General features: G+C 72.7%; 206 protein-coding genes, 2 tRNA genes, 3 pseudogenes and 1 riboswitch (1 of these 212 cut by a window edge). Of the genes and pseudogenes, 107 read left to right on the top strand and 104 right to left on the bottom strand.

The window, feature by feature from the left end:
* Positions 1–163 precede the first annotated feature (163 nt).
* A complete protein-coding gene (locus tag PUR26_RS25610; RefSeq protein ID WP_329875470.1) occupies positions 164–1,732 on the top strand; it encodes a sodium:solute symporter family protein in 1,569 nt (522 codons plus the stop codon).
* A 4-nt stretch (positions 1,733–1,736) separates the two neighbouring features.
* Here PUR26_RS25610 and PUR26_RS25605 read toward each other — a convergent pair whose 3' ends face one another.
* The 4 genes from PUR26_RS25605 to PUR26_RS25590 form a co-directional block, all read right to left on the bottom strand.
* Positions 1,737–2,855 (bottom strand): ADP-ribosylglycohydrolase family protein, encoded by a 1,119-nt coding sequence (locus tag PUR26_RS25605; protein WP_329875468.1) that lies wholly within the window; start codon positions 2,853–2,855, stop codon positions 1,737–1,739.
* Positions 2,856–2,985: 130 nt separating this feature from the next.
* A complete protein-coding gene (locus PUR26_RS25600) occupies positions 2,986–6,180 on the bottom strand; it encodes a tetratricopeptide repeat protein (RefSeq protein ID WP_329875466.1) in 3,195 nt (1,064 codons plus the stop codon).
* Between the two features lie 19 nt (positions 6,181–6,199).
* Positions 6,200–8,779: a bifunctional FO biosynthesis protein CofGH gene (locus PUR26_RS25595; RefSeq protein ID WP_329875464.1), complete on the bottom strand. Its 2,580-nt coding sequence runs from the start codon at positions 8,777–8,779 to the stop codon at positions 6,200–6,202.
* Positions 8,780–8,808: 29 nt separating this feature from the next.
* Positions 8,809–9,636, bottom strand: coding sequence for an LLM class F420-dependent oxidoreductase (locus PUR26_RS25590; protein ID WP_329875462.1), 828 nt, complete (start codon positions 9,634–9,636; stop codon positions 8,809–8,811).
* A 169-nt stretch (positions 9,637–9,805) separates the two neighbouring features.
* Here PUR26_RS25590 and PUR26_RS25585 point away from each other — a divergent pair, with 169 nt between their 5' ends.
* The 3 genes from PUR26_RS25585 (at position 9,806) to PUR26_RS25575 (ending at position 12,745) form a co-directional block, all read left to right on the top strand.
* Complete coding sequence (locus PUR26_RS25585) at positions 9,806–11,314, top strand: CehA/McbA family metallohydrolase (protein WP_329875460.1); 1,509 nt, start codon at positions 9,806–9,808, stop codon at positions 11,312–11,314.
* Positions 11,315–11,528: 214 nt separating this feature from the next.
* Positions 11,529–12,287: an IclR family transcriptional regulator gene (locus tag PUR26_RS25580; protein WP_329875458.1), complete on the top strand. Its 759-nt coding sequence runs from the start codon at positions 11,529–11,531 to the stop codon at positions 12,285–12,287.
* Between the two features lie 125 nt (positions 12,288–12,412).
* The gene (locus tag PUR26_RS25575) at positions 12,413–12,745 is read left to right on the top strand and encodes a putative quinol monooxygenase (RefSeq protein WP_329875456.1); all 333 of its coding nucleotides are present in this window, start codon (positions 12,413–12,415) and stop codon (positions 12,743–12,745) included.
* A 78-nt stretch (positions 12,746–12,823) separates the two neighbouring features.
* Here the strand turns inward: PUR26_RS25575 and PUR26_RS25570 are convergent, their stop codons facing one another.
* The 3 genes from PUR26_RS25570 to PUR26_RS25560 form a co-directional block, all read right to left on the bottom strand.
* Complete coding sequence (locus PUR26_RS25570; RefSeq protein ID WP_329875454.1) at positions 12,824–13,141, bottom strand: cupin; 318 nt, start codon at positions 13,139–13,141, stop codon at positions 12,824–12,826.
* 81 nt (positions 13,142–13,222) lie between these two features.
* Positions 13,223–14,788 (bottom strand): APC family permease, encoded by a 1,566-nt coding sequence (locus tag PUR26_RS25565; RefSeq protein WP_329875452.1) that lies wholly within the window; start codon positions 14,786–14,788, stop codon positions 13,223–13,225.
* Between the two features lie 284 nt (positions 14,789–15,072).
* Entirely contained in the window at positions 15,073–15,486 is a 414-nt protein-coding gene (locus tag PUR26_RS25560) for a PaaI family thioesterase (RefSeq protein ID WP_329875450.1), read from the bottom strand.
* A 166-nt stretch (positions 15,487–15,652) separates the two neighbouring features.
* Between PUR26_RS25560 and PUR26_RS25555 the strand changes: the two genes are divergently transcribed.
* Positions 15,653–16,231, top strand: coding sequence for a dihydrofolate reductase family protein (locus tag PUR26_RS25555; RefSeq protein ID WP_329875448.1), 579 nt, complete (start codon positions 15,653–15,655; stop codon positions 16,229–16,231).
* Here PUR26_RS25555 and PUR26_RS25550 read toward each other — a convergent pair.
* Both PUR26_RS25550 and PUR26_RS25545 read right to left on the bottom strand, forming a co-directional pair.
* Positions 16,194–16,631 (bottom strand): ATP-binding protein, encoded by a 438-nt coding sequence (locus PUR26_RS25550; RefSeq protein ID WP_329875446.1) that lies wholly within the window; start codon positions 16,629–16,631, stop codon positions 16,194–16,196. The two genes, PUR26_RS25555 and PUR26_RS25550, sit on opposite strands and share 38 nt — an antisense overlap.
* The gene (locus tag PUR26_RS25545; protein WP_329875444.1) at positions 16,631–16,900 is read right to left on the bottom strand and encodes a hypothetical protein; all 270 of its coding nucleotides are present in this window, start codon (positions 16,898–16,900) and stop codon (positions 16,631–16,633) included. The genes PUR26_RS25550 and PUR26_RS25545 overlap by 1 nt, the downstream gene beginning before the upstream one ends.
* A gap of 229 nt (positions 16,901–17,129) precedes the next feature.
* Between PUR26_RS25545 and PUR26_RS25540 the strand changes: the two genes are divergently transcribed.
* Together PUR26_RS25540 and PUR26_RS25535 are read left to right on the top strand one after the other, a co-directional pair.
* Entirely contained in the window at positions 17,130–18,029 is a 900-nt protein-coding gene (locus PUR26_RS25540; protein WP_329875442.1) for a helix-turn-helix domain-containing protein, read from the top strand.
* A complete protein-coding gene (locus PUR26_RS25535; protein WP_329875440.1) occupies positions 18,026–18,250 on the top strand; it encodes a DUF397 domain-containing protein in 225 nt (74 codons plus the stop codon). The genes PUR26_RS25540 and PUR26_RS25535 overlap by 4 nt, the downstream gene beginning before the upstream one ends.
* A gap of 11 nt (positions 18,251–18,261) precedes the next feature.
* Here PUR26_RS25535 and PUR26_RS25530 read toward each other — a convergent pair whose 3' ends face one another.
* Positions 18,262–18,906: a pentapeptide repeat-containing protein gene (locus tag PUR26_RS25530; RefSeq protein WP_329875438.1), complete on the bottom strand. Its 645-nt coding sequence runs from the start codon at positions 18,904–18,906 to the stop codon at positions 18,262–18,264.
* Between the two features lie 74 nt (positions 18,907–18,980).
* Between PUR26_RS25530 and PUR26_RS25525 the strand changes: the two genes are divergently transcribed.
* From PUR26_RS25525 to PUR26_RS25510, 4 genes are all read left to right on the top strand, one after another.
* Positions 18,981–19,478: a peptidylprolyl isomerase gene (locus PUR26_RS25525; RefSeq protein ID WP_329875436.1), complete on the top strand. Its 498-nt coding sequence runs from the start codon at positions 18,981–18,983 to the stop codon at positions 19,476–19,478.
* A 322-nt stretch (positions 19,479–19,800) separates the two neighbouring features.
* Positions 19,801–22,749 carry an AfsR/SARP family transcriptional regulator gene (locus tag PUR26_RS25520; RefSeq protein WP_329875434.1) on the top strand — a complete coding sequence of 983 codons (2,949 nt, stop codon included), beginning with the start codon at positions 19,801–19,803 and terminating at the stop codon, positions 22,747–22,749.
* Positions 22,750–22,979: 230 nt separating this feature from the next.
* Positions 22,980–23,195, top strand: coding sequence for a hypothetical protein (locus PUR26_RS25515; RefSeq protein ID WP_329875432.1), 216 nt, complete (start codon positions 22,980–22,982; stop codon positions 23,193–23,195).
* A 182-nt stretch (positions 23,196–23,377) separates the two neighbouring features.
* Positions 23,378–23,626, top strand: a complete 249-nt coding sequence (locus PUR26_RS25510; RefSeq protein WP_329875430.1) for a hypothetical protein — start codon at positions 23,378–23,380, stop codon at positions 23,624–23,626.
* 115 nt (positions 23,627–23,741) lie between these two features.
* On the opposite strand, the gene PUR26_RS25505 is transcribed toward PUR26_RS25510, so the two are convergent.
* Positions 23,742–24,239, bottom strand: coding sequence for a hypothetical protein (locus PUR26_RS25505; RefSeq protein WP_329875428.1), 498 nt, complete (start codon positions 24,237–24,239; stop codon positions 23,742–23,744).
* Positions 24,240–24,499: 260 nt separating this feature from the next.
* On the opposite strand from PUR26_RS25505, the gene PUR26_RS25500 reads away from it, so the two are divergent.
* Positions 24,500–25,234, top strand: a complete 735-nt coding sequence (locus tag PUR26_RS25500) for a hypothetical protein (RefSeq protein WP_329875426.1) — start codon at positions 24,500–24,502, stop codon at positions 25,232–25,234.
* A gap of 34 nt (positions 25,235–25,268) precedes the next feature.
* Here the strand turns inward: PUR26_RS25500 and PUR26_RS25495 are convergent, their stop codons facing one another.
* Positions 25,269–27,710 (bottom strand): serine/threonine-protein kinase, encoded by a 2,442-nt coding sequence (locus PUR26_RS25495; protein WP_329875425.1) that lies wholly within the window; start codon positions 27,708–27,710, stop codon positions 25,269–25,271.
* A 336-nt stretch (positions 27,711–28,046) separates the two neighbouring features.
* Positions 28,047–28,832 (bottom strand): VOC family protein, encoded by a 786-nt coding sequence (locus tag PUR26_RS25490; protein ID WP_329875423.1) that lies wholly within the window; start codon positions 28,830–28,832, stop codon positions 28,047–28,049.
* A gap of 290 nt (positions 28,833–29,122) precedes the next feature.
* Here PUR26_RS25490 and PUR26_RS25485 point away from each other — a divergent pair, with 290 nt between their 5' ends.
* From PUR26_RS25485 to PUR26_RS25475, 3 genes are all read left to right on the top strand, one after another.
* On the top strand, positions 29,123–29,770 hold the full coding sequence (locus tag PUR26_RS25485; protein WP_329875421.1) for a TetR family transcriptional regulator: 648 nt from the start codon (positions 29,123–29,125) through the stop codon (positions 29,768–29,770).
* Between the two features lie 579 nt (positions 29,771–30,349).
* Positions 30,350–31,105 (top strand): pyridoxine/pyridoxamine 5'-phosphate oxidase, encoded by a 756-nt coding sequence (locus PUR26_RS25480; protein WP_329875419.1) that lies wholly within the window; start codon positions 30,350–30,352, stop codon positions 31,103–31,105.
* Positions 31,106–31,216: 111 nt separating this feature from the next.
* Positions 31,217–32,380, top strand: coding sequence for a flavin-containing monooxygenase (locus PUR26_RS25475; RefSeq protein WP_329875417.1), 1,164 nt, complete (start codon positions 31,217–31,219; stop codon positions 32,378–32,380).
* Between the two features lie 272 nt (positions 32,381–32,652).
* Here PUR26_RS25475 and PUR26_RS25470 read toward each other — a convergent pair whose 3' ends face one another.
* From PUR26_RS25470 to PUR26_RS25460, 3 genes are all read right to left on the bottom strand, one after another.
* Complete coding sequence (locus PUR26_RS25470) at positions 32,653–33,990, bottom strand: hypothetical protein (RefSeq protein ID WP_329875415.1); 1,338 nt, start codon at positions 33,988–33,990, stop codon at positions 32,653–32,655.
* A 690-nt stretch (positions 33,991–34,680) separates the two neighbouring features.
* A complete protein-coding gene (locus PUR26_RS25465) occupies positions 34,681–35,604 on the bottom strand; it encodes a hypothetical protein (RefSeq protein ID WP_329875413.1) in 924 nt (307 codons plus the stop codon).
* A 68-nt stretch (positions 35,605–35,672) separates the two neighbouring features.
* Positions 35,673–37,007: an MFS transporter gene (locus tag PUR26_RS25460; RefSeq protein ID WP_329875411.1), complete on the bottom strand. Its 1,335-nt coding sequence runs from the start codon at positions 37,005–37,007 to the stop codon at positions 35,673–35,675.
* A 136-nt stretch (positions 37,008–37,143) separates the two neighbouring features.
* On the opposite strand from PUR26_RS25460, the gene PUR26_RS25455 reads away from it, so the two are divergent.
* Positions 37,144–38,124 carry a GlxA family transcriptional regulator gene (locus tag PUR26_RS25455; protein WP_329875410.1) on the top strand — a complete coding sequence of 327 codons (981 nt, stop codon included), beginning with the start codon at positions 37,144–37,146 and terminating at the stop codon, positions 38,122–38,124.
* Here PUR26_RS25455 and PUR26_RS25450 read toward each other — a convergent pair.
* From PUR26_RS25450 to PUR26_RS25435, 4 genes are all read right to left on the bottom strand, one after another.
* The gene (locus PUR26_RS25450) at positions 38,047–39,270 is read right to left on the bottom strand and encodes an MFS transporter (protein WP_329875408.1); all 1,224 of its coding nucleotides are present in this window, start codon (positions 39,268–39,270) and stop codon (positions 38,047–38,049) included. The genes PUR26_RS25455 and PUR26_RS25450 overlap by 78 nt on opposite strands.
* A 576-nt stretch (positions 39,271–39,846) precedes the next feature.
* Complete coding sequence (locus PUR26_RS25445) at positions 39,847–40,320, bottom strand: ATP-binding protein (RefSeq protein WP_329875406.1); 474 nt, start codon at positions 40,318–40,320, stop codon at positions 39,847–39,849.
* 843 nt (positions 40,321–41,163) lie between these two features.
* Entirely contained in the window at positions 41,164–41,682 is a 519-nt protein-coding gene (locus PUR26_RS25440) for an EF-hand domain-containing protein (RefSeq protein WP_329875404.1), read from the bottom strand.
* Between the two features lie 92 nt (positions 41,683–41,774).
* Complete coding sequence (locus tag PUR26_RS25435) at positions 41,775–42,149, bottom strand: STAS domain-containing protein (protein WP_329875402.1); 375 nt, start codon at positions 42,147–42,149, stop codon at positions 41,775–41,777.
* 200 nt (positions 42,150–42,349) lie between these two features.
* Between PUR26_RS25435 and PUR26_RS25430 the strand changes: the two genes are divergently transcribed.
* Together PUR26_RS25430 and PUR26_RS25425 are read left to right on the top strand one after the other, a co-directional pair.
* Positions 42,350–42,934 (top strand): RNA polymerase sigma factor, encoded by a 585-nt coding sequence (locus PUR26_RS25430; protein WP_329875400.1) that lies wholly within the window; start codon positions 42,350–42,352, stop codon positions 42,932–42,934.
* Positions 42,931–44,307 carry a maleylpyruvate isomerase N-terminal domain-containing protein gene (locus tag PUR26_RS25425; RefSeq protein WP_443077160.1) on the top strand — a complete coding sequence of 459 codons (1,377 nt, stop codon included), beginning with the start codon at positions 42,931–42,933 and terminating at the stop codon, positions 44,305–44,307. The genes PUR26_RS25430 and PUR26_RS25425 overlap by 4 nt, the downstream gene beginning before the upstream one ends.
* A gap of 131 nt (positions 44,308–44,438) precedes the next feature.
* Here PUR26_RS25425 and purU read toward each other — a convergent pair whose 3' ends face one another.
* Together purU and PUR26_RS25415 are read right to left on the bottom strand one after the other, a co-directional pair.
* Positions 44,439–45,290, bottom strand: a complete 852-nt coding sequence (gene purU / locus PUR26_RS25420) for a formyltetrahydrofolate deformylase (protein ID WP_329875398.1) — start codon at positions 45,288–45,290, stop codon at positions 44,439–44,441.
* 100 nt (positions 45,291–45,390) lie between these two features.
* Positions 45,391–45,837 carry an SCO4402 family protein gene (locus PUR26_RS25415; RefSeq protein WP_443077177.1) on the bottom strand — a complete coding sequence of 149 codons (447 nt, stop codon included), beginning with the start codon at positions 45,835–45,837 and terminating at the stop codon, positions 45,391–45,393.
* Between the two features lie 169 nt (positions 45,838–46,006).
* Here PUR26_RS25415 and PUR26_RS25410 point away from each other — a divergent pair, with 169 nt between their 5' ends.
* Entirely contained in the window at positions 46,007–47,272 is a 1,266-nt protein-coding gene (locus tag PUR26_RS25410) for an ABC transporter substrate-binding protein (RefSeq protein ID WP_329875396.1), read from the top strand.
* Between the two features lie 40 nt (positions 47,273–47,312).
* Here the strand turns inward: PUR26_RS25410 and PUR26_RS25405 are convergent, their stop codons facing one another.
* Positions 47,313–48,779: a hypothetical protein gene (locus PUR26_RS25405; protein ID WP_329875394.1), complete on the bottom strand. Its 1,467-nt coding sequence runs from the start codon at positions 48,777–48,779 to the stop codon at positions 47,313–47,315.
* A 123-nt stretch (positions 48,780–48,902) separates the two neighbouring features.
* The gene (locus PUR26_RS25400) at positions 48,903–50,285 is read right to left on the bottom strand and encodes a transcriptional regulator (RefSeq protein WP_329875392.1); all 1,383 of its coding nucleotides are present in this window, start codon (positions 50,283–50,285) and stop codon (positions 48,903–48,905) included.
* A 279-nt stretch (positions 50,286–50,564) separates the two neighbouring features.
* Between PUR26_RS25400 and PUR26_RS25395 the strand changes: the two genes are divergently transcribed.
* The gene (locus PUR26_RS25395) at positions 50,565–51,251 is read left to right on the top strand and encodes a bifunctional DNA primase/polymerase (protein ID WP_329875390.1); all 687 of its coding nucleotides are present in this window, start codon (positions 50,565–50,567) and stop codon (positions 51,249–51,251) included.
* A 572-nt stretch (positions 51,252–51,823) separates the two neighbouring features.
* On the opposite strand, the gene PUR26_RS25385 is transcribed toward PUR26_RS25395, so the two are convergent.
* Positions 51,824–52,702: an alpha/beta fold hydrolase gene (locus PUR26_RS25385; protein WP_329875388.1), complete on the bottom strand. Its 879-nt coding sequence runs from the start codon at positions 52,700–52,702 to the stop codon at positions 51,824–51,826.
* 858 nt (positions 52,703–53,560) lie between these two features.
* Positions 53,561–54,253, bottom strand: coding sequence for a metal-dependent transcriptional regulator (locus tag PUR26_RS25380; RefSeq protein WP_329875386.1), 693 nt, complete (start codon positions 54,251–54,253; stop codon positions 53,561–53,563).
* Positions 54,254–54,420: 167 nt separating this feature from the next.
* Between PUR26_RS25380 and PUR26_RS25375 the strand changes: the two genes are divergently transcribed.
* Entirely contained in the window at positions 54,421–55,176 is a 756-nt protein-coding gene (locus PUR26_RS25375) for an SIS domain-containing protein (protein WP_329875384.1), read from the top strand.
* Between the two features lie 63 nt (positions 55,177–55,239).
* On the opposite strand, the gene PUR26_RS25370 is transcribed toward PUR26_RS25375, so the two are convergent.
* Together PUR26_RS25370 and pdxH are read right to left on the bottom strand one after the other, a co-directional pair.
* Complete coding sequence (locus tag PUR26_RS25370; RefSeq protein WP_329875382.1) at positions 55,240–56,619, bottom strand: PAS domain-containing protein; 1,380 nt, start codon at positions 56,617–56,619, stop codon at positions 55,240–55,242.
* 551 nt (positions 56,620–57,170) lie between these two features.
* Complete coding sequence (pdxH, locus tag PUR26_RS25365) at positions 57,171–57,797, bottom strand: pyridoxamine 5'-phosphate oxidase (protein WP_443077176.1); 627 nt, start codon at positions 57,795–57,797, stop codon at positions 57,171–57,173.
* Positions 57,798–58,086: 289 nt separating this feature from the next.
* Between pdxH and PUR26_RS25360 the strand changes: the two genes are divergently transcribed.
* Positions 58,087–59,187 (top strand): citrate synthase 2, encoded by a 1,101-nt coding sequence (locus PUR26_RS25360; protein WP_329875378.1) that lies wholly within the window; start codon positions 58,087–58,089, stop codon positions 59,185–59,187.
* Positions 59,188–59,305: 118 nt separating this feature from the next.
* Here the strand turns inward: PUR26_RS25360 and PUR26_RS25355 are convergent, their stop codons facing one another.
* The 10 genes from PUR26_RS25355 to PUR26_RS25310 form a co-directional block, all read right to left on the bottom strand.
* Positions 59,306–59,896, bottom strand: a complete 591-nt coding sequence (locus PUR26_RS25355; protein ID WP_329875376.1) for a TetR/AcrR family transcriptional regulator — start codon at positions 59,894–59,896, stop codon at positions 59,306–59,308.
* Positions 59,884–60,627: an enoyl-CoA hydratase family protein gene (locus tag PUR26_RS25350; RefSeq protein ID WP_329875373.1), complete on the bottom strand. Its 744-nt coding sequence runs from the start codon at positions 60,625–60,627 to the stop codon at positions 59,884–59,886. Before PUR26_RS25350 ends, PUR26_RS25355 begins: the two co-directional genes overlap by 13 nt.
* Positions 60,624–62,201: a 4-coumarate--CoA ligase family protein gene (locus PUR26_RS25345; RefSeq protein WP_329875371.1), complete on the bottom strand. Its 1,578-nt coding sequence runs from the start codon at positions 62,199–62,201 to the stop codon at positions 60,624–60,626. The genes PUR26_RS25350 and PUR26_RS25345 overlap by 4 nt, the downstream gene beginning before the upstream one ends.
* 68 nt (positions 62,202–62,269) lie before the next feature.
* Positions 62,270–63,415 (bottom strand): acyl-CoA dehydrogenase family protein, encoded by a 1,146-nt coding sequence (locus PUR26_RS25340; RefSeq protein WP_329875369.1) that lies wholly within the window; start codon positions 63,413–63,415, stop codon positions 62,270–62,272.
* On the bottom strand, positions 63,412–65,319 hold the full coding sequence (locus PUR26_RS25335; protein ID WP_329875367.1) for an acetyl/propionyl/methylcrotonyl-CoA carboxylase subunit alpha: 1,908 nt from the start codon (positions 65,317–65,319) through the stop codon (positions 63,412–63,414). The genes PUR26_RS25340 and PUR26_RS25335 overlap by 4 nt, the downstream gene beginning before the upstream one ends.
* 7 nt (positions 65,320–65,326) lie before the next feature.
* The gene (locus PUR26_RS25330) at positions 65,327–66,925 is read right to left on the bottom strand and encodes an acyl-CoA carboxylase subunit beta (protein WP_329875365.1); all 1,599 of its coding nucleotides are present in this window, start codon (positions 66,923–66,925) and stop codon (positions 65,327–65,329) included.
* A gap of 121 nt (positions 66,926–67,046) precedes the next feature.
* The gene (locus tag PUR26_RS25325) at positions 67,047–68,729 is read right to left on the bottom strand and encodes an acyclic terpene utilization AtuA family protein (protein WP_329875363.1); all 1,683 of its coding nucleotides are present in this window, start codon (positions 68,727–68,729) and stop codon (positions 67,047–67,049) included.
* The gene (locus PUR26_RS25320; protein WP_329875361.1) at positions 68,729–69,520 is read right to left on the bottom strand and encodes a TIGR03084 family metal-binding protein; all 792 of its coding nucleotides are present in this window, start codon (positions 69,518–69,520) and stop codon (positions 68,729–68,731) included. The genes PUR26_RS25325 and PUR26_RS25320 overlap by 1 nt, the downstream gene beginning before the upstream one ends.
* A gap of 191 nt (positions 69,521–69,711) precedes the next feature.
* Positions 69,712–70,647, bottom strand: coding sequence for an EamA family transporter (locus PUR26_RS25315; RefSeq protein ID WP_329875358.1), 936 nt, complete (start codon positions 70,645–70,647; stop codon positions 69,712–69,714).
* Between the two features lie 193 nt (positions 70,648–70,840).
* On the bottom strand, positions 70,841–74,008 hold the full coding sequence (locus tag PUR26_RS25310) for an FAD-binding and (Fe-S)-binding domain-containing protein (protein WP_329875355.1): 3,168 nt from the start codon (positions 74,006–74,008) through the stop codon (positions 70,841–70,843).
* A gap of 509 nt (positions 74,009–74,517) precedes the next feature.
* On the opposite strand from PUR26_RS25310, the gene PUR26_RS25305 reads away from it, so the two are divergent.
* The 8 genes from PUR26_RS25305 (at position 74,518) to PUR26_RS25270 (ending at position 82,367) form a co-directional block, all read left to right on the top strand.
* The gene (locus tag PUR26_RS25305; protein WP_443077175.1) at positions 74,518–76,149 is read left to right on the top strand and encodes a sensor histidine kinase; all 1,632 of its coding nucleotides are present in this window, start codon (positions 74,518–74,520) and stop codon (positions 76,147–76,149) included.
* Positions 76,146–76,550, top strand: a complete 405-nt coding sequence (locus PUR26_RS25300; protein ID WP_329875345.1) for a roadblock/LC7 domain-containing protein — start codon at positions 76,146–76,148, stop codon at positions 76,548–76,550. Before PUR26_RS25305 ends, PUR26_RS25300 begins: the two co-directional genes overlap by 4 nt.
* Positions 76,547–76,948 carry a DUF742 domain-containing protein gene (locus PUR26_RS25295; protein WP_329875343.1) on the top strand — a complete coding sequence of 134 codons (402 nt, stop codon included), beginning with the start codon at positions 76,547–76,549 and terminating at the stop codon, positions 76,946–76,948. Before PUR26_RS25300 ends, PUR26_RS25295 begins: the two co-directional genes overlap by 4 nt.
* Positions 76,929–77,519 carry a GTP-binding protein gene (locus PUR26_RS25290; protein ID WP_329875341.1) on the top strand — a complete coding sequence of 197 codons (591 nt, stop codon included), beginning with the start codon at positions 76,929–76,931 and terminating at the stop codon, positions 77,517–77,519. The genes PUR26_RS25295 and PUR26_RS25290 overlap by 20 nt, the downstream gene beginning before the upstream one ends.
* Positions 77,516–78,733, top strand: coding sequence for a cytochrome P450 (locus tag PUR26_RS25285; RefSeq protein WP_329875339.1), 1,218 nt, complete (start codon positions 77,516–77,518; stop codon positions 78,731–78,733). The genes PUR26_RS25290 and PUR26_RS25285 overlap by 4 nt, the downstream gene beginning before the upstream one ends.
* Entirely contained in the window at positions 78,730–80,010 is a 1,281-nt protein-coding gene (locus PUR26_RS25280) for a cytochrome P450 family protein (protein ID WP_329875337.1), read from the top strand. The genes PUR26_RS25285 and PUR26_RS25280 overlap by 4 nt, the downstream gene beginning before the upstream one ends.
* 107 nt (positions 80,011–80,117) lie before the next feature.
* A complete protein-coding gene (gene serC / locus PUR26_RS25275; RefSeq protein ID WP_329875335.1) occupies positions 80,118–81,236 on the top strand; it encodes a phosphoserine transaminase in 1,119 nt (372 codons plus the stop codon).
* A gap of 471 nt (positions 81,237–81,707) precedes the next feature.
* A complete protein-coding gene (locus PUR26_RS25270; RefSeq protein ID WP_329875333.1) occupies positions 81,708–82,367 on the top strand; it encodes a DUF4360 domain-containing protein in 660 nt (219 codons plus the stop codon).
* A 126-nt stretch (positions 82,368–82,493) separates the two neighbouring features.
* Here PUR26_RS25270 and PUR26_RS25265 read toward each other — a convergent pair whose 3' ends face one another.
* Positions 82,494–83,369: an ABC transporter permease gene (locus PUR26_RS25265; RefSeq protein WP_329875331.1), complete on the bottom strand. Its 876-nt coding sequence runs from the start codon at positions 83,367–83,369 to the stop codon at positions 82,494–82,496.
* Positions 83,366–84,313 (bottom strand): ATP-binding cassette domain-containing protein, encoded by a 948-nt coding sequence (locus tag PUR26_RS25260; protein ID WP_329875328.1) that lies wholly within the window; start codon positions 84,311–84,313, stop codon positions 83,366–83,368. The genes PUR26_RS25265 and PUR26_RS25260 overlap by 4 nt, the downstream gene beginning before the upstream one ends.
* A gap of 97 nt (positions 84,314–84,410) precedes the next feature.
* On the opposite strand from PUR26_RS25260, the gene PUR26_RS25255 reads away from it, so the two are divergent.
* Positions 84,411–85,169, top strand: a complete 759-nt coding sequence (locus PUR26_RS25255; RefSeq protein WP_329875326.1) for a TetR/AcrR family transcriptional regulator — start codon at positions 84,411–84,413, stop codon at positions 85,167–85,169.
* Positions 85,170–85,297: 128 nt separating this feature from the next.
* Here PUR26_RS25255 and PUR26_RS25250 read toward each other — a convergent pair whose 3' ends face one another.
* Positions 85,298–86,296 carry a WD40 repeat domain-containing protein gene (locus PUR26_RS25250; RefSeq protein WP_329875324.1) on the bottom strand — a complete coding sequence of 333 codons (999 nt, stop codon included), beginning with the start codon at positions 86,294–86,296 and terminating at the stop codon, positions 85,298–85,300.
* A gap of 59 nt (positions 86,297–86,355) precedes the next feature.
* Here PUR26_RS25250 and PUR26_RS25245 point away from each other — a divergent pair, with 59 nt between their 5' ends.
* From PUR26_RS25245 to PUR26_RS25225, 5 genes are all read left to right on the top strand, one after another.
* Positions 86,356–87,045, top strand: a complete 690-nt coding sequence (locus PUR26_RS25245; protein ID WP_329875322.1) for a GDSL-type esterase/lipase family protein — start codon at positions 86,356–86,358, stop codon at positions 87,043–87,045.
* A gap of 391 nt (positions 87,046–87,436) precedes the next feature.
* Positions 87,437–87,871, top strand: a complete 435-nt coding sequence (locus PUR26_RS25240; RefSeq protein ID WP_329875320.1) for a hypothetical protein — start codon at positions 87,437–87,439, stop codon at positions 87,869–87,871.
* 265 nt (positions 87,872–88,136) lie between these two features.
* Positions 88,137–89,285 (top strand): hypothetical protein, encoded by a 1,149-nt coding sequence (locus tag PUR26_RS25235; RefSeq protein ID WP_329875318.1) that lies wholly within the window; start codon positions 88,137–88,139, stop codon positions 89,283–89,285.
* Positions 89,282–89,866, top strand: a complete 585-nt coding sequence (locus tag PUR26_RS25230; protein ID WP_329875316.1) for a hypothetical protein — start codon at positions 89,282–89,284, stop codon at positions 89,864–89,866. Before PUR26_RS25235 ends, PUR26_RS25230 begins: the two co-directional genes overlap by 4 nt.
* Positions 89,863–90,597 carry an ABC transporter ATP-binding protein gene (locus tag PUR26_RS25225; RefSeq protein WP_329875314.1) on the top strand — a complete coding sequence of 245 codons (735 nt, stop codon included), beginning with the start codon at positions 89,863–89,865 and terminating at the stop codon, positions 90,595–90,597. Before PUR26_RS25230 ends, PUR26_RS25225 begins: the two co-directional genes overlap by 4 nt.
* Positions 90,598–90,673: 76 nt before the next feature.
* Here the strand turns inward: PUR26_RS25225 and PUR26_RS25220 are convergent, their stop codons facing one another.
* Positions 90,674–91,693, bottom strand: coding sequence for a hypothetical protein (locus tag PUR26_RS25220; protein ID WP_329875313.1), 1,020 nt, complete (start codon positions 91,691–91,693; stop codon positions 90,674–90,676).
* Positions 91,694–91,793: 100 nt separating this feature from the next.
* Entirely contained in the window at positions 91,794–92,204 is a 411-nt protein-coding gene (locus PUR26_RS25215; RefSeq protein ID WP_329875311.1) for a hypothetical protein, read from the bottom strand.
* Between the two features lie 82 nt (positions 92,205–92,286).
* On the opposite strand from PUR26_RS25215, the gene PUR26_RS25210 reads away from it, so the two are divergent.
* Positions 92,287–93,105: a helix-turn-helix domain-containing protein gene (locus PUR26_RS25210; protein WP_329875309.1), complete on the top strand. Its 819-nt coding sequence runs from the start codon at positions 92,287–92,289 to the stop codon at positions 93,103–93,105.
* Positions 93,102–93,338: a DUF397 domain-containing protein gene (locus PUR26_RS25205; RefSeq protein WP_329875307.1), complete on the top strand. Its 237-nt coding sequence runs from the start codon at positions 93,102–93,104 to the stop codon at positions 93,336–93,338. The genes PUR26_RS25210 and PUR26_RS25205 overlap by 4 nt, the downstream gene beginning before the upstream one ends.
* On the opposite strand, the gene PUR26_RS25200 is transcribed toward PUR26_RS25205, so the two are convergent.
* Both PUR26_RS25200 and PUR26_RS25195 read right to left on the bottom strand, forming a co-directional pair.
* Positions 93,335–94,354: a DUF6193 family natural product biosynthesis protein gene (locus tag PUR26_RS25200; protein ID WP_329875305.1), complete on the bottom strand. Its 1,020-nt coding sequence runs from the start codon at positions 94,352–94,354 to the stop codon at positions 93,335–93,337. The two genes, PUR26_RS25205 and PUR26_RS25200, sit on opposite strands and share 4 nt — an antisense overlap.
* An 8-nt stretch (positions 94,355–94,362) precedes the next feature.
* The gene (locus PUR26_RS25195; protein ID WP_329875303.1) at positions 94,363–94,890 is read right to left on the bottom strand and encodes an SMI1/KNR4 family protein; all 528 of its coding nucleotides are present in this window, start codon (positions 94,888–94,890) and stop codon (positions 94,363–94,365) included.
* Positions 94,891–94,949: 59 nt separating this feature from the next.
* Between PUR26_RS25195 and PUR26_RS25190 the strand changes: the two genes are divergently transcribed.
* The gene (locus PUR26_RS25190; RefSeq protein WP_329875301.1) at positions 94,950–95,480 is read left to right on the top strand and encodes a MarR family winged helix-turn-helix transcriptional regulator; all 531 of its coding nucleotides are present in this window, start codon (positions 94,950–94,952) and stop codon (positions 95,478–95,480) included.
* 56 nt (positions 95,481–95,536) lie between these two features.
* On the opposite strand, the gene PUR26_RS25185 is transcribed toward PUR26_RS25190, so the two are convergent.
* From PUR26_RS25185 to PUR26_RS25175, 3 genes are all read right to left on the bottom strand, one after another.
* Complete coding sequence (locus PUR26_RS25185; protein ID WP_329875299.1) at positions 95,537–96,757, bottom strand: HTTM domain-containing protein; 1,221 nt, start codon at positions 96,755–96,757, stop codon at positions 95,537–95,539.
* Positions 96,747–97,265: a DUF5819 family protein gene (locus tag PUR26_RS25180; RefSeq protein ID WP_329875297.1), complete on the bottom strand. Its 519-nt coding sequence runs from the start codon at positions 97,263–97,265 to the stop codon at positions 96,747–96,749. Before PUR26_RS25180 ends, PUR26_RS25185 begins: the two co-directional genes overlap by 11 nt.
* A 337-nt stretch (positions 97,266–97,602) precedes the next feature.
* Entirely contained in the window at positions 97,603–99,021 is a 1,419-nt protein-coding gene (locus PUR26_RS25175) for an ice-binding family protein (protein ID WP_329875295.1), read from the bottom strand.
* Between the two features lie 676 nt (positions 99,022–99,697).
* Here PUR26_RS25175 and PUR26_RS25170 point away from each other — a divergent pair.
* Positions 99,698–99,853, top strand: a complete 156-nt coding sequence (locus tag PUR26_RS25170; protein ID WP_329875293.1) for a hypothetical protein — start codon at positions 99,698–99,700, stop codon at positions 99,851–99,853.
* Between the two features lie 31 nt (positions 99,854–99,884).
* Here the strand turns inward: PUR26_RS25170 and PUR26_RS25165 are convergent, their stop codons facing one another.
* Entirely contained in the window at positions 99,885–100,649 is a 765-nt protein-coding gene (locus PUR26_RS25165) for an alpha/beta fold hydrolase (protein ID WP_329875291.1), read from the bottom strand.
* A gap of 184 nt (positions 100,650–100,833) precedes the next feature.
* On the opposite strand from PUR26_RS25165, the gene PUR26_RS25160 reads away from it, so the two are divergent.
* Complete coding sequence (locus tag PUR26_RS25160) at positions 100,834–101,427, top strand: Uma2 family endonuclease (RefSeq protein WP_329875289.1); 594 nt, start codon at positions 100,834–100,836, stop codon at positions 101,425–101,427.
* A gap of 107 nt (positions 101,428–101,534) precedes the next feature.
* Positions 101,535–102,524, top strand: coding sequence for an aldo/keto reductase (locus PUR26_RS25155; RefSeq protein ID WP_329875287.1), 990 nt, complete (start codon positions 101,535–101,537; stop codon positions 102,522–102,524).
* A 395-nt stretch (positions 102,525–102,919) separates the two neighbouring features.
* On the opposite strand, the gene thpR is transcribed toward PUR26_RS25155, so the two are convergent.
* The 3 genes from thpR to PUR26_RS25140 all read right to left on the bottom strand — a co-directional run bounded on the left by thpR (position 102,920) and on the right by PUR26_RS25140 (position 105,416).
* Complete coding sequence (thpR, locus tag PUR26_RS25150) at positions 102,920–103,483, bottom strand: RNA 2',3'-cyclic phosphodiesterase (protein ID WP_329875285.1); 564 nt, start codon at positions 103,481–103,483, stop codon at positions 102,920–102,922.
* A 124-nt stretch (positions 103,484–103,607) separates the two neighbouring features.
* Positions 103,608–104,951, bottom strand: a complete 1,344-nt coding sequence (locus tag PUR26_RS25145; RefSeq protein WP_329875283.1) for an MFS transporter — start codon at positions 104,949–104,951, stop codon at positions 103,608–103,610.
* A gap of 27 nt (positions 104,952–104,978) precedes the next feature.
* Positions 104,979–105,416: a MarR family winged helix-turn-helix transcriptional regulator gene (locus tag PUR26_RS25140; RefSeq protein WP_329875281.1), complete on the bottom strand. Its 438-nt coding sequence runs from the start codon at positions 105,414–105,416 to the stop codon at positions 104,979–104,981.
* Positions 105,417–105,549: 133 nt separating this feature from the next.
* Between PUR26_RS25140 and PUR26_RS25135 the strand changes: the two genes are divergently transcribed.
* Entirely contained in the window at positions 105,550–105,741 is a 192-nt protein-coding gene (locus PUR26_RS25135) for a ribbon-helix-helix protein, CopG family (protein ID WP_329875279.1), read from the top strand.
* Positions 105,742–105,822: 81 nt separating this feature from the next.
* Here PUR26_RS25135 and PUR26_RS25130 read toward each other — a convergent pair whose 3' ends face one another.
* Positions 105,823–107,277, bottom strand: coding sequence for an NCS2 family permease (locus tag PUR26_RS25130; protein ID WP_329875277.1), 1,455 nt, complete (start codon positions 107,275–107,277; stop codon positions 105,823–105,825).
* 212 nt (positions 107,278–107,489) lie between these two features.
* Here PUR26_RS25130 and PUR26_RS25125 point away from each other — a divergent pair, with 212 nt between their 5' ends.
* Together PUR26_RS25125 and PUR26_RS25120 are read left to right on the top strand one after the other, a co-directional pair.
* Positions 107,490–107,783, top strand: a complete 294-nt coding sequence (locus PUR26_RS25125; protein ID WP_329875275.1) for a DUF2530 domain-containing protein — start codon at positions 107,490–107,492, stop codon at positions 107,781–107,783.
* Positions 107,784–108,187: 404 nt separating this feature from the next.
* Complete coding sequence (locus tag PUR26_RS25120) at positions 108,188–110,716, top strand: HAD-IC family P-type ATPase (RefSeq protein ID WP_329875273.1); 2,529 nt, start codon at positions 108,188–108,190, stop codon at positions 110,714–110,716.
* Between the two features lie 85 nt (positions 110,717–110,801).
* Here PUR26_RS25120 and PUR26_RS25115 read toward each other — a convergent pair whose 3' ends face one another.
* Complete coding sequence (locus tag PUR26_RS25115) at positions 110,802–113,915, bottom strand: sacsin N-terminal ATP-binding-like domain-containing protein (protein WP_329875864.1); 3,114 nt, start codon at positions 113,913–113,915, stop codon at positions 110,802–110,804.
* 550 nt (positions 113,916–114,465) lie between these two features.
* A complete protein-coding gene (locus PUR26_RS25110) occupies positions 114,466–115,389 on the bottom strand; it encodes a DUF3027 domain-containing protein (RefSeq protein ID WP_329875271.1) in 924 nt (307 codons plus the stop codon).
* Between the two features lie 286 nt (positions 115,390–115,675).
* On the opposite strand from PUR26_RS25110, the gene PUR26_RS25105 reads away from it, so the two are divergent.
* From PUR26_RS25105 to PUR26_RS25090, 4 genes are read left to right on the top strand one after another with little or no spacing between them, the layout of a single operon-like run.
* Positions 115,676–117,022 carry an MFS transporter gene (locus tag PUR26_RS25105; RefSeq protein WP_329875269.1) on the top strand — a complete coding sequence of 449 codons (1,347 nt, stop codon included), beginning with the start codon at positions 115,676–115,678 and terminating at the stop codon, positions 117,020–117,022.
* A 27-nt stretch (positions 117,023–117,049) separates the two neighbouring features.
* Positions 117,050–117,529: a DUF2771 domain-containing protein gene (locus PUR26_RS25100; protein ID WP_329875267.1), complete on the top strand. Its 480-nt coding sequence runs from the start codon at positions 117,050–117,052 to the stop codon at positions 117,527–117,529.
* Between the two features lie 14 nt (positions 117,530–117,543).
* Positions 117,544–118,332, top strand: coding sequence for a futalosine hydrolase (locus PUR26_RS25095; protein WP_329875265.1), 789 nt, complete (start codon positions 117,544–117,546; stop codon positions 118,330–118,332).
* Positions 118,329–119,165: a 1,4-dihydroxy-6-naphthoate synthase gene (locus PUR26_RS25090; protein ID WP_329875263.1), complete on the top strand. Its 837-nt coding sequence runs from the start codon at positions 118,329–118,331 to the stop codon at positions 119,163–119,165. Before PUR26_RS25095 ends, PUR26_RS25090 begins: the two co-directional genes overlap by 4 nt.
* A gap of 107 nt (positions 119,166–119,272) precedes the next feature.
* Here PUR26_RS25090 and PUR26_RS25085 read toward each other — a convergent pair whose 3' ends face one another.
* Positions 119,273–119,656 carry a cold-shock protein gene (locus PUR26_RS25085; protein WP_329875261.1) on the bottom strand — a complete coding sequence of 128 codons (384 nt, stop codon included), beginning with the start codon at positions 119,654–119,656 and terminating at the stop codon, positions 119,273–119,275.
* A 202-nt stretch (positions 119,657–119,858) separates the two neighbouring features.
* Here PUR26_RS25085 and PUR26_RS25080 point away from each other — a divergent pair, with 202 nt between their 5' ends.
* Positions 119,859–120,116 (top strand): hypothetical protein, encoded by a 258-nt coding sequence (locus PUR26_RS25080; RefSeq protein ID WP_329875259.1) that lies wholly within the window; start codon positions 119,859–119,861, stop codon positions 120,114–120,116.
* Here the strand turns inward: PUR26_RS25080 and PUR26_RS25075 are convergent.
* Both PUR26_RS25075 and PUR26_RS25070 read right to left on the bottom strand, forming a co-directional pair.
* Entirely contained in the window at positions 120,086–120,718 is a 633-nt protein-coding gene (locus PUR26_RS25075; RefSeq protein WP_443077157.1) for an HAD family hydrolase, read from the bottom strand. The two genes, PUR26_RS25080 and PUR26_RS25075, sit on opposite strands and share 31 nt — an antisense overlap.
* Positions 120,719–120,942: 224 nt before the next feature.
* Positions 120,943–122,055 (bottom strand): hypothetical protein, encoded by a 1,113-nt coding sequence (locus tag PUR26_RS25070; protein WP_329875255.1) that lies wholly within the window; start codon positions 122,053–122,055, stop codon positions 120,943–120,945.
* A 73-nt stretch (positions 122,056–122,128) separates the two neighbouring features.
* Between PUR26_RS25070 and PUR26_RS25065 the strand changes: the two genes are divergently transcribed.
* The 3 genes from PUR26_RS25065 to PUR26_RS25055 all read left to right on the top strand — a co-directional run bounded on the left by PUR26_RS25065 (position 122,129) and on the right by PUR26_RS25055 (position 127,275).
* Positions 122,129–124,762: a helicase-associated domain-containing protein gene (locus PUR26_RS25065; RefSeq protein WP_329875253.1), complete on the top strand. Its 2,634-nt coding sequence runs from the start codon at positions 122,129–122,131 to the stop codon at positions 124,760–124,762.
* Positions 124,763–125,207: 445 nt separating this feature from the next.
* Positions 125,208–125,360 carry a hypothetical protein gene (locus tag PUR26_RS25060; protein ID WP_329875251.1) on the top strand — a complete coding sequence of 51 codons (153 nt, stop codon included), beginning with the start codon at positions 125,208–125,210 and terminating at the stop codon, positions 125,358–125,360.
* Positions 125,361–125,616: 256 nt separating this feature from the next.
* Positions 125,617–127,275, top strand: coding sequence for a DNA repair helicase XPB (locus PUR26_RS25055; protein WP_329875249.1), 1,659 nt, complete (start codon positions 125,617–125,619; stop codon positions 127,273–127,275).
* Positions 127,276–127,932: 657 nt separating this feature from the next.
* On the opposite strand, the gene PUR26_RS25050 is transcribed toward PUR26_RS25055, so the two are convergent.
* Positions 127,933–128,109, bottom strand: coding sequence for a hypothetical protein (locus PUR26_RS25050; RefSeq protein ID WP_329875247.1), 177 nt, complete (start codon positions 128,107–128,109; stop codon positions 127,933–127,935).
* 356 nt (positions 128,110–128,465) lie between these two features.
* Here PUR26_RS25050 and PUR26_RS25045 point away from each other — a divergent pair, with 356 nt between their 5' ends.
* Entirely contained in the window at positions 128,466–130,490 is a 2,025-nt protein-coding gene (locus tag PUR26_RS25045; protein ID WP_329875862.1) for a HelD family protein, read from the top strand.
* Between the two features lie 100 nt (positions 130,491–130,590).
* On the opposite strand, the gene PUR26_RS25040 is transcribed toward PUR26_RS25045, so the two are convergent.
* From PUR26_RS25040 to PUR26_RS25025, 4 genes are all read right to left on the bottom strand, one after another.
* The gene (locus PUR26_RS25040) at positions 130,591–131,394 is read right to left on the bottom strand and encodes a MerR family transcriptional regulator (RefSeq protein WP_329875246.1); all 804 of its coding nucleotides are present in this window, start codon (positions 131,392–131,394) and stop codon (positions 130,591–130,593) included.
* A complete protein-coding gene (locus tag PUR26_RS25035; RefSeq protein WP_329875244.1) occupies positions 131,387–131,923 on the bottom strand; it encodes a VOC family protein in 537 nt (178 codons plus the stop codon). Before PUR26_RS25035 ends, PUR26_RS25040 begins: the two co-directional genes overlap by 8 nt.
* 72 nt (positions 131,924–131,995) lie before the next feature.
* The gene (locus PUR26_RS25030) at positions 131,996–132,688 is read right to left on the bottom strand and encodes a copper homeostasis protein CutC (protein ID WP_329875242.1); all 693 of its coding nucleotides are present in this window, start codon (positions 132,686–132,688) and stop codon (positions 131,996–131,998) included.
* Between the two features lie 75 nt (positions 132,689–132,763).
* The gene (locus tag PUR26_RS25025) at positions 132,764–132,967 is read right to left on the bottom strand and encodes a hypothetical protein (RefSeq protein WP_329875240.1); all 204 of its coding nucleotides are present in this window, start codon (positions 132,965–132,967) and stop codon (positions 132,764–132,766) included.
* 350 nt (positions 132,968–133,317) lie between these two features.
* Here PUR26_RS25025 and PUR26_RS25020 point away from each other — a divergent pair, with 350 nt between their 5' ends.
* From PUR26_RS25020 to PUR26_RS25010, 3 genes are all read left to right on the top strand, one after another.
* On the top strand, positions 133,318–135,585 hold the full coding sequence (locus PUR26_RS25020; protein ID WP_329875238.1) for a heavy metal translocating P-type ATPase: 2,268 nt from the start codon (positions 133,318–133,320) through the stop codon (positions 135,583–135,585).
* Positions 135,586–135,826: 241 nt separating this feature from the next.
* Entirely contained in the window at positions 135,827–136,543 is a 717-nt protein-coding gene (locus tag PUR26_RS25015) for an HD domain-containing protein (RefSeq protein WP_329875236.1), read from the top strand.
* Positions 136,544–136,899: 356 nt separating this feature from the next.
* Entirely contained in the window at positions 136,900–138,150 is a 1,251-nt protein-coding gene (locus PUR26_RS25010; RefSeq protein WP_329875860.1) for a Cmx/CmrA family chloramphenicol efflux MFS transporter, read from the top strand.
* 39 nt (positions 138,151–138,189) lie between these two features.
* On the opposite strand, the gene PUR26_RS25005 is transcribed toward PUR26_RS25010, so the two are convergent.
* A complete protein-coding gene (locus PUR26_RS25005) occupies positions 138,190–139,344 on the bottom strand; it encodes an MFS transporter (RefSeq protein WP_329875234.1) in 1,155 nt (384 codons plus the stop codon).
* Positions 139,345–139,407: 63 nt separating this feature from the next.
* On the opposite strand from PUR26_RS25005, the gene PUR26_RS25000 reads away from it, so the two are divergent.
* Positions 139,408–140,361 (top strand): LysR family transcriptional regulator, encoded by a 954-nt coding sequence (locus tag PUR26_RS25000; RefSeq protein ID WP_329875232.1) that lies wholly within the window; start codon positions 139,408–139,410, stop codon positions 140,359–140,361.
* 57 nt (positions 140,362–140,418) lie between these two features.
* Here the strand turns inward: PUR26_RS25000 and PUR26_RS24995 are convergent, their stop codons facing one another.
* Both PUR26_RS24995 and PUR26_RS24990 read right to left on the bottom strand, forming a co-directional pair.
* The gene (locus tag PUR26_RS24995) at positions 140,419–140,700 is read right to left on the bottom strand and encodes a DUF4031 domain-containing protein (protein ID WP_329875230.1); all 282 of its coding nucleotides are present in this window, start codon (positions 140,698–140,700) and stop codon (positions 140,419–140,421) included.
* Entirely contained in the window at positions 140,697–141,053 is a 357-nt protein-coding gene (locus PUR26_RS24990; protein ID WP_329875228.1) for a hypothetical protein, read from the bottom strand. Before PUR26_RS24990 ends, PUR26_RS24995 begins: the two co-directional genes overlap by 4 nt.
* Positions 141,054–141,118: 65 nt before the next feature.
* Here PUR26_RS24990 and PUR26_RS24985 point away from each other — a divergent pair, with 65 nt between their 5' ends.
* The 3 genes from PUR26_RS24985 (at position 141,119) to PUR26_RS24975 (ending at position 144,826) form a co-directional block, all read left to right on the top strand.
* Positions 141,119–142,033 carry a MurR/RpiR family transcriptional regulator gene (locus PUR26_RS24985; RefSeq protein ID WP_329875226.1) on the top strand — a complete coding sequence of 305 codons (915 nt, stop codon included), beginning with the start codon at positions 141,119–141,121 and terminating at the stop codon, positions 142,031–142,033.
* Positions 142,034–142,056: 23 nt separating this feature from the next.
* Positions 142,057–143,097 carry an N-acetylmuramic acid 6-phosphate etherase gene (gene murQ / locus PUR26_RS24980; protein WP_329875224.1) on the top strand — a complete coding sequence of 347 codons (1,041 nt, stop codon included), beginning with the start codon at positions 142,057–142,059 and terminating at the stop codon, positions 143,095–143,097.
* 112 nt (positions 143,098–143,209) lie between these two features.
* A complete protein-coding gene (locus PUR26_RS24975) occupies positions 143,210–144,826 on the top strand; it encodes a PTS transporter subunit EIIC (RefSeq protein WP_329875222.1) in 1,617 nt (538 codons plus the stop codon).
* A 119-nt stretch (positions 144,827–144,945) separates the two neighbouring features.
* Here the strand turns inward: PUR26_RS24975 and PUR26_RS24970 are convergent, their stop codons facing one another.
* Together PUR26_RS24970 and PUR26_RS24965 are read right to left on the bottom strand one after the other, a co-directional pair.
* Positions 144,946–145,638 (bottom strand): ester cyclase, encoded by a 693-nt coding sequence (locus PUR26_RS24970; protein ID WP_329875220.1) that lies wholly within the window; start codon positions 145,636–145,638, stop codon positions 144,946–144,948.
* A gap of 237 nt (positions 145,639–145,875) precedes the next feature.
* Positions 145,876–146,091 carry a hypothetical protein gene (locus tag PUR26_RS24965; protein WP_329875218.1) on the bottom strand — a complete coding sequence of 72 codons (216 nt, stop codon included), beginning with the start codon at positions 146,089–146,091 and terminating at the stop codon, positions 145,876–145,878.
* Positions 146,092–146,207: 116 nt separating this feature from the next.
* Here PUR26_RS24965 and PUR26_RS24960 point away from each other — a divergent pair.
* Positions 146,208–146,375 (top strand): annotated as a pseudogene (locus PUR26_RS24960) (transcriptional regulator); the annotation flags it as partial.
* A 150-nt stretch (positions 146,376–146,525) separates the two neighbouring features.
* Here PUR26_RS24960 and groL read toward each other — a convergent pair.
* The 4 genes from groL to thrC form a co-directional block, all read right to left on the bottom strand.
* Positions 146,526–148,148: a chaperonin GroEL gene (gene groL, locus PUR26_RS24955; RefSeq protein WP_329875216.1), complete on the bottom strand. Its 1,623-nt coding sequence runs from the start codon at positions 148,146–148,148 to the stop codon at positions 146,526–146,528.
* A gap of 387 nt (positions 148,149–148,535) precedes the next feature.
* Positions 148,536–148,742: a cold-shock protein gene (locus PUR26_RS24950; RefSeq protein ID WP_008743607.1), complete on the bottom strand. Its 207-nt coding sequence runs from the start codon at positions 148,740–148,742 to the stop codon at positions 148,536–148,538.
* Between the two features lie 445 nt (positions 148,743–149,187).
* The gene (locus PUR26_RS24945) at positions 149,188–149,466 is read right to left on the bottom strand and encodes a MoaD/ThiS family protein (protein ID WP_329875207.1); all 279 of its coding nucleotides are present in this window, start codon (positions 149,464–149,466) and stop codon (positions 149,188–149,190) included.
* An 18-nt stretch (positions 149,467–149,484) separates the two neighbouring features.
* A complete protein-coding gene (gene thrC / locus PUR26_RS24940; protein ID WP_329875205.1) occupies positions 149,485–150,795 on the bottom strand; it encodes a threonine synthase in 1,311 nt (436 codons plus the stop codon).
* A riboswitch (SAM riboswitch) is annotated at positions 150,789–150,975 on the bottom strand. It overlaps the preceding gene by 7 nt.
* Positions 150,976–151,092: 117 nt before the next feature.
* On the opposite strand from thrC, the gene PUR26_RS24935 reads away from it, so the two are divergent.
* The 3 genes from PUR26_RS24935 (at position 151,093) to PUR26_RS24925 (ending at position 153,933) form a co-directional block, all read left to right on the top strand.
* A complete protein-coding gene (locus PUR26_RS24935; protein ID WP_329875203.1) occupies positions 151,093–152,034 on the top strand; it encodes a glucosyl-3-phosphoglycerate synthase in 942 nt (313 codons plus the stop codon).
* A 46-nt stretch (positions 152,035–152,080) separates the two neighbouring features.
* Positions 152,081–153,490, top strand: coding sequence for an alpha,alpha-trehalose-phosphate synthase (UDP-forming) (locus PUR26_RS24930; protein ID WP_329875201.1), 1,410 nt, complete (start codon positions 152,081–152,083; stop codon positions 153,488–153,490).
* Positions 153,491–153,570: 80 nt separating this feature from the next.
* On the top strand, positions 153,571–153,933 hold the full coding sequence (locus tag PUR26_RS24925) for a hypothetical protein (RefSeq protein ID WP_329875199.1): 363 nt from the start codon (positions 153,571–153,573) through the stop codon (positions 153,931–153,933).
* A gap of 90 nt (positions 153,934–154,023) precedes the next feature.
* On the opposite strand, the gene otsB is transcribed toward PUR26_RS24925, so the two are convergent.
* The 3 genes from otsB to PUR26_RS24910 form a co-directional block, all read right to left on the bottom strand.
* Entirely contained in the window at positions 154,024–154,869 is an 846-nt protein-coding gene (gene otsB, locus PUR26_RS24920) for a trehalose-phosphatase (RefSeq protein WP_329875197.1), read from the bottom strand.
* Positions 154,870–154,906: 37 nt separating this feature from the next.
* Positions 154,907–155,257 carry a DUF3263 domain-containing protein gene (locus PUR26_RS24915; protein WP_329875195.1) on the bottom strand — a complete coding sequence of 117 codons (351 nt, stop codon included), beginning with the start codon at positions 155,255–155,257 and terminating at the stop codon, positions 154,907–154,909.
* A 61-nt stretch (positions 155,258–155,318) separates the two neighbouring features.
* Complete coding sequence (locus tag PUR26_RS24910) at positions 155,319–156,587, bottom strand: extracellular solute-binding protein (RefSeq protein WP_443077156.1); 1,269 nt, start codon at positions 156,585–156,587, stop codon at positions 155,319–155,321.
* Between the two features lie 178 nt (positions 156,588–156,765).
* On the opposite strand from PUR26_RS24910, the gene PUR26_RS24905 reads away from it, so the two are divergent.
* The 5 genes from PUR26_RS24905 (at position 156,766) to PUR26_RS24885 (ending at position 162,036) form a co-directional block, all read left to right on the top strand.
* Positions 156,766–157,659 carry an SIS domain-containing protein gene (locus tag PUR26_RS24905; RefSeq protein WP_329875193.1) on the top strand — a complete coding sequence of 298 codons (894 nt, stop codon included), beginning with the start codon at positions 156,766–156,768 and terminating at the stop codon, positions 157,657–157,659.
* Positions 157,660–157,888: 229 nt separating this feature from the next.
* A complete protein-coding gene (locus PUR26_RS24900; protein WP_329875191.1) occupies positions 157,889–158,848 on the top strand; it encodes an ROK family protein in 960 nt (319 codons plus the stop codon).
* Positions 158,848–160,029 carry an N-acetylglucosamine-6-phosphate deacetylase gene (nagA, locus tag PUR26_RS24895; RefSeq protein WP_329875189.1) on the top strand — a complete coding sequence of 394 codons (1,182 nt, stop codon included), beginning with the start codon at positions 158,848–158,850 and terminating at the stop codon, positions 160,027–160,029. Before PUR26_RS24900 ends, nagA begins: the two co-directional genes overlap by 1 nt.
* A gap of 125 nt (positions 160,030–160,154) precedes the next feature.
* A complete protein-coding gene (locus tag PUR26_RS24890; protein WP_329875187.1) occupies positions 160,155–161,081 on the top strand; it encodes a 1-phosphofructokinase family hexose kinase in 927 nt (308 codons plus the stop codon).
* 100 nt (positions 161,082–161,181) lie between these two features.
* On the top strand, positions 161,182–162,036 hold the full coding sequence (locus PUR26_RS24885; protein ID WP_329875185.1) for a class II fructose-bisphosphate aldolase: 855 nt from the start codon (positions 161,182–161,184) through the stop codon (positions 162,034–162,036).
* A 45-nt stretch (positions 162,037–162,081) separates the two neighbouring features.
* On the opposite strand, the gene PUR26_RS24880 is transcribed toward PUR26_RS24885, so the two are convergent.
* Both PUR26_RS24880 and cdgB read right to left on the bottom strand, forming a co-directional pair.
* A complete protein-coding gene (locus PUR26_RS24880) occupies positions 162,082–163,053 on the bottom strand; it encodes a CBM35 domain-containing protein (RefSeq protein ID WP_329875183.1) in 972 nt (323 codons plus the stop codon).
* A gap of 64 nt (positions 163,054–163,117) precedes the next feature.
* Positions 163,118–164,893, bottom strand: a complete 1,776-nt coding sequence (cdgB, locus tag PUR26_RS24875; protein WP_329875181.1) for a diguanylate cyclase CdgB — start codon at positions 164,891–164,893, stop codon at positions 163,118–163,120.
* 478 nt (positions 164,894–165,371) lie between these two features.
* On the opposite strand from cdgB, the gene PUR26_RS24870 reads away from it, so the two are divergent.
* A complete protein-coding gene (locus PUR26_RS24870; RefSeq protein WP_443077154.1) occupies positions 165,372–165,881 on the top strand; it encodes a flavin reductase family protein in 510 nt (169 codons plus the stop codon).
* A gap of 89 nt (positions 165,882–165,970) precedes the next feature.
* Here the strand turns inward: PUR26_RS24870 and arfB are convergent, their stop codons facing one another.
* Entirely contained in the window at positions 165,971–166,399 is a 429-nt protein-coding gene (gene arfB, locus PUR26_RS24865) for an alternative ribosome rescue aminoacyl-tRNA hydrolase ArfB (RefSeq protein ID WP_329875177.1), read from the bottom strand.
* Positions 166,400–166,519: 120 nt separating this feature from the next.
* Here arfB and PUR26_RS24860 point away from each other — a divergent pair, with 120 nt between their 5' ends.
* Together PUR26_RS24860 and PUR26_RS24855 are read left to right on the top strand one after the other, a co-directional pair.
* Entirely contained in the window at positions 166,520–167,095 is a 576-nt protein-coding gene (locus PUR26_RS24860) for a TerD family protein (protein ID WP_329875175.1), read from the top strand.
* A 76-nt stretch (positions 167,096–167,171) separates the two neighbouring features.
* The gene (locus PUR26_RS24855) at positions 167,172–167,687 is read left to right on the top strand and encodes a GNAT family N-acetyltransferase (RefSeq protein WP_329875173.1); all 516 of its coding nucleotides are present in this window, start codon (positions 167,172–167,174) and stop codon (positions 167,685–167,687) included.
* Positions 167,688–167,800: 113 nt separating this feature from the next.
* On the opposite strand, the gene PUR26_RS24850 is transcribed toward PUR26_RS24855, so the two are convergent.
* Positions 167,801–169,270 (bottom strand): M1 family metallopeptidase, encoded by a 1,470-nt coding sequence (locus tag PUR26_RS24850; protein WP_329875171.1) that lies wholly within the window; start codon positions 169,268–169,270, stop codon positions 167,801–167,803.
* A gap of 182 nt (positions 169,271–169,452) precedes the next feature.
* Positions 169,453–170,010: a GlcG/HbpS family heme-binding protein gene (locus PUR26_RS24845; RefSeq protein ID WP_329875169.1), complete on the bottom strand. Its 558-nt coding sequence runs from the start codon at positions 170,008–170,010 to the stop codon at positions 169,453–169,455.
* 171 nt (positions 170,011–170,181) lie between these two features.
* Between PUR26_RS24845 and PUR26_RS24840 the strand changes: the two genes are divergently transcribed.
* From PUR26_RS24840 to PUR26_RS24825, 4 genes are all read left to right on the top strand, one after another.
* Positions 170,182–171,483, top strand: coding sequence for a sensor histidine kinase (locus PUR26_RS24840; RefSeq protein WP_443077153.1), 1,302 nt, complete (start codon positions 170,182–170,184; stop codon positions 171,481–171,483).
* The gene (locus PUR26_RS24835; RefSeq protein ID WP_329875167.1) at positions 171,480–172,124 is read left to right on the top strand and encodes a response regulator transcription factor; all 645 of its coding nucleotides are present in this window, start codon (positions 171,480–171,482) and stop codon (positions 172,122–172,124) included. The genes PUR26_RS24840 and PUR26_RS24835 overlap by 4 nt, the downstream gene beginning before the upstream one ends.
* An 83-nt stretch (positions 172,125–172,207) precedes the next feature.
* Positions 172,208–172,708, top strand: a complete 501-nt coding sequence (locus PUR26_RS24830; RefSeq protein WP_329875166.1) for a hypothetical protein — start codon at positions 172,208–172,210, stop codon at positions 172,706–172,708.
* A 205-nt stretch (positions 172,709–172,913) separates the two neighbouring features.
* Complete coding sequence (locus PUR26_RS24825) at positions 172,914–173,912, top strand: zinc-binding dehydrogenase (RefSeq protein ID WP_329875164.1); 999 nt, start codon at positions 172,914–172,916, stop codon at positions 173,910–173,912.
* Between the two features lie 27 nt (positions 173,913–173,939).
* Here the strand turns inward: PUR26_RS24825 and PUR26_RS24820 are convergent, their stop codons facing one another.
* Both PUR26_RS24820 and PUR26_RS24815 read right to left on the bottom strand, forming a co-directional pair.
* A complete protein-coding gene (locus PUR26_RS24820; protein ID WP_329875162.1) occupies positions 173,940–174,416 on the bottom strand; it encodes a GNAT family N-acetyltransferase in 477 nt (158 codons plus the stop codon).
* A gap of 16 nt (positions 174,417–174,432) precedes the next feature.
* Positions 174,433–175,307, bottom strand: a pseudogene (locus tag PUR26_RS24815) (aminoglycoside phosphotransferase family protein).
* Positions 175,308–175,417: 110 nt separating this feature from the next.
* Between PUR26_RS24815 and PUR26_RS24810 the strand changes: the two are divergent.
* On the top strand, positions 175,418–176,809 hold the full coding sequence (locus PUR26_RS24810; protein WP_329875160.1) for an NAD(P)/FAD-dependent oxidoreductase: 1,392 nt from the start codon (positions 175,418–175,420) through the stop codon (positions 176,807–176,809).
* Between the two features lie 87 nt (positions 176,810–176,896).
* On the opposite strand, the gene PUR26_RS24805 is transcribed toward PUR26_RS24810, so the two are convergent.
* A tRNA-Thr gene (locus PUR26_RS24805) sits at positions 176,897–176,964 on the bottom strand.
* A 308-nt stretch (positions 176,965–177,272) separates the two neighbouring features.
* Here PUR26_RS24805 and PUR26_RS24800 point away from each other — a divergent pair.
* Positions 177,273–178,373 carry a toll/interleukin-1 receptor domain-containing protein gene (locus PUR26_RS24800; protein ID WP_329875158.1) on the top strand — a complete coding sequence of 367 codons (1,101 nt, stop codon included), beginning with the start codon at positions 177,273–177,275 and terminating at the stop codon, positions 178,371–178,373.
* 56 nt (positions 178,374–178,429) lie between these two features.
* On the opposite strand, the gene PUR26_RS24795 is transcribed toward PUR26_RS24800, so the two are convergent.
* On the bottom strand, positions 178,430–179,083 hold the full coding sequence (locus PUR26_RS24795) for a YdcF family protein (RefSeq protein WP_329875156.1): 654 nt from the start codon (positions 179,081–179,083) through the stop codon (positions 178,430–178,432).
* Positions 179,080–179,868, bottom strand: coding sequence for a GntR family transcriptional regulator (locus PUR26_RS24790; RefSeq protein WP_329875154.1), 789 nt, complete (start codon positions 179,866–179,868; stop codon positions 179,080–179,082). The genes PUR26_RS24795 and PUR26_RS24790 overlap by 4 nt, the downstream gene beginning before the upstream one ends.
* A gap of 419 nt (positions 179,869–180,287) precedes the next feature.
* Between PUR26_RS24790 and PUR26_RS24785 the strand changes: the two genes are divergently transcribed.
* From PUR26_RS24785 to PUR26_RS24715, 15 genes and pseudogenes are all read left to right on the top strand, one after another.
* On the top strand, positions 180,288–180,557 hold the full coding sequence (locus tag PUR26_RS24785) for a DUF6284 family protein (RefSeq protein WP_329875152.1): 270 nt from the start codon (positions 180,288–180,290) through the stop codon (positions 180,555–180,557).
* On the top strand, positions 180,554–180,829 hold the full coding sequence (locus tag PUR26_RS24780; RefSeq protein ID WP_329875150.1) for a DUF6303 family protein: 276 nt from the start codon (positions 180,554–180,556) through the stop codon (positions 180,827–180,829). The genes PUR26_RS24785 and PUR26_RS24780 overlap by 4 nt, the downstream gene beginning before the upstream one ends.
* The gene (locus tag PUR26_RS24775; protein WP_329875148.1) at positions 180,826–181,683 is read left to right on the top strand and encodes a DUF2637 domain-containing protein; all 858 of its coding nucleotides are present in this window, start codon (positions 180,826–180,828) and stop codon (positions 181,681–181,683) included. The genes PUR26_RS24780 and PUR26_RS24775 overlap by 4 nt, the downstream gene beginning before the upstream one ends.
* Positions 181,684–181,730: 47 nt before the next feature.
* Positions 181,731–182,096, top strand: a pseudogene (locus PUR26_RS24770) (DNA cytosine methyltransferase); the annotation flags it as partial.
* Positions 182,097–182,292: 196 nt separating this feature from the next.
* Positions 182,293–182,610 carry a hypothetical protein gene (locus PUR26_RS24765; protein ID WP_329875916.1) on the top strand — a complete coding sequence of 106 codons (318 nt, stop codon included), beginning with the start codon at positions 182,293–182,295 and terminating at the stop codon, positions 182,608–182,610.
* Between the two features lie 23 nt (positions 182,611–182,633).
* On the top strand, positions 182,634–182,798 hold the full coding sequence (locus PUR26_RS24760; RefSeq protein WP_329875914.1) for a hypothetical protein: 165 nt from the start codon (positions 182,634–182,636) through the stop codon (positions 182,796–182,798).
* Complete coding sequence (locus PUR26_RS24755) at positions 182,795–183,028, top strand: hypothetical protein (protein ID WP_329875146.1); 234 nt, start codon at positions 182,795–182,797, stop codon at positions 183,026–183,028. Before PUR26_RS24760 ends, PUR26_RS24755 begins: the two co-directional genes overlap by 4 nt.
* A gap of 84 nt (positions 183,029–183,112) precedes the next feature.
* Positions 183,113–184,654: a hypothetical protein gene (locus PUR26_RS24750; protein ID WP_329875144.1), complete on the top strand. Its 1,542-nt coding sequence runs from the start codon at positions 183,113–183,115 to the stop codon at positions 184,652–184,654.
* A gap of 85 nt (positions 184,655–184,739) precedes the next feature.
* Positions 184,740–186,818: a hypothetical protein gene (locus tag PUR26_RS24745; RefSeq protein ID WP_329875142.1), complete on the top strand. Its 2,079-nt coding sequence runs from the start codon at positions 184,740–184,742 to the stop codon at positions 186,816–186,818.
* Positions 186,819–187,005: 187 nt separating this feature from the next.
* On the top strand, positions 187,006–187,506 hold the full coding sequence (locus PUR26_RS24740) for a hypothetical protein (protein ID WP_329875140.1): 501 nt from the start codon (positions 187,006–187,008) through the stop codon (positions 187,504–187,506).
* Positions 187,507–187,517: 11 nt separating this feature from the next.
* Positions 187,518–187,688 carry a hypothetical protein gene (locus PUR26_RS24735; protein WP_329875139.1) on the top strand — a complete coding sequence of 57 codons (171 nt, stop codon included), beginning with the start codon at positions 187,518–187,520 and terminating at the stop codon, positions 187,686–187,688.
* Positions 187,689–187,763: 75 nt separating this feature from the next.
* Positions 187,764–188,666 carry a bifunctional DNA primase/polymerase gene (locus PUR26_RS24730; RefSeq protein WP_329875137.1) on the top strand — a complete coding sequence of 301 codons (903 nt, stop codon included), beginning with the start codon at positions 187,764–187,766 and terminating at the stop codon, positions 188,664–188,666.
* 343 nt (positions 188,667–189,009) lie between these two features.
* A complete protein-coding gene (locus PUR26_RS24725; RefSeq protein ID WP_329875135.1) occupies positions 189,010–190,200 on the top strand; it encodes a DUF3631 domain-containing protein in 1,191 nt (396 codons plus the stop codon).
* Between the two features lie 187 nt (positions 190,201–190,387).
* A complete protein-coding gene (locus PUR26_RS24720; protein ID WP_329875133.1) occupies positions 190,388–190,588 on the top strand; it encodes a helix-turn-helix domain-containing protein in 201 nt (66 codons plus the stop codon).
* Positions 190,589–190,650: 62 nt separating this feature from the next.
* On the top strand, positions 190,651–192,036 hold the full coding sequence (locus PUR26_RS24715) for a tyrosine-type recombinase/integrase (RefSeq protein ID WP_329875132.1): 1,386 nt from the start codon (positions 190,651–190,653) through the stop codon (positions 192,034–192,036).
* A 44-nt stretch (positions 192,037–192,080) separates the two neighbouring features.
* Here PUR26_RS24715 and PUR26_RS24710 read toward each other — a convergent pair.
* Positions 192,081–192,158 (bottom strand) — tRNA-Thr (locus PUR26_RS24710).
* Positions 192,159–192,341: 183 nt separating this feature from the next.
* On the opposite strand from PUR26_RS24710, the gene PUR26_RS24705 reads away from it, so the two are divergent.
* The 3 genes from PUR26_RS24705 to PUR26_RS24695 all read left to right on the top strand — a co-directional run bounded on the left by PUR26_RS24705 (position 192,342) and on the right by PUR26_RS24695 (position 194,920).
* Positions 192,342–193,478, top strand: a complete 1,137-nt coding sequence (locus PUR26_RS24705) for an ABC transporter ATP-binding protein (protein WP_329875130.1) — start codon at positions 192,342–192,344, stop codon at positions 193,476–193,478.
* Between the two features lie 268 nt (positions 193,479–193,746).
* On the top strand, positions 193,747–194,157 hold the full coding sequence (locus PUR26_RS24700) for a hypothetical protein (RefSeq protein WP_329875128.1): 411 nt from the start codon (positions 193,747–193,749) through the stop codon (positions 194,155–194,157).
* Between the two features lie 40 nt (positions 194,158–194,197).
* Positions 194,198–194,920: a nucleotidyltransferase family protein gene (locus tag PUR26_RS24695; protein WP_329875126.1), complete on the top strand. Its 723-nt coding sequence runs from the start codon at positions 194,198–194,200 to the stop codon at positions 194,918–194,920.
* A gap of 218 nt (positions 194,921–195,138) precedes the next feature.
* On the opposite strand, the gene PUR26_RS24690 is transcribed toward PUR26_RS24695, so the two are convergent.
* From PUR26_RS24690 to PUR26_RS24660, 7 genes are all read right to left on the bottom strand, one after another.
* On the bottom strand, positions 195,139–196,752 hold the full coding sequence (locus tag PUR26_RS24690) for a DoxX family protein (protein WP_329875124.1): 1,614 nt from the start codon (positions 196,750–196,752) through the stop codon (positions 195,139–195,141).
* Positions 196,753–196,923: 171 nt separating this feature from the next.
* Entirely contained in the window at positions 196,924–197,874 is a 951-nt protein-coding gene (rlmB, locus tag PUR26_RS24685) for a 23S rRNA (guanosine(2251)-2'-O)-methyltransferase RlmB (RefSeq protein ID WP_329875122.1), read from the bottom strand.
* A gap of 83 nt (positions 197,875–197,957) precedes the next feature.
* Positions 197,958–199,358 carry a cysteine--tRNA ligase gene (gene cysS, locus PUR26_RS24680; RefSeq protein ID WP_329875120.1) on the bottom strand — a complete coding sequence of 467 codons (1,401 nt, stop codon included), beginning with the start codon at positions 199,356–199,358 and terminating at the stop codon, positions 197,958–197,960.
* Between the two features lie 67 nt (positions 199,359–199,425).
* Entirely contained in the window at positions 199,426–199,830 is a 405-nt protein-coding gene (locus tag PUR26_RS24675; RefSeq protein ID WP_329875118.1) for a PPOX class F420-dependent oxidoreductase, read from the bottom strand.
* A gap of 140 nt (positions 199,831–199,970) precedes the next feature.
* Complete coding sequence (gene ispF, locus PUR26_RS24670; protein ID WP_329875853.1) at positions 199,971–200,522, bottom strand: 2-C-methyl-D-erythritol 2,4-cyclodiphosphate synthase; 552 nt, start codon at positions 200,520–200,522, stop codon at positions 199,971–199,973.
* A gap of 4 nt (positions 200,523–200,526) precedes the next feature.
* The gene (ispD, locus tag PUR26_RS24665) at positions 200,527–201,264 is read right to left on the bottom strand and encodes a 2-C-methyl-D-erythritol 4-phosphate cytidylyltransferase (protein ID WP_329875116.1); all 738 of its coding nucleotides are present in this window, start codon (positions 201,262–201,264) and stop codon (positions 200,527–200,529) included.
* Positions 201,265–201,631: 367 nt separating this feature from the next.
* Entirely contained in the window at positions 201,632–202,114 is a 483-nt protein-coding gene (locus PUR26_RS24660; RefSeq protein ID WP_003953493.1) for a CarD family transcriptional regulator, read from the bottom strand.
* 570 nt (positions 202,115–202,684) lie between these two features.
* Here PUR26_RS24660 and PUR26_RS24655 point away from each other — a divergent pair.
* Positions 202,685–203,377 carry a DUF461 domain-containing protein gene (locus PUR26_RS24655; protein ID WP_329875114.1) on the top strand — a complete coding sequence of 231 codons (693 nt, stop codon included), beginning with the start codon at positions 202,685–202,687 and terminating at the stop codon, positions 203,375–203,377.
* Between the two features lie 274 nt (positions 203,378–203,651).
* On the opposite strand, the gene PUR26_RS24650 is transcribed toward PUR26_RS24655, so the two are convergent.
* Positions 203,652–204,332: a response regulator transcription factor gene (locus tag PUR26_RS24650; protein WP_017945954.1), complete on the bottom strand. Its 681-nt coding sequence runs from the start codon at positions 204,330–204,332 to the stop codon at positions 203,652–203,654.
* On the bottom strand, positions 204,329–205,564 hold the full coding sequence (locus tag PUR26_RS24645; protein ID WP_329875110.1) for a sensor histidine kinase: 1,236 nt from the start codon (positions 205,562–205,564) through the stop codon (positions 204,329–204,331). The genes PUR26_RS24650 and PUR26_RS24645 overlap by 4 nt, the downstream gene beginning before the upstream one ends.
* Positions 205,565–205,761: 197 nt before the next feature.
* Between PUR26_RS24645 and phoU the strand changes: the two genes are divergently transcribed.
* Positions 205,762–206,442 carry a phosphate signaling complex protein PhoU gene (phoU, locus tag PUR26_RS24640; protein WP_329875108.1) on the top strand — a complete coding sequence of 227 codons (681 nt, stop codon included), beginning with the start codon at positions 205,762–205,764 and terminating at the stop codon, positions 206,440–206,442.
* Positions 206,443–206,825: 383 nt separating this feature from the next.
* Here phoU and PUR26_RS24635 read toward each other — a convergent pair whose 3' ends face one another.
* Positions 206,826–207,584, bottom strand: a complete 759-nt coding sequence (locus tag PUR26_RS24635; protein WP_329875106.1) for a phosphoglyceromutase — start codon at positions 207,582–207,584, stop codon at positions 206,826–206,828.
* Between the two features lie 149 nt (positions 207,585–207,733).
* Between PUR26_RS24635 and PUR26_RS24630 the strand changes: the two genes are divergently transcribed.
* Together PUR26_RS24630 and PUR26_RS24625 are read left to right on the top strand one after the other, a co-directional pair.
* Positions 207,734–209,170, top strand: a complete 1,437-nt coding sequence (locus PUR26_RS24630) for an MDR family MFS transporter (protein ID WP_329875104.1) — start codon at positions 207,734–207,736, stop codon at positions 209,168–209,170.
* Positions 209,171–209,343: 173 nt separating this feature from the next.
* Entirely contained in the window at positions 209,344–210,729 is a 1,386-nt protein-coding gene (locus tag PUR26_RS24625; RefSeq protein ID WP_329875102.1) for a hypothetical protein, read from the top strand.
* 97 nt (positions 210,730–210,826) lie between these two features.
* Here PUR26_RS24625 and PUR26_RS24620 read toward each other — a convergent pair whose 3' ends face one another.
* On the bottom strand, positions 210,827–211,630 hold the full coding sequence (locus tag PUR26_RS24620) for a hypothetical protein (protein ID WP_329875100.1): 804 nt from the start codon (positions 211,628–211,630) through the stop codon (positions 210,827–210,829).
* A 314-nt stretch (positions 211,631–211,944) separates the two neighbouring features.
* On the opposite strand from PUR26_RS24620, the gene PUR26_RS24615 reads away from it, so the two are divergent.
* Positions 211,945–212,886, top strand: a complete 942-nt coding sequence (locus PUR26_RS24615; RefSeq protein WP_329875099.1) for a C40 family peptidase — start codon at positions 211,945–211,947, stop codon at positions 212,884–212,886.
* Positions 212,887–213,074: 188 nt separating this feature from the next.
* Here the strand turns inward: PUR26_RS24615 and PUR26_RS24610 are convergent, their stop codons facing one another.
* Positions 213,075–213,566 carry a YbjN domain-containing protein gene (locus PUR26_RS24610; protein WP_329875097.1) on the bottom strand — a complete coding sequence of 164 codons (492 nt, stop codon included), beginning with the start codon at positions 213,564–213,566 and terminating at the stop codon, positions 213,075–213,077.
* Positions 213,559–214,902 (bottom strand): D-inositol-3-phosphate glycosyltransferase, encoded by a 1,344-nt coding sequence (gene mshA, locus PUR26_RS24605; RefSeq protein WP_329875095.1) that lies wholly within the window; start codon positions 214,900–214,902, stop codon positions 213,559–213,561. Before mshA ends, PUR26_RS24610 begins: the two co-directional genes overlap by 8 nt.
* Before the next feature lie 229 nt (positions 214,903–215,131).
* On the opposite strand from mshA, the gene PUR26_RS24600 reads away from it, so the two are divergent.
* The 3 genes from PUR26_RS24600 (at position 215,132) to PUR26_RS24590 (ending at position 219,007) form a co-directional block, all read left to right on the top strand.
* Positions 215,132–215,923 carry a class I SAM-dependent methyltransferase gene (locus PUR26_RS24600; RefSeq protein WP_329875093.1) on the top strand — a complete coding sequence of 264 codons (792 nt, stop codon included), beginning with the start codon at positions 215,132–215,134 and terminating at the stop codon, positions 215,921–215,923.
* A 296-nt stretch (positions 215,924–216,219) separates the two neighbouring features.
* Positions 216,220–217,287, top strand: coding sequence for a C40 family peptidase (locus tag PUR26_RS24595; protein WP_329875091.1), 1,068 nt, complete (start codon positions 216,220–216,222; stop codon positions 217,285–217,287).
* Positions 217,288–217,702: 415 nt separating this feature from the next.
* On the top strand, positions 217,703–219,007 hold the full coding sequence (locus tag PUR26_RS24590) for a PP2C family protein-serine/threonine phosphatase (RefSeq protein WP_329875089.1): 1,305 nt from the start codon (positions 217,703–217,705) through the stop codon (positions 219,005–219,007).
* 150 nt (positions 219,008–219,157) lie between these two features.
* Here the strand turns inward: PUR26_RS24590 and PUR26_RS24585 are convergent, their stop codons facing one another.
* The 3 genes from PUR26_RS24585 to PUR26_RS24575 all read right to left on the bottom strand — a co-directional run bounded on the left by PUR26_RS24585 (position 219,158) and on the right by PUR26_RS24575 (position 220,781).
* Complete coding sequence (locus PUR26_RS24585) at positions 219,158–219,505, bottom strand: DUF2516 family protein (RefSeq protein WP_329875087.1); 348 nt, start codon at positions 219,503–219,505, stop codon at positions 219,158–219,160.
* 205 nt (positions 219,506–219,710) lie between these two features.
* Positions 219,711–220,334, bottom strand: coding sequence for a hypothetical protein (locus PUR26_RS24580; RefSeq protein WP_329875085.1), 624 nt, complete (start codon positions 220,332–220,334; stop codon positions 219,711–219,713).
* Between the two features lie 27 nt (positions 220,335–220,361).
* On the bottom strand, positions 220,362–220,781 hold the full coding sequence (locus tag PUR26_RS24575; protein ID WP_329875083.1) for a helix-turn-helix domain-containing protein: 420 nt from the start codon (positions 220,779–220,781) through the stop codon (positions 220,362–220,364).
* 149 nt (positions 220,782–220,930) lie between these two features.
* Between PUR26_RS24575 and PUR26_RS24570 the strand changes: the two genes are divergently transcribed.
* The gene (locus PUR26_RS24570) at positions 220,931–221,902 is read left to right on the top strand and encodes a GNAT family N-acetyltransferase (protein ID WP_329875081.1); all 972 of its coding nucleotides are present in this window, start codon (positions 220,931–220,933) and stop codon (positions 221,900–221,902) included.
* A 186-nt stretch (positions 221,903–222,088) separates the two neighbouring features.
* On the opposite strand, the gene PUR26_RS24565 is transcribed toward PUR26_RS24570, so the two are convergent.
* A complete protein-coding gene (locus tag PUR26_RS24565) occupies positions 222,089–223,069 on the bottom strand; it encodes a DMT family transporter (protein ID WP_329875851.1) in 981 nt (326 codons plus the stop codon).
* 226 nt (positions 223,070–223,295) lie between these two features.
* On the opposite strand from PUR26_RS24565, the gene PUR26_RS24560 reads away from it, so the two are divergent.
* Positions 223,296–224,192 (top strand): LysR family transcriptional regulator, encoded by an 897-nt coding sequence (locus PUR26_RS24560; protein ID WP_329875079.1) that lies wholly within the window; start codon positions 223,296–223,298, stop codon positions 224,190–224,192.
* On the opposite strand, the gene PUR26_RS24555 is transcribed toward PUR26_RS24560, so the two are convergent.
* Positions 224,170–225,721 carry the 3' portion of a HelD family protein gene (locus tag PUR26_RS24555; RefSeq protein ID WP_329875077.1) on the bottom strand. Its footprint extends 671 nt past the window's final position, so the window shows 1,552 of its 2,223 coding nt (coding positions 672–2,223); the start codon falls outside the window, past its right edge; its stop codon occupies positions 224,170–224,172. The genes PUR26_RS24560 and PUR26_RS24555 overlap by 23 nt on opposite strands.

Genomic DNA, 225,721 nt, shown 5'->3' with positions numbered 1-225,721 from the left:
GCCTTGACCGGCTGCCCGAGCAGACGGTTCAATCCCCCAAGTCCCCGCTCCCGCACCGGGGAAAGCACTGCATGGGGGTACCTCTCACGCCTCGAACGGCGAGGGAGACACCGTACTGACGAAGAGTCCCGATGTTCACAAGGCGGACCCCTGGAGGGGGCACATGAACAGTCTCGACTGGGCCGTGCTCATCGGCTACTTCGGTGTCATGGTCGCGATCGGTATCTGGTCCCACAAACGTGTGGACAACGTCAGCGACTTCTTCACGGCCGGCGGCAGAATGCCGTGGTGGCTGTCGGGCATCTCGCACCACATGTCCGGCTACAGCGCCGTGATGTTCACGGGGTACGCGGGCATCGCCTACACGTACGGCGTCACGTCGTACGTCACCTGGTCCTTCCCCATCGCCATCGGTATCGCCATCGGCGCGCACCTCTTCGCTCCCCGGCTCAACCGGCTGCGCTCGCGGCTCCATGTCGCCTCGCCGCTCGAATACCTGAAGAACCGCTACAACCTGCCGACCCAGCAGGCGCTCGCCTGGTCCGGCGTCCTGTTGAAGATCGTGGACGTCGGTGCCAAGTGGGCGGCGATCGCGACCCTGTTGTCCGTCTTCACCGGCATCTCGCTCAACCAGGGCATCCTCATCACCGGTGTCATCACCGGGATCTACTGCACGGTCGGCGGGCTGTGGGCCGACGCCCTCACCGAGCTGGGCCAGTTCATCATCCAGCTGTTCGCGGGCATCGCGATGCTCGTCGCCGTCATGTCGAAGCTCGGCGGGTTCAGCGCGCTGTGGACGGTGTGGGACCGCCCGGAGCTCCAGGGGCACACGGCGCCGACGGCGGGACCGTACACGGTGACCTTCCTGCTCGCCTTCCTCTTCATCAAGACGTTCGAGTACAGCGGCGGCATGTGGAACCAGGCCCAGCGCTACATGGCCACGCCCGACGCGCGCGCGGCCACCCGCTCCGGGCGGCTGTCCGCGGTCCTGTGGTTCGTGTGGCCGCTGGTCCTCTTCTTCCCGATGTGGGTCGCGCCGCTGCTGGTGAAGCCCGAGAAGCCGGACGCCTCGGACTCGTACGCCCTGATGACCGAGCAGCTGCTGCCGCACGGCCTGCTGGGCCTGGTCATCGTCGGCTTCTTCTCGCACACCATGGCCATGTGCTCCTCCGACGCCAACGCGATCGCGGCCGTCTTCACCCGGGACATCGCGCCCGCCCTCAGCAAGGCGGCGCGCGGCTGGACCCACCGGGCCGGGCTGCTGGCCGCGCGCTGGTCGACCGTCGCGTTCCTCGGCCTGTCCATGGCGGTCGCGACCCAGGTCAACTCACCGGCGTTCAAGGACATCATCACGGTCGTCATCAAGTGGGTGGCCGGCCTGATGGGACCGATCGCCATCCCGTTCATGCTCGGTCTGCTGAGCACGTTCCGCAGGTCCGGACCGACGGCGGCGCTGACGTCCTGGGCGGCCGGTCTGTTCACCTTCTGGCTGACCAACTACGGGCTGGACGGCGTCGAGCTGCAGATCCAGATCGTCTCGCCGCTGGCGGTCTCGCTGGTGCTGTACATCGTGATCGGCTTCGTCAAGCCGGAGGACACCCCGGAGCGGGACGAGGTGCTGGCCCGTATCAACGCGGACGACGGCGGGAGCGGCACCGGTGGCGGCGCGGCGGTTCCCGGGCCGGCCGGGCCCGGCGAAACCAAGGGGGACACGTCGCCCGTGCGGGGCTGAGCCGTCACGCCCTCGGGTAGCGGGCCAGCCAGCCGGGCGCCGAGACGGCCGGGCCGTGCAGGGCGGGCCCCTGGGTCATCTCCATGGCGAAGTCGTCGGCCAGCTCCAGGAGCGTGGACCGCCCTTCCAGTTCGGCCAGCCAGGCCGGGGGGAGGGCGGTCTCCCCGTGCAGGGCTCCGAGCATCGCGCCGGTCAGGGCACCGGTCACCTCGGAGGGGCCGTCGTGGTTGACGGCCAGACGCAGCCCGTGCCGGACGTCCTCGCCGACGAGGGTGCAGTACACGGCGATGGCCAGGGCGTCCTCGGCGGCCTCGCCGTCGGTGTCGCCGAGGGAGGCGATACGGGCCGGGCTCGGTATGCCCTGCCGTACGGCTCCGAGGGCGTGCTTCAGGGCGTCCGTGACGGGCTGGTGGCCGGGGCGGGAGGCCAGCTGGGCGAGCGCCCGCTGGACCGATCCGTCGACGGACTCCCCCCGCGCCAGGCCGTGGACGATGACCGCGAAGGCGCCCGCCGACAGATAGGCGGTGGGGTGGCCGTGCGTCTGGGCCGCGCACTCGACGGCGAGCTGGCACACCAGCTGCGGCTCCCAGCCGACGAGCAGCCCGAAGGGGGCGGACCGCACCACGGCGCCCGCGTCCCGGGCGATCGGGTTCTTCGGCTGGGCGAGCGTGCCCATGGTCTCGTCGCCGAGACCGGTCAGGCTGGCCCTGGCCGGGTCGCGGCGGGCGTACAGCCACTCCTCGTTGGCGAGCCAGCCGTTGTCCTTGCGCCGCTCGTCGGGGCCCCAGTCGCGCTGGGTGGCGGCCCAGCGCAGATGGGCGCGGTGGACGTCGGTGGGCGGGTGCCAGGCGCCGGTGTCCCGCCGGACCTGGGCGCGTATCAGGCCGTCGACGGTGAAGAGCGTGAGCTGGGTGGCGGAGGTGATGGCGCCCCGGCGGCCGTAGGCGGGCACGGGGTCGGCCGGCCCCTCCGCCCCGTGCGCCTCCCGGATCGCCTCGACGGACAGGTCGCGGACGCCGGCGCCCAGCGCGTCGCCCAGGGCGCCGCCGAGCAGGCATCCGCGCACCCGGGACCGGAAGTCCTGCTGCTCGGACCGGCCCCAGACAGCCGCCGCTGCGTTCACCGTGCGCCCCTCCCGTCCCCTGTCACGTACGTCCGGCGCAGCACTGTAATCGACGGGGTCTGGTGCATCCGGGCCCGGAACGTTATGTACGCGGACGCCCTCCGAGACTGTTTTGAGCGGTCTTCACGGTTCACGTGCGGGAGCCCCGCGCGCCGCGCACCCGGTGCAGCAACGGCTCCAGCCGGTGCGGGTCCGCGCCCGGGCACCGCAGCAGTTCGGCCAGCGCGTCCTCGGCGAACGCGAGCTGGTCCCAGGTGGGCCTCCCGTCGAGGAGGTCCCGCAGCCGGGCGTCGGCCGCCCGCAGGTCGCCGAGGGCGCAGGCGGCGACCAGCCGGTCCTCGGGGTCCTTGGCGAGCCGTTCCACCTCCCGCCACCGTTCGACGGCCTCGGGCGCGGACCCGCCCGCCGCCCGGCTGACCGCCATGGCGAGCGGGAAGACGCCGGACTCGCGGTCGAACGACACCAGTCGTTCGGCGTCGCGCAGGGCCTGGTCGAGCCGTCCCGCCTGGCGGTGGGCCCTGCTCCGCAGCTGGAGGGCGGCCGCGCGGTCGTCCTCGCCGTCCTGCGCGTACGTGCCGAGTTCCGCGAGCGCCTCGTCGGGGCGGCCGCGGTAGAGGTGGATCAACGCTCGTTCCCGGGAGGCCCAGGTGACCCCGTGGCCGAGCTCCACGCACCGGTCGGCGTCCGCGAGGGCGGCGGACAGCCGGCCGGCCGTCCGGTTCATCCAGGCGCGCTGCAGATACGCCCAGCCCGCCGAGGGGTCCGCCTCGATCGCGCGGTCCAGCTCCCTGCGGGCCTCCCGCGGCCGGCCGGCGTCGTGATAGGCGACCGCGAGGGGCGAGATGGTCCAGGGCCTGCCCGGCTCGCTGCGGGCGGCGCGTTCGAGGTCGGCCAGCCGGCCCTCGGTGTCGCCCCGCTCCCGCAGGATCTCCGAACGCCGGAACAGCGCCCACACATAGCCGGGCCGCAGTTCCAGCGCCCGCCCCAGGTCCGCCAGCGCCTCGTCGGTGCGGCCCAGGGCCTGCCGGGCCATGGCCCGGCTGCCGTAGGCCCAGGCGTACTCCGGGTCGAGCGCGAGCGCCCGGTCGTACTCCGCGACGGCCTCCTCGTACCGTCCGGCGCTCCGGTACGCCTCGCCGCGCTCGCCGACGATCCACGGGTCGTCCGGGTTGAGTTCCTCGGCACGGTCGAGGTCCGCCAGCGCCCGCCGGGTGTCGCCCGTGCCGCGCAGCACATGGGCCCGGCGGATCAGCGCCCACCAGTAGTCCGGCTCGATGTCGAGCGCGAGGTTCACGTCCGCCAGGGCCTCCCGGGTGCGGCCCAGCGTCTCGTGGGCGGCGGCCCGGCTGGCCAGGGCCATCGCGTCGGCGGGGTCGAGGGCGATCGCGCGGTCCAGTTCACGGACCGCCTCCTCGGCGCGCCCCGCCCTGCGGTACGTCTCGCCCCGTTCACGGGCGATCCGTGCCGTGCCCGGGTGGAGTTCCTCGGCGCGGGCGAGGTCCGCCAGGGCGTCGTCCCAGGCGCCGGTGTGCCGGTGGGTGATGCCCCGGTCGAAGTGGCCGCGCCAGCCGTCGGGGTCCAGGGCCAGCACCCGCTCGCAGTCGGCGAACGACTCGTCGTACCGTTCGGCGGCCCGGTGGTGGAACGAGCGGGCGGTGAGTGCCCGCACCCGGTCGTCGGTGTCCAGCCCGCCCCTGGCCAGCAGTATGTCCAGGACCCGCACCGGCCCGTCCGCCTCGTCGGCGAGGGCTTCCAGGCAGTCGGTGCCCCAGCGGAGCACGGCGTCCGATCCGGTGTCCGTGCCGGCCGCCGCCAGGGTGCGCGCCCAGCGGCGGGCGACGGCCGTGCCCTCGTGGCAGGCGTCCACCCCGTCCCGCAGGGCGGCGGCCAGCGCGGTGCGGGGCTCGGCGCACAGCAGGTGGTACAGCTCCTCGTCGCGCGCCTCGCGCCAGTGCGCGTCCTTCCACAGCTCGTCCGGCTCCACCCCGCCGGCCGCCTGTTCGCGCCACCGCCCGAAGGCCTCGGCGAGCCGGGTGTGCCGCTCGCTCCAGCCGTGCGGCGAGGCGGCCCGCTGGAGGCGCAGCATCGGATCGCGTACGACGTCGTGGTAGCGGGCGTGGCCGTCCCGTTCGGAGACGAACGGCAGCGAGCGAAGCCAGCCGAAGAGCTCCACCGACGCGGTGCCGACGGTGCCGGCGGCGGCCGTGAAGACGTCCTCGTTGAAGCGGCGGGGCAGGGCGCAGGCCAGGGCGACGGCCCGCCGGCCCGGGTCGGGCTCCCATTTGAGGAAGCGGTCGACGGCGCTCGCCCCGGCCGCGTCGGCCTCGCCGGGGTTCTCGGCGAGGGTCGAGACGAGGACCGGCAGACCGCCCGAGAGCCGCAGCACGTCCTGGACGACCCGCTCGTCGACGATGCCCTTGGCGGTCAGCAGCTGCCGGGTCTCGGGTTCGGTGAACGGCTCCAGCGGCAGGTCCTCGATGAACGCGGCGGCGTGGTCGGACCAGCAGCCCGGGTCGAGGCGGTTCTGCCCGGCGAGGGTGAGGACGATGTTGGCGGGCAGCGCCCCGTACCGCTCGGTGGTGAGCAGGTCGCGCAGCCAGGTGTCGAGGAAGGGGCCGGTGCGCTCGTAGGTGTCGAAGAAGAGCGCCAGCCACGGCACCTCGCCGGCCACCCGGTCCAGCTCGGTGACGAGCACCGGGGTGAGCACCCGCACCGGGTCGAGGACCAGCTGTACGTCCTCCTGGTTGCGGAAGCGGGCGCTGAGGGCGGCGCGCAGCCGGTCGGCGCCGAGGGCGGCCCGGTCCGGGTCGACGGCCCCGGCGAACGCGCCGACCACCGGCAGCATGCCCGCGCCGATCAGCCCGGCCCGGGTGGCGGCCAGCGTGGCCGTGGAGGGGGCGGGCGCCTCCTGCGGGTCGGCGGAGGCCGCCGACGCCGCCTCCGCCTCGTACCGCCGCTGCCGGTAGGTGGCGAGCATCCGCTCCAGGATCTTGAAGGGGTGTCCCTGCCGTCCGAAGCGTTCGCTGATCGCCGCCATCGCCTCGGGGACGCTGTTGACGCCCTCGTCGACGTACGCGGTGAGGGCGCCGCGCTTGCGGGCGGTGTCCTGGAGCTCCCGGACGAGGGTGGACTTGCCCACCCCCGCGTTGCCGCGGACGTGGAAGACGAACCGGTGCCGTTCGTCCTCCGGGTCGGTGGCCAGGTTGTCGCGGTACAGGGCCAGTTCGTCGCGGCGCCCGACGAACCCGGCCCTGGCGCGGCCCTCGATCAGCTGCTGCATCGACGGCCGCGCCGCCCTCGTCCCCGATCCCGTCCCCGACCGCATGGTGGTCAGTCTTCCAGGGCTACTCCAGCACGGGCAGCAGTTCCGGCAGATGCCCGTCCGAGGCGGCCGCGGCCCGCATCCGCTCCTCGGCGACCTCCCCGTACAGCGTCGTGCGGGCCCGCGCGGGCCGGCCCGCCGCGTCGGCGATGGCGACGAGGTCCTTGACCGAGCGGTACGAGCCGTAACCCGACCCCGCCATACGGGAGATGGTCTCCTCCATGAGGGTGCCGCCGAGGTCGTTGGCGCCCGAGCGGAGCATCTCGGCCGCGCCCTCCGTGCCCAGCTTCACCCAGCTGGTCTGGATGTTGGGGATGTGGGGGTGGAGGAGGAGGCGGGCCATCGCGGTGACGGCCCGGTTGTCGCGGTCCGTGGGGCCGGGGCGGGCGATGCCCGCCAGATAGACGGGTGCGTTGGTGTGGATGAAGGGCAGCGTCACGAACTCGGTGAACCCGCCCGTCTCCTGCTGCACGGCGGCGAGCGTGCGGAGGTGGCCGAGCCAGTGCCGGGGCTGGTCCACATGCCCGTACATCATCGTGGACGACGAGCGGATGCCGAGCTCGTGCGCCGTTTTGATGACCTCGATCCAGGTGGAAGTGGGCAGCTTGCCCTTGGTCAGGACCCAGCGGACCTCGTCGTCGAGGATCTCCGCCGCCGTGCCGGGGATCGAGTCCAGCCCGGCCTCCTTGGCGGCGGTGAGCCACTCCCGTATCGAGAGCCCGGTGCGGGTGGCTCCGTTGACGACCTCCATCGGGGAGAAGGCGTGGACGTGCATGCCGGGCACGCGCTCCTTGACCGCGCGCGCGATGTCGAAGTACGCGGTGCCGGGAAGGTCCGGGTGGATGCCGCCCTGCATGCACACCTCGACCGCGCCCACGTCCCACGCCTGCTGGGCCCGGTCGGCGACCTGGTCCAGGGAGAGCGTGTAGGCGTCGGCGTCGGTGCGGCGCTGCGCGAAGGCGCAGAAACGGCAGCCGGTGTAACAGACGTTGGTGAAGTTGATGTTGCGCGTGACGATGTACGTGACGTCGTCGCCGACCGTGTCCCGGCGCAGGTCGTCGGCGATCCGGCACAGGGCGTCCAGGGCCGGTCCGTCCGCGTGCAGCAGGGCCAGCGCCTCGTCGTCGGTGAGCTTCTCCGGGTCGTCGGCGGCCTGCTTCAGCGCGGCCATGACGTCCGTGTCGATCCTGGACGGCACCATGCCGGGCGCGGCGGCCTCCCGCAGCGCCTCCCAGTCGCCGTACACCTCGTCGAAGTCGTCCCGCCGGTCGTGGGTGCGGCCCTCGGTGTCGATGGTGCGGTGCAGGTCGGTACGGCCGGAGGAGGCGCCGAACCCTTCGTCGGGCTCCTGCCAGGGCAGCCCCGCGGGCATCGCGCCCGGCCGGGCGAGCCCGGTCCGAGGGTCGGCCAGCGCGCGCACGTGCGGCAGCAGCCGGGGGTCCAGCCACGGCTCGCCCCGCTGGACGAACTCGGGGTAGACGCAGAGGCGTTCCTCCAGGCGGAAGCCGGCCTGCGCGGACCGCTCGGCGAGCTGGTCGATCTGCGGCCAGGGCCGCTCGGGATTCACATGGTCGGGCGTCAGGGGTGAGACGCCGCCCCAGTCGTCGATGCCCGCGCCGATCAGCCTGGCGTACTCGTCGTCCACCAGGTTCGGCGGGGCCTGGAGGCAGGCGGAGGGGCCCATGATGTGCCGGGCGACGGCCACGGTGGCGACGAGGTCGTCCAGTTCCGCGTCCGGCATGCCGCGCATCGCCGTGTCCGGCTTGGCGCGGAAGTTCTGGATGATCAGTTCCTGGATGCCGTGGTAGGAGCGGGAGACCCGGCGCAGCGCGAACAGCGAGTCGGCGCGCTCCTCGTACGTCTCGCCGATCCCGATGAGCAGTCCGCTGGTGAAGGGCACGGAGGAGCGTCCGGCGTCCTCCAGGACCCGCAGCCGCACGGCCGGCTCCTTGTCGGGCGAGCCATGGTGCGGCCCGCCCGGCTCGCTCCACAGCCGGGTCGCGGTGGTCTCCAGCATCATGCCCATGGAGGGGGCCACCGGCTTGAGGCGCTGGAAGTCGGTCCACGACATCACCCCGGGGTTGAGGTGGGGCAGCAGCCCGGTCTCCTCCAGGATGCGGATCGACATGGCGCGTACGTACGCGATGGTGTCGTCGTAGCCGTGCGCGTCGAGCCACTCGCGGGCCTCGGGCCAGCGGTCCTCGGGCTTGTCCCCGAGGGTGATCAGCGCTTCCTTGCAGCCCAGTTCGGCACCGCGCCGGGCGATGTCGAGGACCTCGTCGGGGGACATGAACATCCCGTGTCCCGCCCGCCGCAGCTTGCCGGGGACGGTGGCGAAGGTGCAGTAGTGGCACTTGTCGCGGCACAGCCGCGTGAGGGGGATGAAGACACTCTTCGAGTACGTGATGACGCCGGACCGTCCGGCGGCCGCCAGCCCCGCGTCGCGGACCCGTGCGGCCGAGGCGGTCAGGTCCCGCAGGTCGTCGCCGCGTGCCTGGAGCAGTACGGCGGCCTCGGCCACGTCCAGCGCCACCCCGTCGCGCGCGCGCCTGAGCGCGCGGCGCATGGCGTTCTCGGTCGGTCCGGTTCCCGTAGTGGTCATTCCCCGAGCATACGAGCGGGTCGGCCCGCTCATAGGTACTGGGCGTAGTCGTCGAGGACCCGCAGGACCCGCGCCTCGTCGGCGGGCGGGAGTTGCAGCACCGCCTCGGTGATCCCCAGGTCGGCGAAGTGGGCGAGCTTGCCCGGGGAGGGGTGCACGCCGTACGGGACGATGTGCAGCGCCTCGGGGTCGCGGCCCGCCTTCTCCCACACCCGGCGCAGCGCGGGCACCGACTCGGCCAGGCCGCCGCCGCCGACCGGGATCCAGCCGTCGGCGTGCTCGGCGATGCGGTCGAAGAGCCGGGGGCCGGCCGCGCCGCCGAACAGGGTGCGGGGCGCCCCGCCGTGCGGCTTGGGGTGGGCGAAGGAGGCCCGGACCGAGGCGGTCTCGCCGTCGTACGCGGTGGGTTCGCCGGCCCACAGGGCCCGCATCAGCGCCAGCCGGTCGTGGGTGCGCGCGCGCCGGGTCGCCCACTCGACCCCGTGGTCGGCGGCCTCCTCCTTGTTCCAGCCGTAGCCGACGCCGAAGGTGAAGCGTCCGCCCGAGACGTGGTCGAGGGTGGCGATCTGCTTGGCCAGGTCGATCGGGTCGTGCTGGGCGACCAGGGTGATCCCGGTGCCCAGTCCGAGCCGTTCGGTCACGGCGGCCGCCTGTCCGAGGGCGATGAAGGGGTCGAGGGTGCGGCCGTACTCGCGGGGCAGCTCGCCGCCCCCCGGATAGGGGCTGGTGCGTTCGGCGGGGATGTGGGTGTGCTCGGGCAGATACAGCCCGGCGTATCCGCGCTGCTCCAGCTCGCGCGCGAGCCGTACCGGGGTGATGGTCTCGTCCGTGAGGAAGATCGTGGTCGCGATGCGCATACGGGTCCTTCCGTGGTCGGCGTGCCGTGCGGTCCGACGGGCTCAACGTACGGGGTACGCCCGGTCATTCCTGGAGTGTCGGCCGGCATTCGCCTTCCGTTCCCGCCGGGTTGACGGCTGAATAGCAGAGTCGTGCGACAGTCACCGCAAAGACCGGGGAGTCACCAGCATGGGCGGAGTGATCGGCAGGCGCGGACTCGTCACGGCGGGAGCGGCGGCAGCGGCGGCGGTCCTGGCACCGGGCGGTGGCCTGAGCTTCGCGTCCGGCCCGCCCGGCGGTGCCCGCACGCAGGTGGCGCGGGGTGTCCTGCCACCCGGTTCACCCGACTACGTCTATCTTCCGGTGGACGTACCCCACGGGGTGCGCGAGATCCATGTGGCGTACGCGTACGAACGCCCCGCCGTGCCCGCCGGGACCCAGGGCAACGCCCTGGACATCGGCGTGTTCGACGAGCGGGGCATCGCCGCCGGGGGCCGGGCCGGTGCCGGGCACGGGTTCCGCGGCTGGTCGGGCGGTGCCCGCAGCGAGTTCTTCATCCGGTCCGACGCGGCGACACCCGGTTACCTGCCGGGGCCGGTACGGGCCGGGACCTGGCACATCGCGCTCGGTCCGTACACGGTCGCCCCGCAGGGGCTGGCGTACACGGTGACGGTGACGCTGCGGTTCGGGGCGAGCGGCCCGACGCCCGCGCCGGTGTACCCACCGGAGCGGGCCCGGGGGCGGGGGCGGGCCTGGTACCGGGGCGACTGCCATCTGCACTCGGTGCACTCGGACGGCCGGCGCACGCCCGCCGGGATCGCGGCCGCGGCGCGCGCCGCCGGGCTGGACTTCATCAACTCGTCGGAGCACAACACGCATGCGGCGCACGCCGCCTGGGAGGGCCTGTGGGGTGACGACCTGCTGATCCTCACCGGAGAGGAGGTGACCACGCGCACCGGTCACGTCGTGGCCCTCGGCACCGACCCCGGCACCTTCGTCGACTGGCGCTACCGGGCCCGCGACAACCGGTTCGCCCACCACGCCCGCGAGATCCGCCGCGCGGGCGGTCTGGTCGTCCCGGCGCACCCGCACGCCACCTGCGTCGGGTGCGCCTGGAGGTTCGGCTTCGCCGAGGCCGACGTGATCGAGGTGTGGAACGGGCCCTGGACACCGGAGGACGAGGTCGCGCTGGCCGACTGGGACAGCACGCTCACCGGCCGCCGGAACGACTGGATCCCCGCGATGGGCGGCAGCGACGCGCACCGCGAGCCGCAGCGGGTGGGCGAGCCGCAGACGGTGGTGCTGGCCGATGACCTGACCCGCGAGGCGATCCTGGACGGCCTGCGCGCGGGCCGCTCGTACGTCGCCGAGTCCTCGGCCGTCTCGGTGTCCTTCTCCGCGGCGGGCGGCCGCGGCGCGCTCGCGGGCATCGGCGAACGCCTGCGGGTGCCCCCGGACGCGCCGGTGACGGTCCGTCTGGAGGTGACCGGCGCACCGGGGTGCACGGCCCGGCTCGTCACCGACCAGGGGGTGCTGCACACGGCGGAACTGCCGGTGTCGGGCGCGGGCACGGTGGAGTGGGCGACCACGGCCGGGTACGCCGCCCATGTTCGGGCGGAGGTGCGGCACGCCCCGGCCGTCCCGGGGCTCCCGGGCGCCCTGGCGGCGTTCACGAACCCGGTGTTCCTGGGGGCGTGAGACGGGCCGGCCCGGGACCGCGAGGGGGGCGGCCCGATGGCGCGGGGCGGGGCCGGACGACGCCGGGAAGCGGGCCGGCCCGACGGCGCGGGGCGGGGCCGGCCGGCGCCGGACCCTTCGGGCGCCTGCCGGAAGCGGCCTTCGGGTGCCCGGGGCCGGGCCCGTAGGGTTGCGGCGGCACCCCGCAAGGACCAGAACCGTAAGGACCGCGCACATGCCCGCCCCCGACACCGGCCCCCGCTCGGTCGACCGCGCGCTGGAGATACTCGACGCCGTGGCGGACGCGCCCGGTCCCATCGGCGCGAAGGCCCTGGCCCGGAGGCTGGGCTGCTCGTTGTCGACGGTGTACCACCTGCTCGGGCCGTTGCTCGCGCGCGGCCATCTCGTCAGGGCCGGCGGCGGGTACGCCCCGGGCGGCCGCGTCATCGCCCTGCACCGCTCCTTCCAGCGGCACCAGGGCATGCGTCCGGGCATCGCCGAGCTGCTGCCCCGGCTGCGGCGGGCCACCGGCGCGGAGGCGTACTTCACCGCGTACCGCGACGGTCTGATCACCGTCGTCGACAGCACCGCCCCGGTCACCGGCACCGGCCACCCCTTCCTGCCCGGACCGGAGACGCGGGCGCACGCCACCGCACACGGCAAGGCGCTGCTCGCCGCGGTGCCCCGGGCGGTCCGCCGCCGGTATCTGGCCGACCACGGGATGGCACGGCTGACCGACCGTACGATCACCGGCGCCGAGCGCTTCGAGGCGGAGCTGGCCGTCGTGCGCGGGCAGGGCTTCGCGGTGTCGGTGGGCGAGGCGGATCCGGCGTACACCTGTCTGGCGGTGACGCTGCCGGACGGGGGGCCGGGCGGGGGCGGCGGCGCGGACGGTGTGGTGCACGCGCTGTCGGTGTCGCTGCCGACCCGGGACTTCCGCCGGCGCCAGGGGGAGCTCCGGGCGGCGGTGGCGCGGGCGGCCGGGCGGGTCTGAGCCGTCGGACGGGGTGCTCCGGTCGCGTGCCGGAGGCCCCGGCGCGGGCCGGCGGTTTCCGGCACCGCCGGAATCCGGGGTGGTCCGGGTGGCAGCGTCGGCCGGCCCGGTCCACGCTGGATTCCATGATCTTCATCGCCGTCAAGTTCACGGTCCGCCCCGAGTACAGCGACACCTGGCTCACCCTGGTCGACGACTTCACCCGGGCCACCCGCGCGGAGCCCGGCAACCTCTTCTACGAGTGGTCCCGCAGCGTCGACGACCCGAACGGGTTCGTGCTGCTGGAGGCGTTCGCCGACGCGGAGGCGGGCGCGGCGCATGTGGCGTCCGACCACTTCAGGGCCGGCATGGAGACGATGGCCGGCGCGATCGCCCGTACCCCGGAGATCATCAACGTCGAGGTGCCGGGCCAGGGCTGGAGCGCGATGGCCGAGCTGAGCCCCGCCTCCGACGGCTGAGGCGCGGGAGGCCGGGGCCCGCCGGTGCGGCGGGCGGACCCGTGAGGCCGGGGCCCGCCGGTGCGGCCGGCTGCCCGCTCAGTCGTTGACGGCGGTCAGCAGGACGGCGGCGTCGGTGACCGCCGTCAGTCCGTGGCGCTCGGGCGGGATCAGATACAGGGCACCCGCCGACAGCTCCACCTCCTCGGCGGCGAACGTCACCCTGACCGTCCCGCGCAGCACCTGGAGCGAGGCGGCGGGCGGTGCGTTGTGCTCGTCGAGCGAGACGCCCGCGACGAGCGCGATGACGGTCTGCCGCAGCGGCCGGGCCCGCAGCACCAGATTGGCGCTGCGGCCGTGCTCGGAGTCGCGGGCCGCGGCCAGATGCTCCCTGGCGATGACGTTGAGGTCATACATACGATCCACCTTGCCCCGTGGCGGGAACCCGCGCATCGGGAGCACCCGGGACGTGTCCGCGCGCCCCGGGTACGGTCCGCGTCAGTCCGCGACGACCAGCGCCGGGGTCTCCTTGGTGAGAACCTCGCCCCGGAAGAACGCCGGGCTGCGGCGCCGCATCACCATCATGATCACCACTCCGAGCAGCAGCAGCCCGACGCCGATGACGAAGACCGAGCCGACACCCAGGACGGCGGAGCCGCTGCCGTAGGCCGGGTCCCACATGTCGTACAGCGTCTTGCCGAAGACCGCCGCCAGCAGGACGCCGCCCAGCAGCGGGAAGACGCCCTTGAAGACGAGGTCGCGGGTGGAGCGCAGCAGCTCGTGGCGGAAGAACCAGGCGCAGGCGAAGGCGGTCAGCGCGTAGTAGAAGCAGATCATGAGGCCGAGCGCGTAGATGGTGTCGACCAGGACGTGCTCGCTGACCAGGGTCATGACCGTGTAGAAGACACCGGTCGCGACGCCGGCGACGACGGTGGCCCGGCCGGGGGTCTTGAAGCGCGGATGGACCCGGGCGTACGAGGCGGGCAGGGCCTCGTAGGCGGACATCGCCAGCACCGTGCGGGCCACCGGGATGAACGTCGTCTGGAGGCTGGCGGCGGCCGAGGCGAGGACGGCGACGAAGAGCAGGATGCCGAGGACCGGGCCCATGACGGGGCCCGCCAGGGCGGCGAAGACGTTGTCGGAGGTGTCCGGGTTGGCGAGGCCGAGACCCGACTCGCCGGAGCCGACGGCCATCTGCGCGGCGACGCCGGTGGCCAGGTAGGAGCCGACCAGCACGACCATCGCGATGAGGGCGGCGCGGCCGGGGGTCTTCTCGCTGCCGGTCGTCTCCTCGTTGGCGGTCAGGCAGGCGTCCCAGCCCCAGTACATGAAGATCGAGAGGGACAGGCCGGCCGTGAAGGCGGCGAAGGACTGGACGGCGAACGGGTTCAGCCACGACCAGGAGAAGTCGAGCGATCCGGCGATCGATCCGGCCTTGCCGAAGGCCATCGTCACGAAGATGGCGAGGACCACGAGCTGGAGGCCGACCAGCGCGTACTGCACGCCCTTGGTCGCGGTCATGCCGCGGTAGCTGATCGCCGTCGCGATGGCGATCAGGATCAGGCAGGTCACGATGTGGACGGCCTTGTTGTCGTCCAGGGCGGCGATCGACGCGTTGCCGCTCAGCTCGCCCGCGAGCAGCCAGAAGTAGGAGGTCGCCACGCCGGCGAGGTTGGAGAGCACGATGATCGTCGCGATCACCAGGCCCCAGCCGCACATCCACCCCACCCGGGGCCCGAACGCCTTGACCGTCCAGGTGAAGGACGTGCCGCAGTCGGGCATCGCCCGGTTCAGCTCCCGGTAGGCGAAGGCGACCAGGAGCATCGGGAGGAAACCGGCCAGGAAGACGGCCGGCATCTGGAGCCCGACCTCGCCCGCGGTGGAGCCCAGCGTCGAGGTGAGGCAGTAGACGGGGGCGACGGTCGAGATGCCGATGACCGCACTGCCCGTCAACCCGACGGAGTTCCCGCCGAGGCCCTTGCCGCGTACGCCACCGGTGTCGCCCGACGAGGTGACGCCCCTTACCGTGTCTCCGGCCTGGGGCCGCGCATCCAGCTGAGTCATGAACAGGACGTTAAGTGCTGCGGTTTCCACATCCGGAGGGTCGAAGTCCGCGATCTTTGCCTTGCTTTGCACGGCACGAATCCCGCCACGGCAAGGAAAGAAAGCCAGCCATCCGACCTTCCCGAACGATTGGTAGGCGCAATCCCCGGTCGTTCGATATGCGGGAACCGCAGCACTGTCCGATTTGACCGTTTTCAAAATTTCCCGTCGCGTTCTCGGGCCCGTCCGGACGACGGCCCGTAACCCGCCGTACGGGTACGAGGCGTACGCCCCGCCCTCCCGCCTCAGCCGAGCAGCGCGTACACGGTCGAGGCCCGCGCGGCCACCTCGGCCGAGCCCTCGGCCGCCATGGTCACCTCGGCGAACGCCATGCGCTTGCCCAGTTTGGTGATCCGCGCGTCGACCAGTACGTCCGCACCCACGACGGCCCGCTGGAAGGTGGTCGACTGCTGGACGGTGGTCATGGGCACGAAACCGCCACGGGCCGACGACACCGCGATGACGGTGGCCGTGTCGGCGGCGGCCATGAGCGCCTGCCCGGACAGTCCGCCTCCTTCCCGCGCCAGCTCCTCGGTCCACGGCAGGCGCAGTACGGCATGCGCCTCGCCCGCCTCCTCGACCGTCAGTCCCAGCGCGAGCACCCAGGGTGCGAAGTTGTCGGAGAGGATCTTGTCGGCCGCTGCGATGGTGAGGCTCATGCCCCGATGGTGCCGCCCGCCGGCCCGCGCGGACCAGAGGCGCGACACACGGTGGCCGCCGGGGGCGCCGGTGCGGCGGACCTCGGCATGTCGCGCACGGCAGGGGCGGGCCGGGGTGGGACCGTCGAGGGCCCGCCTCTGCCCCCCCTTCTTTGCGAGGACCGCGATGAGGAAGATCGTCGTGATGATGTCGGTGTCCCTCGACGGGTTCTTCGAGGGACCGGACCGCCGCATCGACTGGCACCTGGTCGACGACGAGCTGCACCGCCACTTCAACGAGGAGTGCGGGTCGATGGGCGCCTTCCTGGAAGGCCGCGTCACCCATGAACTCATGGCGGACTTCTGGCCGACGGCCGACTCGGACCCTTCGAGCACCGGGCCCATGGTCGAATTCGCCGCCATCTGGCGGGACATGCCGAAGATCGTGTTCTCCAGGACGCTGGAACGGGCGGACTGGAACACCACCATCAGGCGGACCGTCGACGTGGACGAGATCAACGCGCTCAAGGCGCAGCCGGGCGGAGATCTGGCACTGGGCGGCGCCGACCTCGCGGCGACGTTCAGGGAGCACGACCTGATCGACGAGTACCGCGTCTACGTCCACCCCGTCCTCATCGGCCGGGGCAACCCGCTGTTCCGCCCCTTCGACACCACGACCCCCCTCCGGCTCACCGGAACCCGGACCTTCGGCAACGGGGTGGTCCTGCTCAGGTACGGGCGGGGGGAGGACCCCACGGCGGGGTGACGGTCTCCTCTGGCGTCAGCTCGGCCCACACCACTTTCCCGGGCCCCTGGCGTTCGCACACGCCCCACTTGTCCGCGAGCACGTCGACCAGGGGGAGGCCCCGGCCACCGACGGCGTCCGCGTCCGGCAGCCCCATCTCCGGCCGGGACTCCGAGGCGTCGTGGACCTCGATGCGCAGACCGCCCGGCACTCGGCGGAAGCGGGTCTCCACCTGTCTCCCGGTCACCCGTGCGTGCCGGACCGCGTTCGTCAGCAGTTCCGACAGGACGAGCAGCGCCGCGTCCTCGATCGCCCCGAGGTTCCAGCCCGTCAACGCCGTACGCAGGGCTCGCCGGGCCGCCCCGACGCATCGCGGGTCGCAGGTCCATCGCCGTACCAGCTCGTCCGTGGACTGATCCATCAGCGCGCCACCAACCCGTACGCGAGGTCCGTTCCGCGCGGGGCCAGCCACAGCTGCCGCCGCGTCCGCCGGCTCCTCTCATGGGCCTCCAGGTAAGGGCGTACGAGTGCGCTGTCCTCACCCCTCAGCGCCGGGCCCCCCAGCGTCGCGCCGGTGGGCCCCACGGCGACGACGAGCACCGCCTCGCCCGCCGTGCGGCGACGCCGTCCCGACGGCGGGAGCAGTCGCCGCAACAGCGGTTCGAGGAGACGGGCGATAGGGTTCGGCATGTCGGCGCTCCTTGTAGGCGTTGGCCACGCCCCCGGACCGGTCGCGCGGTCGCGGGGGTTCTTCATGTGCGCAGTCGAAGGACCTGGGCGAGGGATGGGCGCTCACCCAGCGCTTGTGTCGCATCTACGCTCAGTAGGATGCAGTGCCGCGGGAGTCTCGGGCAACGTTGCCTAATAAATCCGTTGCCCAATACGACCGTTGCAGTGAAGGCCAGAACATTCGTCCGACATGGGAGCTGATATGACACCGGCGCGCTCTCCCGAGAAGCCCTCCACCGTGCTCGGACGCCAACTCGGTGACGAGCTGCGCCGCTTCAGGGAGTCATCGGGGCTGACCACTGCGGACGCGGCAGCTGTACTCGACTGCACCAAGGGGAAGATCAGCCGAATCGAGAACGGGCGCGTCCCGGTGAGAACACCGGACTTGCTGGCTCTTCTCCGGGCTTACGGCGTGGGACACGAAGGGGAGATGGCGGATCGCCTGACCGCCCTGGCCCGAGCGGCCAACCGTCGCCGCCGGACGGGCTGGTGGAATCAGTACGGCCCTGTACTCGCCGACACCTATCGCGATTACATCGCTCTTGAGGCGACGGCAGCGAGCATCCGGACCTTCCAAGGACAGCTCGTGCCCGGCCTCTTGCAGACAGCCGACTACGTCCGTGCTGTCACTGTGGCGTCGAAGGCGTGGCGGACCCCCGACGAGATCGAGCAGTTCGTGCAGGTCCGCTTGGCCCGGCAAAGCCGGCTCACGGCCAGTGAACCGCTCGGTGTCTGGGCGGTCATCGCCGAGGGAGTACTGCGACAACAGGTCGGCGGAGCCGCGGTCATGAGGGCACAGCTGGATCACCTGGCACGGATCACGGATCTGCCGAACGTCGAGATTCAGGTCCTGCCGTTCCAGCGAGGCGCTCACGCGAGTATGTTCGGGCCGTACTTGATACTCAGCTTTACGGAGACGGCAGCGCTGGATGTGGTGCTGGCAGACAACCCCACGGGGTCGATCTGGCTGGAGCAGGACCAGGAGGTTGCTCGCTATCGGGCCCTGTTCGACGATGCCCGAACGGCAGCGCTGTCGCCTGTGGAGTCCATCGCTTTGATCCGAAAGATCGCCAAGGAGCACAGAGAATGATCAGCTCGCGGCCCTGCCAGCCGGATCTGTCGGACGCGAAATGGCACAAGAGCACGTACAGCGGAGGCAACAACGAGTGCGTCGAAGTCGCCCGATTCGCTGAGGCTGCCGCCGTCCGTGACAGCAAGCACCCGGATGGCCCGGCCCTGGTCTTCTCCGGTGGGCGATGGAACGCGTTCCTCACCGGGATGAAGAGCACGCAGCCGCACTGGCGGGCCTGACGCCCACCCCGTCACCCCACCTCGTACCCCAGGGCCGTGGCGATCACCGCTGCCTGTTCCAGGTCGATCTTCGCGCCCGCCGCCCGCACCGTCCCGGGGTCCAGGGACGACAGGTCGCTGCCGCGCAGGTCCGCGCCCGTCAGGTCCGCGCCGCTGAGCAGGGCGTTTCCCAGGTCGCAGCCCGTGACGACGGCGCCCTCCAGGCGGGCGCCCGCGAGGTCGGCCTCGCGCAGACGGACGCCGTCGAAGACCACCTTGCGCAGATCGGCGCCCGGGAGGCCGGCGAAGGACCAGTCGCCGCCGTGGACCTCCAGGAGGGCGAAGGCCGACTGCTGGAACCGGCTGCCGACGACCTTGCACCGCTCGAAGCGGGCGTCGAAGAAGTTGCAGGTGCGGAACGTGCAGTTGGTGAAGGCCGCCCCGATGTGCCGTGACGCGTTGAACCGCACGCCGGAGAAGGTGCACCCGTCGAAGACGGCGCCCTCGTCGACGACCTCGGTCCAGTCCGTGTCGTAGAAGGTGTACCCGGTGTACGTGTCCCCGGCGCCCAGCTCCCGGCCGTACCAGTCCTCGCCCCGGACGACCCGCTCCCCGCCGGGGCCCGGGCCCCGGTCCGGGGAGGGTCCGGGGCCGGTCCGCTCGTGTCTGATCGCCATGCGTCGATTGAACACCCGGCCGCTGACAGTGGCCCCGGGACGCCGACCGGTGAGGGAAATGTCAGGATGGCAGCATGACGACCAAGGTTTACTTCGACATCAGCATCAACGACGAGCCCGCCGGGCGGATCAACTTCAACCTGTTCGACGACGTCGTTCCCAAGACGGCCGAGAACTTCCGCGCCCTCGCCACCGGCGAGAAGGGCTTCGGCTACGCGGGCTCCCCCTTCCACCGCGTCATCCCGCAGTTCATGCTCCAGGGCGGTGACTTCACCCGGGGCAACGGCACGGGCGGCAAGAGCATCTATGGCGAGAAGTTCGCCGACGAGAACTTCACGCTCAAGCACGACCGGCCCGGCCTGCTGTCGATGGCCAACGCCGGCCCGAACAGCAACGGCTCCCAGTTCTTCATCACCACGATCGTGACGGACTGGCTCGACGGCAAGCACGTCGTCTTCGGCGAGGTCGCCGACGAGGCCAGCATGGAGCTGGTCAAGAAGATCGAGTCCTACGGCAGCCGCAACGGCGCGACCAGTGCCAAGATCGTCGTGGCCGACTCCGGCGTCCTCTGACGGAACCCTCCTTCGCCCCCGGGCCTCGTGGTCCGGGGGCGGGCGGCCCCTCCGGTCCTCCCCCGCCTCCCCCGGCCCGGACCGCATCCGCCTCCCCACCTGGGCCGACTCCGCCGGGCCCCGCCCCGTCCGGCCCGGCCGCCCGCGCCGTTCCCCGGCCGGCCGGCCGCCGTACGCCCTCCGCCCGTCTGATCACCCGTCAACCGCAGAAGCGGCGGATCGTGGTCAGACCTTGTGCAGAGCGTCACCCACTGCTGACGCGTACGCCGCCGACAAGGCAGACTGTCGAGGGCGATACCAGCGGTACGGAGCAGGGGGAGCTATGGACCGTGAAGACGGGCCGCGAGTGCCGGAGCAGCGTGCTCCGCACGCCGCACCAGGCACCGATCTGCGCTTCGGCGTGCTCGGTCCGGTACGCGCCTGGCTCGACGGCGAAGCCCTGCCCTCCGGATCGCCGCAGCAGCGGGCGCTGCTGGCCGCGCTGCTGCTGCGCGACGGGCGCACGGCGACCGCCTCGGAGCTGATCGACGCCATCTGGGGCGAAGACCCGCCCTCGCAGGCCCTGGCGGCCGTGCGGACCTACGCCTCCAGGCTGCGCAAGGTGCTGCCGCCCGGGGTGCTGGTCAGCGAAGCCGGCGGGTACGCGATCCGGGGCCGGCCCGACGCCCTCGACCTGAACGTCGCCCAGGAGCTGGCCGCCGAGGCGGAGAAGGCGCGGGCCGGCGGGGACCGCCACCAGGCCCGGTTACTGATCAACAAGTCGCTGGGGCTGTGGGACGGCGAAGCGCTCGCCTCGCTCCAGGGCCCCTACGCCGAGTCGCAGCGCGCCCGTCTGGAGGAGTGGCGGCTCCAGCTCCTCGAAACGCGGCTCGACCTGGACCTGGAGGCCGGCTGCCACGCGGAGGCCGTGTCGGAGCTGACCGCGCTCACCGCCGCCCACCCGCTGCGCGAGCGGCTGCGCGAACTGCTGATGCTGGCGCTGTACCGCGGCGGACGCCAGGCCGAGGCCCTCGCCGTGTACGCCGATACGCGCCGGCTGCTCGCCGACGAGCTGGGCGTCGACCCGCGCCCCGAGCTCTCCCGGCTCCAGCAGCGCATCCTGCGGGCCGACGCCGATCTGGCCGGCCCGGTGGACGAACCGGCGCCCGCGCCCGCGGTGTCCCGGCCCGCGCAGCTGCCGGCCACCGTGCCGGACTTCACCGGCCGGGTCGCGTTCGTACGGGAGCTGGGCGACCGGCTGGCCACCGCCGAGGGCTCCGTCATGGCCGTGTCGGCGCTCGCGGGCATCGGCGGGGTCGGCAAGACGACGCTCGCCGTGCACGTCGCCCACGCCGCGCGGCCGCACTTCCCGGACGGCCAGCTCTATGTGGACCTCCAGGGGGCGGGGGCGCGGGCCACCGAGCCGGAGACGGTGCTCGGCGCGTTCCTGCGGGCGCTGGGCACGGCCGACGCGGCGATCCCCGACACCCTCGACGAGCGCGCGGCGCTGTACCGCTCGGCGCTGGCCGGGCGACGCGTCCTGGTCCTGCTGGACAACGCGCGGGACGCCGCCCAGGTACGGCCGCTGCTGCCGGGGACGGCGGGCTGCGCCGCGCTGGTGACCAGCCGCATCCGGATGGTCGACCTGGCGGGCGCGCACCTGGTGGACCTGGACGTGATGTCGCCGGACGAGGCGCTGCGGCTGTTCACCCGGATCGTCGGTTCGGAGCGGGTGTCGGCGGAGCGGGAGGCGGCCCTGGACGTGGTGGCCTCGTGCGGGTTCCTGCCGCTGGCCATCCGCATCGCCGCGTCCAGGCTGGCGTCCCGCCGTACGTGGACGGTCTCGGTGCTGGCGGCCAAGCTCGCCGACGAGCGGCGCCGGCTGGACGAGCTGCAGGCGGGCGACCTCGCGGTGAAGGCCACCTTCGAGCTGGGCTACGGCCAGCTGGAGCCCGCCCAGGCCCGGGCGTTCCGCCTGCTGGGTCTGGCGGACGGCCCGGACATCTCGCTGGCCGCGGCCGCCGCCGTACTGGACCTGCCGCCGCGCGACGCGGAGGACCTGCTGGAGTCTCTGGTCGACACCTCGCTGCTGGAGTCCGCCGCCCCGGGCCGCTACCGCTACCACGACCTGGTGCGCCTCTACGCGCGTGCCTGCGCCGAGCGCGACGAACAGCCGCCGGTGGAGCGGGAGCTGGCGCTGTCGCGCCTGCTGGACTTCTATCTCGCCTCGGCGGCCCGGGTGTACGCGATCGAGCGGCCGGGCGACCGTACGGTCGACCACCTGGAGCCGACCCGGCACGAGGGCCTGGCGTTCGCGAACCGGCACGAGGCGCTCGACTGGCTGTACGCCGAGGGGACGTGCCTGCTGGCGTGCGCCCGCCAGAGCACGTCGGACGGGCGCCTGCGCCGGGCCGTCGACCTGCTGTGGGCGTCCAAGGACCTGGCGGAGTCCGGTGCCAACTCGAAGCTGTACGAGGCGGTCGCCCGCGCGGCGCGCGACGCTGCGGCCGCTTCGGGCGACCGGCGCGCGGAGGGCCGGGCACGGACCGCGCTGACCAACGTCCACCTGTCGGGCGGGCGGTACAAGGAAGCGGACGACGAGGCCCGGCACGCGCGGGATCTGGCGGTCGCGGCCGAGGACATCGCCCCGATCTCCTGGGCGGACAACGACCGGGGCATCATCGCCCTGATGGAGGGCAGGCTCGACGACGCGGAGGAGCACCTGCTCAGGGCCCTGGAGTCCACCCGGGCCGACCGGAACCTGCCCGGCGAGGCCAACGTCCTGTGCAACCTCTCACGGGTGTACGTGCTCATGGGCCGGTCGCCGAGCACCGCCATCGACCTGGCCCGGCAGGGCATCGAGATCTACGACCGCATGGGACTGGCCCTGCGCCTGGCCAACGGCCGGTACGCGCTCGGGATCGCCCTGTCCAACGCCGGCCGGTCCACCGCGGCCCTCGCGGAGTTCGAGGAGGCCCTGCGCATATTCGGGAAGGACCGTCAGCGCCTCTGGGAGGGGACGACGCACTACCGGATCGCCGAGGCCCAGTTGCGGGTCGAGCGGCCGGCACAGGCGGCCCAGCACGCCGAACAGGCCCTGGCGCTGGGCTGCATCGGCGGTGACCGGATGCGGGGCAACGCCCTGACGGTGCTCGGCAAGGCCCTCGACTCGCTCCTCCAGGTGGACCGCGCACGGGCCTGCTGGCGCGAGGCGCTCGCCATCTACCAGCAGCTCGACGCCCCCGAAGCGGCCGAGGCGCAGCGCCTGTTGTCCACCGTGGCGACCACCTGAGGGCGTCCGCCGCGGTCTCGGCGGGCGCTCTCCCGCACGGCGTTCAGCATTCGTTTATGACGGTCGTGCACTCTCATTTCCAACGGTCCGTCGCGTCGGGGGGCACACGGGTCGCCAGGGGTTCACCGCTAAGGTGAACGGTCCCGAAGCGCCTGTTCGGCGACCCTCGGGGGAGTTGCCGAACAGGCGCACCGTCTACCGCCGTCAGCCGGCGAACAGGGGAGTTGACGATGAGCGACAAGAACGAAGAGATCACCACGATGGCGGACAACCACGCGCCCGCACCGCCCAAGGACTCCATCACCACGATGGCGGACAACCACGCACCCGTCCCGCCCAAGGACTCCATCACCACGTTGGCGGACAACCACGCGCCCGCACCGCCGAAGAACACCCTCACGACCATGGCGGACAACCACGCGCCCGTCCCGCCCACGACCATCTGAGACCCACACTCCGACGGGGTGCGGCCGCGGCGGCGCGGAGGGGGAGCCGCCGCGGCCGCTGTGTGCGTGGGCGACCACATCCCGGCCGAAGATCTGTCCGAAAACGGTCCCACCCTCGAACAGACGTTTTAGCTGCGGTTAGCTCGTCATCGAGCCAAGACCCACGTCAACGAGGAGATGGCATGTCTGCCACCAAGCGTTTTCTGGCCGGAACCTTCATAGCCGCGGCCCTCGCGGCGGGCACCGCGACTCCGGCACTCGCCGACAACCACGCTCCGGTGGCGCCCCAGGGCGACCGTCGCGCCCCGGTCCCGGTGATCCCGCTCGCCCCGCAGGCCGCCGCACACGTGCCGACGGCCCACAAGGGCGACAGCGCGACCCCGGTCACCCCGCAGAGCGACAACCACGCCCCGACGGCGCCCTGGAACTAGGGAGTGTCCGGACCGGTCCGGACCGGTCCGCCCGCGCACGGCACCGGCGGGTGGCACCGGTGCGGGTGCCGGTGTGCCGGTCCGGTGCGGGTGCCGGTCCGGTGCCGCGAGGGGCTCAGCCGGCGACGCGGCTCGCGCTGATGACTTCGCACTTCTTGTACTCGGAGCCGTTGCCGCTGCCGGTGTACGGCGTGGTCGCCTCGGCGGACTGCGAACCGGAGGCGGGCACCAGGACGTCGTCCGCCCGGGCGATGGCCAGGTCGGCGGCGGGACCGCCGGTCTCGCCCTTGAACTGCAGGCTCACGTCGTAGGTGTAGGCGAGCGAGTCGCTGTTGGTGATCGTGATCTTGGCGACCAGGTTCTTGCCCGTCGCGTCCATGGCGCACTCGTCGATACGGACGTCCCGCTCCGCCTTCTTGGCGCTGGAGCTGCCGCCCGGCAGGGAACCGCCGCTGGAACCGCCCGAGCTGGAGCTGCTGTCGTTGTCGTGGCCGGAGCCGGAGCTGCTGCTGTGGCCGCCGCCGCAGCTGCCGCCTCCGGAGCCCCGGGCACCGGTGAGCGCGACGAGCACGACGCCGAAGACGGCGACAGCGCGGACATGGCGAATCTTCATGTGGAACCCCCGTTGAACCCTTCCCGGGGAGACACCCCCGGGCCGCCGGCCGTAGGGCAGGCGGCATGACAGGCCCGTCAAGGCCGGCCGAAAGGCGATCAACTTGACGGGCGCACGTCACCCTAGCAGCGCCCGGGGACCGCTCCGCCCACGATCAGGACCTTGTCGATCACGTACGTTCAGGGGGTGCTTCTGGTGGCACGGGCCCTCCACCCGGCGTAGCGTCGGGGGCGAGAGCCGGATCCCGAGGGAGGCCGACGATGGTCCGTAACGTCCTCGGCGCGGTCCTCGCTCTCACCGGAGCGACGGCCGCCGTCCTCAGCCCTTTCCGTGCCTGGTACGACGGCCGTCTCGGTCGCCACTACCGCATCGCCGACCTGCTTGAGGGGATCACGGCCACCCGGGCGGAACTGTTCACCTCGCTGCTGCTGCCGTTCCTGTTCACCATGGTGATGACGCTGGCCGGTCTCCTGCTGCGGTCCCGGCTGCTGGTCGCACTCGCGGGGCTGCTGGTCCTGGGGTTCACCGTGGTGTGGATGGTGCGTCAGGGCCAGGCCGAGGGCAGTCTCACCGTGGGCTCCGGCGGTTCCGGCCTGGGCCCGGGCGTCGCGCTCGCGGCGGCGGGCGGTGTGCTCCTGCTGCTCGCGTCGGCGCTGATGACCGGCCACCCCCGGCGGGGGCCCGAGCGGCACGGCCGCCGCGGCGAACCCGACCGGGCGCGCGACGGGTACCAGGGATACGACGGTTACGAGGGCTACGGGCCGTACCCGGGCGCGGACGACACCCGGTACGCCGGGTACCGCCCGGAACAGGACGACGGGTACCGCCGCGACCCGCGGTACGGGCCGCCGGGCGACGGCCACGGACACCGTCCGGCGCCGGACGACCCTTGGGGACCCGACCGGCCGTACCACCCGGACCAGCCGCACCGCACCGACCCGTCGTACCGCCCGGACGATCCGCGGGACCGGCCCGGCACGGACGAGAGGCGCTAGGCCGTGTCCTCGAAGTCCCGTCTGGCCGGCGGCCCTAGCGCGCCGGTCCGCCCCGGCCCGTGGCCGTGCCCTTCACCGCGTCCAGCGCGTACACGCAGCGGTCCTTGCTGCACGCGTACACGACGCCCGCCCGGGCCACCAGCGAGCCGGTGATCTCGCCTCCCGTGGTGAGCTTCCAGCGCAGCTGACCGCCGCTCGCGTCCAGCGTGTAGAGGACGTGGTCCGCCGAACCGAAGTGCAGGCGGCCCTCGGCGACGACGGGCGAGCCGATGATTCCGCCGCCCGCCGCGAAGCGCCACTTCGGCGTACCCGTGACCGCGTCCAGCGTGTAGACGGCGCTGCCGCTGCCGACGTGGATGTTGCCGTCCGCCACGAGCACGGGCTCGATGGACTGGCGGGACTCGGTGGCGATGCGCCAGCGGTCCTTGCCGGTCGCCGCGTCCAGCGCGTACACGGTGCCCAGGTAGTCGGCGAGGTAGACCCCGCCGCCCGTGACCGCCGGGCCGGGGGCGAAGGCGGGCGGCGAGAGGAAGACCGCCGGGGCCTCGAAGTGCCAGCGGACATGGCCGGACACGATGTCGATCGACAGGACCCGGGTGCCCGCGGAGACGTACACATAGCCGTCCTCCGCCGGGGTGACCCGCATCGGCACGCCGCCGCACGACGCCGCGTCGCCGATCGGGTACGACCAGCGCTCGGTGCCCGTACGCGCGTCCAGCGCGCGCAGACGGGCGTCCTGCCACACGTACACGGTGTCACCGTGGACGGCGGGGCCGGCCTCCGGCGTCTCGAAGTCGGTCTGGGCCCCGGTGATCTCCCAGAGCTTCGCGCCGTTGGACGCCTCCCAGCCCTGCACTCCACCGCCGCGCGTACCGGTCACGACGGTGCCCCGGTCCACCTTGAGGGAGTAGACCCACGCGTCGGTCCCCAGCCGCCACCGCTCGCTGCCGTCCAGCGCGTCGAGCGCGTACAGCGACGGGCCGTCGGAGCCGTGGATACGGCCGCCGGCCACCGCCATGGACCAGGCGACGTCCCGCGTCTTGAACTGGCGCCGCCCGCTGGCCACGTCCAGGGCGTGGACCTCGAAGGACGTGACGTACAGCAGATCACCGGAGACGACGGGCGTGCCCCACACGTCGTTGGACATGCGGAACCGCCACGGGCGCCAGTGGCCCGGGCCCGGCGCGGCGGCCGTCGCGCCGCCGTCCGGGGAGGGGCCGGGGGCGGGCAGGGGCGGGCCGGAGGGGGCGGGTTCGACGCTGTTCGGGCCGCCGGCGGGCGGGCGGATCCACCCGGTCGTGGCACCCGCGTCCGCCACGATCGCGCTGCGGGTGTCGGCGACCCGGGGGCCGGGGCCGATCGGCACCGGGGCGCCGGGCAGCCGTACGGGCGAGCCGGGGGCGGGTGCCGACACGGGCGGCGCCTGTCCGGTGCGCGGGTCGCCGCCGGGGCGCCAGGCGGCGTCCCAGTCACGACCGGAGCGCGGCGAGGAGAAGCCGGGCGCGGGGGTCGGCGGGCCGACGGGCGGGCCCGGCGGGTTCGCGGGCGGCGAGGGCAGGGCCACCGGGGGCGGCGGCGGGTTCGGGCGGCCGCCCCGGCGGTGCTCGATCATCGCGGTGGCGCTGTGCGGCAGCCAGGCGGACGCCGTGCCGCTGTCGTCGCTGCCGGAGAACAGGTGGGGCGCGAGCTGTGCCTGGAGGTCGGCGGGCGTGGGCCGCAGCGAGGCGTCCATCTGCATGCACGAGTCGATGAGCGGCCGCAGCTCATCGGGCAGCCCCTCCAGGTCCGGGCCCTCGCGCAGGAGCATGAAGACGGTCTCCACGGGGTTCGCCCCGTGGAAGGGGGCGTGCCCGGTGGCGGCGAAGACCAGCGTGGAACCCAGCGAGAAGACATCGCTGGCACCGGTCACGCTGCGCGAGTCCCTGGCCTGCTCGGGCGACATGTAGGCGGGGGTGCCGACGGCGACGTTGGTCATGGTCAGCCGGGTGTTCGAGACCCCTGAGGCGATGCCGAAGTCGATGACGCGCGGCCCGTCCTCGACGACCAGCACGTTCGACGGTTTGAGGTCGCGGTGGACGAGGCCGGCGCCGTGGATGGACTGGAGGGCCTCCGCGACGCCCGCCGCCAGCCAGCGCACCGCCTGGGCCGGCATCGGCCCGCACTCATTCACTATCTCTTCGAGGGAGGGAGCCGGAACGTACGCGGTGGCCAGCCACGGCACCGCCGCCCGCGGATCGGCGTCCACCACGGCAGCCGTGTAGAAACCGGACACCGCCCTGGCCGCCTCGACCTCCCGCGTGAAGCGGACGCGGAACAGCTGGTCCTCGGCGAGCTCGGTCCGTACCGTCTTGATAGCCACGCGCCGCCCCGACGCCGACCTCGCGAGATAGACCAGGCCCATGCCTCCGGCACCGAGCCGGCCCAGCACCTCGAACGGGCCGATCCGCCGTGGGTCGTGCTGCGTCAGCTGCTCCACTTGCCTGCCACCTCCCCGTCGGGGCCATGAGAGTACGGCCCCGTGCCCCCTGATTCTTCCTGTCCGGGGCGGTGGTGGCGAACCCGGGGGCGGATCGGGGTGTCTCACCCCGATCCGGACACCCCGGCAGGCGCCGGGGGTGGGGGCCGGCGTCCCGGGGACCGGCGTCCCGCACACCCCGGCACCCCGGGCGGGAGCGCCGGGGCCGGGGCCGGCGGCCGGGAGCGGGCGGGGCCGGGAGCGCGGGCGGGGGCGCGGGCCGGGGCGCGGGCCGGGGCGCGGGCCGGGGCGCGGGCGGGAGCGCTCAGGCCGACGGGCGATCCCGCCCCGCCGCGTTCAGGCCGCCTTCGGCTCGGCGAGCACCGCGAAGACCGCGCCCTGGTTGTCGGCGATCAGGGCGATCCTGCCGTACGGGGTGTCGAAGGGCGGCTCGGTGACGCGTCCGCCCAGATGGGTGGCGACGGCGGCGGTCTCGTCGCAGTCCTCGACCGCGAAGTAGACGAGGAAGTGACCGGGCATCTCGGCCGGAAAGGCGTCGGTGATCACGCTGCGGCCGCCGATCGCCGTGTCGTCGCCCGGCCTCGTACCGGCGGGGGACCAGACCCTGAAGTCGATGGTGGGGTCGTCCAGGTCCCTCACCTGGAAGCCGAAGATCGACTCGTAGAAGGCGTCGACGGCGTCCTTCTCCCGTGTGTAGACCTCGGTCCAGCAGAAGGAGCCCGGCTCGTTCTGCTTCTCGAACCCGCTGCGCTCACCCGCCTCCCAGAGCCCGAAGACGGCGCCGCCCGGGTCGACGGCCAGCGCCATGGTGCCGGCGTCGCCGATCCGGACGGGGTCCGTCACCATCCGGCCGCCCGCGTCCTTGATCCTGGTGGTGAGGGCGACCGCGTCGGGGGTGGCGAAGTGGACGCCCCACGCGGTGGGCATCCGGCCGTCCCGCTTGGGCGCGAGGCCCGCCACACGCCTTCCGTCGCTGAAGGCGTGGGTGTAGTTCCCGTACTTCTCGCCGCCGCCGTCACCGAAGGTCCAGCCGAACAGCTCGCCGTAGAAGCGCTTGCCGGCTTCGAGATCCGGAAGCAGCACATCCGCCCAGCACGGTGTGCCCTCTGTGAATGCGGCCATGGACCCGGTCCCTTCCCTCGCTCGGGGCGCGACGCGTGTGGTGCCCGTCACAGTCACGCTAGCGGCGCGGCGCGTGGTGCGCAGGGAAGAGATACGAACATACGTTCATTTATCGGGACAGGGAGCGGCTACGAGCGGCCGGTCGGAGCCCTCTCGCCCTCGGCTTATCCACCGAAGTTTTCCACAGGCTGTTAATAAGCTTATTGGGTACACAGGGGGCTCGAAGGGGGTCGCACCCCATTTGCAGTCGGCCGAATCGCGCCCTGATCACCCGTCGGTAAGCTGACGGCATGACAGGACAAGTGCGCACCGTCGACGGCCGCGTGGCCGGCCGACGAGGCCAGGCGACGCGGCAGAAGCTGCTCGACTGCCTCAGCGAGATGCTCAGCTCCTCGCCGTACCGGGACGTCAAAGTCATCGACGTGGCCCGCAAGGCAGGCACTTCACCCGCGACGTTCTACCAGTACTTCCCGGACGTCGAGGGTGCGGTTCTCGAAATCGCCGAAGAAATGGCCAAGGAAGGCTCTGGATTGACCGAATTGGTCTCCGGGCGCTCCTGGGTCGGCAAGGCGGCATGGCAGACGTCCGAGGAACTCGTCGAAGGCTTCCTCGACTTCTGGCGCAGGAACGAGGCGATCCTTCGCGTGGTGGATCTGGGCGCCGCCGAGGGGGACAAGCGGTTCTACAAGATCCGCATGAAGATCCTCAACTCGGTCACCAACTCCCTCACGGAGGCGGTGAAGGAGCTCCAGGCCAAGGGCAAGGTCGACAAGGACGCCAGCCCGGCAGCCGTGGCCGGCTCCCTTGTCGCCATGCTGGCCGCGGTGGCCTCGCACCAGAAGGGCTTCCAGACCTGGGGCGTCAAGCAGGCCGAACTCAAGCCCAACCTGGCCCTGTTGGTCCACCTCGGCATCACGGGCAAGAAGCCGGCGAAGTAGCCCCGCGCCACCCGTCACACCCCGCGGCCCCTGCCTCGGGCACCCTTTCGCCCACGACCGCCGCCTCCGCCCGCGCCTGACGCGCCCGCGCCCGTACGGCCCGCACGTCGTCACGTCCTGGACGACGTCACGTCCCGTACGCCGGCACCTTCGGCACGTCCCGCGCTCCGGCACCCTCGGCACGCCCCGCGCCGCACTGTCCACACCTGTCACGCCGGCGGCGGTCCCTCCGGGCCCCGCCGGCGTTCCCGCGCCCGGCCGCCGGTCACCGGCCGCCGGAGAGCAGGGAGCGGCACTCGAAGGTCTGCGCACGAGCGTAGCTGATGGCCCGTCATATCCGTCGCCGCCACGCGGTGCCCGGCCGCCGGCGTTTCGACGCCCCCGGCCGTGACCGCGCCGCTTCCGCCGGAGCGCCCCATCCGGCCGCGGACGGCGGCGGCGGGCCGGCTGCCGCACCTGCCGGGGAGGAACCTCGTCGCGAGGAGGATCCGGGACGGCACCCGGAAGGCGGCACACGCCACCCCGGTCAAGGGCCACCGGTCCTTGGTGACGGCGTCCCGATCGTGTGGGATGACCCCCATGAAGCCCATCAGCCCATTGACCGCCGCCACCCCCGCCATCGCCGGGTCCCCCGAGGCGACCACGGCCCCGGGGCCCGGCGGGACGCCCGCGGCCGCCGGCAGCCGCTTCGACCAGACCCTCCGCTCGCTCAAGGTGTGGGACACCGAACTGCCCGCTTTCGACCCGGAAGCCGCTCCCGACGCACCGCTGGGGCTGTTCCGGGAGTGGTTCGTGGCCGCCGCCGACGCGGGGCAGCCCGAGCCGCACACCATGTCCCTGGCCACGGTGGACGCGGACGGCCGGCCGGATGTGCGCACGGTGATGCTGCACGGGGCGGACGACCGCGGCTGGCACTTCGCCTCCCACGCCACCAGCGCGAAGGGCCGCCAGCTGGCCGCCCGGCCGGATGCCGCGCTGGGCTTCTACTGGCCGGCCCAGGGCCGGCAGGTCCGGGTGCGGGGGCAGGTGTCGACCGGGACGCCCGAGGAGGCGTACGCCGATCTGCACACCCGCTCGACCGGGGCGCTGGCCTCGGCGCTGGTGGGGCGCCAGAGCGAGGTACTGGCCTCGGTGGCCGAGCTGGAGCGGGCAAGCGGCGCCGCCTGGGAACGGGCGCGGGCCGAGCCGGACGCGCACGCCGAGACCTGGACGGTGTACGCGCTGGAACCCCACGAGGTCGAGTTCTTCCAGGGGGACGAGCGCAGGCGGCACGTACGCCTGCGCTACCGGCGCTCCCCCGACGGCACGTGGGAGCGGGAACTGCTCTGGCCCTGAGGCCCCTGGGCGGGACGCCCGGCGGAAGGGCCGGCGGGCGTGACCGATTCGCAATCGATTTCCGTCTTGACCGAGACCCAACAAGTGAGCGCGCCGTTACGCTCGGCATTCATGACCGAACCCACCCACGGCGCCGCTCCCGTCTACGTCATCGGCGGCGGCCCCGGCGGCCTCGCCGTCGCCGCCGCCCTGCGCGCGCAGGGCATACGGGCCGTCGTACTGGAGAAGTCCGACGCCGTCGGCGCCTCGTGGCGCCGCCATTACGACCGGCTCCATCTGCACACCACCCGGCGCCTGTCCGCGCTGCCCGGCCTGCGGATGCCGCGCTCGTTCGGGCGATGGGTGTCCCGCGACGACGTGGTCCGGTACCTGGAGAAGTACGCCGAGGTCCACGAGCTGGAGATCGTCACCGGAGTCGAGGTCTCCCGCATCGAGGCGGCGGGAGACGAGTGGGTGCTGCACGCCACCGGCGGGCGGCGGCTGACCGGCAGGGCGGTGGTCGTGGCCACCGGTTTCAACCACACCCCGAGGCTGCCCGACTGGCCCGGAGCCGACTCGTTCGGCGGGCGGCTGCTGCACGCGAGCGCCTACCGCGGCCCGGCCCCCTACGCCGGCCAGGACGTCCTCGTGGTGGGCGTCGGCAACACCGGGGCCGAGATAGCCGTCGACCTGGTCGAGGGCGGCGCGGCCCGGGTGCGGCTCGCGATCCGCACGGCGCCGCACATCGTGCGCCGCTCCACGGCCGGCTGGCCCGCGCAGGCGACCGGCATCCTCGTGCGCCGGCTGCCGGTACGCCTGGTCGACGCCGCGGGCGGCCTGCTGGGCCGGCTCTCGGTCCCGGACCTGTCCGGGCGGGGCCTGCCGCGCCCGGACACCGGGCTGTACTCGCGGGTGCGCGAGGGCGCGATCCCGGTGCAGGACGTCGGTCTGATCGACGCGGTGAAGCGCGGCCGCGTCGAACCGGTGGCGGCGGTGGCCTCCTTCGACGACGGCAAGGTGGTCCTGGCCGACGGCTCCACGATCGCCCCGGACGCGGTGATCGCGGCGACCGGCTACCACCGAGCCCTGGAGGGCCTGGTCGGCCACCTGGGCGTGCTGGACGACCGCGGCCGCCCGGCCGTCCATGGCGCCCGCACTCCCCCGCAGGCGCCGGGCCTGTACTTCACGGGCTTCACGAACCCGATCAGCGGCATGCTCCGCGAACTGGCCATCGACTCCCGGAAGATCGCGAAGGCGATCGCCGCGGCGGGCACCGCGGCCGCCCGCCGCTCCTGACGAGCGCCCCCGGAGGATCGGAGGCCCGGAGGCCGGGCAACCGCAGCGACCCGGCCCGGCTGCCCGGGCGTCAGGGCCGGGCAACCGGGTGCCGGGTGCCGGGTGTCGGGCGTCGGGCGTCGGGCGTCGGGCGTCTGGCACCACGGCATCCTCGTGCGCCTTCATGCGCCTTCATGCGCCTTCATGCGCTCTCATGCGCCTCGCGCGCCCTCATACGCCTTCCGTACGTCCCCCTTTCGGACGCGCGCGGTGCCCGACGTGTCCCGCGGCCGTCAGACGGCCGGGTTGAGCACGACCCTCGCCTTGTCGTTCGCCCGGTTCGGGTCGAACGGCAGCGGCTGGTCCCCCCACGGCGGGGTCAGCGTCACCTTGCCGACGGAGCCCGGTATGACGGTGTCGATCCGCAGCTCGAAGGGGAAGGTCACCGTCTGCTTCTCGGCCACCCACATCGGCAGGTTGCAGCTGTAGCGCGGGGCTCCGATCCGGTTCTCCGCCCAGTCGCCCTCAAGGGTGCGGGGCTCGCAGCTCTCCGGGACGCCCGTGGCCGTGGCGCCCTTGGGCACGACGAAGTCGACGTTCGCGACCGGGTCGCCCGAACCCAGATTGGCGATCCACGCCGGGCCCTTGTTGCGGAAGGTGAGCGCGGCCCGCACGGTCTCGCCCGCGGCGGCCGACACCTTCGTACCGCGCACCGCGAAGTCCGCGGTGTTGACGGCCTTGACCTCGGCGACCCCTCCGTTGTCGCTCGGGGACAGGTCCTCCACGCCCCCGCGCGGCTCGACGTTGATGTCGACCCGCTCGGCGAGCGCGTACGCGGCCACGGCGGCGGTCAGCGGCTGCGGCAGCGTGAAGCTCCCGCCCGGCGCGACGACGTCGTCGAACGCGCAGCTCACCCGCGTGACGGGCTTGATCGCGCCCTCGCCGACCGGGGTGCTGACGCACTGCGGCGCGAGTCCGGAGAGCGTCAGTCCCCGCGTGACGTACAGGGTGACCTGCACGCCGTTGGCGGACTCGTTGCCGTTGTTGACGACGGAGACCGGCACGGGCACGGTGCTGCCCGGCTGCACGCCCGTCACGGCGTCGGGACGGTCCAGGACGAGGTCGGGACCCGACGCGACCTTGACCGTGGTCTCGGACTCGACGGCGGTGAGCTCGCCGCCCTCCATCGTCGTCGCGGCCCTGCCCTGGTAGGTGATGCGGCCGGTGGTGCCGTTCTGCGCGCCGGACGCCGCCCGCACCGTCAGCTGCACGGGGGTCCCGCCGTTCGCGGGGACCTCGGGGATGGCGCAGACGGCGGTGGAGCCGGTCGGCGCGCAGCTCTCGGGCCAGGTGACGTCGGCGATCCCGGCCAGGCCGGAGATGTCGACGGTCAGCCGGCCGTCGGTCACCGTGAAGTTGTTGTTGTCGTGGTACAGCCCCAGACCGATGGTCGAGGCCGGGGGCTGCTGGCCGCCGGTGGCAGCCGCGGGCAGCACGAACTCGTAAGGGGCCTGGATCCACAGCTGGTCGCTGTCGGCGAGGGCCGGGGTGGCCATCCCGAGCGTGACCAGTCCGGCTGCGGCGGCACAGGCGCCGAGTCGCACGGCACGGCCGGCGGAAGGCGTACTCATGAATCTCCTTGTGTTCCTGGAGGAGCGGCGATGCGATGTGGACGACCGCCGGAACCTGATGAAAGTTGTACTGGCCGGCTGTTCCGTTGCACACAGCCGTCCATGACGTGCCGTCGGGTCACCGGTCCGGCCCGACGTGGGCTCTTCCGGACCATCCGGACCACGAGCGGGATCGGCGGCGGCCCGTCGCCGCACCGGAGTGGGGCGTACCGGAGTGGGCCGCACCGGAAGGGCATGGCTGCCGGAGCCCGGCGTCGACCCGCCGATGCCGCCGGTGCCACCGATGCGCGGACAGGGTGCCGTGGCGCCGGACGTCGTCACGGCACGGGACGCGCCCGCCGTCCGCCGTTGGCCTGAGCCTGCCACCCATGACTTCCTCCCCCCGAAGAAACCGTCCAGGGGCCCCCGCCCCACCCCCCTGCCACGCGCCGAACTCCCCGCGAACTCCCGCACTCCAGCGGGCTCCCGCGAAGACGCACGTGGACGGACCCGCGTCGAAGCACGCGGAGAGGCCCGTCGGGCCGCCCGCTGCGAAGTCCGTCGAGTCATTGGTACTGCACGCCACTGACAACGGCGTCCCGCCGAAGCCCCGACGCCCGCAGGCGCCGAGCCCCGCTCCCGGCACGCGCACCCCTCGTCGCACGGCCGACGGGCCCCGGCCCCGCCCCGAGGGGCCCGCGCGGGCCGTTCCTACGGGTTCTTCGTCAGCTCGTACAGGTTCCAGGAGTCCGGGTCGCCGATGTAGACGTACAGCTTCGGCCGCTCGCTCTCGCCGCCCACGATCCAGTCGGCCTCGCAGCCCTCGACGGACACGGACACCTCCTGGTCCCAGCGGTCACGTCCCGACGCGTACGACCAGCTCCCCCGGCCGGAACACTCGCTCGCCTCCCCGAAGGCGGTGTGCTCGTCGATGCCGGCCGCGGTGGCCGTCCCGTCGGCCGCGAGCCGCAGGGTGCCCCCCTCACCGTCCGACCATGTGCCGACGGCCCGCTCCCGCGACAGGCTCGGGGGGCGGTACTCCTCGATCAGGCCGGTGCAGAGGCCGACGCCGCCCAGCGCGCCCGTCCCCACCACGGCCAGCGCGCCGTACACCGCCAGCCGCCTCACCGCCCGGCCCAGGCCGACCGTGGGGCGGCGGAGGGCGACCGGCCGCGCGACGAGGGCCGCCGCGCCGACGGCCACCGTCCCCACCAGCCACGTCGGGAACAGGGTTCCGGGGCCCGCCCCGGCCGGTACGCCCACGGCGAGCGTCGGCAGCGCCACAAGGGCCGCGGCGGCGGCCGGCGCCCCCCACCGGGCCTCGCGCCCGGTGATCCGGCGGCCGAACCGTCCGCCCAGCGCCACCGACGGCAGTACCAGCGCCGACGAGACGACGAACCCCGCGAACGCCCCCATGATCAGGAGGATCGGCAGGATGAAGAGGCCGAGGCCGTTGTAGGCGGCGACGTTCGGCGACTCCCGCGTCGTACCCGCCACGACGAGCACGACGAAGCCGATCACCGCCTCCACGAAGAGCGCGCCCATCGACAGCAGCAGCGCCCCGCCGTACCGGGCGAAGGCCCCCCGCCCGGGCGCCGACGGGTGCCGCTCCCCTGCCACCACCGACTGTGTCATCCCTGATCACCCCTCCTACGGGGGATCTTCCTCCTGGTGGGAGGGGCGGGGACGCGGGGGGGGGTCCGTTACGCCGCCAGGGCCGTCGGCACGGCCGGCCGCCGGCGGATCACCAGAGCCATCAGGGCCGCCGCGGCGCACAGGGCACCGGAGGCGTACCAGACCACGTCGTACGAGCCGAACACGTCCCGGGCCACACCGCCCGCGAAGGCCACCGCCGCGGCACCGACCTGGTGGGAGGCCAGCACCCAGCCGAAGACGATGGCGCCGTCCTCGCCGTAGTGCGCACGGCACAGGGCGATCGTCGGGGGCACGGTGGCCACCCAGTCCAGGCCGTAGAAGACGATGAAGAAGATCATCGGCGGGTGGACGGCCGGCGCCATCAGCAGGGGCAGGAAGAGCAGCGAGATGCCGCGCAGGGCGTAGTACACCGCCAGCAGGCGGCGTGCCTCGAAGCGGTCGGTGAACCAGCCCGACGCGATCGTGCCGACGATGTCGAAGACGCCGATCACGGCGAGCAGCGAGGCGGCTGCCGTGACCGGCATGCCGTGGTCATGGGCGGCCGGCACGAAATGGGTCTTCACCAGGCCGTTGGTCGACGCGCCGCAGATCGCGAAGGTGCCGGCGAGCAGCCAGAACGGTCCCGTGCGCGCCGCCGAGAGGAGCACCCTCACCGCACGCCGCGAGGCACCCTCGACCGGTGCGGGCTTCGCCACGAACTCCTCGGCCCCGTACGGCGCGAGCCCCACGTCCGCCGGGTGGTCCCGCAACAGCAGCCAGACGAACGGGACGACGGCGAGCGCCGAGAGGGAGACCGTGACGGCGGCCGGGCGCCAGCCGTGCTCCTCCACCAGCCAGGACAGCAACGGCAGGAAGATCAGCTGGCCGGAGGCGCCCGCGGCGGTCAGGATGCCGGTCACCAGACCGCGCCGGGCCACGAACCACCGGTTGGTCACCGTCGCCGCGAAGGCCAGCGCCATCGAGCCGCTGCCGAGACCGACGAGAACACCCCAGAAGAGGACGAGCTGCCACGCGGCCGTCATCCACACCGTCAGCACCGAGCCGACGGCGATCACCGTCAGCGCGACCGCCACGACCCGCCGCATGCCGAAGCGGTCCATGAGGGCGGCGGCGAACGGCGCCGTGAGGCCGTACAGCGCGAGGTTGACCGAGACCGCGAAGCCGATCGTGCCACGTGACCACGTGAACTCCCGGTGCAGCGGATCGATGAGCAGACCCGGCAGGGAGGCGAAGGCGGCGGCGCCGATGACCGTCACGAACGCGACGGCGGCCACGAACCAGGCGCGGTGGATCCGGGGACGGGTGGTCCGGGGGCGGGGGGCGCGGGCCGTCGGGGCGGCTTCGGAACGTTCCGGGCTTGTCTGGGTCACGTCACTCAGCATTCGGCCGGGCGGCAATCCGGACCACTAGCCCGAACGACAGCTTTCGCTAGGATCGGGCCATCGGGCCCGTCGGCAGGCCGGGCCACCGGGCCCGCCCACGGAGCCCCCCGCCCCCGGCCACGACCGAGGAGTCCGCGTGCCGCACCGCGTCGTCGTTCTCGCCCTCACCGGGCTGCTCCCCTTCGAGCTCGGGATCCCCCATCGCATCTTCGGCCGCGCCAAGGACGCCGAGGGCCGGCCGCTCTACGAGACCGTCACCTGCGCCCTGGAGGCCGGGCCCGTCCGCACCGACGCGGACTTCAGCATCGACGTGGCCCACGGCCCCGGGGCGCTCGCCACCGCCGACACGGTCGTGGTGCCCGCCTCGTACGAACTCGGCCCCGTCCACGAGGAAGGCCGCCTCACCGGCGAACTGGCCGCCGCTCTCGCCCACATCCGGCCGGGCACCCGTCTCGTCTCGATCTGCACCGGCGCTTACGTCCTGGCGGCGGCCGGGTACCTCGACGGACGGCCCGCGACCACCCACTGGGCCTCGGCCGACCACTTCCAGCGGATGTTCCCCGCCGTCGACGTCGACCCCGACGTGCTGTTCATCGACGACGGCGACGTCCTCACCTCGGCCGGTGTCGCCGCGGGCGTCGACCTGTGCCTGCACATCGTGCGCCGCGACCACGGGGCCGCCGTCGCCAACGACGTCGCACGGCGCACGGTCGTGCCGCCGCACCGGGACGGCGGCCAGGCGCAGTACATCCGGCGCCCGGTGCCCGAGCCGGAGCTGACCACCACCGCCGGAGCCCGGGCCTGGGCGCTCGCCCACCTCCACGAGCCGCTCCAGCTGCGCGACCTGGCCGGGCAGGGGGCGATGAGCGTACGGACCTTCACACGCCGCTTCCGCGAGGAGGTCGGCGTCAGCCCCGGCCAGTGGCTCACCCAGCAGCGCGTCGAACGCGCCCGCCACCTGCTGGAGTCCACCGGCCTGTCCATCGACCAGGTCGCCCGGCGCGCCGGATTCGGCACCGCCCAGTCGATGCGCCAGCACCTACAGGCTGCGCTCGGCGTCCCGCCCAGCGTCTACCGGCGCACCTTCCGGCCCGGGAGCCCCGTCGGCCACAGGTGACATCCGCCGCTCGCCCAGCGTCCCGATCAACAGCAGGACGAGAGTGAGGCCGACGCCCGCGAGGACGGCGGTGGACGGCGCGACGGTGCTCAGCAGGGCCCCCGACAGCGTGCCGCTCGCCGCGTAACCGGCGCTCACCGCCGCGTACATCACCGAGTACCCGGCGGCGAGCGCGTGCGGCGGCAGCACCTCGCGCAGCATCAGGTTGCGGGACAGCGAGGACGCGGCGGCCAGCGCCCCGGCCAGCAGCAACCCGAACGCGATCCCGCCGGTCCAGGGGGTCAGCGCGACCACCACCACGCACCCCGTGACGGTCAGCAGCAGCGCCTCTCCCTGGGTGGCGAGCCGGCCCGGCCACTTCCGCACCCCGTAGACGAACGCCCCCAGCGCCGAGCCGACGGCGTAACCGGTGAGCAGCGGTCCGGCCCAGCCGATGCCGATCGACCGCTGTTCCAGGAGCGCGGGCAGGACCAGTTCGGCGATCGCGAGCAGGGTGAGGCCGGCGGCTCCCATGACGTAGAGCGGCCAGGCGCGGGTGAGGGCCCGCACCATGGAACCGCCGACGGCACCGTCCGTCGCCCACCCCGCGGGCAGCGCCCACAGTCCGGCGACGGCCACCGCCATCAGGGTGCCCGCGAGGAGCAGCGGGACGTAGGGGGCGACGCCCAGGGCGAGGGCGGTGGTCAGGGCCGGGGCCAGCGCCCAGATACCGGACATGAGGACGGATTCGAGACTCATGGCCCTGGCGGTCGCCTCGGGCGGCACCATCCCGGTGAGGATGGCACGCAGGCCGCCGGAGGTCGCCGCGGGCCCGATCCCGGCGAGGAGCGCGAGTCCGCCGAGGACCACCGGGGACGCCTGGTGGGCGAGGCCGAGGCCGAGGAAGGCGGCGGCTCCCACGGCGAGCCCGGCGGCGAGGTGGGGGCGTGCCCGCTCGGCACGCATCCGCATGCCCAGGACGGGGGCGCCGAGGATCTCACCGAGGACGTACACGGCGGCGAGCAGCGCCCCGAGGGTGTAGCCGCCGGGCCGCTCCCGCACCATGAAGACGAGGGCGAGCGGCGCCATGGCGACGGGCAACCGGGCACCGACCGCGACGGCGCCCCAGATCAGGACCGGCCGGGTGAGCAACTCGCGATAGGGCATGGCCGACCGTAGTCAGGGACCGGGGCGCGAACGCAACACGATTACCGGACGTCGGACGCCGGAACGGACCGCACCCGCGCGACTCCTCCGCTCCGCCGTGGCTCCTGCTCCGTCATCGGGCCTCCGCGGAACGGGTGTTGCGCCCTGGGCACGCGCTCGACGGCACTCGACGGCGGAGCTCCCCCGGCAGGCTCCGGACCGGTCGGGCCCGTTCTCCTCACCCGTACGGCGGCGCCGGGACCGGCCGCGTCGGGTCCGGCCGCGTCGACAAGGCGCGGCACCGCGCGAACACCGGTGGCTCCACGGCCGGTTCTCCCGGAGCCGCGCGCCGCGCGGGACGACGACGATCCTTGGGGTGGCGGCGCACTCGTGCGCACCCCGAGCACGGCACGGTGGGCCGCCACCCGGCTCCGGCGCGCCACAGCAGCCTTGTGGGGCGCTGCATGCGCTGCCGCCGAGCCACGACCCGCACTCGCCGAGGGCGTCAAGCCCTCGGCGTCCCCTCGCCACGAATCGCTGATCCAAGGGTGATCAGGTCGGGCACGGCACGTCAACAGCTCTGTGCAGGAGCACCCGTTAAGCCCTGTGCGTGACGGCGCGCGACGGCTTGAACTGGCCGGGGTCGCGCACCACCGCTGTCACCGTCGGTGCGCCCCTGTCGACCTCGCACCAGATGCTCTTGCCCGCCCCTTCGGGCTGCCAGCCCCAGCGGTCGGCGAGCCCGTCGACCAGTTCCAGACCCCTGCCGTTGGTGTCGTCGCCGTCCGCGTGGCGCGGCCTGGGCGGACACGCACTGCGGTCGGCCACCTCCACGCGCACCGTCCCGGCCTCGGCCGCGCCCGCCCCGAAGAGCATCCGCAGAACGGCGGGACAGCCCGTGTGCACCACGGCGTTGGTGACGAGCTCCGAGATGAGCAGCACCAGCGTTTCCGCAAGGGGTTCGTCCTCCCCTATACCGGAGCCCGCCAGGCGGGATCGCGCCCATCTCCGGGCCCGTCCCACCTCTGCGGGGTCGGGGCCGATCTCCAACTGCACCTGAAGCACCTGCACCGCTCACACCATCCGAACCGGCGGACACATCGCCTCGTGTCTCACAGCGACCACAGCCGTAACAGTCGTCACTGAACGTGATTTCCTTGTGAGACAGCATGGTTGACGTACAGTCACCGCAACAAGCGCTTCGGGCATATTCCAGCGCGAAGGAGTACGCCTGGTCCATACTGTGCGACGCACGCTGCGGGTAGTCGAACAGGGGGGCGCACAGCGCCACCTTGGGGCACGAGCGGCGGGCATTCCCGGGGCCGGAGCTGCCGCACTGGCAACACCGGGACACCCCAGCCTCGTAACCACTCGCATCCTACGGAGAGTACCGGAGCGAAGTGCCGACTCCGGGGTGTGACGGGACATCCGAAGGACACAACCCGGTATCGACGCTGCGTCATCAGTCGTCGCGTCGGGCCGGCCGGTACGAAGGCCCGCGCTGACAGCCGGTGATCGTCACCCTCCGTAGCGGAGTCGCCGGGCGAAGCGGGCCCCGGGTCCGTCCGTCGGCCCCGCCATGACTCGCACGGGAGCCGACGCCGGGACCGGGGCACCCGGCATCGCGGACCGGCACCCTCGGCGCCGGGGCGCCGAAGGCCGTGGCGGCCGGCGCCGGGCCGGGGCGGGGCGTCCCCGGCGCGGACCGCCTCACCGCGCGCGTGATCCCTGATCGCCGCGGTCCCGGGCGCCTCCCGGTCTCCGTCCACCTCGCTCGTGCCATCGTCCCAGGAACGTCATCATCCGTACGAGCGAGAACATTTCGGCCAAAGAGGTCGAGGAGCGGCACTCCCCGCCTTCACGCCCCGTCCGCCACCCGGCGGCGGGGGCGCCGCCCGTGCCGCAGGGCGGGCCCTAGGACTCCGACGTCATGAAGTAGCGGCCGAAGGCGCTGACCGCCTCCTCCTCGTCGATCCGGCCCGAGCGCTCGACGTCCAGGGACTCGGCCACGAGGGCGGCGGTGTGCGAGTCGACACCCAGCACCCGCAGCGCACGCTCCAGCCCCGCCGGCTCCGCCTGCCCGTCGCCGTCCACGTCGGCGACGGCGAGCACCGCGCGGACGAAGGGGCGGGCGATCTCGGCGAAGCGGTCCGGGCTGTCGCGCAGCCGTTTCACCGCGCCGCCGACGAACTCCCCGCGCGTCACCCGCTGGTCGCCGTCCACGTCGGCGATGCCCGCCAGGCCCTGCCAGAAGGCCTCGGCCCCGCCCGAGAGGGCCTGGCCCTTGTCCGAGCGGAAGGGCGTGCCGAACTCGTCGAGCAGCCGGGTGGCCGCCGTGGTGAAGTCCTCACGCGAGATGTAGCCGTTGCCGTCCTGGTCGAAGGCGGCGAACCGCGAGGCGATCCGGCGTTGGTACAGGTCCTCTTCTTCCATGCCCCGGAGGGTACGACGCGACCGGCCGGAATGGGGAGCGTCCGCCGGGTGAGCCCCCGTCGGGCCCGCGGGGCGGACGCGTGCCGCGCTCGTCAGGCCGACAGCGGTTCGGCCCGTTCCGCGGTGGCCGAGGCGACGTCCGCGTACACCGCGAACAGCCGCCGTACGCCGAGCGCGCTGAGGACGCGGTTGACGTGGGAGCCCTCGACGGCGCCCCGCGCGGGCAGGATCAGCCGCAGCCGGCCCCGGCACGAGTGCAGGAGCCGGCGAGCGGCGATCAGCACGCCGACCCCGCTGGAGTCGCAGAACAGCACGTCGGAGAGGTCCAGCACCACATCGTGGCGGCCCTGGGCGACCGCGTCGTGGACGTGCCGGCGGATGACGGGCGAGGAGACCAGGTCCAGTTCGCCCCGGATGTGCAGCACCGTCCAGGCACCGCACTCGGCTTCGTCCACGGTGAGTGTCACGCGCCGTACCCTTCGTCGATCCGGAGGCAGTCCTTCCCCTCGCGGCTGCTGCCCAGCCGCCACACCATGAAACACGATCCGCGAGGAGTGACGATTTCCATACCACCGGCGACCGGATCGGGGGCGCACTTGGCACAAAGGGGAGTGAATTCAGGTATCGCGCACTACATTCGAAAGGAGTCGGGTCGGGAGGGCTCCGTATGGCGAAGGACACACCACCGCGCTGGGACCGCAGGATGCAGCAGCGGCTGGCGCGCGGCGAGGCCGCCGCGCTCGGTGAGCTCTACGACCGGTTCGCCTCGCTCGTCCACAGCACCGCCCACCGGGTGCTCGACGACGAGGCGGCGGCCGACCGGGTCACCCGCGAGGTCTTCGGCTACGTGTGGGAGAACCCGGACGCGTACGACCCCAGGCAGGAGGGCTCCATGCGCTCGTGGATCGCCCGGCTGACCCGCCGCCAGGCCGTGCACCGGCTGCGGCAGGCGGAGGCCGCGGCGTTCGCGGAGCGCGGCGGGGGCTCGGCGGAGGAACTGGAGCAGAAGGTCCGCCGGGCCGCGGTGGCCGCCCGCGCGGACTACATCGTCACCTCCATGCCCGCGCCGCTGCGCGCCGCCCTGGAGCTGGCGTACTTCCAGCGCCGCGACTACCGGCAGACCGCGGCCGACCTCGGGGTGACCGAGGACGAGGCGCGGCGGCGTCTGCGGCTCGGGCTCCAGCTGCTGTCCACCGCGAACACCCGCCCGCTGGAGGGCTCCTCACCGCCCGGTTACGGCAGCGCGCTGTGACGGGGCCGCTCGACGGCGGTGGCCACGACGGCCACGACCGTCAGGACGGGCACGACGGTGCCGAGAACGTGCCGCGCATACCGGCTCCGAGGCGGGCCGCCGACAACTACGACCCGCTTCCCGCGCCGCCTCCGGCAGAGCCGCAGCCACACCCGAACCCGAACCCGCAGCCGCACCCGCACCCGCACCCGCACCCGCAGATGAGTTCCTCCCGGGGTGCGGAGCCGCAGACCGAGGACGCGTACCCGGCGTTGCCGCACGGGGTGCTGAAGTCGCTGCTCGGCGCGTGGGCGCTGTCCGCGTGCTCGGCCGAGGAGACCTTCGCCGTCGAGGCGCACCTGACCGAGTGCGCGCCGTGCGCCGAGGAGGCCCTGCGGCTGCGCGACGCGGTCGGGCTGCTGCACGCCGAGCGGGACCTGGACCTCGACCCCTTGCTGCGCTCCCGGGTGCTGGAGAACTGCCTCGGGCGCCGGCCCGCCCGCATCCCGGTCCCGGACTGGGCGGGTCCGTACGACGCGGAGACCGCCCGGCTCGACGCCCTGCTGCGGGACATCGGCGAGTCGGAGTGGCACGCGCCGGTGCGCCTCAAGTGGTTCGAGGGCGAGCGTCCGGTGAGCCGGCGCACGACCGTGGCCGGGGTCATCAGCCATCTGCTGGCGGTGGACGGACTCGTCTCGTCGGCCCTGGGGCTGGGCGATCCGCTGGCCCCCGCCCCGCCCGGAAGACCGGCCGCACCGCAGGCGCCGTACGTCCCGGCCGAGCGCACCGAGGCGTACTGGAGAGGGGCGCACCATCCGCCCACCGGCCAGGTGCGCACGCCCTGGCGCGAACAGAGCCACACCCTGATCCGCACGATCTCCTTCGCGGGCCGGGGCGTGGCCGAACTGTCGGTCTCGTACGGGGACTTCTCGCTGCCCCTGCGCGACTCGCTGCTCGACCGGGCCTTCGAGTGCTGGGTGCACGCGGACGACATCGCGGCCGCCGTCGACTATCCGTACGAGCCGCCCAGCGGCGCCCATCTGCACGGGATGATCGATCTGGCGGCCCGGCTGCTGCCCGCCGCGCTCGCCGACCGGCGTCGGGCCGGTCTGGCCGGGCCCGCCCGCGATCTGGTCACGGCCGGTTCACCGGGGCGCTCGCTGCACCTGGAGGTGGAGGGCTCGGGCGGTGGCCACTGGTACATCGCCCTGGACTCCCCGGCGGCGGTCGGCTCACCGGACCGCGCGGTCGCCCAGGTGGCGCTGGACGGGGTCGAGTTCTGCCAGCTGGTGGCGGGGCACGTCTCCCCGACCGAGGCGGCCGCGGGACAGGACGGTGACCGCGAGGCGATCAAGGACGTCCTGTTCGCGGCCGCGTCCATGAGCCGCCTCTGACCGGCCTGCCTTCTCGGCGGCCCGGCCCCTGACCGCGTCCGACGGGACCCGGCACGGCCCCGGGCAGGTCCCGAAGCGGCTGGGGAGGGGCCTTGGGGCGGAGTCCTAGTTGAAGGCCTTGGGGCGGAGTCCTAGTTGAAGACGACCGTGCGCCGGCCGTTGAGGAGGATGCGGCGCTCGGCGTGCCACTTCACCGCGCGGGCGAGCGCCTGGCACTCCACGTCGCGGCCGATCGCCACCAGCTGCTCCGGGCTGACCTCGTGGCGGACCCGCTCGACCTCCTGCTCGATGATCGGGCCCTCGTCGAGGTCGGCCGTCACGTAGTGCGCGGTCGCCCCGATCAGCTTCACACCGCGGGCGTGCGCCTGGTGGTACGGCTTGGCGCCCTTGAAGCTCGGCAGGAAGGAGTGGTGGATGTTGATGATCCGGCCGCTGAGCTGCTTGCACAGGTCGTCCGAGAGCACCTGCATGTAGCGGGCCAGCACGACCAGCTCGACGTTCTCGCCCCGCACCAGTTCCAGCAGCTCCGCCTCGGCCGCCTCCTTGGTGTCCTTCGTGACCGCGATGTGGTGGAAGGGGACGTCGTACGAGGCGACGAGCTCGGCGAAGTCGGTGTGGTTGGAGACCACGGCCACGATCTCGACGGGCAGTGCGCCGATCCGGGAGCGGAAGAGCAGGTCGTTCAGGCAGTGCCCGAACTTCGACACCATCAGCACCACCCGCATGCGCTCGTCGGCGCGGTGGATCTGCCAGTCCATCCGGAAGGAGTCCCCGACGGCGGCGAAGCCGGCCCGCAGCTTGTCCACGGTCACCGGCGCCTCGGCCGAGAAGTGGACCCGCATGAAGAACAGGCCGCTGTCCCGGTCTCCGAACTGCTGACTGTCCTCGATGTTGCAGCCGGTGATGAAGAGGTAACTCGACACGGCGTGCACGATGCCCTGCTTGTCCGGGCAGGAAAGGGTGAGGACGTACTGGTCAGTCATCCTCGCAGGATGCCATACGGCGGGCTCCCCCTCGGCCGGACGTCCGTCAGGCGGACCCCCGTGACCGGTCCGCGAGACCGTGCCGGGGGCGCCCCTGCGCTCAGGCGGCTCCCGTGATGATCCGCAGCGTGTCCAGCGAGCGCGGTGTCACGTCCGGGTCGTCGCCGTCGTTGGCGGCCAGCCGCAGGTGCGCCTCGCGGGCCGCGCGTACCGCCTCCGGCCAGCCGTGGTGCGCCATGTACGCGGAGACGGGCGCGTCCGCGCCGACCTGGTGCATGATCCGCAGCACCCGCAGCACCGCCACGTCGACGAGGGCGGCCTCGCCGGAGTCCCGGAATATCGTGCCGACGTACTTCTCGGCGGACCAGTTGTCGAGCCAGGTGTCCTCGACCAGCCGGTACACGGCGTCGGTGACGTCTCCGTAGCCCTCCCGGCCGGCCAGCCAGTACTCCTGCTGGAACGCGGGATCGGAGAGCATGTGAAGCGCCGAGCGCACGTGCGTGCGCCAGCGCCACCAGGGCATGTCGTTGAGCGGCATGCCGCCCATGGTGGTGGAGCGACGGCCGCGACGGGAAGAGTTCATCGAAGCTGACACGTTTCGATCGTACGTTCCCCCGCAGTACGGACAGACCAGCCCCCGCAATTCACCTCGCCGTCACCGAGCGTTGAACCGGCCTCACTCAAGCGTTACCCATGAGGCGGAATTGTGCCTGTCCATGACCGGTATCGGCAGGTGGCGATCGACCTTCCCCCGCTCCGCATGGGCCATGGCGCTCGTCTCGGGGTGCCTCCTCACCGGCTGCGGGGTGCTCCCCGGGGCCGGCGGCGGCTCCACGGACCCCCTCACGGTGATGACCTGGGCCCCCGAGGGCACCCGTGCGACCAATATGCCCGGCATGCCCGGCATGGCGCAGGCGTACGCCCGCTGGGTCAACTCCCAGGGCGGCATCAACGGCCACGAACTGCGCGTCCTCACCTGCAACGAACGCAACAGCCCGGCCGGCGCGGCCGCCTGCGCGCAGCGTGCGATCAAGGAGGACGTGGTCGCCGTGGTCGGCTCCTACAGCCAGAACGGCCGGGCCTTCATGGCGCCGCTGGAGGCCGCCGGAATCCCGTACATCGGCGGCTACGGCGTCTCGGAGTACGAGTTCACCAGTTACCTCTCCTACCCCGTCAACGGCGGCCAGGCGACCCTCCTGGCCGGCAACGGCATGCAGCTCGCGGACGCCTGCCGGCGGGTCTCGCTCGTGCGGCCCGACACCGTCATCGGCGACGGCGCGCCGAAGCTCCTCAACTCGGGCCTCAGGCAGGGCGACCGGACCCTGGCCGGGGACATCGCGGCCCCCGAGGACGCCGGCGAGTACACGGACGAGGCCCGCGAGTCCCGTGAGCGGGTCGGCGAGGAGGGCGGCTGCGTGACCGCCACCCTGGGCGAGCGCACGGCGACCTTCTTCGACTCCTTCCGGCGGCTCCCCTCCGACGGCAGGGACGTCAAGGTCGCCTCGGTGCTCGGCAGCGTCGACCAGCCGCTCGTGGACCGCACCGGCGGCGCCGACAGCCCCTTCGAAGGCGCCTACGTCACCGGCTGGTACCCGCACGCCGGGGACGCGGGCTGGGACCCGATGAAGCAGGTGATCCGGGACCACGCCTTCGCCGACAACCGCATCGACCCGGCCGACACGGGCGTCCAGACCACCTGGATCGCGTACACGGTCCTGCGCAGGGCCGTGGAGTCCCTGGGCGACGGCGAGGTCACCGCGGACAGCGTCTCCCACGCGCTGGACCGGGGCGTCCAGGTCGACACCGGCGGCCTCACGCCCTCGCTGCGCTGGCGCTACGAGGACATGCTCGGCACCCCTCGGTTCCCGCGGATCGTCAACGGGGACGTGACCTTCCAGGTCGTACGCCAGGGACGCCTGGTGGCGCAGAAGGCCGGCTTCGTGCACACCGGTCCGACGCTCCGGCACACCACGTACGACTGAGCCCGGCCGCGCGGTGTCCGCGGCCGGGCGGGCCGGACGGCTACAGCTGCGCGGGCTGACGCGTGGTCAGGCCGTACTTCCCGGCGATCCCGTTCCACAGCCCGGCGGCCTCCTGCTTGGCCGCGGTGGCCTCGCCGCTGGCCTCGTTGCCCTGCGCGAACCGGGGCGTGCTACGGGCCTTGCCGTCCTTGCAGCCCTTCTTGCCCTTGACCTGGTCGCCCCAGGCGGCGTAATGGTCGTCCGCCGAGGCCGACGCCTGCCATGCCCTGGTGAGCGCGGCGGACAGCGCGGCGTGCTCCGGGAGCTTGTCGATGGAGAGGCCCTGGAGCCTGGTCACCAGTCCCCGGCGCTGCTCGGCCGCACCCCGCAGGTCGCCGGCGGCCTGGTCCAGGTTCTGGCACTTCTTGATGTTCTCGACGGAGCGGATCACCGCGTCGCGGCTGTTGTTGCTGTCGGCGAGCAGCTTGTCGAGCGCCTCGGCCTGCGCCCTGGCCGGGTCCGCCGCGGGCTGCGGGGCTCCGCTGGAGGCGGGTGAGGTGGCCGCGGCGACGCTCGTCTTGTCGGTGCCGCCCTCGGGCTCGTCGCCGCCACCGCTGAGCAGCGCGCCCGCGCCCAGCCCGAGCACGGCGCAGCCCACGACGACGGCGGCGATGACCGGCACCTTCGATGAGCGGCGCCGGACCGGCTCCTCGTACGACGGCTGCGGCGCGACGGGCTGCTGGTACTGGTGGTGTGCCTGCCGGGGCGGGGCCTGGTGGCGTGCGGCGGGCTGCGGGGCGCCCGCGTCGAGACGGGGCATCTGCTGCGTGGAACCCGAGTCGTCGCGGAACAGGCTGTCGAACTCGGCCGGCGGCTGGCGCTCGTCGGGCGACCCGGGCCTTATCCCGTACGGCGCGCCGGAGGGCTGGGCCGGGACGGGCGCGATGTACTGCGTCGCGTCCGCGTCGGAGACGGCGGGCGACTGCTGCGGCGACGGCAGGGGGCCGGTGCCGAGGAACCGCGTGGACTCCTCCGGCCGCTCCCCCGGTACGGGCATGGGCCCGGCGCCGGCCGCCACGGGCGGTATGTACTGCGTGGCGTCGGCGTCACCGGGCACGGCCTCGGGGGGCAACGGCTGCGCGACGGGCGCGTATCCGCCCTGCGGGTACGCGCCGGGCTGCTGCGGCGGCGCGGCGCCCTGGCCCGCCTGACCGGGGTACGGCTGCTGTCCCGGGTACGTCTGGCCCTGGTACGCCTGACCGCCCTGGTCCTGCTGTTCCGGGTACGGCTGCGCCGGGTACGCCTGGCCCTGGTACGGCTGGCCGGGATAGGGCTCCGGCTGCCCGGCGGAGGTCCCCGGCCCGCTGCCCGCGGGCCCCCACGGCTGGTCCCAGGGCCGGCCGCCGGTGGGCCCTGCGGCCGGCGCGCCCCAGGTCTCGCCGCCTCCCTCGGCGGGCAGCACGACACCTTCGTGCGCGGGCCGCGCCGCCGGAGGATGCGGCTCCTGACCCTGTCCGCTCTGCGTCACCGGGACTCCTACGTGTGTACCTACGGAATCGTCGGTTCACGCTACCGGGTGTATCAGGGCCCGCGCACACGTGTGTGGCCGCAGTAACAATTTGCGTGGCGAAGACGCTGTTAAGGCCGGAGTTCAGGCTGCCTGGAGTTCAAGTCGGGCATTGAATTCCCTGACGGCGGACTCGTCCGCGTACGGCTCCAGACGCTGCTGGAGATCCTCCAGGTACTCCGCGCCCCGTGAGGAGCGCAAGGTGCCCAGCAGTTCCAGCGCTCGCGTACCGGTCTGGCAGGCCTGCTCCACCTCGCGCTGCTGGACCTGCGCCGAGGCGAGCAGCACCAGGCCGATCGCGCGTCGTCGCGCCCGCGCCGGCGGGTGCCCCTCCAGGGACTCGCCCGCCGCCCTGGCAGCCTCCTGCGGCCGGCCCAGGTCCCGGTAGCAGTGGGCCAGTTCGTCGGAGAGGTACGCGTGGTCGAAGTGGGCGATCCACGCGGGGTCGTCGCCCGATCCGGGATCGGCCCGGTCCAGGGCGGCCAGAGCGCGCACCGCCACCTCCTGGCAGGTGCGCACGTCGCCGAGCTGGGCGTGCCCCCGCGCCTCCGCGGCCAGGAACATCGCCTCCGCCCGGGGCGTGACGTGCCCCCGCGCCCCTTCCTGCGCGGCCCGCGCCAACTGCGAGATCTCACGCGGGTTCCCCAGCTGCGCGGCCAGGTGGCTCATGGACGCGGCCAGCACATAGCCGCCGTAGCCCCGGTCGCCCGCGGCCTGCGCGAGGCGCAGCGCCTGGATGTAGTACCGCTGGGCGAGCCCCGGCTGGCCCGTGTCCACCGCCATGTACCCGGCGAGCTCGGTCAACCGCGCCACGGCGGCGAAGAGTTGGCGGCCGACCGCGTCCCGGTACGACCCGGCGAGCAGTCCGGAGACCACGCTGTTGAGGTAGTGCACGACGACGGGCCGCACATGGCCGCTGCCGAACCGGTGGTCCAGCTCCACCAGCGCGTCCGTCATCGCCCGGACCGCCTCGACGTCGGACATGCCGACCCGGGAGCCGGCCTGCCGCGCGATCTGGACGTCGGCGCCCGTGATGAGCCAGTCCCGGCTGGGCTCCACGAGCGCGGAGGCGGCCACGGTGGAGCCGGACAGGAAGTCCCTTCGTCCCACGTCGCTGCGCCACAACTCGCAGACCTGCTCGATCGCCCCGAGGACGGTCGGCGCGAACTGGAGCCCCACGCCTGAGGCCAGGTTCTTGCCGTTCGCCATCCCGATCTCGTCGATCGTGACCGTGCGCCCGAGCTTGCGGCCCAGCGCCTCGGCGATGATCCCGGGGGCCCGGCCCCGTGGCTGCTGGCCGCGCAGCCAACGTGCCACCGAGGTCTTGTCGTACCGCAGATCCAGTCCGCGCTCCGAGCCCGCCATGTTGACGCGTCGGGCGAGCCCGGCGTTGGAGCATCCCGCTTCCTGGATGAGTGCCTGCAGCCGTTCGTTCGGCTGACGTGCGACGAGCGGCCTCGCTGCCATGACTACCCCCTGTTGCCGCGGTGATCAGTCAGTTGATCACTGCCCGGCTGATATGCGGAGAATGCAGAAGCTGGTGCTGGAATACCAAGAAACGCCACCCAATACCGTGCAATGCCAGGAGACTGCCACATTGCAGTCCGGCCCCGACTCTGGCTACCCCTCGGCCGCTTCCGTCCCCCGTGCGCGCCCCCACCAGTGCATCGGTGCGCCCCAGGTGCGGAATCGATGCTCCTCGGCCTCCCCTCCCGCGCCCCGTAACCCCGGCTGGTGAGGGGAGTTGTGCACTCCGTGGAAGAGACCATCGGAACCACGGAAGCCGCGCAGATCCCCAAGCAGCGGGGCGAGCAGCTGCTGGACAGCGCCGTGCGGTACGCGGAAGAGCGGCACTGGGACGTGTTCCCCGGCACCTGGCTGGAGGCCGTGGACGGCGAGGAGCGGTGCTCGTGCGGGGTCGCGCTGTGCGCCACCCCCGGCGCACACCCCGCGCGCCCGGACTGGGCGACCCAGGCGACCGGCAGCGCGGTGGCGGCGCGCCGCCTGTGGGGGAAGCACCCGCGGGCGTCGATCCTGATGCCGACGGGCCGGACGTTCGACGCGCTGGACGTTCCGGAGTCGGCGGGCTTCCTGGCGCTGGCGCGGATGGAGCGGATGGAACTGACGCTCGGTCCGGTCACCTGTACGCCCGACCGTCGCATGCTGTTCTTCGTCCTGCCGGGCGCCGGTGCGAAGGTGCCGGACCTGGTGCGCAAGCTGGGCTGGGCGCCGAGCGGCATCGACCTCGTCGCGCGCGGGGAGGGTCACTACGTGGCGGCGCCCCCGACCCGGGTGGGCGGTCGTGGCGCGGTGCAGTGGGCGCGTCGTCCCACGCCCGCGAACCGCTGGCTCCCGGACGCCGAGGAGTTGATCAGTCCACTGGCGTACGCCTGCGGACGCGAGGCGGCCGCCGCGCGCACCCGCCACGCCTGACCGGAGGTCACCGGCGCCTGACCACGGGCCCGATGCCCGCTCGGCCCCCGTCCGCCCGACCGGCGATCGCGCCAGGTCGGGCCGCTTCGTGCGGGTGGTCCCTCGGCTTCGACCCGGTGGCCACCGTGGTGCGCCGGGTCCCGCCGGCGTCGGCGACGGTGCGGTGGAGTCGTCGGGCGAGGGCGCGTACGGCGCGGCGGCCTGGCAACTACTGCTGTCGGCCGCCGCTTTGGCCCCGCCGCTGTACGCCTGGCGTGGCACCGGGTCGATCTCCGTGTCCGGTGGTGGGGAGGCCCGGCATCCGGATGTACCCCCAGTCCGGCCAGGGCACCTCGGCCTGCTGGATGGTCGCCATGACGATCCCGTCGCCCCGGGACGCCTGTACGGAGCTGCGGGCACGGGCACTGGCACTGCTGGTGATCACCCTGCCGTACGCGGTCGCGGTGACGGCTCTGACGGCTGCGGTGCTGGGCGACCGGCGGGGTCCGCCGGAGGCGATGGGGCTGTCGTTCGCGGTGCTCGGCGCGATGCCGGGGCCGGCGGGTCCGGGGCCGGTACGGGTGGCCGGCCGGTCAGGGGGCCGGTACGGGGCGGCCTGCGGTCTCCTCCAGGAACGGCTCGATCGCCGCGCGCCAGCCCTCCGGCTGGTCGTAGTGGACCAGATGGCCCGCGTCGGGCACCTCCGCGTACTGCCCGTGCGGCAGGACCCGGACCATCTCCTGGGCCTCGGCCCGGCCGAGTTCGCCGTCGAGGCCGCGGACGACGAGGGTCGGGCAGGTGACGTGCGCGAGCTCCTCCCAGTGGGCGTCGTGGACCCAGGTCTCCCGGGCCTTGAGCATGTGGCGGCGGGAGAAGACCGGTCGCCAGCCGTCCGCGCGCTCGGCCATCACCTCGGCGTAGAACTCCCCGCGCGCCGGGTTGGGCCGCTCCACCCGGGGGTCGTCCTCGCCGAACCACTTGCGGACGTCCGCGAGCGTCCCGAAGGGCACGGGCCAGGAGTGGAACCAGTCCTCCCACTCCCGCTGGGACGCGGCGCCGAGTGCGGAGGCCCGCATGTCACAGATGACCAGGGCGCGGACCAGGTCGGGCCGCTCGGCGGCGAGCTGCCAGGCGGTGAGGGCGCCCATGGAGTGGCCGATGAGGGTCACGGGAGCCAGCCCGAGCTGTTCCACGGCGGCGGCCGCGTCGGCGACGTACGCCTCACGGGTGAAGGGGCCGTCGACGGGCTTCTCGCTGCGTCCGTGGCCGCGCTGGTCCAGGGCGACGGCCCGGTACCGCCCGGAGAGCCAGCGGGCGGTCGACGCCCAGTGGGCGCCGCGGCCCATCAGGCCGTGCAGCAGTAAGACCCCGGGCGCCGGGTCGCCGTCGCCGGTCGCCTTGGGCGGGTCGGCGAACTCCCAGGCCGCGAGGCGTACGCCGTCGGCACCGGTGAGGTCGGTACGTCGCACCATGTCCAGGCACCCCCTTCTGTTCAGGCTGTCCAGGTCGGACTGTCCGGCTGTCGGGCTGTCGGGCTGTCGCGCCGGATCGCGACGGGATCGCGGGTGACCGGATGGCGGCGTACCGCACCGGGCTCGCGTCGAGGTCGTGTCGAACCGACTCCGCCAGACTATCGAACTCGTATTCGAAAACGGGCCGTACGGCTGCAACACCGCTCGTTCGAGTGACCCGGCTCAAGGGTTGGCGGCCGTCGCCGAGGGGAGATCTTCATCGGGAGGCGGACCGCTCGGGGAAATCGGTCCGAGGGGATCGACCCTGGGAGCTCGGGGCTCCGGGTCGACACAGGGGAGGCAAGGCCCCGGCGCTCTTGAGCGCCGGGGCCCTTCGCATGCCGGTCCACTTGGCGGTACGTGCGACGGGGCGCACGCCGGGGCACGTCCCGGACCGTCCGCAGCCCGCGTGGCGCATCGGGCGCATCACCTGCTCCCTCCCCGGACCCGGAGCCCCGGTCCGCGACCTCAGGTCATATGCCTGAGCCAAGACTGGCACGGGAGGCGCCCGAGCGCTGCCATTCCGGCCGGAAAGCGCGTTCCAAGGGCAAAGGGACGGTCATGGGGCGTACAGAACCCCACGCACCACGCCCACGACGACGCATACCGGAATTCCCGGAGAGCCAAAGACCCCGAAAAAACCGAAGGCGCCGCCTTCGGGTGCCGACGGCGGACCGTCGGGCACCGGAAGACGGCGCCGGGCTGTTCTCCCGGCGGACCGGGCCGGGACCGCGTCCGGGACACCGGACGCCCGCACGCCCAGAAGGACGCCCGCACGCCCAGAAGGCTCCCGGGCCTCCCGGGCCGCGTGGCGGACCGTCAGCGCTTGGCGACGAAGACGTGGGAGGCCACGTCCGCACCCAGCTCCGCGGCCTCGCCGCTGCTGCCGACCAGCACGCCGCCGGCCGACTCCGTCACGCTGACCACGGAGCCGGGCTGCACGCCCGCGCGGCGCAGGGTGTACATCAGCTGGGCGTCCGTCTGGATCGGCTCGCCGATCCTGCGCACCACGACGGTCTTGCCCTCGCTGCCCGCGTCGAGCTCGGCCAGCGACACCATGCCGTCGTCCAGGAACGCCTCGGCCTCGGCCTTCTCCCCGAGCTCCTCCAGCCCCGGGATCGGGTTCCCGTACGGCGACTCGGTGGGGTGGCGCAGGAGCTCCAGGACACGGCGCTCCACCGCCTCGCTCATGACGTGCTCCCAGCGGCACGCCTCGGCGTGGACCTGCTCCCACTCCAGGCCGATCACGTCGACGAGCAGACATTCGGCGAGCCGGTGCTTGCGCATGACGCGGGTCGCCAGACGGCGCCCTTCGTCCGTCAGCTCAAGATGGCGGTCGCCCGCGACGGTCACCAGGCCGTCACGCTCCATCCGTGCCACCGTCTGGCTGACGGTCGGGCCGCTCTGGTCGAGCCGCTCGGCGATTCGGGCACGCATGGGCACCACGCCTTCCTCTTCCAGTTCGAGGATGGTGCGGAGATACATCTCCGTAGTGTCGATCAGTCCGGACATACGTGCCCCTCGATGCTGTGACATTCCAAAGAATGGTGCGGCTGGCCCTGTCTCAATTCTTGCGCATCCCGGGGACAACCGTGTCGCGCCGGAATCGACCCGGTATTGACAGAGCAATGGTCCAGACCGCAACGTGATCCGCGACACGATGAGAAGGGGCTTCGGCGATGAGCGAGAGCAAGCTGGCCGGTCAGTTCTTCGACGCCGCGATCGGCCTGCTCCAGCGGGTGCGGGACGAGGAGGCCGAGCACGTCGCCGCCGCCGGGGCCGCCATCGCCGAGACCGTGGCGGCGGGCGGCCGCCTCTTCGCCTTCGGCGCCGGCCACTCCTCGCTCGCCGCCCAGGACGTCGTCTACCGGGCGGGCGGGCTCGCCCTGATGAACCTGCTCGCCGTGCCCGGCGCCGTCGGCGTGGACGTGATGCCCGCGACGCTCGGCTCGGCGCTGGAGCGGGTGGACGGCCTGGCGGGCGCCGTCCTGGACTCGTCCCCGGCCCGGCCCGGTGACGTACTGATCGTCGTCTCGCTCTCCGGGCGCAACGCCCTGCCCGTCGAAATGGCGATGAACGCCCGGGCGCTCGGCCTCAAGGTGATCGGGGTGACCTCGGTGGCGTACGCCGAGGAGACCCGCTCCCGCCACACCTCGGGCACCTTCCTCAAGGACCACTGCGACATCGTGCTGGATTCCAAGATCGCGGTGGGCGACGCGGAGCTGACCCACGAGGGGGTCGAGGCGCCGTTCGCGCCCGCCTCCACGGTCGTCACGAGCGCCCTGATGCAGGCCACCATGGCCGCCGCGGCCGAAGAGCTGGTCCACCGCGGCATCGAGCCGCCCCTGCTGCGCTCGGGCAACGTCGACGGCGGCCACGAGTGGAACGGCCGGGTCATGGCGGAGTACGCCGACCGCATCTTCTTCCGCCACTGAGTCCTCCCGGCCCGCCCCGACGGCGGCGGAGCCGGGGCGCCCCGGTCCCGGAGCGAGGCCGCCTCAGTCCTGGAGCGATCGCGCCAGGTCGACCGACGCCGCCACCCGGGCCGCCACGCTCTCCGCGTACACCACGTCCTGACGCCCGAAGGCCGGTCTGCCGCCCATGCGCAGGAACGTCACCACGCCCAGCGTCCGGCCCCGGCTGCGCAGCACCGCGCACAGCACGTGCGCCGCGTCCGCGGGCCAGTGGCGCTCCGCCGCCCACTCGCGCGCCCGCCCGGACTCGCCGCTCGCCCGGACCGACCCGGCCCGTTCCACCGCCTGCGCCGCCGGGTGTCCCGCCGCGTACCGCAGGGGGATCTCCCCGCGGGCGATCCGCGCCACGGGCCCGGGGGCACCGGAAGGGGTCTGCGCCGCCCGCACGAGGCGGTCGCCGCGCGCCAGGTCGAGCAGCGCGTGGTCGGCGAAGCCCGCCAGCGCGAAGTCCAGCTGGACGGTGGCCGCCTCCATCGGGTCCTCGCACTCGGCCGCCGCGTTCCCGGCCCGGTGCAGCTGACTGGAGCGGAAGCGCAGCCGGTCCGCCTCCTGCTCCGCCAGCTTCGCCTCGGTCACGTCCTGGAACAGCCAGCCGACGCCGAGCGGCACCGGCTCCTCGGCGAGGGGCGAGGCCAGCCGCAGGAACCCACTGCGCCAGCACCGGCGCCGCTGCTCCCCCTCACGGCCGCGCAGGGCCACCCAGAGTTCCACGGGCGCGGTCGGCGCCCCCTCGGCCAGGACGTGCTGGAGGGCGCCCTCCAGCTCCTCCACGCCCTGGAGGACCACTTCGCCCAGCGGGCGTCCGAGCAAATGCGTCCGGCGTGCTCCGATGAGCTGGGCGGCGTGGGCGTTGGCCATGGCGGGCCGCAGGTCGGCGTCGACGAGGACGACGCCCCAGCAGGCGTCCTCGAAGAGCGCCTCGCTCAGCGCGATGGACCGTTCCAGGTCGATCTGCGCGTGCACCTCGCTGAAGGCGCAGTACACCCCGGCGGGCTGCCCGTCCGCCCGCCGCATCCCGGCCGACTGGGTGCGCACGAGGACCCGGCCGCCGTCCCTGCGCAGCAGCGGGAACTCGTGCACCTGGCGCCCCGGGGCGTCCATGGCGGCCATGACCCGGTCCCGCACCTCGTCGGCGTCGGCGCCGAGCGCGGCCCATCCGGCGAACCCCTCGCGCCCGACGGCCTCTTCGGCACCCCAGCCCAGGATCCGTTCGGCCTCGCGGTTCCAGTGGGTGACCACACCGGACGCGTCGAACGCGCAGAGCGCCGCGTCCATGCCGTCGAGCAGCGCGGCGAGCAGATCGGCTCCCGGCCCCTCCCGGTCCGGCGTCTGCGGCCCGGGTCCTCCCCGGTCCGGCTCGTCCGGACCGAGAGCATGTGCGGTCTCACTCCTGGACGCACTCATCCCGGCACCCCCTGCAGGACGTGTACTCACGTGCAGACGCACGCTCGGCCGCCATTCAACTGGAACGTGACTCAGGACACACCCCGTTCGGGCAAATCCATGGGTGTGCGCGGGTGTGCGGACGGTCCCCGTGGGAGGTACGGGAGCCGGGAGCGGCGGGCGGAACGGCGGTGGCGGGCCGGACGGAAAAACAGTTGAACGCGGGCCGGAGCGCTTCTTAAGGTGTTGGGCACACGAGAAGGGAGGTGGTTCGGCAGATGTATGCAAACCGGACGCGTGAGGTGACTGCGGGCTAGCGGCCCGTTGTCGCACTCTGTGCGGTGCCGGCTCTCCGCCGGCCAATCCCAGCAGTCACCGACCCGCGGGCTCGCCGGTACGTCCGGCCGGCCTCCTCCCCGGAGGAGACCCGAGCCCGCGGGTTACTGCGTTGTGCGGCGGGTTCCGCGGCCCCGGGCCGGCGCCCGTCGGAGTGACAGCGCGCGGCGGACCGGCGGACCCGCCACGCCACCGTCGGAGTGACGGCGCGCGGCGGACCTGTGGGCCCGCGGCCGTCAGGGCGACAGCCGCTCGACCCGCCACGCCGAGGACTCGCGCACGTACCGCAGACGGTCGTGCAGCCGGTTCTCGTGCCCCTGCCAGAACTCCACCGCCTCCGGCACGACCAGGAAGCCGCCCCACTCCGGCGGCACCGGCACCCGCGCGTCCCGCGGGTAGCGGGCGGCCAGCTCGTCGTACCTGGCCAGCAGCTCGGCCCGGGAGGCGATCACCGAGGACTGCGCGCTGGCCCAGGCGCCCAGCTGGGAGCCGTGCGGGCGGGTACGGAAGTAGGCTGCGGTCTCGTCGCGGCCGACGCGGGCTGCCGTGCCCGTGACGATGACCTGCCGGGCGATCGGGTGCCACGGGAAGAGCAGCGAGACATGGGGGTTGGTGTCCAGCTCACCGCCCTTGCGGGAGGCGTAGTTCGTGAAGAAGACGAAGCCCCGCTCGTCGTAGTGCTTGAGCAGCACGGTGCGCGTGGACGGGCGGCCGTCGGGCGTGGCCGTCGCGACCACCATGGCGTTCGGCTCGTGGACGGCGGCACTGTGGGCCGCGTCCTCGAACCAGCGTGCGAACTGACTCATCGGCTCGGCCGCGAGGTCCGCCTCCGACAGTTCGGAGGTGCGGTACTGCTCACGCATGACGGCAGGGTCGAGTGCGGGATCCAGAGCGTCGGTCACGGGACTCATCCTGCCGCAGAGCCGGAGCCTGCCCGGCACCGAATGCCGTTAATCCCCGCGCACCGGAACGGCGGAGTGTGCCGGATGTCACGCTTCCCCGCATCGGAGGAACCCGACAGACTCAGGCGCTGGGTCACTGTCGCCTCTCCACTGTCACGTCCCCCCGCGACGCCGCTGGATGACCAGCGGCTGTCCGGGGCATCACGGGGTAAACCCCACAGCCGTCGCAACCGTCATGAGGAGCCGCCTGATGTCCGACTTCGTACCCGGACTCGAAGGAGTCGTCGCGTTCGAAACGGAGATCGCCGAACCGGACAAGGAGGGCGGCGCGCTCCGGTACCGAGGCGTCGACATCGAGGATCTGGTCGGTCATGTCTCGTTCGGGAACGTCTGGGGCCTGCTGGTCGACGGGGCGTTCAATCCCGGCCTGCCGCCCGCCGAGCCCTTCCCGATCCCGGTGCACTCGGGTGACATCCGGGTCGACGTCCAGTCGGCCCTGGCGATGCTCGCGCCGGTGTGGGGGCTGAAGCCCCTCCTGGACATCGACGCGGAGCAGGCCCGTGACGACCTGGCCCGCGCCGCCGTCATGGCGCTGTCGTACGTCGCCCAGTCCGCGCGCGGGCAGGGCCTGCCGATGGTCCCGCAGAACGAGATCGACAAGGCCGAGTCGGTCGTCGAGCGGTTCATGATCCGCTGGCGCGGGGAGCCGGACCCCCGGCACGTGAAGGCCGTCGACGCCTACTGGACGTCCGCCGCCGAGCACGGCATGAACGCCTCGACGTTCACCGCCCGCGTCATCGCGTCGACCGGCGCGGACGTCGCCGCCGCCCTGTCCGGCGCCGTCGGTGCCATGTCCGGGCCGCTGCACGGCGGCGCGCCCTCCCGGGTGCTGGGCATGATCGAGGAGATCGAGCGCACGGGCGACGCCACGGCGTACGTGAAGCAGGCCCTCGACAAGGGCGAGCGTCTGATGGGCTTCGGCCACCGCGTGTACCGCGCGGAGGACCCGCGCGCCCGCGTGCTGCGGCGTACCGCCAGGGAGCTGGCCGCCCCCCGCTTCGAGGTGGCCGAGGCGCTGGAGAAGGCCGCCCTGGAGGAGCTGCACGCCCGTCGCCCGGACCGGGTCCTGGCGACGAACGTGGAGTTCTGGGCGGCGATCGTGCTGGACTTCGCCGAGGTGCCGGCGCACATGTTCACGTCGATGTTCACCTGCGCCCGTACGGCCGGGTGGAGCGCCCACATCCTGGAGCAGAAGCGCACCGGCCGCCTGGTGCGCCCGTCGGCGCGGTACGTGGGGCCGGGCTCCCGCGACCCGCGCGAGATCGCCGGCTTCGAGGACATCACCGGCTGAGGACACCACCGGCCGAGGACGACGCCGGCGGTACGGGCCGGTCGCGGGCCCCGGGCCCTTCGCCACGGGTGACGGCGCCGCACGCGGGGCGTGCGGCGCCGTCCCGCGCCCGCGGGTGTCAGCCCAGGCGGGCGTCGAGCAGCGCCGCCCACTGCGCCACGACCCGCTCGCGGCGGGCGGTGTCGTCCGTCAGCAGGGTGGCCAGGCCCAGGCCGCGGGCCATGTCGAGCAGGCCCTGGACCGTCTCCCGCACGCCCGGCTCGCTCTCGTCAGCGCCGAGCAGCTCGACCGCGATGCGGTGGGTCTCGCGCCCGACCCGGGCCTCCAGCTCGGTCACCCTCGGCCGCAGCTGCTCCTCGTTGGAGGCGGCGACCCACAGGTGCAGGGCCGCCCGGAAGAGCGGTCCGGTGTAGAGGCCGACCAGCGCCGTCACGACGGCCGCGCGGTCCTGTACCGGCAGCGCGCGCAGGGCCTGCGAGCGCTCCTCGGCGACGTACTCCACGGCCGCCGTGAACAGGTCCTCCCGGGTCGGGAAGTGGTGCTGGGCGGCGCCGCGCGAGACGCCCGCGTGCTCCGCGACGACCGTCACCGTGGAGCCGGCCCAGCCGCGTTCGGCCAGGCAGGCGACGGCCGACTCCAGGAGGCGCTGCCTGGTGGCCCGGCTCCTGTCCTGCTTCGGCTCCTTGGGGGCCGAGATCACACCACCCATGCAGGGTCCCGTCGTTCGAGGAAGGCCGTCATGCCCTCGCGCGCCTCCGCCGAGGCGAAGAGCGAGGCCGAGCGCTGCACGAGGTCCTCCGCGTCGCGCTCGAAGGTCTCCAGCACCCTAGCCGTGACCAGGCGCTTGGACTCGGCCAGCCCCTGCGGTGAGGCCCTGCGCAGCCCGTCCAGCACGGGCGCCAGCGCCGCGTCGACGTCCTCGCCGTCCCGGGCGACAACGCTCACCAGCCCGATGCGGGCGGCCTCGGCCGCGTCGAAGCGCTCCCCGGTGAGGTAGTAGCGGGCGGCGGCGCGCGGGTCGAGGCGGGGCAGCAGCGGCAGCGAGATGACCGCCGGCGCCACTCCGATCCTGACCTCCGTCAGCGCGAAGTCCGCCGCCGTCCCGGCCGCCACGATGTCGCACGCCCCGGCCAGCCCCAGCCCTCCGGCCCGTACCTGCCCCGTCACCCGGGCCACCACCGGCTTGGGCAGCTCCACTATCCGCCGCAGCAGCTCCACGAAGGTGTACGGGCTGGGGGGCGCCTTCAGGTCGGCGCCGGCGCTGAAGGTGGTCCCGGTGTGGGTGAGCACCACCGCCCGTACCGACGGGTCCTTCCCGCACGCGGTCAGCGCCTCGGCCAGTTCGCCCACCAACCGCGCCGACAGGGCGTTGCGGTTGTCCGGCGAGTCCAGGGTCAGAGTGGTGATGCCGCGCTCATGCGCGGCGGTGACGAGCGTCATGCGTCTTCCCGCTCCCTCAGTTCGCGCCGCAGGATCTTCCCGGACGCCGCCCTCGGCACGCTCCCGATGAACTCGACGCGCCGGATCTTCTTGTACGGAGCGACCTGCCCGGCCACGAAGGCGATGATGTCCTCGGCGGAGAGATCCGTCGTTCCGGGCTGCCGCACCACGTACGCCTTGGGGACCTCGTTGCCGTCCTCGTCGTACACGCCGATCACCGCCGCGTCGGCGATGCCCTGGTGGGTGAGGAGCAGCGCTTCCAGTTCGGCCGGGGCGACCTGGAAGCCCTTGTACTTGATCAGCTCCTTGACCCGGTCGACGACGAACAGCCAGCCGTTCTCGTCGACCCGGCCGATGTCGCCGGTGTGCAGCCACCCGTCCGGATCGATCATCGCGGCGGTGGCCTCGGGACGGCCCAGGTAGCCCTTCATCACCTGCGGGCCGCGGATCGCGATCTCGCCCGCCTCCCCCACCCCCAGGTCCTTGCCGGGCCGGTCGACGGAGATGATCCGCATCTCGGTGCCCGGCACCAGCTTGCCCACCGTGCCGGCGGGCGGGTCGGCGGCGTCCAGCGGAGTGACGTGCGAGCCCGGCGACAGTTCCGTCATCCCGTACGCCTGCCGCACCGGCGGCACGTTCAGCCGTGCCGAGCACGCCGCCGCCAGCCGCGCGTCGAGCGGGGCGGCGGAACTGACGACGTACCGCACCGACGACAGGTCGTAGCGGGCGACGGCCGGGTGCTTGGCGAGCGCCAGGACGATGGGCGGGGCGACGTACAGGGCGGTGACCCGGTGTTTCTCGATGGCGCCCAGGAACTGGTCCAGCTCGAACCGGGGCAGTACGACGACGGTGGCGCCCCGCCGCAGCGGGCCGTTCATCAGCGCCGTCTGCCCGTAGATGTGGAAGAACGGCAGGACGGCGAGGATCCGGTCGCCCGGACCGGTCGGGACCAGCGGCTCCAGTTGCGCGAGGTTGGTGGCGATGGAGCGGTGCGTCAGCATCACGCCCTTGGGGATCCCGGTGGTGCCGGAGGAGTACGGAAGGGCGGCGATGTCCTCGTCCGGGTCGATCCGGACGACCGGCTCGGGTGCGGTCGAGCCGATCATGTCGAGGACCGAGCGGTGCCCCTGCGCCTGGTCGCAGACGAAGATCTCCTCGATGCCGCCGACGAGTTCGGCGGCCCGTCGCGCCGCCTCCAGGAGCGGCGAGACGGTGACGATCCAGCGGGCGGTGGAGTCCCGCAGCTGCTTGGCGAACTCCTCCGGGGTCGCCAGGGGGTGGACGGTGGTGACCGCCGCCCCGGCGCGGGTGGCTCCGTAGAAGACGGCCGGGTAGGCGACGGTGTTGGGGCTGTGCAGGGCCACGACGTCGCCCTTGCGCACACCGGCCTCGGCGAGCGCCGCGGCTATCCGCCGGTGGTACGCGTCGAGCTGGGCGTACGTGAGGGTGAGGTCGCCCGCCCCGTCCACGAGGGCGACCTCGTCGCCGTACGCGGCGGCCGACCGGCCCAGTACCGCCTCGTGGATGGGCAGGGAGACGGCGGGGACGTTCGCGTACTCGCTCTGGAACACCATGACAGCCCCTATCGGCGCGATGACGTGTGCGGCGTGGTGGCGCTTCGTGTGGCCCAGAATCGCTCCTGTCAGTACGACTTGGGGAGACCCAGGGTCTGGTGGGAGACGAAGTTCAGGATCATTTCCCGGCTGACCGGGGCGATCCGGGCGACCCGGGAGGCGGTGATCAGCTCGGCGAGCCCGAACTCCCGGGTGAGGCCGTTGCCGCCGAGGGTGTGCACGGCCTGGTCGACGGCCCGCACACAGGCCTCCGCCGCGGCGTACTTGGCCATGTTGGCGGCCTCGCCGGCGCCCATGTCGTCACCGGCGTCGTAGAGGTGGGCGGCCTTCTGCATCATCAGCCGCGCCAGTTCCAGTTCGATGTGCGCCTGGGCGAGCGGGTGGGCGATGGCCTGGTGGGCGCCGATGGGGGCCTTCCACACCTGGCGCTCCCTGGCGTAACCGACGGCCCTCGCGACCGCGTGGCGTCCCATGCCGACCGCGAAGGCGGCTGTCATGATCCGTTCGGGGTTGAGCCCGGCGAAGAGCTGGAGGAGCCCCGCGTCCTCGTCGCCGACGAGGGCGTCGGCGGGCAGGCGCACCTCGTCGAGGGTGAGCTCGAACTGCTTCTCGTGGGCGTGGAGTTCCATGTCGATCTGCCGGCGCTGGAAGCCCTCGGTGTCACGCGGGACGACGAACAGGCACGGCTTGAGCTTCCCCGTACGGGAGTCCTCGGTGCGGCCGACGATGAGCGTCGCGTCGGCGATGTCGACACCGGAGATGAACACCTTGCGCCCGTTGAGCACCCAGCCGTCGCCGTCCCGGCGGGCGGTGGTGGTGATCCGGTGGGAGTTGGAGCCCGCGTCCGGCTCGGTGATGCCGAACGCCATGGTGCGGGTGCCGTCGGCCAGGCCCGGCAGCCAGCGCCGCTTCTGCTCCTCGGTGCCGAAGCGGGCGATGACGGTGCCGCAGATGGCGGGCGACACGACCATCATCAGCAGCGGGCACCCGGCCGCGCCCAGCTCCTCCAGCACCAGGGACAGTTCGGCCATGCCGCCGCCCCCGCCGCCGTACTCCTCGGGCAGGTTCACCCCGAGGTAGCCGAGCTTGCCGGCCTCCGCCCACAGCGCCTCCCGGTCGTGGACGCGGCCGTGGCGCTGCCCGAGCGCGGCGACGGCGGCCCGCAGGGCGCGGTTCTCTTCGCTCTCGACGACGCTGGTGGTGACGGCGGTCATGAGGTCTCCTCCTGTGCTTCGGCTTGTACGACGGCGAGCAGGGCGCCGACCTCGACCTGGTGGCCGGGGGCGGCGTGGAGCGCGGTGAGCGTGCCGGAGGCGGGAGCGGCGATGCGGTGCTCCATCTTCATGGCCTCCAGCCAGACGAGGGGCCGGCCGGCCTCGACACGGCCGCCGACCGGGATGCCGGCGACGCGGACGACGGTGCCGGGCATGGGGGCGAGCAGTGAGCCGGGCTCGGTCCGCTCGGCCGGGTCGGTGAAGCGGGGGTGGACGGCCAGCCGGTGGGCGGCGCCCGCCGTGTCGACGTAGGCGGTGCCGTCGAGCTCCGTGACGTCGAAGCGGTGGACGACCCCGTCGAGTTCGAGGGTCACCCGGTCCGGCGCGGCGCGCACGACCCGCGCCTCGGGGTGCGAGTCGACGACGAAGCCGCCCGCGCGGGTGGGGTGGTAGCGGATCTCGTGGTCGCCGTAGCGGGCGCCGTGGGGCTGCGACGGTACGTTGCGGAAGCCGCCGAAGCGGCCGCCCCTGCGGGCCGCGGCGGCCAGTGCGGCGGCGACGGCCGCGTACGCCTCCCCCGCGGGCGGCTCGGTGAGGGCGGCCAGGTTCCGTCCGTAGAACCCGGTGTCGGGCGTGGCGTGGGCGAAGTCGGGGTGGCGCAGCGACCTCACCAGCAGGTCCCGGTTGGTCACGGGCCCGTGCAGCCGGGCCCGGGACAGGGCGTGGGCCAGGGCCCGGACGGCCTCGGGCCGGGTGGGCGCCCAGGCGACGACCTTGGCGAGCATGGCGTCGTAGTGGACGCCGATCACGTCCCCGGCGGCGTACCCGGTGTCGACGCGCAGGTTCTCCCGCGCCTCCACCTCCAGGGCGTGCAGGGTGCCGGTCTGGGGGGTCCAGTCCCGGGCCGGGTCCTCGGCGTAGAGGCGGGCCTCCACGGCGTGGCCCCGGGGGCCGGGCGGGGCGGCGTCGAGCGGGGCGCCCTCGGCTACCCGGAGCTGGAGGGCCACCAGGTCCAGCCCGTACACGGCCTCGGTGACGGGGTGCTCGACCTGGAGCCGGGTGTTCATCTCCAGGAAGTACGCCCGGTCGCCGGCGACCAGGAACTCGACCGTGCCCGCGCCCGTGTAGCCGACGGCCCGGGCCGCCGCCACGGCGGCCTCGTGCAGGGTCGCGCGCAGCTCGTCACCGAGGCCGGGGGCGGGCGCCTCCTCGATGACCTTCTGGTGGCGGCGCTGGAGGGAGCAGTCCCGGGTGGACAGCGCCCACACCGTGCCGTGGGTGTCGGCGAGGACCTGCACCTCGACATGGCGGCCGCGCTCGACGTAGGGCTCGGCGAACACCTCGCCGTCACCGAACGCCGAGCGGGCCTCGGCCGACGCGGCGGCCAGCTCCCCCGGCAGCGCGGCGAGGTCCCGGACCACCCGCATGCCCCGCCCGCCGCCGCCGGCGGCCGCCTTGAGCAGCAGGGGCAGGTCGGCCTCGGTGGCCGTGGCGGGGTCGACGGCCGCGAGCAGCGGCACCCCGGCGGCCGCCATCAGCTCCTTGGCGCGGGTCTTGGACGCCATGGTCTCGATCGCCTTGGGGGACGGCCCGATCCAGGTGAGGCCCGCGTCGGTCACGGCCCGGGCGAAGCCGGCGTTCTCGGAGAGGAAGCCGTACCCGGGGTGGACGGCGTCCGCGCCCGCCGCCAGCGCGGCCCGCACGACGAGGTCGCCGCGCAGATAGGTGTCGGCGGGGGCGGCCCCAGGGAGGCGGACGGCCGCGTCGGCCTCCCGCACGTGCAGGGCCCCGGCGTCGGCGTCGGAGTACACGGCGACCGTACGGATGCCCAGCTCGCGGCAGGTGCGGAAGATCCGGCAGGCGATCTCGCCGCGGTTGGCGACGAGGACGGTGTCGATGGTCATCAGGGCCTCACATCCGGAAGACGCCGAAGCCGCCGCGCGCGCCTTCGACGGGGGCGGTGTGGATCGCCGACAGGCACATGCCCAGGACGGTCCGGGTGTCGCGGGGGTCGATGACCCCGTCGTCGTACAGCCGTCCGGACAGGAACATCGGCAGGGACTCGGACTCGATCTGCTGCTCCACCATGGCGCGCAGGGCGGCGTCGCCCTCGTCGTCGTAGGGCTGCCCCTTGGCGGCGGCGGAGGCGCGGGCGACGATCGACAGCACCCCGGCGAGCTGCTGGGGGCCCATGACGGCGGACTTGGCGCTGGGCCAGGCGAAGAGGAAGCGGGGGTCGTAGGCCCGCCCGCACATGCCGTAGTGGCCGGCGCCGTAGGACGCGCCCATGAGGACGGACAGGTGCGGGACCCTGCTGTTCGACACCGCGTTGATCATCATGGCGCCGTGCTTGATGATCCCGCCCTGTTCGTACTCCTTGCCGACCATGTAGCCGGTGGTGTTGTGCAGGAAGAGCAGCGGGATGTCGCGCTGGTTGGCGAGCTGGATGAACTGCGCCGCCTTCTGCGACTCGGCGGAGAACAGCACGCCCTGGGCGTTGGCGAGGATGCCGACCGGGTAGCCGTGCAGCGCGGCCCAGCCGGTCACCAGGCTCGTCCCGTACAGGGGCTTGAACTCGTCGAAGTCCGAACCGTCGACGATCCGGGCGATGACCTCGCGCGGGTCGAAGGGCGTCCTCAGGTCGCCCGGGACGATGCCGAGCAGCTCCTGCGGGTCGTACAGGGGCGGCTCGGCCGAGGACGGATCGGGGTGCGCCTTGCGGTGGTTGAGGCGGGCGACGATCCGCCGCGCCTGGCGCAGCGCGTCCGCCTCGTCGACGGCGTAGTGGTCGGCGAGCCCTGAGGTACGGGCGTGCATCTCGGCGCCGCCCAGCGACTCGTCGTCGCTCTCCTCCCCCGTGGCCATCTTCACCAGCGGAGGTCCGCCGAGGAAGACCTTCGACCGTTCCTTGATCATGATCGTGTGGTCGGACATGCCGGGCACGTACGCGCCTCCGGCCGTCGAGTTGCCGAAGACGACCGCGATGGTGGGGATGCCGGCCGCCGACAGCCGGGTGATGTCGCGGAACAGCGCGCCGCCCGGGATGAAGATCTCCTTCTGCGACGGCAGGTCGGCGCCCCCGGACTCCACCAGCGCGACGCAGGGCAGCCGGTTGGCGTACGCGATCTCGTTGGCGCGCAGCGCCTTCTTCAGCGTCCACGGGTTGGAGGCGCCGCCCCTGACGGTCGGGTCGTTGGCGGTGATCAGGCATTCCACGCCCTCGACGACCCCGATGCCGGTGACGATGGACGCGCCGATGGGGTAGTCGCTGCCCCAGGCGGCGAGCGGCGACAGCTCCAGGAACGGGCTGTCGGGGTCCAGGAGCAGCTCGATGCGCTCGCGGGCGAGGAGCTTGCCGCGCGACCGGTGCCGGGCCACGTACTTCTCGCCGCCGCCCGCCAGGGCCTTGGCGTGTTCGGTGTCGAGCTCGGCGAGCCGGGCGAGCATGGACGCGCGGTGGCCGTCGAAGTCGGGGCCCGTGGTGTCGAGGGCCGAGGCGAGCACGGTCACAGGAGGACCTCCGGGATGTCGGGGGCGGGGGCGGGCGGGACCGCCACGGCTCCTCGGGGACGCCGGGCCGGGGCGGCCGGCCAGGTCACGACGGGACCTCCGGGGCGGCGGGCCAGGAGCGTCACAGCAGCACCTCCGGGATGTCGAGGTGGCGGGAGCGGAGCCATTCGCCGAGCGCCTTGGCCTGGGGGTCGAAGCGCGCCTGCGCGGCGACGCCCTCGCCGAGGAGCCCGGCGACGGTGAAGTTGAGCGCGCGCAGGGCGGGCAGCTGGTGGCGGTGCACCTCCAGCCCGTCGGCCTCGGGAACCAGCCGGCGGAACCGGTCGACGGTCAGTGCGTGGACCAGCCAGCGCCAGCCGTCGTCCGTCCGGGCCCAGACGCCCACGTTGGCGTCGCCGCCCTTGTCGCCGCTGCGCGCCCCGGCCACCAGCCCGAGCGGCGCCCGGCGCACCGGGCCCGCCGGGAGGGGCGGTGGCGGCGCCGGCTCGGGGACGGCCTCCAGGGGCCGGGTCCGTACCGGGTCGCCGACCGGGACGCGCTGCCCGTCCGGCAGTACGGCGACGTGCGTGACCGCGTCCCGGTCGACGTACCGCGCCTCGAACACCCCGTACGGGGAGCCCTTCCCGGGCGGCGCGGTGACGTGGAAGCCCGGGTAGCTGCCGAGCGCCAGCTCGATGGCCGCGCCGCTCACCGTCCGCCCCACCAGGTCCGGGTCCGCGTCGCGCACCACCAGCCGCAGCAGCGCGCTCGCCGTCTCCTCGGTGTCCGCGTCGGGCCGGTCGGTGCGGGCCAGTTCCCACCGCACCTCGGCGGGGCGTGAGCCGTTCCGCCCGAACGCGTCCTCCACCTGCTCGCGCACCAGCGCCGCCTTCTCCTCGACGCCGAGCCCGGTCAGGACGAACACGACCTCGTTGCGCCAGCCGCCCAGCCGGTTCAGCCCGGCCTTGAGCGTCGGCGGCGGCGCCTCGCCGCGTACGCCGGTGATCCGCACCCGGTCCGGCCCCTCCTGGGCCAGGGCCACGGTGTCCAGCCGGGCCGTCACGTCCGGCCCCGCGTACCGCGCGCCCGCCGTCTCGTACAGCAGCTGGGCGGTGACCGTCCCGATGTCCACCACACCGCCCGTGCCGTCCTGCTTGGTGATCACACAGGAGCCGTCGTCGCGCAGTTCGGCGAGCGGGAAGCCGGGCCGCCGTACGTCGTGCTCCCCGAAGAAGGCGTAGTTGCCGCCGGTCGCCTGCGTCCCGCACTCCAGGACGTGCCCGGCCACCACCGCCCCCGCCAGCCGGTCGTACTCCTCGGGACCCCAGCCGAACCACCAGGCGGCGGGCCCGCTGACCAGCGCCGCGTCCGTGACCCGGCCGGTCACCACCACATCGGCGCCGCCGCGCAGACAGGCCGTGATGCCTCCTCCGCCGAGGTACGCGTTGGCCGTCAGCGCCCCGTCCCGCACCGGCAGCTGGTCGCCCTCGACATGGGCGACGCGCACCGGCACGCCCAGCCGGGCGGCGAGCTCCCGCAGCGCGTCGGCGAGGCCGGCGGGGTTGAGTCCGCCCGCGTTTGTCACGATCCGCACGCCGCGCTCGTGGGCCAGCCCGAGGCCCTCCTCCATCTGCCGCAGGAAGGTCTTGGCGTACCCGAGCCGGGGGTCCTTCAGCCGGTCGCGGCCGAGGATCAGCAGGGTGAGCTCGGCCAGGTAGTCGCCGGTCAGTACGTCGAGCCCGCCACCGGTCAGCATCTCGCGCACGGCGTCGAACCGGTCGCCGTAGAAGCCGGAGGCGTTCGCGATGCGCAGAGGCCGGCGCATCAGGCCCCCACGGGGGCGCGGCCGGGGCCGGCCGGTCCGGCGAACGCCTGGGCGATCCCCAGCCAGTGGTCGGCGTCGGCGCCCACCGCCCGCAGCGCCAGGTCGTCGCGGTGCGCCCGCTGCGTCACCAGCAGACAGAAGTCGAGGGCGGGGCCGGTGATCCGCTGGGCGGCGTCCTCGGGGCCGTAGGCCCACCGGGAGCCGTCGGGCGCGGTCAGCTCGACCCGGAAGGGTTCCGCCGGCGCCGGGAGCCCGCGCACCGCGTAGGCGTAGTCCCGGGCCCTCAGCCCGATCCAGGCGACGTGGCGCAGCCGGGCGGTCGGGGTGCGTACGGCTCCCAGCGCGTCGGCCACGTCCTGGCCGTGCGCCCAGGTCTCCATCAGCCGGGCGGTCGCCATGGACAGGGCGCTCATGGGCGGCCCGTACCAGGGGAAGCGGGCGCCGGCCGGAGCCGCGCGCAGGGCGCGGCCGAGGCGTTCGCGGCCGTCGCGCCAGCGGGCGAGCAGCTCACCGGGCGGCCCGGCCGCGCCGGCCTCGGCGCCCTCGTCGACGAAGGTGCCGGGGGCGGCGAGGGCCCTGGCCGTCTCCGCCGCGAAGGCGTCCGCGTCCGTGACGGCGAGCAGCGCGGCCCGGTCCGTCCACGCGAGGTGCGCGATCTGGTGGGCGACGGTCCAGCGGGGCGCGGGCGTCGGGGTGGCCCAGCCCTCCGGTTTCAGCCCGCCGACGAGACGGTCGAGCTCTGCGCTCTCGTCGCTCAGGTCGTCCAGCACGGCGGCGTGGGCGTCGGACACGGTGCGCTCCCTCCGGGACACGACTGCGGTCGTCCCGGAGCATGGCAGCGCCCAAAGAAACAATCAAGCATGCTTGCTTTACTTTTTCCCGGCGCCGCCGCCTCAGCCCCGCGGCACGCGTCCCGGTGCCTCGCACCGCCGCCCGCCCCGGCCCGGGCCACGCGTCCCGGTGCCTCGCGCCGCCGCCCGCCTCAGCCCTGCGGCGCGCTCTTGGCCATCTGGGAGCGCACGGCGCCCATGCTCGCCGCGATGACCAGCGCGATCGCGAGCGCGTCGACGAGCGAGAGGGCCTGGTGCAGCACGAGGAATCCGGCCCCGGCCGCTATCGCCGGCTCAAGACTCATCAGCACCGCGAAGGTGGGCGCGGGCAGCCGCCGCAGGGCGAGCAGTTCGAGCGTGTACGGCAGGACCGACGACATCAGCGCGACCGCCAGGCCCAGCCCGACGGTCGACGGCACCAGCAGCTTCGACCCGGCCTCCACGACGCCCAGGGGCAGGCTCACCACCGCGCCGACCACCATGGCCAGGGCGAGCCCGTCGGCCTGCGGGAAGCGCCGTCCGGTGCGGGCGCTGAAGACGATGTACGTCGCCCACATCACACCCGCCGACAGGGCGAACACCGCCCCCAGCGGATCCAGCCGGTCGAACCCCCCGCCGCTGAGCATCACCACGCCGCACAGGGCGAGCCCGGCCCAGACGACGTTCACCAGCCGGCGCGAGGCGATCACCGAGAGGGCGAGCGGGCCGAGCACCTCCAGCGTGACGGCGGCGCCCAGCGGGATACGGGACGCGGCCTGGTAGAAGAGGATGTTCATCCCGGCCATGGCGATGCCGAAGGCGACGACCGTCCCCCAGTCGGCCCGCGAGTGCCCGCGCAGCTTCGGCCGGCACACCACCAGCAGCACGGCGGCGGCGAGCAGCAGGCGCAGGGTGACCACGCCGAGCGCCCCGGCCCGGGGCATCAGCAGTACGGCGACCGCCGAACCGAACTGCACCGACAGCCCGCCGGCCACCACCAGGGCGACGGGCCCGAGCGTCCCTCGGCGCCGTACCGGGCCGGCCGGATGCGCGGCGGCGGCCTCCGGCAGCGCGACGGCCGAGGTGTCTGCGGTACGGGCGTCGTTCACCGGGGAGCCCCTCTCAAGGCAGTTCATCCTGTTGGACTACCAGTGAAACATACTGCACCCCTCGGTCCCCTCCGGAGGGGACGGTCACCGGACAGGGGCGCCTCTCCACCGTAAGCGGCGCCCGCGCGGACGCGCCGCGCGGGAAACCCCGCGCCGGACGCCCTGCGCGGAGGGCAGACGCGGCCCGCCGGCCTCACTTCCTGAGCCCCTCCGCCAGCACCTCCGCCAGGTGCCGGGCGCGGCGCCCGGCCAGCTGGTGCAGCTGCGTACGGCAGGAGAAGCCGTCGGCCAGCAGTTCGGCCTCCTCCCCCGCCGCACGGACGGCGGGCAGCAGCCGGTCCTCCGCGCACGCCACCGACACCTCGTAGTGACCGCGCTCGAAGCCGAAGTTCCCGGCCAGTCCGCAGCAGCCGCCGCTCAGCTCGCCGGTCAGCCCCGCGCGCCCGCGCAGCCGGCGCTCGGCCGCGTCACCGAGCACCGCGTGCTGGTGGCAGTGGGTCTGCCCGGCGACCGGACGGTCCAGACGGGGCGGCTGCCACCCGGGGGCGAACTCCTCCAGCGCCTGCGCGAAGGTCCGTACGGAATCCGCCAGCACCCGGGCGCGCGGATCCCCGGACAGCAGCTCGGGCAGGTCGGTCCTCAGGGCGGCGGCGCAGCTCGGCTCCAGGACCACCAGCGGCCGCCCCAGGGCGGGACCCAGCACGTCCAGGGTGCGGCGCATCACGGCACGGGCGTGGTCGAGCTGGCCGGTGGACACATAGGTCAGACCGCAGCACAGCCGCCCGGACGGCGTGCGCGCCCGCGTCCCGCCCCCGGGCGGCAGGTCCACCCGCAGACCGGCGGCCTCCAGGACCTCCACGGCCGCCCGCCCGACGGAAGGGGTGAGGTGGTCGGTGAAGGTGTCCGGCCACAGGAACACGTCCGGACCACCGGCCCCGGGCACCTGACCAGCGGCTCCCGCCCCTTCTGCCCCGTCCCCGGCCCCGGTCGCCGAGGCCCCGGGCGCCTGGCCACCGGCCCCGGTCGCCGAGGCCCCTGACGCCTGACCACCGGCCCCGGGCACCGAGGCCCCTGACGCCTGACCACCGGCCCCGGTCACCGAGGCCCCTGACGCCTGACCACCGGCCCCGGTCACCGAGGCCCCTGACGCCTGACCACCGGCCCCGGTCGCCGAGGCCCCGGGCGCCTGACCACCGGCCCCGGTCATCCGGGACCCTGATGCCTGGTTTCCGGCTCCCGCCGCTCCTGCCCCGTCCCCGGGCCCCCCGGCCCGTCGGCTGCGGAACCAGCGGGTGAACGTCTCCGGTGCCAGTTCCGGGATCTCGCGCTCCGGCGCGATCCCGCCCGCGCGCTTGGCCAGGGCCGCCAGCGGCCGCAGCCGGGCCGCCGCGTTCAGCGGCCGGGCGAAGGGCGCGGCCAGCCGCAGCCAGCGGGGCAGCCGGCCCATCGCGTAGTGGGCGGCGGGGCGCATCCGGCCCTCGTAGTGGTGGTGCAGGAACTCCGCCTTGTACGTGGCCATGTCGACGCCGACCGGGCAGTCGCTGCGGCAGCCCTTGCAGGACAGGCACAGGTCGAGGGCGTCGCGCACCTCGGTCGACCGCCAGCCGTCGGTGACCACTTCGCCGGCCAGCATCTCGTGCAGCAGCCGGGCGCGGCCGCGCGTGGAGTGCTCCTCCTCGCCGGTGGCCCGGAAGGACGGGCACATCACCCCCGCGCCCGTACCGGGCCCGGCCACCCGGCACTTGGCCACACCCACGCAGCGCCGTACGGCGGCGGTGAAGTCGCCGCCGTCGTGCGGGTAGCCGAAGGCGACGTCGACGCGCTCGCGCGGCAGGACCTCGAAGCGCAGGTTCTCGTCGAGACGGTCCGGGCGGGCCAGCATGCCCGGGTTCAGACCGCCCTCCGGATCCCACAGGTCCTTGAACCGCCCGAAGAGCCCGACGAGTTCGCTCCCGTACATCTTCGGCAGCAGTTCCGCCCGGGCCTGCCCGTCGCCGTGTTCGCCGGACAGGGAGCCGCCGTGCGCGACGACGAGGTCGGCCGCCTCCTCGGAGAACCGGCGGAAGCGGCGCACCCCTTCGGGCTCGATCAGGTCGAAGTCGACGCGGACGTGGATGCAGCCGTCCCCGAAGTGCCCGTACGGCGTGCCGCGCAGACCGTGTCCGGCGAGCAGGGCGCGGAAGTCGCGCAGATAGGCGCCGAGCCGTGCGGGCGGCACCGCGCAGTCCTCCCAGCCGGGCCACGCCTCGGCCCCGTCGACGGTGCGGGTGGCGGTCCCGGCGGCGTCCTCGCGCACCCGCCACAGGGCCCGGCGGGCGGCCGGGTCGGTGATCACCGCGCCGTCCAGGGCGTCGGCGGCGCGCAGCAGCCCGGCGGCACGGGCGGCCGCCTCGGCCGGGGTGGCGCCGCCGGTCTCGGCGAAGAGCCAGGCGCCGCCCCGGGGCAGCGCGGCACGGGCGGCCGGGTCGCGGACGAGGTCCTCGGCCATGCCCTCGACGGTGAGCGGGCGGTACGGCAGCAGGCCGGCCGCCGCGTCGGCCGCCGCGCTCTCGTCGGCGTACCCGAGGACGGCCAGCGCGCGGGCGGGCGGCGACTCCACCAGGCGTACGGTCGCCTCGGTCAGGACGCCGAGGGTGCCCTCGCTGCCGCAGAAGGCGCGGGCCAGGTCGGTGCCGCGCTCGGGGAGGAGGGCGTCGAGGGCGTAACCGGAGATGCGGCGGGGCAGGCCCTCGGGGAAGCCGGTCCGGATGACCGCCAGGTTCCGCCCGACCAGCTCCCTCAGGCCCTCCGGCGCCCCCTGCCCGTCCTGCCCCAGCCGCAGCGGTTCGCCGCCGTAGGTGAGGACCGACAGCTCCCGGACGTTGTCGGCGGTCGTCCCCCACGCCACCGAGTGCGACCCGCAGGAGTTGTTGCCGATCATCCCGCCGAGCGTGCAGCGGCTGTGCGTCGAGGGGTCGGGGCCGAAGGTCAGCCCGTGCGCCCCGGCGGCGGCCCGCAGCTCGTCCAGCACCACCCCGGGCTGGACCACGGCCGTGCGGGCCGCCGGGTCGACGGCCACGACGGCGCGCATGTGGCGGGTGAAGTCCAGTACGACTCCGGTGCCGGTGGCCTGCCCGGCGATCGACGTCCCCGCCCCGCGCGCCACGACCGGCACCCCGTGCGCGCGGCACGCCTCCAGCGCCGCGGCCACGTCGGCCGCGTCCTTCGGGGCGACGACACCGAGCGGCACCCTGCGGTAGTTGGAGGCGTCCATGGTGTGCAGCGCCCGCGCCGCCACCCCGAAGTCGACCTCACCCCGCACGCCGTCCCTCAGCGCCCGCTCGATGCCTGTCGTCGTCTGCCGTCGCGTCCGCTCACCCATGCAGCCATGGTGGGCCTTGCGCCGCGCGATCGGGGGCGACCGGGTGGTTCCCGAGCCATGGAATCCACTCCCCCGCGCCGAGTCCGGGGCCACGGAATCCACTCCGCCGTGCCGAGTTCCGAGTCACGGAATCCGCTCCTCCGCGCCAGGCCCCGAGCCACGGAATCCACATCCCCGTACCGGCTCCGAGCCCACGGAATCCACTCCTCCGCACCGCGCGGCGGCCGGGCCGGCGCCCCGTCGGCGCGAGCGGGAGCCCGGCACCGATTCCGGGGCACGGAGCCGCAGGCAGCGCCCGCGCACGGTGCGGGAGGGAGTCCGGCGGACCGGCAGAAGGCCCTGGGCGTGCATTCTCTGCAAGAAAACCCACAAGAACTTCCCAAAGTGAACGTCAACTCTCCTATAGTGACCCCGAATTGTTTGGGAATTGACGACTCCAGTTGCCCCTCTCGCCTCCGAGGACTGAAGATTTGCGCCCCTCCCTCCGGCCGGTCGCGCCGGTCCTGCTGATGACGGCGGCCGTCGCCGGTCTCCTGTGCGTGGGGGCGGTGGCCGTCGCTCCCGACTCCGTACGGGCCCCGCTGGCCTGGGGTTCGGCCGCGGCCGCCGTGGTGCTGACCGCCGCGGTCAGCACCGCCGTGCACGCCCTCCAGAACGTCCGCCGGCTGCGCGAGCGCAACGCCAGGCTCACCGCCGACGCCGCGCACCGCGCCGGTGAGGCCGCCCGCGCCGTGGCCGAGGCCCGCGCCGAGGCCACCCGGGCCGCCGACGAGGCGGCCCGTACCACCGCCGAAGCCCGGGCCAAGGCCCAGCGGGTCACCGCGGAGGCCCGGGAACGGGCCGAGCGGGCCGTCACCGAAGCCCGGGAACAGGCCGAGCGGGCCGTCGCCGAGGCGCGGGAACAGGCCGACCTCGCCGTCGCCGAGGCCCACGGCAGGGCCGCCGAGGCCATCGCCGAGGCCGAGGCCAGGGCCGGGCGGGAGACCGCGGCCGCCCGCCAGGAGGCCGAGCGGGCCCGCGCCGCGGCCGCGCGCAGCGAGACCGGCCGGGCCGCCGCCGTGGCCGCCTGCGCCAACGCCGCCGGGCGCATGCAGGCCCTGGCCACCAGCATGCTCGCCGACCTGCGCGCGATGGAGCACCGGCACACCGACGAGGACGTCCTCACCGACCTGCTCCACCTCGACCACCGCACCGCCCAGGCGGGCCGTCTCGCCGACTCCATCGCGATCCTCACCGGAGCCCGCTCCGGCCGCCGCTGGGCCAGGCCGATCGTCATGGAGTCCATCCTGCGCGGCGCCATGGGCCGTATCGGCGGCTATCAGCGCGTACGGCTCCACACCACCAGCGACGCCGCCATCGCCGGCCACGCCGCCGAGGGCGTCATGCACGCCCTGGCCGAACTGCTCGACAACGCGGCGAACTTCTCGCCGCCCACCGCCGAGGTGCACGTGTACGTCGAGGAGGTCCCGGCCGGGCTCGTCGTCACCGTCGAGGACAGCGGACTGGTGATGAGCGACGTGCAGCTGCGCCGCGCCGAGCAGGCCGTCAGCGCCGACCACGCCGAACTGGCCTCCCTCTCCGGCACCCGGCTGGGTCTCGCCGTGGTCGGGCGCCTCGCCCGCAAGCACGGCCTGACCGTCTCGTTCCGGCCCTCCGCCCGGGGCGGCACCGGCGCGCTGATGATGATCCCGCAGGAGCTGATCAGCCGCACCCGCCCGGTGGACCACGCCCCGGCGGCCGACGAGGCGCCGCGCACGCCACGGCCGGCGCTCGAAGCGGGACCGAAGGCACCGGTGGACCGGGCCCTGCCCCGCCCCCGGCCGGCCACCGACGCCGACGCCACCGACGCCGTGACCGACGCCGCCGACAGCGCGAGCAACACCAGCACCGGCACCAGCACCAGCACCGGCACCGAGAGCTCCACCACCGGCACCGCCGGAAGCGGCGACACCACCGGCACGACCACCGACGGCGTCACCCTGCCCAGGCGCCGCCGCGGCCAGACCCTCGCCGCCGCCCACCCCCAGGGCACTCCCGCGCCCGCCCCCGAAGCCGCCCCCGTCGACCCCCAGGCCCGGGCGGCCCGTTTCAGCAGCTTCCGCCAAGCGGTACGCAACACCACGGAAGGCACCCCCCGATGACCGGCACCACCACCGACGAAAAGCTCAACTGGCTGCTGGAGAACCTGCTCCAGCGCACCCCCGGCGCACGCCACGCGCTCGTCCTGTCCCGGGACGGCCTCAAGCTGTGCCGCACCCCCGAACTCTCCGTCGACCAGGCCGACCAGCTGGCCGCCATCGCGGCGGGCATCCAGAGCCTGTCCCACGGGGCGTCCATCGAGTTCGGAGACGGGTCCGGCGGCGTGCGGTCGGCGATGGCCGAGTTCTACGGCGGCGTCCTGCTCATCGTGGAGGCCGGGGACGGCGCGCATCTCGCGGTCGTCGCCGCCGAGGACTCCGACGTCGGCCTGGTGGGCCACAACATGAGCGAGCTCGTCGAACAGCTCGGCGAGTACCTCAGCGCCGAGCCCCGGACCTCGTGAGCACCCCGGCGAACGGCGTGCGGAGCATCCGGGACGAGTCCCCCGACCGGCTCTACACCGTCACGGGGGGACGCTCCCGCTCCGGCTCGGACACGCCGTTCGACCTGGTGACCCTGGTCGTCACCGAATCCGAGCCGACGCCCGGCATGCAGTCCGAGCACGTCGCGATCCTGCGGATGTGCCGACGGCCCACCGCCGTCGTCGAGGTCGCCGCCGAACTGGGCCTGCCGGTGAGCATCGTGCGCATCCTCCTCTCCGACCTGCTCGGTACGGGCCGGATCAGCGCCCGCCACCCGCGTATGGCCCGCACCGCCTCCGGCCAGGCCCCGGACACCGCCTACCGCCTTCCCGACCCCGACATCCTGGAGCAGGTGCTCGTTGGACTCCGCAACCTCTGAACGAACCCCGTTGCGCAGCACCGTCGACAACGGTCTCAAGATCGTCGTCGTCGGTGGCTTCGGTGTCGGCAAGACCACCCTGGTCCGCTCCGTCAGCGAGATCCGTCCCCTCAACACCGAGGAGACGATGACCCGGGCGGGCGAGGCCGTCGACGACATCACCGAGATCGGCTCGAAGACGTCCACCACCGTGGCGTTCGACTTCGGCCGCATCACCCTGGACGACCACAACGTCCTGTACCTCTTCGGCGCCCCCGGCCAGGAACGCTTCTGGTTCCTGTGGGACCGGCTGTTCTCCGGCACCCTGGGCGCCGTCGTCCTGGTCGACACCCGCCGGCTCGCCGACTCCTGGTACGCGATCGACCGCCTGGAGCACCACGGCACGCCGTTCATCGTCGCCTGCAACGACTTCGGCGGCCCGGTCCACACCGAGCAGCAGATCCGCGAGGCGCTCGACCTCGCCGACCACGTGCCGATGGTCGAGTGCGACGCCCGCGACCGGTCCTCCAGCAAGTACGTGCTGATCACCCTCGTCGAGCATCTCCAGACCCTTCTCCGGGAGCCCAGATGACCGCCCGCGTGCCCCTGTCCGGGCCACGGTTCCAGACCGAACCCGCCGAGCTGTACCGGGAGCTGCGGCGCGATCACGGAGCCGTCGCGCCCGTCGCGCTCGACGGGGACGTCCCGGCCTGGCTGGTGCTGGACTACCGCGAGCTGCACCAGGTCACCAGCGATCCGGTGCTCTTCAGCCGCGATTCCGGCCTGTGGAACGAGTGGGACCGCATACCCGACGACTGGCCGCTGCTGCCGATGATCGGCCGCAAGCAGCCGTCGATCCTCTACACGGTCGGCGAGCGCCACCGCCAGCGCGCCGCGATGATCGGCGACGCCCTCGAATCCGTCGACCCCTTCGCCCTGCGCCGGTACGCCGAGCAGTACGCGGACGCCCTCATCGACGCCTTCTGCGGCGAGGGTTCGACGGACATCGTCGCCCGGTACGCCACGCTGCTGCCCGTCCGCGTCCTGGTGAAGATCTACGGCGTGCCCGACGAACAGGGCCCGGAGCTGGTGACCGCCCTCAACGACATGATCGACGGCCGGGAGCGCGCGCTGGCGGGGCAGCAGCACCTGGCCGGGGCGATGGCCGCGCTGCTCGCCGCCCGGCAGGAGGAGCCGGGCGAGGACGTGGTGTCCCGGATGCTGGCCGACCCGTCCGGCTTCACGGCCGAGGAGATCGCGCAGGACCTGATGGTGATGATGGCGGCCGGCCACCAGCCGACCGCCGACTGGATCGGCAACTCGCTGCGGCTGATGCTGACCGACGACCGGTTCGCGGCCTCGCTCTCCGGCGGCCGGCACAGCGTCGCCGAGGCGATGAACGAGGTGCTGTGGGCGGACACGCCCACCCAGAACGTGGCGGGCCGCTGGGCGTCGCGCGACACCCACCTGGGCGGCCGCCACATCAAGGCCGGCGACATGCTGCTGCTCGGTCTGGCCGCGGCCAACGCCGATCCGCAGGTGCACATCGACAACGCGGCCCTCACCGGCGGCAACAGCGCCTTCTTCTCCTTCGGCCACGGCGACCACCGCTGTCCCTTCCCGGCGCAGGAGATCGCCGAGGTGATCGCCCGCACGGCGATCGAGGTGCTCCTCGACCGGCTGCCCGACATCGATCTGGCCGTACCGGCCGAGTCGCTGACCCGCCGCCCGTCGCCCTGGCTGCGCGGTCTGACGGAACTGCCCGTGACGTTCACTCCTACCCCCGCCCTGGGAGGCTCCGCATGACCAGCACGGACACGACGGCGGGTGTGCGCGCCGACGCCGACGCGCCGATCGTCCTCGACCCCTTCGTGGGCGACCTCGACGGCGAGAGCGCCCGGCTGCGCGCGGCCGGCCCGCTCGCCCGGGTCGAACTGCCGGGCGGCGTACGGGTGTGGGCGGTCACGCGCCACGCGGAGGCCCGCAAGCTGCTGACCGACCCGCGCCTGGTGAAGGACATCGAGGTGTGGGGCGCCTGGCGGCGCGGCGAGATCCCGGCGGACTGGCCGCTGATCGGCCTGGTCAACCCGGGCCGCTCGATGCTGACCGTGGACGGCGAGGACCACCGCCGGATGCGCGCCCTGGTCGCCCAGGCGCTGACGCCGCGCCGGGTGGAGCGGATGCGGGAGCGCATCAGCGAGCTGACGCGGGGACTGCTGGACGGCCTCGCGGCCACCGCCGCCGACGGGGCCGGGGGAACGGGCCCGGCGGGCGGGCCCGTGGTGGACCTCAAGGCCGCCTTCGCCTATCCGCTGCCCATGTACGTGATCAGCGACCTGATGGGCATCGACCCGGCCGACCACCCGCGCCTGAAGGTCCTGTTCGACAAGTTCTTCTCCACCCAGACCCCGCCGCACGAGGTCGTGGCGACCCTCGGCGAGCTGGCGCGGATGATGGGCGAGGTCGTGGCGGCCCGCCGCGCCGAGCCGGGCGACGACCTGACCAGCGCCCTGATCCAGGCATCGGAGAACGGCGACCACCTCACCGACGAGGAGATCGTCTCGACGCTCCAGCTGATGGTGGCGGCCGGGCACGAGACCACGATCTCGCTGATCGTCAACGCCGTGGTCAACCTGTCCACCCACCCCGATCAGCTGGAACTGGTCCGCTCGGGCGAGCAGAGCTGGGACGCGGTCGTCGAGGAGACCCTGCGCTGGTCGACGCCCACCTCGCACGTACTGATCCGCTTCGCGACCGAGGACGTGGCGGTCGGCGACAAGGTCCTGCCCGGCGGCGAGGCGCTGATCGTGTCGTACGCCGCGATCGGCCGGGACGAGGAGCAGCACGGTCCGACGGCGGGCGACTTCGACATCACCCGCTCCCCCAACCGGCACATCGCCTTCGGCCACGGGCCGCACGTCTGCCCGGGTGCGGCGCTGTCGCGGCTGGAGGCGGGTGTGGCGCTGCCCGCGCTCTACGAGCGCTTCCCGGCGCTGACCCTGGCGGTGCCCGCCTCGGAGCTGCGCAACAAGCCGGTCGTGACCCAGAACGACCTCTTCGACCTGCCGGTTCGTCTGGGCTGAGGGCGGGGGCCGGTCCGCCGGCCCCTGCCGTCCCGTGCCTCGGAGCCGACGTCTCACCCGACGGACAGGGGCTTCGGCCGCCGTCGGGAGGGACTAGGCTCCCAGCCGTGGCTGAGATCCGGATTCCCGCTGACATCAAGCCCGCCGACGGCCGTTTCGGCGCGGGCCCCTCCAAGGTGCGTACGGAGGCGCTGGACGCCCTGGCCGCCACCGGCACCTCCCTCCTCGGTACGTCCCACCGCCAGGCCCCGGTCAAGAACCTGGTCGGCGAGGTGCGCGCGGGCGTACGCGACCTGTTCTCCCTCCCCGAGGGCTATGAGGTGATCCTGGGCAACGGCGGTTCCACCGCCTTCTGGGACATCGCGACGCACGGGCTCATCGAGTCCAGGTCGCAGCACCTCACCTTCGGTGAGTTCTCCTCCAAGTTCGCGAAGGCGTCGAAGCTGGCCCCGTGGCTGGCCGAGCCGAGCGTGATCTCCTCCGACCCGGGTACGCACCCGGAGCCGAAGGCCGAGGAGGGCGTCGACGTGTACGCCTTCACGCACAACGAGACCTCCACCGGTGTCGCCGCCCCGATCGCCCGGGTGGCGGGCGCCGACGAGGGCTCGCTCGTCCTGGTGGACGCGACGTCCGGCGCGGGCGGCCTGCCGGTCGACATCGCCGAGACGGACGTCTACTACTTCGCGCCCCAGAAGTCGTTCGCCTCCGACGGCGGTCTGTGGATCGGCGTGTTCTCGCCCGCGGCGCTGGAGCGCGCGGCCCGGATCCACGCGTCCGGCCGTCACATCCCGGAGTTCTTCTCGCTGCCGACGGCGATCGACAACTCGCTGAAGAACCAGACGTACAACACCCCGGCGCTGTCCACCCTCTTCCTGCTGAACGAGCAGCTGAAGTGGCTGAACGGCCAGGGTGGCCTGGACTGGTCGGTGCGCCGCACCGCCACCTCCGCGCGTGCCCTGTACGGCTGGGCGGAGGAGTCCAAGCACGCGTCGCCGTTCGTCACCGACCCGGCGAAGCGTTCGCAGGTCATCGGCACGATCGACTTCTCGGACGAGGTCGACGCCGCCGCGGTCGCCAAGGTGCTGCGCGCCAACGGCATCGTGGACACCGAGCCGTACCGCAAGCTGGGCCGCAACCAGCTGCGGGTGGCGATGTTCCCGGCGATCGACCCGGCGGACGTCGAGGCGCTGACGGCGTGCGTCGACTATGTGATCGAGAAGCTCTGACCTTCAAGCCGGCCCGGACGGGTGGCGAACGACGTACGAGGGGCCCGGACCGCGTGAGGCGGCCGGGCCCCTCGGCGTACGCGGACCGGCGCGCGGACCGGGTCCGTACCCGCCGAGGGCGCCGGGCGCGGGTCCAGGCGGCGGGTCCGCACCCGCCGGGGGAGCCCGGCGCGGGTCCGGGCGCCCGGCGTGGACGAGCCCCGGGCCCGCCGTTCCCATGGCCGGATGTGCGGCCGATAACCGCTCTATCCGGCACCGGCATTGGTTTCTACCATCCGTGGGAGTGCCCGGAAGGCGGCGACGTCCGCCTGAAGGGCGGGCCGGGCGGGACCTGACGGCCACGGCGTGGCGATCCGGCACCCCGGGACGCGACCGCGTCCCCGAACACCGCCGGAACCGCTTGAACGTTTGACATGTCCATGTCGTTTTCGGTTGGACCCCCCACGTCTGCCGACAACCGATCGGAGCACCATGTCCAGACCCCTGCTCGCCGCCGGCGCGGCCGCGACGGTCCTCGCCTCGGCCCTGCTGGCGAACCCCGCGTCCGCGGTCACGACCCGCGGCATCGTCGCTCCACCCGACAAGATCGTCATCGAGATCGCGACGGTCAACGGATCCGGCTGTCCCCAGGGCACGGCGGCCATCGCCGTCTCCCCCGACAACACGGCCTTCACCGTCACCTACAGCGACTACCTGGCCCAGGTCGGCGTGGGCTCGAAGCCGACCGACTTCCGCAAGAACTGCCAGCTCAGCCTGATCGTGCACGTCCCCGGCGGCTTCACCTACGCGGTCGCCAGCGCCGACTACCGCGGCTACGCCCACCTGGAGTCCGGCGCCAACGCCGTCCAGAAGGCGTCCTACTACTTCCAGGGCTCCCCCGACACGGCGAGCAGGTCCCACCCCTACAGCGGGCCCTACGACAACAACTGGCAGGCCACCGACGAGACCGACTGGGGCCAGCTGGTCTGGGCGCCCTGCGGCGTGAAGCGGCACTTCAACATCAACACCGAGCTGCGGGTCAACGCGGGCACCTCGGACCCGAAAAAGACCAACAGCTTCATCGCCATGGACTCGACGGACGGCGACATCAAGACCATCTACCGGCTCGCCTGGAAGGAGTGCCCGGCGTAGCCACGGCGGACGGTGCCGCCGGCGCCGCCGTGACGGCCGGCGCCGGCCCCTGACCGGGTGGGCCCGCTCCCCCCCTCCGCGGGCCCACCCTCCCCCCGTTCCGCGCGTCCCCGTCACATCGGGGGATCAGCGGCTCAACCGCTGGAACCGCCGCACCGCGGGCGGCAGGAACAGCACCGTGAGCAGCACCGGCCAGACGGCCGCCATCAGCAGCGCGTTCTCCTGGATCCAGCTCCCGTCACCGCCCACCGGGTTGCCGAACAGCTCGCGCGCCGCCGAGGCCGTCGAGGAGATCGGGTTCCAGGCCGCGATCGTGCCCAGCCAGCCCGGCATCGAGGCGGGTGCCACGAAGACGCTGGAGATCATGGTGAGCGGGAAGGCGACGGCGAACAGGCTGCCGGCCGCGTCCGGGTCCGGGAGCAGCAGCCCCAGCCAGATCCCCGCCCAGATCAGCGAGAACCGCAGAAGCAGCAGCAGCGCGAAGGCGCCCAGCGTCGCCGCCACTCCGCCGTCCGCCCGCCAGCCCATGGCGAACGCCGTCGCGGCCAGGATGGCGAGCTCCGCGCAGGCGATGATCAGGTCCGTCACCCCCCGGCCGGTGACCACGGCCGACGGCGCCATGGGCATGGACCGGAACCGGTCGATGACACCCTTGCGGACGTCGGTGACGACCGTCGTCGCGGTGTTCATGAACCCGAAGGCCATGGTCATCACGAACATGCCCGGCATCAGGTAGTCGCGGTAGTCCGCCGCCCCGCCGCCGCCCGGCGGCCGCATCGCGCCGCCGAAGACATAGCCGTACAGCAGGACGGAGACGATCGGGAAGCCCAGCTGCCAGGCGATGTAGACGGGCTTGCGCCCGTAGTGCGTCAGGGAGCGGCGTACGACGTTCCAGCAGTCGACCACCGCCCAGTAGGCCCGTCCGTGCCCGCTCCCCGTCTCGACCGGCCCGGCCCCGACCGGCCCGGCCTCCTCGATCCCGCCCAGAACCGGCGCGCTCATGCCGCCACCCCCTCTCCGGTCAGGCGCAGGAAGACGTCATCGAGGCTGGGCCGGCGCAGGCCGATGTCCTCGACCTGCACACCCTCGTCCTGGAGGACTCCGACGACCTCGGTGAGCGCCGCGACCCGGTCGGCGACCGGGGCGTGGACGCGCCGCTCGGCCTCGTCCACGCGCGGCCGGCCCGCGCAGACCCGGGCGACGGCCTCGGCGACCCTCGGCAGGTCTCCCGGGTCGGCGGCCACGACCTCGATGCGGTCCCCGCCGACCCGGCTCTTCAGCGCGTCGGGGGTGTCCTCGGCGATGGCCCGGCCCCGGTCGATGACCGTGACGCGGGAGGCCAGCTTGTCGGCCTCGTCGAGGTACTGGGTCGTCAGCAGCACGGTGGTGCCGCCCGCGACCAGGTCCCGCACCGCGTCCCACACCTCACTGCGCCCCCGCGGGTCCAGTCCGGTCGTCGGCTCGTCCAGGAAGAGCACCCGGGGCGCCAGGATCATCGACGCGGCCAGGTCCAGCCGCCGCCGCATCCCGCCGCTGTAGCCCTCGACACCCCGGTCGGCGGCCTCGCCCAGCCCGAACCGCTCCAGCAGCTCCCCGGCGCGTGCCGCCGCGCGCCGGGCGCCCAGGTGGAACAGCCGGCCGAACATCTCCAGGTTCTGCCGCCCCGTCAGCACCTCGTCCACGGCGGCGTACTGGCCGGTGAGCCCGATGAGCCCCCGTACGCGCCGGGGCTCGCGCGCCACGTCGACCCCGGCGACCTCGGCGCGCCCGCCGTCGAACCGCAGCAGCGTGGCGAGTACGCGCACGGCGGTGGTCTTGCCCGCGCCGTTGGGGCCGAGCAGGCCGTGGACGGTGCCCTGCCGTACGGCCAGGTCGAAGCCGTCCAGGGCGTGCTTCTCGCCGTACCTCTTCTCCAGCCCCTCGGCCCGTACCGCGTATGTCTCCATGCCGCCCTCCCACAACTGAGTACACCGTACCCAACAGAGCGTACACCGTACTCAGTTTTTGTCCGGGGATTTTCGGGACAAGGTTTAATCTGGCGCCATGACCAGCAGCGAGACGACGACCGGCAGCGGCGACATCACGCGCAGCCTCGACCTCCTCTGGGGCACCGGCGAACGTCCCGGTCGTGGCCCCAAGCGCGGCCTGACCCTGGACCGGATCGTCACCACGGCCATCGAGGTCGCCGACGCGGAGGGCATGGACGCCGTCTCGATGCGCCGCCTCTCCACCGAACTGGGCGTCGGCACGATGTCGCTGTACCGCTATGTCCCCGGCAAGGCCGAACTGCTCGACCTGATGCTCGACCGCGTCCAGGGCGCGCCGCTCGACTCACCGGAGCCGCCCCCCACCGAGTGGCGCGCCGCCGCCGACGCGATGGCCCGGTCGCACCTCGCCCTCTACCGGCGCCACCCCTGGCTCCTGAAGGTCAACCAGGCCCGTACGGTCCTGGGCCCCAGCGCCGTGCGCGGCCTGGAGTACGCCCTGCGGGGCCTGCGGGGCATGGGCCTGAGCGACCCCGAGACCATCTCGGTGATGATCTCCGTCCAGAGCTTCGCCACCGGCATCGCGCGCATGGAGATCCAGACGGTCGAGGCCGCGAAGGAGACGGGCGTCAGCGACGAGGACTTCTGGAAGAGCCAGGAACCGGTCCTCTCCCGGGCCATGACCAGCGGCGACTTCCCGCTGATGGCCGCCCTGTCCGAGGACGCCTTCTCGGTCGACTTCGACCACTTCGAATTCGGTCTGCGCTGCCTGCTGGACGGCCTGGAATCCCTGGTGGAGCGCCGGCAACGGGCCTGACGGGCCCTCAGCCCCGTCCGGTGCTCCGGCCTGACGGGCCCTCAGCCCCGCCCGGTGCTCCGGCCTGTCGGGCCCTCAGCCCCGCGCGGCCCTCCGGACCCCCGGCCCGTCCGCGCCGCGCCGCCGGTTCAGCCGCGTCGCAGCAGCCGCTTGAGCCCCATCACCAGCCCGACCGCCCCCGCCAGCACGAGCGCGCCGAGCGCGAAGCTCCCCGAGTCGCCCGGCCCCGCCTTCTCCCCGGCCCCCCCGCTCGCGCGTCCGTCGGCGCCGACACCGGAGCTGGTCGTACCCTCCTCGTCCCCGCCGCCCTCGGGCGCCCCTTCCACCGCGACGCTCACCACACCGCTCTGCCTGCCCTCGGAGCCGAACAGCATCGCCGACCCGTCCAGCGTGTAGGTGACCGACTCGGACTGCCCCTGGAGCGGCACGCTCACCCGCTCGTCGGCGCCCGGCCTGCCGTCCTTCCACGCGTACGCCCGTGCGCTGAAGTAGCTGCGCAGCACGAGCCGGGTGCCGTCCGGCGAGAACGCCCCGTCCGTCACCCACGGCACCTCGGCGATCCGGCGGAAGACGTTCGCCCCACCCGTGGAGAGCCGCGCGGGCCCCTCGTACAGCCCGCCGCCCTCCTCGTTCTTCGACGCGATGTACACCCGGCCCGTCCTGGGATGCACCATCAGCGCCTCGGCGTTGCGCGGCCCGTCCGCGTATCTCACCGTGTACTGCGTCGCGTCGACCGTCTGGTCGCGGAGCTTGTCCGGCTCGCGGAACCGGTAGATCCAGACGTGGTCCCACGACCCGTCGAGGTTGTCGCCGATGTCCCCGACGTAGACGTCGCCGTCGGCGCCCACGGAGATCGCCTCCATGTCACGGGGCTTGCCCACTCCGCGCAGCGTGACCGTCGCCACCGTCCGGCCGGTCTTCGAGTCGACCGCGAACACGCGCGGCTCGTCCTGGTCGTTGTGCGTCCAGTAGACGCCGGGGTGCGCACGGCTGGCGGCCAGGCCGCTGGACTCGGTGATCCTCGGGTCCTCGATCGTGAATCCGCGGTCCTCGGCGGCGCCCGCCGGAGCAGCGGCGAGGAACACCGCGGCCAGGGCCGCACCCACAGTCGTACGCAACGATGCCATGCCCCCAGTGTCCATGGTCACATCGCGCTTCCCGGGCGCGGTCGGGGATGATGGCGCCCATGCGTTTCATGTTCGTCGGCGACTCCATGACCATCGGACGCGCCGGCGACTTCACCTGGCGCTACCGGATGTGGCAGCACCTCAACGCGTCCTTCGGCGGCCCGTACCGGATAGTCGGCCCCCGGACCGAGCTGTACGACACGGTCGCGGCGGCCCCGCTCTCGCACGACTACGCCGACCCGGCCTTCCCCGAGAAGGCGCGCAAGCACCTGGCCGGCTGGGGTGAGGGATGGCTCCATATGGCGCCCCTGATCCGCGAGGCGGTCGCCTCCTCCAAGGCCGACGTCCTGCTGGTCTCCCTCGGCCTGATCGACCTCGGCTTCTACACGAACAGCGCGCAGACCGCCGCCAACGCCCGCGCCTTCATCGAGGAGGCCCGCGCGGCGAACCCGCGGGTCCACACGGTCCTGCTCCCCGTCATCCCGAACGTGCGGGCCGCGAACGACGCCCCCTTCGCGACCGAGTGCGCCCGCTTCAACGAGCTGCTCGCCAAGACGGTCGCCGATCTCGACGAGCCGGGCTCCCCGCTCCTGCTGGCGTCGCCGCCACGGACGTACGACATCCACAGCGACACCTACGACGGCACCCACCCGGGCCCGTCGGGTGAGCACAAGCTGGCGGCGACCTTCGCGGACGCGATGCACCAGGCATGGGACGTGGGCACGCCGTACGCCGGAGCCACGCGGTAGCGGACGGCACCGTGCCGCCGCACCTCGGCCGCCTCCCCCTGACGACGGCGCGGCGAGGCTTTATCGGCTTTATATCCTGCTTTATACCCGTCCCGGTGAAAGCACGTATCCCTTTTTACGGACGCCACGCCGGAACGGAATGCTCCATTCCCTGCGGGCGTCACGGTTTCAAGATCATCAAGTCATGATCCGCTTTGGGTGGCAATAGCCAGGAATTTCATCCGTTTCCATTATTGCTGCCACCGGAGCCCACCCCTCCCCAATCCCGTCCCCCTGACCAAAAATGGTTGACGCACTGCTGCAGCTTGGTTAACTTTCTCGTGCCATAAAAGAACCCCTGTTCGACAACCCGGCGTTGTCGAAATACGGGGGCAACGGGAGGGACCCACGCATGAAGCGCACTCAAAGAAAGCGTACGTTCGCGGTCGCCAGCGGTGCCGCGCTGCTTCTGGCCGCTTCGGCCGGAGTCGCATTCGGCGCCGCCCCGCCGGACGGCAAGTGGACGATGGTGCCCGGGTGGGAGTCGACGCGCTGGTCGGACGAGCAGTATTCGCAGCTGTGGTTCAAGGGGTGCAGCACCGCTTCGGCGAACCCCAGCATCACCGTCGAGTACCGCCAGGACAAGAGCCTGCAGCCCGACCCGTCGTACGACGACAAGAAGTTCACCGCCTGTTTCAGCTCTTCGACCTCGAACAGCATGGGCGAATGGCACGACCTGCCCAAGGGGAGCTACTACTGGGACGTCCTCGCCACGAACGGGAATTACATCGGCACGGACAAGGTGCTGGTTCAGCGGGCCCACGTCGACACGACGGCCGCTGACTAAGCACTGAATCCGTCCGGCAGGACGCCGCGCACTCTTCGGCGTCCTGCCGGACCGAGGTGAAACACCACCCCATGGAGTCAGAGGAGCGGCGGCGGAATTCGACGTCGCGTACACTCGCCGGCCACGCTCCCGAAAGAATCAACTGGTGAACTTCTTTACGCGATTCCGGGTCAGCAGTGCACTATGGGCCCTGCCCTTCGTGCTCATACTCACGCTCATTTACTATTCCGCCGTTTCGATCGACGGCAGTCTGCATTACGCCCCTATGGTCGTCTCCCAGGCCATCGAGACCCAGTACGCCTTCGCCTACGCCTTCGCTTCCGGACTCGGCGTATGGGAGAGCGGGCGGCTGCGCAAGGCCGATCTGTGGAACATCGCTCCCCAGCGGTCCCGCTTCCGGATCGCCGCGGCTGCCCTCGCGCCCGTGGTCGTGCTGACCTGGCTGATGCTGCTCCTGCCCGTGACGGTGGCTCTCGTCCAGACCACGACGGCTCCGACCCCCGGCAGTCTGCTGCCCCTGCTGATGGCCATGGTTCTCTGCATGGCGCACGCGAGCATCGGGTTCGGCGTCGGTCTGCGCGTCTCCCCCATGATCGCCGCACCCGTGATGATGGTTCTCGTCTGGGTGGTCGTCGCGTACTCATGGACGGTCGACACCATGTGGGTGCGGCATGTGCTGGGGCAGTTCCCGACGACGCTGATGTTCGGCGAGCGGGCCACCCTGCTGTCCCTCGCGCCGCACATTCTGCTCACGGGCGGAATCGCGGTGGGGCTGTGGCTGCTGTGGCTTCCCCTGCGGCAGCGTCTCGTCCGTGCGGCGCTCGCCTGCCTGGCCGTGGTCTGCGCCGCGGGCGGCTCCTGGGCCGTCGCCCACACGTGGAACTACAACCCGCCCCTGGCGACCCGGGCCGCGCCCGAACGGTGCCTGGGCGAGGAACCGAAGGTCTGCGTACCCGAGATCGCCGCGGATCGCTTGCCGGACGTGCGGAGCGACGTGGTCTCGGTACTGAGGGATTTCAACGCCGTCGGCGTCGCCCACCGGCCCGAGGTGGTGCTGGACAGCATGCAGAGCGGCCGTTTCTCTCCGAAGTCCACGGACACGACCTGGCATCTGCCGCTGGCCGCCCTGTCGACGAAGCAGGACCACCGCTACCAGACGGCGCTCGCCACCGTGCGCTTCCCCTGCCGCCGGCCGGATCCGATGACAGGACTCGTGGTGCAGGGATGGGTGGCGCGGGTCACCCACGAGGAGCCCGCCTATCAGCGCATGGTCGGCCCTCTCCCCGACGCCCGGTCGCAGCGCCGGCTGGAGGGCGAGCTTTCCCGCGTCGGCGCGATGCCCGAGGCGGAACAGGCCGAATGGTTCCAGGACAGCCTGGTGTCGGGCTGCCAGAAGGCCGGTCCTCGCCCATGACCTGGTGGCTCAAGGTCCGTCGTGTCCACAGGATTCTTCCCTGGACCCTGGTCGCGTTCCTCGCGTTCACGCTGCTCGTCCGCGACGGAGTCGTCCTCATGCCGTCGCTGCTGGGAGGCGGAAGCGCGGTAGCACTGACGTCGTTCGCCCCGATCCCCCTCACGGTGGGGCTGATGGAGATGCTCTCCGCGCGGCTCGACGGTCCCGAGACATCCGGGGTCCGGGGCGTTCGCGCGCTCGACGCTCTGCTGACGGTGGCCGTCACCCTGTTCGCCGTCCTCTGCGGACTGGTCCTGGCGTGGCCGGCGGACCACCCCGACGCCGCCGCCATAGGCAGGAACTCTGCGTTCCTGGTCGGGCTGATGCTCTGCCTCCGGGCCTTCGCCGGACGTCGCGCGGTCATGGCGCCCGTGGCCTGGCTGATGCTCGCGATTCTCCTCGGCGCCGGCCGGGGCGGCCGGCCGTACGCGTGGACCGTCGTTCGTGAACCGGCTGACGCCTGGCCCGCGGCCCTGGCGTCGGTACTGGTGTTCCTGGCCGGTGCCGCCACCCTGTTCCGTCCCCCGAGGAGCCTGACATGACCCTTGAATTCGACTCCTGCACCTACGCCTACCGCCGTCGGCGGACACCGGTCCTGCGGGACCTCGACTACCGGCTGCCCGCAGGTCTCACCATCCTTCTCGGACCCAACGGGGCCGGAAAGTCGACCCTCCTGAAAATCGGCGCCTCGGTCATACGGCCCACCTCGGGGAAGGTCACCCTGGGCGACCTCAGCGCCCCGGACAAGGCATACCGCGGCTCGGTCTCCTGGATGCCGCAGAACGTCACCCCCGCCGCCTCTCTCACCAGCCGGGAGTACGTCTCCTACGTCGGCTGGCTCAAGGGGATGAACCGGCGCGACGCGTGGGACCGGGCGATCGACTGCCTGCGCCGCGTGGAGCTCTCCAGCCACGCCGACGCGAAGACGACGCAGCTCTCCGGCGGCCAGTTGCGACGGGTGGGTGTGGCCGCCGCTCTCGTGCACGATGCCCGGGTCATGCTTCTCGACGAGCCGACCGCGGGAATGGACCCGCATCAGCGGCGGGTGTTCCGGGACATGCTGACCTCCCTCACCGAGGACGTCAGGGTCCTCATGTCGACGCACGACGTGGCCGACCTCGCCGAGGACGCCGACCACGTCACGGTCCTGGTCGACGGCCGCATCCGGCAGACCGGCGACGTCGCGTCCTTCCTCGCCCACGCGCCCGAGGGCGTCGTTCCGGGCCGAGCCGCCGAAGCCGCCTACACCCGGCTGCTCGGGCTGAGCGCGTAGTCCGCGCCCGCCCGGCGTCGGTGGCGGCCCGGCGGACCGTCACCGGCGTGTCCGGTACGGACGGATGGCCGCCGGGTCAGCCGGGAGCCTGGGCGGACAGCGCGCCGGACGCGAGGCGGGCACGCCAGGACACGGCGTCCGGGCGACGCGGCGCGTGCGCCGCACCGAGGCGGCAGGGGCCGCACCGGGTCTCGTCGCCCACGGGCCGGAAGACGTGGTCGGGCCCCGGGCCCTCGCAGGCGACCAGCGCCCCCGGCGCACGGGTCGCCCCGCCGGCCGGGACGGGCAGCTTCTCGACCAGGCGGTGCCGCAGGAAGCCCGCGGCCGACCGCACCCCGCCCGGCGGGAGCCCCGAGGTCAGCGCGTGCCGCAGGTCGGCCGTCGAGAGACCGCGCCGCAGCCACTCCGCCGCGACCTCCGCCAGTCCGCGCACCTCCCGGGCCCCCAGCATCAGCTCCCGGTGGGTGTGCCGCAGCGACAGCAGCACCCGCTCGGCCTCCACGACCTCGACCGGGGCCGGGTTCGGAGTCGGAGTCGGAGTCGGAGTCGGAGTCGGGGGAGCCTCCGCGTCCGGCACGTCCGGCACGTCCGGCGTTTCGGGTGGGAGGTGGGAGTGTTCCTTCTCCCGGTCTTCGTCTTCCGGAGGACAGGGACCGGCCACCGGGCCTTCCGGCTCACCGACGGCCGGTTTCCGGGGAGTCGGAAGCCCGGGAGCGATCGGAACGCCCGGGGGTGGCGGGGGCTGCTCCTCCGGGTCCAGGACCAGGACACCGTCCCGCACGTCGTTCGCGCCCTCACGCGTGAGGGTGACGTTGGACAGCAGCTGGTCCGTGTGCCAACGACCGCGCCCGCCCTGCCACTTCCACTCGTGGAAGTAGCCGCACGCGATGAGCGCTTCCTTCGCCCTCTGGAACGCCCGGGGTGTCATGCCCAGCTCCTCGGCGTGCTTGCTGAGCGCCGCGGCGGCCTTGTCCCCGGGCAGGCCCTGGATGTAGATGATCAGGATCTTCGCATCGCTGTTCAGACGCCTGTTCCTGACGACGTCGTGCGAGACCTTCGTGAAGCGCCGGACGGGCGCGATAGCATGCAGCAGCATTTCTGGTGGACCTTGATTCCACTAGTGGTGTAGGTCCTCGGGTTGGTGTTGGCGCACCGCCGGGGACCGTCCCATTTAACGACGCAGCGTGATGTCGCGATTACCGTACAGCACGAGAGACGATTTCGTGCAACAAGTCCGGTTCGACGAACGGGACTTCCGCCGTCGGGCGCGACCTCCAGTCCAGCGGCCAGGTCATCCCCTCCAGTGCGGGCACACCGACGAAGGCCGCACTCCGCCCGTCCCGGCTCAGCGCCCGGGCGCCCCCGGGCCACGCGTACGCGGCGGCGGTCTGCGGCGGCAGGAGGAAGTAGAGGCTGCACGGCCCCGTCGCCTCGCGGACGATCGGCCCGGCACGGAAGTCCGTGAACGCCATGAGCTCATAGGCGACTTCCTCGCCGAGCAGCCCCCCGATCCGTACGGCGTCGAAGTGGATGCCCGCGTGCCGCAGGGCGTGCCCGGACGCCGGAACCCAGGACGGAACCGTGTCAAGTGAAATGCGCGAATTCATGCGCCCAGCTTTCCGGCCCGCCTCTACTGTGACCAGCACCACAAGGTGTTCGTGACGGACTGTGCACTCGGGGAGAGCTGGCGTGAACATCGGAAACAACCGGAGTCCGGGCGCCGCGAAGGCGTTCGGCAGGCTCCTGCGCTTCCACCGGGAGCGGGCGAAGGTCTCACAGGAGGCGTTGGGCAGGCACACCGGTTACTCCAAGTCCCAAGTGGCCATGATCGAACGCGGCGAGCGCCGCCCGAGGGGCAACTTCGTCGAGCTGGCCGACGACCTGCTGGGTGCACAAGGTGCACTGCTGGAGGTGGCCAAGGAACTGACGGCGAGTGGAGTGGCGGCGTGGTTCGAGGATTACCTGGAGGAGGAAGCGAAGGCTGCGGGCATCCACAAGTATGAGACCCATGTGATTCCCGGACTGCTTCAGACGGAGGCGTACGCCCGAGCGGTGTTCGGCTGCCACAGCCCAGCGCTCGACGACGAGGAGATCGAGGCAGGGGTCACCGCCCGGCTTGCACGCCACCGAGTGTTCGTACACAAACCGACCCCCAGCATCAGCTTCGTTCTGGAGAAGGCTTTGCTTCTACGTCCTCTGGGCGGCCCGGACGTTCTCAAGGAGAACCTGCTGCACATCCTCGACGTCGGACGGCTGCGCCATGTCGAAGTCCAGGTCATGCCCGAGGACCGTCAGACGCACGCCGGGCTGAACGGGTCCTTCACCCTGCTGGAGACGGCCGAGCGCCGCAGCCAGCTCGTCTACGTCGAAGGGCAGGGCGGCCGGTACTTCCTCAGCGAACAACCGGACACAGGAGATGTGTTCGGACGGTATGGCATCCTCCGAGCACAGGCCCTCAACCCCGAAGACTCCGCCGAACTCATCGAACAGGTGGCCCGAGAACTATGAGCACCGACCTCAACTGGTTCAAGAGCAGCTACAGCGGCGACCAGGGCGGCGACTGCGTCGAGGTCGCCTTCGCCTGGATCAAGTCCTCGTACAGCGGCGACCAGGGCGGCAACTGCGTCGAGGTCGCCGCCTGCCCCCACACCATCCACGTCCGGGACTCCAAGGACGTCACTCGCCCGGGGCTCTCCCTCTCCCCGGACGCCTGGGCCGCTTTCGTGGAGACACAGCGCTAGGGACTGGCTGAGAACCACAACAGGAGCTGTCCGTCGAGGACCGTCCGGCCCAGTTCCCGAAGTTCGCGCGCGGACTCGTCGGGGACCACGCCGGGAGGCAGCCGTGCGATCTCCTCCAGCAACGTCGGCACCTGACGGCTGTTGAACACGGTGTCCGCGTCCGGCATGACATGCCCCAGCATCGGAAACGCCGACGGGTCGAGCCCGGCCAGCTCCGGGCCCCAGATCACACCGTGCTTCCCGCGAGCCTCGACCGTGCCGTCCCAGCTGCGGACCTGGACGCCGACCCCCGTTCCGGCGACGGCCGGCCCGAGCCCGGCGGGGAGGTGGGACACGGCCAGTGCGAGAGCGTCCTCGACGGTGTCGGCCTCGCCGACCGTGGTCTCCGGCGACAAGGTGGTCCGGACGCCGTAACGACCGTCCTCCAAGGGAAGGAAGACGGCTTTGACGGCTGTCGGAAACCCTGTGCAGGCACTGAGGACGAGTCTCCAGTGGCTGGAGTACGGGTACAGCTCCCGCAGCTCGGGGACGGCGTGCGCGGCCTCCAGCAACGGGCGGTAGCCCGGGTAGGACCACCGGGCCGCCGCGTCGTCCAGCATCTGACGCCATTGCAGGGCGACCGCGTCGGCGGGGCCGCGTTCGTGTGCTTCGGCCAGCTCGTCGGAGCGCAGGAAGGGGAGGAGTCGGCGCATCTCCCGCAGCGAGGCGCCCCGCCCCCACGCGACACCCGCCCTGATCACGTCACGCGCGTCCGAGGTCGCCCCCTCGATCAACGTCACGCCCATGCTCAAGCCGTACATCCGGAAGCAGCGGCCGTCGCCGCTGCCGCTGAACTCGACCGAGAGCGGATGGCGATCGGGGACGGAGGCGGCGAGCCCCGCCCTGCGGGTCGCGTCCCAGCGGTCGGGCGTCACGGCAAGCGGCGTCCCCGCGTCGGCGGCCACACGCTCCAGCACGGCTGCGAGGCCCCCCTCTGCCGCCAGATCGAGGTACACGTCCGGATCCACCGCTGCCACGTCCCCTTTCACGGCAGGAACTCGTAGGACGGGCCGTCAGGCGCGCGGTTCCGTGCGCACAGCGTCACGTCCCTCCCCCTGAGATAGGCCAGCAGCCAGTCGCCGAACGTCATCTCGTAGAGAGTCCACGCCGGACTGTCGAACTCCTGGACCACTACCCGCCAGGGCGACGCGGGCTCGTCCGGTACGCGGAGGAAGATCGCTTCCCCCGTCGTGGCCGTTGCCACCGGCATCAGCTCACCGGGGCCCGCCCCGACCGGACCGGGCAGGAACTCGGCCATGTCCTCGTCGCGCCAGAGTTCGAGGTCCCCTCGGATGCTCTCGCCCAGACTGTGCAGAAGATGACCGGCCGGATGGCAGAGATACAGCTGCTGGTTGACCTCGATCGAACCGTAGGCGTCCACGATCTCGCGGAAGTCCGGGGGGAATTCGAGACCGAGTTCTCGTTCCAGTGCGGTCCACGGAGCCGGATCCGACCAGTTGAACCGGGGTTCGCCCAACAAGGCCGATATCTCCCCAAGCGTTGCCACCAGCATGCTCCTCGGTCCGGAAGTCCCTTGACCTCAACTCTAGTTGAGGTCATAGCGTCCCTGTCATGACACAGACACGAACGGTCTCTCCCGCACCCTCCTCCTCCCTCACCCCCTCCCCCTCCCCCGCCCCCGCCGATCCCGTCGCCGAGGACAAGGACCTCGCCACGCAGCCCTTCGGCTACTGGGGCGGCAGGGCCCACAAGGCAGTGATCAACCACATCCGCGACGCCATGGCCCGTGTCGACGTGACCCAGCCGCAGTGGTGGACGCTGAACCGCGTCGATGCCGAGGGAGCGGGCCACCCCACGCGGGAGGACGTGATCACCGGGCTGGCCGAGATCGCGGACACGCCGTACGACGCCTCCCGTGCGGTGGACCACCTGCTGCACCGGGGCTGGATCGCTGTCGACACCGACGGCCGCCGCCTGCACCTGACGGAGGACGGCCGGGCCGCCAAGGCGCGGATCAAGACGCTCGTCACCGAGCTCCGGGCGGAGATCCACACCGGCATCGGCGACGAGGAGTACGTCGCCGCCCTCAAGGTCCTGCGCCGCATGATCGCGAACGTGGAGGCGGCCGGCCGGCGCGCCTAGAGGATTCGCCGGCGTCAGGCCGGGGCAGTCGGGTGACCTCCCCGGCCTCGTGTTCCTCAGCTCTGTTCGGCCGCGAGCTCGGTGGCGCGTGCGGTCTGTCCTGCCGGAGCGGCGCGGCGCTTCGTACCGGGTGCACCGGGTCTGCCCTGCGAGGGTACGGACGTGGTTCCGGCCGCTCGGGCGGGAACGTGCCGCCACCCCCGCGCGCGGTTCGTCGCGCGCCTCCACAGGCGGGGCAGGAAGGTGTAGAAGCGGTCCGGAAGGAACACGGCGTCCGCCACGATCATCGCGCCGGAGAAGAGGGGCAGCCCCATGAGCACCGCGATGCCGATGTGCATGCCCAGCAGTGCGGTCAGAACCGGGTACTTGAGCCTGCCGAAGAGCACGAACGGGAAGGCCACCTGGAGAAGCACCGTCACGTAACTGACGATCGCGATCAGGATCGCGTAGTCGTCCACCAGGTGGGAGAGCGCGGGCCACGGCTGGAAGAGTTCGAGGTTCAGGGCGTAGTGGAGTGCGGTGCCGCCGCCCCAGGTCGGCCCCTGGACCTTGTACAGGCCGGCTGATCCGTAGAGGAAGCACACCTGTGCCGCGATGATGAACATGCCGCAGTTGTGGACGACCGTGGTCAGGGTGTGACCGGCGTCCCTGAACTGCTGCGAGGGAAAACGCCTCGTCGGCCGTGGCGTGCCGCCCGCACGGGCCTCCTTGCGCCGGATCCTGCGGGCGTCCAGCGACCAGCGTCGTCCGCACGCGGTGAGGACGAGGTAGACGGCCATCAGCAGGATCAGGTTGTCGCCGCCGTCCGTCATGAAGATCGCTCTCGCGTGGAACGAGGTCACCGCGACGGCGAAGAGGACGGACGTGACCCGGGTCCGCCAGCCCAGCATGAACAGCGCCGACGTGACGAGGGCCGCCGCGTAGCAGAGTTCGAAGTAGACCGGGTCGTCGGACAGGAGCAGGACGCTGCTCCAGCCGGTCCGGTCGAAGAGCTGTTCCGCGAGCTCGGGAGTCCAGGGAGAGCCGGGTCCCCAGATCTCGTGACGATGCGGGAGCTCGCGCAGCAGGAAGATCAGGTAGAGCAGCCCGTAGCCGATGCGCAGGGCCGACGCGGCGTACAGGGACACCGGCCGGCCGGTGAGCAGCGTCCACAGGGCGCCGACCCGGTCGGGGAGCCGCCGCCGGCGTGCCGCGCCCTCTTCCGGAGGCTCCTGGGCCGAGGGGTGCTGTGGCGCAGCTGCCGTGGGAGGGGGCTGGGGGATCTGCTCAGTTCCCATGACGGGTCACCTTCCACCAGGGCAGGAGCCTGTTCTCGACGGGAGTCGGCGGGCGGTCCCCGGCCGTGGTGCCGGGTGCGGCGACGGGCAGCGTGACGACCCGGAGCTGGATGAAGTCGAAAGCGCCGCCCTTCGCGTGGGCGGCGACGCGGTCGGCGGCGATGTTGCGCAGGTACTCCCGCAGCAGCCCCGCCCGGTCCGAGCGCGCCGAGTCGTCTCCGCCGTGCGTGTCGGAATACGAGGTCCAGGCGCGGCGCAGAAGATTCTGGGCCGTGTGACTCGGGAACACGTTGTGCTCGACCGCCGCGTTGTCCACGGCGGTCAGGTCGAACCAGGGACTCACCCGCACCGATCCGTCGGAGGCGGTGTGTGCGGTACGCGCCAGGATCCGCCGGTTGGCGGAGTCGGGGTCCGGGGCGAACAGGCGCCAGTTCTGCTCGAAGAGCGGGTATACCCACGCGTTGATCTGCCGGTGGTAACGGGTGGAGACGGTATTGGGGGGAGCCACGTGAAGAAAGACGAGAACAGCATGGACGAATGTCGTCAGTACACACAGGATCACCGCGGCGTACAGCCCTGTTTTCAGTACACCGGCGCCCCTGGGCCGTCTGCCAGGAGCGAGGACCTCCTTTTGGCACCCCTGTGGGGCCGGACCGGAATCGGGCGGCTGAAGTTCCTCCACGCCCGCTGATTGCAATCCGCTCGACACCGCCCACCCGGTCTTTCTCATACGCGCTGTTCACGCCGGACACTTCTGCGGACGCTCACCGAAGGCGCGCGGCGGAGTCGAGGACGATTCCGCCGCGCGCCGTCATCCGGTGAACGGACCTACTGCGGCCTGCCGCTTAGCCCCGGTTACCTTCGTGGCCTTCGTGGCCTTCGTGGCCTTCGTGGCCCTCGGGGCCCTCGGAGGCTTCGTGGCCCTCGGGGCCCTCGGAGGCTTCGTGACCCTTGTGGCCCGCGGGCTTGTCGCCGTAGCCGTAGTGGTCACCGGGCTTCCCGCCGTGGCCGCGGCCCGGCTTGTCGGACGACCCGCTGTGCTCGTCACCCGGCTTGTTGCCGTAGTCCGGCCCGCCGTGCTCGTCACCCGGCTTGTTGCCGTAGTCCGGCCCGCCGGGCGCCTCGCCGTGCTCCTGGCCCGGCTTGTCGGACGACCCGCCGTGCTCCTCGCCCGGCTTGTTGCCGTAGTCGGGCAGTTCGGGCTTGCCGCCGTTCTGGCCGGTGGTGCTGCTGCCGGTGGTGTTGCCGGCGGTGTTGCCCGAGGAGCTGCCGGCGGTGACGTTCCCGGCGGTGTTGCCCGAGGTGTTCCCGGCGCTGTTGCCCGCGATGTTCCCCGAGGTGCCGCCGGTCGAGACGCCCAGGATCGGGCCGCCCAGGAGTCCGCCGCTGGTCAGACCCACGATCGTGCCGGTCGTCGTGCTACCGGACGTACCGGTCGTCGTGCCGGTGGTCGTACCGGTCGTCGCGCCCGTGGTCGTACCGGTGGTCGTGCCGGTCGTCGTGCCCGTGGTCGTACCACCGGTCGCGCACGACCCGAGGAAGATCCGGTTGGTGTCGAGCGTCACGGCCCCGTTACGGGCCAGCGCCCGGCCCTCGATGTTCGTCCCCGTGGTCACGCTGATCGACGTCAGAGCCATGATGGTGCCCACGAACGTGGAGTTCGTGCCGAGAGTGGCCGAGCTCCCGATCTGCCAGTACACGTTGCAGGCCGAGGCACCGTTCGTGAGGAGCACCCGGCTGCTGGACGCCGTCGTGAGGGCTTCCGGAATCTGGAACACCCAGACGGCGTTGGGGTCTCCGCCGGCGTCCAGGATCAGGTCGCCGGTGAGTCCGACACCCGCGGTGGCGGTGTGAACACCCGGAAGAAGCGTCTGACCCGCGCCGATTCCCGCCGCAAGCGCGAAGTCCGTGGCCTGGCCGGCCGCGTTGTTGTACGCCACGACCAGATCGCTCTTGGCCTGGAGGGCCACGGCGTCCGCCGCGTGCACGGCGCCCAGCACCAGGCCGGGCGGGAATCCGCTGATGGCCGGGTTCGGGTGCGTCCCGAGGTCGTGGCCGATCACCGAGGGCCCGGTGTTGGTGACACCTTGACCCGCCAGAACGGAGAAACTGGCTGCCGTGCCCAGGGGCACGGGCAGCGCGATGGCCGAGGCCGGTGTCGGGGTCACGGCAACCATCACAGCGGCGACCGTCGCCGCGACGGCCGAGGCCAGCCAGCCGGACAGAGCGCGGCGGTGCGCCGCTTGAGGGATTTTCAGCTTCATCGAGAGGCCATTTCCTGTGGGGGCCGTGGCCTGCCGGGCCCTACCCGCCCGGAAAGCCTTCCTGCTGTCGCTGCATATTACGCAGGAAGATTCCCTCGGCAAGAATACTTGAGCGAGAACCGGAAATTACCCATTAATGCAGTGCGGCAGCACCCTTCGGATATCCCACAATTTACCTGGCTGATCATCAGATATATCCGCCGAATACCTGACGTTCGAGTGAATCGCACCGGCCGGAAGTGCCCGCGCCCGAGCGATGGGCTCCCCCGGCCGTGAATGAATGCAGCCAGCCAGGTGATTTCACGGATATTCCACGCTGCGGGCGTGGCGGCCGATTCGCCGTCGACCGGATCAGAGCGGGCCGCACCATGAGGCGACCCTTCCCGCGAACCCGCCCGCCCGCAGTGCGGAGGCGTCCGGAGGAGCGGGACTCGGCGCGGGAGCGCCTGCCGACCCGTCGGCCGTCGGCGTCAGCCGTCGCCAAGTGGCGTGGCACGGGCCTGCGGATGGTCGTCCCCGCCGACGCCTCCGGCTCGACACGGGGGGCTCGACGGGGCGTGACCCACGCTGCGGCACGTCCTCGCCACCGGCGCCGTCGGCTGCCGCGTGCCCGCCGTCGGAATGCCCCGCTGCACGCGAACACGCGGCAGCGGGGAGAAGCGCCACGACGACCGTCGTGGCGACCGACGGCCGCCACCCGCACCTGACGGAGGACGGCCGGGCCGCCACGGCGCGGCTCAAGACGCTCGTCACCGAGCTCCGGGCGGAGATCCCCACCGGCATCGGCGACGAGAAGTACGGCGCTCCGCCCTCAAGGTCCTGCGCCGCGTGATCGCGAGCATGGAGGCGGCCGGCCGGCGCGCTCAGCCGACGGGAACCGTCTCCCGCAGGTAGCCGGTCAGCAGCTCCGTCACAGCGGCGGGCCGCTCCAGACTGGGGAGATGGCCCGCCCAGGGCAGTTCGAGGTACCGGGCGTCGGCGAGCAGACCCGGCAGCCGGGCCGCGATCTCCCGGAAGTCCGTCAGGTCGCGGCCGCCCGACAGCACGAGACAGGGCGCCTTGACCGCCGACAGGTCGAAGTCCACCTTGTTCCGCCCGGCCCCTTCGGGGGCGGCCAGTTGCACCTCGAAGGCATGCCGCTGCATGACGCGCACCGCCTCGCGGGCCGTCTCCTCCGCCTCCGGCCCCAGCCACGTGTCCACGTTGAGTTCCACGGCCCCCGCGACATCGCCCGCCTCAAGCAGCGCGTCCTCCCGCTCGCCGAACGCGCGCAGCTCGGCGGTCGGTTCATGCCCCGGCAGCCCGGTGCACAACAGCGCCATGGCGGATATCCGGTCCGGACGGCGCGCGGCGATCTCGACGGCGACACCGCCACCGTAAGAGGAGGCGATCAGCGCCGCCTGCTCGATGCCGAGGGTGTCCAGCAGGTCCAGTACATCCTCGGCGTCGTTGTGGCGCCGGTCGGGCAGGGGAGACGCGCCGAAGCCACGGAAGTCGCAACGGACCACCTGGTATCCGGCGTCGACCAGGGCGGGCACCTGCGGATCCCACATCCTCCGGTCGCACACCCCGGAGTGCAGGAGTACCAGCGCGGGACCGTCCCCGGTCACGTCATAAGCGAGAGTCATGGGCAGACCCTAAGCGGTGAGTGATCAAACTGCCCAGGAATTCCCCGTCGACGGCCTCACCACCCGGCTCGCGCACATCGGCATCGCCCGGCGCGCCCTCGCCACGGGCGTGTCGGCAACCGCGTGCCTATCGTTGGAATGCGCGGCTGCATGCGAACACGCGGCAGCGGGGAGGAGCGCCACGATGACCGTCGTAGAGACCGACAGGATCGACATGGCCGAGAGCGACGACGAACGCATCCTGGACGAGATGTTCGAGGCGCTGGATCGGAAGCCCTTCTCCGAGGGATACCGGATCGAGATCGTCGGGGGAGCCGTCCACATGTCGCCGCAGCGGAACACCCACTGGAAGATCATCCGGCGGATCGTCCGGGCGCTGGAGGACGCACTCGGACTGGATGTCGAGGTGACCTCCGACGTGCGCATCGACTTCCCCGGCCGGCTGAACGGCTTCTGCCCCGACGTGGCGAAGATGCGCGCGGGCGCCGTGCCGGACAGCTGCGGCCGGTGGCGCCACCAGAGCGTCGAGTTCGTCGCCGAGGTCATCTCACGGGAAACCGCCGCCAACGACTACGGCCCCAAGAAAGCCGCCTACGCCGCCGCCGAGGTGCCCGTCTACCTCATCGCCGACCCGTACCAGGGCCGGTGTCATGTGTACACCCAGCCCAAGGGAGACGACTACGTCACGGAGACGACGGTTGCCTTCGGCGGAGACATCGACCTGACCCGCACCTCTCTCGGCCTCACCCTCACCACCGCCGACTTCCCGCGCGACTGACACCCGTCCTGACACCCGTCCTGCCGCCCGTCCTGACGCCCCTCCCGCGCCGACGCGCGGGTGGGGCGCTCTTGCCTGGAGCGCGCTCCAGGGCGTTGGCTGTGTTCATGAAGTACACGCAGCTCGGACGCACCGGACTCAAGGTCAGCCGACTCGTCCTCGGCACAATGAACTTCGGGCCCCAGACCGACGAAGCCGGTAGCCACGCCATCATGGACTCCGCGCTCGACGCGGGTATCAATTTCTTCGACACCGCCAACGTGTACGGCTGGGGCGAGAACAAGGGCCGTACCGAGGAGATCATCGGATCCTGGTTCGCCCGGGGCCGCGACCGGCGGGACAAGGTCGTCCTCGCCACCAAGGTGTACGGGTCGATGGCCGCGGACGGAGAGGTCTGGCCGAACCACGACAAGCTTTCCGCGGTCAACATCCGCCGGGCCGTCGAGGGCAGTCTCAAGCGGCTCAACACCGACTACATCGACGTCTACCAGTTCCACCACATCGACCGGCGGACCCCCTTCGAGGAGATCTGGCAGGCGGTCGACGTCCTCATCCAGCAGGGCAAGATCCTCTACGCCGGGTCCAGCAACTTCCCCGGCTACAAGATCGCCCAGGCCAACGAGACCGCCGCCCGGCGCGGCAGCCTCGGCCTGGTCAGCGAGCAGTGCCTGTACAACCTGGCCGAGCGGCGCGCCGAGATGGAGGTCATCCCGGCCGCGCAGGAGTACGGCCTGGGCGTCATCCCCTGGTCGCCGCTGCACGGCGGACTGCTCGGCGGTGTGATCAAGAAGGAGAGCGAGGGAGCGCGCCGCACCCAGGGCCGTTCCGCCGACGCCCTCGCCGACACCTCGGTACGCGAGCAGATCCAGGCGTACGAGAACCTGCTCGACAAGCACGGGCTGCTGCCCGGCGAGGTGGCCCTGGCATGGCTGCTCACCCGGCCCGGCGTGACCGGCCCGATCGTCGGTCCGCGCACGGCCGAGCAGCTCGATTCCGCGCTGCGGGCCGTCGAGCTGGAGCTGCCGCAGGAGGTGCTGACGGAGCTGGACGCGATCTTCCCCGGGCCGGGGCCGTCGCCGGAGGCCTTCGCCTGGTAGGCGGGGCACAGGGCGGCGCCGCGCGAGGCGTCACACCACCGAGGCCACCGCGATGATGGCGAACATCAGCACAAGCACACCGGCCATGATCCGGTTTCGGGTCTTCGGGTCCACGCTCCGAGGTTAACGCGGCCCGCGGACGAGGACGGTCCCGCCCCTCGGTCCGGAGAGGCGGGACCGTACCGGCGAAGTTGATCAGCCCCGCGACGGGGGCGAGGGCCGGGGCGGGTCCTCCGGCACCGGCCGGGTCGGCGGAGGCGTTGCCGCCGCGCCGGCCGGGCGAAGGGCGAACCGGCCCCGTCGGGCCGGCGTTCGCCGCTCGGCGCCCGCCGGGCCGGGGCTCGCTGGGCCGAGGCTCGCTGGGCCGAGGCTCGCCGTTCGGCGCCGTTCGCGGGTCACTGGCCCAGGGGCCAGGAGCCGAACGTCTCGTACCGGGGCTGGTCGCCCTGGACCCCGCTCCGGGGGAGGTTGCTCCGTACGAGCGCCAGCTCGGCGACGTCCCACCGGGTGCCCTCGAAGTGTTCCAGCTCCTCCACGTACGGACGCAGATCGGTGTCCGTACGGCCGCGTGCCAGCGTCAGATGGGCCTGGTAGCGGCGGTGCTCCTCCATGGGGATGCCGGCGCGCCGGGCGGCCGCGTCGGCGCGCTCGGCGAGCAGCCGCAGCTGGTCCAGGCCGCCCGCCGCGCCCGCCCACAGCGCCCGCCGGCCGAACCGCCCGCCGCCGTGTATGCGCAGCGGGAACGGTGGGGTGCGGTGCGCGGCGCGGGCGAGCCGGCCGCGCAGCTCCGGCAGCAGCCCCTCGTCCACCTCGCCCATGAACGCCAGGGTGTAGTGCCAGCCGGGGCGGCCGGTCCAGCGCAGTTCGTCCGCGCCCGGCAGGGCCCGCAGACGGTCCACGGCGACGGCGAGTTCGTCGACGGCCACGGGCGGCGGCAGCACGGCAGCGAAAAGCCTCATGCGGGGAGTCTGGCACGGTCCGCCGCCCCCTCCGTACGCTCCGCCGATGAAGATCAGGACGGCCCGCCGGGGCCCCTGCTCCGTCTTCTTCGCGCGAGGAGGGCTTCTCCCCCTCGCGCGACGCTCAGGCCGCCGTCGCCAGCTGCTCGCGCGGCACGAACCGCACGTGCGGGTGGCCCCGGCGCATGTCGAGCTTCAGCCGCAGGCCGCCCACCCGGGCCAGCACCAGGCCGATCAGCACGGCGGCGGCCATCGAGACCGCGCCGCCCACGGCGAAGCCGACGCGGGCACCATAGGTGTCGGTGATCCAGCCCAGCAGGGGCGCGCCCAGCGGCGTACCGCCGACGAACACCATCATGTACAGGCTCATCACCCGGCCGCGCATGACCGGGTCGGTCGCCATCTGGACGGACGAGTTGGCGGTGACGTTCACGGTCAGACCGATCATGCCGATCGGCACCAGCAGCAGCGCGAACAGCCAGAAGGACGGGGACAGCGCCGCCGCGATCTCCAGCAGACCGAAGAGCACCGCCGCGCCCACCAGCATCCGCAGCCGGGAGCTGCCGCGCCGGGCCGCCAGCAGCGCGCCGACGAGCGAGCCGGCCGCCATCAGGGTGTTGAGGAAGCCGTACGTCCCCGCCCCGACGTGGAAGACCTCGTCGGAGAACGCGGTGAGCCAGATCGGGAAGTTGAACCCGAAGGTGCCGATGAAGCCGACCAGCATGATCGGCCAGATCAGATCGGGCCGTCCCGCGACGTAGCGCAGCCCCTCCCGGAGCTGGCCCTTGCCGCGCGGGGCCCGTTCCGTCCTGTGCAGCTCGCCGGGGCGCATCAGCAGCAGGGCGGTGAGCGGCGCGAGGAAGGACAGGCCGTTGACCAGGAACGCCCAGCCGCTGCCGATCGAGGCGATGAGGACGCCGGCGACGGCGGGGCCGATCAGCCGGGCGGACTGGAAGTTGGCGGAGTTCAGGCTGACGGCGTTGCGGAGCTGGCCGGGGCCGACCATCTCGGAGACGAAGGACTGGCGGGACGGCGTGTCGACGACCGTCACCATGCCGAGCAGGAACGCGATCAGGTAGACGTGCCACACCTGGACGTGACCGGAGAGGGTCAGCGCGGCCAGCGCGAGGCCGCACAGGCCGAGGGCGCCCTGGCTGACGAGTAGCAGGCGCCGCTTGGGGTAGCGGTCGGCGATGACACCGCCGTACAGGCCGAAGAGCAGCATCGGGAGGAACTGCAGGGCCGTGGTGATGCCGACGGCGGCCGCCGAGCCGGTGAGGCTCAGGACCAGCCAGTCCTGGGTGATGCGGGCCATCCAGGTACCGGTGTTGGAGACGATGGCGCCGGTGAAGAAAAGCCGGTAGTTGCGGACCTTGAGCGAGGAGAACGTCCCCGAGGTCGCGGGCTTCCCGATGTCGTGGTCGGAGTTGTGTGCGGGGGCGGAGTCTGCTCCGGATCCCGTACTCAAAAGGTTCGCCTCCTCGGCGTCCGGGGTCTACAGATGTGCGAGCTTCTCCAGTACGGGGGCGGCCTCGCGAAGCTTGGCCCACTCGTCCTCGTCCAGGCCCTCGACGAGGGTCGCCAGCCAGGCGTTCCGCTTGCGGCGGGACTCTTCGAGCATGGCCTCGGCCACCTCGGTCGGGCTGACCACCTTCTGCCGGCGGTCGTCGGGGTGCGGCTCCAGCAGGACCAGTCCCTTGGCTTCGAGCAGCGCCACGATGCGGGTCATCGACGGCGGCTGTACGTGCTCCTTGCGGGCCAGCTCGCCGGGGGTGGCCGAGCCGCACAGGGAGAGGGTGCCGAGGACCGACATCTCGGTCGGGCTCAGCGACTCGTCGACGCGCTGGTGCTTCAGGCGTCGGCCCAGCCGCATGACGGCCGAGCGCAGGGCGTTCACGGCGGCCACGTCGTCGCCGTGGGAAAGGTCAGGCATGTTCATTAGCATAACTCATTACCCAGTCTAAAGACCAGCCGAGGGGGACCACTCCCGGGACCGTCACCCGAAGGGGTGAGTGCAGGCCGGAAAGTGACGCGCGGACCAGGCCATGCCGGTCACCCTGACCGGCATGGCATCGACAGTGCTCAGCCTGCGGATAGACGGTGAGCTGCTCGACCGGGTCAAGCGGCATGCCGCCAGAAGCGGAATGAGCGTCCAGGACTATGTGGTCCGGACGCTCATTCGCGACGACTTCGACGAACGCTTCGAGGCGGCGGTCGACGAGACGGAGAGGTTCTACGGGCTGACGCGGCCCACGTGAGGCCGGTGGGCCCCGACCATGAGGTGGGGCCGATGAGGCCGGTGGGCCGCGACTGCCAGGTGGGGCCGGTGAGGCCGGTTGTTATGTGAGACCCAGGGCCGGCATGGCGTAGTAGAAGACGAAGACCGCCGACACCACGTACATCGCGACGGGGACCTCCCGGCCACGCCCGGCGGCGAGCCGCAGCACGCTGAAGGCGATGAAGCCGATGCCGATGCCGTTGGTGATCGAGTAGGTGAACGGCATCATCATCATGGCCAGGAACGCGGGCACCGCGATGGTGAAGTCGCTCCAGTCGATGTCCTTGACGGACCCGGCCAGGATCAGGAAGCCGACCGCCAGCAGGGCGGGGGTGGCCGCCTGGGACGGGACCATCGTGGCCACCGGCGTCAGGAACAGCGCGACCGCGAAGAGCGCGCCCGAGACGACGGACGCCAGGCCGGTACGGGCCCCCTCGCCGACGCCGGCCGTGGACTCGACGAAGCAGGTGCTGGCCGAGGACGAGGTGGCGCCACCGGCGGCGACGGCGACACCGTCGACCAGCAGGACCTTGTTGATGCCGGGGAAGTGGCCTTCCTTGTCCATCAGCTTGGCCTCGTCGCCGACGCCGAGGATGGTGCCCATCGCGTCGAAGAAGCAGGACAGCAGGACGGTGAAGACGAAGAGGCAGCCGGTGAGGACGCCGACCTTCTCGAAGCCGCCGAACAGGCTGAAGCGACCCACCAGACCGAAGTCGGGCGTGGCCACCGGGTTGCCGGGCCACGTCGGGGTGGTCAGACCCCAGGAGGGGACGGTCGCGACCGCGTTGATGACCATCGCGACGATCGTCATCACGACGATGGAGATGAGGATGGCGCCCGGCACCTTGCGGATGATCAGCGCCAGGGTGAGCAGCGTGCCGAGGACGAAGACCAGGATCGGCCAGCCGGTGAGGTGCCCGCCGGTGCCCAGCTGGAGCGGGACGGTGGTGTGGGCGGCGTCCGGGATGCGGGAGACGAAGCCCGAGTCGACCAGGCCGATCAGCATGATGAACAGGCCGATGCCGATCGCGATGCCCTTGCGCAGGCCGACGGGGACGGCGCTCATCACGCGCTCGCGCAGGCCCGTGGCGACCAGGAGCATGACGACGAAGCCCGCGAGGACGACCATGCCCATCGCGTCGGGCCACGACATGCGGGGCGCGAGCTGGAGGGCGACGACCGTGTTGACGCCGAGACCGGCGGCCAGGGCGATCGGCACGTTGCCGATGACACCCATGAGCAGCGTGGAGAACGCGGCGGTCAGCACGGTGGCGGTGACCAGCTGGCCACTGTCGAGCTGGTGCCCGTACATGTCCTTGGCGCTGCCGAGGATGATCGGGTTCAGCACGATGATGTAGGCCATCGCGAAGAAGGTCGCGAATCCGCCGCGTACCTCACGGGCGACCGTGGAGCCGCGCTCCGAGATCTTGAAGAAGCGGTCCAGGCCGTTGGTCGGCTGCTGGTGGCCGGGCGGCTGGGCGCCGGTGTCCACCGGGGCAGTGGCCGAGGAGGGCATGCGAAACCTCAGAGGTACGGGAAGCGGAATGGGATGGGGGTGACTTCCGGATGATCGGTTTTGTACATTCACACGAACAAAACCAGTCAGACGTAAGCCGTTTCAGTATGAATACATCAAGCGAAGATCGCTATCTCCGCGCGTAGACCCTTGCCCCACCTGGGCGCTGCGGACCCTCCGGACCCCGGCGGCGCCCGGCCTACACTGAACGCATGGCGAAGTGGACCCCCAAGTACGAGGCACCTGACCCCCTGGAGGGGCCCGTCGTCGCGACCATCACCGGCGGGACGGTCATCTGGTTCGTCCTCTTCCTGGTCCAGCTCCCCTTCTACGGCTGGTTCGACGACCGCGACCTGGCGTGGTGGGTGTGGACCTGCCTGGCGGGCGCGGGCCTCGGACTGGTGGGCATCTGGTACGTCCGCAGGCGCGACGCCGCGATCAAGCGCGACGCGGCGCGCCAGGGCGACGCGGCGATCGACGGCGCGGCCACCGGCCCGACCGCCTGACGGAGCGAAACCCCGGGGCCCGGCCCCCACTCGGCCCCCTCGGCCCCACCCGGCCCCACCCGGCCCCACCCGGCCCCGCCCGCACGGGCCTGCTTCCTTCCCCGCCGCTCGGATCGGTCCGGACCGGTGATCGGTCCGGACCGGTGAGCGGCGTTCGGTGCCCGGGGCATCCCCAGACCCTCCGGGGCCGAGGGGACGCGTCGCACGGCGGAGGAGAGTGGCCACGCGGTGGGGGCACCTCCCGTGCCCGAAGGGCTACGAGGGAGCGGGGTGCCAGGCGTCGCGACCCCGGCACGATCGGCGGGACACCCCCTACGGCCGGGGGACCATTCGTGTCCTACCACGGTCGGATCTTCGTGCCGCTCGGCGGGTGAACGCGCCCCCGCGGCCGTACCGTCGGAACCATGAGGCAGCGGGCGAAGATCCACACGGACGGAACGGAACCGGACGGCTCGGAATCGGGCGGAACGGCGCCCGCCATCGACGCCGGCGCGGAGCTCGACCCCGTGCACCCGATGACCCCGCCCCGGCCACGCGTCCGGCACCGGGCGGGGGGGCTCACCTCCGCCGAGGTCGCCGAGCGGGTCGCCCGGGGCGAGGTCAACGACGTCCCGGTCCGCAGCTCCCGCTCCACCGCCGACATCATCAGGGGCAACGTCCTCACCCGCTTCAACGCCATCATCGGCGTCCTCTGGGTGATCATGCTGATCGTCGCGCCGATCCAGGACAGCCTCTTCGGCTTCGTGATCATCGCCAACACCGGCATCGGCATCATCCAGGAACTGCGCGCCAAGAAGACCCTCGACAGCCTGGCCGTCATAGGCGAGGCCAGGCCCACCGTCCGGCGCGACGGCACGTCGACGCCGGTGCCGACGTCCGGGATCGTGCTGGGCGACTGCATCGAACTCGGCCCGGGGGACAAGGTCGTGGTCGACGGCGAGGTCGCCGAGGCGGACAGTCTGGAGATCGACGAGTCGCTGCTGACGGGCGAGGCGGACCCCGTGGTCAAGAAGCCCGGCGACATCGTCATGTCGGGCAGCTTCGTCGTCGCGGGCGGCGGCGCGTTCACCGCCACCAAGGTGGGCCGGGAGGCGTACGCCGCGCAGCTCGCCGAGGAGGCGTCCCGCTTCACCCTCGTCCAGTCCGAGCTGCGCTCGGGCATCTCGACGATCCTCAAGTACGTGACGTGGATGATGGTCCCGACCGCCACCGGGCTCGTCATCAGCCAGCTCGTCGTCAAGGACACCGACTTCAAGGGCTCCGTCGCCCGGACCGTCGGCGGCATCGTCCCGATGATCCCCGAGGGCCTGGTCCTGCTCACCTCGGTCGCCTTCGCCATCGGCGTCATCCGGCTCGGCCGCAAGCAGTGCCTCGTCCAGGAACTGCCCGCCATCGAGGGCCTCGCCCGCGTCGACGTCGTCTGCCTCGACAAGACCGGCACCCTCACCGAGGGCGCCATGGACGTCACGGAGCTGAGGATCCTCGGCTCCGCGTCCGACGCCTCGCGGCAGGGCGGGGACCCGGCGGACCGGGGCGGCTCGGACGAGGCGTACCTGCGCAAGGTCCTCGGCGCGCTCGGTGAGTCCGACCCCCGGCCCAACACCTCCCTCCAGGCCGTCATCGACGCCTACCCGGACAGCGACGACTGGCGCTGCACCGAGTCGCTGCCCTTCTCCTCCGCCCGCCAGTACAGCGGGGCGGCCTTCAGCGAGGGCGACGGCCGCACCAGCACCTGGCTGCTCGGCGCGCCCGACGTGCTGCTGCCCGAGGACGACCCGGAGCTCGAAGGGATCGAGGACCTCAACCAGCAGGGCCTGCGGGTGCTGCTCCTCGCCCGCGTCCACGGCGAACTCACCGACCCCCAGGTGGCGGCGGGCGCCCGGGCCGCCGCCCTCGTCGTCCTGGAGCAACGGCTGCGCCCCGACGCCGCGGACACCCTCGCCTACTTCGCCGACCAGGACGTGGCCGCCAAGGTCATCTCGGGTGACAACGCCGTCTCGGTCGGCGCGGTCGCCGGAAAGCTCGGCCTGCCCGGCTCCGACCGGACCGTGGACGCCCGCCGCCTCCCCCAGGAGCGGGAGCAGATGGCGAAGGCGCTCGACGAGGGCGCCGTCTTCGGCCGGGTCACCCCGCGGCAGAAGCGGGACATGGTCGGCGCGCTCCAGTCGCGCGGCCACACGGTCGCCATGACGGGCGACGGCGTCAACGACGTCCTGGCCCTCAAGGACGCCGACATCGGCGTCGCCATGGGCTCCGGCTCCGAGGCGACCCGGGCCGTCGCCCAGATCGTCCTGCTCGACAACAGCTTCGCCGCACTGCCCTCGGTCGTGGCCGAGGGCCGCCGGGTCATCGGCAACATCACCCGGGTCGCGACGCTCTTCCTCAGCAAGACCGTCTACTCGGCGCTGCTGGCGATCCTCGTCGTGTGCAGCGGCGTCGACTACCCGTTCCTGCCCCGCCACCTGACGCTGCTGTCCACGCTCACCATCGGCGTGCCCGCCTTCTTCCTGGCCCTGGCGCCGAACAAGGAGCGGGCCAGGCCGCACTTCGTGCGCCGGGTGATGCGCTACGCCATCCCGAGCGGCATCGTGGCGGCCGCGGCCACCTTCTGCACGTATCTGCTGGCGCGCGCCCACTACAGCGGCCCGGACGCCCTCGGCGCGGAGACCAGCGCCGCGACGCTGACGCTGTTCCTGGTGTCCCTCTGGGTGCTGGCGATCATCGCCCGCCCCTACACGTGGTGGCGGGTCGGGCTGGTCGCGGCGATGGGCCTGGCGTTCCTGGTGGTGCTCGTCGTGCCCTGGCTCCAGACCTTCTTCGCCCTGCGGCTGGTGGGCACGACGATGCCGTGGGCGGCGGTGGGGGTCGCGGCGGCGGGCGGCGCGGTCCTGGAGCTCGCCTGGCGGTGGGTCGACCGCAGGTTCCCCGCCTGAGGTGGACGGGGGCGGCGTCCCGGCTCCCGCCTGAGGGGCCGGACAGGGGGCGGCGTCCCGGCCCCCCTCCGGCCCGGCGGTCCCGTCAGTCGAACCAGCGGTCCCGGGCCAGCTCCTCCGTGCGGGACGGGTCCTCCAGCAGCGCCGCCACCTCGAAGCGGCGCGGCCACTGGCCCGCCGCCCAGGCCAGACCGGCGGCGACGCCCTCCAGGGTGGCCGCGTGCAGGGTGCCGTCCGGGGTGCGGCGCCAGTCCAGCTCGACCCCGCCCGCGCGCAGCTCCTCGTGCTCCAGATAGGTCGCGGGCGTACCGGGCCCCAGCAGGGCGTGCACCGCGTCCGGCACGTCGTGCTCCTCGCCGTCGGAGGTGACGTCCGCCTCGACCTCCTCGCTCAGCCGCCGCACCTGGAACAGCTCCGCCAGGTCGGCCGCCCGCGTCGGGGAGACCGGCAGCAGCGGACGCCCGGCGGCCAGCGGCAGCAGGTCCGGCGCGTCGGCGACCAGCGCGTCGGCGGCGTCCACCACCCGCACCCGGCCGTCGACGACCGCGCGCAGCTCGTCGGGGAGGGTCACCTGCTCGGGGTCGAGGTCGGCCAGCGCCGTGTACAGCGCGTGCAGCTGCGCCGCGCTCACCTCGCGCTCCGGATCGGCGAGCCGGGACAGCAGCTCGGCCGCGCCGCCCGGCTCGTCCAGGAGCGCCGCGACGGACGTCCGCACGCCGAGGGCGCGCAGCACCTGCTCGTCCTCGAAGCCGGTCGCGTCGGCCGCGTCGTACAGGCCGTGCAGCAACGGGTCGCCGCCCGCCGCGCGCAGGCCGGCCGGGCGGCGGCCGCCGAGCACCGGGTGGTCGCGCAGCCACCACGCGGTGTAGGAGCGGACGGTCTCGGTCGTGCCGTCCGGCAGCAGGACGCGCACCGGCTGGGTGAGGGCGTCGCGCAGCGGCGGCCGGGCCAGCAGGGCGAGCGCCCGGGGCCAGGCGTCGTCGTCGACCAGGTCCAGGTCCCGTACGGCGATGATCTCGGTGGCGACCGGCGGCACCGGGGTGTCCGGCAGCCGGTCGAGGACGTCCTCGCACCAGACGTCGACCGCGTCGAGCAGCCCCGCGTCGTCGGGCTCGGCGAAGTCCCCTTCGCGGGGCTCCAGTTCGTCGGGGTCCAGCACGACGTCGGTGGCCCGTACGAGGGCGAAGTCCGCGAGCACGCCGCACGCGGCGAGCGGCTGCTCGCCCCAGCGGCCGGCCAGCTCGGCGTCGCACAGGGCCAGTTCGTCCTCGCGCATGACGGAGGCGAAGGCGCTTCCGGGCAGGACCAGTTCACCGGCGGGCGCGAGCTCCCCGTCCTCGTCGGGCAGCGCGAGCGCGCCCAGCCACGGCTCGTCGCCCGGCTCCAGCCCCGCGTCCCGTACGAGGGTGAGGACCGTCTCGGCGAGCTCCTCCGCGTCCGGCGCCGCCTCGTCCCCGACGCCGTCGAACCAGACCTCCCCGGCCTCCATGGAACCCGCGACGGCGGCCCGCACCTGCGGGGTGGTCAGCACCGCGCGCGGGGTCGCGGGCAGGGCGCCGAGCTTCTCCAGCAGCGGGTGGGCGGCGTCGGGGTGGGCGACCTTCAGACCCAGCCGGGTGAGGTCGGCCGGGGTGTCGGGCAGCGGCAGCAGCACCTGGCGCGGGCCGGTCGCGGTGCGGCCGCCGGCGAGCGGCACGGGCAGGCCCGACAGCCGGTCGGGGTCGACGCCCGCGAGCGTCTCGTACAGCCGGTGCCACCACAGGGGCGGGCGCTCCACGCCCGCGATCCGGTCGATCGCGTCGCCGAGCGGCAGCCGCCCGACACCGAGGGCGCGCAGCTCGGTCCGGCGCTCCAGCCCGGCGGGCAGCAGCGTCGGCAGCACCTCGGCGAGCACCCGCACGGTGTCGGACCCGGCGCCCTCGACGACCTCCGCCTCGAACGGGCGCAGGGCGACGAGCTCCTCGGAGGGGGCGGCGGGCGCGAGGAACGCGACGCGCGGGAGCAGCTCCAGCACGGCGGCCCGCAGGGCCCCGTCGAGCTCGCCCTTGCCCAGCGGGCCGGGCACCAGGTCGATCGTGCCGGTCGACACGGGCTGCCAGGCGCCGAGGAGTTCGGCGTACGCGTCGGCCGCGCGGCGTACCAGGAAGCCGGTGAGCGGGCCGGGCGCCGGGTGGCGGCGCGTGGTGTCCAGCGGGAACGAGGCGATGAGCAGCGCGGGGATGCCCAGGGGCTCGTCGGTGGGGGTCGGCGCGTGCACGACCGGGGCCGTGCGGGGGCGCTCGGGGGCGCCCTCGGCGTCCACCGGGACGGCCCAGGTGACCGACCAGTGCGGGCGCAGCCGCTCCTCGACCGGCCGGTCCTTGAGCAGCTCCGGTTCGATCGCGCCGTGCCGGGTGACCGTGCGCCAGCGGTGGGTCCCGGTGGCGCTGTCGTCGATGTGGACGTAGTCGTCGTGCTGCGAGCGGCTCAGCGTCCGCGTTCCGGCCGGGGTCTCGACGACGACCTCGGAGAGGCCCGGCAGGGTGAGCAGCAGGGCGTCGTCGATGCCGGCGAGGAGGCGTTCGACCAGGTCGGCCGCGCCGGCGTCGCGCAGCGGCAGGATGACCACCGTGTCGTATCCGTCGGGGGCGGTGCCCTCGGCGGGCAGCGGCAGCCGCAGCAGCGGTACGTGACCGTCGCGGCGGCGCAGCTCGTCGCCCAGCCCGGGGCTGGCGAACGCGGCCTGGGCGGCCAGGTCGCGGGCCTCGCGCAGCGACCAGCGCACGCCGCCGTGCCGGCCGACCACCGCCGGCTCGTCGCTCACGGCGAGCACCGCGGCGAAGCCGACGCCGAAGCGGCCGACCGCGCCCTCGTGGCCCTCCCGCTTGGCGGACGCGCGCAGGGTGCTCAGCGATTCGACGCCGGTGGCGTCCAGCGGCGCGCCGGTGTTGGCCGCCGCCAGCACGGCGGGGCCGTCCGCGTCCGCCGGGTGCAGGGTCAGCCGCAGCCGTCCGGTGACCCCCGCGCGGGCGGCGGCGTCGGCGGCGTTCTGGGCCAGCTCGACGACGAGCCGGTCCCGGTAGCCGCCGAGGGCCAGGTCCTCCTCCGCGTTGGCGTCCTCCCGGAACCGTGCGGGGCCGGCGCCCCAGGCGTCGAGCACCCCGCGCCGCAGCCTGGCCGTTCCGAACGGGTCGGCCCCCTCGGTCGCCGTCGCCCTCACGCTCACGCTGTGCTCCACTCTCTTGGATGTCACGTCTACCGCGTCCCGCGGTGGTGTGCTGTGCTGCGCGCGGCCCGAACGTATCGCGGACACACGGGTGCGCCTGCCCGACGGGGTGCGCGCCTAACGTCGGTGGCCGCCCCGCCCCGGTCCCGGCGGCGGGAGGCAATTATGGGGCCGGGACCGCGTCTCCCCTCCGTACGCGGCGGCCCGGTGCCGGGGGCCGATTCCCGGCGCCCCGGAGCACGGCCGGGGTCCCGGCCGTGCGGTCCGGTCCGGGCACCCGCCGGAGCCTGCCCCGAAAGAGGGTGTGCGTCACGGCCACCGGGGCGCGGCAGGGCCCGCCCGTACGGATGACCGCGGCGCGACGCGACCGGCACCCGGACCGGCCCGGGGAGCCGGCGGCCGGTACCGCCGACCGGTCCCGGGGTGCGGCCCGGAGGCCAGACGGACGCCGTGCCCGCGGGCGCCGGCCCTCGCGGGCGCGGGCCGGCCGGAGCGGCGACACCCGAAGCGGCCCCGGCTCCCCGCCGGCCCTCACGGGCGCGGGTCAGCTGTGGCCGAGGTCCTCGGACGCCTCGTCCTGGGAGGTCGCCGGGACCGAGCCGCTGTCCCGTGCCGGACGCAGCGGGAACGCGTCCGTGCCGAGCGAGTCCAGTACCGGGGGCGCCGGCCGCGGGGGCTTGGGCATGACCGCGGCCTCGGAGTGGCCGCCGCACCCGTAGGTGAGGGAGACGACCCGCCCGTCGGCCGGGGAGAACTCGTTGGCGCACAGGCCGAACGCCTGCTTCAGCGACCCGCCGAGCGGCACCAGGAACCCGCAGGAGAGACAGGCCGCAGGGGCCGCCTGGGCCATCGGGGTCTTCGCCCCGAAGGACTCCTCCCACCGGTCGGCCGCGGTGTGCAGCCCGTACCGCGACAGGACCCGGGCCCGGCGCATGCCGAGCTCCTCGGCGACGGCCGCGATGGAGCCCCGCGAGGGGGTTCGGGAGACGAACTCCGCGTCCTCCGCGTCGACGAGCTCCGCCATCTCGTCCGACACCGCGGAGTCCGGCGGCGGCGCGTCATCGCCGGAGTAGCCGGGCTCCAGGCGCAGGTCGTCGGCCTCGGTCGGCAGCAGGTCGCCGGGGCCCATGTCCCCCGGCCGCAGCCGCTCGCTCCAGGGCACCCACTCGGGTGCGAGGAGCGCGTCGGGTCCGGGCAGCAGGACGGTCTCGTCCAGGGTGACGGCCTTGGCCCGGGAGGCCCGGGTGACCGTGACGGCCCACCGCCAGCCCCGGTAGCCGAACTGCTCGCACTCGAAGAGATGCGTGACGACCCGGTCACCCTCGGCGACCGTGCCCACGTGTGCGCCGACGATGCCCGGTGCCGCGGCCTCCTCGGCCGCCTCCCTGGCGAGGTCTACGGCCTCGGCGCACAGGCGGTCCGGGGCGGGGGTACGCGGGGTACGGCTTCGCGTCGTCGCAGCACTCACAGGTCTCGCTTCTCTCCTACGCCGTCTCTCAGATGCGCCGGCCGATTCGCGTGCAAGGGCGGCGGGCGGAGCGGACCAGAGGGCCGCATCGACGTCCGCGCCCAGACATGTCTCGGGCACACCTAACGTCATCCATTCTGCGGGATGCCGAAGAGGCGCGCGGCCGAGAACTTCCGCCGGTGGCGCGCTACGCACGCTACCCCCTCTGTCGCCCCCCGCCCACCTGCCCGCCCCAAGTAGCCCTCATCACGGTTCGCGAGACGGGCTGCTGGGGCACTATGACGGGGTGGCAGCCGCGAGGTCGTCCGAAGGTGCCGGGCCGCTCCGGAGGGCGGGCCGGCAGTTCGGTCGTGCCCTGCGACTGCCGTTCACCGGCGCTGCCCGGGGTATCCGAAAAGCGACGCACGCCCATGGCGCGGGCGAGTCGGGCCTCGGCAAGCTGATCGAGCTGCACGCCGTGAACGGCGCCGGTGACGTGATGATCACGGTCGCGCTGGCGTCCACGGTCTTCTTCTCCGTACCGACGGACGAGGCACGCGGCCGGGTCGCACTCTATCTGGCGATCACGATGGCGCCCTTCACCCTCCTGGCCCCGGTCATCGGTCCGCTCCTGGACCGGCTCCCGCACGGCCGGCGCGCGGCGATGGCGGGCGCCATGCTCACCCGGGCGACGCTGGCGATCGCGATGTCGGGGGCGGTCGCCACCGGCGGCCTGGAGCTGTATCCGGCGGCGCTGGGGGTGCTGGTCGCCTCGAAGGCGTACGGGGTCGTCAGATCGGCCGTGGTGCCCCGGCTGCTGCCCCCCGGGTTCTCCCTGGTGAAGGCCAATTCGAGGGTGACGCTCGCGGGCCTGCTGGCGACGGGCGCGGCGGCCCCGGCCGGGGCCGGGCTCCAGCTGATCGGGCCGCAGTGGCCGTTGTACGGGGCGTGCGCGCTGTTCGTCGGAGGAACGTTCCTCGCGATGTCGATGCCGCCCAAGGTCGATTCGGCCAAGGGTGAGCGCAAGGCCCACATGCTGACGCACGGCGAGAAGCGGCCGAGTCTGCGGACGGTCGGCCCGTCCGTGCTGCACGGTCTCCAGGCGAACGCCGCCCATCGCGCGCTCTCCGGCTTCCTGATCTTCTTCCTGGCGTTCCTGCTGCGCGAGCACCCCCTCGCCGGGCAGAGCGCGGCCGTGTCCCTGGGCATCGTCGGAGTGGCCGCGGGCGTCGGCAACGCGTGCGGCACGGCGATCGGCGCGTGGCTCAGGTCGCGGGCCCCCGAGGTGATCATCGCCACCATGCTGACGCTCGCGCTGTCGGCGGCGGTCTGCGCGGCGGTGTTCTTCAGCGGCGTGGCCGTGGCGGTCCTGGGCGCGGTGGCGGGGCTGTCGCAGGCCCTGTCGAAGCTGTCGCTGGACGCGCTGATCCAGCGGGACGTGCCGGAGTCGGTGCGCACGTCGGCCTTCGCCCGGTCCGAGACGCTGTTGCAGATGTCGTGGGTGGTGGGGGGCGCCGTCGGGATCGCCCTGCCGCTGAACGGCGCACTGGGCATGTCGGTGGCCGCCGCGATCCTCGCGACGGGCGCGGCGGTGACGGTACGGGGGCTGCTGACGGCCGGACGGCGCGGCACGCCGCACCCCCGCGTGGCGTGACGCGGGACGACCGATAGCCTTCGGCCCATGACCGTTGCGTTCATTTCCGGTAGGGCCCGCCGGGCCGGCGTCGCTCTGGGTGCCGTCTCCGCCGGCCTCCTCGTACTCTCCGCCTGCGACAAGCCGACGCCGCTCGCGACCGTGACGGTCGGGACGGAGTCGGTGAACACCGAGGCGACCTGTTACAACGACGGCGAAGCGATCAAGCAGTCGCAGATCCAGTCGTGCCTGAACAAGAAGGCCAAGAAGACCATCACGGTCGCCATGGACGACAAGGTCCACTTCGGTGTCGACCCGGAGATCGCCGAGAACGGCTGGACCCTGTTCCTCTCCGGCCAGCAGGCCGAGCAGGAGCCGTACAAGAAGACCTACCGGACCATTCCGGCCAACGCCTTCTTCTCCAGCGCGACCGGCGAAGTGGCCAACACCGTCCAGATCAGCATCGTCGAGACCAGCGGGAAGAAGCTGACCGGCATCTGGCACTTCGAGCTGAAGAAGGCGTCCTGACCCTGCGCGTCCTGGTGGTGACGGCGGTTGCGGCGGAGGCGGACTCCGTCGCCGCCGGCCTCGTCGGCCGCGCCTCCTCGTCGGCCGCGGGGGTCCTCCCGAGCGGCCACGCCGTGACGCGCCTGTCACCCTCGTCCTCGCCGGAAGCGCCGACGGGGACGGCGACGGGCCCGGAGCCCGGCCCGTCGGCTCCGACGGCTCCGACGGCCGGCCCGTACGTGGACATCGTCGTCGGTGGGGCCGGACCGGCCGCCGCCGCCGTCGGTGCCACGAGCGCGCTGGCCACCACCCCGTACGACCTGGTCGTCTCCGCCGGGATCGGCGGCGGCTTCGCACCCCGCGCGCCCCTCGGCGCCCTCGTCGTCTCGGACGCGATCATCGCCGCCGACCTCGGCGCGGACACGCCCGAGGGCTATCTCGCCGTCGAGGAGCTCGGGTTCGGCCGCTCGGCCCATCTGCCCCCGGCGGGTCTGATCGACCGCGTCGCCGAGGCCCTGCGCGCGGGCGGACTGCCGCACCTCGTCGCACCCGTCCTCACCGTGTCGACCGTCACCGGCACCGCCGCCCGCACCAGCGAGCTGACGGCCCGCCACCCCGGGGCCGGGGCGGAGGGAATGGAGGGGTTCGGGGTCGCCGAGGCGGCCGCCGCCTACGGCGTGCCCGTCGTCGAGCTGCGGGCGATCTCCAACACCGTCGGCCCGCGCGACCGCGCCGCCTGGCGTATCGGACCGGCGCTCGACTCGCTGCGCCAGGCCTTCCGGCTGCTCGGCACCACCGTCTTCCCGGACCTGGAGGCACCATGACCCTGAAGATCGCGTACTCGCCCTGCCCGAACGACACCTTCGTCTTCGACGCCTGGGCCCACGGCCGGGTGCCCGGCGCGCCCGAGCTCGACGTGCTGTTCGCGGACATCGACATCACCAACGGGATGGCCGAGCGCGGCGAGTTCGACGTGCTGAAGGTCTCGTACGCCGTACTGCCCTGGGTCCTCGACGACTACGCCCTGCTGCCGTGCGGCGGCGCGCTGGGGCGCGGCTGCGGGCCGCTGGTGCTCACCCGGGAGGCGGGCACGGACCTGACCGGGAAGACGGTGGCCGTGCCGAGCGAGCGCTCGACGGCGTACCTGCTCTTCCGGCTGTGGGCCGCGGACGTCGTGCCGGGCGGGGTCGGCGAGGTCGTCGTGATGCCGTTCCACGAGATCATGCCGGCGGTCCGCGACGGCAAGGTCGACGCGGGACTCGTCATCCACGAGGCCCGTTTCACCTATCAGCGGTACGGGCTGCACCGCCTCGCCGACATGGGCGAGCACTGGGAGTCGACGACGGGACTGCCCATCCCGCTCGGCGCGATCATCGCCAAGCGGTCGCTGGGGGCCGGGACGCTGAAGGTGCTCGCCGAATCGGCGCGGACCTCGGTCCGGATGGCCTGGGAGGACCCGGAGGTCTCGCGCCCGTACGTACTGGAGCACGCGCAGGAGATGGACCCCGCCGTGGCCGACCAGCACATCGGGCTCTACGTCAACGAGTTCACCGCGGACCTCGGGGAGGACGGTTACGCGGCGGTGCGGGGTCTGCTGACCCGCGCGGCGGCCGAGGGACTGGTCCCGCCCCTCGGCCCCGACGCGCTGTCCTTCTGACGGCGGAGGCCACCGGCGGAGGGCCACCGGGCGGCGGACCCGCGGTGGCGGGTCCGGTGGCCCTGCCGGGTCCGGTGGCCCTGGGCGTGCGGTGGGCGTGCGGCCGGCTAGACGTCCAGCTGGTCGGCGACCGCCCGCAGCAGGCCGGCGATCTTGTTCCCGTGGACCTTGTCGGGGTAGCGGCCGCGCTCCAGCATCGGAGTGATGTTCTCCAGCAGCGTCGTCAGGTCCTGCACGATCGAGGCCAGTTCGTCGGGCTTGCGCCGCTGGGCCGCCGCCACTGAGGGAGTCGGGTCGAGGACTGTCACCGAAAGCGCCTGGTCACCCCGCTGACCTGCTACGACGCCGAACTCCACCCGCTGGCCCGGCTTCAGGGCGTCGACTCCGGCAGGGAGCACCGACGAGTGGACGAAGACGTCGCCGCCGTCGTCGCGGGAGAGAAAGCCGAAGCCCTTCTCGCTGTTGAACCACTTGACCTTGCCGGTAGGCACGTCTGTCCTCGTCCTCGTACTCGATGGGTGACGCCGCGAAAATCGGCTCTGGATAGCACTGCCGGGGGTCGCCCGACCCTCCCCCGGGCTTTCGCTTCGCCCGGGCAGGGCGGAACCCCCGACGCACCAAGGCTAATGGTCCAGGGGCTGGAGACAAGACGTCTCCGATTTGTTCCTCCGGCCGGGGAACTACCCTGGCTGAATGCGTAGTGAAACCCCTTCGAGCAGCCCCGCGCCGGGTGACGGTCTGGTCCGCGTCGGCGCGATCGTCTTCATCATCGGCGCGGTGGCCACTTTGGTCACCATGGCCCCGCTCTTCCTGGGGACCGAGCCGTTCCCGTCCATCGCGTACGCGGTGTGCATGCTGATGGGCGTCGGCTTCGCGGTCTCCGCGGCCGGAGTGCTGCGGTCCATCGCCGCACAGCGCCGTCAGGCCAAGGCGGCGCTCTCCCCCAGGTAACGCTCCCACCAGGCCGGAAAAGCCGTCAGATCGGGCAGGACGACGTCCGCGCCGGCCGCGCGCAGCTCTTCCTCGTCGCACGGGCCGGTGGTCACGGAGACGGCGAGCGCACCCGCCGTGCGGGCACCGCGCACATCGCCGGTGTGGTCGCCGACGTACACGCTCGCACCGTGTTCGCGCAGCGCCTCCGCCTTCGCCTCGGCCCACAGCCAGCCGATCACCGCGTCCGGTTCGATACCCAGGTGGGCGAGGTGGAGCTTGGCGTTCGGCTCGTGCTTGGCGGTGACGACGACGGCCCGGCCACCCGCCGCGCGAACGGCTTGAATCGCATCCCTCGCGCCGGGCAGCGCCAGAGTCGGCGTGATCGCGTGAAGGGGGTATATCTCCCGGTACCGGTCGGCCATGGCGTCGATCCGGTCGGCCGGGAACCAGTTCGCCAGCTCCTGTTCCAGAGGGGGCCCCAGCCGGGTGACGGCCAGGTCGGCGTCGATCCACACCCCGGTCTCGGCGGAGAACGCCTGATAGGTGGCCCGGATACCGGGGCGCGAGTCGATGAGCGTCATGTCGAGGTCGAACCCGACGGTGGGGATGCGCGAGGTCATGCCAGCCATTGTGCCCACCGGCCCCGACGCCGGGGAGCGGCCGGGCCGGGGGGGCGGAAGGCCGGAGCCGGGCGCGACCGGGCGCGACCGGGCAGGCCCGTGGCCGCGGGCCGGGCGGCGCCGGAGACGGGCAGGGGCGGACAAGGACGCGGGAGCCGCGAACGCCGCGCCGGGACGGCCGGGACGGGCGCCGCCCGGCACGCGTTCCGGACAGGGGCCGCCCGTCAGCGCCGCCGGGCCCGCCACACCAGGTAGAGCGCGGAGGCGACGGCCGCGCCCCGCACCAGCCACGGCCACATCGCGGTGAGCGCCTCGCCCATCGCGTCGCCGCCCGGCGCTATCGGTTCGCCCCAGCGGCCGTCGAGCCTGCCCCACAGCCATACGCCCCCGCCCGCCAGGACCAGCCCCGGAAGGCCGAGCACCACCCACTTCGCCTCGGCGCGGCTGAGCCGGCGCGAGGCGTACGCGAGCAGCCAGCCGCCGGCGAGCGCCAGCCACGAGCCGAGGACGGCGCCGGCCACCAGCAGCCCGGCCGCGAGCAGCAGCATCGGACTGCCGAAGGACGCCGCCGGGGAGACCGCGGGCGCCGGGGCCACGGGTTCGGCCACCGCCGCCGCGCGCGGCGACCGGCGCACAAGGCGCGCGAGGCGGCGCGCGACCCCCACGCCGGACGCCCCGGCGGCCGGGGCGGCCTTCGAGGCGGCACCCGTCCGCTCGCCGTCCCGCGTGCCGTCCCGTGTGCCGTCCTCCTCCTTCGGCGGAGGCTTCAGCATCTCCGGGATCTCGACCCCGCCTCGGAAGCCCGGCACGATGTCCCCCGGCCCGAACGGCCCCTCGTCGATCCGCCACCAGTCCGGCTGCCCGTCCGTCGGACCCATCTCGTCCATGCCGATCATGTGCGGACCGGGCGGTTCGGCGGGCGCCGCAGGGGCCTCGGGAGCCTGCGCCCCGGTACCCCGCGGGCGCGGGATGCGCCAATTCGTCCGCGAGGCGCGCTCGGTGCGCGGCGGGCGGGGCGTACGCGACGGACGCGAGGTGCCGGGCGTACGGGGCGTGCGCTGTTCCGGCACACCGTTCGGCTGCTCCGCGGCGGGCGCGCCGCCGGTCGCGCCGCCCGCCGCGGCCGCCACCACCTCGTCCGGCGCGCCGAGGCCGTCGAGGATGCGCCGGACGGCGGCGGGGCCGTCCGATCCGTCCTTCGCACGCTGCCGTTCGATCTCGCCCCGCAGGGACGACACAAGCGCCATCCGGGTCTGTGAGGACAGCTGTTGTTGCTGTGCCAGGTCTCCGACCCGGCTCAGATAGTCGAAGACCAGCTGGTCGCTCTCGATCCCCACAGTGCCCCTCCACGGCCACGGGCTGCCGCCCTGTCCCGACGTTAGCGCCTGCGCAGGGGCTAACGTGGTGCGGATGGGGACCGGTGAGCTCGATCGGGAGGCGCACGTGCCCGAAGTCAATGGCGGTACGGCGGCTCCGCGCACCCTCGCGGAGGCGCTGCGGGCACGTGGCGACGAAGGGCTGGCGACGCTGCTGCGGGCGCGGCCCGACCTCCTCGCGCCGGTGCCCAACGACCTGACGCAGCTCGCCACCAGGGCGGGCACCCGCGCCTCGGTCGTGCGGGCGCTGGAACGTCTCGACCGGTTCGCGCTGCAGACCGCCGAGGCGCTGGCCGTCGCCCCGGACCCCGCGCCCCTCTCCGTACTGCGGGCGCTGATGGCCGGCGACGACGGGGACGCCGACATCGAGGCGGCGCTGCCGCGGGCGCTGGACGTGCTGCGCGACCAGGCCCTGGTGTGGGGCGACGACGAGCGGCTGCGGCTGGTGCGCACGGCGCGTGAGCTGCTCGCGCCCTCCCCGCAGCACCCCTCGCCGACCGGTCTCGGCCCCACGGTCGCGGAGGCGACGGCGGGGATGTCGCCGGGGCGGGTGCAGGAGATCCTCGCGGCGGCCGGGCTGCCCCCGACGCATGACGCGGTGTCCGCGGTGTCCGCGCTGACGGAGCTGTTCACCGACCGGGAGCGGATGGGCACACTGCTGGACTCGGCGCCGGTCGAGGCGCTCGGCGTACTGGACCGGCTGGTGTGGGGACCGCCGTACGGCGAGGTGACTCCCAACCCGGCCCCGCCGGTGCGGTGGCTGCGCGACCGGGGGCTGCTGCTGCCCGCGACACCGCGCACGGTGGTGCTGCCGCGTGAGGCCGCGCTCCATCTGCGCGCCGGGCGGGCGCACCGGACGCCGGAGCCGCTGCCCCCGGAGATCACCGCGGCCAGGGAACACCGTCCACAGGTTGTGGACAACACCGCCGCAGGCCAGGCGTACACCGCGCTGGCGACGGTCGAGGAGCTGCTGAAGGAGTGGAACGAGGGCGGCCCCGCCGTCCTGCGCGCCGGCGGCATGTCGGTACGGGACCTGAAGCGGACGGCGGCCGCGCTGGACGTGACCGAGCAGACCGCCGCGTTCTGGATCGAACTCGCCTACGCGGCCGGGCTGCTGGCGTCCGACGGCGAGGCGGACGAGCGGTTCGCCCCGACACCCGCGTACGACGAGTGGCTCGCGCTTCCGGCCGCGGAGCGCTGGTCCCTGCTGGCCACGGCATGGCTGGCGGCGACCCGCACGTCCGGCCTGGTCGGCGGACAGGACTCCAAGGGCCGCACGCTGGCCGTGCTCGGTCCGGACCTGGACCGGGGCGCGGCCCCCGAGGTGCGCCTGCGCGTCCTCACGCTGCTCGCCTCGCCGGCGCCCGGCTCGGCCCCGGACGCCGACGCCCTCATCGCCCGGCTGCGCTGGGAACGGCCCCTGCGCGGCGCCGCCGCCCAGGGCGCGGACCTGCGCGTACGCCTGGCGACCTGGACGCTGACGGAGGCCGAACTCCTGGGAGTCACGGGCCGGGGCGCCCTCTCGTCCCACGGCCGGGCACTGCTCCCGGAGACACCGCGCCCCGCACCCCTCCGCCCGGCCACGGTCCCCTCCCCGGCCGGCGCCCCGGCATCCGGCACCCAGGCGCCCGGTGCCCAGGCGTCCGGTGCCCAGGCGTCCGGTGCCGGGGACAGACTGCCCCTGCACGGCAGGGCCCGCGGGCCGCTCGCCGGCGAGAACCCCGGCGCCCGCGCCGCCGCGCTGCTCGCACCGCTGCTGCCCGAGCCCGTCGACCACGTCCTGCTCCAGGCCGACCTGACCGCCGTCGCCCCGGGCCCCCTGCGCCGGCCGCTCGCGGACATGCTCTCCGTACTCGCGGACATCGAGTCCAAGGGCGGTGCCACCGTGTACCGCTTCACGCCCGCCTCCGTGCGCCGCGCGCTCGACTCCGGACAGGCCGCCAGCGACCTGCACGCGTTCCTGACCGCTCACTCCCGGACCCCGGTCCCCCAGCCGCTCGCGTACCTCATCGACGACGTCGCGCGGAAGCACGGCCACCTCCGGGTGGGCGCCGCCTCCGCCTACGTCCGGTGCGACGACGAGACCCTGCTGGGCGAGATCCTCGCCGACAAGCGGTCCGCGTCCCTGCGGCTGCGCCGCCTCGCGCCGACCGTGCTGGCCGCCCAGGCCGATCCCGCGACGCTGCTGGAAGGGCTGCGTTCCATGGGCTTCGCGCCGGCCGCCGAGAGCGTGGAGGGCGACGTCCTGATCACCCGCGCCCACGCCCGCCGCACCCCGCGGCGCACCGCGCCCGCGCCCGTCCCCGACGGCCCGCCGACACCCGACGAGACCCTGCTGGGCGCGGCCGTGAAGGCCATCCGCGCGGGGGACCTGGCCACCACGGTGGTCCGCAAGGAGGAGCCGAGCTCACGCTCCACCGCCGACGGCGAACTGCCGCGCACCTCACCGGCGGAGACCCTGGCCACCGTCCAGGCGGCCGCGATGACCGGCTCGGTGGTGTGGATCGGCTATGTCAACGCGGAGGGCACCGCCAGCCAGCGCGTCATCGCGCCGGTACGGGTGGAGGGCGGCTTCGTCACCGCGTACGACCACACGGCGGACGAGGTGCGCACCTACCCCCTGCACCGCATCACGGGCGTCGCGGAGCTCGCCGACGACGCGGTCTGAGTCAGGGGCACCCGTCGCCCTCGTCGCCCCCCGTCTTCGCGCGGTCCATGCGCACGGAGGCCCGATTTACCACTCCCGAGTGAGCAATACCCCACCCCAGGACGACATTTCGCATCCCCACGACATGGCGTGGGCAGCCACGAGGCGTCCCGCCCGGACGACATCGACCGGGCAGCATCGCAGGAAAATCGCAGGAAAGAGGTATCCCCCATGCGCCGTGTCTCCACCGTCCTCCTCTCCGCCGTCGCCTTCCTGAGCGCCTTCACGACCCAGGCGGCGGCGATCGGCATCGACCTCGGAGGCGGGCTCACGCTCTGACCGGCCGCCCGGACGTCGCCCCGCCCCACGCCGTATCCGGTAACGACCGGGTCCGCGCCGCTCCGCACGGCGCGGACCCTCCGGTACGCCGACCACCGTGGAAGGACCCGACCGTGGAAGGACCCTCATGACCCGTCGTATCGCCCTCGCCCTGGCAGGCGCCGCGCTCGTGCTCGGGGCGCTGGTCACCCCGGCCGCCGCGCTGCCCCTGCCCCCGATCACCGGACCGCTGGGCGAGGTCCAGATCGAGGGCCCACTGCTGCAGAACATCACGCTCTGACCCCGGCCGGACGACGACGGGCCGCCCCGCGCCGGGCGGGGGCCGCCGCTCACCACCCTCACCCGTGACCGGCGGCCCCGGGCCCCCGCCCCGCCCCGCGCCGGGCCCGGCCCCGGCTTCGGCCTCGGCCTCGGCCTCGCACGACCTGATCGGCCGTTCACCACCCCCACGCCGTCGCACCCTCCCCACGCGGACCGCGAATGCGGGACACTGGATGTTTGGCCGCGTACCGAAGGCCATCAGGAAAGGGTGAGGCGTGAACGGACCACTTATCGTCCAGAGCGACAAGACACTCCTGCTCGAGGTCGACCACGAGCAGGCGGACGCGTGCCGTCGCGCCATCGCTCCCTTCGCGGAGCTGGAGCGTGCGCCCGAGCACATCCACACCTACCGGGTCACCCCGCTCGGCCTGTGGAACGCCCGGGCGGCGGGCCATGACGCCGAGCAGGTCGTCGACGCGCTCGTCGAGTTCTCCCGCTACCCGGTACCGCACGCGCTGCTCGTCGACGTCGCCGAGACGATGGCCCGCTACGGCCGGCTCACGCTCTCCAAGCACCCCACCCACGGCCTGGTGCTGACCTCCACCGACCGTCCCGTACTGGAGGAGATCCTCCGGTCCAAGAAGGTCCAGCCGCTGGTCGGCGCGCGGCTCGACCCGGACACGGTCGCCGTCCACCCCTCCGAGCGCGGGCAGATCAAGCAGACGCTGCTGAAGCTGGGCTGGCCGGCCGAGGACCTGGCCGGATACGTGGACGGCGAGGCCCACCGGATCGACCTCGCCGAGGACGGCTGGGCGCTGCGCCCGTACCAGAAGCAGGCCGTCGAGGGCTTCTGGCACGGCGGCTCCGGTGTCGTCGTCCTGCCCTGTGGCGCCGGGAAGACGCTGGTCGGCGCGGGTGCGATGGCGCAGGCCAAGGCCACCACGCTGATCCTGGTGACCAACACCGTCTCCGCCCGCCAGTGGAAGCACGAGCTGGTGAGGCGGACCTCGCTGACCGAGGACGAGATCGGCGAGTACAGCGGTACGAGGAAGGAGATCCGCCCGGTCACCATCGCCACCTACCAGGTGCTGACGACCAAGCGGAAGGGTATCTACCCCCACCTGGAGCTGTTCGACTCCCGCGACTGGGGCCTGATCGTCTACGACGAGGTGCACCTGCTGCCCGCGCCGGTCTTCAAGTTCACCGCCGACCTCCAGGCGCGCCGCCGCCTCGGCCTGACCGCGACGCTCGTGCGTGAGGACGGGCGCGAGTCGGACGTCTTCTCGCTCATCGGGCCGAAGCGGTTCGACGCCCCCTGGAAGGAGATCGAGGCGCAGGGCTACATCGCGCCCGCCGACTGCGTCGAGGTCCGGGTCAACCTCACCGAGACGGAGCGGCTGGCGTACGCCACGGCCGAGACGGAGGAGAAGTACCGCTTCTGCGCCACGACGGCGACGAAGCGGAAGGTGACGGAGGCGCTGGTACGGAAGTTCGCGGGCCAGCAGATCCTCGTCATCGGCCAGTACATCGACCAGCTCGACGAGCTGGGCGAGCACCTCGACGCGCCGGTGATCAAGGGCGAGACGTCCAACGCGCAGCGCGAGAAGCTCTTCGACGCGTTCCGCAACGGTGAGATCAGCGTGCTGGTCGTGTCGAAGGTCGCGAACTTCTCGATCGACCTGCCGGAGGCGACCGTCGCGATCCAGGTCTCGGGCACCTTCGGTTCGCGCCAGGAGGAGGCGCAGCGCCTCGGGCGGGTCCTGCGGCCCAAGGCGGACGGCCACCAGGCCCACTTCTACTCGGTGGTCGCCCGCGACACGATCGACCAGGACTTCGCGGCGCACCGCCAGCGCTTCCTGGCCGAGCAGGGGTACGCGTACCGGATCGTCGACGCGGACGAGCTGCTCGCGGGAGACCCGGACCACCAGGGCTGAGCGGCCGCCCCGGGCCCGGTCCCGCGGGGCCGGGCCGCCGCCACCGCCAGGGCGAGCAGCAGCGGGACGCACCACGCCCAGTGGCGCGTCCAGAAGTCGGCGCCCGCCTCGGGCAGTGCGAGCAGGCCCAGCAGGGCGGTGCCGGTCAGGGCCGCCAGGGCCATCAGGCCGTCCCGGGGGCGGCCGGTGATCAGCAGCAGCACGATGAGGACGGCGAGCGGCAGTTCGACACCGGCGGCGGCTCCGAGGACGAAGCCCCTGCCGAGTGCGCCGCGCCGGCGGGACAGGTCCCACAGGACGACGAGTCCGAGCGCGGCGAGTACGGGGTCGAGCCAGATCCCGGCGGCGGCCGCGCCGGCCGGTGGGGCGTGCCGGGCCCGGTCCCCGGTGAACCGGCGTGCGAGGTGGACGAGCAGGAGCAGCAGCAGGGCGTCGAGCGCGAAGGCCGGCAGCCAGGTCGCCGGTACGAGGAGGATCGCGGCGAAGGGCGGGTGCGAGGCGGGCAGCCCGACGACGGTCGTGGGGCGCGGGAAGCCGTCGGTGCAGGCCAGCGCCGCGGCGGACGACAGGACGATCAGTCCGTACGCGAGGAGTGATCGTGGGGACACGTACCGGTACGTCACGGCCGTGACCCTAGTGGATCGGACGTGTCCGGGTTCAGCGGCGCTTGACGCCCGCCTCCTCGGCGTACTCCCCGAGGACCACCACTCCGAGCGCGGCTTCGGCGAACACCTTGACGGCTCGCAGGGCGTTGCCCAGGCGGTGGGACGGATGCGGGGTCGTTCCGAGTGCGGTGGCGCCGGAACTGTGGCGCGTGAAGGTCATGGAGGTCATGCGTCCATGATGGATTCGCGGTTCTCCCGGTACATCGGTCCGTGGACGGAACCCGGCTCGCGGGCGGGTACGACTTCCGGTATACGGCGTCCCCTGCGGGCCGGCCGGCCGGGAAATCCGTTCGACGGGACCGGCGCGCCTGGCTAAGATCTCCCGCCTTGCCCGCCTCCTTCGCGGAGAGCCGCCCTCCGGTCGGAAACCGGACGGCCGCCACCACCGACTCGTGTACGACAGACGGAGGCTTCGCCGTGCCCGCGCACGCCCCACTACCGGACCCGGACCGCCCGCTCCCGCGTGAGCGACGCGACGCGGGCGCCGCCCACGACCCGCACGACTCGCACGGCCCGCACGACCCGCTGTCGCGTGAGCGGGCCCATCTGACCGCCTCGCGGGCGGCGCTGCGCGCGATGCGCGAGGACGTCCAGGCGCTCGACATCCGTGACGTGACCGCCAACTGGGTCAACGCCGCCGTGCTGGAGGCGCAGATCGAGGACCGGATCAAGGCGCTGGCCGACCTCTCGCACACCCCGCTCTTCTTCGGGCGGCTGGACTACCTGCACGAGGTGGGCGCGGACCGGGCCGAAGGGGCCCACGGGGAGCGCTTCTACATCGGCCGGCGGCACGTCCACGACGCGGACGGCGATCCGATGGTCATCGACTGGCGCGCGCCGGTGTCGCAGCCGTTCTACCGGGCGTCGAGGAAGGACCCACAGGACGTGGGGCTGCGGCGCCGCTTCGGCTACACGGGCGGGGAGCTCACGGCGTACGAGGACGAGCACCTCACCGACGTGACCGAGCGCGAGCAGGTCAGCGCGCTGCTCCAGGCGGAGATCGAGCGGCCGCGCGTGGGTCCGATGCGGGACATCGTGGCGACCATCCAGCCGGAGCAGGACGAGATCGTACGGTCCGGGCTGGGCGGCACGGTGTGTGTGCAGGGCGGCCCCGGCACCGGGAAGACGGCGGTGGGCCTGCACCGGGTGGCGTACCTCCTCTACGCCCACCGGGAGCGGCTCGCCCGGACCGGCACGCTGGTCATCGGGCCGAACCGGTCCTTCCTCCACTACATCGAGCAGGTGCTGCCCGCCCTGGGCGAGCTGGAGGTGAAACAGGCGACCGTGGACGATCTGGTCGCCCACGTCGAGGTGCGCGGCACGGACGAGGCGGCGACGGCCGTGGTGAAGGGCGACGCCCGGATGGCGGAGGTGCTGCGGCGGGCGGTGCGATCGCACGTCACGATGCCCGCCGAGGCGCTGATGGTGGTGCGCGGTTCGCGGCGGTGGCGGATCCCCGCGTACGAACTGGAGGAGATCGTCCAGGAGTTGCTGGACCGCGACATCCGCTACGGGGCCGCCCGCGACGCCCTCCCGCAGCGCGTGGCACACGCCGTCCTGGTCCGGATGGAGCAGGCGGGCGAGGCGCCGGACGACCGGGTGCAGGACGCGGTCGCCCGCAACGCGGCGGTGAAGGCGCTCGTCAAGGCGGTCTGGCCGCCGGTGGACCCGGCGAAGCTGGTCCTGCGGCTGCTGTCCGACGCGGACTTCCTCGCCGCGCACGCCGAGGGCCTCCTCACCGCCGACGAGCAGAAGTCCCTCCTGTGGGCGAAGCCCCCGCGGTCCGTGCGGTCGGCGAAGTGGTCGGCTGCGGACGCGGTGCTGATCGACGAGGTGATGGACCTGGTGTCGCGTACGCACTCGCTGGGCCATGTCGTGCTGGACGAGGCGCAGGACCTGTCCCCGATGCAGTACCGGGCGGTGGGCCGGCGGTGCAGCACCGGTTCGGCGACGGTCCTGGGCGACCTGGCCCAGGGCACCACGCCGTGGGCGACGTCCGGGTGGGCGGAGGCGCTGCGACACCTGGGCAAGCCGGACGCCGTGGTGGAGGAGCTGACGGCCGGCTTCCGTGTGCCGCGCGAGGTCATCGCGTACGCGTCCCGGCTGCTGCCGCACATGTCGCCGGGGCTGGCCCCGGTGCGGTCGGTGCGTGAGGCGCCGGGTTCGCTGGAGATCCGGCCACGACCGGTGGACGCCCTGGACGCGGGGGTGGTCGAGGCGTGCGTCGCGTCGCTGACCCGGGAGGGGTCGATCGGCCTGATCGCCGCGGACGCCCGCGTCCCGGCGCTGGCCGGGGCGCTGGAGGCGGCGGGGCTCCCCTGCCTGGCCCCGGGCGAGGAGACGACGGCCGAGTCCCGCCTGACGCTGGTGCCGGCGTCCCTGGCGAAGGGCCTGGAGTACGACTACGTGGTGCTGGACGAGCCGTCGGCGGTGGTGGACGGCGAGCCGGACGAGCGGACGGGCCTGCGCAGGCTGTACGTGGCCCTGACCCGGGCGGTGTCCGGCCTGACGATCGTCCACGCGGCGCCGCTTCCGGCCCAGCTGGCGTAGGGCACCTCGTCCGGATCCTGCCCGGCCCGCGTGCCCCGGCACCGCGCCTCGCCGCGTCGTCGCCGGCCGCCTCGATGGCACCCGCCCGCGGACCCGCGCCCTACTCCCAGGTCGCGGTGTCGGGGTCGATGCCGTGGGCGCGGGCGCCTGCGTCGATGACGCGACGGAACCACGTGGCGAGGCCGGCGCGGATGCCGTCGTAGTGGGCGGCGAATCCCGGATCGGCCTCGTACATGCGGCCGAGACAGACCTGCATCTGCCGGGTGAGGGGGAAGTACGAAGCGAAGACCTCGCGGTGCGACTCGACGAGTCGGTTCGCTTCCGGGCTGCCGGGTGCGACGCCGGCGTCCATCGCCTCCCCGAGGGCGCGCTCGAAGGCGGCTACGGCGTCGGCGACGGTCCGCCATTCCTCCGGACCGCGAGAGGCCGAGCGTTCGGCGTACTGCAGCCATTGCGCCGTGTCTCCGTAGCGCTGACGGGCCTGGGCGGGCCAGTCGGGGTTCCACCGGGGGCCGAAGATCGCGGCCTGCTGCCCGGCGGTGAGCAGCAGGCCGCGCTCATGGGCGTCGATCATCCGGTCCAGTCCGTCGCCGAGCCGCTGGAGGCGGTCGATCCGTTCCGCGACCTGGGCGCGCTGCGCGCGCAACGCGCCGGGCACGTCCGCGGTCGGGTCGTCCAGGACGGTCCGGATGCCGTCCAGGCCGAGACCGATCTCCCGGTAGACGACGACGCGGTGCAGGCGTTCCAGATCACCGGCGGTGTAGAGCCGGTATCCGGCGGCCGTGCGCAGCGACGGCCGCGCCAGACCGATCTCGTCCCAGTGGTGCAGCGCGCGGACCGTCACGCCGAGGTGCGCCGAGACCTGACCGACGGTCAGGCCGTCGGCGTCGGTGGCATCAGGCATGTTCCTCATTGTCGTCGCGGCCGGCGCCCGGCGGGGTGATCCCGATGGCCGCGAGGTTCCGCGCCTCCTCACTGGCCGGATCGAAGGGCTTTGCCGCGGTGAGGACGATCCGCGCGTTCTCGGGGGTGGTCACCGCCACGTCGCGGGTGTTCCAGGGAGTGTCCCGTGGACCGTCGACCGAGTCCGGGCGCACCGCCCGGCAGGCCTCGACGAGGGAGTCGACCTGGTCGAGCACACACGCGAAACTGACGCTCGTCGCCGGTGTCTCCCGCGGAACGCCCGCCGCCGCGACGAGGAGTACGTCCTGGAACGCCCACCGGCGCAGATGCACCAGCGTGCCGGGGATGGTGAACAGCTCGAAGAACCCGAGCCCACGAGTCCAGAAGTCCACCGACGCCGCCAGATCGGTCGTGGGGATCGTCACGAAGGCGGGCATTCCGTAGATGCCGCGGAAGGGCTCCGGCGGGACCGCGTCCGGGCCGGGGGCGGGTACGGGGCTGATCTCGAACGCGTTGTAGTAGTCGCTCATGCACCCACCCTCCGGCCTCACGCAGCGGGAGGGTCAAGCCGTACCGGTGACCCGTCCAGTCCTCCAGCCCCTCTAGTCCTCGTCCAGCGCCTTGCGCCAGGTGCGGACCGCCGTCGGGGAGACCGGGGCCGACCAGCCGGCCGGGCGGGCCGCGCCGCCGATGTGGAAGCCGTCGATGCCGGCCGCCCGGAGCGGGGGGACGTGTTCGAGCCGCAGACCGCCGCCGACCAGGATCTGCGGCTCGTACCCGGGCTCGTCGCGCCGTGCGGCCTCGGCGAGCAGCGTCGGCAGGCCCTCGTCGACGCCCGCCGCGGAGCCGGCCGTCAGATAGGTGTCCAGGCCGGGGAGGTCGGCGAGGAGCTTGCGCAGCCCGTCCCGGTCGCTCGTCCGGTCGATCGCCCGGTGGAACGTCCAGCAGCAGCCCTCCATCTCGGCGATGAGCCTCTCGACGGTGACCAGGTCCGGGTGGCCCTCCTCGTCGAGGAAGCCCAGCACGAACTCCTCCGCGCCCTCCGAGCGCAGCTCCCGCGTCACGCGCACCAGCGCGTCGACGTCGCCGGCCGCGAAGCCGTCGGCGAGGCGCAGCATCACGCGCAGCGGGATGTCCACGGCGGCCCGGATGCGGGCGAAGGTCTCGCGCGACGGGGTCAGCCCGTCGGCCGCCATGTCGGTGACCAGCTCAAGACGGTCGGCTCCTCCGGCCTGGGCGGCGATCGCGTCCTCCGCGTCGAGGGCGATCACCTCCAGGACTGCGCGGTTGCTCATGGAACCCATTCCTCCGGGAAGTCGACGATCGGCACGAGGACTACGGCTCTACAGGTCTAGTCCAATGGGCTCAGCCTAATGCGTGCGGCCCGTCTCGTGCCCCGGCTCGTCGACACCGGCACCCGAACGGCCGCCGGGCCCACCGTCGGCCCCGGGGCCGGTCTCGACGACCACCACGGGATCCACCGCCGCGCCGGCCCCGTAGGCGACGCCGAATGCCGCGGCCAGCGCCACGGCGAATGCCGCGATCTTCACTCCGCTACTCGCTTCCCTACCCATGCTGACTCCTCTTTCACGAAACCGGCGGATCGATGGACCGGTCGATCGGCTGACCGACGGATCGGTGGCTCGGCGCATCGGTGGATCGGTGGATCGGTGAATCGGTTGACCGAAGGATCGGTCGATCGGTCGATCGACGATCCGCCGTCCGATGAGGGCGCACGCTACGGGTGACGAATGCCGAGCCCCGATGACGCACCCCGCCTTCCCACCATACCCCCTGGGGGTATCCTTGCATCCTCACGCACCACAGAGGTATACATGGAGTGCGACGAGGTACCCCCTAGGGGTATCGAATTCGCCGAGATACGCGAGACAACCGAGGTACTCGTCCACCGCCGAGGAGCAGCATGAGCACCCCTACGTCGACAGCCGGCGGCGCCGCCCAGGTCGAGCTCGCCATCGGCGGCATGACCTGCGCCTCCTGCGCCGCCCGGATCGAGAAGAAACTCAACCGCATGGACGGCGTCACCGCGACCGTCAACTACGCCACCGAGAAGGCGAAGGTCAGCTTCGACGGGGACGACGTCTCCGTACGCGACCTGATCGCCACCGTCGAGGCGACCGGCTACACCGCGCACGAGCCGGCCCCCCCGGCCGCCGCGCCGGACGGGCCCGAGGCGGCCGCCGGGGGCGCGCCCGACGAGCTCACCGCCCTGCGCAGCCGCCTGGTCACCGCCGTCGCCCTCTCCGTACCGGTGATCGCCATGGCGATGATCCCGGCGCTCCAGATCCAGTACTGGCAGTGGCTGTCTCTCACGCTCGCCGCGCCGGTCGTCACCTACGCGGCCTGGCCCTTCCACCGCGCCGCCTGGACCAACGCCCGGCACGGCGCCGCCACCATGGACACGCTGATCTCGGTCGGTACGTCGGCCGCGTTCCTCTGGTCCCTGTGGGCGCTGTTCTTCGGTACGGCGGGGACGCCCGGCATGACCCACCCGTTCGAGCTGACCATCGCCCGTTCCGACGGCGCGGGGAACATCTACCTGGAGGCCGCCGCCGGAGTCACGGCCTTCATCCTGGCCGGGCGGTACTTCGAGGCCCGCTCCAAGCGGAAGGCGGGGGCCGCGCTGCGGGCCCTGCTGGAGCTCGGCGCCAAGGACGTCACGGTCCTGCGGGACGGCCGGGAGGTCCGTGTGCCCACGGCCGACCTGAAGGTCGGCGACCGCTTCGTGGTCCGGCCCGGCGAGAAGATCGCCACGGACGGCACGGTCACCGAGGGCACCTCCGCCGTCGACGCCTCGATGCTGACCGGCGAGTCCGTCCCCGTGGAGGTCGGTGCCGGCGACGCGGTCACGGGCGCCACGATCAACGCGGGCGGCCGCCTCGTCGTCGAGGCCACCCGGATCGGCGCAGACACCCAGCTCGCCCGGATGGCCCGGCTGGTGGAGGACGCCCAGAACGGCAAGGCGGCGGCCCAGCGGCTCGCCGACCGCATCTCCGCCGTCTTCGTCCCCGTGGTCATCGGCCTCGCCGTCGCCACGCTCGGGTTCTGGCTCGGCAACGGCTCGGGGCTGACCGCCGCGTTCACCGCCGCCGTCGCGGTGCTGATCATCGCCTGCCCGTGCGCCCTGGGCCTGGCGACCCCGACGGCCCTGATGGTCGGCACCGGCCGCGGCGCCCAGCTCGGCATCCTGATCAAGGGCCCGGAGGTCCTGGAGACCACCCGCCGCGTCGACACGATCGTCCTCGACAAGACCGGCACGGTCACCACCGGCCGGATGACCCTGCTGGCCGTCCACACCACCGGCTCGACCGACGAGACCGAGGTCCTGCGCCTGGCGGGCGCGCTGGAGCACGCCTCCGAGCACCCGATCGCCCAGGCCGTCGCCGCGGGCGCCGCCGAGAAGGCCGGCGCGCTCCCGGTCCCCGAGGACTTCGCGAACATCCCGGGCCTGGGCGTCCAGGGTGTCGTCGAGGGTCACGCGGTCCTGGTCGGCCGTGAGCGGCTGCTCGCCGAGTGGGCGCTGGAACTGCCCGCCCCGCTGGCGCAGGCCCGCCGGGAGGCCGAGGCCGCCGGGCGTACCGCCATCGCGGTGGCCTGGGACGGCGAGGCCCGCGCGGTGCTCGAAGTGGCCGACGCGGTGAAGCCGACGAGCGCGGAGGCGATCACCCGGCTGCGCGCCCTGGGGCTGACCCCCATCCTGCTGACCGGCGACAACGAGGCCGTCGCCCGTACCGTCGCCGCCGAGGTCGGCATCGACGAGGTCATCGCCGAGGTCATGCCCGAGGACAAGGTGGACGTCGTCAAGCGCCTCCAGGCCGAGGGCCGCAGCGTGGCCATGGTCGGCGACGGTGTCAACGACGCCGCCGCCCTCGCCCAGGCGGACCTCGGACTGGCCATGGGCACCGGCACCGACGCCGCCATCGAGGCCGGTGACCTCACCCTCGTACGGGGGGACCTCCGGGCCGCCCCGGACGCCATCCGCCTCTCCCGTCGCACCCTGGCCACCATCAAGGGCAACCTCTTCTGGGCCTTCGGCTACAACGTGGCGGCCATCCCCCTCGCCGCCGCCGGCCTGCTGAACCCGATGATCGCCGGGGCCGCCATGGCCTTCTCGTCGGTGTTCGTGGTCGGCAACAGTCTGCGGCTGCGCGGCTTCAAGCCGGCGAAGTAGTCGACGAAACAGGCGGCGAAACAGGCGGTGAAGCAGGCGGCCCGGCGCCAGGGCGGGCGGGGACGCCGAAGCGGCCAAGGGAGCCGGACCGGCTCCGGACCGCGGCGGGCCGGGCACGGGCCGCACCGACCGGCCACGGGTCGCGCGGGCCGGGCACGGGCGCCGCGCCGACCCGGCCGCCGCCGGGCGGGACCACGGCGTCCGCCGTTCGGCCCCCCGCACCGCCCGGCACAATGGCCCCATGGCCGCACTCCCGGAGCACCCCGCCCACACCGACCTCCGCCACCGGTGGGCCGCGGCGGTGGCCGCCGCCCGTACGGCGTCCGGGCGCCGGCCCGCCCGGGACGCGGCCCCGGACGCCCCGGTCGCCCCGGACGCGCCCGCACCGGACCGGTACGCGGACAACCTGCTGGCCCGCTGGGCCGAGCCGCAGCGCCGGTACCACACGACCGATCACCTGCTCGCGGTGCTCCAGCGGGTCGACGAGCTGGAGCGGTACGCCGACGACCCCGCCCTGGTCCGGCTCGCCGCCTGGTTCCACGACGCCGTGTACGACCCCGAGCGCTCCACCAACGAGGAGCGCAGCGCCCGCCTCGCCGAGCGGGCCCTGCCCGAGCTCGGCGTCGACCCGGCCCGCACGGCCGAGGTCGCCCGCCTCGTCCTGCTGACGATCACCCACGACCCCGCGCCCGGGGACGGCAACGGCGACGTCCTGTGCGACGCGGACCTGGCGGTCCTGGCCGCCGCCCCCGACGCGTACGCCGCCTACGCGGCCGCCGTACGGGAGGAGTACGGCTTCGTCCCCGACGACGCGTTCCGCACGGGCCGCGCGGCGGTGCTGCGCCAGCTCCTCGGCCTGCCACGACTGTTCCGCACCCCGTACGGCGAGCGGGAGTGGGAGGAGCGGGCGCGCCGGAACCTGACCACGGAGCTGCACCTGCTCACCGGCACCGCCTGACACGCCGGCCGTGGGGGTGCCACCGCCACGGCCCGCGACCATCCCCGTCACACCCTTCACCGGCGCACTCCCCGCCGTGGCCGCCTCCCGGCCGTGGCCCTCTCCCGGCCGTGGCCGGCCCGGTGCCGTCCCGGGCCGGTCCGAGGGCTCCTGGGCGGGCTCCCCCACCAGGCCGCGAGCACGGTGACGGGCCCCGCCGCTGGTGGCCCGCCGGGATCCGCCGACGGGAGGGCGCGGCGACGAGGAGCCGGACGGGCGGGCCCCGGGCGCCGGCCCGGCCGGGAATGTCAGGCGTTCTCCCGCTGTTCGCACCTGTCATGCCCTCCCCTACCGATCGGACGCCCGAGCGCGCCCGGATGCCGCTGGCCGTCTACATCCTCGGCCTCTCCGTCTTCGCGCTCGGCACGAGCGAATTCATGCTGTCCGGGCTGCTCCCGCCCATCGCCGACGACATGGACGTCTCGATCCCCCGGGCCGGGCTGCTGATCTCGGCCTTCGCGATCGGCATGGTGATCGGAGCGCCGCTCCTCGCCGTCGCGACGCTGCGGCTGCCCCGCAGGACGACCCTCGTCGCGCTCATCTCCACCTTCGGCCTGGGGCAGCTCGCGGGGGCGCTCGCGCCCTCGTACGAGATCCTTTTCGCGTCGCGCGTGGTCAGCGCGCTCGCCTGCGCCGGGTTCTGGGCGGTCGGGGCGTCCGTCGCGATCGCCATGGTGCCGCCGGGGGCCCGCGCACGGGCGATGGCCGTCATGATCGGCGGCCTGTCGATAGCCAACGTCCTGGGCGTCCCCGCCGGTGCCTTCCTCGGCGAGTACTGGGGCTGGCGGTCGGCGTTCTGGGCCGTCGGCGGGGCATCGGTGATCGCGCTCATCGGCGTGGTCACGCTCATCCCGCGCATCCCGCTGCCCGCCGAGAAGCCGAGGCTGCGGCGTGAGCTGACGATCTACCGCGACCGCCAGGTGTGGCTGGCCGTCGTGGTCACCGCGCTCGCGGCCGGTGGCGTGTTCTGCGCGTTCTCGTACCTGGCGCCGCTCCTGACCGACGTGGCCGGCCTGGAGGCGCGCTGGGTGCCCGTGGTGCTGGGTCTGTTCGGCGTGGGGGCGCTGATCGGTACGACGATCGGCGGCTGGGTCGCCGACGCGCACCTGTTCCGGGTGCTGCTGAGCGGCATCACGGCGTCGACCGTCTTCCTGGTGGCGCTGGCCCTGCTCGCGCACAGCCCCGTCGCCGCCGTCGCGCTCTCCTTCCTCCTCGGTGTCTCGGCCTTCTACACGGCCCCGGCGCTGAACGCCCGGATGTTCGACGTGGCGGGCGCGGCCCCCACCCTGGCGGGCGCCACCACGACCGCCGCGTTCAACCTCGGCAACACGGGCGGCCCCTGGCTGGGCGGTACGGTCATCGACGCCGGCCTCGGCTTCTCGTCGACCGCCTGGGCGGGGGCGGCGATGACGCTCGTGGCCCTCGCGGCGGCCGCCGTGTCGCTGCGGGTGCACAGCCGCAGGGGCCACGGCCGGGTGGTGGCCTCCGCCTCCCCGGCCCCGGCCCCGGCCCGGGAAGCCGGCCCGGCCCCGGAATCCGCCCCGGAACCGGACAGGGCCCGCCTCTGACGGCCGCGCCGGGCCTCCAACCCGGCCCGCGGCCCCTTCCTACCCCCGCCCCGCCCGGCCCACCAGCAGCGCCACCGCCGCCAGGGCGCCGCCCAGCCACATCGCGCTCTCCACTCCGAAGCCGTCCGCCACGCGCCCGCCCGCCAGCGCGCCCAGCGCGATCGCCGCGTTGAACACCCCGGCGAAGAGCGCCGAGCCCGCCTCCCGGTCCTCCGGGGCGGGTACGGCGGACATCACCCAGGTCTGGGCGGCCACCGACACACCCCCGTACGCCAGGCCCCACACCACCAGCAGCGCGGCGCCCAGCGACGGCAGCAGCAGGACCGCCGCGGCCAGCGTCCCGCTGAGGACGAGCAGCGTGGCGCGCGGCGCCCGCCCGGCGCCCGCCCCGGCGGCGAAGTTCCCCGCGACGCCCGCCACGCCGTACGCCAGCAACAGGGCGCCGACCATCGGCGCGCCCACGCCCGAGATTTGTTCGAGGACGGGCCGTACATAGGTGTACGCGGCGAAGTGACCGGTCACCAGGAACGCCACCACCAGCAGCCCGGTCCGCAGCGCGGGCGTCGCGAGCAGCCGCGCCACCCCGCCCAGCCGTACGGCGGGCCCGGCCGGCAGCGGCGGCAGCAGGACGGCCAGCAGCGCGGCCACCACCAGGGCCAGCGCCCCGCCGGCGGCGAACGCCGCGCGCCATCCGGCCGACTCCCCGAGCCAGGCCCCGGCCGGTACGCCCAGGACCGACGCCACGGCGATCCCGCTGAAGATCGACGACGTCGCCCCGGCCACCGCCCTCGGCGCCACGAGCCGTACCGCCAGTCCGGCCGCGACGACCCACACCCCGCCCATGCCGACCCCGACCAGCACCCGCCCGGCCATCATCACGGCGAACCGCGGCGACCAGGCGGCCAGCAGGTTCCCGGCCGCGACGAGCCCCATCAGCGCGACCAGGGCCCACCGCCGGTCCAGGCGCCCCAGCGCGGGCGCGACGAGCGGCGCCGACAGGGCGGCGACCAGCCCGGTGACGGTGAGCGTCAGCCCCGCGGTGCCCTCGGTGACACCGAGCGTGCCGCTGAGGGGGGAGAGCAGCCCGACGGGCAGCATCTCGGACGTGACGACGGTGAAGGTGGCGAGCGCCACGGCCGCGACGGCGGCCCGCCCGCCGCTCCGTACGGTGTCTGACTTCTCGGTCTGTGCCATGCCTCCCAGGCAACTGCGGCGGGCGGACGGGAACAACGGCCGTTCCCTCACGCTTCCATGAGCATGACTCATCGATCGTCCGGAACCGTCGCCATCAGGGAGCTGGAGGCGTTCCTCGTCCTCGCCGAGGAGCTGCACTTCGGACGGACCGGTGAGCGGCTGTACGTGTCCCAGAGCCGGATCAGCCAACTGCTGCGCTCGCTGGAGAGCCGCGTCGGCGCCCGGCTCGTCGAGCGGACCAGCCGCCGGGTGCGGCTCACCCCGCTGGGCGAGCGGTTCGTCGCCGATCTGCGTCCGGCGTACGAGACCCTGCACACGACCCTCGAGACCGTCCGGGCCGCCGCGCGCGGGGTCGAGGGCACCCTGCGGATCGGGTTCCAGGGCACGTTCAACGACCACATCGTGCGGGCCGTCGCCCTGCTCCAGGACCGGCACCCGGGGGTGACGACGGAGATCGTCGAGGTGCCGCTGGCGGACCCCTTCGGCGCGGTGCGCGGGGACGAGGTGGACGCCGCCGTCGTCCTGCTGCCGGTCGAGGAACCGGACCTCGTCCTGGGACCGGTCTTCTCACGGCAGCCGCAGACGCTGGCGGTGTCGGCGGCCCATCCGCTGGCGGCGCGGGCGTCCGTGCCCGCGGAGGAGCTGGCGGGGTGCGCGCTGATCGGGATACGGGGCCCGGCGCCGGAGTACTGGCGGCGGGCGGGCGCACCCGAGCGCACGCCCGGCGGGACGCGGATACCGGCGGGCCCGCTGGTGGCCACCCTCCAGGAGGGGCTGACGCTGGCGGCGGCGGACCGGGGCGCGATGCTGCTGTGCCGCCCGACCGCCGAGTACCACGGGCGCCGCGCCCTCGCCTTCGTACCGGTCGAGGGGCTGCCGGAGTCGGCGCTGGGCCTGGTGTGGCACCGGAGCCGGGAGACGGCGCGCATCCGCGCGTTCGCCGAGGCGATCACCCGGACGGCCCAGGGACTCCGTACCGGATCAGGGCCCACTCGTGTGGCCCGTCAGGGCCGGTGAGGGCCGGTGAGGGCCGGTCGGGCTCCCGGAGGCCCGGCGGGACCGGAGAGCAGGGGCTCAGGCCGGAGCGGCGGGCGCCGGCCGGTGCTTCGGGCGGCGCAGTCCGGCGGAGGTGAGCCTGCGGACCAGCTCCTTCGAGCCCACCTCGACGGCCCCGGCCGCCACCGCGTCCGCGTACCGCTGGGACGGGATGTCGTAGTGGTCCCGTTCGAAGGCGCGGGGCGGGGCGCCGATCGACGCGGCGAAGGCGTGCAACTCCTCGAACGACACGTCACTGACCATGTGGGACCACATACGACCGTGGCCCGGCCAGTCCGGCGGGTCGATGTAGACCGTCACGAGAGGCCGCCCACGGGAGCGACCACCACGCCCGCCTTGCCGCACACCCAGTGCGGATCGGGGCCCAGCTCCGGTTCCACGTCCAGCGCGTGGGGGTCCCCCGCGTCACACACGGGGCACAGCGGCCAGCGCCCGTACCGCTCCAGCAGGGCGTCCTGGACGTCCTGGGCGACGAGCCCGGCGACGTACTCGATGCCGTCCGGCCACTGCTCGACCCACCAGCGGCGATGGGTCACCGCCTCCTCGACGAGCGAGACGACCTCCGCCTCGGCGACGTCGCGCGCGACGAGGTCGGCGAGGACCAGGGCCCGCGCGGCGTGAAGGGCCTGTTCGAGGGGGTCCAACGCGTTCATGCGGCCATTGTCTCCCGGTTGCGGAAAGGGTTGACGGCCCAGATGCCTGAAAATACCTTTCAGATGTGACCAATGACGTGAAGGAAATTTTCAGCGCCACCGCACCGGCGCCCGCCGCCCTCGCGGCCAAGGTGCGCACGCTCGCGCCGTCCATGACGCGCTCCATGCAGCGGGTCGCGGAAGCCGTCGCGGGCGACCCGGCGGGCTGCGCGGCCCTCACGGTCACCGGTCTCGCCGAGCTGACCGGCACCAGCGAGGCGACCGTGGTCCGCACCGCCAGGCTGCTCGGCTATCCGGGCTACCGGGACCTGCGGCTGGCGCTCGCCGGGCTCGCGGCCCAGCAGCAGTCCGGCCGGGCCCCGTCCGTCACCGCCGACATCGCCGTCGACGACCCCATCGCGGACGTCGTCGCCAAGCTGGCCTACGACGAACAGCAGACCCTCGCGGACACGGCGGCCGGCCTCGACACGGTCCAGCTCGGCGCGGCCGTCACCGCCCTCGCGGCCGCCCGGCGCACCGACATCTACGGCGTCGGCGCCTCCGGCCTGGTCGCCCAGGACCTCGCCCAGAAGCTGCTGCGCATCGGCCTGATCGCCCACGCGCACAGCGACCCGCACCTCGCCGTCACCAACGCGGTGCAGCTGCGCGCCGGCGACGTGGCCATCGCGATCACGCACTCCGGCTCCACCGGCGACGTCATAGAACCGCTCCGGGTCGCCTTCGACCACGGAGCGACGACGGTCGCGATCACCGGCCGCCCGGACGGGCCGGTCTCGCAGTACGCCGATCACCTGCTGACGACCTCCACGGCCCGCGAGAGCGAGCTGCGCCCGGCGGCCATGTCGTCGCGTACCAGCCAACTCCTGGTCGTGGACTGCCTTTTCACGGGAGTCACCCAGCGCACGTACGAGACGGCCGCACCCGCGCTCGCCGCTTCCTACGAGGCGCTCGCCCACCGCCACTCGCCCCGCACCCGCTGATCGTCCGAAAGAGCCGCGCACCCATGACCTCGACGCACCCCTCGACGTCCTCCGCGACGCACTCCCCGGCCCCGGCCTCTGCCTCCGCCGCCCCGCACTCAACCACCGCACCGGCCTCGGCACCCGCCGAACTCCAGGCGCAGCTGGCCACCCTCACCACCGAGGCGTACCGGCCCGAGCTGGCGGAGATCGACCGGCTCCCGACGGCCGAGATCGCGCGGATCATGAACGGCGAGGACCACGCCGTCCCCGGCGCCGTCGCGGCGCAGCTGCCCCGGCTGGCGGCGGCGATCGACGCGACCGCCGACCGGATGGCGCGCGGCGGCCGGCTGGTCTACGCGGGCGCGGGGACGGCCGGACGGCTGGGCGTGCTGGACGCGAGCGAGTGCCCGCCCACCTTCAACACCGACCCCTCGCAGGTCATCGGGCTGATCGCGGGCGGCCCCACGGCGATGGTCGAGGCCGTCGAGGGCGCGGAGGACTCACCGTCGCTGGCGGCGGACGACCTGGCCGCGCTCGCCCTGACGGCCGACGACACGGTGGTCGGGGTCTCGGCGTCGGGCCGCACTCCGTACGCGATCGGGGCGGTCGAGTACGCCCGGAGTGTCGGCGCGCTGACCATCGGCCTCTCCTGCAACGCGGGCAGCGCGCTGGCAGCGGCCGCCGAACACGGCATCGAGGTCGTCGTCGGCCCCGAACTGCTCACCGGATCCACCCGGTTGAAGGCCGGTACGGCGCAGAAGCTGGTCCTCAACATGCTGTCGACGATCACGATGATCCGGCTCGGCAAGACGTACGGAAACCTGATGGTCGACGTCCGCGCGTCGAACGACAAGCTGCGGGCCCGCTCACGCCGGATCGTCTCGCTCGCCACGGGCGCGCCGGACGAGGAGATCGAGGCCGCCCTCGCCGCCACGGACGGCGAGGTGAAGAACGCGATCCTCACCCTCCTCGGTGATGTCGACGCGCCCACGGCGGCACTTCTGCTGGCCCAGTCCCAGGGCCACCTGAGGGCAGCGCTCCACGCGGCCCTCCGCACCGCGCCCCCGCACACCGCGCCCTGATCCCTCGCCCGTGAGCGCGCCCCGCCCGGCCCCCCTCGCCCGTGAGCGCGCCCCGCCCGGCCCCCTCCCCCACCCACAGCACCCTGTACGCCCCCCACAGCAAGGTGCCACCATGACCCCACCCGACGCGAAGAACCGCGCCATCGCCGCCGCCCTGCTCCCCCTCGTCGGCGGCGCCGGGAACATCACCTCCGTCGCCCACTGCATGACCCGCCTCCGCCTCGGGCTGCGCGACCGTGCCCTCGTCCAGGACGAGGAGCTCAAGGCCCTGCCGGCCGTCCTCGGGGTCGTGGAGGACGAGACGTACCAGGTCGTCCTCGGCCCCGGAACGGTCGCACGGGTCACCCCCGAGTTCGAGGCCCTGGTCGAGGCCGGCCGGTCCGAGACCGAACCGACCGCCCCCACGCCCGCCGACCCCACTGGCCCCACCAGCTCTACCGGCCTCACTGGCCCCACCGGCTCTACCAGCCCCACCGGTTCCACACCGGCGAGCCCCGCACCGGCGACCGCCGATGGCCTCGCCGCCCAGGGCGCCGCCCTCCGGGCCGCGCGGACGTCACGGAACTCCACCCCGTTCAAGATCTTCCTGCGCAGGATCGCGAACATCTTCGTCCCGCTCATCCCGGCCCTCATCGGCTGCGGCATCATCGCGGGCCTGAACGGTCTGCTCGTCAATCTGCACTGGCTGCCCGCGCTCACCCCCGCGCTCGCCGCCATCGCCTCGGGCTTCATGGCCCTGATCGCCGTCTTCGTCGGCTTCAACACCGCCAAGGAGTTCGGCGGTACGCCGGTCCTGGGCGGCGCCGTGGCCGCGATCATCGTCTACGCGGGCGTGGCGAGGATCGAGGCGTTCGGTCAGCGGCTCTCCCCCGGGCAGGGCGGTGTCCTCGGCGCGCTGGGCGCGGCGGTCCTGGCCGTGTACGTGGAGAAGTGGTGCCGCCGCCGGGTACCGGAGGCGCTCGACGTCCTCGTCACCCCCACACTGACCGTGCTGGTCTCCGGTCTGGTCACCCTCTACGGCCTGATGTTCGTCGCGGGCGAGGTGTCGGCCGCGATCGGCGACTTCGCCGACTGGCTCCTCGTCCACGGCGGCGCGGGCGCGGGCTTCGTGCTGGGCGGGCTCTTCCTGCCCCTGGTCATGCTGGGCCTGCACCAGGCGCTGATCCCCATCCACACCACCCTGATCGAGCAGCAGGGTTTCACCGTGCTGCTCCCCATCCTGGCGATGGCGGGCGCCGGCCAGGTCGGTGCCGCGGTCGCCGTGTACGTCAGGCTCCGCCGCAACACCTCGATCCGCCGCACCATCAGGTCGGCGCTGCCGGCCGGGCTGCTGGGGGTCGGCGAGCCCCTGATCTACGGTGTATCGCTCCCGCTGGGCCGCCCGTTCGTCACCGCCTGCGTGGGCGGCGCGTTCGGCGGCGGATTCGTGGGGCTGTTCAGCATGCTGGGCGACAAGGTCGGTTCGACCGCGATCGGCCCGTCGGGCTGGGCGCTCTTCCCGCTCCTGGCCGGTGACCGGGGCCTGGACGGCACGACGGTCGCGATCTACGCGGGCGGGCTGCTGACCGGGTACGTCATGGGCTTCCTGGCCACGTACTTCTTCGGCTTCGGCAGGCGTCTGCTCCTCGACTTCGACGTGGACCCGGCCGAGGGGGCGACGCCCCCCGCCACCCCGGCCGACGGAGGCCCGGCCGACGGGGGCCCGGCCAAGGAGCCCGCCACCGTGTAGCCCCCGCGTCGGCCCCCGGCCGCACCCAACCCCTGCGCGCGGGGGGCGAGCAGGGGCGGGAAGTCGGTGGGCAGTCGGTGGGGAGCCGTGGGGGCCGGGGGGCGGCCCGGGGGGGGGACTCAGCCCACGCCGAGCTGCCGCATCAGGGAGATGACGTCGAAGTGGAACCAGCCTTCCTGGATCTTCCCGTCATGGCACCGGAAGACGGTGGTGCCGGTCATGGTGCACTGCCTGCCCGTGGGTGCCCGTCCCATGAAGTCACCCTGGTGGGTACCGGTCCAGGTCCACAGGGTGCACACGTCGTCGCCCTCGCAGATCTGCCGGTCGATGTCGAAGCGGAAGTCGAAGGCGTCGCGCCATCCACTGACGTCACCGCGTATGACGTGGCTTCCGACCGTGACGTCCTCCTCCTTCATGATGTCGTGATCGCGGTAGTCGGCCGCGAACACCTCGTCGATCAGGCCGAGGTTGCCCTCCTGCGCTATCTCGCCGAAGAACCGGCGGGCGAGCTCCTTGTTGAGCTGCTCGTCCCGGACCACTTCGAGGTCGGTGAAGGTGGGTTCGGCGTCGCAGAGGGCGACCATCTCCTGGAAGATCCGGCCCGTCTCCGGCAGCCGGGAGTTCCGCATGGCCTCCTCGTACGAGGGGAACTCGACGATCTCGACGTAGTGGCTGTCGTCCGACCGGTCCTTGCCGATCACGCTGTGGGTGGCGGTCCGCTTGCCCTTGGTCTGTTCGACCCACTGGTCCATGAGCCGGTTCATGTCGTCGAACCGCTCGGTCTTACAGTCGATGAGCTGCACGAATGTCATGACGTCTCCCGATGTGGGCGGATATGTTCATCCTAGGCTCATGGTTCTGGGCAGGCGCCCCGCCGGTCGAGCTCCCACACCCGCACCCGCAGGACCTCTCCGGGCGGTGCCGTGCTCAGCACAGGGACCGGGCCGTCCCACTCCCGTCCGCCGCCGGGCGGGCGCAGCCGCCGACGCCCCCCATGACCCGGCCGACGCGCCCGTCCCGCGCCTCGACCGCGTACCCGTCGCCGCCCGTCACCGGCGGGCCTCGTGGAGGACGGCGACGATCCGCATCGCCATGTCCAGGTTGCACCGCCCCAGGTCCACCAACGGACAGGCCACGTCGCTCGCGGCCGTCACCGGGTCCACGCGCAGGGACGGCAGGATCACGCCCGCCTCGCCCAGCGCTCCGCGCAGCCGGGCCACCACTTCCTCGGCCGCCCGCAGCCGATCCGTCGATCGCATCGCCATGACCTGGCACCTCCACTCTCCGTGTCCGGGATCCCTGCACAGAGTGGTCGATCAAGGGCCGGCCTGAACAGTGGCAACGGCTCAACAACCCCATCGGTGCACACGGGAGTTGACACGTGGCCGGACCCGAGGAGCTCGATCCGTCCTCCTCCCCGAGGGCGCTGCCCGGCGCGGAACCGCGTCACGCCAGCGAAAACGCGGGCCCCGGCCGGGAAGCGCCGGGCCGGCCGCTCTTCGTCAGCGGCTCGTTCATCGGTCAACCGGAGGCGGGAACTCGCCGCATGGGGAACGGCGCAGATGGCCCCCGAGCTCAAGCTCCGGGGCCTGCGCGTGCTTCCCGGCAGGCGCTTGGGCGTCGAAACGCCCGAGGGCGGCACCCCTCGAAGAAGGGGTGCCGCCCTCGGAACGTGAAGGACGTGTCCGATCCGGGAGGATCAGAAGTCCATGTCACCGCCCGGCATGCCACCCGGGGCGGCCGCGCCGGCCTTCTCGGGCTTGTCGGCGATGACGGCCTCGGTGGTGAGGAACAGCGCCGCGATGGAGGCCGCGTTCTGCAGGGCAGAGCGGGTCACCTTCGCGGGGTCGAGGATGCCCTCGGCGATCATGTCGACGTACTCGCCGGTCGCGGCGTTCAGACCGTGACCGATCGGAAGGTTGCGCACCTTCTCGACGACGACGCCGCCCTCGAGGCCACCGTTGACGGCGATCTGCTTCAGCGGGGCCTCCAGCGCCAGCTTCACGGCGGCGGCACCGGTGGCCTCGTCACCCTCGAGCTCAAGCTTCTCGAAGACCGAGGAAGCCTGGAGCAGGGCCACGCCACCACCGGCGACGATGCCCTCCTCGACGGCGGCCTTGGCGTTGCGCACCGCGTCCTCGATGCGGTGCTTGCGCTCCTTGAGCTCGACCTCGGTGGCGGCACCGGCCTTGATGACGGCCACGCCGCCGGCCAGCTTCGCCAGACGCTCCTGGAGCTTCTCGCGGTCGTAGTCCGAGTCGCTGTTCTCGATCTCGGCACGGATCTGGTTGACGCGGCCCTGGACCTGCTCGCTGTCACCGGAGCCGTCGACGATGGTCGTCTCGTCCTTGGTGATGACGACCTTGCGGGCGCGGCCCAGGAGGTCGAGGGTGGCGTTCTCGAGCTTGAGACCGACCTCCTCGGAGATGACCGTGCCACCGGTGAGGATGGCGATGTCGTTCAGCATGGCCTTGCGGCGGTCGCCGAAGCCCGGGGCCTTGACGGCGACGGACTTGAAGGTGCCGCGGATCTTGTTGACGACCAGGGTCGACAGGGCCTCGCCCTCGACGTCCTCGGCGATGATCAGCAGCGGCTTGCCCGACTGCATGACCTTCTCCAGCAGCGGAAGGAGGTCCTTCACGTTGCTGATCTTCGAGTTGACGATGAGGATGTACGGGTCGTCGAGCGACGCCTCCATACGCTCCATGTCGGTGGCGAAGTACGCCGAGATGTAGCCCTTGTCGAAGCGCATACCCTCGGTGAGCTCCAGCTCCAGACCGAAGGTCTGGGACTCCTCGACGGTGATGACGCCTTCCTTGCCGACCTTGTCCATGGCCTCGGCGATGAGCTCGCCGATCTGGGTGTCGGCGGCGGAGATGGAGGCCGTGGAAGCGATCTGCTCCTTGGTCTCGACATCCTTCGCCTGCTCCAGCAGCGCACCGGAGACGGCCTCGACGGCCTTCTCGATGCCGCGCTTGAGGGCCATCGGGTTGGCGCCGGCGGCGACGTTGCGCAGACCCTCGCGGACGAGCGCCTGGGCGAGGACGGTCGCGGTGGTCGTACCGTCACCGGCGACGTCGTCCGTCTTCTTGGCGACTTCCTTGACCAGCTCGGCGCCGATCTTCTCGTACGGGTCCTCGAGCTCGATCTCCTTGGCGATGGAAACACCATCGTTGGTGATCGTGGGGGCGCCCCACTTCTTCTCGAGGACGACGTTGCGACCCTTGGGGCCCAGGGTCACCTTGACGGCGTCGGCGAGCTGGTTCATGCCGCGCTCGAGGCCGCGCCGTGCCTCCTCGTCGAACGCGATGATCTTGGCCATGTGAAGTGGTCCTCCCGGACAGGGGTGGAAAAGCCGGACCGCGCTGGTGCCCGCGACGGACGGCCTGCACGCCTGTGGTTCCTTGCCCCACCGGCCTGCGAGCCTCACCGACCCGGTCCTTCGGTGGCACTCTCACTGTCAGAGTGCTAACGCAATGATTAGCACTCGACCCCTGCGAGTGCAAGCGCCCACCGGGTATCGGACAGCCGGATCCGGGCAGACGCGCCAGGGCGCTCACGGGCAGGCGCGGGCGGCGCCGTCACGGGCCCCCGCGGGGGCGTACGGGACCCCGGCGCGGGGCGCGGGCATACGCGAGGGGCCCGTATCCCTCCTCGGATACGAGCCCCTCGGCGCTGCTGAGTCGATGGTCGATCGAACGCGCGGCACTCAGCCGGCGGCGAGCTTGACCATGTCCGCCTGCGGACCCTTCTGGCCCTGCGAGATCTCGAACTCGACCCGCTGACCTTCTTCAAGGGTGCGGTACCCGTCCATCTGGATCGCGCTGTAGTGGACGAAAACATCCGCACCACCGTCGACCGCGATGAAGCCGTACCCCTTCTCCGCGTTGAACCACTTGACGGTGCCCTGAGCCATGCCTAACTCCCCTATTACTGGCCCTTGCGCAGGACCGCACTTCGCGGACCCTGGGTCAGACCTCGCCCCCCGATGAATCCCTGGACCCGGAGGCCCGTAAGAACCCAGGAGACGTGCGCCGGAACGCGTCGACCGCGGCTGAATGTATCTGCCCAACTGCCCTCTGCAACAGGTCAATCGGACGAGAAATCCGAGCGCCCGTGAACGGAAATATCGGCGAATTGAGCGGAATCCGGGGCAAGTCGGGCCCGACAAAGCACGCATTCGGCGCATTGCACATGGACACTTTGGCTGCTTCTTGATGGGGCGCGGCGCATTCTCATATGCGCGGGGCACCTGCAGCGGCGGGGACTTCCCCAACTCTACCGCGCTCAACCCTGCAAATTGCCCCCTCCGCTTTCCGGTGCGGAGGGGGCAACAGTTGTGCGGGTGAAAAGGTGGGCGGTCAGCAGCCGCCCGCCACGGCGGGAATGATCGAAACGCCCACGCCGTCGGGCGTGGCGGTCTCCAGACCCTGTTCGAACCGCACGTCGTCGTCGTTGACGTAGACGTTGACGAAGCGGCGCAGCTTGCCCTGGTCGTCCAGGACGCGGGCGGCGATGCCCGGGTGGTTGGCCTCCAGCGACGCGATGACCTCGGAGAGGGTTCCGCCCTCGGCCGACACCTCGGCCTGGCCGCCCGTGTACGTGCGGAGGATGGTGGGGATGCGGACGTTGACGCTCACAGGTTTCTCCTCAGGGTTTCAGCGGGCCAGGCCGGCGTCGCGGAACGCGTCCAGGCTGGGGCGGATGGTCGCGGTCGGGCCGGTGGTCGGGGCCACGGCGTCGAGGGTCTTCAGGCCGTCACCGGTGTTCAGGACGACGGTGGTGAGCGTGGGGTCGAGGAGGCCGGCCTCGATCAGCTTCCTGGTCACACCCACCGTCACGCCGCCCGCGGTCTCGGCGAAGATGCCCTCGGTGCGGGCCAGCAGCTTGATCGCGTCCACGACCTGCTCGTCGTCGACGTCCTCGACCGCGCCGCCGGTGCGGCGGGCGATGTCCAGCACGTAGGGGCCGTCGGCCGGGTTGCCGATGGCGAGCGACTTGGCGATGGTGTCCGGCTTCTGGGGCCGTACGACGTCGTGGCCCGCCTTGAAGGCGGTGGAGACCGGGGAGCAGCCCTCGGCCTGGGCGCCGAAGATCTTGTACGGCCTGTCCTCGACGAGGCCCAGCCTGATGAGCTCCTGGAGACCCTTGTCGATCTTCGTGAGCTGGGAGCCGGAGGCGATCGGGATGACCAGCTGGTCGGGCAGCCGCCAGCCGAGCTGCTCGCAGATCTCGTACGCGAGGGTCTTGGAGCCCTCCGCGTAGTACGGGCGCAGGTTGACGTTGACGAAGCCCCAGCCCTCGCCCAGCGGGTCGCCGATGAGCTCGGAGCAGAAGCGGTTCACGTCGTCGTAGTTGCCCTCGATGCCGACGAGCTCGCCGCCGTAGACCGCGGCCATGACGACCTTGCCCTGCTCCAGGTCGTGCGGGATGAACACGCAGGAGCGGAAGCCCGCCCGGGCGGCGGCGGCGCCGACCGCGCCGGCCAGGTTGCCGGTGGAGGAGCACGAGAGGGTGGTGAAGCCGAAGGCGCGGGCGGCCTCCAGGGCCTGCGCGACGACGCGGTCCTTGAAGGAGTGCGTCGGGTTGCCGGAGTCGTCCTTGACGAACAGCTTTCCGGGGGCCACGCCGAGTTCGCGGGCGAGGTTGTCGGCCTTGACGAGCTTGGTCCAGCCGGGGTTCAGGTTGGGCTTGTCCGTCACGTCGGCGGGGACGGGCAGCAGCGGTGCGTATCGCCAGATGTTGGCGGGGCCCGCCTCGATCCGCTCGCGAAGGGCCTCCGGGTCACCGGTCGGCAGGTCGTAGGCGATTTCCAGCGGCCCGAAACACAGTTCACAGGCGAAGATCGGGCCGAGGGGGAAACGCTCACCGCATTCCCGACAGGAAAGCGCGGCGGCCGGACCGAGGTCGACGGTCTTGGGGGTGGCAACAGTCTGTACAGCCATGGAGGCGAGGCCCTTTCTCCTCATCTTCCTCATGGCGCATCTCGCCATGAGACGGATTTGGCACCTTCCCTAGCCGGGGCCTCGCGGAATTCCACGCGTGCGCGGTGCACCACCGGGATGGTGACCGGGACGGGTGGGCGAGTGCCGACTGGAGGGTTGCCGGGGCTTCAACGGGCCGTTTCCCTCTGCCCCTCTGGATGAGCGGTATTCGATTGTGTGGCGCGGGCCCCCGACATGCGACGGTCATCCGCGTTGTTCAAGACTGTAACCGAACACACCGGGCGGTTGAGATGGTCGTCCGACCCGCGAGATGGAGATCACGTGCTGGATGAGGTGGAGCGCTGGCTGCCCCGGCGGTCCTGGTCCGTGTCCGACCGGCCGCTCGGGATGCTGCTCGCGGCGAAGCGCTCGACGCGGGTCAGCGTGGTGCTGCCCGCGCTGAACGAGGAGGCGACGGTCGGGGAGATCGTCACCGTGATCCGCCGTGAGCTGATGTCGGCCGAGGTGCCTCTCGTCGACGAGCTGGTGGTGATCGACTCGGGCTCCACCGACCGTACGGCGGAGGTGGCCGCGGCCGCCGGGGCGCGGGTGGTGGCGCGGGACGCGATACTCCCCCGCATACCGGCCGTGCCGGGCAAGGGCGAGGTGCTGTGGCGCTCGCTGCTGGTGACCGGCGGGGACGTGGTGTGCTTCGTCGACGCGGACCTGCGGGAGTTCTCGGCGGACTTCGTGACGGGGATCGTGGGGCCGCTGCTGACCGACCCGTCGGTGGAGTTCGTGAAGGCGATGTACGAGCGGCCGCTGGGGGACGCGCCCGGTCAGGGCGGGCGGGTGACCGAGCTGGTGGCCAGGCCGCTGCTGAACCTGCACTGGCCGCAGCTCGCCGGGTTCGTCCAGCCGCTGGGCGGCGAGTACGCGGCGCGGCGCTCGCTGCTGGAGCGGCTGCCCTTCCCGGTCGGCTACGGCGTGGAGCTGGGCCTGCTGGTCGACGCGCTGCACACGGTCGGGCTGGACGCGCTGGCGCAGGTGGACGTGGGGGTGCGGCTGCACCGCCATCAGGACGACCGGGCGCTGGGCCGGATGGCGGCGGCGATCTACCGGACGGCCCAGCTGCGGCTGTCGCGGGGCCATCTGGTGCGGCCCCGGCTGACCCAGTTCGACCGGGGCGACGACGGTTTCGTACCGCGTACGCACCCGGTGGACACGGAGGAGCGGCCGCCGATGGCCGGGATCGCGGAGTACGCGCGCCGCCGCGTGGCGTGACCGGCCGCACGTTTGAGCGTTTCCGCTTCGGGCTAGGTTCGGCTACATGGTCTCCGAGGAGCGTCACGAACACGAAGCAGCCCGGATCCTGGTCGCCTCGAACCGCGGACCGGTGAGCTACGTCCCGCGCGAGGACGGCACGCTCGACGCCCGCAGGGGCGGGGGCGGGCTGGTGTCGGGACTGTCGGCGATCGGGCCGGACGCCGGTGCGCTGTGGGTGTGCGCCGCGCTGGGCGACGGCGACCGGCAGGCGGTGCGCGACGGCATCGCCGAGCCCGGGGTGCGCATGCTCGACATCGACGCCGGCGTGCACGCCGACGCGTACAACGGCATCGCGAACTCGGTGCTGTGGTTCGTCCACCACATGCTGTACCAGACACCGCTGGAGCCGGTCTTCGACGCGGAGTTCCGGCGGCAGTGGGGCGCCTACCGGACGTACAACCGGGCGTTCGCGGAGGCGCTGGCGGCGGAGGCGGCGCCCGGGGCCGCGGTGCTGATCCAGGACTACCACCTGGCGCTGGCACCGGGGATGCTCCGCGAGCTCCGCCCCGACCTGCGGATCGGCCACTTCTCGCACACCCCGTGGGCGCCCGCCGACTACTTCCGCATGCTGCCGGACGACATCGCCGAGGAGCTGCTCCTGGGGATGCTGGGCGCGGACCGGCTGGGGTTCCTGACCCAGCGGTGGGCGGACGCGTTCGCCGCGTGCTGCGGGCAGCTGGTGGGCGGTACGGGCACGACGCGGATCGGGGTGCACGGGCTGGGCGCCGACGCGGACTTCCTGCGGGAGCGCGCGCACCGGCCGGACGTGGACGAGCGGATGGCGGCGCTGCGCGAGCAGATCGGCGAGGGCCGCAGGACGATCGTGCGGGTGGACCGCACGGAGCTGTCGAAGAACATCGTGCGGGGGCTGCTGGCGTACCGGACGCTGCTGGAGGAGCACCCCGAGTGGCGCGAGCGGGTCGTGCACCTCGCCTTCGCGTACCCCTCGCGGCAGGACCTGGAGGTCTACCGGACGTACACCGAGGAGGTCTCGCGGGTCGCCGGGGAGATCAACGCGACGTACGGGACCGAGGGCTGGACTCCGGTCGTGCTGCATGTGAAGGACGACTTCGCGCGCTCGCTCGCCGCGTACCGGCTGGCCGACGTGGCGCTGGTCAACCCGATCCGGGACGGTATGAACCTGGTCGCCAAGGAGGTGCCGGTCGTCTCCGAACGGGGCTGTGCGCTGGTGCTGTCGCGGGAGGCGGGCGCCTACGCGGAGCTGCGGGACAGCGCGGTGACGGTGAACCCGTTCGACGTGACGGGCACGGCGGCGGCGCTGCACGAGGCCCTGACGATGCCGGACCACGAGCGGGCGGAGCGCACCAAGCACCTCGCGGCGGCGGCGACCGCCCTGCCGCCGGAGCGCTGGTTCCTGGACCAGCTGGAGGCGTTGCTCGCCACGGCGGAGTGAGGCGTTCCCCTTCCCGTCCCCGGGCGGCCGCGTAAGCGGCGGCGTCCGGGGCAGCCGGGTGCGGGAAGGGAGAATTGGTCATGAACCTGGCATACGGCTTACCGGACTCGTCCACCGAGTGGTTCTGGTTCCTGGGCGCGCTGGCGCTCTACGTGGGCGTGGGCCTGCTGCTGGACTACGCGATGTACCGGCGGCGGGGCGCCCGGAACCCCGCCAGGAAGGCGCTGGGCGGTCTGACGGACATGGAGACGCGGCAGCCGCCCGGGAGCCGCTTCCGCAGCCAGATGCTGCTGCTCGGCGGCGCGCTGCTGCTGGTGCCGGTGGCGCTGTGGACGTCGGGGGCGGTGCGGTACGTCTCCTTCGTCGTGGTCGGGGCAGCGGTGATCTGCGCCAAGGCGGTGTACGACCACCGCACGGAGGTGCGCCCGCCCGAACGGCGGTGAGGACGCGCCTGCCGGGGCCCGTCCGCTCCCGCCCCGGGCGCGGGCGGGAGCGCTCCCCGCGCGCGGGCGGGGGCAAGGGCGCGACGCTCCCTAGCGGGACGCCTCGCGGGCCAGCGCGGCCAGGGTCTCGGCCACGCCCGCCGGGCCCGGCAGGACGAGGTCGGCGCGGTCGGCCAGCTCCGGGACCTCCGTGCCGCTGCACACGAGCAGCCCGGGCACCCCGTCGGAGCGCAGCTTCTCGACGGCGGCGAACGCCGCGAGGTCGCCGAGGTCGTCGCCCGCGAACAGGACGGCGGCGGCGCCGATCTCCTGTGCGTACTCGGTGAGGGCAACGCCCTTGTCGACGCCGGGCGGACGCAGCTCCAGCACCATCCGGCCCGGTTCGAGGACCAGGCCGTGACGGGCGGCCAGGTCGCTCAGCGGGCCCTTCAGCGCCTCGAAGGCGGCCTGCGGGTCGTCGGCCCGCCGGGTGTGGACGGCGACGGCCCGGCCCTTCTCCTCTATCCAGGTGCCGCGCCAGGCGCCGACGCTCTCCAGGAAGCCGGGCAGCTCCGCCCGGACCGCCGCGACGCCCGGGTGCGCGGGGGCGGCGGTGACCGTGCCGGTCACGGCGTCCCAGCGCTCGGCGCCGTAGTGCCCGAGGACCACGAGGTGTTCCAGGCCGGGCACCCCGGCGAAGCCGCCGTACCGCACGGCGACCCCGGCGGGGCGGCCGGTGATGATGGCGACGGAGGCGACACGCGGTGCCAGCGCGCTGAGCGCGGGCACCACGGCCGGGTGGGCGCGGGCCTGCTCGGGGTCGGGCACGATGTCGGCCAGCGTGCCGTCGAAGTCGAGGGCGACGAGCGCCCGCTCCGGCCGCGCGAGGATCGCGGCGAGGCCGTCACGGCCGGCTGAAGTGGCGGGACGCGGCAAGGGTTCCGGGTTGCTGCCCATGTTCCGGACCCTATCCACGGCGGCGCCCCCGCACACCTCAGCGGCGGGCCTCGCGGGACTCCCGCATCCGGCGCAGGCGGTTGACCGTGACGGGGTCGTGGGCCAGGGCCCTCGGGTCGTCGAGGAGGGCGTTGAGCAGCTGGTAGTAGCGGACCGGGGAGAACCCGAGCTGTTCCCTGATCGCGCGTTCCTTGGCGCCGGGGCCCGGCCAGGAGCGCCGTTCCATGGCGAGGACGGCGCGGTCCCGGCCGGTGAGCCCCGACGGCGCGGCGGAGGCCGGTACGGGACCGGCCTCGGGCTCTGGCTCGGGCTGGGAACCGGCCTCGGCCTCGGGCTCGGAACCGGCCTCGGAGCGGGCGTCCGGGCGGGGGTCGGGATCGGCGGTCATATCAGCAACATAACGCCCGCCGGGATGCGGACGGAAAGCCCGTAGGGGGTGTCCCGCAGCCCTACTCCGCCGCCTCGGCGTCCCTGGCGTCACGGGCGATCTGCTCCAGCACGCTCTCCGGGCTGCCGTCGGGCTCGACCGCCTTGCCGATGTTCTTCTTGACGCTCTCGCTGACCTTGGCCCAGGAGGTCTCGCCCACCGGGTACAGCTCCGAGGCCGGCAGCGCCTGCAGGAACTCCTTCAGGTCCGCGTTGGCGGGGTTGGCCTGCATGGCGGCGCTGGCGGTGACGGTGACCGGCAGGATGTCGTACTGCTCGGAGAACCGGACCACGTTCTTGTCCTCGTAGACGTAGTCCAGGAACTCGCCGATCTCCTTGCGGTGGCCGTTCTGCTTGAACGCCATCATCCAGTCGGCGACACCCATCGCGGCCTTGGCCTTGCCCTTGACGCCGGGCAGCGGCACCTTGCCGACCTTCACACCCGCCTTCTCGGCCTTCTCCATCAGCGTGGGGTGGCCGTTGAGCATGCCGACCTCGCCGCGCGTGAAGGCGTCGAACGCCTGCTGGCGGTCGAGCTTGCCGGGGGCGACGGGACCGGTCAGGCCCTCGCCGACGAGGTTGTCCTTCAGCCAGGTGAAGGTCTCGATGTTCTCGGTCGAGGCGATCTCGTAGGTGCCGCCGGTGGAGTCGCGGTAGCCGCCCCCGCCGCTGAGAAGCCACATCATCGTCTCGGCCTGGGACTCCTCACTGCCGAGCGGCAGCGCGAAGGGGTACTTCACACCCTCGCCCTTGAGGGCCTTGGCGGCCTTCTCGATGTCGTCCCAGCTCTGGGGCGCCTTGACGCCCGCCTTCTCGAAGAGGTCCTCGTTGAAGAAGAGCAGGCGCGTGCTGGCCGCGAACGGCAGGCCGTACTGCACCCGGTCGACCTCGCCCGCCTTGCTGAGCAGTGGCAGGAAATTGGCCTGGGTGGGCACGGACACCAGGCTGTCGACGTCGTAGAGCTTGTCCTGCTCGGCGTAGTCGGCGTACGCGCCGATCTGCGCCAGGTCGGGGGCCGCGCCGTTCTTCACCATCTCGGCGACCTCGCGGTCGACGTCCTTCCAGGACAGGACCTGGACGTCGATCTTGATGCCGGGGTGACCCTTCTCGAACGAGCGGGCCACATCGTCCCAGTACTTCTTGGAGGTGTTGGCCTCGCTGCTGCCGTAGTCGGCGGCCACCAGCTTCAGGGTGACGTCCCCCGAGCCCCCGGAGGATCCACAGGCGGACAGCGTCGCCGCCATGCTCAGTGCGGCTACCGCCGCGGTCAGTCCCTTGTAGCGGCGCTGCACGACTGTTTCCCACCCTTTGCTCTACGTTGAGCTGCGATTTTCCCTCATGCAGGGGGATGAGGTCTACACCACCGGGGTATCGCTTCTGCAACTCTTGCCGGGTGAGGGCACTCGCCGCCGCGCACGACCCGGCACGTTCACGCCCTGTACGCGTACGACGCCGTAGGAGCCACGTCGCATGTCCCGTACCGCAACAGAGATAGCCACTCAGCCCGGTTGCTGGCGCCGCGCCGCCGAGGCCGCCGCATCGTTCGAGGGTCTGCCGAAGCCGGGAGAGCGGGTCGCCGTGACCGGCTGCGGCACGTCCTGGTTCATGGCGATCGCCTACGCCGCGCTGCGGGAGGCGGCGGGGCAGGGCGAGACGGACGCGTTCGCCTCGTCGGAGTTCCCGGCGGGCCGCGCGTACGACCGGGTCGTCGCCATCACCCGGTCGGGTACGACGACCGAGGTGCTGGACCTGCTGAGGGGCCTGCGCGGCAAGGTGCCGACGCTGGCCCTGACGGCCGACCCGGCCACCCCGGTCATGGACGCGGCGGACACGGTCGCGGTGCTCGACTGGGCGGACGAGGAATCGGTGGTGCAGACCCGCTTCGCGACGACGGCGCTGGCGTTCCTGCGGGCCGGCCTGGGCCCGGTGGAGGGCGTCAGGACGGTCGCCGAGGCGGCGCTGGACGCGGAGCTCGCGGTGACCGAGCCGCTGCCGGAGGCGGTGCTGGGCGCCGAGCAGTGGACGTTCCTGGGCCGCGGCTGGACGTACGGGCTGGCCCTGGAGGCGGGCCTGAAGATGCGTGAGGCGGCCGGGGCGTGGACGGAGTCGTACCCGGCGATGGAGTACCGCCACGGTCCGATCTCCATCACCGGCCCGGGCCGGGTGGCCTGGGTCTTCGGCGACCTCCCCGAGGGGCTGGCGGCGGACGTGGCGCGGGTCGGCGGCACGCTGCACGCGCACGCTTCCGCGGACCCGCTCGCCGACCTGATCCGCGCGCAGCGGCTGGCGGTCGCCCTGGCGGAGTCCAGGGGCCACGACCCGGACCGCCCGCGCAACCTGACCCGGAGCGTGATCCTGCCCTGACCCGGAGGGTGGTCCCGCCCTGACCCGGAAGGTGGTCCCGCCCTGACGCGGGGCGCGCGTCACGGGCCCGGGCCGTTGGGCCCGAACCACCGGCCCGAGCCACGGGGGGCGGGCCGGGCCCGGCGGCTCGCGCCCGGCGGTTCGCCCTGGCGGGCGATTTGTATGCAGCGGCAACAATCCTCGCGAGTGGACTAGACCTTTCGCGGTCGTACGAGCCACACTGTCTCCCGTGAGACACGTCATCGCCCTCGATGTGGGCGGCACCGGTATGAAAGCCGCCCTGGTCGGAGCGGACGGCACCCTGCTGTACGAGGCGCGCCGCGCCACCGGCCGGGAGCGCGGGCCCGACGCGGTCGTGGAGTCGATCCTCGACTTCGCCGCCGAGCTGCGCGCCCAGGGCCAGGAGCGGTACGGCCGCAGCGCCGTGGCCGCCGGTGTCGCCGTCCCCGGGATCATCGACGCCGACCGGGGCGTCGCGGTGTACGCCGCGAACCTCGGCTGGCGTGACGTACCGATGCGCGCGCTGCTGAGCGAGCGGCTCGACGGCGTACCCGTGGCCCTCGGGCACGACGTGCGCACCGGGGGCCTCGCCGAGGGGCGCATCGGCGCCGGCAAGGGCGCGGACCGGTTCCTGTTCGTGCCGCTCGGCACCGGCATCGCGGGCGCCATCGGCATCGCGGGCACCATCGAGGCGGGCGCGCACGGGTACGCCGGCGAGATCGGGCACATCGTGGTCCGTCCGGGCGGCCCCGCGTGCGGCTGCGGCCAGCGCGGCTGCCTGGAGACGCTCGCGTCCGCCGCCGCGGTGACCCGCGCCTGGGCCGAGGCGAGCGGCGACCCGGCCGCGGACGCGGCGGACTGCGCCAAGGCGGTCGAGTCGGGTGACCCCGCCGCCGTGCGGGTGTGGCGGGAGGCCGTCGACTCGCTCGCCGACGGGCTCGTGACCGCACTCACCCTGCTGGACCCCCGCACGCTCATCATCGGTGGCGGTCTGGCCGAGGCGGGGGAAACGTTGTTCACACCCCTTCGGGCCGCGGTCGAGGAGCGAGTGACGTTCCAGAAGCTGCCCGCCATCGTGCCGGCGGCCCTCGGGGACACCGCCGGGTGCCTGGGCGCCGGTCTGCTCGCCTGGGATCTCAGCTCCGACCGCCCCGCCGCACGCCCCACCGACTCGGAGGTTTCCGCCTGATGGCCGATCGCAAGGTTCTCGCCGGCGCCCGTGTGGTGCTGCCGACCGGGATCGTCGACAACGGGCGGGTGATCGTCGAGAACGGCCGCATCACCGGAAGCGGCCCCGCGGACGCCGCTGCCGGCTCCCCGGCGGGCGCCGCGACCGACGCCCCGGCCCTGGACCTGTCCGGGCACTGGATCGTCCCCGGCTTCGTCGACATGCACAACCACGGCGGTGGCGGCGCGTCCTTCACCTCCGGAACCGTCGACGAGATCCTGCACGGGGTGCACACCCACCGGCTGCACGGCACCACCACGGTCGTCGCCTCCACCGTCACCGGCGACATGGACCTCCTGGCCCGGCACGCGGGGCTGCTGTCCGAGCTGGCCGAGCAGGGCGACATCGCCGGCATCCACTTCGAGGGGCCGTTCATCTCGCCCTGCCGCAAGGGCGCCCACAGCGAGGAACTGCTGCGCGACCCGGACCCGGCCGAGGTGCGCAAGCTCGTCGACGCGGCGCGCGGCCGGGCCAGCATGGTCACCCTCGCCACCGAACTGCCCGGCGGTCTGGACTCCGTGCGCATGCTGGCCGACCACGGCGTCATCGCGGCGATCGGCCACACGGACGCCACCTACGAGCAGACCGTCGAGGCCATCGACGCGGGCGCCACCGTCGCCACCCACCTCTACAACGCGATGCCCGCCCTCGGCCACCGCGCCCCCGGTCCCATCGCCGCCCTCCTGGAGGACGAGCGGATCACCGTCGAGCTCATCAACGACGGTACGCACCTGCACCCGGCCGCACTGGAACTGGCGTTCCGTCACGCCGGCGCGGACCGGGTCGCGTTGATCACCGACGCGATGGACGCGGCGGGCTTCGGCGACAGCATGTACGACCTGGGCCCGCTCGCCGTCGAGGTGAAGGACGGCGTGGCCCGGCTGGTCGAGGGCGGCTCCATCGCGGGCTCCACCCTCACCCTGGACACCGCCTTCAAGCGCGCGGCGACCATCGACGGGCTGCCCGTCGAGTCGGTCGTGCGGGCCATCTCCGCCAACCCGGCCCGGCTGCTCGGCCTGGACGACAGGGTGGGGTCGCTGGAGGCCGGAAAGGACGCCGATCTGGTGGTCCTGGACGCGGAGTTCACCCTGAAGGGCGTCATGCGCAAGGGCGAATGGGTGGTTGAACCCCAACTGGGGTGATATCTGAGCGAATTGCTCCGCGGCGGTTGGCCGCCATTGCCCCGTGGGGGCTGGGCCAACCGCCTTCCGTTTGGCATGATCGGGCCCCGTAAGCGCAAGAACGGTTCACATCGGGGGTGTCACGGGTGATCCTGACGGTCACGCTCAACGCCGCCCTGGACATCACGTACACATGCGGCGCCCTGGTCCCGCACGCCTCGCACCGCGTCGACTCCGTCGCCGAACGGCCGGGCGGCAAGGGGCTCAACGTCGCCCGCGTGCTCGCCGCGCTCGGCCACGACACCGTCGTGACCGGCTTCGCGGGCGGTCACACGGGCGAGGTGGTGCGCGGGCTCCTCGCCCCGCTGCCCGTGCACGACGCGCTCGTCCCGATCGACGGCGCCACACGCCGCACCGTCGCCGTCGTCGACAGGGCGAGCGGCGACACCACCCAGCTCAACGAGCCGGGCCCGGCCGTCCTGCCCTCCGAGTGGTCCGCCCTGCTCGGCGCGTACGGCTCCCTCCTCGCGGACGCGGACGCCGTCGCCCTGTGCGGCAGCCTCCCGCCGGGCATCCACGTCGGCGCCTACGCGGAGCTGGTCCGCCGCGCCCGCGCCGCCGGTGTACCGGTGCTCCTGGACACCAGCGGCGAGCCGCTGCGGCGCGGCATCGCGGCCCGCCCCGACCTGGTCAAGCCCAACGCCGACGAGCTCGCCCGGCTCACCGGCGCCCGCGAGCCGCTGCGCGCCACCTGCGACGCCCGGCGCCGGGGAGCCCACGCGGTGGTCGCCTCCCTCGGGCCCGACGGCCTGCTGGCGGTCACCCCCGACGGCACCTGGCGGGCCACGCCGCCCGCCGCCGTGAAGGGCAACCCGGCGGGCGCGGGCGACTCGGTGGTGGCCGGTCTGCTCTCCGGCCTCGTCGAGAACCTCCCCTGGCCCGACCGGCTGGCCCGCGCCGTGGCGCTGTCCGCGGCGACGGTCATGGCCCCGGCGGCGGGCGAGTTCGACCCGCGCGCGTACCAGGAGCTGCTGCCCCGGGTGAGGGTGGACGCGCACGCGGCAGCGGCCTAGGCCGCCGCGGTACGGGACGAGCGGTACGAGCAGGAAGAACGCGGCGCACAGTACGAAGCACGCAGCACAGCGGAAGCACGGACTGGGGGACTCGCATTCCATGCCACTCGTCAGCACCGGTGAACTGGTCACCCGCGCGCGCTCCTCGCGGGGCGCCGTCGCCGCGTTCAACGTCATCACGCTGGAGCACGCCGAGGCGATCGCGGCCGGGGCCGAACGGGCGGGGGTGCCGGCCATCCTCCAGATCTCCGAGAACGCCGTGCGGTTCCACGGCGGCGACCTCTCCGCCGTCGCGGCGGCCGCCCGCGCCGTCGCCGGCGCCTCCTCCGCGCCGCTCGCGCTCCACCTCGACCACGTGGTCTCACCGGACCTGCTGCGCTCGGCGCACGCCGAGGGCTTCAGCTCGGTGATGTTCGACGCGTCGAAGCTGCCGTACGGGGACAACGTCAAGGCGACGGCCGAGGCGGTCCGTTGGGGGCACGAGCGGGGCATCTGGGTCGAGGCGGAGCTCGGCAGGGTCGGCGGCAAGGAGGGCGAGGCCCCGCTGGACGCCCACGCCCCGGGCGTGCGCACCGACCCGGCGGAGGCCGCCGCCTACGTCGCGGACACCGGCGTCGACGCGCTGGCTGTCGCGGTCGGCTCCTCGCACGCGATGACCCGGCGCACGGCGGCCCTGGACCACGCGCTGATCGCCGCCCTGCGCGACGCGGTCCCGGTGCCGCTGGTCCTGCACGGCTCGTCGGGCGTCCCGGACGGCGAGATCCGCTCGGCGGTCGCCGCGGGCATGGTCAAGATCAACGTCGGTACGGCCCTGAACACGGCGTTCACCGCGGCGGTACGCGCTTTCCTGGAGGACCACGCCTCGGCGGTCGACCCCCGGAAATACCTCGTCCCGGCTCGCGAGGCGATGGCCGGGACGGTGGCGGGCTTCCTGGCGGTGGTCAACGGTTCGTGACGCACCGTCGGCCGGCGACGGGTCACCGTCGGCCGGCGGCGGCCGTCAGGCGGGCCGGACCTCCAGCCAGTCCAGGATGGCGTTGCACTGGTTGCCCTGCTCGCAGGAGATCTTGACCTCGTTCTCGCCCTGCTTGAGCGTGACCGGCGCCCAGGTGGTCTGCCAGTTCTTCTCCCAGTTCGGGTCCGTGGAATGGATGAAGTTCTTCAGACCTATGGGGTTGGAGTTGGCCTTGCCGTTGATGGTCAGCGTGGCGTTGGCGTCCTGGGCGGGGATGGCGTAGCGCACGTACAGCTTGTACTCGCCCGCCTCCGCCACGTCGGCCTTCCAGGTGACCCCGGCGCCGACCGCGTTGAAGTTGGTCACGTAGGCGCCGTTGGTGCCTTCCGCGCCCTTGACGTCGGTGGCCAGGGCGGCCGGCGGACCGAGCTGGAGCGTCGCCGCGTCCTGCTTGGGAAGCTCGGCGGGCTTCTCGCCGTCGTCGGACGGCTTCGAGCTCGGCTCCTGCGGGGAGGACGAGGAGCTGGGCGGCTGGACCGCCTCGTTGCCCTTGCCGTCGTCGGACTCGCCGCCCTTGGTGAGCAACGCCACCGTGATCCCGACCACGACGACCGCGACGACCGCGATCGCGCCGATCAGCAGGCCCTTGGTGTTGGGGCCGCCGCTCCGGCCGCCGCGCTGCGGCTGCTGACCGGGGAGCGGGGACTGACGGGTGGGAGCACCGCCCGGGTACGTCTCGGGAGCGGCGTACTGCGCGGCCGGCCTGCCGTACGCCTGCTGCGTCTGCTGCTGGCCGTACTGGTGCTGCGGCGGGACCTGTCCGTACTGGCGCTCGCCGACGGCCCTGACCTGGTTGTACGACGTTCTGGGTACGCCCGGCTGCGAAGCCGGACCGGGGTAGCCGTAGCCGCCGCCCTGGCGCGGAGCCTGTGCGCCCGCAGCCTGCCCGTCCTCGTACAGGTAGCCGAACGGATCGTCGTCCTCGGGCGTGCCCGCGCCGTTGTTACCGGCAGCCATTCCCTGGTCACTCCTATCCCTGCTCGCCAGCGGTCACCGACCGGGCGAGCCTACCCCGAACGGACTACCCCGCCCGGCGGTGAAGCTTGGCACGGGAGCGTTTCTCGATGTACATGCGCTGGTCAGCGGAGTTCAACACCTCTTCGACCGACATACCGCATTCGGCCCAGCCGATCCCGAAACTCGCGCCGACCCGGACCGCCCGCCCGTCCACCCGGATGGGCGGGATGATCGCGTTGCGCAGGCGTACCGCCAGGTCGGCGGCGTCCGCGGCGCCGAGCCCGTCGGCGAGGACGACGAATTCGTCACCGCCGAGCCGGGCGACGGTGTCCCCGTCCCGTACGCCCGCGGTGAGACGGCGGGCCACCTCGATCAGCACGGCGTCACCCGTGTGGTGCCCGAACCGGTCGTTGATCGACTTGAAGCCGTCCAGGTCGCAGAAGAGGACCGCGAGCCCCTTGGTGCCGTCGTCGACCTCACCGTGGGGTGCGACGGTGTGCACATGGTGGTCGTACGGGCCGCCCGCGGCCGGGTCGAAGTCGAAGCCGTCGCCCCGGAACCCGTGCCCGCCGGCGCCGTCGTGCCCGTTCTGGCCGTCCTGGCCGTCCTGGCCGGCCGGACCGCCGTGCCCGTGTTCGTACTGCTCGTAGTGCTCGTACTGGTCGTAGTGCTCGTACTCGGACCCGTCGGTCTCGTACGCCGCGGAGGCCGCCCGCACGGCGTGGGGACGCGCGCACAGCCGGGAGCTGAGGCGCGCCCGCAGCTCGGCGCTGTTGGGCAGCCCGGTCAGCGCGTCGTGGGAGGCCCGGTGGGCGAGCTGGAGCTCGTGCCGCTTGCGCTCCTCGATGTCCTCGACGTGGGTCAGCAGGAAGCGCGGCCCGTCGGCGGTGTCCGCGACCACCGAGTTGCGCAGGGACACCCAGACGTACGTGCCGTCGCGACGGCCCAGCCGCAGCTCGGCGCGCCCGCCCTCGGCCGAGGTCCGCAGCAGGGTGCCGATGTCCTCGGGGTGGACCAGGTCGGCGAAGGAGTACCGGCGCATCACGGAGGCGGGGCGGCTCAGCAGCCGGCACAACGCGTCGTTGGCGCGCAGCAGCCGCCCGTGCTGGTCGCCGCCCATCTCGGCGATGGCCATGCCGGACGGGGCGTACTCGAACGCCTGCCGGAACGACTCCTCGCTGGCCCGCAGGGCCTGCTGCTCCCGCTCCAGGCGGACCAGCGCGCGCTGCATGTTCGCCCGCAGCCGGGCGTTGCTGATCGCGATCGCGGACTGGGAGGCGTACATCTGGAGCGCCTCGCGCCCCCAGGCGCCGGGGTGACGGCCGTTGCGCGGCCGGTCGACGGAGATGACGCCCAGCAGTTCGCGGCCGCTGCCCGGGGGTCCCCCCGGCTGGGCGGAGCGGGCTCCGGGGGAGTACATGGGCGCGTAGAGCCGGTCGCGGGGGTGCCACTCGTCCTCGAAGCGGGGCTCGGGGCCGTCGGTGTGCCACTGGGGGACGTCGTCCTCTATGAGCACCCAGCCCTCGGTGTGCGGGATGAAGCGCAGCTCACCCCATGCCTCGCCCATGCTCAGACGCCGCTCCCAGGAGGCGCGGGATCCGACCCGGCCGGTGATCAGGGCCTCGGCGGCGGGGCTGCCGGCGAAGGCGGCGACGACCAGGTCACCGTCGGGCCGTACGAGATTGACACAGGCCAGTTCGTAACCGAGGCCCGCGGTGACGCCGTCGGCGACGGTCTGAAGGGTGTCGGCCAGGCTTCGGGCCGTGTTGAGGTTGGCGACGACCTGATGCAGCTGCCGCAGGGTCGCAAGACGGACGTACGGCTCCGACTCGGTCTCCATTGCTCGCTCTCCCCGAGACCTCGACAGCAACTCCAGAATTCTCATCGGCGCTTTGTTGCACTGTCACCGGCCACTGAATCACAGCGAGCTGTGCCCCAGGTACACAGGGTCAACAAATAGTGCACTCTGTGACTCAAGTCACAATGGATGATGTTGGGTCTCGACAGGGGCCGTGCGTCGCCCCCGGAGGAGCCACCGGACAGGGCGGGTGCCCGTCACCGCTTTCACCGAACCTTACCGAGAGCAAATTACGCCCTTCCGGCTCATGACGGGCCCACTTCGCCCGGACCGGGCCGTCCCGCCCCCGCGCACCACGCTCATCGGGGCCCGCGCCCGCGCCCCGTACCCGGAGGCCTCCGGACACGACCTAGGTCCAGCCTGGTCCCCTGGTCCGATGCGGGGCGTCCGGGGGCGGGGTTAGCGTTCCCGTGTGTTGACGACCAGGCTTTCCGACCCCGCAGTCCCGCATCCTGAGGGGGTGAGCAACGACGAGTTCCGTGCCGCGATGTCCCGGCTGGCCTCCGGCGTGGTGCTGGTGACGGCCCATGAGCCGCCTCTCTCGGCGGCCGGCCCGCGCGGCGAGGACGTCGGCATGACGGCGACCGCGTTCCTGTCGGTCTCGCTGGACCCGCCGCTGGTGATGGTGAGCCTGCGCGAGGGCTCACGCATGGACGACCTGCTCGCCGAGCAGCCGCGCTGGGGCGTGTCGGTACTCGCGGACCACCAGCGTCAGATCGCGGGCCGCTTCGCCATGAAGGGCCGGATCAGCGACCGGCTGCTCTTCGCCGACCTCCCGTACACCCGGGGCGAGCTGAGCGGGGCGCCGCTGATGGACGGCTCTCTGGCGGTCCTGGAGTGCGAGACCCGGCAGCGCGTCGAGGCGGGCGACCACACACTGGTGATCGGCCACGTCCTGAAGGCCGGCTTCCCGGCCCCGGAGGGGGCACCGCTGACGTACTTCCGGGGGAAGTACCGGCACCTGGGCTGAGCCTCGCACGGCGGACGGGCGTCGCACGGCGGGACGGGCGTGGCGCGACTGGTCGTGACGCGGTGGGGGACCCCCGTACCCCCGCCGCCTCAGGACCAGTCGCGGCCCGAACGGCCCCGTTTCGTGTCGGCGCGCTGCTTCTTCTCCCGCAGGCGGCGCTCGTTGATGCCGCGCGGGATCTTCGTCGCCCGCCGGGGCTTCGGCGGCGGCGCCGTCGCCTCGGCCAGCAGCGCCGCCAGGCGTACCGCCGCGGTCTCCCGGTTGCGCCACTGCGACCGGTGCTCCGACGCGCGGACCGTGAGCACCCCGCCGGCCAGACGGCTCTCCAGCCGGCTCAGCGCGCGTTCCTTCCACACCGGTGGCAGAGCGTCCGTGCGCGCCAGGTCGAAGCGGAGCTCCACCTGGGAGTCGCTGGTGTTCACATGCTGGCCGCCCGGTCCTGACGACCGCGAGAAACGCCACATGAGCTCGGCCTCCGGCAGACAGACCGAACCGCGGATGACATAGGGACCGGACATGCCGTCCATGTTCCCTTTCCGGCGGCGGTCACGTCACCCGCTTTTCCGTTCCTGGAACCACCTCGGCATGTCCGGCGTTATGTGCTGTGACGCCACACTGAACGAGGAAAGGGACTTCCCATGGCTGTAAGCCTGTCCAAGGGCGGCAATGTCTCGCTGACCAAGGAGGCACCGGGGCTGACCGCCGTCACGGTGGGCCTGGGCTGGGACGTCCGTACCACCACCGGTACCGACTTCGACCTCGACGCCTCGGCGATCGGTGTCGACGCCGCGGGCAAGGTCGCCTCCGACGCCCACTTCGTCTTCTTCAACAACAAGTCGACGCCGGACCAGACGATCGTGCACACCGGTGACAACCGCACCGGCGAGGGCGGCGGCGACGACGAGCAGATCAACGTCAACCTGGCGGGTCTCCCGGCCGAGGTCGACAAGATCGTCTTCCCGGTCTCCATCTACGACGCGGTCACCCGCTCGCAGAACTTCGGCCAGGTGCGCAACGCCTACATCCGCATCCTCAACCAGGCCGGCGGCGCCGAGATCGCCCGTTACGACCTGAGCGAGGACGCCGCCACCGAGACCGCCATGGTCTTCGGCGAGCTGTACCGCAACGGCGCGGACTGGAAGTTCCGCGCGGTCGGCCAGGGGTACGCCTCCGGCCTGGAGGGCATCGCCCGCGACTTCGGCGTCAACATCTGACGTACCCGATGACGTACCCGATCGGCAGCAGTGGCCCCGGCGGCGATGTCCGCGCCGGGGCCCTACTGTTGGCCGCATGATCGTCGAACCGCTGGAGCCCGGCGAGGACGGCGCCCTGCCCGGGCCGCTGCTCACCGAACTCACGGAGCTGTACGCGTCGAACCAGGAGTTCCAGCAGCTCAGCGGGGACTTCCCGGACCCGGACGACATCCGTCCCGAGCAGGTCGCGGCCTCCCTGGCCGACGAACTGGCGCAGCCGGACAGCGAGGTGCTGCTGGCCCGTTCGGCCGGGCGGGTGATCGGCATCTCGGTGACGCGGGCGCACCACTCCGACCCGGACGACCCGGACCCGTGGATCGGACTGCTGATGGTGCACGCCCAGGACCACCGGGCCGGGTTCGGACGCGAGCTGGCGGAGATCGTCGAGAAGCGGTTCCGGGCGCTGGGCCGCACGGGCATCAGGCTCGCCGTGCGTGACACCAACCAGAAGGCGATCGCCTTCTGGACGGCACTCGGTTACCGGGAGGCCGAACGCCGTCCGGACCCGGGCGCGGCCGGCCGGGAACGGGTCGTGATGCGCAAGGCGCTCTAGGGGGTGTCCTGCCGATCGGGCCGGATCAGTGAGCGGCGTTCGGTCTCAGGCTCATGCACGTGCCGGGCCGATCCGGACGGAGGACCCCAGGTCATGTCCGGAGGCCGGTCGCCTCAAGGCCGCGAGGGCCGGTCCGTTCCGTACAGCCAGGTGTCCCACAGGTCCGTGAGGTCCTTGCCGGTCTCCGCCTCCACGTACCGCGTGAAGTCCTCCGTGGAGGCGTTGGAGTGCCGGTACGTCGCGGGCCAGCCCTGGAGGACGCGGTGGAAGGCGTCGTCGCCGACCGCCTGGCGGACCTTGTGCAGGACCATCGCTCCCCTGTCGTACAGCAGCGGGTCCGAGATCTCCTCGGCGGACGGCGGCTCGGCGGGCGCGAAGCGCCAGTTCTCCTTGTCCGCGAAGGCCGTGTCGAACCGTTCCTGCGCGGGCGTCTCCTCGAAGTCCTCGCCGTACAGCCACTCGGCGTAGGTCGCGAAGCCCTCGTTGAGCCACATGTCCCGCCACGTCTCGGGCGTGACGGAGTTTCCGTACCACTGGTGGGCCAGCTCGTGGACGAGGGTCGGGGTGTCGAAGGCGTCCCCCGGGAAGACCGGCATGGTCTGGGTCTCCAGGGCGTACGCCACATCGCCCTTCCGGTCGACGATCGCGCCGGTGGAGGAGAAGGGGTACGGACCGAAGTTCTCGGTCTCCCAGGCCAGCAGCTCGGGAATCCTGCCGATGAGCGCGGTGGCGCCCTCCTCCGTGTCCTGGGACGTGCCGTCCGTGTCCTGGGACGTGTCCGTCCTCCCGGACGTGTCCGCGTCCCGGGTGACGGTGGTGTCGACGGCGGTCCGGACGGGCAGCCCGGACGGCGTGCGTGAGGTCCTGATGTCGTACCGGCCGATGGCGAGCGTCGCGAGGTAGCTCGCCATCGGCTCGGAGGAGCTCCAGGCGAAGGTGGTGCGGCCGTTCCTGGTCCGCTGCTCCGTCAGCTCCCCGTTGGAGAGGGCCTGGAGCCCCTCCGGGACGGTGATCGCGACGGTGTAGGACGCCTTGTCGCTCGGGTGGTGGTTGCCGGGGAACCAGGCCATGGAGCCGGTCGGTTGGCCGAGCGCCAGCACGCCGTCGGCGGTCTTGAGCCAGCCTTCCTTGGAGCCGTCGGGATCGGTGACGGTGAGGGGGGTGCCGGAGTAGCGGACGACGGTACGGAAGGTGGCGCCCTTCTCCAGGTCCCCGCCGCCGGGCCGCAGCGTGAGCTCCTGGCCGGCCCGGTGGACGGCGGCCTCCTCGCCGTCCACGGTCGCGCCCTGGACGTCCATGCCCAGCAGGTCGAGGTTGAAGGCGCTGAGGGCCTGGGTGGCGCGGGCGGTGATCTCGGCGGTGCCCCGGAGCCGGCCGGTGGACGGCTCGTAGTCGAGGGTCAGGGCGTAGTGCCGGACGTCATAGCCCCCGTTGCCCGACTTGGGGAAGTACGGGTCCCGCAGGCCGGCGGCGCCGGGCCTGCCCTCCACGGCGCCGCCGCGGCCGGATCCGGTGCAGCCGGCCGTCAGGCCGCCGGCGAGCAGCAGGGCGAGCGTCGCGCGTACGAGAGTTCGCTGGTCCACACAACGATCCTAGGTGCGGAATGTCCGGATCCGGCCATGGTCCTCGGCCATGATCCGTGGCCGGCTACCCCGGCCGGGGCCCGCGGACCACGTGGTGTGGCCGGCCGCCGGAGTGACCGTGCCCAGGCGCCGGGGTGGCCGTGATGGGTGGCCGGGGCCGCGGTCCGCGCCGGGCGCGGGGTTCAGCGGCCGAGCGCGGCGACACCCGCGCGGGCGAACTTCTCGTCCAGGTCGCCGCTGGGCGCACCCGCGACGCCGATGCCCGCGATCGGCGCGCCCTTGGCGGTGACCGGCGCGCCGCCGCCGAGGAAGAGGGTGCCCGGGATGTCCTTCAGGTTGGGCGTGCTCTGGAGCCGCTTGACCAGCTCGGACGTGGGGGCGTTCCAGGAGACGGCGGTGAACGCCTTGCGCTCGGCCGACTCGTACGACTGCGGGCCCGCGCCGTCGCCGCGCAGGGTGACGAGGGTGTTGCCGTTGCGGTCGACGACGGCGACGGTGATCCGCTGGTTCTCCTTCTCGGCGGCGTCCAGCGCGGCCTGCGCGGCCTTGGTGGCGGCCTCGATCGTCAGGTGCGTGGACTGCTGGAGGTCGCGGGCGGAGGCGTCCGAGGTGACCGTGGACCTCGTCTCGGCCGCCGGGGCGGAGGCGTTCGCGGACAGGGCGCCGAAGGTGCCCGCGCCGAGCGCGGCGGCGGCGACGGCACCGGTCAGGACACGGGCGCGCAGAGTCGTCTTCTTCATGGTGTGCTCCGGGGTTTCGTGGTGGGCGGGGGCCGCCCTTGCTTCGTACGGGTCCCTGACCGCCGGCTCGTCGATCCGCTGCCGATCCGTCGGTCCGCTGTCGATCCTCCGGCCGGGACCAGGGGTCGTGGGTCCCCGTACCGGCGGACCCCGGGGTCAGCCGAACGGTTGATGCCGCCCCGGCCCGGCCGGGTCAGGATGGGGGTGTCCCCCGCCCGCGGTCCGGACGGGCGTCCCCACGCCCTCAGGCCCGCCGGCACCCCCCGGTGCCCCCGGCGCCCCGGGGAAGCGGAGGGGAAGCAGAGTGGAGGAGTGACCGAGGTGGAGCACGATCCCGACGCCCGCTGGCTGGCCCGGGTGATGCACGCCGCGTTCTTCCTGCTGCTCGGCGCGTCGCTCGTACGGTTCCTGTTGCGGCACCCGTGGGCCGACCGGGGCGGGTGGATCGTCACCCTGTCCGCCGCGCTGGCCGTCCTGTACGTGCTGGGGCCGGTCATCGGTTCACGGGCGACCCCACGCAGGCTGGTGTGGCTGTTCACCGTCGTCGCGGTGTGGATGGTGCTGGTGGTGCTGGCACCGAGCTTCGCGTGGTGCGCGGTGCCGCTGTTCTACACGGGCCTGCGTACGCTGCCGCCGCGCGCCGCGCTCGTCCTCGTGGCCGTGCTCACCGTCTTCGTCGTGGTCGCCCAGCTCCAGCTGGCGGACGGCGGGCCCGACCCGAACCTGCTGGTCGCGCCGCCCGCCGTGGCCGCCATCGCCACCGCGGTGTTCGTCCACGCCCAGCGGCAGGCCGACCGGCAGCAGGCGCTCATCGGCGACCTGCTGGCGACCCGCCGCGAGCTGGCGGCCACCGAGCGCCGGGAGGGCACCCTCGCCGAACGGCAGCGGCTGTCCATGGAGATCCACGACACCCTCGCCCAGGGCCTGTCCAGCCTGCAGATGCTGCTCCAGGCCGCCGACCGCACCTGGGAGGGCGACCCGGCGACGGCCCGCCGCCATGTGCGTACCGCCGTGTCGATCACCGAGCTCAACCTCGCCGAGGCCCGCCGCTTCGTCCACGACCTCGCGCCCGCCGACCTGGCCGGGGGCGGCCCACTGGAGGAGGCCCTGCGCAAACTGGCCTCCCGCGAGGGGGCCGGCTTCCGGGTGGACGGAGCGGCGGTCGCGCTGCCCGACCGGGTGCGGTCGGCGCTGCTGCGGATCGCGCAGGGCGCGCTGGCGAACGTGCGCGAGCACGCGGAGGCGGACTCCGCCGCGTTGACCCTGACGTACCTGGACGATCAGGTGGTCCTCGACATCGCGGACGACGGGCGCGGGTTCGCACCGGACACGGCCGCCCCGGAGGGCGTGCGGGGTCACGGCCTGCCCGCGATCCGGGCGCGCGCCCGGCAGCTGGGCGGCTCCCTGACCATCGAGTCCGCGCCCGGCGAGGGCACGGTCCTGTCCGTCTCGATCCCCCTGGAGAACCCATGACCACCGACGAGCGGATCGCGCCGGGCACGCGGATCCTGCTGTGCGACGACCACGCGGTGGTCCGGGCGGGGCTGCTGGCGCTGCTGGGCAGTGAGCCGGACATCGAGGTCGTCGGCGAGGCGGGCAGCGGGGAGGAGGCCGTCGCCATGGCCGCCAGGCTGCAGCCCGACGTGGTGCTGATGGATCTTCAGCTGGGGCGCGGTATCGACGGCATCGAGGCGACCCGCCGGATCGCCTCCCCCGACGTCCACGTGCTGGTCCTCACCACGTACGACACGGATGCCGACATCACGCGCGCCATCGAGGCGGGCGCGACCGGGTACCTGCTGAAGGCCGAACGCCCGGAGGAGCTGTTCGCCGCGATCCACGCGGCGGCACAGGGCCGCACGGCGCTGTCCGCGCCGGTCGCCAGCCGTGTCATGAACCGGATGCGCGGGGGCGCCGCCCCGGCCCTCACCGACCGCGAACGGGACATCCTGGCCCAGCTGGCGCACGGTCTGGGCAACCGGGAGATCGCGCGTGCGCTGTTCATCAGCGAGGCCACGGTCAAGACCCACCTGGGCCGTATCTACGCCAAACTCGGCGTGGACACGCGGGCGGGCGCCGTCGCGGTGGCGAAGGAGCAGCGGCTGCTCCCGTAGGGGGCCGGTCGCTCGCGCCCCACGGGACCGCCCGCACCGCCTGCGGCACCGGGCCGGGCGGCGGGCATGACACCATCGGTTACGTGCTCGACATCGGCTACTCCCTCTCCCGCCGCTTCCCCGACCCCCCGCAGACGGACTACCGCCACGCGGATGTCCACGCCCTGCGGCACGACCTCTTCTGCGGCGACGTCTATCTCGCGGACACCAAGGAGGACCGCGAGGTATCCACAGCCTGGGGATGGGTTCCGGTGCTCGACTTCGCCTGGGCGCTGTGCGACATCGTGGAGCGGCTGGACCGCGACCCGCGAGGCAGCCGCTCCGCCGAGCCGCAGTACGCCGAGCTGGACTTCACCGAGTCCACGGACCGGATGCTCTTCGAGCGCCGGTTCGGCTGGGTGGACGTCGAGGCGGACTGGATGCCGGGGGACGAACCGCCGCTCACGTTCGGCCACGGCGTGCTGCGCCGGGAGGCCCGCGACTTCCTGCACGACCTGATCGCCGACCTCACGGACATGCACGAGGGCCTCGCGGACAACCCGGCGATCTGGACACTGCAGTCCCGCTTCCCCCGCGTGCCGTAGCCCCGCCCCCGGCCCGCCCCCGGCCCGCTTCCGCCCCCTCCCCATCCCTCCGCGGCCCGCCCCGGCCCGCCCCGGCTCTCGCCGACTCCGGCCGGTCCGCTCCGGCCCTCGGGAGCGGTCCGCCGGCACGCCTTGACCTCAAGCGCACTTGAGGCTGAATGCTGTCGGACGTTCCCACCGGAGACAGCCCGAGGAGTGACCGACCATGCGCGCCATCCGCCTGTACGCCTTCGGACCCGCCGAGAACCTCACGTACGAGGAGACCGACGACCCGGCCCCCGGCCCGGGCCAGGTGCGCATCGCGGTCGGCGCGGCAGGGGTGCACCTGCTGGACACCGCCTTGCGCGAGGGCATGACCGGCCCGTACCCCGCCCCCGCCGAACTGCCGACGATCCCCGGCCGCGAAGTCGCCGGGACGGTGGACCGGCTCGGCGAGGGCACCGATCCCGCCTGGCTCGGCAAGCAGGTGGTGGCCCACCTCGGCATGGCGCCCGGGGGCTACGCCGAACTGGCCGTCGTCGACGCCGCCAGGCTCCACGGAATCCCGCCGGGCCTCGACGCCGCCGAGGCCGTCGCGATGATCGGCACCGGCCGCACGACCATGGGCATCCTCCAGTTCACGGAGCTCGGGCCGGAGAGCGTCGCGATCGTCCCCGCCGCCGCGGGCGGCATCGGCACGCTCCTCGTCCAGTACGCCAAGAACGCCGGGGCCACCGTCATCGGCCTCGCCGGAGGCCCCGGGAAGGTCGCCCGGGTCCAGGAGAACGGCGCCGACCTCGCCGTCGACTACAGGCTCCCCGACTGGGCGGACCGGGTCCGCGCGTACCTGAAGGACAGGAAGGCGACGGTCGTCTTCGACTCGGTCGGCGGCGCCACCGGACGGGCCGCCGTCGACCTCCTGGGCAAGGGCGGGCAGCACATCGTCTTCGGCTGGTCGGGCGAGGGGCTGCACGACGGTTCCCCGCTCACCTTCACCGAGGAGGAGCTGACCGCGCGCGGCATCACCTCCGAGAGCGTCCTCGGCCCGGTCATGCTCCAGAAGGCGGGCGGGGACATCCGCACCCTGGAAACCCGCTCCCTCACGGAGGCGGCCACGGGCCGCCTCCGCCCCGCCGTCCAGCGCTTCCCCCTCGCCGAGGCCGCGACCGCCCACCACGCACTGGAAACCCGGGCGACGACGGGCAAGGTCGTCCTCGTGCCCTGAGAGCCCCGGCCCCGGGTCCCCTCCCTCCTACTCCGCCGCGCCCAGCTCCGCCAGAGCGTCACCCGTCAGCCGGTGGACCGTCCACTCGTCCATGGACACCGCTCCCAGCGACTTGTAGAAGTCGATCGACGGGGTGTTCCAGTCCAGGACCGACCACTCCAGCCGCTCGTAGCCCCGCGCCACGCAGATCCGCGCGAGCTCCGTCAGCAGGGCCTTCCCGTGGCCGCCGCCCCGCATGGCGGGACGCACGTACAGGTCCTCCAGGTAGATCCCGTGCACCCCGCGCCAGGTCGAGAAGTTCAGGAACCACAGCGCGAAGCCCACCGCCTCGCCCGCGTCGTCCTCGGCGACGTGCGCGAAGGCGGCGGGCCGCTCCCCGAAGAGCGCCTCCCGCAGCTGCTCCTCGGTCACCCGGACCTCGTCCAGCGCCTTCTCGTACTCGGCGAGTTCGCGGACCATGGCGTGAAGGACGGGGACGTCGGCGGCCGCAGCGGTACGGATCATGGCCTCAGCCTGCCTTCTACCGGCCCGGATGCGCCAGCAGTGCCCGAGCGATGGACACCCGCTCCCCCTCCAGGGCCCTCCGCCCGTCCTCCACCTGCCACAGGCAGTCCTGGAGGACCCGCGCCAGCGTCCACGCCTTCGCCCGCCCGCGATCCAGCCCCAGCACCTCCGTCATCAGGTCGAAGCGCCACAGCACCCGCGCGGGGTCGTAACGGTTGAACAAGGCGGGCAGCAGCTCGAACCCCGGATCGCCGGCCAGCGGCTTCGGGTCGATCGCCAGCCATGGCTCCCGCTCCCCGGCCAGTACGTTGCCGACGTGCAGGTCCCAGTGGAGCAGCCGGTCCCCCGGCTCCCCCGCCACCTCCCGCAGCGCCGCCGCGCAGTCCCGTACCAGCCGCCGGTCGTCCTCGGCCGCGAGCACGCCCACCGCGCTCGGCACCTCGTCGAGCATCCCCGCCGCGACGTCACCCAGCCACCGCATGCCGGGCGGGGCCTCCACCGCCACCAGCCGCGCCAGCAACCCGGCCAGGATCGCGGTCGCCTCGCGCGCGTCCTCGACGGCCGACAGGTGACGCCCCTGGTCCAGCCGCTCCAGCAGCAGCGTCCCGGTCTCCGGGTCATCCGCCAGGAGCCGCACCGCGCCCGCGCCGCCCCACGCCCGCAGCGCCGCCGCCTCACCCTCGCTCTCCTCGTCCAGCAGCTGGACTCCTCGTCCAGCAGCTGGAACTTCAACGCGGCCGGTGTCCCGTCCGCCGTGGTCACCGGCAGCACCAGGGAGACCAGCCCGTGCATCGGGGGCCCCGAGGGCCGCAGCCCCCACCGCTCCAGGAAGTGTTCGGCCCGCCCGGGCAGGGCCGCGACGAACGCCAGGCCGGCCGCACCATGGAACATGTGCTGGGTCCGCGCCAGCTCGGCCGGAACCTCGATCACGCCGCGCCCGCCCCCATCCAGTAACGTCCCGCCACACGCCCCACACCCACCGGCAGCAACCAAGGAACCACATGGACACCGTCAACGGCGGCATATCGTTCTGGTACGCGCAGGAAGGCACCCCCGTACCCAGGGAGCCCCTCCCGGGTGACGCCACGGCAGACGTCTGCATCGTCGGCGGCGGCTACACCGGGCTGTGGACGGCGTACTACCTCAAGAAGGCCGTCCCCTTCCTCAACATCACCGTCCTTGAGGCCAAGTTCTGCGGTTACGGCGCCTCCGGGCGCAACGGCGGCTGGCTCTACAACGGCATCGCCGGGCGCGGCCGGTACGCCAGGCTGCACGGCCACGAGGCCGCGGTCCGCCTCCAGCAGGCCATGAACGACACGGTCCGCGAGGTCGTCGACATCGCCGCCCAGGAGAAGATCGAGGCCGGCATCCACCGCGGCGGAGTCCTGGAAGTGGCCTACACGCCCGCGCAGTTGACCCGCCTCAAGGACTTCCACTCCGTCGAGGTCGCCTTCGGCGAGACCGACCGGGAGCTGTACGGCGCCCGTGAGACCGCCGGCCGCGTCCGCGTCTCGGGCGCCGTCGGCTCGTCCTGGACCCCGCACGGCGCCCGGCTGCACCCCGCCAGGCTCGCCAAGGGGCTCGCCGCCACCGTCGAGGCGCTGGGCGTGACCATCCACGAGTCGACGCCGGTCACCGAGATCAAGCCGAAGCACGCCGTCACCCCGTACGGCACGGTCCGCGCGCCGTACGTCCTGCGCTGCACCGAGGGCTTCACGGCGAACCTCAAGGGCCTCAAGCGCGCGTGGCTGCCCATGAACTCCTCCATGATCGTCACCGATCCGCTGCCCGCCGCCGTCTGGGACGAGATCGGCTGGGACGGCCGCGAATGCCTCGGCGACATGGCCCACGCCTACATGTACGCCCAGCGCACCGCCGACGACCGGATCGCCCTCGGCGGCCGGGGCGTCCCCTACCGCTACGGCTCGCGCACCGACAACGACGGCCGGACCCAGCCGGCCACCGTCGAAGCCCTGCGCGACATCCTGGTCCGCTTCTTCCCCCGGCTCGCCGGCACCGGCATCGCCCACGCCTGGTCGGGGGTGCTCGGAGTGCCCCGCGACTGGTGCGCCACCGTCACCCTGGACCGCTCCACCGGCCTGGGCTGGGCCGGCGGGTACGTCGGCTCGGGCGTCGCCACCGCCAACCTGGCGGCCCGCACCCTGCGCGACCTGATCCAGCAGGACTCCGGCCAGGCCGGCCCCACCGATCTGACCACCCTGCCCTGGGTCGGCCACAAGGTCCGCACCTGGGAACCGGAGCCGCTGCGCTGGCTCGGCGTGCACACCATGTACGCCGCCTACCGCACCGCCGACCGCCGCGAGGCCGCCACCCACAGTCCCGTCACCGACCGCGTCGCCACCCTGGCCGACCGCGTCTCGGGCCGCCACTGACCCCCACCGGCCCCGCTCCCCACGCGAACCCCGGACGACCGGACGACAACGCGAAAGGCCCCGGACATCCGTCCGGGGCCTTTCCCCTGGAGCCCCCTGTCGGATTCGAACCGACGACCTACGCATTACAAGTTGTCCGATCTTGTTCCGCAGGCGTCCAGGGAGGTCCGTGAAACAGGTCGAGCCGCTGGTCAGCGGCTTGGCGGGGCCCAGTGGACAGCGGCGGACGCTGCCGGAAACTGCGGCGTTCGAGACCACAAGTGAGACCGTGCGCCAGGGCACTGACCGCCCCAGTCTGGCCCCGGCAGGCATCAGGTTACGGCCATCCTCCCCTTCACCGCCTTGACTGGGCAGACATCCACGGGTCAGGAGTTTCTCTAAAAGACAAAAAGACGGATCGCAGTCTGAGATACTCGAGCCGCCTAAGCCAGTGGATCGCGATCCGACCCGGATGGAGCCCGACTTGCACGCCAACATGTCTCAGGCGAATCGCCTTTTCATTAGCTACGCGCACGCAGACAACGAGTTATTTGACGATGCCGTCAAATCTTTCACCGAGGACCTAAGAGGGTTCTATGCAGCCAAAACAGGGAATGACCTCTCGGTGTTTTTCGACCGCGAAAGCATCGGATGGGGGCACGACTGGCGGTCACAGATCGACGGCGAGCTGGTAAATGCTGCGATTTTCATGCCGATCATCACAATGCAATATTTCAATCGCCCCGCCTGTCGAGAAGAACTTAACGCCTTCAATCAAAGCGCGAAAAGATTGAATGCGCAATACCTCATCCTCCCGGTAGTCATCTCCGGCGCCGCCAATATTGCGGCAGACCATCCAATTCCGGAAGTTGCAGCGATTGAGGCATTGCAATACAAAAATCTAGAAGAAGCTTTTCTTGCTGGCCGAGGGACATCGGAGTGGCGTAGAGAGCTCAGCAGCCTGACCGACGAGCTGATCTCTGTGATCTCTAGGGCTGAACTTTCAGCGCCTGGGATAACGCCGACGGTCCCACACAGCGGCGAGCAAAGCGACCCGCATGACACCGACAGCGACTTCCTAACCAGCGTGGAGGAACTGGAGACGCTCACACCTGTTTTAACGCAAGAAATTGAGCAGGTATTGAGCGACCTAAACGCGTGGACGATGGTCGTTACAGAAAATGCCTCGAAAGTCCCACCGGGCGTCACAGCACAACAAATGCGCACCCTTTCCCTTTCGATGGCCAATCAAATAAAAGCCCCGTCCGAGAAGCTACATGACTCGGGAGTAAAATTTGCCGATACGACCGAGAAGGCCGATGCGGTAATGAGCTCCATCAAGGAGCAAATTTCAAAGGTGCCAAATCGAGAACAGAGGGACGCTCTCAAAAAACTTGTCCTTCCGACGCAAGACTCCGATAACTTTCACGAGGTGGTCAGCGACATGGCCGCCCTCCTGGACAGTATGGCGTCCATCGAGGTGATGAGCGCCCCTTTGCGGAATGCCCTGAAGCCTGCCCGCATCGGCATCACAAAGATTCAAGATGCCGTAAGGGTAGTGGATCGCTGGATTAAAGAGGCGTAACGCGTCTGCTTTGGCAGCAGCCTTAAAGGCGGATAGAAAGTCAACAGCGCGGTTACTTATGAGATCGAGCCTAGGCGGCCAGTGAAACCCTCCGCGCAGAGACGTCCGTAGGCCGCCGCAACGGCTTCAGGGATCTGCTGGCGGATCATAAATCCTTGCTCGGGGTAGATCAGCAGGCGCTGCTGAGCACCAACCAGCATGTCGAAGACAAGGCGAGCGTCTTGGATCGAGTCCACGTACTCAGGCAGGGTCATGTGCGTGGACGCGCTGACGACCTGAACTTCCGGCCAGAGCTTGCGGGCGGTCGCGTAAGCCCGACGTTCCTCGTACGGCTTGCTGACGAGGAGAATCGATGAGACATCGACGTCGTGCTTCGCGAGCAGTTCTCGGGAGAAACGAATGTTCTCCCCCGTGTTGCGGGCGTTCGGTTCGACCAGGATGGCTGACGCCGGCACTCCCAGTTGCAGGGCCCGTTCCCGGTAGTGCTCAGCCTCCCCGCGGGGCATCCGGCCGCGTGTCGTGCGGCTCGTGGCGCCGGTGAAGACGATGAGCGGGGCCAACCCGCGTTCGTACAGATCAACCGCCACGTCAGCCACGCCCAGGTCGTGACTGCCCAGCCCGATGGCAACCGAGCAGGGTCGTGGCTCATGGTGCATCTGCTGGAAGTCCCAGAGCACTTGAGCATCGGACCATGCTTGTGCCGAAATCACTGGTCGGCCTCCTGCGCCGAGTCCGGAACCTTGAAGTCGTACGCCCAGGCGAACCGGCTGGCCGCGTGGATGCCTACGGCGAACTCCACGACGGTTCCGTCGGCTGTGTAAGTGGTGCGGTGTAGCTCGACGACCCACTCGCCGGGGGCCAGCTGGAGCAGTGCCGCTTCGTCAGGCGAGGCGATTCGCGCGTGAAGCTCCTCGCGCATGTGGTCGATCTCGTAGCCCGCGTCATAGAGCACGCGGAAGCCGCCGCCACGGCCGGCGGGCCCTGGTGCCGGGTCGACGATGCGTGTTCCTTCGACATGCTCGGGCCGGTAGTAGCTGGTCAGGGTGTGCGTCGGCTGGTCTCCCTCCTTCACGAGGCGGGCGCGCGCGTACACCTCCGACCCCTCAGGCACTCCGTGAGCCGCCGCGACCAGCGCCGACGCGGGTACGCGACTGACGCTCTGCGTCTGCTCGCCCCTCTTGTACGAGCGACCCGACGCCACGCGGTCCGCGATGAACGCAACCTCATCACCGTCGCGCCACTTCGCCTTGTCGTACCGGGCGATACCGAGCCGCTTCAACGGCGCCTGTTGACGTACAACCGTGCCGTGACCCCGTGATGAGGTCACCAGCCCCTCCGCTTCCAGCGCCTTGTACGCCGCGTGAACCGTGGACTTCGAGCCTTCGCCCGCCTCCACCAGGTCCCGGATGTGCGGCAGCTGCTGACCGGGGGCGTATTCACCGCTCCTGATCCGCTCAGCAAGCTTGTCTGCCAGTTCTCGCCACTTGGGTGCCACGCGGAACTCCTCTCGACAGGACAAGTCAAACACAGTCCCAGGACTGTTGACAGTCCTGGGACTGTGCGCCATTGTCTTCCTAGACGCCGCAGTCCTGGGACAGCGAGCGGAGGAGTTGCCCTCTTTGGGCTGCTCCTGGCGCCCGGAGAGCCACGGCTCCAAGGAAGCGAACGGCCTTTGAGAACTCAACAGAGCGACACGAATGCATGAGGTCGCCGCCTCCTCGATAAGGCGGTCGGCGCGGCTCAGGTCCGCGCTCAACCCTTCCGCAGCTTCTACGGCTGTGGCCGGTTGCCTCCTTCGCCCGTCTCGTACGGGCGGGGCTGAGGGGAGCCGGATGGTTCCAACGGCGAGAGGCCCCGGAGGTGCAACTCCGGGGCCTCGTTTCGGGCCGTTCCTGGATGAGAGGAACACACCCAATGTTGTCCATCGCTGCACTTCAGGCCGTTGTTACGGCCACCCTGTTCGACGGTGAGCCGTCGAACGCTGAGCTGGACGCGATCGAGCAGGAGATGCCGCTGATCCTGGCGGAGGTCGACCTGCTCGACGCGCAGATCATGACCCTTGACCGTCCGGTCACCGTACTGGACGAGCGGCGGATCCGCCGGGCCCGTAACCGGGTCCTCGCGGCCCGCCGGGACCTGTCGAACCGCGCGGCCGTCGTGACCGCTCCGAGCGGTGTCGCATGAGCGGCGCAACGTTCAGGGCGCAGATCTCTGACGGCGGTGGCTGGCACCTGTACGTGGCCCTGCCGAACACCTCGCGGATGTGGCCCGAGTGGGAGTGGCCCCGGGGCATCCCGACGCCGACGCTCGCCGAGCGGGATGAGGCGCTGGCCGCGCTGGGGTATGAAGTCGTGCCGGGTGCCGAGTGGGACTGGTGCGAGGACAGTGACGGCCCCGGTTCCCCGGTTCGGCTGCTCGCCGCCGTCGCCGTTCGGCGGGCGGGAGGGGCCACGTGAACCGCTGGGGCAAAACGCTGTTGGTCCTGGCGCTGGTCGCTGTGGTCGGCATGGCGTTCCGGGTTTCCTGGAACGCCCTGCGGGACGTGGCCACCGCCGTGGGAGCGGACGAGACGGGTGCGCAGCTCTACCCGTTCGTGGTCGACGGGCTGATGGCGCTGGCGCTGGTTGCCACGCTGGTGCTGACTGATCGGGCCGACAAGCGGTTCGCGCTGCGCGTCCTCGCCGCCTATACGGTCGCCTCACTCGTGCTGAACTTCGTGCACGGTCTGGTGCCGGAGCTGCACGGTCGATCGGTCGACTGGACGCGCCTGGCCGAGTGGGACACGGTCAACTGGCTGCTGGTCCTGCTCGCCACGTCGCTTCCGGTCGGGTCGATCTACTTCGGTTCCGACCTGGTGGCCAAAGTGCTGCACCACCAATCAGTCGACTCCACCAATGCGGAGGAATCGACCCAGACCGACACGGAACGGTCTACCCCTGATCTCGCGGAAGCCGTCTCCGAGCCGCTCCCGGTCCTGGTCGAGAAGGTGGCCGACGATCGGCCCGAGGAGGTCGATTCCTCGATCGATCGGGTCTCCGGGCGGGTGGCGGCGGCCGAGCAGTCGACCCCGCGCCGGGCGACCGGTCGGGTGCCGGATGCGGCCCGGTCGACTCGCCCCCGCCGCACCGCCAACGAACTCCTTGTCGAGGCACGGCAGGTGACGGAGTCGTGGACGGTCGATCAGTTGACCGCGGAGGGCATCCGCAGGGCGCTGCGCACGTCCCCGGACAAGGCCCGCACGCTCCGCGACACCCTGCGCGCCGAACGGGCCACGGTGCCGGTGGCTGAGCCGGTCGGGGTCGGGTCGTGAGCGGGCTGCGGATCGGCTCGCTGTGCACCGGTTACGGCGGTCTGGACATGGCCGTCCAGGCCGTCATGGGCGGCTCGCTTGCGTGGGTCGCGGACAACGATCCCGGCGCGGCCCGCATCCTGGCCCACCACCACCCCGACGTTCCGAACCTCGGCGACATCACCGCCGCCGACTGGCCCGGCCTGGAGCCGGTCGACATGGTCGTCGGCGGGTACCCGTGCCAGCCGTTCAGCTCCGCCGGCAAACGGAAGGGAACTGCCGATGCCCGGCACATCTGGCCCCACATCGCCCGTGCCCTTGGCGTTCTACGACCCCGCTACGCGGTCTTTGAGAACGTCGCAGGGCACCTTTCCCTCGGATTCGACACCGTCCTCGCCGACCTTGCCCGCCTCGGGTTCGATGCGCAGTGGTGCACTCTTCGCGCGTCCGACGTCGGCGCCGCCCATCAGCGCAACCGGCTCTTCGTCCTCGCGTGGCCTGCCGACCCCGGCGGCCAGGGACTGGCGCGGGGGCGGGCGGAGGGGACAGCTCCCGACAGCTGTCACCTCGCTGCTGCCGACGCCGTCGACCTCGGAGAACACCGGGCCGGGACACGCCGCGCAGGGCGGGATGAATCTGCGCCACGTCGTCTCGCTCCTGCCCACCCCGCGCGCGTCGGCGAACGAGAACCGGCAGACCAAGCGCTCGCCGTCCCAGGAAGCGGGCAGGCACGGCAAGAGCCTGGCCGCCGAAGTGGGAGAGCTCCTGCCGACGACCACCGCAACGGATGCGAAGGGCAGCAGCGGAGCGAACCCGGCCTGGGGGCACGGGGAGACGCTGACGGACGCGGCCCGCAGCGTTGGGGGCCGTACGGTCCGGCGATCGCGCGGTGGGAGTCCGTCCTCGGACGTCCAGGTCCCGGGCCAGCTGACGCTCTGGGACGACTGAACCCGCCCTTCGTCGAATGGCTCATGGGCCTGCCCGAAGGCCACGTCACCGACGTCCCCGGCCTGTCCCGCTCCGCCCAGCTCAAGGCCCTCGGAAACGGCGTCGTCCCCCAACAGGCCGATGCCGCCCTCCAGGCCCTTCTCGCCAATGCCCCGTCCCGATCCGGCGCACCCTCCCGCGCCGCGTGAACTGGAGGAATTCCATGGAGCACGGCCAGTCGCAGGGCTCGCACATGTGGGTGCTGACGTTGGAGGTGCCCGGTCGGGGGATGACCACGCAGTTCGGGACGTGGACCCCGCCTGCCGGCGCCACCCGCTACGACGTCCTCGTCGCGCTCCGGGGCCACATCGTGGCCCAGCAGCCGGAGATGTCCTCCGCGAACACCGTCTTCTTCAGCCTGGAGCCCAACCAGCTCTGACCTGTCTGTATCAGCAGGGCCCGGCCGCCAGCCTCCTACAGCATCTGGCCGGGCCCCTCATCCCCCGAAGGGGGCTCGTACAGCATGACCGAGACCATCGTCGAAGTGGTACCGCAGACACCACCCGCTCCAACTCCGCCCGCACCCAAGGCTGCTGAGACTCTGGCGCCGTTGCCCGGGGTTCCGCTGGCCGTGGCCGGGGCGAATGCCCTGGGTGCGGTGGCGGCCGGCGCGGTGGCCGTGGGCGGCCCGGCCGGGCTGGCCGTGACCGGCGCCGTCATGGGCGCCGTCGCGGCCACCGGCCTGGCCCGCCGCATCACGGCCCGCCGGGCGCAGCGCAAGCCCACGTCCCTGCCTAAGCAGCGCACCCCGGCCGCAGGCCGGGACCGCTCCTCGCCCTCCTCCTCGGCGGGCGGTGCGGGCGGCAGTCACCGCCGCCCGGCCGGGCCGCGTTCCGGAGGGCTCCTCGGCAAGGGGCCTGGGTCTTCCACCGCTGGTCTGCGGGCGGTGGCCCGGAACATCGGCCGTCACCGTGCCGAGAGCGGGTCCGCCGGTCCGCAGGCTCCCGGCGCGAAAACTGCCCCGCCTGCGGGCGGATCGCCCAAGCATCACAGCAGTAGGCCCAACTCCCCCTCGCCCCGGCCCGTCTCGTCCGGTGGCGCCGACAAGCCGCAGCGCCGCTCTGGTGGGCTGGTGCAGGCGGCTCGGAAGGTAGCGCTGGGTGCTGCTGATGGGGCGATCCGGGCCGGGCACGCCCGCTACACCGCAGGCGCCGCGACCCGGACCGGGAAGGCCGAGGCCCGGTCGGCTCGGCGTACGGCGAAGGGTGAGGCGAAGGCCCGCCGGCAGTCCGGGCTGGACCCGGCCGGCAATCCCACCGCCAAGGCAGCACCTGCGGCGGTACGGCAGAAGGCACTGCGCCGCTCCGCGCTGCGGCACGCGGCCCGGATGACCGGCAGCGCGCTGCTGGCCGCAGGTGCCGGGTTGGTGTCGGGGGTGTGGAACTGGAAGAAGCCCGGTGTCGCCACCCGCCACGTGCGGGCGGTGTGGCGGCGGCTGGCGGGCCGGGCCCGGCAGGTGCGGGCCGCCCGTGACGCCGCTATCAACGGCATCTCCACCGATGGCGACAAGCCGGTGGTGGCGGTGCCTGCGACGCAGGTGAACAACCCCAACCGCCCCAAGGACCGGGTGCTCGCGCCGGTCGGGCAGACAGCGAAGTCCCGGCCCGTCGTTCTGGCGGGGGCCGACCGTATTGGAGGCACTGTGTCCGAGTCCGGTACCGCGTTCACCCGCCTGTCCGACGCCGCCGAGGTCATGCTCCAGGCCGCGTCCACGTTCGACCCGGAGTACATGGCCGAGTTCCAGGCTCTCATCGACGACCTCCCCGAGGCGATGTCGACCGTGCAGGAAACTCTGCGGGTCCTGGCGGAACTCTCGCAGGAGAAGCTCCCCGTCGACCCGCTGGTGGTGGAGGAGATCGGCGAGGGTTACCGCGCCATGAACCGCGTGGTCACCGCCCTCGACGAGGTTGGCACCGTCTACCGGCGCGTGCACGCCGAGGACATCGAGCGGATCGAGAACCCCCGCAACGGCATCGACGGGGAACGCCGCTGGAACGTCGGCTGACCTCCACCATCCTGCACCGCTCGTTCGGCCCGCCGTCCCCAGCCTGTGGGCGGCGGGCCGCTGTCATCGCGAGGAGAGAACACCTGTGAGCAGCAAGAAGAACACCGTGCGGGTCGACTGGAAGGCCCCTCACGGCATCCTGACCGGCACCCTGAACGCCACCGCCGGAACCTTCGTCACCACCGCGCTCACCCACTCCGCTGGCATGCCGTCCGGGTACGCTCTCGCCGCTGGTGCGGCCGGGGCGGTCGGCTCGTCGATCGCGGGCTGGCGCAACCGGCTGACCGGTGCCACCGTCGCCTTCCGCGCCGCGTGCTGGACCACGGCCGGCACGTGGTCCTGCTGGGCCCTGGGCAGCACGGGCCCCATGACTCTGACCGGTCTCGGATCTCTCCTCGTCGGCGGGATCGCCACCGGCACTCTCGCGGCCGGGTTCGCGGCGCGCGAGGAGACCGAGCAGGCCCGGCGCCGCATGCTTCTGTCCATCGGCACCCGCCGCGCGCTCGCCGCCGAGTGGATCGAGCGGATCGCGCGGGTGTGCCGGGTGGAGGACGTGAGTGTGCTGGGGATCGAGCACTGGCCGTCCGGCATGGGCTACACCATCGAGATCGAACTGCCCGAGGGCGGCGTCACCCGCAGGCAGGTCGCCGACCGTACCGACGCCCTCGCCTCCGACCTCGACCTGCCCGACGGCTGTGGCCTCCAGGTCCTTCCCGGCATCTCCCGGCGCCGTCTGCTGATCGAAGTGGCCACCAAGACCTACCAGGGGCAGGAGATCCCGTTCCCGGTGGAGGAGATGGCCGAGACCACCACCGTCAACAACCCCGCCCCCATCGCCCTGCTGTCGGATGGCGGGCGGGCGGAGCTGGACATGCGGCAGGCATCCACCGTCGTCGCCGGCGGCACCGGCACCGGAAAGACGAACTGGCTCCAGACGCTGATCGCCCGGCTGCTGCAGACCAACGACACCCTCGTGTGGGTCATCGACCTCAACGCCGGCAGCCTCGGCCTGCCCTGGCTGCATGCCTGGCGGGAAGCCCAGATGGACCCCGAGCGGCGGGATGAGGTTCCGGCGCCCGGGGTGGACTGGCTCGCTTCCACACCGGCCGAGGCCAGGCTCATGCTCGAAGCGGCGATCGCCATCGCCAACACCCGCAAGATCGCCTACCAGCAGCACATGCGGGACGAGGACGACGACAAGCTTCCCGTCTCCCCTCAGATCCCCGAGATCGTCATCATCATGGACGAGAGCGCCGAGGTCTCCGCCACCAAGGCCGCGAAGGAAGTGATGGCGGGGGTCGTGAAGGTCATCCGCGTCGCCCGCGCCATGGCGATCCGCGCCGTGATCTCAGCCCTGCGGGTCACCCAGGACGTCCTGCCGGACCCGATGGTGCGCAAGATGGCCTCCAACCGCGTCTGCACCGGCGCCAACGAGGACTCCGAACTCGGCCACCTCTTCGGCTGGCGCGCCCTCACCGCCGAAAACAGCTTCTCCGGCCCGGGATCCATGCTGGTCGGGACCGAGGGCAAGCAGCCCAAGACCGCCCAGCAGTGGCGCATCACCCCCTCCGGCATCGACGCCGTCACCCGCGCCACCGCACACCGCCGCCCCACCCTCGACACCGTCTCCCTCCAAGCCGCAGGACCCGCCTACACCGAACGGTGGAGCGTCGAACGGTGCGGCCACCTGTGGGGACAGCCGGTCTCGACAGGCGGCCCGGCCGCAGGTCCGGGGACGCTGCCGGGCCGCCCGGACGGGCAGTGGAAGGCCACCGCGGGATGGGACCAGCCCCGCCCGGTCGCCACACCCGGCGCGGATGAACTGGAGGCCCTGTTCCTGATGCCATCCGCCGAACCCGACACCCGGCCCGACGGAGACGGGGACACGGACTGGTCGGATCCGTCCTCGTGGACGTCCGGCCGCCCGGTACGGGAACCGGAACAGCCCGACGCGCGACAGGCCGCGCTCAATCTGGTCATCGCCGCCGGGCCCGCCGGCACCGGCGCATCGGCGATGGAACGGGACCTGAAGGACACCTACGGCACCCGACGCCCGGTGATCCAGCGGTGGCTGAAGGAGTGGGCCGAATCCGGTGAGATCAGCCGCATCGGGGAGGGCAGCAAGGCCCGCTACGTCCACCACAGCCACCTCCCCGAAGCCTGACCCCCGGCCGCCTGTCTGTCACCTGTCACGCCCTCCCCCAACCCCCTCCCGGAGGGGTCCGGGTGCCTGTCACCCCTGCTGTGACCTGCGGATGACAGGTGACAGACAGGTGACAGGTGACAGACAGGTGACAGGCGCGATGACAGGCACCACCCACCGTCTTCCGCCCGTCCGAAGGAGCCCCCACGTGCATGAGCCGAACCGCACGATCACCACCCCCGCCGCCCACTACGGCGACCCCGTTCACCGACCCCGGCCGGTCGAGCCGCACACCGTTCTGCTGCCCCAGGACATCCCGCCCGGCGTCGACTGGGTGACCCTCCCGAACGGGGTCCGCACCCTCGCCTACACCCACCCCCACGCCGCACCGGTCCCCGAACCGGAACGCGTCCAGCCGGAGTCGATTCCGCAGTGGGCCAAGACGACCGCGCTCCTCGCCCCGACGCTCGGCGGCGGAATCGCCGCGGCCGGGGTCGGGATCTCCTACGCCGCCCCCGGAGTCCTTGCTATGGCCGAAGCCCTCTGGGCCACCGTCGCCCTCATCGCCGCCGGCGCCCTCGCCCCGCTCCTCCTCCGCGCGAGCCGCAGCAGGGGCGGCCGGGGTGCGGGGCCGATCCAGCACATCACCCAGAACATCACCTCGACCGGGATGTTCGGCCGCGCCACCGGAACCCTCAACAACCGCTGAAAGGCCACCGCGTGAACCAGCCCCTGCCCGAACGCGTCGCCGACGCGGCCGCGCTCCTCACCGGCACGCGGACCGTCCGCTGCCCGCACCCGGGATGCCGGGTCTCCGTCCGCTACCGGCACGTCACCCCTGAGGAGGCGAAGCGGCTGATCGACCTGGCCACCGACCACACCCGCCACTGAAATCAGCGAGGGCGGCCCCCACTCACGCCAATGACCGGGGCCGCCCTCTTCCAGCACCTACTGGAGGAATCCAGCATGGCTCATCAATCCGCATCCGCGCTGCTGACCGCCGCGCTTGATGCCGCCGAACGCGGCTGGCCCGTCTTCCCCCTCCGCCCGGAAGGCAAGCGGCCCGCCGGCCACGCCGACTCCCGCTGTCCGCGTACCGGCCGGTGCGCGGACGGGCACAAGACCCCCGAGCAGCGGGCCACCACCAACGTCGACCTGCTCGCCGCCGCGTGGACACAGGCCCCGTACAACATCGGCATCGCCACCGGCCCCTCCGGACTGCTGGTCGTCGACCTGGACACGCTCAAGCCGACGGACCAAGAAGGAACGCCTGACGGCGTGACCACATTTGAAGCGCTCTGCGAGCGCGCCGGACAGGCCGTCCCCCTCACCCACCGGGTGCGGACCGCGCGCGGCGGGATGCACCTGTACTTCACCCAGCCCGACGGGCACCGGCTCGGTAACACCATCGGGCGGCTCGGCAAGCACATCGACACCCGAGGGTGGGGCGGGTACGTCGTCGCCCCCGGCAGCCACACCTCCGACGGCGCATACGAGGTCCTGGACAGCCACCCCCCGGCCCCGCTGCCCGACTGGCTCCACGAAGCGCTCACGGCTCGTCCCAAGCCTGTTCAGACCGCTCCGGCGCTCGCGCTGGCGGGCGGATCCCGGGTCGCGGACGTAGCGCTGGAACGTGAGACCGCCGCCGTCCAGGCCACCACCGAGGGCGGCCGAAACGCCCAACTTTTTGCATCAGTCAGGGCGGTAGGACGCTTCGTCGCGTGGGGAGACCTCCCCCGGCACGTGGCCGAGGAGGCTTTTCAGGAAGCGGGGGAGGCGGCCGGACTGCCGGCGACCGAGTGCCGCGCCACCATCCGCAGCGCACTCGACTGGTCCATCCGCACCGCCCGGCCCCGGACGGCGGCATGAGCGACCACCAGACCCCCCTCCTGAAAAGCCCCACCGTCACCCCAACCGGCCCGCGCGCCGCCGAACGACCGGCGCGATTGCGGGCGGTAGGCGACTCGAAGGGCGTCGCCGAAGGCGTCCTTCCTGGTTCTGACCCGCACCCGGCCACCGGGCCACGCATCGTCGCCATACTCCACATCACCGCACCCGGACGCGGCGCGATCCCCACCGCCACCTCGCGCTGCTCCTGCGGACGCGACCGCAGCGCGGCCGGACAACGCCAGGTACTCGCCCTCAGTACCGACCACACCGCCCACCGAGACCTGTGCCCGCTGCTCAACCCCCAGGAAGGGAGGGCCGCCGCATGACCGACACCATCGACGGCGCCGCGCTGCTCGCCGAAGTCGAGGCATTCCACCGCCGCTTCAACGTCTTCCCCCGCGAAGCCGCCTACGTCGCCGTCGCCCTCTGGGACGCCCACGCCCACCTGCTCGACGCGTTCGACTCCACCCCCAGGCTCGCGTTCCTCTCCCCGGAACCCGGCTCCGGCAAGTCCCGCGCGCTGGAGGTGGTCGAGACCCTGGTGCCGCGCCCAATGCTGGCGGTGAACGCGCGGGCCGCCGCCCTGTTCCGGTCCGTCTCCGACCCCGCCGGACGGCCGACGATCCTGTTCGATGAGATCGACACCGTCTTCGGCCCCAAGGCCGGGGACAACGAGGAGCTACGCGGTTTCCTGAACGCCGGCCATCGCCGCTCCGGTGTCACTTACCGGTGCATCGGTGACGGCGGCAATCAGACGGTGGTGGAGTTCCCCTCCTACACCGCCGTCTCGGTCGCCGGTCTCGGCTACCTGCCCGACACCATCACCACCCGCTCCGTCATCATCCGGATGCGCCGCCGCGCCAGGAACGAGCACGTGGAGCCGTTCCGGGCCCGGCTGCACGAGGCGGAGGGCAACAAGCTCCGCGACCGGCTCGCCCAGTGGGCCGACCAGGTCCGCGAGGACGTTGCCGGACGCTGGCCCGAGATGCCCGAAGGCGTCACCGACCGCCCCGCCGACGTCTGGGAGCCCCTGATCGCCGTTGCCGACGCGGCCGGAGGGCAGTGGCCCGAGCGGGCACGCACCGCGTGCGTGGAGCTGGTCAACGCCTCCCGCGCCGACGATAAGGGCAGTCTCGGAATTCGGCTGCTGACAGATCTGCGGGACCACGTGATGGCGGGCATCGACCGGATGCCCACCGTCGCTGTCCTTGACCGGCTGTGCGCGCTCGACGAGGCGCCGTGGGCCGACATGAGCGGCCGGCCGCTCGACTCCCGGATGCTGGCCAAGATGCTGGGCGAGTACATGACCAGCGACAACACCCCTGTCAAGGCCCGCAACATCAAGACCGCCGGGACCGTCCTGAAGGGCTATTACGCCGCCGATCTTCACGACGCGTGGCAGCGGTACTGCCCCCCACCCCCCGCAGGGGCCGCTACCTCCGCTACCTCCGCTACCTCGCAGGTCAGCGGCCCGGAAACGGTAGCGGAAGAGCTCTTCACGTCCGCTACCTGAGCGCTACCCGCTACCGGCCCCACGCCCCTCAGAACGGGGCCGGTAGCGGCAGACGTCCGCTACCGCTACTCCTATCCGCTACCTCGATCATGCCCCTGACCAGGGCGGTAGCGGAGGTAGCGGAAGTAGCGGACCTGGCAGAGAGAAGCCGAAGAGGCTCCGTAGCCCACTAAGGAGGCACCACCGGATGAGCAGCACCATCGTTCGTGCCGACCAACTTCTCTACACCCCCGAGGAAGCCGCCGCCGTCCTCCGGTTCGGCCGCTCCACCGTCTACGAGCTGATGGCGGCCGGGGAGCTGAAGTTCATCAAGCGGGGACGCTCCCGCCGCATCAAGCGATGCCATCTCGAAGAGTTCGTCAACGCCCTCGAACCGCAGTCCCACTGACCCGTACCGCGCGTGGTGGCCCCGGACCGTCGTCCGGGGCCACCACGCATTCGGAGGAGCACATGAGCCCCCGCAAGCCGAACATGGAATCGTCCATCTACCTGGGCAGCGACGGTTGGTGGCACGGCCGCGTCACCATGGGCGTCAAGAGCGATGGCAGCCCCGACCGCCGCCACCGTCGGGCCAAGACCGAGCCCGAGGTACGCCGCAAGGTCAAGGAACTGGAGCAGCAGCGCGACCAGGGCCGCGCACTCAAAGCCGGACGCATCCCGACCGTGGCCGCCTGGATGGACACGTACCTGACGACCATCGCGAGCCTGAAGCTCAAGCCCCGCTCTCTGGATGACTACTGGTCCAAGACCCGCAACGACATCATCCCGGGCATCGGTCAGCACCGGCTGGACAAGCTGCAACCCGAGCACCTGGAGCGGATGTACGCCGTGATGCTCGCTGAGGGGCATGCCCCCTCGCACGTACTCAAGGTCCACCGCATCCTGTCGCGCGCCCTGAAGATCGCCCACCGTCGCCGCATCATTGTGGAGAACGTGGCCACGCTCGTCGACCCGCCGTCCGTGGACGAGACTGAGGCGAACCCCTTCACAACGGAGGAGGCCAAAGCGTTCTTGGAAGCAGCCTCGAAGCGCCCAAACTTCATGCGGTGGTGCGTCGGGGTCGGCATGGGTTTCCGGCAGGGCGAGACCCTGGGACTCCGCTGGAAGTACGTCGATCTTGAGTCCGGTCTCTTCCACCCACGCTGGCAGCTCCAGCGGCTCACCTGGCGACACGGCTGTGCGGACCCGCACGCCTGCGGAGAACGGCTCCACCGTTTCGCTCCGTGCCCGCCCGACTGCGTGACCCATAGGAACTACACCCGCGGCTGCCCCAAGCCGTGCCCGAGGGGTTGCACCCAGCACGCCAGTACGTGCCCCGAGCGCAAGGACGGCGGGCTCGTGTACACCCGGCCCAAGACCAAGAAGAGCCGGAACCCGGTGCCAATCCCTCCGCCGTTCATTCCGCACCTGATCGACCACAGGGTGCTGCAAGAAGAAGTGAGAGCCGCAGCGGGCGAGCTGTGGGAGGAGAACGACGCGGTCTTCGCCCGGCCGGACGGCCGGCCGCTGGACCCCCGGCAGGACTGGGAGGAGTTCAAGGAACTCCTGCGGGAAGCAGGCATCGACGATCGTCGCCTGTACGACGGCAGCCGTCACACCGCTGGCACGATCTTGAATGAACTGGGCGTCGACATGCCCACGATCATGGAGATTCTTCGGCACACCCAGATCAGTCAGACCCGGCGATACGTGAAGGGGCGCTCGACCCTCTCGAAGGACGCCATGCGCCGCATGGGCGACGCCTTCATGCCCACCGCCCGCCCCGTGACTGAGACCAGAACTGAGACCGCCGACCCCCGCGCGGCTCGCGCCCGGCGTCGTCGACGAATCCGCTGAACGAAAAGGCCCAGCTCAGACGTGTCTGAGCTGGGCCTCTCCCCTGGAGCCCCCTGTCGGATTCGAACCGACGACCTACGCATTACAAGTGCGTTGCTCTGGCCGGACTGAGCTAAGGAGGCACTGCGCACGAGTGTAACCGGCCGCCGCGTCGTCCCGGTCGGAAATCTCGCCTCCCCCGAACTACTGACAGAGCCGCGCCCGCCGGGTAGCGTCACCTGCGGTTCACCCAGGTGGACCAGACCTTTCCATTCCTTTACTCGGATCGTCCGGCACGTTCCTGCCGGTGAAGGGACAGCATCCCCATGGCTTCTGTCACGTTCGACAAGGCGACCCGGATCTACCCGGGCGGCACCAAGCCCGCCGTCGACCAGCTCGAGATCGAGATCGCGGACGGTGAGTTCCTCGTCCTCGTCGGCCCCTCCGGCTGCGGCAAGTCCACCTCCCTGCGCATGCTCGCCGGGCTGGAGGACGTCAACGGCGGCGCCATCCGCATCGGTGACCGCGACGTCACCCACCTGCCGCCCAAGGACCGGGACATCGCCATGGTGTTCCAGAACTACGCGCTGTACCCGCACATGACCGTCGCCGACAACATGGGCTTCGCGCTCAAGATCGCCGGGGTCAACAAGGCGGAGATCCGCAAGAAGGTCGAAGAGGCCGCCAAGATCCTCGACCTCACCGAGTACCTGGACCGCAAGCCGAAGGCGCTCTCCGGCGGTCAGCGTCAGCGTGTCGCCATGGGCCGCGCCATCGTGCGTGAGCCGCAGGTGTTCCTCATGGACGAGCCGCTGTCGAACCTCGACGCGAAGCTGCGTGTCTCCACCCGTACGCAGATCGCCTCCCTCCAGCGCCGCCTCGGCATCACGACCGTGTACGTCACCCACGACCAGGTCGAGGCGCTGACGATGGGTGACCGCGTGGCGGTGCTCAAGGACGGTCTGCTCCAGCAGGTCGACAGCCCGCGCAACATGTACGACCGCCCGGCGAACCTCTTCGTCGCGGGCTTCATCGGCTCCCCCGCCATGAACCTGGTCGAGGTCCCGATCACCGACGGCGGCGTCAAGTTCGGCAACAGCGTCGTCCCGGTCTCCCGTGAGGCGCTGACCGCCGCCGCCGACCGCGGCGACACCACGGTGACCGTCGGCGTCCGCCCCGAGCACTTCGACGTGGTGGAGCTCGGCGGCGCCGCCGCCAAGTCCCTCGCCAAGGACACCGCCGGCGCCCCGGCCGGTCTCGCCGTCTCCGTCAACGTCGTCGAGGAGCTCGGCGCCGACGGTTACGTCTACGGCTCCGCCCGCGTCGGCGGCGAGGACAAGGACCTGGTCGTCCGCGTCGGCGGCCGCGCCATCCCGGAGAAGGGCTCCGAGCTGCACGTGGTGCCGCGTCCGGACGAGATCCACGTCTTCGCGACCTCCACGGGCGAGCGCCTCAGCGACTGACGCCCGTACGCCGGTCCCCAACTCTCCCGAGCGGCCCCGCACTTCGGTGCGGGGCCGTTCGCGCATCTGATCGGTCGGGTCCGGCGGGAGACCTCCACCCCACTCGCGCAAGACCGGCAGCAAGATCAATGATGTCGACAAATACCCCGGCAGAAAGGTCAATTCGGACCCTGTTCGTCAATGCCTGATTCGAAAAGGAGCATCGAACCATCCCCCGGGAGGGTGACGAAATGTCTCCAAATCATCACTGACCGCTACGCTCACGTCCGTGACCCACACCGCACGCCGAATCGGCCGCACTCTCGCACTCGTCCTGCCCGTCGTCCTGGTGCTCTCCGGAACTCTCGCGGTCACCAGCGTCCCCTGGGCCGGGAGCTCCCGGTCCCAGATCCTCACCGCGTCCTCGGAGAACGTGTCGGTGCGAGCCAAGCCTCGTGCCCCGCAGGACATTCTCCACGACCGCCTCCTCGCCGAACTCCAGGAGAAGGGCCCGGGTGTCGCCCTGACCAGCCTCCAGCGCACGGTCGAGGAACACCCCTCGCTCGCCAAGCACTGCATGACGCTCGCCCGCGCGCTCGGTCGCGCCGCCGTCCAGCACTACGGGCCCGTGCGCGCCCAGTCCTACTCCCGCCCGGTCTGTGACACCTCCTTCGCCTCCGGCGTCGCCCACGAGAGCTGAGCGCATCACCGGAGACCGAGGGGCGCCTATCGTGCCCGGTATGCACTCCTCCCCGACGCAGGCCGTGATCCTGGCGGGCGGCCAGGGTTCGCGCCTGCGCCCGTACACCGATGACCGCCCCAAGCCGATGGTCGAGATCCCCGGAACCGGGACCCCGATCATCGGCCATCAGCTTTCCTGGCTGGCCGCCGAGGGCGTGACCGACGCCGTCATCTCCTGCGGCCATCTCGCCGGTGTCCTCCAGCGCTGGCTGGACGCGACGGAACTGCCGCTGCGCGTCACCACGGTCGTCGAGCCCGAGCCGCTGGGCCGGGGCGGCGGCCTCAAGTACGCGGCCGCGCGCCTGCCCCACCCCGAAGAGCCGTGGTACGCCTCCAACGGGGACATCTGGACCCGTTTCTCGCTGCGCGAGATGGCCGCGTTCCACGCCGAACGGGACGCCACCGCCACACTGGCCCTGGCCCGCCCCCGTATCCCCTGGGGCGCCGTGGAGACGGACGCCTTCGGCCACATCACCGACTTCATCGAGTCGCCCCCCTCGCCGTATCTGATCAACGCGGGCGTCTACGTCTTCTCCGCCGCCTTCACCGGGCTCCTGCCCGATCTGGGCGACCACGAGCGCACCACGTTCCCGCGGCTGGCCCGCGAGCGCCGCCTGGCCGGCTTCCCGCTGCCGCAGGGCGCGTACTGGCGGGCCATCGACACCGCGAAGGACCTCACCGAAGCCGCCAAGGAACTGGCGGGAGCGGGACCGGCTTCCTGAGCCCCGTGGGGCGCCGGGCGCGCCAGGGAGGCCAGGACCGCGAATCCCGTCTCGCGTACCCGGTGACCGCCCCTCCCGGCGTCCTGCGCGCCCTTCCTGCCCCGGCCCCGCCCGGACGCCCCTCTCCCGCCTGCTTCCACGGGCCCCCCGCCCCGCACAAAGCCGTCCGCCCGCCTCGCGGATGCGGGGCGGGCGGACGGCCGGGTGTGCGGGGCGGATCAGCCGAGCAGGCCGCCGATCGGGTTGCTGTTGCCTCCGCCCGAGCCGCCGTCGTCGGAGCCGCCCGAGCCGCTGTCCTCGCCGCCACCGCCACCGCCACCGCCACCGGAGCCGGAGCCGCCGCTTGAGGAGGGGCCGGAGCTGCTGGACGGCGGGGGAACGGGCTGCGACTGCTGCGGCTGACGCTGGCCGGACCCCTGCGTGGCGGTCGGGCGCTGCTCCTCCGTGCGGTCGGGTTCGCGGACCGACTCGGCGGGCGAGGACTCCTGCGCCTCCGGGGTCTCGGAGGCGGTCGACGCGGACGGCTCCGGCCGCTTCGACGTCTCACGGGACGACGGGGCGCGCAGGCCCGGCTCCTCGGGCAGCGGCCGGCCGGGCAGGTGGTTGGTCGGGTCGTCGTTCGGTCCGGGCACCGTGACCATCTCGGTCGAGCGCACGGCGCCGCCGAGCATCGAGCCGATGAGCAGGGTCAGGCCGACCACGACGGTGGCGACCACGGCACCCCGCCGCAGCACCCGACGGCGCAGGTCCCACAGCGCGGAGCGCGGGCCGAGCGTGCGCCACGCCTCGCCCGCGATCCGGCCGTCCACCGAGTAGACCGGGGCACCGGCGATGATCAGCGGGGACCAGGCGGCGAGGTAGATGATGTCGGGCGCGTCGTAGACCGGCACGGTGCGCCAGCTGACCGTCAGGATGAGCGCGGCGGACAGCAGCGCGCCGAAGACGGCGGCCACCCGCTGCCACAGGCCGAGGACGGTGAGCACACCGACGACGACCTGGGCGAAGGCGACGGTGAGGCCGGCGCCGACGGGGTGGGCCAGCGCGAAGTCGCGCAGCGGCTCGGCCAGCGGCCAGGGGTGCAGCGAGGTGAGCCACTTGACCATGGAGCCGCGCTCGCCGCCGTCGAAGTAGACGGGGTCGCAGAGCTTGCCCATGCCGGCGTAGATGGAGATGAAACCGAGGAACACGCGCAGCGGCAGGAGCACCACGCCCAGGTTCATACGGCGGCCCGGGAAGTAGGCGTGCCGCTGGACCGGGCCGCTGTACTCGTTCTTGCGGTCGGTCCGCAGGGTGTACGTGTCGTCGTCGGGCTCGTCCCGCTCCGGGCGGGCGTCGTGCCGCTGATAGGTGTCCGGCGCGTAGCGGTCCGGCTCGTAGCGGTCGTCGTAGGCGCCCACCGCGCGCCGCATCGGCGGCAGCAACGGAGCCGTGTCGGGCCCTCGTTGGGCGCCGACGACGGGGTTGGGCATGGTGTCGTCGGAGAGGTCGACGCGCGGAATGACCTGGGTGACGCCGGCGTCGTGCGAGCGGTCGAGGGTGCCGACGGCGGCGGAGTCGCGCACGGCCTGGAGCAGCCCGGTCGCACCGGGGTCTCCGGGAGCGGACCGGCCGCTCCACACGACCGGCGCCCGTCGCCTTCCCGTCTGCGCGGCCGCGTTCATCGCGGGCACACGGGCGGTCTCGGCGAACCTGGGCTTCTGGACCGGGGCAAGCCGTACCCGGAAACTGGCGTGGTTCACGATGACCTGCGCGGGATCGCAATCCACCTTGACCATGCTCAGCGCAGGCTGATCGTCGAATCCGGGCCGGGGCGTTCTGGTGTCCACACTCATCTAACCGAGTGACGCGGGATTAGGACACTGCCTTGACGCGTGCCAAATGTCCGAGACCCGTCAAGATCACCAACGTCCCCCGTCCAGCCCACGGCGCGGGCTCGCGCGGCCCCGTGCCCGGTTGCCGCGCGAGGCCCCGGCCGCCCGGCCGGGGCCTTCGGGAGCGGGCGGTCAGGCCCGGCGGCGCGCCGCCTCGTAGAGCACGACGCCCGCGGCGACACCGGCGTTCAGCGACTCGGCGCCGCCCGGCATGGGGATGCGCACGCGGAAGTCGCACGTCTCGCCGACCAGCCGGGACAGGCCCTTGCCCTCGCTGCCGACCACGATGACGACAGGGCCGCCCAGGGCCTCCAGGTCGCCGACCTCGGCCTCGCCGTCCGCGGCGAGGCCCACGACCGTGATGCCGGCCTTCTGGTAGGCCTCCAGGGCGCGGGTCAGGTTGGTGGCGCGGGCCACCGGCGTGCGGGCCGCCGTACCGGCCGAGGTCTTCCAGGCACCGGCGGTCATGCCGGCCGCGCGGCGCTCGGGCACGACGACGCCGTGGCCGCCGAACGCGGAGACCGAGCGGACGACCGCTCCCAGGTTGCGCGGGTCGGTGACGCCGTCGAGCGCGACGATCAGCGGGTCCTCCCCGTCGTCGAACGCGGCGGCCGCCAGGTCCTCCGGGTGGGCGTACTCGTAGGGCGGGACCTGGAGGACGAGGCCCTGGTGGTTCAGACCGTTCGTCATCCGGTCCAGCTCGGCGCGGGGGGCCTCCATCAGGTGGATGCCGCCGCGCTCGCCGGCGAGCTGGAGCGCCTCGCGCACCCGCTCGTCGTTGTCGATGTACTGCTGGACGTAGAGCGTCGTCGCGGGCACGCCGTCGCGCAGCGCCTCGAAGACGGGGTTGCGGCCGACGACCATCTCCGAGCTGCCCTTGCCGCCGCGGCGGGCGACGGGGCGGCGCTGCGTCTTCTTGGCCACGGCGTTGGCGATGCGGTTCTTCTTGTGGCCCTTGCGGGCGGACGCGGGCGGCGTGGGGCCCTTGCCCTCGAGGCCACGGCGTCGCTGACCACCGCTGCCGACCTGCGCGCCCTTCTTGTTGGACGTGCGGCGGTTCCTGCGCTGGCTGTTCCCGGCCATGACCTACCTACTTCGTGAATCAGGTGATGCGTACGTATAAGAAAGTGTGCCGCCCGGAGCTGCGGGCGGCATATCGCGGCGGCTCAGCGGGGGCCGAGCGTCCACCGGGGGCCGTCCGGGCCGTCCTCGATGACGAGGCCGGACTGGGTCAGCTGGTCGCGGATGGCGTCCGCCGTCGCCCAGTCCTTGCGCGCCCGGGCGGCCTCGCGCTGCTGGAGCACCAGCCGTACGAGGGTGTCGACGGCGCCGTGGAGGTCCTCGCCGCGCTCGGTCTCGCCGGCCCACCGCGGGTCGAGCGGGTCCAGGCCGAGGACGCCGAGCATGGCGCGCACCTCGGCGAGGCGCTCGACCGCGGCCTCCTTGTCGTCGGCGGCCAGGGCGCTGTTCCCCTGCCGCACGGTGGTGTGGATGATCGCGAGGGCCCCGGGGACGCCCAGGTCGTCGTCCATCGCCTCGGCGAAGGCGAGCGGTACCTCGGCGGCGGGCTCGACGTCGCCGCCGGCCTTCTCGACGACCCTCTGGACGAAGCCCTCGATGCGGGAGAAGGCGGACTCCGCCTCGCGCAGGGCCTCCTCGCTGTACTCGATCATGGAGCGGTAGTGCGGGGTGCCGAGGTAGTAGCGGAGCACGATCGGGCGCCACTGCTTGACCATCTCGCTGACGAGCACGGAGTTGCCGAGCGACTTCGACATCTTCTCGCCGCTCATCGTGACCCACGCGTTGTGCACCCAGTACGAGGCGAAGTCGTCGCCGAACGCCTTGGCCTGCGCAATCTCGTTCTCGTGGTGCGGGAAGATCAGGTCGAGTCCGCCGCCGTGGATGTCGAAGGCGGGGCCCAGGTACTTGTGCGCCATGGCGGAGCACTCCAGGTGCCAGCCGGGACGGCCGCGTCCCCAGGGGGTCTCCCAGCTCGGCTCGCCGGGCTTGGCGGCCTTCCACATGGCGAAGTCCCGCGGGTCGCGCTTGCCGGTCTCGCCCTCGCCGGACGGCTGGCGCAGGTCGTCCAGGTCCTGATTGGACAGCGCCAGGTAGCCGGGGAAGGACCGGACGTCGAAGTAGACGTTCCCGTCGGCCTCGTAGGCGTGGCCGCGCTCGATGAGGCCCCGCATCATCTCGACCATCTCGGTGACGTGGCCGGTGGCGCGCGGTTCGTAGCTGGGCGGCAGGCAGCCGAGGACGTCGTAGCCGCTGTTGAAGGCGCGCTCGTTGTCGTAACCGATGGACCACCAGGGGCGAGCCTGCTCGGCCGACTTGGAAATGATCTTGTCGTCGATGTCCGTGACGTTGCGGATGAACGTCACGTCATAGCCGCGGTAGGCGAACCAGCGGCGCATGATGTCGAAGTTCAGCCCGGACCTGATGTGCCCGATGTGCGGTGCGGCCTGCACGGTGGCGCCACACAGGTAGATCGAGACGCGGCCCGGGACGAGCGGGGTGAAGTCACGGATCTGCCGGGCGCCGGTGTCGTACAGACGAATAGTCACGGCTCCAGGGTAGTGGGCCCATAGCAGTGCCCCGCGACCGTCCCGCGATCGCGGGGCACATTTCGGTTCAGATGCTGCTGACGACCTTGTCCGGCCTGATCCGGACGACCACGCGCGGGCTGTCCTCGGCGGCGGCCGGGTTGAAGTCCGCGTACTTCTTGCCGGTGTACTTGAGGGACAGCTCGTCGATCAGCGCCTGGCCGCCCTCGGTGGTGATCTCGGCGGTGCCGCGGATCTCGGCGTAGGTGTACGGGGCATCGAAGGGCTGGAGCAGAACGGTCACCCGGGGGTCCTTGCGCAGGTTCCGCTCCTTGCGCCGGCCGACGGTCGTCGAGATCAGCACGTGGTCGCCGTCGCGCTTGACCCAGACCGGGGAGACCTGGGGCCTGCCGTCGGGCTGGATGGTGGCGACGCTGACGAAGACCGCGCTGTCGAGAAGTGCCTTGAGGTGATCGCTGAGTGCGGCGGGCATGGGTGCCTCTCTGTCGTGTACTCAGGCCGCGGGGGCCTCTGGGACGCGTACTCGATGCTCTGTGTGCCGAACGCCCGCACGCCGCATTTCGTTTCCCGTGCGCGCGTACGGAGCACGCGCGCACGGGAGACGACCGTGTCTCAGCCCCTGCGCACCAGCAGGGCGGTGGCGATCGCGGCCAGGCCCTCCGCCCGTCCGGTGAGCCCCAGGCCGTCCGTCGTCGTACCGGAGACGGAGACCGGCGCCCCGGCCGCCGCGCCGAGCGCCTTCTGCGCCTCGTCGCGCCGCCTGCCGATCTTCGGGCGGACGCCGATGACCTGCACGGCGATGTTGCCGATCTCGAAGCCCTCGGCCCGCACGATCCGGGCCGCCTCGGCGAGCAGGGTGACACCGGACGCGCCGGACCACTCGGGCCGGCCGGTTCCGAAGTGGGCGCCGAGGTCGCCGACGCCGGCGGCGGAGAACAGCGCGTCGCAGGCGGCGTGGGCGGCGACGTCACCGTCGGAGTGCCCGGCCAGCCCGTATCCGTCGCCGTCCTCCCACAGCAGGCCGGCGCACCACAGCTCGCGGCCCTGCTCGAAGGCGTGGACGTCGGTGCCGATCCCGACCAGCGGGAGGCCCGGCACCCCGTTCGCCGCGGCCGGCGCGGTGTCCGCGACGGCTCCCGGCGCGGTGTCCGGGGCCGTGTCCATGGGGTCAGAAGCCATCGTTGGCCCTCCTCCGGGCGAGTACCGCCTCGGCCAGTACGAGATCGAGCGGCCGGGTCACCTTGAACGCCTCCTCGTGGCCGGGGACGACCACGACGGGCTCGCCGAGCTGCTCGACCATGCTCGCGTCGTCGGTGACGTCGCCGGTGACCGTCGCGTGGGCACGTACGAGCATGTCGCGGTCGAAGCCCTGCGGGGTCTGCACGGCGCGCAGCCGGGCCCGCTCGGGTGTGCCGACGACGGGCTCGGGCCCGCCGTCCCCGCGCGGCTCGACCTGCTTCACCGTGTCGGCCAACGGGAGCGCCGGGACGACCGCGGGGGCGCCGTCGCGCACCGCCTCGATCACCGCGTCGACGGTGTCGACGGGCACGAGCGGCCGGGCCGCGTCATGGACGAGGACGGCGGTGATGTCCTCCGGCAGCGCGTCCAGGCCCAGCCGGACGGACTCCTGACGCGTCCGCCCGCCGGGCACGACCAGATAGTCGGTGCGCTCGGGCAGGGCGTGCGTGTCGAGCAGGTTCTTGACCTCGGTCGCGCCGTCGGACGGCGCGACCACGACGACGAGTGAGACCGCGCGGGAGGCCGCCATGGCCCGTACCGCGTGGATGAGCATGGGCGTGCCGTTCAGCCCGCGCAGCGCCTTGGGGGCGCCCGGGCCGAGCCGCACCCCCCGTCCTGCCGCGGGGATCACCGCGGCGGTACGGGCGGGACGTGCTTCGTCTGACATCGGTTGCACTCCGGCAGGTTTGTTTCCGCGGCCGACATGGGTATGGCCTCAGCGTGCCGGGCGCGACGCCTTGACCGGAACCTTCCGTGACACTGGTCGAGCGAGCTGCGCCAGCTGACCGGGCCCGGCACGCCAGGGCGCTCGCGCCGGACCGAAGGCGCGGGGCTCTGGGGTGCGAGGCTCCGGATGCGGGGGCACGCCCGGGACGCGAGGCCGGAGGCCCGAACGAGGGCCGACGGCCCGGACCGTTGTCCGGAGGGGGTCGTCCGACGGCATACGCGGGATACGTGTGCCCGGACATGCCGCAGCGCCCGGCGACGTGCTGCGTATCACAGCATGTCAGCGGGCACCGCGGCATCGCTTCACTTCAGGACGCGAGGACCTCGTCGAGCAGGGCCTCGGCCTTGTCCTCGTTGGTGTTCTCAGCGAGCGCGAGCTCGCTCACCAGAATCTGGCGCGCCTTCGCGAGCATGCGCTTCTCGCCTGCGGACAGGCCGCGCTCGCGCTCACGACGCCACAGGTCACGCACCACTTCGGCGACCTTGATGACGTCGCCGGAGGCGAGCTTCTCGAGATTTGCCTTGTAGCGACGGGACCAGTTCGTCGGCTCCTCGGCGTACGGCGCACGAAGCACCTCGAAGACCCGGTCCAGCCCATCCTGACCGACCACATCGCGCACGCCGACGAACTCCGCGTTGTCCGCTGGCACACGAACCGTCAAGTCGCCCTGGGCGACCTTGAGCACCAAGTAGGTCTTGTCCACGCCTTTGATCTGGCGAGTTTCGATGGCCTCGATCAGCGCGGCCCCGTGATGGGGATAGACCACGGTGTCGCCAACCTTGAACGTCATGTGACAGGTACCCCTTCCGTGGCTATCCAGGGTAACACGGAAACGGCTTCTTCTGAATGGCGTTTTCGCAGGTCAGGGCATATCTCGGGGCTTGACAACAGCGACACGAACGTGCTGCGGAGCCCTTCCGGAAGGGGGTATTCGCAGGTCGGAGCGGCTGTGCGGGCAGGGAGAAACACGCACGTTACACCCATCCGGAGGCCACCCGAAGGTGGCATATATACCAGTTTGCCGGGTTCGAAGCGGTGAACTTACCGTACTCCGTTCGGCCCTCGGTCACTCGTACGGACGAGGATGAGCCTGATTCCGGAATTGATCACCGCGGCTATTCGGTAAGGAATGCGTGATCGCCCCGGAATTGATCAAGGCCGTTATGTGAACGGCGCGCGAAGCCCCCGAGATCGGCGGGGGTCCGACGCCCCCGACACGGCGCCGGGGCGGGTCGGGTGCGGGGCGGAGTGACGGGGTCGGTAACCTGAGCCAGCTGACAGACCCTCGGCTCCCGCCGGCGGGCCGTCGCACAGTTCCACAGACCGTGCCCTTCCGTACGTCCTAGGAGTTGCCGCCGCCGTGAGCCGCAGCCTTCGACGCGGCGCCCTCGCCGCCACCGCCCTCGTGATCTCGATCGCCTCGCTCACCGCCTGCGGGGCGGGCAACGACGCGCAGACGCTCGGCGTCAAGCCGGACAACGCCGCCGCCTCGGTCGGCAGCATCAAGATCCAGAACGCCACGGTGATCACGCAGCCGAAGCCCGATGCCGAGGGCCCCGCAGTCGTGTCCGGGACGATCTTCAACAACGGCTCCAAGGCCGAGACGCTTGAGGCGATCGAGCTGGCCGGCGGCACGTCCCCGGTGAAGCTCAAGGCGGCCGACGGCTCCGGCACGGTCACCGTGCCGGCCTACGGCTACGTCATCCTCGGCGGCAAGGGCAACGCCTCCGCCGTGATCGACAAGGGCCGCGAGGCGGCGCGCGACGGCGACGTCCAGGAAGTCGTCTTCAAGTTCAGCGAGACCGGCGACGTGAAGCTCCAGGCTCTCATCGTCCCGGCCAAGAGCTACTTCGCGGAATACGGCCCGGCCGAGGTGCCCACGAAGCCGTCGGAGAAGCCGGCCGCCACCCCGAGCGGTTCGCCGTCCGGCTCGCCCTCCGGCGCCGCGTCGGGCGCCCCCGAGGGGGCGCAGTCGGGCAGTCCGGCGGAAGGCGGCCAGGCGTCGACGACCCCGTCGGACTCGGCCTCGGCGTCGCACGAGGCCGGCCACTGAGCGACTCCTGACACACCGGGACTCGCCTCGCGCGCAGCCGGTGCGCAGGTGGACCCGGTACACAGGTGAAAGGGCGCCCCACCCGAAGGTGGGGCGCCCTTTCGTGTGCCCGTCCGTACGCGCCCTCGCGGGAGCGCCGACGGGTGCGCACGGGCCCCGACGTGGATGTCCCCCCGACGTCCACGGCCGGGCCCGGCGGGCAGGTGGGCGGCCCACAGGCCGCACGGGGCGCGGGCCGGGCCGGTCGAGCGGCCCGCAGCCGCACCGGGGCGGCCTACGGCTCGAACTTGTAGCCCAGGCCTCGGACCGTGACCAGGTAGCGCGGGGCGCCCGGGTCCGGCTCGATCTTCGCGCGCAGACGCTTCACGTGGACGTCCAGGGTCTTGGTGTCACCGACGTAGTCGGCGCCCCAGACCCGGTCGATCAGCTGCATACGGGTCAGCACCCGGCCCGCGTTGCGCAGGAGCATCTCCAGCAGGTCGAACTCCTTCAGCGGAAGGTCGACCTTTCCGCCGGAGACCGTCACGACGTGACGGTCCACGTCCATCCGCACCGGGCCCGCCTCCAGGGCCGCCGGCGCGACCTCCTCCGGCTCGCCCCGGCGGCGCAGCACCGCGCGGATACGGGCGACCAGCTCCCGTGACGAGAACGGCTTGGTGACGTAGTCATCGGCTCCTATTTCCAGCCCCACGACCTTGTCGATCTCGCTGTCCTTGGCGGTGACCATGATCACCGGCACGTTCGAACGGCCGCGCAGCTGCCGGCAGACCTCCGTGCCGGGCAGGCCGGGCAGCATCAGGTCGAGCAGGACCAGGTCGGCGCCGTTGCGCTCGAACTCGTCGAGCCCCTCGGGCCCGGTGGTCGCGACCGCGACCTCGAAGCCCTCCTTGCGGAGCATGTAGGACAGGGCGTCGCTGAAGGATTCCTCATCCTCGACGACAAGCACACGGGTCACGGAAGGACCTCCGGGGCAGGGATCGGTTCATGGGTGGTCGCGGGGTCGTGGTGTCCGGCCAGGCGCGCGGAGCGGTCCCGCACGGCGCCGGCCTCCGGGAGCCGGAGGGTGAAGGTGGAGCCCTGACCCTCGGTGCTCCACACGGTGACCTCCCCGCCGTGCGAGGCTGCCACGTGTTTGACGATGGCCAGGCCCAGTCCCGTACCGCCGGTGGCGCGGGAGCGGGCCGGGTCGACGCGGTAGAAGCGCTCGAAGATGCGCTCCTTGTCCTTGTCGGGGATGCCGATGCCCTGGTCGGTGACGGCTATTTCGATGAGGTCGCCGCCGGGCGCCGCCACATGGCGGGCGGCGATGCCGACCCGGGTACGGGCGGGAGAGTAGTTGACCGCGTTCTCGACGAGGTTGCCGAGGGCGGCGGCGAGCTGGCCCCGATGGCCCCAGACGTGGAGGCCGGCGGTGCCGCCGGCGGCCATGGTGATCTGCTTGGTGGACGCGGTGTGCCGTGAGCGGTCCACGGCCTCGGCCACCAGTTCGTCGACCCGGACCGGTTCGGCGTCCTCCAGCGGATCGTCGTTCTGAACCCTGGACAGGTCGATGAGCTCCTGTACGAGATTGGTGAGCCGGGTCGCCTCGATCTGCATCCGGCCGGCGAAACGGGTCACCGCCTCGGGGTCGTCGGAGGCGTCCATGACCGCTTCGGAGAGCAGGGAGAGCGCGCCGACGGGGGTCTTGAGCTCATGGCTGACGTTCGCGACGAAGTCGCGGCGTACGGCTTCGATGCGGCGGGCCTCCGTGAGGTCCTCGACCAGCAGGAGCACCAGCCGGGAGCCCAGGGGGGCGACCCGGGCGGAGACGGCGAGGGCCTCGCCCCGGCCGGTGCCGCGTCGCGGGAGGTCCAGCTCGACCTGGCGTATCTCGCCGTCGCGGCGGGTGTCGCGGGCCATGTGGAGCATCGGGTCCACGGCGAGTTTGCCCCCGCGGACCAGTCCGAGCGCGTACGCCGCCGAGCTGGCCTTGACGACGGAGTCGCTCTCGTCGAGGACGACCGCCGACGAGCGCAGCACGGACAGGACCGTGTCCACGCCGGGCGGCAGCACGGCGTCGGTGTGCAGGGATGTGCGGGTGGGTCTCGCCTGGTCGCGCTCGCTCCAGCGGAACGCCAGCATGGCGATGACACCGGTGCACAACCCGGCGATCGCTGCCGCTGCGGCAACCGCCGCGTTCACGTCCATGCATCCAGGTTATGCGGGGTCACGGACACTCTCCCAGCCATCCGGGTGGCCTCTCGAACAGTCGTCGCCCAGAGTTCACCAAGGGGAAAGTGGCGGTTCACTTGGGAAGGAGGCACCCGACTTGTAGCCGACGAACCGTGGGAGCGTGGGGGTCCGAGCCCCACCCGGACCCCGGACGTAGTGAGAGAGGGACATCCATGCGGGACGCGTACCACGAGGAACTGGACTCGATCGGCGAGGGCCTGGTCGAGATGGCCCGGCTGGTCGGATCGGCGATCGGGCGCGCCACCACGGCGATGCTCGACGCGGACCTGAAGCTGGCCGAGGCCGTGATCGCCGCCGACCAGAAGGTCGACGGCCTCCAGCACGACCTGGAGGCCCGCGCCATAGCCCTGCTGGCCCGCCAGCAGCCGGTCGCCACCGATCTGCGGATCGTGGTCACCTCGCTGCGGATGAGCGCGGACCTGGAGCGCTCGGGCGACCTGGCCCAGCACGTGGCGAAGCTCGCCCGGCTGCGTTTCCCCGACCGGGCGGTGCCGCGCGACCTGCACGCCACGATCCTGGAGATGGGGCAGCTGGCGCAGCGCCTGATGGCGAAGGCGGCCGAGGTCATCATCACCAAGGACGTCGACCTGGCGCTCCAGCTGGAGCAGGACGACGACGAGATGGACCTGCTGCACCGGGCGCTGTTCCAGCACCTGATGGACGACCGGTGGAAGCACGGCATCGAGACGGCGGTCGACGTCACGCTGCTGGGCCGCTACTACGAACGCTTCGCCGACCACGCCGTCTCGGTCGCCAAGCGCGTGGTCTACCTGGTGACCGGTGAGCACGCGGACGAGCTCCAGCAGTCGGAGTCGCCCGTCGAGGGCGCCTGAGAGTCCGTGCGCCGTTGATGCGCCCTGCCGAGTGGGCATGCAATGGGGTGACACCGGCCCCCGTCCCTTGAGGAGGGACCCCATGGCAGATTCGCCCACGACCGACGTCCAGCGGGAAACACCCGTCGAAGTGGTTCTCCTTCCCGTCCTCGGCGCCTGCGGGTGCGGCTCGGGCTGCGGGTGCGGATGCCAGGCGGGCGCGCCCTGCCAGTGCGGCGGCTGACGGCCGACGACCGACCGCCCTCCGCCCCGCAGGCCGACGGGCCGTCGGCCTGCGGGCCCCGGGCAGGGGCATGGACCTGGGCCCGGGCACGGACCTGGGCACGAGGGAGCCCCCTCTCCGCCGCTTCCCGGCGGGGAGGGGGCTCCCTCGTGGCGGGTACTTACTTCTTGCCCTGGTTCTTGACGGCCTCGATGGCCGCCTTCGCCGCGTCGGGGTCCAGGTACGTGCCGCCCTTGGTGACCGGCTTGAAGTCGGCGTCGAGCTCGTAGGCGAGCGGGATACCGGTGGGGATGTTCAGGCCCGCGATGTCCTCGTCCGAGATCCCGTCGAGGTGCTTGACCAGCGCGCGCAGGCTGTTGCCGTGCGCGGCGACCAGGACCGTACGGCCGGTCAGCAGGTCCGGGACGATGCCGTCGTACCAGTACGGCAGCATGCGGACGACGACGTCCTTCAGGCACTCGGTGCGCGGCCGCAGCTCCGGCGGGATCGTGGCGTAGCGCGCGTCGTCGGCCTGCGAGAACTCGTTGTCGTCCGCGATGGGCGGCGGCGGGGTGTCGTACGAGCGGCGCCACAGCATGAACTGCTCCTCGCCGAACTCGGCGAGCGTCTGCGCCTTGTCCTTGCCCTGGAGCGCGCCGTAGTGCCGCTCGTTCAGGCGCCAGGAGCGGTGGACCGGGATCCAGTGGCGGTCCGCGGACTCCAGGGCGAGCTGCGCGGTGCGGATGGCGCGCTTCTGCAGGGAGGTGTGGACCACGTCGGGGAGCAGGCCGGCGTCCTTGAGCAGCTCACCGCCGCGGACCGCCTCCTTCTCGCCCTTCTCGGTGAGGTTGACGTCCACCCAGCCGGTGAACAGGTTCTTCGCGTTCCATTCGCTCTCGCCGTGGCGGAGCAGGATCAGCTTGTACGGTGCGTCGGCCATACGTACGAGATTAATGGACGCCGATGAACGGCGAGGGACACGGTCGACGCCTGAGGGCGCCCGTCAATGGGATGGCTGCGCCGCCAAGGCCCTTGTAGGTTGCGAGTAAGTCGCGAGCACCGGATCAGCCACTTACGGGGGATGCACGTATGTCCATAGCCACGCTCAGACGCGCCACGAAGGAGAGCGTCTCGGGCCTTCCTCGGGAGTTCTGGTGGCTCTGGACGAGCACCCTGGTCAACCGGCTCGGGGCATTCGTCGCCACCTTCATGGCGCTCTATCTGACACTCGACCGGGGCTACTCGGCGTCGTACGCGGGGCTCGTGGCGTCCTTGCACGGCCTGGGCGGTGTCATCTCGTCGCTCGGCGCGGGTGTGATGACCGACCGGCTGGGGCGCCGGCCCACCCTTCTGGTCGCACAGCTGTCGACGGCCGGGTCGGTCGCCCTGCTGGGCTTCATGCAGCACCCGGTCGCGATCGCCGCCGTCGCCTTCCTCGTCGGCGCGGCGTCCAGCGCCTCGCGGCCGGCCGTGCAGGCGATGATGGCCGACATCGTCCCGCCCGAGGACCGTGTGCGGGCGTTCTCGCTCAACTACTGGGCGATCAACCTCGGGTTCGCGATCTCCTCGGCGGCCGCCGGGTTCATCGCCGAGTACAGCTACTTCGCGGGTTTCATCGGCGAGGCCGTGATGACCCTGGCCTGTGCGGTACTGATCTTCGTCAAGATCCCCGAGTCCCGTCCCGCCCCGGTCGCCACGACGCCGGGCGAGGCGACCGAGGCACAGGTCGGGCTGGGGACCGTACTGCGTGACGGACGCTTCATGGGGGTCGTCGGGCTCTCGTTCCTCATCTCGCTGATCTTCCAGCAGGGGTACGTCGGTCTGCCCGTCGCGATGGGCGTGGACGGCTTCGGCAGCGCCGACTTCGGTATCGCGGTGGCCGTCAACGGGGTCATGATCGTGGCCCTCCAGATCCCGGTGACCCGGTACATCGAGCATCGGGACCCGCGTCGGCTGCTGGTGGTCTCCGCCCTCCTCGCCGGGTACGGCTTCGGGCTCACCGCCTTCGCCGGGTCGATCGCCGTCTACGCGCTGACGGTCTGCGTGTGGACGCTCGCCGAGATCGTCAACGCCCCGACGCAGACCGGTCTCGTGGTGCGGCTCTCCCCGGCACAGGGCCGCGGGCGTTACCAGGGCGTGTACACGATGTCCTGGTCCGTGGCGGCGCTGATCGCCCCGCTGATGTCCGGCTGGGTGCTCGACCGGTTCGGCGCGCAGTGGCTGTGGGGGGCGTGCGCCCTGCTCGGGACCGTGGCGGGCCTGGGGTACTGGCTGCTGATGCGCGGCCTGCCCGAAGGGACGGTCGACGCCGAGCGGACCGTGCCCGACCCGGCCGGGTCGGACAAGGCCGGGTCGGACAAGGCCGGGTCGGACAAGGCCGGTACCGTGGCGGCCCCGTTCGGATCGGGCGACGGCGTGGGCGCCGGGGAGACGGGCGCCGCCGGGGGCGGTGCCGGCCGGGGCACGTACGCGGACGCGCCCCGGCGGGAGTCCGCCCCGGAGAGCGCCGGCAGCGTCGGCACCTGAGCACCGCCCGGCGCCGGGTGGTGCGCCGCGCCTCGCACGCGGGCGTGCCCTGCGATGGAGGCGCGTCGAACTCCGCTGACGGCGGCAATAGCCCGGTTCGATCCCCGGGGGCGGCCTGGCGTTCCTAAGCTGCCGGGGAACGGCTGAGCGCCGCCGAGAATCAGGAGCTGAGAGTGGACAACGGGGAACCACAGCCTCAACTGGCCCGGACGCCGGGCGAGTTCGTGGCCATGATGCGCCAGTTACGGCAATGGGCCCACCTGAGCTACCGGCAGCTGGAACGGCGGGCCGAGACGGCCGGGGACATCCTGCCGCGCGCCACACTGGCCGGTGCGCTGAACCGGGACGAGCTGCCGAGGGAGGAGTTGCTGGCGGCGTTCGTACGCGCCTGCGGCGGTGACGACCTCACGGTCCGGACATGGATACGGACCCGCAAGAGGCTCGCTGTCGCCCTTGAGGGACCACCCCCCGCCGTCGTGGCCGACGCACACGGGGGCGAGGAGGACGAACGGGGCGGCGGGTCAGGCCGGGTGCCGGAACAGGCGGTCGCGGGAGCAGACGCCCGGTCTGCTGTCGCCCCTCCCGGGCAACCGGAAGCCTCGGACGCCGCAGAGGAGGCGGGAACCTCCGGCGCCGTAGGGGAAGCGGGAACCTCCGGTGCCGTAGGGGAAGCGGATGAGGCGACCGCCGCCGCTGGGGTGAGCGAGGCCGCCGCGGCTGCGGGGGCGGCCGGGGCTGCGGGAACCGCCCGGGCGCATGCCACGGAGCACGGCTCCCCCGCCACCGAAGAAGTGTCCGGCCCGGAGGAGGTGTCCGGCCCGGAGGAGGTGTCCGCCCCGGGTCACTCGCCCGCCCCCGCGTCCCCGGAGGAAGCGTCCGGCCCGGACGATGTGTCCGGCGCCGTCCACCCGGCGGCCGAGGCACCGGCCACGGACGGCAGGCCCGCACCCCGCGGCCCCAAGGCGCCCGCCTCGGACGAGGCGGTACGGACGGAACCCGACCGCGCCACGGACGCCACGGACGCCGTGGACGCCACGGCACAGGACGCCAGCGCCACCGCCATCGGCACCGCCCCCACGACGAAGGTCCCGGCAACCGGCAGTCGCCGTGTCCGGCGACCCGTGCTGATCACCTCCATCGCCGCCGCCATCCTGCTCCTCGCGGCCGCCGTCACCGGGATCGGTCTGTTCCCCGACGGGGACGGGCAGGCGCCTCTGGGCACCCCGCCCGGCACCCGGGGGCCCACCGGCCCCTCGTCCCCTGCCGCGCGCCCCGCCGTGGAACCGGCCGTGGACAAGCCCTCCGCCGATCCCGTGCGGTCCACGCCGTCCCCCCGGGCGACCCCCCGGAGGACGCCGGGGCCCCGGGCCACCCCCGTCCGGAACACCCCGCGTCCCGCACCCAGCCCCACCCCCGGCGACCCCTCCACATGGGGCCCCTACGAGCCGGATCCCACGCCGCACGAACCGCCGCCGTGGGAACGCGTCGAGTCACCGACGCCGACCGGCGACCCCTTCCCCGAGGAGACCTGCTGGGACGTCACCAACGACTGCCTGTGAGGGACTCATGGCGGGGCACCGCGCGGCGGGCGGGGGCGCCTCCCGTCCACCGCGCGGTGTGTCGGCCCGGTGTCAGCCAGCGGCGTTCAGGGCCGGCCTACTTGTACTGGTACTGCAGGCGCCAGGTGTTGCTGTTCTTCTTCACCGGTGCGGTGATGACCGCCTTGTAGACCTTCCTGGTGGCACACCCGCCGCCCTGCCCCGTGGCGAAGCGGTACTTGGTCACGGTGAACTTCTTCGCCTCGTGGAACATCGCCAGCCGGGCCTTCTTGACCTTCTTGCCGCCGACCTTCTTGGGCACGTCCGCCTCGTAGGACCACTGGGCCGTCCGGGCCCACTGCTTGCCCACGGAGACGCCGACCTCGACGCTCGCCTTGGCGAAGATCACGCCGGCTTCGGCCGCCGCCGAGGCGCTGATCTCGGCGCTGACGGTCCCCGTCTGGCTCGTAGTGAAGTTGATCTTCAGGCCGGGCTCGGCCCAGTCGCTGCGGACGTTGGTCGCCACCCACTTCGTCGACGGCTTGCCGAACTTGTAGAAGACGCGGCCCGCCTCGGTGCACCCGGCCTTGCGGGCCGAGCCCGAGAGGGCGCCGGCGAAGGATTCCCCGTCTCCCCCCGCGGCCGAGCCGCCGGACGACCCGCCGGAGGCGCCGGAAACCGAACTGTCCGACGTGGCACGGACAGAGGCGTCGGACGAGCCGCCGGGAAGGGCGACCGCTCCGGCCGTCAGCACGGCCGCCGCGACCGCGGTCAGCACCGCCGTACGGGCCTTGCGGGAGCGGACCGGTGCGGCGGCTCCGGCCGGACGGGCCGAACCGGCGGGATCGACCGGGTGGACCGGGTGGACCGGGTGGACCGGGTGGACCGGGTGGACCGGACGGGCTGAACGGGACTTGCTCATAAGGGTGCTCCTCTGCGTGGAGAAGGAATGAGGTCTCGCCCCGGTCGTCGACACCGGCAGAAAGGCGAGGGTGCGCCGGCGCGCCGCCGGTTCGCATTCGACGGATGCGAACCGGGGGGCCGGTCGATGGCTTGAGCCTGCCGGTCCGCAACCCCGTCCAGCAATGGATCCGGGTGGCCCGGACAGTCCGGAAAGGGTGTCTGACCTGCGTGAACCGTCTCGGACTGTCTCAGACGCCACGGGATCTTGCCGGACATTCCCGTGCCGGAACAGCCTCTTCGGAGCCCAACTACGGGCAGGTGAAGGAGGTTCTGATGTTCGGTCGGATACAGCTCGGTACCTGGGGCACGCGGGGAGTCCACCGGGCGCCGAGGCCGCGGGAGTGGTGGCAGCGGCCGGGTACGGCGAAGGTGGCGATGGCCGCCGTGCGAACCGCCGCCCTCGCCCTGCTGGCGGTGCTGGCGATCGCCCTGGGCGCGGTCCTGGCCGTGCACGGCCCCTCGGACGACACACCCGCCCCGGCCGCCCCGCCCGTGGCCGCCCCGCCGCCCGAGGCCACGGCGCCGCAGGAACCGCCCCGTTCACCGAGGCCGGGACTGCCCAAGAGGCCGACGACGCCCGGGAAGCCCGGGAAGCCGCCCGTCCGGCCCGGTGGGGCGCAGGAGCGCCCCCGCAGCGTGGTGCTGGTCCCCGGTGACACCCTCTCTGCGCTCGCCGGGCGCCACGACACCACGGTCCGCGCCTTGCAACGGCTCAACGGCCTGGGGAGCTCGACCCTGATCTACGCGGGTGACACGCTGCTCCTCGCACCGGGCACGACCCCGCCGGCCCCCGGCGGCGGTGACGGCGACGGCGACGGCGACGGCGACGGAGCACCCTCCCCCGGCAAGGCTCCGGCCCCCGGCAAGGGCTCCTCGGCGGCCATCGGTTACGCCAAGGCGCAGCTCGGCAAGCCCTATGTCTGGGGCGGTACGGGACCGAGGGGCTACGACTGCTCCGGTCTGGTCATGCGGGCGTGGGAGGCGGCCGGTGTCGCGCTACCGCGCACCACGTGGGACCAGGTCCGCGCCGGACGCGCCACGACCCGTTCGGGGCTGGCGCCCGGTGATCTCGTGATCACGGCCAACGGCGGCCATATCCAGCTCTACATAGGTGACGGCAAGGTGATCCACGCACCCCGGACGGGCAGCGACATCACCGTGGCGCCGCTGCCGTCCCCCACGAGCGTGCTCGCCTACCGGCACATCACGGCGTGATGCACTCGCGCCTCAGCGATCGGCCGGCCGGTGCACGGAACGGCCGGACGCACGGAACGGCCGGACAGGCGGAACAGCCGGATGACACACGGAACGGCCGGACGCGCTCGGACGGGCGGAGTGCGCAGAGCGGTCGGACGTGTTCGGACGCGCGGAGTGGTCGGAGGGGTCGGACGGGTCGGACGGGTTCAGACGCGCGGAGTGGTCAGATGCGTGAACGCCGAGAGGTTGCGGGTCGACTCCCCTCGGGACACCCGCCACGCGTACTCCTTGCGGATGGCCGTCGCGAAGCCCAGCTCCAGCAGGGTGTTGAACGCGCCGTCCGCCGCCTCCAGGACCGAGCCCAGCAGACGGTCCAGCTCCTCGGGATGGACCGCCGAGAGCGGCAGCTTGCCGGTGAGGTAGATGTCGCCGAGGCTGTCGATCGCGTAACCGACCCCGTACAGGCGCAGGTTGCGCTCCAGGAGCCAGCGGTGGACGCCTTCCTCGTTCTCGTCCGGGTGACGGATCACGAAGGCGTTGAGGGACAGGGAATGGTTTCCCACCCGCAGCGACAGTGTGGTGGACAGCTTGTGGGTGCCGGGGAGCGTGACCACGTACGAGCCGGGCTCCGGGGACTCCCAGGTCAGCTCGGCGTCATCCAGCGCCGACTCGATGATCCGCCCTGTGTCGTCAGCCATGGTGCGAGCGTACGCGACGCCGGTGATGGTGCACGGCCGCCGCGTAGACGTCCGCCGTCGCCGACGCGGCCGTGTCCCAGCCGAACGATGCGGCGTGGCGGGCAGCGGCACCGCCGAGGCGGTCCGACAGGGACGGGTCGGTCACGAAGCGGCGCAGCGCGTCGGCGTAGTCGGCGGGGTCGTGGCCGCTGACCAGGTACCCGGTCTCGCCGTCGCGCACGGCCACCGGCAGGCCGCCGACGGCGGCCGCGACGACCGGGGTGCCCGCCGCCTGCGCCTCTATCGCGACCAGGCCGAAGGACTCGCTGTACGAGGGCATGACCAGCACGGACGCGGCCCGGAACCAGTCGGCGAGCTGCTCCTGCCCGACCGGCGGGTGGAAGCGCACGACATCGGCTATACCGAGCCGCGCGACGAGCTTCTGCAGGCCTTCGGGCTTGGCGAGGCCGCTGCCGCTGGGTCCGCCGACGACGGGAACGACCATCCGGGACCGCAGCGAGGGATCCCGCTCCAGCAGCCGGGCGGCCGCGCGCAGCAGGATGTCGGGGGCCTTGAGGGGCTGGATGCGGCCGGCGAAGACGGGGATGAAGGCGTCGGCGGGGAGTCCGAGCCTGGCCCTGGCGGCCGCGCGGCCGTCACCGGGCCTGAACCGCTCCAGGTTCACGCCGGGGTGCACGACCGCGACCTTCGCCGGGTCGGCGTCGTAGAAGCGGACGAGCTCGTCCGCCTCCTCCGTGGTGTTGGCGATCAGCCGGTCGGCCGCGCGCACGACCTGGGTCTCGCCGATGACCCGGGCGGCGGGCTCGGGGGTGTCGCCCTCCGCCAGCGCGGCGTTCTTGACCTTGGCCATGGTGTGCATGGCGTGGACGAGGGGGACGCCCCAGCGCTCGGCGGCGAGCCAGCCGACGTGGCCGGAGAGCCAGTAATGGGAGTGGACCAGGTCGTAGTGGCCCGGGCGGTGCCCCGCCCACGCCTGCATCACACCATGGGTGAAGGCGCACAGCTGGGCCGGGAGCTCCTCCTTGGCCAGGCCCTCGTAGGGTCCGGCGTCCACGTGGCGCACCAGCACGCCGGGGGTCAGCTCCACCGCCGGGGGAAGTCCGCCGGTGGTCGCCCGAGTGAAGATCTCGACCTCGATGTTGATCGCGGCGAGGCGCCTGGCGAGCTCGACGATGTAGACGTTCATGCCGCCCGCGTCGCCGGTGCCCGGCTGGTGCAGGGGGGAGGTGTGCACACTGAGCATGGCGACCCGGCGGGGCGCCCTCGGGCGGCCGGGGAGCCGGAGCCGAGGCGGCGCCGCCAGGGTGCCGGCGAACCGGGACCGGTACTGGCTCACGTCGGCGGTCCTTCCGCTCTGGGGCATGACGAACGGAGGACGGGGGAAGTCCTCCGTCGGGCCACAACACCGGAACGCTTCCTTTCATTTCCGCTTTGCCGATTCATTGCACGGCGCATCGGGTTCGTCGCCCGTCCCGTCGGACGGTCCGGTGCCGCCCCGCGCGGCGGTGACGCGGTCCCGCGGCCGGGCGGGCCGCGGGCGCCGGGTACCCCTTAGGGTCGTCCCCATGGCCCCGCGCACCACCCGCCCCGTCGGCACCCCGACCCGCGGGACCACCAACCCCAACCGGCTGCGCCGCATGGACCGCTGGATCGCCGCCGTCCACGGACCCGCGCTGCGGCGCGGGGACGAGCCGCCGGTCGCGGTGGACCTCGGGTACGGCGCCGCCCCCTGGACCGCCGTCGAACTGCTCCAGCGCCTGCGTACGGCGGACCCCCGCGCCCAGGTCGTCGGGGTCGAGATCGAACCGGCCCGGGTCGCCGCGGCGAAGCCGTACGAGCGTGCGGGCCTCACCTTCGTGCACGGCGGCTTCGAGGTGCCGGTCGCCGGCTCCCCGGCCCTGATCCGGGCGGCGAACGTGCTGCGCCAGTACGACGAGGCCGAGGTCGTCGCGGTGTGGGCGCGGCTCTGTGCGCGGCTGGCGCCCGGCGGGCTGCTGGTGGAGGGGACCTGCGACGAGATCGGGCGGCGCCATGTATGGGTGGCGCTGGGGCCGGAGGGGCCGCGGACGGTGACGTTCGCGACCCGGCTCGGTTCGCTGGAGCGGCCCTCCGACCTGGCCGAGCGGCTGCCCAAGGCGCTCATCCACCGCAATGTGCCGGGCGAACCGGTGCACGCTTTCCTGCGGGACTTCGACCGTGCCTGGGCGGCGGCCGCCCCGTACGCCTCGCTGGGCGCCCGGCAGCGCTGGATCAGGACGGCGCGGGACCTGACCGCCGACTGGCCCCTGGTGGACGGCCCGCGGCGGTGGCGCCAGGGCGAGGTGACGGTGGAGTGGGCGGCGCTCGCGCCCCGCTGAGCCACGCCCCGCCGAGCCACGCTCCGCTGACCCGCGCCGTACGGACCGGCCCCGCGGACGGCGCGCCCCACCGAGCCACAGGGACCGATCGGCGCCGGCGGTCGGCCGTCGGCACCTCGGCACCGGCGAAAGGAACGGGTCACCGCGATCACGCGTCCTGACGGAGGGGCGGGCACCGCCAAGTGGTGTCGGCCTCTGTCGTTTTGGCCGGGGGCATGGCACCATCGCGAGGGCCACTCGATGTTACTGACGGTAAATCAGATGTGAGCGGGCGTACGCCCGGAGGGGGGAAGCTTGTGAACCGAGGCCGCCGTGTCCACGCCGCGATCACCGTGGTCTGCGCCCTGACGGTGCTGGCGTCACCGGTACAGGCCGCCTACGCGGCGCCCACGCCCCCTCCGAGCGCCCCCGGCGCCCCGGCCGCCCCCAGGAAGAGCCTGGAGGAGGTCCGCAAGGAGATAGAGACCCTCTACCGCCAGGCCGCCTCCGCCACCGACGCGTACAACCTCGCCGAGGAGCGGGCCACGAAGCAGTCCGCCGAGATCGTGCGACTGGCCCAGGCCATCGTCGACGGCCAGGCCCGGATCGAGGACCTGAAGAAGCGGGCCGGCGCGGCCGCCCGCGCCCAGTACCGCAACGGCGGGATACCCGACGAGGCCAAGCTGGTGCTCACCGACGACCCGCAGCTCTTCCTGGACGGCGCGGGGCGCCTCCGGCAGGGCCAGAAGGCCACCACGGACCTCCTCGGCGAACTGACCCGTACGCAGACCGACTTGGAGACGTACACCGAGGACGCCAGCAAGCAGTGGACCTTGCTGGAGGCCAACCGCGTCAAGCAGGCCGACGCGAAGAAGGACATCAACGCCAAGATCACCGCCGCCGAGAAGCTGGAGTCCCAGCTGGAGGCGGAGGAGCGCGAGCGGCTGCTGAAGCTGGAGCAGCAGGAGCAGTACGACGCGCAGACGGCCTGGCTGAGCTCCGGCGCGCTCAAGGAGATCAACCGCAGCGCGAGCCCCCAGGGCCGCAAGGCGATCGAGTTCGCCTCCGCCCAGCTCGGCAAGCCGTACGTGTGGGGCGCGGAGGGCCCGGATTCGTACGACTGCTCGGGGCTGACGTCACAGGCGTGGTCGGCGGCCGGCCGGGGCATCCCGCGCACCTCGCAGGAGCAGTGGCGGCTGCTGCCCCGCATCGAGATCAAGGACATGCGCCCCGGCGACCTGATCATCTACCACGCCGACGCCAGTCATGTGGGGATGTACATCGGCGACGGCGCGATCATCCACGCCCCCCGGCCGGGCCGGAACGTCACGATGGCGGGCGCGGGCTCGATGGTGATCCTCGGAGTCGTACGCCCGGACAAGTAGCCCCGGGCGTCGCCGAGCCGCTCGCCTCTGCCCCGCTCCCGGCCCCGCGGTTCCCTTGCGGCACAAGGCCGGCACCCCCGCGGCGCCCCGCCGGCACCCCCGCGGCGCCCCCTCCGCACCCCGGCCCCCCGCCCCGGCCCCCCGGCGGGTCCGCGGCCGGAGTGCGGCCGGAGTGCGGCAGGTCCGCGGCCCCGGTGGCGGCTCCGGCATGACGCGGCTCACTCGAATGCCCCTGCACCGCGTGATGTTCGTCATGGCCCGCGGCCCAACTGCCCCTCTGGGCATGGCATATGCCAACGGCGATTCGCAGATCACCATTCCGTTCGAGCGCCGGAGCCCGCTATGGTCCCGGTCTGGTGGTGTGTCGACCGACGCTCCACCGCGCCCTCGGGGGGAGGGAAGGAAACCGGAACCGATGCCCGTACCCGTACCGCGCCAGAGGGCGACCCCTGTCGCACGCCCCGCTGTCGCGGAGAACGCCGGCGGCGGCGACCTCACGCTCCTGGTGATCGAGGACGACCCGGCGGGCACCTTCACCGGACCGGAGCTGCACGACGCCTCCGGCACCCGGGTCCGCATACGGACGGCCCGCAACCTCACCGAGGCCGAACGGCTGCTCACCGACGACGTCCACTGCGTCCTCGTCGACCTGGCCCTGCCGCCCGCCCGCTCGGGCGACGACGCGCTGGAGCCCCTGCGGCAGGTGCTGCGCATCGCGCCGCGCCACGCCGTCCTGGCGCTCACCCCGTCGGGCGACGCCGAGCTGGCGGCCGAGGCGGTGCGCACCGGCGCGCAGGACCACCTGTACCGCGAGGAGCTGGACGGGCCACTGCTGAGCCGGGCCATCCGGTACGCCGTGGAACGCAAGCGCGCCGACTCCGTCCAGGTGAAGCTGGCCGAGTCCCGGCTGCGCGCGCAGGAGAACGCCCGCCTGGAGCGGGGCCTGCTGCCCACCCCCCTGCTCCAGGGCTCGGACCTGCGCTTCGCCTCCCGCTACCGCCCGGGCCGCTCCCGGGCGCTGCTGGGCGGCGACTTCTACGACACGGTCCGCACGCCGGACGGCACGGTCCACGCGATGATCGGCGACGTCTGCGGGCACGGCCCCGACGAGGCGGCCCTCGGCGTGGAGCTGCGCATCGCGTGGCGGGCGCTGACCTTCGCCGGGCTGTGCGGCGACGAACTGCTCTCCACGCTCCAGCAGGTCCTGGAGCACGAGCGGGAGAGCGAGGAGATCTTCGCGACCCTGTGCACGGTGGACATCGCACCGGACGGACGGCGGGCCGGGCTGTGCCTGGCGGGTCACCCGTCGCCGCTGATCGCCCGGTACGGGCGGGCGGCGCAGCTCCTCCCGTACGAGGACGGGGGCCCGGCGCTGGGGCTGCTGCCGCGCGCCCGGTGGCCGCGCCGGCAGGTCGAGCTGGGCGGGTCGTGGAGCCTGATGATGTACACCGACGGCCTGATCGAGGGCCGCTCGGCGGGCCCGGGGTCGCCGAGACTCGGCCAGGACGGCATGCTCGACATGATCAACCGCCAGCTGGGGCAGGGCCTGGGCGGCGAGGAGCTGCTGGAGGCCGCCGTGGCCGAGGTCCGCGACCTCAACGGCGGGGAGCTGACCGACGATGTGGCGGTCCTGCTGCTCGACCGCGCGGGCGACGGCGAGGGCGTACCCCGCCAGACGCGCGGCCGCGGTGCCCGGCGCCGACCGCCGACGCCGCTGTAGGACACTCCCTGGCCGGGCCCCGCGGACACCCCGGGACCCGGGGCTCCCCGGGAACGCGTGCCCCTCACACGGCACAGGCCCGCCGGGCCCCGTACCGGGGTTCCGACGGGCCCGGGGGACCGCGGGGCGGATGCGACGGATCCTGTCCGTTCAGCGCCCGCCGTTGTAGGGGCCGTACGGCCCGTCGCTGCTGGAGCCACCGCCGCCGCCGCGGCGGCCCCGGCCGCCACCCGAGACCTGCTGGAGGGCGGGGCGCACGTCGACCATGAAGACGATCGACGCGACCAGCCCGGCGAGCTGCAGGAACAGCATCGGGACGAGCAGGTTCACCGCGACGGTGACGCCCAGGATGATCAGCCAGAACGGCTTGGTCTTCTTGTCGGCCGCGCGATAGGCGTCCTCGCGCGCCGTCGCCGCGATGAAGATGGCGACCACGGCGAGCAGGAGCATGGCGAGGTTGAGCAGGAAGAGAAACGTGCCGAATCCTGCCAGCAACATGGTGGGCACCGCCTTGTGAGTGGTCGAAGCTGGTCGAAGCTGCTCGGAGCGGCTTGCAGCGCTCCGCGGCCAAGGTACCCGTACAACGCCCCGGTCACCCCGAATGTGCCCTGCCCGGGCCGATGGCGGTTCCCGCGCCCGCCCTGCGACGGCTCCGCTCCCGTGCGGGCCGGCGCCCCGGCGAGGCGCCGGTCCACCGCCGGGGTTACTTCTCGGGCGAGGAGGCGGTCGGCGCGGTCCTCTCGGCGCCGGGCTTGCGGGCGGCCGGGGCCTTCCGGGCGCCCGCCTGCTTCTTGTCCTGGGAGGACGGGGAGGACTGCGCGGACGACGCCGCCCCCTTCGGCTCGTCGGCCCTGGGCTCCTCGGCCGCACGGGGCTCGCTCTTCGGCGCCGGGTCGGGCTCGACGGCGACGGCGATCTCGGTGAGCTCCTCGGCGGCCTCGCCGCGCCAGGTGCGCACGGCCTGCTCACCGTGCTCGGCGACCTTCTCGTACGTCTCGCGGGCCCGGACCGCGTACTCTGCGGCCACGCCCACGCCCCGCAGCGCCAGGTCCTGGGCCGTCTCGCCGAGCTTCTTCAGGTCGGTGTCGAAGCTGCCGAGCACCTCGCTGAACTTCGCCTGGACGGTGGCCTGGGCCTCCTTGGCCTGGGTGGTCACCTTCTCCTGCACGGCCTTGGGGTCGGTGTTGCGGACGGCGTCGAAACGGGCCGGGGCCTCGGCGGCGATCTGCTCGATCAGACCGGGCACCTTCCGGGCCTGCTGCACGGCGAGGTCCGCCGTACCGGCGGCGAAGTAGAGGGGGGTACGCAGTTCTTCGATGATGGCCATGACCGTGGGTCCTCCCGGATCGCAGAGTCAGAGTTCTTCGGGTGAGGGTTTTCCGGCATCGGCATCGGCGTCGGCAGCTGCGGCGTTGCGGGCGTCCGTGTCGAATCCGTTCTCCTTGCGGAAGGAGTCGTAGATCTGGAGCAGCACCTGCTTCTGCCGCTCGTTGATCGACGGATCGGCGAGGATGACGGCACGCGTCTCCAGCTCCTCGCGCTCCCGCTCGTCCAGGATCCCGGCCCGTACGTACAGCGTCTCGGCCGAGATCCGCAGCGCCTTGGCGACCTGCTGCAACACCTCCGCACTCGGTTTGCGCAGGCCGCGCTCGATCTGGCTCAGATACGGATTGGACACCCCGGCGGCGTCGGCGAGCTGCCGCAGCGACAGCTGCGCGCTGCGCCGCTGTTCGCGCAGGTACTCACCGAGATTGCCGACGTTGAGCGATGCCATGACTCGATGGTGCACCGCCTTGCTAACTTTTGCAAGCGACCTGCTTGCAGGTGTGTCACACGGGTCGGAGGGTGGGTCACCGGACCGTTCGCCTCGACTGCGGCGCACTCGCGTGGTGCGATGGAAAAGGGTGTCGGAGGGAGAGAGCGATGGTCTCACCTGCAGCGGAGCACAGGAGTGACACGGCCCCGGTATCGGTCCGCCCGCTGGATGAGGCGGACCTGGACCGGGCCGACGAGATCTTCAGGACCGCCTTCGGGACCTTCCTGGGGACACCTGATCCGTTCGGGACCCTCGACTACGTCCGCACCCGCTGGGCGGCCGGTCCACGGGCGGCGTTCGCGGCGACGGCCGGCGGCGAGGTGGTGGGATCGAACTTCGCCACCGACTGGGGCAGCGTCGGGTTCTTCGGACCGCTGACCGTGCGTCCGGATCTGTGGGACCAGGGCATCGGCAGGCGTCTGATGGAGCCGGTCATGGACTGCTTCGACGCCTGGGGGAACCGGCACGTCGGCCTGTTCACCTTCTCGCACAGTCCCAAGCATCTTGAGCTCTACCGCCGGTACGGTTTCTGGCCCCGATTCCTCACCGCCGTCATGAGGAAGCGCGTCGCGGACGGTGCCCCAGTCCCCGGCCGGGCGCTCTACGGCGACCTGCCCGCCGCCGAGCGGCCCGATGCGCTGAGTCTCTGCGGAGCGCTGACCGGCGCGGTGTACGAGGGCCTGAGCCTGGAACGCGAGATCGTGGCCGCGCACGCGCAGGGACTCGGTGACACCGTCCTGCTCCATGGCGCCGGCTCCGATCTCGACGGCCTGGCCGTCTGTCACTGCGGAGCCGGGTCGGAGGCCGGCGAGGACGTGTGCTTCGTCAAATTCGGCGCCGTGCGCCCTGGTCCGGGGGCCGCCGGCCGGTTCGAGCGGCTGCTCGACGCGTGCGAGCGGCTGGCCGCCGAGCGCGGACTGGGGCAACTGGACGCCGGCATGAACCTGGGCCGCCCGGATGCCTACCGGCGCCTGGTCGACCGCGGTTTCCGCACCTGGCTGCAGGGCGTGACCATGCACAGGCCCAACGAACCCGGGTACAGCCACCCCGACGCGTATGTGATCGACGACTGGCGCTGAGACCACCGCCGCGCTCGGCCCGCCAGGAAGGCCCGGTGCCGTCAGAACCGCCCGCCCCCGTACATCCCGCCCCCGTACATCCCGCCCCCGTACATCCCGCCCCCGCGCATCCCGCCCTCCGCCAGAGCCACGCGTGGAGCACCGCCCCCCTGCGCACGCTCAGCGCCGTCGGCCGCGCGCACGCGCTCAGCGCCGCCGGCCGCGCTCGCCGGGAGGCCGTCCCGATCCGGTCCCGGGACCGGCGGGGGCCGCGGCGCCGTCCGGCCTCGGGACCTCGGGATCGTCCGCGTCACGGCCGGCCGGCCCCTCGGCCCGCCCGGCCGGTGCGCGGCGGGTCAGCGCGACCCCCACGAGCACCACCACCATCCCCGCCACCACCCGGACACCGATCGCCTCGTCGAGGACGAGCGCCCCGAGCGCCACGGAGACCACCGGCAGCAGATAGCCGACGGTCGAGGCGGCGGTCGCGCCCTCGTCGGCGATGAGCCGGTAGTTGAGGTAGAAGGTGAGCCCCGTGCCGAAGACCCCGAGGACGGCGACCGCCAGCAGGCCGGTCACCGTGATGTCCGCGGCCACCGGCGCGGACGCGGCCGGCAGCGCGAGCCCCGCCAGACCGGTCGCGGCCAGCAACTGGGCCGCCGAGAGGGCCATCGGCTCGGTGCCCCTGCCGGTGAGCTTGCGGCCCATGTAGGCGAAGGCCACGGCGTAGCTGGCGGCGGCGGCCAGCAGCGCCAGGGCGCCCCAGCTCAGCAGCCCCGACCTGTGCCACGGCGCGAAGATCAGCAGCGTGCCCGCGAACCCGAGCAGCAGGCCGCCGAGCCGGACCGGGCGCAGGCCCCGTTCCGTACCGATGGCGAGGCCGATCAGCAGCGACCACAGCGGGGTCGTGGCGTTCAGCACGCCCGCGACGCCCGAGTCGACGGTCTGCTCACCGATCCCGAAGAGCAGGAAGGGCAGGGCGTTGCAGAAGAACGCGGCGACGACCAGGTGCCCCCAGGTGGACGCCCGGCGGGGCAGGCGCTGCCGTGCCGACCGGGCGAGCAGGAGCAGCACCAAGGCGCCCAGCGCGGCACGCACGACGGTGATGTGCAGGGGGGACAGCCCGTTGTTCAGGGCCACCTTGATCCACAGGAAGCCCGACCCCCACAGCAGGGCGAGCACTCCCATCCGTACGGCGCTTGCGCTCACAGCCGGCCTCCTTCGTCACAGTCCCGCACGTCCCGCTCATCGGGCTCGTCCCGCTCGCCCCACCCATGCGAACCCGGACAAACCCGCACGAACCTATGTCCCGTCCGCCCGGCCCGCCCGGACATGTGGCCGCTCATATGACGTTCCCGCACCCGACCCGACAGGACAAGCGCAGAGTTGTGCATCCACCATTAAGCTGTGCTACATGCTGGACACCCGACGCATGCTCGTACTCCGGGCCGTGGTCACGAGCGGTTCGGTGACCGCCGCCGCGGCCAACCTCGGATACACCCCTTCGGCGGTCAGCCAGCAGGTGGCCGCGCTGGAGAAGCAGGCCGGCGTACCGCTGCTGGAGCGGGTCGGGCGGGGCGTGCGCCCCACGGCCGCGGGACTGCTGCTGACCGAGCACGCGGCGGTGATCGGCCGGCATGTCGCCGCCGCGGAGACCGCGCTGGCGGACCTGCGGGCCGGCCGGACCGGACGGCTGACCGTCCGGTACTTCGCCACGGCGGGCGCGGCCCTGGTCGGCCCCGCCCTGGCCCGCTTCCGCCGCGACCACCCCGGCGTGCAGGTGGAGTTGAAGCTGAGCGATCCGCAGGACCCCCTGCCGGAGGTGCAGCGGGGCCACACGGACATGGCGCTGGTGGTCCGCCCCCGGGACGGGCTGCGTGAAGGGGTCCGGCTGGTCCACCTGCTGGACGACCCGTACCGGGCGGTGCTCCCCAAGGGCCATCCGCTGGCCGCCAAGCGCGTGCTGGACCTGGCGGACCTCGCCGACGAGCCGTGGGTCGGCAGCGAGGATCCCGTCGGCCCCTGCCTGGAGGTGGTGCTCGACGCGTGCGCGGCGGCCGGCTTCAGCCCCGGCTTCGTGGTCGAGAGCGAGGACTACTCGACGGCCCAGGGCTTCGTCGCGGCGGGTCTGGGCGTGAGCCTGATCCCCCGTACGGGCCTGCGCGGCCGCCGTTCCGACGTCGTGGTGCGAAGGGTCCGCCGCCCGGAGCCGGTCAGGTCGATCTGCGCGGCGGTCCGCGAGACGGCCCCGTCCGCCCAGCCCGCCCTGCGCGCGCTGATCGGGGCGTTCAAGGACGCCGCGGCGCAGTAGCGGGCCCGCCGCACCGCCTCCGGGGCCGGTTCGGCACCGGCAGGCACTCGGGCGGCAGCGGGCGGGTGTGCAGGATGTCGAGGCGCGAGACCGAGCGGGTGAGGACCACGTAGAGACGGTGCAGGCCGCGCGGCTCGGCGTCGACGATGGCGGCCGGTTCGGCGACCACGACGTGGTCGTACTCCAGGCCCTTGGCGAGGGTCGCGGGCAGGACCGTGACGCGTCCGGCACCGGGATCGTCGACGGGGGCCGCCGCGATGCCCGCTCCGGCGAGAGCGGCGCCGAGCCGGCCCGCGTCGGCGTCGGCCGCGATCACGCCGATCGAGCCCTCGCGCGCGAGCGCCGCCCGCACCGCGTCGACCGTCGCCGCCGCCACGTCCGCCACCTCCCGGACCGTCAGCTCCCCGTCCGTGCGCAGCGACCGGGCGGGCGGGACGTCGACGCCGAGCCCGCCCAGCAGCCGGTTCGCCAGCTCCACGATCGCCGCCGGAACACGGAAGCCGGTGGTCAAGGGGATCACCGGGGCGTCCTTGCGGCCCAGGTGGGCGAGCTGGTCCTCCCAACTGCGGGCGGCCCACGGCGTGGTGCCCTGCGCCAGGTCGCCCAGCACCGTCAGGGAGCCGAAGTCCGCCCGGCGGGCGATGGCCCGGCACTGCATCGGCGACAGGTCCTGCGCCTCGTCGATCACGATGTGGCCGTATCCGCCGGGGCGTTCGATGAGCCCGGCGAGCTCGTCGAGCAGCACCAGGTCGGCGGCGCTCCAGCCGGCCGACCGGTACGAGCGCGGCGGCCTCGCCCAGCGGATGGCCGCCCACTCGGCCGGGGTGAGCGGCGACGGCTCCGCCCCCCGGCCGCCGCACGAACCACCGCCGCACGAACCACCGCCGCTCGAACCACCGCCGCACGAACCACCGCCGCACGAACCGTCGTCGGAGGAACCGTCGTCGCACCCCCCCTCGCCGAGGGTCAGCACCTCCGCCAGGACCTCCTCCGGGGTCACCTTCGGCCAGCACGCGTCCACCAGCGCCGTCACCGGCCTCGCCCGCTCGATCCTCCGCACCCACGCCGCGCCCACCGGACCGGCCCGGCGCTCCGCCTGGAGCTGGAGCTCCCGCACCACACGGCTGCGCAGCCGTTCCCGGCCGACCGCGTAGGGCGGCGCCTCCGCGCGCACCCCGGCGACGATCTCCTCCAGTACGGCGAGCGGCACCCGCCGGCGGTACGAACCGTCCGGCACGGTGAGCGGGCCGTGGGGGGCGCGGACCCTGGCGTACAGCGCCCGGTGCAGCACCGCCGCCATCCGGACGTCGTGCTTGACCGCGGCCGCCTCCGGTGAGTCCTGGGCCCGCACCTCGTGCCGGGCGATCTCGTCGTCGACCGTCGACTGACGGATGTCCAGCTCCCCCAGGGCGGGCAGGACTTCGGAGATGTACGAGAGGAAGGCGCGGTTCGGGCCCAGGATCAGCATGCCGCCGCGCCTGATGCGCTGCGGGTGGGTGTAGAGCAGGTACGCGGCCCGGTGCAGCCCG

The sequence above is a fragment of the Streptomyces sp. SP18CS02 genome (genome assembly GCF_036322365.1).
Classification (GTDB): Bacteria; Actinomycetota; Actinomycetes; order Streptomycetales; family Streptomycetaceae; genus Streptomyces.
This window is presented reverse-complemented; position numbering and strand designations above follow the sequence as displayed.

What these genes read in the sequence shown, in the direction of transcription:
- PUR26_RS24835 (WP_329875167.1), top strand. Translation starts at nt 171,480, where the DNA reads ATGACCACCGACGAGCGGATCGCGCCGGGCACGCGGATCCTGCTGTGC.
- PUR26_RS24930 (WP_329875201.1), top strand. Translation starts at nt 152,081, where the DNA reads ATGGTCTCCGAGGAGCGTCACGAACACGAAGCAGCCCGGATCCTGGTC.
- rlmB (WP_329875122.1), bottom strand. Translation starts at nt 197,874, where the DNA reads ATGGCCGGGAACAGCCAGCGCAGGAACCGCCGCACGTCCAACAAGAAG.
- PUR26_RS25590 (WP_329875462.1), bottom strand. Translation starts at nt 9,636, where the DNA reads ATGCGCATCGCGACCACGATCTTCCTCACGGACGAGACCATCACCCCG.
- PUR26_RS24840 (WP_443077153.1), top strand. Translation starts at nt 170,182, where the DNA reads ATGCCGCCCCGGCCCGGCCGGGTCAGGATGGGGGTGTCCCCCGCCCGC.
- PUR26_RS25600 (WP_329875466.1), bottom strand. Translation starts at nt 6,180, where the DNA reads ATGCGGTCGGGGACGGGATCGGGGACGAGGGCGGCGCGGCCGTCGATG.
- PUR26_RS25120 (WP_329875273.1), top strand. Translation starts at nt 108,188, where the DNA reads ATGAGGCAGCGGGCGAAGATCCACACGGACGGAACGGAACCGGACGGC.
- PUR26_RS25075 (WP_443077157.1), bottom strand. Translation starts at nt 120,718, where the DNA reads ATGACCTCGCGCATCCCCACCGTCGGGTTCGACCTCGACATGACGCTC.
- PUR26_RS25565 (WP_329875452.1), bottom strand. Translation starts at nt 14,788, where the DNA reads ATGACTCAGCTGGATGCGCGGCCCCAGGCCGGAGACACGGTAAGGGGC.
- PUR26_RS24720 (WP_329875133.1), top strand. Translation starts at nt 190,388, where the DNA reads ATGAGCAGCACCATCGTTCGTGCCGACCAACTTCTCTACACCCCCGAG.
- PUR26_RS25530 (WP_329875438.1), bottom strand. Translation starts at nt 18,906, where the DNA reads ATGGCGATCAGACACGAGCGGACCGGCCCCGGACCCTCCCCGGACCGG.
- PUR26_RS24635 (WP_329875106.1), bottom strand. Translation starts at nt 207,584, where the DNA reads ATGGCCGACGCACCGTACAAGCTGATCCTGCTCCGCCACGGCGAGAGC.
- PUR26_RS24780 (WP_329875150.1), top strand. Translation starts at nt 180,554, where the DNA reads ATGAGCGGCGCAACGTTCAGGGCGCAGATCTCTGACGGCGGTGGCTGG.
- PUR26_RS25060 (WP_329875251.1), top strand. Translation starts at nt 125,208, where the DNA reads ATGACCCGTCGTATCGCCCTCGCCCTGGCAGGCGCCGCGCTCGTGCTC.
- PUR26_RS25280 (WP_329875337.1), top strand. Translation starts at nt 78,730, where the DNA reads ATGACCAGCACGGACACGACGGCGGGTGTGCGCGCCGACGCCGACGCG.
- PUR26_RS25610 (WP_329875470.1), top strand. Translation starts at nt 164, where the DNA reads ATGAACAGTCTCGACTGGGCCGTGCTCATCGGCTACTTCGGTGTCATG.
- PUR26_RS25000 (WP_329875232.1), top strand. Translation starts at nt 139,408, where the DNA reads ATGACTCATCGATCGTCCGGAACCGTCGCCATCAGGGAGCTGGAGGCG.
- PUR26_RS25460 (WP_329875411.1), bottom strand. Translation starts at nt 37,007, where the DNA reads ATGCTGAGTGACGTGACCCAGACAAGCCCGGAACGTTCCGAAGCCGCC.
- PUR26_RS24630 (WP_329875104.1), top strand. Translation starts at nt 207,734, where the DNA reads ATGTCCATAGCCACGCTCAGACGCGCCACGAAGGAGAGCGTCTCGGGC.
- PUR26_RS25545 (WP_329875444.1), bottom strand. Translation starts at nt 16,900, where the DNA reads ATGCCGAACCCTATCGCCCGTCTCCTCGAACCGCTGTTGCGGCGACTG.
- PUR26_RS25555 (WP_329875448.1), top strand. Translation starts at nt 15,653, where the DNA reads ATGAGGAAGATCGTCGTGATGATGTCGGTGTCCCTCGACGGGTTCTTC.
- PUR26_RS25490 (WP_329875423.1), bottom strand. Translation starts at nt 28,832, where the DNA reads ATGGCCGCATTCACAGAGGGCACACCGTGCTGGGCGGATGTGCTGCTT.
- PUR26_RS24660 (WP_003953493.1), bottom strand. Translation starts at nt 202,114, where the DNA reads ATGACGTTCAAGGTTGGCGACACCGTGGTCTATCCCCATCACGGGGCC.
- PUR26_RS24885 (WP_329875185.1), top strand. Translation starts at nt 161,182, where the DNA reads ATGCCACTCGTCAGCACCGGTGAACTGGTCACCCGCGCGCGCTCCTCG.
- PUR26_RS25265 (WP_329875331.1), bottom strand. Translation starts at nt 83,369, where the DNA reads ATGAGCGCGCCGGTTCTGGGCGGGATCGAGGAGGCCGGGCCGGTCGGG.
- PUR26_RS24715 (WP_329875132.1), top strand. Translation starts at nt 190,651, where the DNA reads ATGAGCCCCCGCAAGCCGAACATGGAATCGTCCATCTACCTGGGCAGC.
- PUR26_RS24880 (WP_329875183.1), bottom strand. Translation starts at nt 163,053, where the DNA reads ATGGCTGCCGGTAACAACGGCGCGGGCACGCCCGAGGACGACGATCCG.
- ispD (WP_329875116.1), bottom strand. Translation starts at nt 201,264, where the DNA reads ATGTCAGACGAAGCACGTCCCGCCCGTACCGCCGCGGTGATCCCCGCG.
- PUR26_RS25235 (WP_329875318.1), top strand. Translation starts at nt 88,137, where the DNA reads ATGGTCGTCTCCCAGGCCATCGAGACCCAGTACGCCTTCGCCTACGCC.
- thpR (WP_329875285.1), bottom strand. Translation starts at nt 103,483, where the DNA reads ATGAGGCTTTTCGCTGCCGTGCTGCCGCCGCCCGTGGCCGTCGACGAA.
- PUR26_RS24705 (WP_329875130.1), top strand. Translation starts at nt 192,342, where the DNA reads ATGGCTTCTGTCACGTTCGACAAGGCGACCCGGATCTACCCGGGCGGC.
- PUR26_RS25355 (WP_329875376.1), bottom strand. Translation starts at nt 59,896, where the DNA reads ATGGGTGGTGTGATCTCGGCCCCCAAGGAGCCGAAGCAGGACAGGAGC.
- PUR26_RS25520 (WP_329875434.1), top strand. Translation starts at nt 19,801, where the DNA reads ATGGACCGTGAAGACGGGCCGCGAGTGCCGGAGCAGCGTGCTCCGCAC.
- PUR26_RS25035 (WP_329875244.1), bottom strand. Translation starts at nt 131,923, where the DNA reads ATGAGCGACTACTACAACGCGTTCGAGATCAGCCCCGTACCCGCCCCC.
- arfB (WP_329875177.1), bottom strand. Translation starts at nt 166,399, where the DNA reads ATGTCCGGTCCCTATGTCATCCGCGGTTCGGTCTGTCTGCCGGAGGCC.
- PUR26_RS25185 (WP_329875299.1), bottom strand. Translation starts at nt 96,757, where the DNA reads ATGGGAACTGAGCAGATCCCCCAGCCCCCTCCCACGGCAGCTGCGCCA.
- PUR26_RS24730 (WP_329875137.1), top strand. Translation starts at nt 187,764, where the DNA reads ATGGCTCATCAATCCGCATCCGCGCTGCTGACCGCCGCGCTTGATGCC.
- PUR26_RS25470 (WP_329875415.1), bottom strand. Translation starts at nt 33,990, where the DNA reads ATGAGTACGCCTTCCGCCGGCCGTGCCGTGCGACTCGGCGCCTGTGCC.
- PUR26_RS24825 (WP_329875164.1), top strand. Translation starts at nt 172,914, where the DNA reads ATGCGCGCCATCCGCCTGTACGCCTTCGGACCCGCCGAGAACCTCACG.
- PUR26_RS25380 (WP_329875386.1), bottom strand. Translation starts at nt 54,253, where the DNA reads ATGTCCGGACTGATCGACACTACGGAGATGTATCTCCGCACCATCCTC.
- PUR26_RS25065 (WP_329875253.1), top strand. Translation starts at nt 122,129, where the DNA reads ATGGGGACCGGTGAGCTCGATCGGGAGGCGCACGTGCCCGAAGTCAAT.
- PUR26_RS25285 (WP_329875339.1), top strand. Translation starts at nt 77,516, where the DNA reads ATGACCGCCCGCGTGCCCCTGTCCGGGCCACGGTTCCAGACCGAACCC.
- PUR26_RS25450 (WP_329875408.1), bottom strand. Translation starts at nt 39,270, where the DNA reads ATGCCCTATCGCGAGTTGCTCACCCGGCCGGTCCTGATCTGGGGCGCC.
- PUR26_RS25155 (WP_329875287.1), top strand. Translation starts at nt 101,535, where the DNA reads ATGAAGTACACGCAGCTCGGACGCACCGGACTCAAGGTCAGCCGACTC.
- PUR26_RS25480 (WP_329875419.1), top strand. Translation starts at nt 30,350, where the DNA reads ATGAAGCCCATCAGCCCATTGACCGCCGCCACCCCCGCCATCGCCGGG.
- ispF (WP_329875853.1), bottom strand. Translation starts at nt 200,522, where the DNA reads ATGGACACGGCCCCGGACACCGCGCCGGGAGCCGTCGCGGACACCGCG.
- PUR26_RS25535 (WP_329875440.1), top strand. Translation starts at nt 18,026, where the DNA reads ATGATCAGCTCGCGGCCCTGCCAGCCGGATCTGTCGGACGCGAAATGG.
- PUR26_RS24585 (WP_329875087.1), bottom strand. Translation starts at nt 219,505, where the DNA reads ATGTTGCTGGCAGGATTCGGCACGTTTCTCTTCCTGCTCAACCTCGCC.
- PUR26_RS25485 (WP_329875421.1), top strand. Translation starts at nt 29,123, where the DNA reads ATGACAGGACAAGTGCGCACCGTCGACGGCCGCGTGGCCGGCCGACGA.
- PUR26_RS25090 (WP_329875263.1), top strand. Translation starts at nt 118,329, where the DNA reads ATGACCCTGAAGATCGCGTACTCGCCCTGCCCGAACGACACCTTCGTC.
- PUR26_RS24845 (WP_329875169.1), bottom strand. Translation starts at nt 170,010, where the DNA reads ATGAAGAAGACGACTCTGCGCGCCCGTGTCCTGACCGGTGCCGTCGCC.
- PUR26_RS24970 (WP_329875220.1), bottom strand. Translation starts at nt 145,638, where the DNA reads ATGACATTCGTGCAGCTCATCGACTGTAAGACCGAGCGGTTCGACGAC.
- nagA (WP_329875189.1), top strand. Translation starts at nt 158,848, where the DNA reads ATGGCCGATCGCAAGGTTCTCGCCGGCGCCCGTGTGGTGCTGCCGACC.
- PUR26_RS25400 (WP_329875392.1), bottom strand. Translation starts at nt 50,285, where the DNA reads ATGGCAGCGAGGCCGCTCGTCGCACGTCAGCCGAACGAACGGCTGCAG.
- PUR26_RS25250 (WP_329875324.1), bottom strand. Translation starts at nt 86,296, where the DNA reads ATGGCATCGTTGCGTACGACTGTGGGTGCGGCCCTGGCCGCGGTGTTC.
- PUR26_RS25160 (WP_329875289.1), top strand. Translation starts at nt 100,834, where the DNA reads ATGACCGTCGTAGAGACCGACAGGATCGACATGGCCGAGAGCGACGAC.
- PUR26_RS25540 (WP_329875442.1), top strand. Translation starts at nt 17,130, where the DNA reads ATGGGAGCTGATATGACACCGGCGCGCTCTCCCGAGAAGCCCTCCACC.
- cdgB (WP_329875181.1), bottom strand. Translation starts at nt 164,893, where the DNA reads ATGGAGACCGAGTCGGAGCCGTACGTCCGTCTTGCGACCCTGCGGCAG.
- PUR26_RS25340 (WP_329875369.1), bottom strand. Translation starts at nt 63,415, where the DNA reads ATGACCGCCGTCACCACCAGCGTCGTCGAGAGCGAAGAGAACCGCGCC.
- PUR26_RS25205 (WP_329875307.1), top strand. Translation starts at nt 93,102, where the DNA reads ATGAGCACCGACCTCAACTGGTTCAAGAGCAGCTACAGCGGCGACCAG.
- PUR26_RS24615 (WP_329875099.1), top strand. Translation starts at nt 211,945, where the DNA reads ATGTTCGGTCGGATACAGCTCGGTACCTGGGGCACGCGGGGAGTCCAC.
- PUR26_RS25230 (WP_329875316.1), top strand. Translation starts at nt 89,282, where the DNA reads ATGACCTGGTGGCTCAAGGTCCGTCGTGTCCACAGGATTCTTCCCTGG.
- PUR26_RS25310 (WP_329875355.1), bottom strand. Translation starts at nt 74,008, where the DNA reads ATGGGTGAGCGGACGCGACGGCAGACGACGACAGGCATCGAGCGGGCG.
- PUR26_RS25475 (WP_329875417.1), top strand. Translation starts at nt 31,217, where the DNA reads ATGACCGAACCCACCCACGGCGCCGCTCCCGTCTACGTCATCGGCGGC.
- PUR26_RS25580 (WP_329875458.1), top strand. Translation starts at nt 11,529, where the DNA reads ATGCCCGCCCCCGACACCGGCCCCCGCTCGGTCGACCGCGCGCTGGAG.
- PUR26_RS25165 (WP_329875291.1), bottom strand. Translation starts at nt 100,649, where the DNA reads ATGACTCTCGCTTATGACGTGACCGGGGACGGTCCCGCGCTGGTACTC.
- PUR26_RS25440 (WP_329875404.1), bottom strand. Translation starts at nt 41,682, where the DNA reads ATGGAAGAAGAGGACCTGTACCAACGCCGGATCGCCTCGCGGTTCGCC.
- PUR26_RS25360 (WP_329875378.1), top strand. Translation starts at nt 58,087, where the DNA reads ATGTCCGACTTCGTACCCGGACTCGAAGGAGTCGTCGCGTTCGAAACG.
- PUR26_RS25385 (WP_329875388.1), bottom strand. Translation starts at nt 52,702, where the DNA reads ATGGTGCGACGTACCGACCTCACCGGTGCCGACGGCGTACGCCTCGCG.
- PUR26_RS25255 (WP_329875326.1), top strand. Translation starts at nt 84,411, where the DNA reads ATGACCAGCAGCGAGACGACGACCGGCAGCGGCGACATCACGCGCAGC.
- PUR26_RS25020 (WP_329875238.1), top strand. Translation starts at nt 133,318, where the DNA reads ATGAGCACCCCTACGTCGACAGCCGGCGGCGCCGCCCAGGTCGAGCTC.
- PUR26_RS25140 (WP_329875281.1), bottom strand. Translation starts at nt 105,416, where the DNA reads ATGCCTGACCTTTCCCACGGCGACGACGTGGCCGCCGTGAACGCCCTG.
- PUR26_RS25135 (WP_329875279.1), top strand. Translation starts at nt 105,550, where the DNA reads ATGGCATCGACAGTGCTCAGCCTGCGGATAGACGGTGAGCTGCTCGAC.
- PUR26_RS25570 (WP_329875454.1), bottom strand. Translation starts at nt 13,141, where the DNA reads ATGTATGACCTCAACGTCATCGCCAGGGAGCATCTGGCCGCGGCCCGC.
- PUR26_RS25040 (WP_329875246.1), bottom strand. Translation starts at nt 131,394, where the DNA reads ATGCCTGATGCCACCGACGCCGACGGCCTGACCGTCGGTCAGGTCTCG.
- PUR26_RS25595 (WP_329875464.1), bottom strand. Translation starts at nt 8,779, where the DNA reads ATGACCACTACGGGAACCGGACCGACCGAGAACGCCATGCGCCGCGCG.
- PUR26_RS24620 (WP_329875100.1), bottom strand. Translation starts at nt 211,630, where the DNA reads ATGAGCAAGTCCCGTTCAGCCCGTCCGGTCCACCCGGTCCACCCGGTC.
- PUR26_RS24810 (WP_329875160.1), top strand. Translation starts at nt 175,418, where the DNA reads ATGGACACCGTCAACGGCGGCATATCGTTCTGGTACGCGCAGGAAGGC.
- pdxH (WP_443077176.1), bottom strand. Translation starts at nt 57,797, where the DNA reads ATGCGTGAGCAGTACCGCACCTCCGAACTGTCGGAGGCGGACCTCGCG.
- PUR26_RS25350 (WP_329875373.1), bottom strand. Translation starts at nt 60,627, where the DNA reads ATGACGCTCGTCACCGCCGCGCATGAGCGCGGCATCACCACTCTGACC.
- PUR26_RS24570 (WP_329875081.1), top strand. Translation starts at nt 220,931, where the DNA reads ATGGTCTCACCTGCAGCGGAGCACAGGAGTGACACGGCCCCGGTATCG.
- PUR26_RS24765 (WP_329875916.1), top strand. Translation starts at nt 182,293, where the DNA reads ATGAATCTGCGCCACGTCGTCTCGCTCCTGCCCACCCCGCGCGCGTCG.
- PUR26_RS25015 (WP_329875236.1), top strand. Translation starts at nt 135,827, where the DNA reads ATGGCCGCACTCCCGGAGCACCCCGCCCACACCGACCTCCGCCACCGG.
- PUR26_RS25575 (WP_329875456.1), top strand. Translation starts at nt 12,413, where the DNA reads ATGATCTTCATCGCCGTCAAGTTCACGGTCCGCCCCGAGTACAGCGAC.
- PUR26_RS25585 (WP_329875460.1), top strand. Translation starts at nt 9,806, where the DNA reads ATGGGCGGAGTGATCGGCAGGCGCGGACTCGTCACGGCGGGAGCGGCG.
- PUR26_RS25050 (WP_329875247.1), bottom strand. Translation starts at nt 128,109, where the DNA reads ATGACCTCCATGACCTTCACGCGCCACAGTTCCGGCGCCACCGCACTC.
- PUR26_RS25345 (WP_329875371.1), bottom strand. Translation starts at nt 62,201, where the DNA reads ATGGTGTTCCAGAGCGAGTACGCGAACGTCCCCGCCGTCTCCCTGCCC.
- PUR26_RS25080 (WP_329875259.1), top strand. Translation starts at nt 119,859, where the DNA reads ATGCGTAGTGAAACCCCTTCGAGCAGCCCCGCGCCGGGTGACGGTCTG.
- PUR26_RS24990 (WP_329875228.1), bottom strand. Translation starts at nt 141,053, where the DNA reads ATGAACGCGTTGGACCCCCTCGAACAGGCCCTTCACGCCGCGCGGGCC.
- phoU (WP_329875108.1), top strand. Translation starts at nt 205,762, where the DNA reads ATGCGGGACGCGTACCACGAGGAACTGGACTCGATCGGCGAGGGCCTG.
- PUR26_RS25225 (WP_329875314.1), top strand. Translation starts at nt 89,863, where the DNA reads ATGACCCTTGAATTCGACTCCTGCACCTACGCCTACCGCCGTCGGCGG.
- PUR26_RS24695 (WP_329875126.1), top strand. Translation starts at nt 194,198, where the DNA reads ATGCACTCCTCCCCGACGCAGGCCGTGATCCTGGCGGGCGGCCAGGGT.
- PUR26_RS25125 (WP_329875275.1), top strand. Translation starts at nt 107,490, where the DNA reads ATGGCGAAGTGGACCCCCAAGTACGAGGCACCTGACCCCCTGGAGGGG.
- PUR26_RS24600 (WP_329875093.1), top strand. Translation starts at nt 215,132, where the DNA reads ATGGCCCCGCGCACCACCCGCCCCGTCGGCACCCCGACCCGCGGGACC.
- PUR26_RS24975 (WP_329875222.1), top strand. Translation starts at nt 143,210, where the DNA reads ATGACCCCACCCGACGCGAAGAACCGCGCCATCGCCGCCGCCCTGCTC.
- PUR26_RS24785 (WP_329875152.1), top strand. Translation starts at nt 180,288, where the DNA reads ATGTTGTCCATCGCTGCACTTCAGGCCGTTGTTACGGCCACCCTGTTC.
- PUR26_RS25220 (WP_329875313.1), bottom strand. Translation starts at nt 91,693, where the DNA reads ATGCTGCTGCATGCTATCGCGCCCGTCCGGCGCTTCACGAAGGTCTCG.
- PUR26_RS25100 (WP_329875267.1), top strand. Translation starts at nt 117,050, where the DNA reads ATGACCGTTGCGTTCATTTCCGGTAGGGCCCGCCGGGCCGGCGTCGCT.
- PUR26_RS25550 (WP_329875446.1), bottom strand. Translation starts at nt 16,631, where the DNA reads ATGGATCAGTCCACGGACGAGCTGGTACGGCGATGGACCTGCGACCCG.
- PUR26_RS24950 (WP_008743607.1), bottom strand. Translation starts at nt 148,742, where the DNA reads ATGGCTCAGGGCACCGTCAAGTGGTTCAACGCGGAGAAGGGGTACGGC.
- PUR26_RS24580 (WP_329875085.1), bottom strand. Translation starts at nt 220,334, where the DNA reads ATGGCCATCATCGAAGAACTGCGTACCCCCCTCTACTTCGCCGCCGGT.
- PUR26_RS24725 (WP_329875135.1), top strand. Translation starts at nt 189,010, where the DNA reads ATGACCGACACCATCGACGGCGCCGCGCTGCTCGCCGAAGTCGAGGCA.
- otsB (WP_329875197.1), bottom strand. Translation starts at nt 154,869, where the DNA reads ATGGGCAGCAACCCGGAACCCTTGCCGCGTCCCGCCACTTCAGCCGGC.
- PUR26_RS25510 (WP_329875430.1), top strand. Translation starts at nt 23,378, where the DNA reads ATGTCTGCCACCAAGCGTTTTCTGGCCGGAACCTTCATAGCCGCGGCC.
- PUR26_RS25335 (WP_329875367.1), bottom strand. Translation starts at nt 65,319, where the DNA reads ATGACCATCGACACCGTCCTCGTCGCCAACCGCGGCGAGATCGCCTGC.
- PUR26_RS24610 (WP_329875097.1), bottom strand. Translation starts at nt 213,566, where the DNA reads ATGGCTGACGACACAGGGCGGATCATCGAGTCGGCGCTGGATGACGCC.
- PUR26_RS25370 (WP_329875382.1), bottom strand. Translation starts at nt 56,619, where the DNA reads ATGAGTGCGTCCAGGAGTGAGACCGCACATGCTCTCGGTCCGGACGAG.
- PUR26_RS25525 (WP_329875436.1), top strand. Translation starts at nt 18,981, where the DNA reads ATGACGACCAAGGTTTACTTCGACATCAGCATCAACGACGAGCCCGCC.
- PUR26_RS25240 (WP_329875320.1), top strand. Translation starts at nt 87,437, where the DNA reads ATGAAGCGCACTCAAAGAAAGCGTACGTTCGCGGTCGCCAGCGGTGCC.
- PUR26_RS24690 (WP_329875124.1), bottom strand. Translation starts at nt 196,752, where the DNA reads ATGAGTGTGGACACCAGAACGCCCCGGCCCGGATTCGACGATCAGCCT.
- PUR26_RS25515 (WP_329875432.1), top strand. Translation starts at nt 22,980, where the DNA reads ATGAGCGACAAGAACGAAGAGATCACCACGATGGCGGACAACCACGCG.
- PUR26_RS25260 (WP_329875328.1), bottom strand. Translation starts at nt 84,313, where the DNA reads ATGGAGACATACGCGGTACGGGCCGAGGGGCTGGAGAAGAGGTACGGC.
- PUR26_RS24925 (WP_329875199.1), top strand. Translation starts at nt 153,571, where the DNA reads ATGAACCTGGCATACGGCTTACCGGACTCGTCCACCGAGTGGTTCTGG.
- PUR26_RS24965 (WP_329875218.1), bottom strand. Translation starts at nt 146,091, where the DNA reads ATGGCGATGCGATCGACGGATCGGCTGCGGGCGGCCGAGGAAGTGGTG.
- PUR26_RS25325 (WP_329875363.1), bottom strand. Translation starts at nt 68,729, where the DNA reads ATGCGCCGGCCTCTGCGCATCGCGAACGCCTCCGGCTTCTACGGCGAC.
- PUR26_RS24590 (WP_329875089.1), top strand. Translation starts at nt 217,703, where the DNA reads ATGCCCGTACCCGTACCGCGCCAGAGGGCGACCCCTGTCGCACGCCCC.
- PUR26_RS25270 (WP_329875333.1), top strand. Translation starts at nt 81,708, where the DNA reads ATGTCCAGACCCCTGCTCGCCGCCGGCGCGGCCGCGACGGTCCTCGCC.
- PUR26_RS25300 (WP_329875345.1), top strand. Translation starts at nt 76,146, where the DNA reads ATGACCGGCACCACCACCGACGAAAAGCTCAACTGGCTGCTGGAGAAC.
- purU (WP_329875398.1), bottom strand. Translation starts at nt 45,290, where the DNA reads ATGACTGACCAGTACGTCCTCACCCTTTCCTGCCCGGACAAGCAGGGC.
- thrC (WP_329875205.1), bottom strand. Translation starts at nt 150,795, where the DNA reads ATGAGGAGAAAGGGCCTCGCCTCCATGGCTGTACAGACTGTTGCCACC.
- PUR26_RS25430 (WP_329875400.1), top strand. Translation starts at nt 42,350, where the DNA reads ATGGCGAAGGACACACCACCGCGCTGGGACCGCAGGATGCAGCAGCGG.
- PUR26_RS25415 (WP_443077177.1), bottom strand. Translation starts at nt 45,837, where the DNA reads ATGGGCGGCATGCCGCTCAACGACATGCCCTGGTGGCGCTGGCGCACG.
- PUR26_RS24575 (WP_329875083.1), bottom strand. Translation starts at nt 220,781, where the DNA reads ATGGCATCGCTCAACGTCGGCAATCTCGGTGAGTACCTGCGCGAACAG.
- PUR26_RS24565 (WP_329875851.1), bottom strand. Translation starts at nt 223,069, where the DNA reads ATGGGAGTGCTCGCCCTGCTGTGGGGGTCGGGCTTCCTGTGGATCAAG.
- PUR26_RS25215 (WP_329875311.1), bottom strand. Translation starts at nt 92,204, where the DNA reads ATGAATTCGCGCATTTCACTTGACACGGTTCCGTCCTGGGTTCCGGCG.
- PUR26_RS25195 (WP_329875303.1), bottom strand. Translation starts at nt 94,890, where the DNA reads ATGCTGGTGGCAACGCTTGGGGAGATATCGGCCTTGTTGGGCGAACCC.
- PUR26_RS25465 (WP_329875413.1), bottom strand. Translation starts at nt 35,604, where the DNA reads ATGACACAGTCGGTGGTGGCAGGGGAGCGGCACCCGTCGGCGCCCGGG.
- PUR26_RS25500 (WP_329875426.1), top strand. Translation starts at nt 24,500, where the DNA reads ATGGTCCGTAACGTCCTCGGCGCGGTCCTCGCTCTCACCGGAGCGACG.
- PUR26_RS25010 (WP_329875860.1), top strand. Translation starts at nt 136,900, where the DNA reads ATGCCGCTGGCCGTCTACATCCTCGGCCTCTCCGTCTTCGCGCTCGGC.
- PUR26_RS24860 (WP_329875175.1), top strand. Translation starts at nt 166,520, where the DNA reads ATGGCTGTAAGCCTGTCCAAGGGCGGCAATGTCTCGCTGACCAAGGAG.
- PUR26_RS24675 (WP_329875118.1), bottom strand. Translation starts at nt 199,830, where the DNA reads ATGCCCGCCGCACTCAGCGATCACCTCAAGGCACTTCTCGACAGCGCG.
- PUR26_RS24915 (WP_329875195.1), bottom strand. Translation starts at nt 155,257, where the DNA reads ATGACCGCCGATCCCGACCCCCGCCCGGACGCCCGCTCCGAGGCCGGT.
- PUR26_RS25030 (WP_329875242.1), bottom strand. Translation starts at nt 132,688, where the DNA reads ATGAGCAACCGCGCAGTCCTGGAGGTGATCGCCCTCGACGCGGAGGAC.
- PUR26_RS25505 (WP_329875428.1), bottom strand. Translation starts at nt 24,239, where the DNA reads ATGAAGATTCGCCATGTCCGCGCTGTCGCCGTCTTCGGCGTCGTGCTC.
- PUR26_RS25130 (WP_329875277.1), bottom strand. Translation starts at nt 107,277, where the DNA reads ATGCCCTCCTCGGCCACTGCCCCGGTGGACACCGGCGCCCAGCCGCCC.
- PUR26_RS24760 (WP_329875914.1), top strand. Translation starts at nt 182,634, where the DNA reads ATGGGCCTGCCCGAAGGCCACGTCACCGACGTCCCCGGCCTGTCCCGC.
- PUR26_RS25175 (WP_329875295.1), bottom strand. Translation starts at nt 99,021, where the DNA reads ATGAAGCTGAAAATCCCTCAAGCGGCGCACCGCCGCGCTCTGTCCGGC.
- PUR26_RS25005 (WP_329875234.1), bottom strand. Translation starts at nt 139,344, where the DNA reads ATGGCACAGACCGAGAAGTCAGACACCGTACGGAGCGGCGGGCGGGCC.
- PUR26_RS25190 (WP_329875301.1), top strand. Translation starts at nt 94,950, where the DNA reads ATGACACAGACACGAACGGTCTCTCCCGCACCCTCCTCCTCCCTCACC.
- PUR26_RS24750 (WP_329875144.1), top strand. Translation starts at nt 183,113, where the DNA reads ATGACCGAGACCATCGTCGAAGTGGTACCGCAGACACCACCCGCTCCA.
- PUR26_RS25375 (WP_329875384.1), top strand. Translation starts at nt 54,421, where the DNA reads ATGAGCGAGAGCAAGCTGGCCGGTCAGTTCTTCGACGCCGCGATCGGC.
- PUR26_RS24820 (WP_329875162.1), bottom strand. Translation starts at nt 174,416, where the DNA reads ATGATCCGTACCGCTGCGGCCGCCGACGTCCCCGTCCTTCACGCCATG.
- PUR26_RS25305 (WP_443077175.1), top strand. Translation starts at nt 74,518, where the DNA reads ATGACGGCGGCCGTCGCCGGTCTCCTGTGCGTGGGGGCGGTGGCCGTC.
- PUR26_RS25410 (WP_329875396.1), top strand. Translation starts at nt 46,007, where the DNA reads ATGACCGGTATCGGCAGGTGGCGATCGACCTTCCCCCGCTCCGCATGG.
- PUR26_RS24855 (WP_329875173.1), top strand. Translation starts at nt 167,172, where the DNA reads ATGATCGTCGAACCGCTGGAGCCCGGCGAGGACGGCGCCCTGCCCGGG.
- murQ (WP_329875224.1), top strand. Translation starts at nt 142,057, where the DNA reads ATGACCTCGACGCACCCCTCGACGTCCTCCGCGACGCACTCCCCGGCC.
- PUR26_RS24905 (WP_329875193.1), top strand. Translation starts at nt 156,766, where the DNA reads ATGTCCCGTACCGCAACAGAGATAGCCACTCAGCCCGGTTGCTGGCGC.
- PUR26_RS25560 (WP_329875450.1), bottom strand. Translation starts at nt 15,486, where the DNA reads ATGAGCCTCACCATCGCAGCGGCCGACAAGATCCTCTCCGACAACTTC.
- PUR26_RS24645 (WP_329875110.1), bottom strand. Translation starts at nt 205,564, where the DNA reads ATGGACGTGAACGCGGCGGTTGCCGCAGCGGCAGCGATCGCCGGGTTG.
- PUR26_RS25025 (WP_329875240.1), bottom strand. Translation starts at nt 132,967, where the DNA reads ATGGGTAGGGAAGCGAGTAGCGGAGTGAAGATCGCGGCATTCGCCGTG.
- PUR26_RS25245 (WP_329875322.1), top strand. Translation starts at nt 86,356, where the DNA reads ATGCGTTTCATGTTCGTCGGCGACTCCATGACCATCGGACGCGCCGGC.
- groL (WP_329875216.1), bottom strand. Translation starts at nt 148,148, where the DNA reads ATGGCCAAGATCATCGCGTTCGACGAGGAGGCACGGCGCGGCCTCGAG.
- PUR26_RS24560 (WP_329875079.1), top strand. Translation starts at nt 223,296, where the DNA reads ATGCTGGACACCCGACGCATGCTCGTACTCCGGGCCGTGGTCACGAGC.